The following is a 228,318-nucleotide window of genomic DNA, read 5'->3' as shown; positions in this document are numbered from 1 at the left end:
CGAGGACCGGGCCGGTGTAATCGCGTGGCAGGCCGGCTAGGCCGTCGGCCGTGGTGCGGTTGTCGGTCGAATAGAGTTCGTCGGCGCTCTTGCCGGGATCGCGGGTCTGGAGCGCGTAGATGAGAGAGCCGCCGATACCGACGAGGGCAACCGCGGCGACGCCGGCGAGCACTTTGCGGGACAGCCGGGTGACACGCGGAGGTTCCGCCCGCAGACGCATGGATGATGACGTATCGACGACGGGCGTCGATTGGTCCAGCGGTTCGGCATTGTCGTGGTCGGTGTCGTTCATGATGCAGGTTTCCCATCGGTTCGCACGATCCTGACGGTCTGCTGTTGCTTGCCGCTGCCGAGGCGCAGTTCGGCGGCTCCGAAGATGCGGTCTACGATCAGGATGTTTTGGTAGATGCGGCTGTTGACGAGCTGCGGCTCGCCGTCGGTGCCGAGGACGAAGATCGGCGGCATCTCGCCTTGAGCGATGCCGCGTGGAAATTCGACATACACACGCCTGCCGTCGTCATAGACGGCGACCGGCCGCCAGGGCGGCGTGTCGCCGGTGAGGCCGTAGCGGTAGTGACGCGCGCCGGCAGCGGGAAGGATAGGCGTCGCAGGGACCGTCCCGCGTTGCGATGCCGGTGGTGCGGGATAAGCCCAGGCAACGGCCGGCATATAGGGTTTCGCCTCCGCCCTCAGCTCAAGCATGTAGATGCGGCGGTCGGTCGTGATGACAAGGTTCGTGGTGATGTCGGGGCGCGTCGGTTTGACGAGGATGTGGACGCGCCGCGAGAGGCCGGAACCGCTTTCGGTATCACCGATGATCCAGCGGGCGGTGTCACCGGCGGCGATTGGACCTGCGCCGGTCAGGCTTTCGCCCGGCTCGAGCGCGATGTTGGTGATCTGGCCGGGCGCGGCATAGACTTGGTAAAGCGCGCCTTCGCTCCAGGGATAGATCTGGATGGCGTTATAATAGCCCTCGCGTCGCGGTTCGACACGCGCCGCAGCATTGGCGCTTTCCACGCGGCCGCTCGGCGTATTCGCGGCGGTTCCACCATGCGCGACCGTCCAGGCAGGAGGCGTGTGCAGCGGACGCGGCGGCTGTTCCGTGACTGGTGCCGGCACGGCTGGGAGCGGCGGCACGTCACTGTCGTAACTGATGGTGGGTGGTTTGAAGGTCGCGCAGCCCGCCAGCATCGTTGCCGAGAGCAGCATCATCGCCAAAGCGGATTTACGGAGAGCCGGAGAGCCGGACATGCGCAGAGACGTGCTCATTGGGACATCTCCCGCGACCAGTTGATGGCGTTGACGTAGATGCCGAGCGGATTGGCGCGCAGCCGGTCTGCGTCGCGCGGTGTCTGGATGACGATGGTGAGGATGGCGGTCCATCGCTCTGTGCCCGCGAGCTGGCCATTTTCGTAGCGCTTCTCGGTCCAGGCCACGCGGAAGGAATCCGCCGATGCACGGATCACGCTCGAAACCTCGACGGCGATCTGCTGTTTGCCGACCTTGGTGAAAGGATCGTTGGTGCGGGCATAGTCGTTGAGCGCGCCGGCGCCGCGATCCGTGGTCCAGTCATAGGCGCGCAGCCAGTTCTGGCGCACGATGATCGGATCGGCCGGGATGCTCCTGACCTGCTCGATGAAGCGGGCAAGATGCCAAGCCACCTGCGGATCGGTCGGCCGGTAGTCGGCCGACGCCGGTGCAACGGACTGCGCCTGGCCGAGTCGATCGACCTGCACCACCCAGGGAACGACGGTGCCGCGCGCCGACTGCCAGACCAGCGCGGCGGCGAAGCCGGCCGACAGGAACAGCGAGCCGAATGCCATGATGCGCCAGTTCCTGGACTGGACGCGGGCCGAACCGATGCGATCGTCCCAGACCTGCGCGGCGCGCTGATAGGGTGTTTCGGGTTCGGGCGATTTCCCATAGTGGGCGGCGGGTCGTTTGAAGAGGCTCATGAGCGGTTACTTTCGGAGAGGTTGACGGAAGAGCCGCCGCCATGGCTGTCGCCGGATTTGACGGCATGCGCTGCGAGGGTGGCTCCGTGGCTGAGGGACTGATGGCGCTTCATGCGCTTGGCCCAGTCGGGCGGACCGTCGCGGGGCGCTGCGGCGGCGGCTTCGCCTGCGGAGCCTGAGCCGGGTATCGTGCTCATTGTCGAGGAGCCCGTCGCCCCGAAGCCCGCCTTCGCACCTTCGGAGAAGCTGGACTTGACGCCGTCGGCGGCGCGCGCCGTCGCGCGTTTCAGGGGTGACACGGTGGCTGCTCCGGCCGCGCGGGCGACACCGCCGAGACCAGAGGCGACACCGGCAGCGCCGGACTGGCCGAGCGAGCCGACGCTGTAGGCAGCGGCGGCTCCGCCTGCCGCTGCTGCCCCGCCTCGCACGGCGGCAGCGCCGCCGGACATCGCAGCCGCTCCTCCCTTCATGGCAAGGCCTGCCGCGCCACCAGCTGCGAGTGCTGCGCCACCGACGGCAAGCCCGGTGCCAACCGCCGCACCGGCGCCGAGTTGTGGTCCGCCGCTGACAAGACCCGCAGCAATGCCGGGGCCGAAGATGCCGAGCCCGAGCAGCGATAGCGCGGCAAGGACAATCGCCATGGCGTCGTCGATGGTGGGCGTTGCGCCGCCGAAGCCGGCCGTAAATTGGCTGAACAGCGTTGAGCCGATGCCGATGATGACGGCAAGCACCAGCACTTTGATGCCGGAAGAGACGACATTGCCCAGCACGCGGTCGGCCATGAAGGCGGTTTTGCCGAACAGGCCGAACGGGATGAGGACGAAGCCGGCCAGCGTCGTCAGCTTGAATTCGATCAGGGTAACGAATAGCTGGATCGCGAGGATGAAGAAGGCGAGCAGCACCAACGCCCAGGCGAACAGCAGGCAGGCGATCTGGATGAAGTTCTCGAAGAACGCGATCCAGCCCATCAGGTCGGAGATGGATTCGAGCAAGGGGCGCGCGGCGTCGAGCCCGGTCTGCGCGACCTTGCCGGGTCGCATCAGATCCTGTGCGGTGAAGCTGGTGCCGGAAGCCTTGAGGCCGAGGCTCGCGAACGAGTCGAAGACGATCTTGGCGAGATTGTTCCAGTTGCCGATCAGATAGGCGAAGACGCCGACGAAGAGCGTCTTTTTCACCAGCCGGGCGATGATGTCGTCTTCCGCGCCCCAGCTCCAGAACAGGGCGGCAAGCGTCACATCGATGACGATCAGCGTTGTGGCGATGAACGCGACCTCGCCGCCGAGCAGTCCGAACCCGCTGTTGATGTAGGAGGTGAAGACCCCGAGGAAATTGTCGATGACACCTGCGCCGCCCATGGTTCACCGTCCTTCTGTTGTCGGGACGGCAGGCGCCGGGGGGCGGCCGAGGAAGCGATCGCGGCTCTCGGCCCAGATACGCATGCAGTCGGTATCGCTCGCCGCTGCCTGGCTAAGCTGCTGGCACCGGCGCTGCCCTTCGCGGAGCGCATCGCGCTTGGGTTCGACAGCGTGGACGCGCTCCGTTTCAGGGGCCGCGTCCTTTCGGGTCATCTCGATCGCCGTCGCCGTGATGGCGAACGATACGAAAACGATGGCGCCCAGCCGGGCCAGCATCTTGCCGTCCATGGCCGCGACCTCAGTTGCCGTTGCCGAACATCTGCGCGTTGCCGGGCTGATAGCCCGCGCCCGGCGTGAGGAAGCGGCGGCGCTGCTCCCGGCCTTGATCGGCCGCCGCCGCGCGCTCCGCGTCAGTCAGCGCCGTGGCCCGGCCGTTGGCGGAGATCAGCGCGATCAGGTCGGAGAGCTGCTGCGATTGCAGCGCGAGAAGCTGATTGCCGGCCTGTGTCGCCTGCAACGCACCCTGCGCGCCTTGACTCTGGCTGACGAGGTTCGACATCTGCGTGCGATTGCTGTCGATATTGCCGACGACGCCGGCCTGAATGCGCATGGCGTCATGCAAACCGCCGACGGTGTTCTGCCAGCGCGAGCGAGCGTCGGTGATGAGCTTGGCGTCCGATGACGACAGTGAGACGCTGCCATATTGCTGCTGGAACATCCGATCGACGTTCTGGACGTCGAAGGCGATGTTCTGCGCCTGGCCGAGGAGCTGCTGGGTGCGCTGGACGTTCTGCTGAATCTGCTGGAGCGCCGAGTACGGCAGGTTCGCCAGATTCTTGGCCTGGTTGATGAGGCTCTGCGACTCGTTCTGAAGCGAGCGGATCTGGTTGTTGATCTGCTCGAGGGAGCGCGCCGCCGTCAGGACGTTCTGGGCGTAGTTGGTAGGGTCATAGACGATACCGCCGAAACCGAATTGCGCGTGCGCTGGCGCGGTCAGCACCGGCGATGCGGCGAGCGGTATCGCCAGGATGAAGGCCGCGAGCGACAGCGCGCGCGGGCGTGAACGAAGCGTATTCATGGTCATTACTCCTTCTCGGACTGCTGAGGGGTGAGGTTCGCGAGGTCAGGGATGAGGTCTGCGGCCCACTCGGCGCCGCGCAGGCGCAGCCAGGCCGCGAGAAAGCCCTCGCGCCCATGCTCGGCGACGGTGCGCGCGATCTCGGACTGGTCGGTCTTGGAGGAGGTGGCGGCGAGCGCGAGGCCGACTTCGGAAAGGCCCAGCTCGAACAGGCGATTGCCGCGCCGCGACTGGCAGTAATAGTCGCGCTTGGGCGTGGCCCGTGCGAGGATTTCGATCTGGCGGTCGTTGAGACCGAAGCGCCGATAGATCTCCGTGATCTGCGGCTCGATCGCGCGTTCGTTCGGCAGGAGGAGCCTTGTCGGGCAGCTCTCGATGATGGCCGGGGCGATGTTGCTGTTGTCGATGTCGGACAGCGACTGCGTGGCGAAGATGACGCTGGCGTTCTTCTTGCGCAGCGTCTTCAGCCACTCGCGCAATTGCCCGGAGAAGGCATCGTCATCGAGTGCGAGCCAGCCCTCGTCGATGATGAGCAGCGTTGGCGAGCCGTCGAGACGGTCGCCGATGCGATGGAAGAGATAGGCGAGGACGGCGGGTGCCGCGCCAGTCCCGACCAGTCCCTCGATCTCGAACGCCTGCACCGATGCCGAGCCGAGATGTTCGGCCTAGGCGTCGAGTAGCCGCCCATAGGGGCCGCCCACGCAGTACGGTCGCAGCGCCTGCTTCAGGTCGTTCGATTGGAGCAACACCGTGAGGCCGGTGATCGTGCGCTCCTCGACCGGCGCCGATGCCAGTGAGGTCAGCGCCGACCAAAGGTGCTCCTTCACCTCGGGGGTGATCGCGATGCCTTCGCGGATCAGGATGGCGACGATCCAGTCGGCCGCCCAGGCGCGTTCGGGCGTGTCGTGAATGCGCGCGAGCGGTTGCAGCGCGACCGAGGAGTCCACGCCCTCGGTGAGATCGCCGCCGAGATCGTGCCAATCACCGCCCATGGCGAGCGCGGCGGCGCGGATCGAACCGCCGAAGTCGAAGGCGAAGACCTGGGCACCGGCGTAGCGCCGGAACTGCAAGGCCATGACGGCGAGAAGCACCGATTTGCCGGCGCCGGTCGGACCGACGACGAGCGTGTGACCGACATCGCCGACATGAAGAGAAAACCGGAACGGGGTCGAGCCCTCGGTCTTGCCGAACAGCAAGGGGGGCGCTCCGAAATGCTCGTCCCGTTCCGGCCCCGCCCACACCGCCGAGAGCGGGATCAAGTGGGCGAGATTCAGCGTCGAGATCGGGGGCTGGCGCACGTTGGCGTAAACATGTCCCGGCAATGAGCCCAGCCAGGCATCGACGGCATTGATCGTTTCAGTCATGGCCGTGAAGTCGCGGCCCTGGATGACTTTCTCGGCGAGGCGAAGCTTCTCGTCGGCAATTCGGGGATCGTTGTCCCATACCGTGATCGTCGCGGTGACATAGGATTGGCCGGCGTAGTCAGCGCCGAGTTCTTGGAGGGCGAGATCGGCGTCCGCCGCTTTGTTCGAGGCGTCGGTATCGACCAGCGCCGAGGCCTCGTTGGTCAGCACCTCTTTCAGGATCGCGGCGATGCTTTTGCGCTTGGCGAACCATTGGCGGCGGATTTTGGTCAGCAGCTTGGTCGCGTCGGTCTTGTCGAGCAGGATGGCGCGCGTCGACCAGCGATAAGGAAAGGCGAGCCGATTGAGATCGTCGAGGATGCCGGGTGTGGTTGCGGTCGGGAAACCGACAATGGTGAGAACGCGCAGATGCGCCGTTCCGAGACGCGGCTCCAAGCCGCCGGTGAGCGGTTGGTCGGCGAGCAGCGCGTCGAGATAGACCGGCGTTTCGGGCACACGGACGCGGTGCCGTTTGGTCGAGACGGTCGAATGGAGATAGGTCAGCGTCTCGCTGCTATCGAGCCACTGGCATTCCGGCATAAAGCCGTCGAGCAGCGCCAGCACGCGATCGGTGCGGTCGACAAAGGTGTTCAGGATTTCCTTCGGATCGATGCCTGCGCGTTCGCGGCCCTCATAGAGCCAGGCTTCGGTGCGCGCGGCGTCCTCGGCCGGCGGCAGATAGGTGATGGTGAGATAGTAGCCGGAGACGTAATGCGCGCCGGCTTCCTCGAAATCGGCTTTGCGCTCGGCATCGAGGAGCGCTGCGGCTGCGTCGGGAAACAGGTCTGCCGGATAGATCGACGCCTCGTGCCGCTGCGCCTCGACGAAGATGGCCCAACCCGATCCGAGACGGCGGAAAGCGTTGTTGAGCCGCCCGGCGACGGCGACCAGTTCGGCAGCGACCGCGGAGTCCAGATCAGGGCCGCGGAAACGGGCCGTGCGCTGAAAGCTGCCATCCTTGTTGAGCACGACACCATCGGCGACGAGCGCGACCTAGGGCAGATAGTCAGCGAGGCGGGTTGCGGTGCGGCGATATTCGGCAAGATTCATCATGACGATACGCCTCCTCAGACGGACAGATGAGCGGGGATGCGCAGGTGGCGGCGGCCGACCTCGACGAAGAGCGGATCGCGCTTTGCAGCCCACACGGCTGCGATATGGCCAACGGCCCAGATCAGCAGACCGACGAGCCAGAGGCGCAGGCCAAGGCCCACGGCTCCGGCCAGCGTGCCGTTCAGGATGGCGAGCGCGCGCGGTGCGCCGCCGAGCAGAATGTGCTCGGTCAGCGCCCGGTGAACCGGGACGGTGAAACCCGGCACCGCGTCGAGTTGTTCGAATGCCGCCGCCATCAGACGAGCGCCCCGCCGCCGAACGAGAAGAACGACAGGAAGAAGCTCGACGCCGCAAACGCGATGCTGAGACCGAAGACGATTTGGATCAGCTTGCGGAAGCCGCCGGATGTGTCACCGAACGCCAGCGCCAGGCCGGTGGCGATAATGATGATGACGGCGACGATCTTGGCGACCGGCCCTTCGATGGATTCGAGAATCTTCTGGAGAGGTGCTTCCCACGGCATGGACGAGCCGGAAGCATGGGCGGCGGGAACGAGGACGAAATTGATGTAGGTGAAGGCGGCGGCCGTCGCGGCATAGCGGCGAACGCGCATGGTGTTGGTGCAGATCATGATGGCGCTCCTGTGCGGTCAAGGGTTGCGGGGGTGATGGCGTAGTCACCGTCCGGGCTGAGCCCATCGACGCGGGCGAGTTCGGCGAGCCGACGCGCGGAGCCGCGACCGGAAAGGACGGCAACAAGATCGATGGTCTCGGCGATCAGGGCGCGCGGGACCGTGACGACGGCCTCCTGGATGAGTTGTTCAAGGCGGCGCAGCGCGCCGATGCCGCTCCCGGCGTGGATCGTGCCGATGCCGCCGGGGTGGCCGGTTCCCCATGCTTTCAGGAGATCGAGAGCTTCAGAGCCGCGCACCTCGCCGATTGGAATGCGATCGGGGCGCAGGCGTAGCGAAGAGCGAACCAGCTCCGAGAGCGTGGCCACTCCATCCTTGGTCCGCATGGCGACAAGATTGGGCGCGGCGCACTGAAGCTCGCGGGTATCCTCGATGATGACGACGCGATCCGCCGTCTTGGCGACCTCGGCCAGAAGCGCATTGGTCAGCGTGGTTTTGCCAGTGGAAGTGCCGCCCGCGACAAGGATATTGGCGCGCGCCATCACGGCTGCGCGTAGCGTCGCCGCCTGGTCAGCGAACATGATTCCGGCGGCCACATAATCGTCGAGCGTGAAGATCGCGACGGCGGGCTTGCGGATGGCGAAGGCCGGTGCGGCGACAACGGGCGGCAGCAAGCCCTCGAACCGCTCTCCCGTCTCAGGAAGCTCGGCGGAGACTCGCGGGCTGCGCGGATGCACCTCGACGCCGACATGGTGAGCGACCAGCCGCACGATGCGCTCGCCATCGGCAGGCGACAGCGTCTCACCCGTATCGGCCAGCCCTTCGGAGAGGCGATCTACCCAGAGACGACCGTCCGGGTTCAGCATGATTTCGACCACGGCCGGGTCTTCGAGAAAATGGGTGATGGTCGAGCCGAGCGCGGTGCGAAGCATGCGCGCACCGCGCGCGAACGCCTCCGGCTTCTGGCTGGTTGTGGTCATTTCGGCCCCGCTTTCTGACGGGGCTGAAAACGACGGTCCCCGGATCGGGGTGATTAAAAGAGCCGTGAATCAGGCTGATTCAACAAGTATCGGTCGTCGTAGTAGCGTGGCGTGCAAATACAGGAGAACGGCGGTTGGGCGATGCTATTGATCCACGCGCGCTGAAGCCTATGGATCGCTCTCTGTCGGGCTGGACGGCGACTCGCCGACATCTTCAACGATCTCCTGCCGAAGTTTCGGTCCCTGGGCCAAGCGCCGTCCAAGGGCCGCGATGAACGCCTCGTAGCGCTTCCCGACCATGGCGCGCGCTGCCTGGGCTGCGGGCTCGGGGAGCGCCGGCGTCGTGTTGAGCCAGAACCGGATGAATACGGCCATGGTCTCGACGGAGATCCCGATGTCGCGCTCCATGCGGTTGAGACGGCGATCGATCTGGTCGAGGCGTTTGGCGACCACGGCTTCACGCCGCTCCGCGTCGTCTGGCGACAGGAAGGACGCGATGGCGGCCTCTGCGATCAGGGAGAGCGGTTGTTCGCGTCGGCCTGCATAGTTCGATAGTGTCGCCATGATGGCGGGGTCGAGATATACGGAAATCGGCACCTTCTTCTTGCGTCCGGGCATGGTGCTACAACTCCATGCCGTCATTGGGATCGAGCGAGACCTGGCGAGCAACGCCGCGCATGACGCGGGTCAGCCGCTGGTTGCGCGCGGCTGCGTCCTCTGTGTCGTCAGGCAAATCGATCTCAAACTCATTATCGATCGGCGCCTTCTTTTCGATGGGGTTCACCCGGTTGAGTTCGGGCTGATGCCGACGCTCGGACTCGGTGGAATCCTCTTCATCGTCACCGCTCGTCATTGGTGCAGCGTTTTCGGCCGTCTCCGGGCGCGCGGGGATCGGCAGCTTGCTCCAATCGTCGGGCCGACCTTCAGCAGGCCGCGCCAGCCCGGGTGGTGACATGATGCGTTCCTTGAAGCGGGCATCTTCATAGTAGCGCGCCTTCTTCGCCCGGATCGGCGGTGTCCCGGCGACCATGACGATCTCGTCGGTCGGCGGGAGCTGCATGATCTCGCCTGGTGTCAGGAGCTGTCGCGCAGTCTCCGAGCGCGAGACCATCAAATGGCCGAGCCAGGGCGAGAGCCGATGCCCGGCGTAGTTCTTCATCGCCTTCATCTCGGTCGCGGTTCCGAGCGCGTCGCTGACCCGCTTCGCGGTCCTTTCGTCGTTCGTCGCAAAGGAAACGCGCACATGGCAGTTGTCGAGGATCGAATTGTTCGGACCGTAAGCCTTCTCGATCTGGTTCAGCGATTGAGCGATCAGAAAGCTCTTGAGGCCGTAGCCCGCCATGAAGGCCAGCGCGGACTCGAAGAAATCGAGGCGGCCGAGGGCGGGAAACTCGTCGAGCATGAGCAGCAGGCGATGCCGCCCGGCCTTTGCTTGCAGATCCTCAGTGAGACGGCGGCCGACCTGATTGAGGATCAGGCGTATCAGCGGCTTGGTGCGGTTGATGTCGGACGGCGGCACGACGAGGTAGAGCGTGGTCGGGAGCTTGCCGCCCACCATGTCGCTGATCCGCCAGTCGCAGCGCCGCGTCACCTCGGCCACGACAGGATCGCGGTAGAGGCCGAGAAACGACATGGCGGTGGAGAGCACGCCCGAGCGTTCGTTGTCCGATTTGTTGAGTAGTTCGCGCGCTGCGCTGGCGATGACGGGGTGCGGCCCTGCCTCGCCGAGGTGGCTGGTCTTCATCATTGCGGCAAGCGTCGACTCGATCGGGCGCTTTGGATCGGACAGGAAAGCGGCGACGCCGGCCAATGTCTTGTCGTCTTCGGCGTAGAGGACATGCAGGATGGCGCCGACCAGCAGGGCATGACTGGTCTTCTCCCAATGGTTCCGCTTTTCGAGCGAGCCTTCGGGATCGACCAGGATGTCGGCGATGTTCTGGACGTCGCGGACTTCCCATTCGCCGCGGCGCACCTCGAGCAGCGGATTGTAGGCCGACGATTTGGGGTTGGTCGGGTCGAACAGCAGAACGCGGCCATGCCGGGCGCGAAAACCGGCGGTGAGCTGCCAGTTTTCGCCTTTGATGTCGTGGACGATGGCCGAGCCCGGCCAGGTCAACAGGGACGGCACAACCAGGCCGACGCCCTTGCCCGATCGGGTCGGGGCGAAGCAAAGCACATGTTCGGGGCCGTCGTGACGGAGATAGTCGCGATCATAGCGGCCGAGCACGACACCGTCGGGACTGAGCAGGCCCGCAGCTTTCACCTCGTCCTTTTCGGCCCAGCGGGCGGAGCCGTAGGTCGCTGCGCTTTTTGCTTCGCGGGCGCGCCAGACCGACATGCCGATGGCGACGGCGATGGCGATGAAGCCGCCCGACGCCGAGATCATCCCGCCCTTGGCGAAGACCTCCGGCGCGTAGGCGTCATAGAAATACCACCACCAGAAGAAGGCTGGTGGATAGTAGATCGGCACACCCAGAAGGACGAACCAGGGCGAGCCCAACTGCGCCTGAAAGCCGAGACTCCATGCGACATATTGCGTCGCCGCCCAGGTGGTGAGCAGCACGATGAGGAAGACGACGGCGATCTGGCCCCACAGGATTTTGGTCGCGGACATTGCTGCGGTCCTTTCTTCTTAGGTGATTAGAGGCCGAGTCCCCGCTTGCGGCCGAAGCTCCAGTCAACACCCCCGTCGCCGCGGGCGACCCCGGAGACGTGCTTGCCGAGCTGGCTCTCGAGGGACGGCGACCAGGGCACGAGCTGGAAGCCGAGGCCGTCATCGATCATCGCGAAGCGGCCGGATGCGAGCGTCATGCGCTGGCGATAGGTGCCGGCGACATATTCGCCACTACCGGCCGCTTTGAACGGCTGGCCTGTTTCCTTCGCGAGCCGGTCGGCAACGGCGCCCACCTCGCGGCGTCGAAGGGTATCGATCAGGTTGCGGTTGAAGATCACACGCCGGCCCTGCCGCTCGGCGAGACCTTCGCCGACCAGATGGTTCACGCGTTGCTGCATCGCCTGCCGCACCTCGGCGCCGAAGCCGCCCTCGGACATGGCGACGGGTTCGCGGGCGATGGATTGCCGGTCGAGCCAGGTCGCGCCAGAGGCGTTCACCTGATGCTGGAGATCGAGATCGGAGCGGACGGCGAGCGCGGCGCGGCGCTCGCCCCGCGCATCCTCGAAAGTGCGCAACTCGACGATCGATCCCGGCGCGCTATCGCCGGCCGCGTCGAGATGCGGCAGACGAATATGATGGGTCCGGCCATCGACGCCGTCGACCACGGCGTAGGCCGTTCCCTTCAGCTCGTCATCGAGGCCGCGTTCGACCAGACGGCCGATGACCGGCGCATCGAGGCTTTCCCCAGCCAGTACGTAGTTGCCCGAGCCGCGGTCGATACCGCGTTCGGTGAGTGCGCGGTGCATGCGTTTGATGATGTCGCCGCGTTCGCCGAGCTGGCGCAGCGTCACCTCAGCCTGATCGTCGATCATCCATTGGCCAGGTCCGATTTCACTGGCGAGGCCGAGGGCTGCGAGTTTGCGCAGGCGGCCCACCTTCTCGACGGCGTAGGCGTCGGGCTGGCGGCCGACCTCCGGAGCAACATCGATGACGCCGGTCTTTCCAGCGTCGCGGAAAAGTTGCCGATCAAGCTGCGTCCAGCGCTCCGCCCCGATCTGGCGTTCGAGCGTGCGGCGAATATCGAGATCCGTGCGCGGGCCAAGCTCCTGTGTGATGAGGTCACGCGCGCGATCGCGCATGCCCTCCTTGATGTAGTCGCGCGAGATCACGAGGTCCTGGCCGTCGTCGCGGACACCGCGCACGATCAGATGGACGTGAGGATGCTCGGTGTTCCAGTGATCGACCGCGACCCAATCGAGCCGCGTGTCCAGATCCTTTTCCATCTGGCCGACAAGATCGCGGGTGAAGGACTTGAGGTCCGACATCTCCACGGCGTCGTCCGGTGAAACGATGAAGCGGAAATGGTGGCGATCATCCTCGCATCGCCCGGCGAAGGCGCGGCCATCAGCTTCCTCCGTTCCCGGCCCAAACAGCCGGGCCTTTTCTCCATCACGGGTCACGCCGTCGCGGCGGAGATAGTCGAGATGCGTGCCGAGCGGCGCGGTGCGGCCGGAGTGCCGCACGACGCGGGCCTTGATGACTGCGCCGCGCGTGCGCGCGGTGATGAGGCGGTTCGCCTGGATGCTGGCGCGCTGGCCGCGGCCGAAGCTCGAGCGATTGGCGGCAAAGACGCGCCCGGAGCGCGAGACGCCGCCGCCCGCCTTCTTCGCCGCCGCCAGCGCCTGCGCGATGAAGGGCCGAGCTGACTGCGCGCGGGTCGATCGGATGCGCCCAGGGCGAACACGAAACTCGTGGTCATCGGCCATGACGCGAGCCCGCAATGTGCGAAAAATCGCGCTGATACAGATAGGTGGGCGTCAGGCGCACATTGCCGATGAGCACGGCAATGTGCGGAGCGCGCCAAAATATCCTGCAAATACAACCGCCCGACCGACGCGCAATGTGCGGCCTTTTATCCTGCCATCGTGCGGTTGTTGTGCCTGCCTCTCCCCCTTGTGCCCTCCATGTCACGCCGGAATGCGACAGAGTGCGAAGGATACTTCCGCAGCTCATCGGGGCGCTCCACCGTCAGAGCGAGCGACCACGATAGGGGCGTTCGAGTCTTCGGCGGTATCGGGAACGCGCGCCGCGACGGAGGAGCGGCTGTCGTTCGACCGCGCGCTTTCCGATGTCGATGTTGCCGAACGAGCGTCGGCGGAACGCACGACGAAGAGCGGCGCTTCCCGCCAATCCGGCGGCGGTGGCGGCGCAACCGATGGCGCGCTCGACGGCGATGGTGCGCCTAGCTGCGGAGCCAGCAGCGCGATGTAGGCCCGAGTTTCGGCGGGCAGGGCGCGGCCGGTCTGGACGTATTCGTCGTAGCGGCCAGGCCCCGCATTGTAGGCGCCGAGCATTGCGGGGATCGTGCGATAGCGGTCGAACATTTCGCGCAGGTAAGCAGCGCCTGCGAGGATGTTGTCGCGCGGGTCGTAGGGGTCACGCCCGAGCCCATAGCGAATGCGAAGCGCGGCCCAGGTATCGGGCATGACCTGCATCAGCCCCAGCGCGCCGGCCGACGATATGGCGCGCACATCGCCGGCGCTTTCGGCGCGTTTGACGGCGACGATCCAGTGTTCGGGAATGCCGAAGCGCTGCGAGGCTTCGGTGACGAAGGTGGCGTGTGGATCGCCAGCGACCGTGCGCGCAGCCGACGCGGACTGGGCAAGAGCGGTGTCCGTTGCGCCTGCTGCGAGGGCCAGGCCGGAAAGGAGAAGGAAGGCCATGCTCCGGACGGCGTGATGCCGCCCGCGCGCATCACGATGGCTCATCGTTGGACGGGGACCGGACATCGGTCAGTCTTTCACGGCGCGGTCGCGCGGGCGCGACCAATGCAGCGACCAGGCGTTCCCGGCGTCATCGTCGCGGAACAGATTGGCGCGGATTGGCTGCGACAGCGCAGGGTCGTCGATCAGTACGGCAACGTATTCGCCCGCGCGCTCGCCGGTGCGTTTCCAGCCCGCGCCGATTTCCGGACCGGCTTCGGCTTTGCCATCGTCGCTGGCGTGAACGCGGTAATCCGGCGCGTTCACGGCATCGGAGGGCTCTGCCGGCACGATGACGACGTCGCGGAAGAGCGTGAACGTCTCCAGCTTGCCGGCGAAGCCCGTGTCCTGGCGCGTGAATTGACCAATCTGAGGCATGATGACTTCCTTTGCGGCAGCGTTGGGAAAGCCATCGGTGGGCGCCGCCCCCGCCGATGGCGAGGTGTTCATCGCGTCGGTGCGCGCCATTCGAAGCGGCCCGTTCCGTCCTCGTCGGTCCACAGGGGGACGGCGCGGCCGATGATCTGGTCAGTGGATGTCAGGCCGAAATAGCGACCGTCCAGGCTGTCGCGGACCTGCCAGTTCATGAGGAAGACTTCGCCGGTCGGGATACGGCGGCAGCCCTGCCAGACCGGCAGGTCGCGCCCGGCGCGATCACGCGGCAGCGCATCGCCCATCTCGACGCCGTCGATCGTGACGGAGAGGTTCGAGCGGCAAACGGTCTGCCCGGAAACGCCGAGAATGCGCTTCAGCAGCGGGACGCCTTTGGGAAGATAGCCGCGTTCGGCCATGAAGGTCGCGAGCGGCTCGGGCGCATCGACGGCAACGAGATCGGTGACGTCGAACGGGCCGTCGATGTCGATCGTGTAGAAGCCGATGGGGGCGCTGGCCGATGCGTTCCACAGGAGCTTGATCGGCATCGGGGTGAGCGCCGGATAGCTGATGCCCGTGGTCGCGAGAGCCACGACGAGGAAGAGACCGGCGCGCATCACGACTGTGTCCTCCGGCGCAGGAGGAAGGCGCGATGCTGGTCGAGCGTATAGGCGCGGGGCTGATGTCCAGCCGCCATCCGGTTGTGGACGTGCCGCCAGTGTTCCGGCGAAACGGCGTCCGCCTCGATGCCGATCGCTTCAATGGCATCGACGTGGCGCAGCACGTCTTCGACCTTCGGCCATCCGTCGATCCTGAGCAGGATTTCACCGCCCGGCCGGACAAAGGGCAGCGTCTGGTAGGGCTCTCCGGGCTCGACCGCGCGCACGATGTCGATGCGCGAGATGATCGTGCCGAAATCGTTGGCCGCCCATCGCACGAACGCGAATACGGTGTCCGGACGGAAGGAGACGACACGCCGGCGGCGGTCGAGGATCTGTTCATGCGCCTCACGGCCGAACCTGATCCAGTATTCGATCTTCTTCTCGATCCACGTCAGTTCGACGTGGGTCATGCTGCCATGGGGGGGCGCTGACGGCAGCGGGCCGCCGCGCATGCGGGGAGCCGCAGTGCCGGTCATGTAGGGTCTCCTGGTGTCGAGGGGAATTCACGCGCGAGCAGCTCACGCAGCATGTCGGCGACGGTGACGCCGCGCCCGAACGCGGCGATCTTGATCCGGCCGCGCAGTTCGGGGGTCACATCGATGGTGAGCCTGGCGGTGAACGCGGCAACGTCAGCGGCGCGTGGTGCGTTGTCCGCAGCCTTGATCCATTGGTCGGGATCGGCGGGGCGCGAGGCGAAGCCACGACGGGGGGATCGTTCGTTCATTGTGCGCCCCCGTCGATCCGCAGACGCAGGAGTTCATCGGCGAAGGCCGCGATCTCGCGCGCGGCCGATGTCGCATCGGCGAGTTCGGCGACCAGGCGGCCGGTCTGCGCGGCGGCGGCGAAGGCGACACGTTGGCCGATGGTGGTGGCGAGCAACGGTGGATCGTGATCGGCCAGGGTCTCGGCTGTCTCGCGGGCCAGGATGGTGCGCGCACCGCAACGATTGAGCACGAAGCGGGCGACCAGTTCCGGGCGATAGACGCGGGCTTCGCGGAGCAGCGCCAGCATCTCGGCCGATGCCCAGCCGTCGAGCGGCGACGGCTGCACCGGGATCAGCACGAGGTCGGCGGCGAGCAGCGCCGAGCGCATGAGCGCTGCGACACGCGGCGGGCCGTCGATGACGACGTGGTCGACATCGCGGGCCAGCGCCGGCGCTTCGCGGTGGAGCGTGTCGCGCGCCAGGCCGACGACGCCGAACCGGCGCGGCAGGCCCTCATGGCTGCGCTGCTCAGACCAGTCGAGGGCCGATCCCTGTGGGTCCGCATCGATCAGGGTGACGCGCTGACCGCGCCCAGCGAGTTCGCCCGCGAGGTTGAGCGCCAGCGTCGTCTTGCCGACACCGCCTTTCTGGTTGAGGAACGCGACGATCATCGCGCACCTCCAGGCCGATCGAGGAGCGGAAGCTGATCGGGGGAAGCCGGTTCGCTCTCTTTCCGGCCCGTCTGAGCGGCTGGAGCACCCTTGCGCGGTGATTTGCCGGCGGCGCGGAGGCTCGCTGCGGCGGTGCGGATGAGGTTTTCCACATCGCGCGCGCGCTCTTCAAAGTTAGATTCTTGGTTAGACTCTAAGTTAAGGGCGCGAATCCGCCCACGATTTCCAGACGTTAAGGCCGGCTTGGGTTCCTGATGGCACGAGCCTCGGGTTCCCGATGGCACGATAGGTCGGGTTCCCGATAGCACGAGGCCGTCCACAGGTTTTCCACAGGCGGCCAGTGGCTCGAAAGCCAGCAGCGTGCGCCCGCCGATTTCCACTTCGAGCGACAGGAGGTAGCCGGGCAGTGGTTGGCGTCGCACGATGTCGCGCAGTTCGAAGGCGAAGCGCTTGAACGGCGACAGGCTGCCGGATTTGAGGTGGAGGTGGCGTAGGTCGAAACGCCAGCCGCCGCGCTGACGGCCTCCGTGTTTGCGCACGATGCGGTAGAGCCAGCGATCGAGGCCGCCGGTGAGATCGAAATAGGCCGGATCGATGGTGAGGATGAGCGCGTCATCGAGGACGGCCTTGTAGAACCAGTCGGGGACGATCAGCTCGATGCCATCCGGTCGTCCTTGACGATCCGTGCGCTCCTGCCACTCGTTGATCCACGAGAAGCGGTGACGGCGGCCTTCGGCGGGTTGGCGGATCGACGTCGAGATGGTGGTCGATTGCAGCCGGTCGAGCGCGGCCTTGAGCCGCTGATAATCGCGCTTGGATGTGCCGCGCCCGACATAGGTGAGGATCTCATAGGGTGTCGCCGCCATCAGACGCGAGGTGCGCAGGCCCGCGTCGCGGGCCTCGACGATCTGGCTGGCGGCCCAGATCAGGATGTCGGCGTCCCAGATCGTGGCCATGCCATGATCGGGAACGGCCTCTACCCGGATGGAGACACCGCCCGCCGAAAAGTCGATCGGCGCTATGCGGTGCGATTTCGAGAGGGAGAAGAAGGGATAGGCCATGAGATCCTGCGCGTCTCGTGGCGCGAAGTCGCCGGGAAGCGCGCGAAACAGGTCGAGCTGCCCACGCTCCGAAGGGTCACGACGACGCACCACCATGAAAGAGACCGGCCACAATCAGCGTGCGTATCGGCCGGCGATCTGGCCGGTCGGCAGCGTCTGGCGCTTTGCGGGAAGCACGGAGCCGCGCGGATCGGACGTCGAGGTTACGGCGCCGCGCTCGGCCCAGGTCTCCAGATCGTCGACCGAATAGACGACGCGCCCGCCGAGTTTGTGATAGGCCGGACCAGTTCCGTAGGTGCGGTGTTTTTCGAGGGTGCGCGCAGACAGGCTGAGAAATTCAGCGGCTTCCTTGGTCCGCAGGTAGCGTGGCGGGAGCGCGGCGGTATCGGGTCGCATGGGGCGGGCCTCCGTGGGGTTACTGGGGGCCGCTGGCGATCAGCGGCTGACAGCGACAACGGTGGCGGAGAACCTCCGGCGGGACGGATGGGGGACTTGGGATGGCTAAATTCCCCACCCCTGTCGGTGGCGCAGGCTAGGTGCGCCGACGATGCCGAAGCAGGTGCAGATAGCCGCCATCGATGAGGGCCAATCCGGCTTCGGCGAAGGCGATCACGGCATCCCGCAGCGGCGAGGTCTTCCACGGGTCGGCATCGATGCGCACCGCGCCATAGATTGCGATGGCGATGTCGCGATAGGTCGCGCCGTTCATGCGGCCGTCAGCAGCACGAAGTTTGAGGCGAAAGCGGCGGCGCTGCTCGGCGGTCATGCGCGTGTCGCGCAATGGCGGACGTTGGAGCCAGGCGCGCGCGAGGCGTGTCAGCGCATCGATGCGATCGAGGATGTCGTCATCGATGGGGACGACCGCTGCAAGCTGGTCGTGTGCGGATATGCCGGGTTGGAAGAGTAGCTGGAGGTCGTGCTCGGGAAGACCGGTATAGGCTCCTTCAGGACCATCACGTCCCGCACCGAACCTGTCGGCGAGGCGGTTTGAGCTGGACGGCAGAAAGTTCGGCCGCGCTGTCAGAAAGAGGACGGCGGGATCGCTCTGCGGCGACCACACCACCTGTTGCTGTAGGGCAGAACGACCTGGTCTTGCAGGGAAATCGCAACCCCCAGCGCTGCTGCCTGTCGTCCGGCAGCGGCTGAGTCTCGTCGCCAGCATCGACCAGTCTGGCGTAATCGTCCTGATAAGGGCGGTATCTGCGAAGGCACTCCCAGGCGAGACCTTCGATCGGCAGTGTATCGAAGAAATCGTAGCTGCGGTCGTCTCGCCAGTTCGATGTATCGGGCCTCATCGCATCAACTCTCCCGCGTGGTGCGCGTAAGTCGAGCGTGTGATTTTTCGGGGCGCCACGAGGGTGTTGGAAGCCCGGAGGAGGGCATTGCGTGATGTCGAAAGGGCATCACGCAGGTTCGCAAGCCTCTCAGCGGTGAGCCTGTCGCAGGAGATGCCGATAGCCGGTGTGTGTCATCCAGCGGGCGCGTTCGAGATGGCTGTCATGGATGCGTCGGCAGCGTTCGGGTTCACGGGCGGGATCAAGGTCGAACAGTACCCGCACGGCTTCCTCCCAATGCGCGCCGTCAGCGGCCGCATCCAGCAAGCGCATGTATAGTTTGGCGTGCGACTTGTCGTAATCGGTGAGATCTTGCCCCGATGGCGCGAGGTCCTGGAATGGTGCGGTCATGGTGCAGACTCGGCGAATATGCGGTGCCCGTCTATTAACCATGTTTGATCCGAAATAGAGGCAGTGCGAGTGATGAGGAAGCTGGCTGCCCACAGGTCAGCGTAAGCCTGTAGATCGGTTCGGCTTGTTTCCGCGATCATCGACCAGCAGCACTCCTTGCCCTCGGTCGGTCGACAGGAAGACGATGCCGGCAGCTTCCAAGGCCCTGCGTGCCTGATCGCGCGTCGTCTCGTACACATCGAGCCCGCTTTCGGATTCGAGGCGCTTGAGCGCGGTCAGCGATAGGCGGGCCTTGTCAGCGAGCGTCTCCTGTGTCCAACCCAGCAACGCGCGTGCGGCCCGTGATTGTCGGGCGGTGATCATGCATGATCACCTCCCATCGCAACCGGCGCGCGCTCCAGAACTACGGCTATTTTAGTCGTATTGGCCCGCTTCTGCCAGCTCAAAGCGGTTGCCGAAGGGCCGTGTCGTGCTGGCGCCGATTTGCTGATTCGGGCAAACGAGGCGCTGTCGTCAGTGAAGCGAAGGTTCTGCGGGCTGGCTTTTGCAGCAAAGCTGGAGCGCGCGCCTTCGGTGTGACCCGACTATTTGGGGCACGCATCTGCGATCGGGTGCGATTTGAGCAGGAAGGCGGCCCCGACCTTTCGGCCGGGGCCTCGTGACGCCGCCTCAGTCTGCGCGGCGGCCGTTGGGGCGGGACCAGATCAGTGAGTAACCTTCGCCGTCTTCGTCATCGAAGAGGTTGGCGTAGATCGGAGCGTTGAAGCTCGGATCGTCGAGCTTGAGGCCCAGATAGTCGCGGCCCTCGTTGGAGCGCTTGGACCAGGCGGCGCCGATCTCGGCGCGGCCGACCAGGACCCGGTGGCTGGGGGCGTTCTCGCCGCTGGCGCGCAGGTCGGGGACGATGCGCACGCCCTTGGCCTGGACGCTGAGGGTGACGATTTCGCCGCCGAATTCGTTCGAGCCGGTCTTCTTGAAGGTGCCGATGGTCGCCATTGTAAGTCTCCGTTTTCCGTTTCGAGCCCGCACCATTGCGGCCTCGATGGCGATCGACCGGACGGAGGCGAGCGACGACACATCGCTTGCGACCGCAGCAAAGCGGAGGATGGCGCAGGCGCGACTTTGTTGTTTCGCGAGGAATGACGGCGCAGCCGGCAGGGGGAGAAAGTCGGGGCCAGCCGTTGTGGCTTAGGCGCTCGAGGCAAAGCCGTCCTTCGGCCAGATCAGGCCATTGAAGAGGCCGTTCTGGCGCGGGTGCTGGACGGATCGACGGCGGAGACGGCGGCGACCTTCGCATTGGCCCGGGAAGTCCGACCGGCGATCACAGGCGTAAACCTCCTTCGAACAGGCCTGCGCTGCGCATTTCGCCATTCCGCCAGCTCTGACGAAGCACCTCGACGCTGAGGATCTGCCGGCCACGATGTCGTTGCCGCCCCGACGCGCTCCATCGTTCCGTGACAGGTGGGCGCAGCCGATGCTTCGCGATGCCGCTTCCCCATCGGGCGGCCAGATGACGTGGGGGACAAAGGCTATGTGCCGCTGGATCCCGCCGCGATGGGCGCTGCGGGTTTAGGCGTGGGACACATGCCCGCCAGACGGGCCGGAGGCCGCCATTCCAGTGATGCGCACGAAGGCGGCGATGCCGACCGCGATCGCTCCGATGACCGAGAACACGGTCTGCCATGTATCCGACGGCATGGTGTGTTTCACGATGCCATGGGTGGCATGGAATCCCGCGACGACGGCCGGGGCGACGAAGGCTGCTGCGATCAGCAGGCGTGCCCAGGTCGGACGGACGGTGGCGAGCAGGAATTGGCCGATGCCGAAGGTCAGGCCGGCGGCGACAAAGCCGACGACAATCGCGCCGAGCCAGCCCGCGCCGGTGCCATAGGCCCATGTGGCGGCAGTCACGCCCGCGAAGAACGGAAGAGCGAACACTGCAAGCGTGAAGAGGAGCCAGCAGAGGAAGCCGATGGCGGCGATGCTGAGGAGAATGCCGATGAAGATCATGGTGGTGTCTTTCGTCAAATGTCAGACGGACGCGCCTCCACCACCACCACGGCGCACATGCGAGATTAGCAGAATTCGAGCCGCGGGGGGAGCAGAAGCGTGAAGCGTCCGCCGACTGCGCGACCCGGTTCGCCTCATGAGGCGAAGGGGTCGATTTCGCCGACGATGGCGTTTTCATCGCCATCATATTCCGAGGCCGGGGTGACGGAGAGCGTGCCGTCTCCGGCGCGATAGATGACGATGGCCGCCATCAGGGTGGTAGCGAGGCTGAAGGCGAAGGCGTGAGCGGTTTGGAAGGACATCGACCTGGCTCCTGTTTGAGCGGAGGTCCATCCCCCGCTGACAGGCGCCCGAAGAGTTCGGCCGGTGGCCGCAATCACCGCGTAGGCGAAGCCGGAGCGGCGGCACGCTATGCGTAGTCCGACCCTTTACGGGTTGATGGCGTCAGGCCATCGGCTGAACCCAAGGATCAGCGTCTTGAAGCGGGGGTGGTCGTCCGATCAGGAGACCGGATTGTCTGCATGCCGCGACAACTGTTGCCGCCGGCTCGGCTGACCTCTCCTGCGCTGCCGGTGGCCGGATGTCAGCGCTCGGCCTTCCAGGGATCGATCACCGTGACATTCGCGGCCTCGAATGCGCTGCTGTCGCGCGTGGCGACGGCAAACCCCTTGGCGGCTGCGATCGCCGCGATGTAGCCGTCGGGAGTAGGGAAGCCTTTCCCGGCCGCTCGGGCTTTGACGGCGAGATCCGCATAGCGGCGCGCAGCATCGACATCGAACGGGAGGACGCGGTCTGCGAACAGTTCCATCACCCCATCCAGGGCTTCGGTGAGACGCTCCTTGCGCTTGCCGGCGGGGAGCGCGCCGATGCCGAACATCAGTTCGGCGATGGTGCCGCTGGAGAGAAAGAGTGTTTCCGCCGCCTGCTCGTCGAGCCATGCGCGCACGGCCTCGTCGGGAGCGGGCTTCATCGCCTCCGATACGACATTGGTGTCGAGGAGGATCATTCGAAGCTCATCGGCTTGGCGGGCGCCTTGTCACGAGCCTGGTCGAGGGCCTCGACATCCTCATTGGTCAAGCCGAGGCGGCGGCTGCGTTCCGCGAGCGCCGTGCCGAGCCGGAGGCGCGTATCGGGGCGGACAGCCATTTCGAGAATGTCGCGCATTTCCGCTTCGGCGCTGCGGCCGTGCTGCGCCGCCCGCACCTTGAGGGCGCGATGCGTCGCGTCGGACAGATTCCTGATCGTAACTGCGGGCATGATAGCGCCTCCTGCAAGTTTGATAGCGGTGATAGCATAATATAAAAATTGCCATCATTTTCAAGGCGGCCGGTCCCGGCGGCGCTTACGCGCCGCCCGAGCCGAACCGATAGACCGGGATGCCCATCTTGCGGGCCTTGTCGGCCAGGTTGTCCTGAATGCCCGTGCCGGGGAAGATCACGACCCCGATCGGCACGATGCTGAGCATCTGGTCATTGCGTTTGAACGGTGCGGCCTTGGCGTGCTTCGTCCAGTCCGGCTTGAAGGCGACCTGCGGCACCTTGCGGCTGTCGGCCCAGCGGGAAGCGATCTTTTCGGCGCCTTTCGGCGAGCCGCCATGCAGCAGCACCATGTCGGGGTGCTTGGTATGGATCTGATCGAGCTTGGCCCAGATCTGCTTGTGGTCGGCGGTGTCGCCGCCCGAGAAGGCGATCTTCGGGCCGGCGGGTACGAGTACATCGGTATCCGCACGCCTCCTGGCGGCGAGGAAATCCCGGCTGTCGATCAGCGACGCGGTGAGGTGGCGATGGTTGACCCGTGATCCGGTGCGTTGCGACCAGGGTGAGCCGGTGGCGACGAGGTAGCGGCCAGCGGCGGCTTCGCGGAAGGTTTCCATGCCGTCGCGGCGGTCGATCAGGTTCATGCCGATGTCTATGAGGCGCTCGAGCTGAAGGGACTTCACCTCGGAGCCATCCTGTTCGCGCTGAAGCTGCCTTTGCGCCTGCTCGTTGTCGTCGAGCTTCTGTTCGATGCGGTCCACGGCGCGGTGGAACATATTGACGGTCGACCAGAGGAGATCGGGGAGATCGAAGTCGAGGCTGGTGTCGGTGATCGTGGCGACCAGGGCGTCGAAGATATCGGCGACGGCGCCTTCGATGATGCGGTCTTCCGGTGGCGGGCGCTGGTCCAACTCGTCTTCGGAGGGACGGTAGCCGTGGAGCTGCAAGTCCTGGATAAGATGGTCGGTCGGGGATGACTCGTGGTGTGGTTCGTAGTCGTCGTGTTCGCTCATGGGATGCTCCGTCGGCAAGGACCGCGACCGTCGCGGCCTTCATGGCGACGAAGCCGTCGGGCGGGACGGACCTGCACCCGGAGCGAAGCGTAGGGCCGAAGCGCCAGCGGAGGATGGCGAAGGCCGCCGATTTTGTTTCGCGATGGAAAGGCGCGGGTTCGGGGTCCCCGCGCGGCCTGCCGCGTGGGGTGGACATGCGCCGCCGGAAAATCGTCGGCCGCAGCCATTGCTGATCCGGCACGGCTGATGGCCGATCGCCCTCTCGAAGGCCGAGGCGCGGTCTTTTTGTCGTCACTGGCGCATCGTTGCGGCATGGGGGCTGCGCGCCACCTGTCAGCCCCTTCCGGCTAAGCGGCAAGGTCGATGAAGCGTGCGACGTCCTCTGGAGCGAGCTGCACTCGAACGCCTGCCCGAAGCGCTTCGATACCGAGCCGCCGGAGATCCTCGTTGAAGTCCCCGAATGCCGGCGACAATGGGATGGCCTCGATTCCCTCGGCGTTCGCCCGTTCGATCAGTATGTCCCACGCGCCGTCACCGGCCGGATCGTCGTCTCGGACGATATAGAGCCGCCGCAAAGTCGCGGGGAACAGGATGGCGGCCAGATGCGCTGCCGAAAGCGCCGGCGCCATCGCCATATCGGGCAGGACCTGCCGGAGCGACAGCATGGTCTCGATACCTTCGCCTGCCGCCATCACGCTGCCGGGCGCACCGATGCGGACGGCATTGCCGAGGAGATCGCCCATCGCCTTGCGCGGTGTGTCGATGGGGGCTTTGTCGGAGCCGTCAGGCGCAAGCCAGGTGCGGTGCGCGCCGGTGATCTTGCCAGCGAGGTCGGTGACGGCGGCGATCATGGCGGGCCAGGTCTCGGTCGGGCCATCGTCGGGCTTGTAGTAGCAGCGAGGGTGGAAGCGCAGGTTTCCAGTTCCGTGCAAAAGCACAATGCCGCGTCTGCGCAGATAGGTCTGCACGATGGTCCCGGTGATCGGTTGCGTCATGGCGATGAGACGGCGTGCCGCCTCGGGCGACCCCGATGGCGCTGGCGCCAGTCCGCGGCGTGATGCCGGCTCGGGTTCGGGATGCGGCAGGCTGAGGAAGGTGCGCGCCTCTTGAGCAACGTCTGCGAAGTCGATGAGGCCGAGCGATTCCCGGATGATGTCGAGAAGGTCGCCATGTTCGCCGGTGGCGGCGTCGGTCCATTTGCCCGCTGGTCCCTTCGGGGTGTCGCGCAGGCGCACGAACATGGAGCGGCCTGCGACATTGCGAGCATCGCCAACCCGCCAGTAGTTGCCCTGCCGGTGGCCGTTGGAGAGATAGTGGCGGCAGACCGCCTCGGCCTGTCGGCCGAGACTGTGTGCCAGTTCAGAAGCGTCCTGCCGAGCCATCACGCTGCCTCACGCTCGCTGATCCGCTCGACCGGATAGGTGGCGAGCAGCTTGCCGATGATGGCGGGACCAGAGGCATCGACCGGAACGAAGAAGCGCAGCTTCCACGAGATGATCTCGCTGAAGAGGCCATAGGCGCGCAGGCGATCCCGCATGGTGTCGGTGAAGCCGGACAGTTCGATCCGGTTCGCGCCCATGACGCGCGCGCGGCGAAGCTGGAGCCCGCTGGCCAAGTCGAGTATGGTGCGACCATCCACCAGAGCGGCATAGGCATCATCGCTGCTGAGGTTGGCCGTTCCCGTCGAGGCGGCATTCATGGCCCAAGCAGGCGAAACCCGCCGCCCGATGATGCGTTCGCCATCATCGGTCTGGAGCCGATAGACGCGCGTCGACTCGTTCGGCAGGCGTTTCCACACCGGCAGGAGCAAACCGCTGACCATGTGGATGGCACCGTCGGTATAGGCTGGCACTTCGGCGACTTCACGTTGCCAGACCGCTGCAAAGCTGTCGCGAGCGGCTTCCTGCCAATGGCTGTCTTCCATCATGGCGAGGCTTGCGTGGTGCTGCTCCATCGGCCGGATCAGGCGGACGCGACGTTCGATCTCGCCATCGTCGAGCATGATGGACGGCGCCGGCACCTGGACAGCAGCGTGTCCCGACCGCGCGTTGATGAGCAGCCGGGCATGCGGATCGTCGAGCCAGTCGAGCGCCGTATCGAGCGTGGTTGGCTGGTTTCGGCGGCGCTCGGTGATGGTGAGCAGCCGCGTCTGCGCGCCCGTTGCCGGATGGGTGTAGATGGTCGTGCGCTCAGCGACGACGAAACTTTCCGCCGTCAGCGTTTCCAGCCCGACATCATAAACGCCGCTGGCGATGGCTCCGGACACCTTGGCGTCGAGTAATTGCTCGAAGGCGGTGAAGAGTATGCCCTGAAGCTCGATGGTCAGCGCCAGTAGGCGGTTGAGGAACGTGGTGATCGGCGGCAACTCGTCCTTGATGCCGTTGTCATCGGTCAACTTCAGGCCGGTCGCGGACTCGAAGCGACCCAGCGAGCAACCCTCGACCTTGCCGCGCACGATCAGGAGGTAGAGCTGGCGCAGCGCATCGCGGGCGTAGCTCGATTCCAGATTGTCCTCGGGCCGGAACAGGCCCTGGCCGCCGGTCTGGCGCTGACCGCGCGTGATCGCGCCCAGCGTATCGAGCCGGCGCGCGATCGTGGACAGGAAGCGTTTCTCGGCTTTGACGTTCGTGGCGATCGGGCGGAACAGCGGCGGCTGCGCCTGGTTGGTGCGATTGGTGCGGCCCAGACCCTGGATGGCGGCGTCGGCCTTCCATCCGGGTTCGAGCAGATAATGCACGCGCAGACGCCGGTTCTTCGCCGACAGTTCTGCGTGATAGCTGCGGCCGGTGCCGCCGGCGTCGCTGAACACGAGAACGCGCTTCAGATCGTCCATGAACGCGGCCGTCTCGGCAAGGTTGGCGGATGGCGCGCGGTTTTCGACGGCGAAGCGTTCCCCCTTGCGGACGATGCGCCGGGAGCGGCCCGTCACCTCGGAGACCATATCTGTGCCGAAGCGCTGTACGATCTGGTCGAGCGCCCCCGGGACGGGTGGTAAAGACGCAAGACGTTCGATCAGCTCGTCCCGGCGCGCGACAGCTTCGCGGCTCTCGACGGGGTGGCCATCGCGATAGACCGGGCGCGAGGACAGATTGCCCTCGCCATCCGTGAACGGCTCGTAGAGTTGGACCGGAAAGGAATGGGCCAGATAGTCCAGAACATATTCGCGGGGCGTGATGTCGACACGAATATCGTTCCATTCCTCGGTCGGGACTTCCGCCAGCCGGCGCTCCATCAGCGCTTCGCCGGTCGAGACGATCTGGACGACAGCGGCGTGGCCATCATCCAGGTCGCGTTCGATGGACCGGATCAGCGTGGGCGTTTTCATCGACGTGAGCAGATGGCCGAAGAAACGCTGCTTGGCGGACTCGAAGGCCGAGCGGGCGGCGGACTTGGCCTGGCGGTTTAGTGTGGCTCCCCCGCTATCTGGGCTGCCGGTGATGTTGGCCGCCTGCATCGCAGCGTCGAGATGATTGTGGATGACGGCGAAGGCGCTGGCGTAGGCATCGTAGATACGCCGCTGCTCGTCGGTCAGAGCGTGCTCGATCAGCTCATATTCGACGCCATCGTAGGAGAGCGAGCGGGCGGTATAGAGGCCCAGCGCACGCAGATCGCGGGCGAGCACTTCCATGGCCGCGACACCGCCGTCCTCGATCGCCTCGACAAATTCGGCGCGGGTGGCGAAGGGGAAATCCTCACCGCCCCACAGGCCGAGCCGCTGGGCATAGGCGAGATTGTGGACGGTGGTCGCGCCGGTAGCCGACACATAGACGACGCGCGCGTTGGCCAGGGCATGCTGGAGCCGAAGGCCCGCACGTCCCTGCTGCGAGGCGGCAACGTCGCCGCGTTCTCCCTTGCCGCCTGCGGCATTGGCCATGGCGTGGCTCTCGTCGAAAATGATCACTCCATCGAAATCGGAGCCCAACCATTCGACGATCTGCCGGACGCGGGAAACCTTCTCACCACGGTCGTCGGACCGTAGCGTGGCATAGGTTGCAAACAGGACGCCTTCCGACAGCGTGATCGGCCGCCCTTGCGCGAAGCGCGACAGCGGCGTGACCAGCAGGCGCTCCATGCCGAGCGCCGACCAATCGCGCTGCGCGTCCTCGATCAGCTTGTCGGATTTGGAGATCCAGACCGCCTTGCGGCGACCGCGCAGCCAGTTGTCGAGGATGATGCCGGCAGATTGACGGCCTTTGCCGGCCCCGGTGCCGTCGCCGAGCATGAAGCCGCGCCGGAAGCGCACGGCGTTTTCGGCTTCGGGCTTGGCTGCCTGGACGAGATCGCAGGTTGCATCGACGGTCCAGGAGCCGGCGAGAAAGTCCGAATGGGCTTCGCCGGCATAAATGACGGTTTCGAGTTGGGCGTCCGACAGGAGATCGGTGATGTTCGCGGGCAGCATCGGCCGATAGGCGGGCTTGGGCGGTGCAACGCTCGCCATGGCCGCCGACTGCACGAGCTTGGTGGGGTGCGCCTGAGAACTGGCAATACGGATCGACTGCAATCCGTATTCTTCATAGATCGCGTCCGTGAGATGGGCGCCTTCCGGCGGCGTCCAGTCCATCGTGTCGTAGGCGAGTTCAACGCCCTGCGGGTCCATGGTGGAGCGTGCGGCCGGACGCTCCGTGGCGGTGCGCGCGAGATAACCCCGCACGGTGCGGGGTACCGAACCCGACACGGGCGGCGCGATGTCGGGCAGTGCGACCGGCAGGCGCGGTGGAATCTGCGCTTCGATCCATGCGAGCAGCGTAGCGACGTCGGGCGCAAGGCCGGCGGAACCAGGGAACGCTGCCGGGTCTTCGGCCGGCAGCTTGTCGATGACGGTGAGCCGCGTTTCGATGCTCGTGCCATGCTTGGCATAGACCGAGCCGTGGATCGCCGCGGTGAAGACGACGCGGCCACGCTCCTGAAGCCGGACGAAGGTGTCGCGCCAGGTCGGTTGCTCGGGGCCGAAGTTTGCGCCGGTGATCGTCACCAGACGCCCGCCATCGGCAAGCCGCGCCAGGGCCGAAGCAACATGACGCGCAGCGGCGTCGGCGACCCGGCCGGAGACGTGCGCCATCACCGAGAAGGGCGGGTTCATCACGATTACGGAAGGGACGGCGCACGCCGGAAGGTGGTCGTCGATCTGGGCGGCTTCGCATCGCGTGACGGCAAGGGCTGGAAAGAGCTGGCCAAGTAGATCGGCGCGGGTTTCCGCCAGTTCGTTGAGGAGCAGCGAGCCGCCGCTGATCTCGGCGAGGATGGCGAGAAGACCCGTGCCTGCCGACGGCTCCAGCACAATGTCGTGCGGTGTGATCGCGGCGGCCGCGATAACGGCGAGGCCGAGCGGGACCGGCGTCGAGAATTGCTGAAGCGCCTGGGCTTCCTCGGAGCGACGGGTGTGCGTCGGCAGAAGGCCGGTGATTTTCGACAGGGCAGAAAGCCGTGCAGCCGGAGTGCCGGCTTTACGGAAAAGCGCACGTCCGTATTTGCGCAGGAACAGGACGGTCGCGCCTTCACAGGCTTCGTAGGCCGTCTTCCAGTCCCAGGCCCCGCTCGTGTCGGAAGCCTCGAAGGCCGTTTGCATGGCGATGCGGAGATTGGCGTTGTCGATCCGCTGGCCGCGTTCGAGCAGGGTGAGAAGCTGATGGGCGGCGGCGATGATGGCGGACGCGCGGGCAACGGGCGCAGCCGGACCGGCTACGGGCGACATGATGTTCATGGATCGGAACCTCGGGAGAGCGGGAACGGCAGGCCCGGACGGCGCTCTCTCTCGACCGCACGGACTCAAACCCGTCCCGGCGGCCCTCTCACTCTCGAACACGTCGCTGCCGACATGAAAAAAGCGCCTCGGCCGAGCGGCAGAGGCGCTTTGAGGGGGTCAGGCCCAGTGTCCATCGGCGATCTCGCGGGCGACGAGCCTGCGCGCCTTGCGGATCAGGTCATCGCCGCTGGTGTCGATGTGCCCGAAGAACCGGGCGCGCGCGCCGTTCGCGGTCCAATCGGCATAGGCGCAATATTCGCGAGCCTTGGCCCGGAAGACCCGCATGTCGCTGGCCCAATGGGGCTTGGGCTCCACGACAACCGTGATCCCGTCTCTGGTTTCCAGCCAGGGGAGAGACCGCTCGGCGGGCGGTCGCTCACGATCGGCGGCGAAAATGGCGTCGATGTCCATCATGGCGCTTCTCCGGGCGCGCCCGGATGCATGAAGCCGCCAGGATCGCCTGGGTTGGGCGGCAGGTAGGCGTCATAGGGATTGCCGTCGGCGAGGTGGCCGAAGGGCGTGAAGACGAAATCACCATCGTCTCGTCCCACCGCGCAGATGACGTAACGCGGAGCGCCGGTCACGGCATCGAGGCATTCCATGAGCGCAAGGTTGCCGTCACCGGCAGCGCGCAGCAGCGTCTGAAAATTGCTCCGGGCATGGGACGGAATGCTCATAGCGGGCCTCCCTCGTCGGAGAGGGTCTGGTCGAGCCAGCCATCGGTGTAGATCCAGTCCAGAGTCTCCCCGGTGGCGAGATCGAGGACATGCGCACCGCCGCCGAAGCCGTCGAGCCGGGGCTTCGAGCAGGTGTTGGCATATTGGAAACCCCAGCGGCCGGTCAGACCGAACTCTGCGGCGCAGCGCTTCACGAACTGGATCAGGTGCTCGGGATCGCCAGTGACGTCGTCACGCATCCAGAGCTGCGTGCCGCCATGCTCGGGCTGGATCGAGAGAAGAAAGCCCTCGGAAGGCGGTTCTTCCGATGCGCCGGCCTCGGAGAGGCGGTTGTAGAGGTCGAGCGCGCGGGCGGCGTTCTCGGGCGTGCCGACATCGAGCAGGCACGAGAAATGGGTGAAATAGTCGGCCATGACAGGCTCCTGAAAAGGGAATGCCCGGCCCGCACGGCACAGCCACGCAGGCTGTCGACCGTGGGACCGGGCGGTGTGGAGGATCGGGGTGAGATGCGCGGGACGAACGGCGCCGCCCCGCGCGATCCGCGCTATTCGGCGGCGACGGCGTGCTGGACTTCGTCCTCGTCGGTGTCTTCGTCCTCGCCGTCCTCGGTGAGGAAGTCCGGCAAGGCGGTGTCTCCGCCGGTATTGGCCTGATCGTCGGGACCAGGCTGATCGCCATCGAAGGACGTCAGGCGCAGCGGTTCGGGCAGCCAGCCGCTGTCGCTCAGCAGGCGTTCGGCTTCCTTGGCCATGTCGCCCTTCTTCATGTGATCGATGAGCTGCGCGGCCCGCTCGCCGGCGCCTTCGCGCACGGCCTCGAGAATGCGGGGCTTGGTCACGCGGCCGAGATAGTTGCTGACCGTGGGCTTCCAGCCTGCGGCCACCATGTCCATGCCGGTCGCCCGCGCGAGCCGGTCGGCCTGAGCCAGACGCACGTCGAGACCGTGCTGGCTGACGCCCGAGCCGGAATAGGGGTTCGGACGCTCGAACAGCGCATCGACGCCGTAGCTGACGCAGAGCGCCAGAAGCTCCAGGCGCGTGCCGTCATCGAGATCGGTCAGCCAGGCCCAGAGGGCCTGATCGTCCGCGGGGATGTGGTCCCCCCAGCGTTCGTGGCGATCGTTGACCGCCTGCGCCGATGGGCTGTCCTTCAATTCCTCGGACTGGGCCGAGAAGAAGATGTGGCGGACATTGGCCTCGAGGCAGCCGGCCGGGTTGGTGTGGATGAAGGTGTCGCTCAGAAGCTTGTGCAGCAACATGGTCATGGCGACGTGCGGATGTTCTGCCAGCGCGTTGCGCAGAGCCAGGGTGCGATGGGCGGTCAGCTCGATCACGAGACGCTCGGGCAACGGCTTGATGCCGTCTTCCTCATCCTCCTCGGGCTCGGCGGGCTTGCCGCCGATGGTGATGACCGCGCGCTGGACGGCCGGCGTATCGGGCTGATCGCTCCCGGACGCCTCGCCATCGGGCTCGGCCTGGGGCTCATCCTCGGCGCGGACATAACCGCGGTCGATCGACAGCGAGCCGTCGATGTCGAGGCTGACGAAGGCGCCGGCGATTGCGATGTCGGCTTGATCGTAGCTGACCGAACGGTTCTCGAAGGCCTCCAGGGCCTGCTCGATTTCGCCGAGACGTTGATCGATCGCGTCGGGCAGCTCGTCGGCCTCGGAATATTCCGCTTCGATCCGGTCATATTCCTCGCGCAGCGCTTCGCGGGTCGCACGCTCCTCGTCGGTCAGATCGATCGTGGTGCCGGAAAGCTCACGCAAGCCGTGGTCGTGGCCGTAGGGGAAGCTCACCGCGACCTCGATCCACTTCCAGCCTTCCTCGGCGATCTGATCGGCGGTGGCTTTCAGCTTCTCTGCCACCATACGGTCGAGCAGGACGGGGTCTTGCAGCCAACCGCCGTCGTCGGATTGGAAGAGATCGCGCAGCACGATCCCGCCTGCGGCCTCGTAGGCATCGACACCGACGAAAATGGCCCGTTTGTCCGAGGCGCGTACCGCGGTCTCGGTCAGCATCCGCCGGATCTGATAGGGCTCCTTCTGCCAGCTTTCCTTGATTGCGTCCCAAGCCTGCTCCTGACGGGCATGGTCGGGGCTGACGGTGAAGGCCATGAGCTGTTCGAGCGTCATGCCGTCATCGGCATAGATGTCGAGCAGGGTCGGCGAGACGGAGGTGAGGCGCAGGCGTTGCTTCACCACGGTGACGTTGACGAAGAAGGCGGCGGCGATGGCCTCCTCGGTCATGCCCTTGTCGCGCATGGCCTGAAAGGCGCGGAACTGGTCGAGCGGATGGAGTGGTGCGCGTTCCATGTTCTCGACCAGCGATACTTCGTCGACGAGGATGTCGCTGTTGGCGTCGCCGATGACGCAGGGCACCGTCGCCGTCTTGGCCAAACGCTTCTGCTTCACGAGCAGTTCGAGTGCGCGATAGCGGCGACCGCCGGCGGGCACTTCGAACATTCCGGTCTCCGCGCCATCGGCGTCGAGGACGGGACGGACATGGAGGCTCTGGATGAGGCCGCGCCGGGCGATGGACTCGGCCATTTCCTCGATCGAGACGCCGGCCTTGACGCGGCGGACGTTGGACTGGCTCAGCACCAACTTGTTGAAGGGGATGTCGCGCGCCGACGACAGGGTGATCTTCTGGATGGCACTCGCCATGTTCGTTACTCCGCAACGGGCGGCCGGGAGACTCTCTCTCGACCTCCAACCCGTCACGAAGCGAAGCGCCGCCCTCTCACTCTAAGAAGGGCAGCGCCGCAGAAGCGGAAAGGCGTGAAGCCGGAGACCTGCTTTCCCGCCTTTCCGGTGTTCATATTCGATCACGCCGCCTGCCGTTCGTCGCCGGCCATGGTGTCGTCCGGGCCGAGATCGGCGTCGGGCAGGAAGCCGAGCAGCCAATCGGCCGCCTTGCTCGCCTGGGAGGCGGCGCGGACGATGGCGCGATTGTCCTCGCGCAGCACCTCCAGCCAGGCACCGATATAGTCGGCATGGCGGACGGTGGGCACGATGCCGAGAGACGCGCAGCAGAAGGCCGCGTTGATCTCGGCCACCAGCTCCTCGAAGGCGTATTTCTTCGTGCCGAAGCCGCCGGTCAGGTCGCGACCGAGCCGGGAGGCATGGCCGCTGGCGTGCCCGAGTTCGTGCAGGGCCGTGCGGTGCCAGTTGATCGGCTCGAAATAGGCCTGCGGCGGCGGCACCTGCACATAGTCGTGCGCCGGCACATAGAAGGCGCGATCGCCGCCGATGCGGAAATCGATGCCCGTCGCTTCGATCAGAGCCTCGACGCGCGGCTCGATGAGGCCAGGCGGCGGCGGTGGAGCGATGGCGGCGATGTTGTCCGGCAGGCCGTCGCATTGCGCGGCGCTGAAGACGGTGAAGCGCTTGAGGAAGGGAATCGCGGCGGCGTCCTCGCCGGTCTCGTGGGCTCGGCGCTTCTCGTCCTCCGGCGTGAAGCGGTCGGCATAGACGACGGTCGTGCCGTGCTCGCCCTTGCGGACATTGCCGCCCAGCGACAGCGCCTGGCGGAAGGTGAGCCAACTCTGGCCGGGGAAGCCGTGCTGGATCACCGCCCCCCAAAGGATGAGCACGTTGATGCCGGAATAGTGCCGTCCGGTCGCAGCGTTTCGGGGCATGGCGAGCGGCGCCTTGGCCGCGGCCGATCCCCATGGCTGGACCCAGGGCGCGCGGCCCGCCTCAAGCTCAGCGATGATCTTGTCGGTGATGTCGTCATAGAGGCTCGCCCGGCCTGAACTGGCGCGGGCGCCGTGGTTTTTCCTGAACATCGCGGTTCTCCGCGACGGGCGCCGGAGACCTCTTCTCCGGCCCTCAACCCGTCACGGGAAACCCCGTCCGCACTCTCACTCTATGGGGGGCGTTGCGGGGATCTCCCCGCAGAAGGGGTCGGGCGAGACCCAAGGCTCGACCGCAGGGGAAGGCCTTCCCCTTTGTCCCAGCTTTCCGTCCCGGACCTGTTTCCTTGAAAACTGTCAGAAAACTGCGTATGTTCCTGACAGGAGAAAGACGATGACACGGCTGACCGAACAGATTCTGTCGCATATGGCGGGTTTGCCCGAGGGCGCTTCTGTGTCCGCCAAGGGGCTGCTCCATCTCGGCAATCGCGCCGCGGTGGACCAGGCCTTGTCGCGTCTGGCCGAGCGCGAACAACTCATCCGGGCTGGGCGCGGTGTCTATCTCCGCCCCGTCGCCAGTCGATTTGGGACGCGCGCGCCGTCGGTGGAACAGGCTGTGGAAGCCCTTGCCAGCCAGCGTGGCGAGACCATCGTCTCGAACGGTGCGGCGGCCGCAAACGCCCTTGGCCTGACAACGCAGGTGCCGGTTCGCTCGGTCTATCTGACCTCCGGGCGCAGCCGGAAGATGAATCTCGGCAAGCAGGTCGTGGAATTGCGCCATGCCCCGCGCTGGCAACTGGCTCTGGCCAACCGGCCGGCGGGAGAGGCCGTCCGGGCCTTGGCCTGGCTCGGCCCGGAGAAAGCCGAAACTGCGCTCAGGACATTGAAGCGAAAGCTGCCGCCTGGCGCCTTTGGCGAATTGGTGGCGGCCGCGCCGCAGCTTCCGACATGGTTGGCGCAGAGTGTCGGGAAGGCGGCCTATGGCTGAAACCTTCCTGCTCCTCTCGGCTCAGGATCGCCGCGACGCCCTTGGCGTCGCGGCTGATCGTTCGGGGCGGCCCGCGCATCTGCTCGAAAAGGACGTCTGGGTGGTGTGGCGTTGAGCACGCTCTACGCGGCGCCGCTTGGTGAGCATCTGGTGTTCAAGGGCGGCACATCGCTGTCGAAAGCCTATCAGGTCATCCATCGGTTTTCCGAAGATGTGGATCTGACCTACGACATCCGGGCCATCGCGCCTGACCTGGTCGGGGACAATGGCGAGGGCCTGCCGAAAACACGAAGCGAGGAAAAGCGCTGGTCCAGCGAGGTTCGTCGCCGGCTGCCGGAATGGGTTGGCTCTGTAGTGCAGCCGGTGATCGCCGACGCCCTGGCAACGGAAGGTCTGGCGGCGACGATCCGCGTCGAAGGTGATCGGCTGTTTATCGACTACGAACCGACCTCAACCGGATCGGGCTATGTCGCCCCCAGCGTGATGCTGGAGTTCGGCGCGCGGTCGACGGGCGAGCCGGCCAATCTGCGCGACGTGGTCTGCGATGCCTCAGACCTTCATCGATGGCCTGTTAATCCCGACAGCGCCAGTCCATTCTAACGTGGGTAAGCGGAAAATCTGCGCAGCATCGCCGATGCGGTGGCTGTGCCGCTGCGGATCGAGATAATGAGACGCAGCAGTTCGTCCCAATGGGCGTCAACATGCCCGATTGCGACCGGATCGCCGCTCATGCGGCCAGCAGCAGCCGCGCTTCCTGGCCCGGCAGCAGATGCAGACGCCGGTCCCTCGGGCCGCGCAGGCGCGTCGCGAAGCGGTAGCCGAAGAATGGCATGAGGCCGAACACATGATCGGATGCGCCGACGGTATCTCTTCGCCCGCGGTGAGCCGATGCCGCTTCGTGAGATGGCGTCGGTGGAAATGCGCAAGAGGAACCTCAGCCTTCAGGGGCGCTTACGGAAGTCAACCGGCGTCGCGCGGCCGACAGACGTCCATCACGCTGGCGACGGCATGGCTGTCGCTGCCGTCTTGCCCTTGAAGTCGGTGATGACCTCGCCGATCAGCGCCCGTAGCCAGCGGTGTGCGGGATCGTGCCGGTAGCGGACGTGCCAGGCCATTTCCACGGGAAAGCTGCCGAGGTCGACCGGGGCGGGCAGGATCTTCAGCCGGGGGTCGTGCATCAGCCGCCTGCAGATGAGCGAGGGCAGGGTGGCGCAGTAGTCGGTCACCGCCACCATCTCGGCTACCGCGAAGAAATTGGTCACGGAAATCGCGACGTCGCGCTTAAGCTGCTGCTGCGCCAGCGCCTGGAACAGCCCGGCGCGCATCCGGCCAGGCGGCACGATGTTGACGTGCTTCATCGTCTCAAACTGCTCGCGCGTCATGGCATCGCCGATGGCCGGATGGTCGGCGCGGACGGCGCAGGCGAGCCCTTCGTCCATCAGGTGCTGGACGACGAGGTTGTCGGGCGGATCGACGATGCGGCCCAGCACGAGCGCCGTCGTGCCCGACACGACGCCTGTTTCCACAAGATCGTTGCCGTAGGGCGTCAGGCGGAGCTTTATGCCGGGCGCGACCTTCTCCAGGCGCGCCAGTACAGCGGGGACGAGGACGAACTCGACATAGCCGTTCGGCGCGATCGTGAAGAGCCGTTCGGCGTGTGCGGGGTCGAAGGCCTGCTGACCGAGGACCGCGTCGTCGAGCTGCGCGAGTGCCTCGGCGATCAGCGGTGAGAGTTCAAGCGCGATCGGGGTCGGCTGGATGCCATAGCGCTCGCGGACGAACAGCTGGTCCTGAAGCATCTGTCGTAGACGCGACAGGGCGTTAGACAGGGCGGGCTGCGTCATACCCATGCGCTCGGCAGCCCGGGTGACGCTGCGCTCCTCCATCAACGCCACGAAGATCGGCAGCAGGTTCAGATCGTAGCGCATGCAGTCATCCTGTCAGACGTATATCTGAAATCAGAAAGATAAACTTCTAGAATATGTCAACGAGGCCCATTTACCCATCCATTGGCGACGGACACCGCGCACATGGAGGTTCAGATGAGCAAGGGTCAGGTTCTCGTTCTTGGGTCGAACGCGACACAACTCGGTCTGCGTGGCGGCGGTACCGCGACGGTCGGTCAGTATCTCAACGAGACGGCGGTCCCCGCGCTGGCTCTGCTCGATGCCGGCTATGATATTGTTCTCGCCACGCCCAATGGTGCCAAGCCGCACATCGACGCCGCCTCCGTTTCGGTTGATCATTTTGGCGGCGATGAGACGGCATTCCAGCGCGCCAAATACTTTTTTGCCAGCCACCCGGCGATGAACGACGTGCGTACGCTGAAATCGGTCGTCGACGAGGGTCTGGACGGCTTTGCTGGCGTGTTCGTGCCGGGAGGTCACGCGCCCATCGTCGACCTGATGGTGGACCGCGATGCGGGCACGATCCTCCGTCACTTCCACGCGGCGGCCAAGCCGACCGCGCTCCTCTGCCACGGACCGGTGGTCGTTGTCGCCGCGCTCGAGGATGCTTCGGCCTTCCGCAAGGCGCTGGAGGAAGGCGATGACGCCTGGGCGGCCGACCTGGCGCGAGACTGGATCTACGCGGGCTACCGCATGACCGTCTTTTCGGCGAGCGAGGAGAAGATCGCTGAGGAGCAAGTGCTGAAGGGCGAGCTCTACTTTGACATGGAAAAGGCGCTGCGGTCGGCCGGTGGCAACGTATCGGTCACCGACAAGAACTTTGCTTCGAATGTCGTCGTGGACCGTGAGCTGATAACGGGTCAGAATCCGGCGTCGGACCGGGCCATGGCCGACGCGTTGATCGAAGCCCTCGACCGCGCAGCTGCGTGAGCACCAGGATGACCGGCGGGGCGCTAAGGGTGCGCCCTCCCACGGATATGACCAAGACAAGGACCGGTGCCATGACCGCCAACGTGAAGATCGTCGCCGTCCTCACCGCCCGTGCGGATACCGTCGACCGCCTGCGCGCTCTGCTCCACGCTATGCTAACGCCGAGCCGTGCCGAACCGGGCAATCTGCGCTACGATCTCTGGCAGGACCAGAACGATCCGAACCGTTTCGTCCTCGACGAGCTGTACGCGGACGCGGATGCGGTCGCCGCCCACCGCGCGACGCCCCACTTCCAGAACTACCTCTCTCGGATCGGCGATCTGGCCGAGCGCACCGCGCTTGTCCTCAACCCTGTCTCGGCAACCTGAGGATGGTGCGAATGGGCAAGCCTGAAGAATGGGCGGGTTGGGCACGGCTTGTACAGGCGTTTTACACAGACGAGTTGCAGATGATCAGCCTGTTGGCACTTGCGCTTCGCGTGGGTCTCTAGGGCCTCATTCATCCACGCGGCTACCGCTCGGGCGGAGCCGCGATCCGGCGAAAAATCAACATCTGAAATGAAGGAAACACAGCCATGACCAAAGGTATCGAAGGCAAGGTCGTTCTCATCACCGGCGGCAGCACCGGTATCGGCGCGGAAACCGCTCGGCTTCTCGCTGAACGCGGCGCGAAGGTGGCCATCGCCGCGCGGCGCAAGGACAGGCTCGACGAGGTCGTCGCGGACATCGCCGCAAACGGCGGCACGGCACGTAGCTACGCGCTCGACGTCACCGACAAGTCGGCGGTCCAGTCCGTCGTCGCCGCAATCATTGCCGACTTCGGCCGCCTCGACGTGCTGATCAACAACGCCGGGCTGATGCCGATCCGTCCGATGGCCGAGGTCAACACCGACGAGTGGGACCAGATGATCGACGTCAATCTGAAGGGTACGCTCTACGGCATCGCCGCGGCCCTTCCCGGTTTTCTCGAGCAGGGCAGCGGCCACATCATCAACCTGAGCTCGGTTGCGGGCATCAAGGTCTTCGCACCAGGTGGCACGGTCTACTCCGGCACCAAGTTCGCCGTCAGCGCAATCAGCGAGGGCTTGCGCCACGAGGTGGGGGAAAAGGTCCGTGTCACGTCGATCGAGCCTGGAGCTGTCGAAAGCGATTTGAAGTTCACGACGTCTGGCACGGCAGCCGAGACGGTGCTCGACTTCTACAAGCAGGCCATCCCGGCGGCATCGGTGGCGCGTGCTATCGCGTTCGCTGTCGAACAACCTGATGACGTCGACGTCAACGCGATCGTAATCCGGCCGACCGCACAAGAGTTCTGATTTCGACCGGGAGGCGGGGCCGCGTGTGCTCCGCCTCATGGGGAACGTACCGGCCCGCTCGTCCGTTAACTTGCCGAATAATATCTGTTCGTTTCACTTGAGGAATAAATTATGCCCAAACTTGCCCTGTATGTACCGCTGAAGGCCAAGCCCGGGAAAGAGAGCGATGTCGCCGATTTCCTCGCCTCGGCATTGCCGCTCGTACAAGCCGAGCCCGGCACTCTGACCTGGTATGCGATCGAGGAAGGTCCCGGTGCGTACGCGATCTTCGATACGTTCGACACAGAGGAGGATCGGCAGGCCCATCTTGACGGCAAGGTTGCCGCCGCGCTGATGGAGAAGGCGGAAGAACTGTTCTCGGAACCGCCGCAGATTCACAAGTTCACCCTGCTGGCCGCGAAATAGCGGAGTGGTCGGCACCCCAAGCTGCCGTACGACTGCACGGTTAGGGTCGCCTGCCCTCGGGAATGGACGGCCCGGCCGGCTCTGGAACTAAATAGAAGAATACGACAGGCCATCCGCGATAGTGGATGGCCTTGTCTTTTGCGCTTATCCGGCCTTTTGATGCTGCTGCTGATAAGTCGGCGTTGATGTGTTGCGTTATCATGGCGCCGTTGGTTTCGCAGGAACTTCTTTAGGTCATCAATCTGCCGCTTTTTAGATCGTCCTGGCCCTGGCAATCGAAAAGCCGCCGTAAATCGATCCGAGAACTGCCGAACGGGAAGGAACCGTTCAGGCGTCAGGCGGTTTAGGAGACAGACATTGGTTGGAAAGATGCCATGCTATGCGCCTTTGCGCTGGTTCGGATCATCAGCAAGCTCTCGATTTGATGACGCCCAGAGCAGAGCTACAAAAGGAGAAGATCCGTGAAAGCTGTCGTGTACAACGGGCCCAAAGACGTTTCCGTCGATACCATCGATGATCCCAAGATCGAAAAGCCGACCGATGTTATCATCCGGCTGACGACGACCAACATCTGCGGGTCGGACCTTCACATGTACGAGGGCCGCACCAGCTTCGAGAAGGGCAGGGTCTTTGGCCACGAAAACCTTGGCGAAGTCATCGAAGTCGGCGCTGCCGTAGATCGGATTAACAAGGGCGATCGCGTCTGCATGCCGTTCAACGTCGGTTGCGGGTTCTGCGAAAATTGCGAACGCGGTCTGACGGGTTTTTGCCTCACGACCAATCCTGGGACCGCCGGCGCAGCGTATGGCTTTGCCGAGATGGGTCCGTGGCAAGGCGGTCAGGCCGAGATGATGCGCGTACCTTATGCCGACTTCAATTGCCTGAAGCTGCCCGAGGACGCTGAGGAGAAGGAGGATGACTATGTCATGCTCTCCGACATCTTCCCGACGGGTTGGCATGGCGTCGAGTTGTCAGGTTTCTTGCCTGGTGAGAGTATCGCGATCTACGGGGCTGGTCCGGTCGGTTTGATGGCCGCGCACTCGGCCGAAATCCGCGGTGCCGCTCAGATCTTCGTGGTCGATTCCCACGATGACCGTCTGAAGCTGGCCGAAGCGATGGGCGCGATCCCGATCGACATGCGCAAGGGCGATCCCGCCCAGCAGATCCTTGACGCGACCGGCGGCCTTGGAACCGACCGGGGGGTCGAGGCGGTAGGTTACCAGTGTTGCGATCGCCACGGCAAGGAGCGCAGTAATTACACGATGAACTGCCTCGTCAAAAGCACGAAGGCCACCGGCGGCATCGGCGTCGTCGGCGTGTTCATCCCGGAAGATCCGAATGCGACCGACGATCTCCAGAAGGAAGGCAAGATGGCGTTCGACTTCGGCAACTTCTGGTTCAAGGGGCAGAAGATCGGCACCGGCCAGTGTAATGTAAAGCACTACAACCGGCGGCTGATGAAGCTTATCGAGCAAGGCCGGGCCAATCCTGGTCAAATCATCTCGCACCGACTGCCGCTCGATCAGGCACCAGACGCTTACAAGCATTTCGATGCGCGCGATAATGGTTGGACAAAGGTCGTGCTCAAACCGGGTGCCTGACCTTATTCTTCTACGGAATAGGGATAAATTATGACATTAGAGGGCAAATCAGTTGCCGTTCTGATCGCGCCCCGCGGGACGGAAGAGCCAGAATTCTCGAAGCCCAAGCAAGCTATCGAGGAGGCTGGCGGCAAAGTGACCGTGGTCAGTTTTGAAGCGGGCGTGGCTCGCACAGTCAATAGCGATCTCGACGAGGGCGGCAGCTATACTATCGACAAGACGTTTTCCGAGGTGAAAGCCGACGATTTCGACGGACTTGTTGTGCCCGGAGGAACTGTCGGCGCCGACAAGCTGCGCGGCAGCGGCGAGGCAATTGGTTTCATCCGGGCTTTCTTCGATCAGAAAAAACCGGTTGCGGCTATATGCCATGCACCCTGGACATTGATTGAGGCGGGCGTGCTTAAGGGTCGCACCCTGACGTCCTACCCAACGCTGAAGGTCGATGTCGAGAACGCCGGCGGTACATGGATCAATGAAGAAGTCGTGGTCGACAACGGCCTTGTCACAAGCCGCGACCCTAATGATTTACCCGCCTTCTGCGCCACACTCGTGGACGAAATCGCGGAAGGTGTGGGCGCTGGGCTCGCAGCCGGGAATTAAGACGGGGCGGTTTCGACGAACCATGTGAGGGCCCGCTCCCTGGAGAAGTTCCGCACAAAACAGGCGTAGCGGATGGCCGGCGATTGGCTGTCCGCTACGCCGCATATCAGACTAACACGGCGCACCTGACGGGCACTCGAACCCTAAACCGCGTCAACCGCGTTGACACATCTTCGGCTCCCGCTTCCAGATTCGACCCATTCCAGCGTCCGGTTGACATACACCTGATCGAACGCCCGTTCGGTCAGGTTTACGACCTACAGCGCCGCTTTGAGATAGGGGGCGGTGAGACTGCCTTCTGCTTCCGCAACGACGCCAGGGACGCCGCTGGCAACGATACGGCCGCCATCTTCCCCAGCCCCCGGTCCCAGATCGATGACCCAGTCCACCTGCGTGATGGCGCGCATGTCATGTTCGACGACGACGACGGTATTGCCAGCGTCGACGAGGCCCTGCAGGTGTTGCATCAGCCGGTCGGCATCGGAGGGGTGAAGCCCCGAAGTGGGCTCGTCGAGGATGTAGATCGTGTTGCCGCGCTGGGCGCGTTGCAGTTCAGTCGCCAGCTTGATGCGCTGCGCCTCCCCGCCAGACAGCTCGGTCGCAGGCTGTCCGAGCCTCAGATAGCCAAGACCGATCTCCCGCAACACGTCGAGGGAGCGCATCACAGATGCCTCGCCAGCGAAGAAATCGCACGCATCGTCGACCGTCAGTTCGAGCACCTGGGCGATATTGCGCCCGTTCCATTCGACTTCGAGCGTTTGCGGGTTGTAGCGAGAGCCATGACAGGTCGAGCACGGCGCAAAAACGCTCGGCAGGAACAGCAGCTCCACCATGACGTATCCCTCGCCCTCGCACACCGGGCAGCGACCTTGCGCGACGTTGAACGAGAACCTGCCCGGGCTATAGTGTCGCCGGCGGGCGAGCGGCGTATCAGCGAAGATCCGTCGCACATGGTCGAACATGCCGCTGTAGGTGGATAGGTTCGAGCGCGGCGTGCGGCCGATCGGTTTCTGATCGACCCGCACCAGCCTGCGAACATGCTCCATGCCCGCGACAATGCGTCCTTCAGTATCGTTCTGAGCAACGTCGAGCAGCGGATCAATATCCTCGTCCTCGGCCACGGGGGAGCCGCCGAGGTGTTCCGTGACGAGCTCGGGCAGCGCCTGACTGACAAGACTGGATTTGCCCGATCCCGAAACGCCGGTGACAGCGGTGAAGCAGCCGATGGGAAACTCAACGTCGAGACCTTGAAGATTGTTACGCCTGATCCCTTCCAGGCGTAGCCATGCCTTGGGATCGCGCGGTGTGCGCTCACTGCGGAGCGGCTCTGCGAACAGGTAGCGGCGGGTGATCGAAGTCTCGACGTGGGCAAGCCCCTCTATCGGCCCGTTGTAGAGGACTTCACCGCCCTTATCCCCGGCTCCTGGCCCGACATCGACGAGCCATTCAGCGTGGCGGATCACGTCGAGATCATGTTCGACGACGAACAGGGAGTTGCCCGCCGCCTTGAGACGCTCGAGGATAGTGAGCAAGGCTTCGCCATCTGCCGGATGTAACCCTGCCGAAGGCTCGTCAAGCACATAGACCACGCCGAAAAGCTGTGACGACAATTGGGTGGCAAGCCGCAAGCGCTGCAACTCTCCGGAGGAGAGCGTCGGCGTGCTGCGGTCGAGCGAAATGTAGCCAAGGCCAAGATCGATCAGCGCCTCGAGCCGCTCGATCAATTCGCAGGCAAGGCGTTGGGCGGCGATCCGCTTCTCGTCGGAGAGATTGGGCGTGCGGCGCACGTCGGGCGCGCTCTTGTGCGCAGAGCCGCCCGCGGCAACCCGTTGTTCGACCGCTGCTTCGCGGGCCGCTTTTTCCAGAACATGGCCCTTTGAGGTGTCGGAGACTGCCCCATACTCGCCATGCGCGACGGGCATCAGCAAGTCCTTCAGCTTGAGCACCGTCAGGTCGCCGAACTCGGCAATGTCGAGGCCGGCGAATTTAACCGACAGGGCTTCGCGCTTCAGGCGTTTGCCGTCGCAGGTCGGGCAATCGCGGCCGATAATATATTGCGAGACGCGCTTCTTCATTAGCGCGCTTTTTGTGTTGGCGAAGGTCTCCAGCACATAGCGGCGGGCGCCGGTGAAGGTGCCCTGATAGCTCGGTTCCATGCGGCGCTTCAGCGCCACGCGGGTCTGTTCGGGCGTCAGACCCGCATAGACCGGCACCGTCGGCGCCTCTTCAGTGAAGAGGATCCAGTCGCGATCTTTTTTCGGCAAGTCCCGCCACGGCGTGTCGACGTCATAGCCGAGCGAAACGAGGATATCCCTCAGGTTCTGGCCATGCCAGGCGGTCGGCCAGGCGGCGATCGCCCGATCGCGAATGGTGAGGCTGTCGTCAGGAACCATCGTCTCTTCGGTCGCGTCATATACGCGCCCGATGCCGTGGCAGGTCGCGCAGGCCCCCGCGACCGTGTTGGGGGAGAAATCCTCCGCATAGAGCATGGGCTGATAGCGCGGATATTCGCCGACGCGGGAATAGAGCATCCGCACCAGGCTGGAGAGCGTCGTCACGCTGCCGACCGAGGATCGCGCGTTGGCCGAGCCGCGCTGCTGCTGCAACGCGACCGCAGGCGGCAATCCGTCGATCGCGTCGACCTCCGGCACGCCGGCCTGGTCGATCAGGCGACGGGCATAGGGCGCAACCGATTCCAGATAACGCCGCTGGGCTTCGGCATAAAGGGTGCCGAACGCGAGCGATGACTTGCCCGAACCCGATATGCCGGTGAACACCACGAAGGCGTCACGCGGTACATCGACGTCCACATTTTTTAGGTTATTCTGGCGCGCGCCACGAACCTGCACGCAAGCGGGAGGTCCCGCATGCCAATGGTCGGAGGCCGGCGTCGTCGCGTGTCTATCCTTGTCCTTCAATTCAGTCTTCCTGCCATATCCGCCCGTGCGGCCTGTGGTTCATTACGGTCGGGTAACCGATGAATGCATTTCCGACTCAATACATCCAACGGCCAGGCTGGCCCGATGTTCGGCACCGTTGAAATATTTTCCAGCACTGGACAAAGGTTACGACAAAACCATTTTCCCGTTGGGTCGCGCGACGAGGCCACACACACTCCGCTGGTAAGCGCCTGGGACAGGCGGCCTTGGTCTGTGCCGCTATCGGCATGTAACGACCGCACTTCGGCGCTTGTTACCGCATCGCGACGCGTTGCCCATTTGCCAGAGCGCGCTTCATCATGGCCGGGGTCGGGCCATGATGACGGCCGAGTTGTCGATCCGAGCGCCTCGCGCCGCTTCGGATCGGCGGGTCAGTAGTGAATGACCGTGCGGATCGACTTGCCTTCGTGCATCAGTGCGAAGGCCTCGTTGATCTCCTCCAAACCCATGGTGTGGGTTACGAATGGGGCCAGATCGATATCGCCTCTCATCGCGTCCTCGACCATGCCGGGGAGCTGTGTCCGTCCCTTGACGCCACCGAAAGCGGACCCCTTCCATACGCGGCCCGTGACGAGCTGGAATGGGCGGGTGGAGATTTCCTCGCCCGCGCCGGCAACGCCAATCACGATCGACTGACCCCAGCCACGGTGCGCTGATTCAAGCGCGGCGCGCATGACGTGGACGTTGCCGATGCACTCGAAGGTATGATCGACGCCCCAGCCCGTCATCTCGATCAGCACCTGCTGGATGGGCTTGTCATGGTCCTTGGGGTTGATGCACTCGGTCGCACCAAACTGGCGTGCCAGCTCGAACTTGGACGGATTGGTGTCGATGGCGATGATGCGACCCGCCTTCGCCTGGCGCGCACCCTGAATCGCCGCGAGGCCGATGCCGCCGAGGCCGAACACGGCGACCGAGTCTCCGGGCTGGACCTTGGCGGTATTGTGTACTGCGCCGATGCCGGTCGTGACGCCGCAGCCGAGCAGGCAGACATGTTCGGGGTTTGCCTCGGGATTGATCTTGGCGAGCGAGACTTCGGCGACGACAGTATATTCACTGAAGGTTGAACAGCCCATGTAATGATAGAGGGGCTGACCATTGTACGAAAAGCGGGTGGTCCCATCGGGCATCAAGCCCTTGCCCTGCGTTTCGCGTACAGCGACGCACAGGTTGGTCTTGCCCGACAGGCAGAAGTCGCACTTGCCGCACTCGGCGGTGTAGAGCGGAATCACGTGATCGCCCGGCCCGACGCTGGTGACGCCTTCACCGACCTCGACAACGATGCCCGCGCCCTCGTGGCCCAGAACCACCGGGAAAACACCTTCCGGATCACTCCCCGCTAGCGTGTACGCGTCGGTGTGGCACACGCCGGTGTGCGTCACCCGTATGAGGACTTCGCCTTTCCGGGGTGGGGCGACATCGATCTCGACGATTTCGAGTGGCTGGCCCGCCCCGAAGGCTACAGCGGCGCGAGATTTCATGTTGGGATACCCTCGTTGAGTTAAACTGATTGCTGGTGCGAGGCCGTTGCGTCAGCGCAAATTCATCGACATTCTCATACTGGCTGGGAGTATCTTTCTCATACTCCCTAGCAGTATACAAGAGGTATCCTAACGAGGATCTCAAACCAGAGAAGGCAGCAGGGCTGGCTTCTAGGGTCAGGGCTCGTTGATCACAGCCAGAAGATGACGGTGGCAGCGAGGGCGATGGCGGAGAAGAAGGCCGTAGGGCAGCGATCGTAGCGGGTGGCGACGCGGCGGCAGTCTTTGAGGCGGCCGAACATGATCTCGATGCGGCTGCCGCGCCGATAGCGGCGCTTATCGTACCGGACGGGCTCGTTGCGCGACCTGCGGCCTGGGATGCAAGGCTGGATGCCCTTGGCCTGAAGAGCGTCCCTGAACCAGTCGGCGTCGTAGCCGCGGTCGCCGAGCAGCCACTGCGCTTTTGGCAGGTCATCCAGCAGCGCGGCCGCACCGGTGTAGTCGGTGACCTGACCGGCGGTCATGAAGAAGCTCAAGGGGCGAACGTTCGCGTCGGCGACGGCATGGAGCTTGGTGTTTATGCCGCCTTTCGTGCGTCCGATCAGGCGGCCGAGATCCCCCTTTTTACCCGCAGGCTCGATGCCGTGCGGTGCGCCTTCAGGTAGGTCGCGTCGCTCATCACCGTTTTGGGTTCGGCACCCACCGCAGCCAGACCTTCCATGATGCGCGTGAACACGCCTGCCTCACCCCAGCGCTTCCAGCGGTTGTACAGCGTCTTGTGCGGGCCGTACGCGCCAGGAGCATCGCGCCAGCGCAGCCCGTTGCGGTTGACGAACACGATGCCGCTCAGCACCCGCCGGTCATCCACTCGAGGCTTGCCGTGGCTCTTCGGAAAGAACGGCCGCAGCCGCTCCATCTGCTCATCCGTTAGCCAAAACAGGTCGCTCATCCCGGTCTCCTCGCGGAGCCTGAACCAGATCGCGACGCTCATATCAATGGGTCCTGACCCTAGAACGCCGCGGCGCCGGCTTCGGCGACGGCATGGTCTTGTTCGCCGCTGCCGCCGGAGACGCCGATTGCTCCGACTACTTCGCCGTTCTTCTTGAGCGGGATGCCGCCGGCGAAGATCATGATCTTGCCGCCATTCGAGGCGTGGATGCCGAAGAACTGGCCGCCCGATTGACTGTGGGTGGCGAGGTCCTTGGTGGCGATGTCGAAGGCCCGCGAGGTGAAGGCCTTCTTTTGCGAGATGTCGATCGAGCCGATCCAGGCTTTGTCCATGCGGACGTGGGCGACGATGTTGCCGCCGCCGTCGGCGACGGCGATGTTCATCGGCTGGCCGATTTCCTTGGCCTTCTTTTCCGCTGCTTCGATAATCCGCTTGGCATCTTTGAGTGTGACCATGACTTTGTCTCGTTGGAGTGAGTGGATAGTTGGCTTGTTTCCTGGCGAGCCCATGAAGATATCATCCGGCGGCGTGGCCGGCCAAGGGGCCGCCGCTTCGTGGCCTACTTTCTCACCGCCCTTCACATTGGCCCGAAAGCGTAGGATAGTCGGTGTATCCCTTGGCGCCGCCGCCATAGAGGGTGGTGGGGTCGAGCGGGTTCAGCGCCGCGCCGGACTTCAGCCGCTCGACGAGATCGGGATTAGCGATGAACAGGCGGCCGAAGGCGAAGAGATCGGCCTTGCCCGCCGCGAGATCGCCTTCCGCCAGCGCGAGGTCGAAGCCGTTATTGGCGATGAGGGTGCGGCTGAAGCGCTGGCGCAGCGCGCCATAGTCGAACGGGGCGACATCGCGCGGACCACCGGTCGCGCCTTCCACGACATGGATATAGGCAATACCGAGGCCGTCGAGCTGCTCGACGACATGATTGAACAGCGGCTGCTCGTCATCCGAGATCACCGTGCCGCTGGCGGGCGATACCGGCGACAGGCGCACGCCGACACGATCCGCGCCGATCTCCGCTGCCACGGCCTCGGTCACCTCGATCAGCAGGCGGGCGCGGTTCTCGATCGAGCCGCCATAGGCATCAGCGCGGATATTGGAGGATTTGCGCAGAAACTGGTCGAGCAGATAGCCATTGGCGCCGTGCACCTCGACGCCGTCGAAACCGGCCTCGATCGCGTTGGCGGCAGCCTGCCTGAAATCCTCGACGATGCCGGCGATCTCGTGCAGTTCCAGCGCGCGGGGTTCGGACACGGGGGCAAAGCCGTTGTTGACGAAAGTCTGCGTCTCGGCGCGTATCGCCGAGGGCGCCACCGGCGCTTCGCCATTGCGCAGATCAATATGGCTGATGCGCCCGACATGCCAGAGCTGAACGACGATCTTGCCGCCCTTAGCGTGGACCGCATCGGTCACCACGCGCCACGCGGCGATCTGCTCTGGCGTATAGAGGCCGGGCGTGTCCTGATAGCCCTGCGCGCCTTTGGAAATCTGGGTCGCCTCGGTGATGATGAGGCCCGCGCCGGCGCGCTGTGAATAATACTCCGTCGCGAATTGGCTGGGGACGAGGCCGGCGCCCGCGCGGTTGCGCGTCAGCGGCGCCATGACGATGCGGTTGGCGAGCGTGAGGCCGCCCAGCGTGTAGGGGTCGAAAAGCGTCGTGTCGGTCATGGGATCGATGGTCCTTTTGTTCTAATGGGAAAGCAGCCGGCGGGGTCACGCCGTCGCGCGATAGCGCGGCGCGGGAAGCGGCTGGCGGAAGCCGGTCGCGGACAGCGACGCACAGGTTGGTCTTGCCCGACAGGCAGAAGTCGCACTTGCCGCACTCGGCGGTGTAGAGCGGAATCACGTGATCGCCCGGCCCGACGCTGGTGACGCCTTCACCGACCTCGACAACGATGCCCGCGCCCTCGTGGCCCAGAACAACCGGAAAACACCCTCCGGATCACTCCCCGCCAGCGTGTACGCGTCGGTGTGGCACACACCGGTGTGCGTCACCCGTATGAGGACTTCGCCTTTCCGGGGTGGGGCGACATCGATCTCGACGATTTCGAGTGGCTTGCCCGCCTCGAAGGCTACAGCGGCGCCAGATTTCATGTTGGGATACCCTCGTTGGACTAAACTGATTGCTGGCGCGAGGCCGTTGCGTCAGCGCAAATTCGTCGACCCTCTCATACTGGCAGGGAGTATGTTTATCATACTCCCTGCCAGTATACAAGAGGTATCCTAACGAGGATCTCAAACCAGAGAAGGCAGCAGGGGCTGGCTTCTAGACTAGCGCGACATCGCTTACGTGGAAGAAGAAACTCACCACGACGATGGCGGCAGAGCGGTCGCAGCGATGCCACATACCGCTCTGTCTAGCTTACTTGACCGCGAGAACATCCCAGCGCTCGATGACCGGCGGCGTGGCCAGAAGCTCATCGGCGTTCTGCATGAGTGCTGCCGCGATCGGACCGTTGAGATGTGCGGTTCTGTCGCCATCATTCTGAAAGGCGTCAAAGATCGCGAAACTGCTTGGTCCGAACTTTACAGCATACCAGACCGGAGTACCCGTTTCGGCTTGTGCCAACGGCAGCGCGTCCTTCAGAAACTTTTCCAAAGCCGCTTCTTTGCCAGGCTTGGCGTCGAGCCGCACGAATAAGCCCATATGTGTCATCTTCATCGTCTCCATCTTTGGGTGTGGTTGGGTTGACTTCGAGCTGCCTGTCGTATCCGCCATTGCGCTTGTCGCGCCGGTGGCGACAACGAGGGCCGCCGTGAGCAGGAACACTTTAATGGTCCTCATTTTCTTCCCTATTTGATCGCGCCATCGTCGGCCGCGTCGCTAGACTATCATCGCAGCGGAGCGTTAGCGCTTGGCAGAATTGACAAACCTGATACCATTCTCGCCATGAGCACAGCTACGACAATTTTAGCGCTTGATGGGGTGTTCGATACTGGGCTTGCGGCGTTTCAGGACACCTTAGCGACGGCGCGCGACTTGGCGCCCCCCGCCTTGCGTGAAAGTTTGAACTCGTCGGTTTCCAGCATTCGTCGCGCAACACATACAGCGCACGGCCTCGCAATCCCTACGGTTCGGGCCGACGCCCTCCCGACTCCCGGCTTTGTCTTCGTGCCGGCATTGGGAGCGAAGACGGAGGAAGGCATTGCCGACGCCCTTGCTCGTCCCGATGTAAAGCGAGCTGTCGAACTATTGCGAACCTGGCAGGCAAATGGTGCGACTATCGCTGCTGCTTGTACGGGGACATTCGTCCTCGCCGAGACGGGATTGTTAGACAAACAAGAGGCCGCCACCAGTTGGTGGCTCGCACCTTTCTTTAGAGCCCGGTATCCCAGCGTTGCACTCGATGACAGCCGTGCGCTGGTGGGTAACGACAGGGTCGTTACCGCAGGCGCGGTGCTTGCACATTTCGATTTGGCGCTCTGGTTCGTTCGTCAGCGGAGCCCCGAACTGGCCGACACCGTCGCTCGCTACCTAATGCTCGATCCTCGCTCGCCTCAAGCCACCTATGCCATCCCGGATCATTTGCGCCACGCCGACCACCTGGTGATGCTCTTCGAGAAGTGGGCGCGTGAAAACCTCGATACGGGCTTTTCCTTGGAGCAGGCCGCGGCCTTTGTCGGGACAAGTGAACGAACTCTGTCCCGCAGAATCAATACGGTGCTGGGCCGCTCTCCATTGTCTTATTTCCAGAGCCTGCGCGTTGAACGAGCGGCTTATCTCCTGAGGACGACCAAATTGGGAATGGATGAGATCGCAGCCCGCACCGGCTATGATAATGCAGCCACTCTCCGCACTCTGCTACGTCGTAAGACTGGCCGCACCGCCTCAGAAATTCGCCGGACGAACCATTTAGGAGTGCAGGATTAGAGCCGTGCCCGAGCGGTTTGGGACGGCTGGAGGGTCGGGACGTTGAGGGGTGAAGGAGGATGGCGATGCCTTCACCTTTGTCCGTCGATTTACGCGAGCGTGTCGTGTCGGCCGTAGCCGCGGTCGCGTCCTGTCATCAGGCTGCAGCCCGGTTTGGGGTCAGCGTTTCCAGCGCCAGCCGCTGGTCGGATCGGTTTCGCCAGGAGGGACAGCTTGCGCCCAAGCCGTCGGGCGGCGATCATGCCTCGCACCGGATCGAGGCGCAGGCCGACCTGATCCTGACGATCTACGAGGCGCGGCCGGCGATCTTTCTGCGCGAACTGCGTGACGCTTTGACCGAGCGCGGCCTGCAGACCAGCACGAGCAGCCTATCCCGCTTCTTCGCCCGGCGTGGCATCACCCGTAAAAAGGGGCGATCCACGCCGCCGAGCAGGCGCGCGAGGACGTAAGGGCAGCCCGCGAGGCTTGGTTCGAGAACCAGGACGGCCTCGATCCCGACAGGCTGGTTTTCCTCGACGAGACTGCCGCGGCCACCAACATGGCATGCCGCTACGGTCGGGCTCCGCGAGGCGAGCGCTGCCGGCTGGCTGTCCCGCACGGGCACTACAAGACCACCACGATCACTGCCGCCCTGCGCAGGGATGGCCTGTGCGCCACTTCCCTGTTCGACGGCGCCACCAACGGCGCACGCTTCCGGGCCTACGTCGCCGACACGCTTGTGCCCGCGCTCAAGCCCGGTGACACCGTCATCCTCGACAACCTGCAGGCCCACAAGGTGGCAGGTGTGCGTGAGACCATCGAGGACGCCGGGGCGAGGCTGCTCTACCTCCCGCCCTACAGCCCGGACTTCAATCCCATCGAGCAGATCTTCGCCAAGCTGAAGGCTCTGCTCCGGACAGCGGCGGCCCGCACCGTCCCTGATCTGTGGCACGCCATCCGGCAGGCTTTGGCTCGCTTCACGGCAGATGGGTGCCGCAACTCCCTTGCTGCCGCCGGCTACGATACCGACTTGGCCGTCGCTACGTGACCGGGCACGGCTCTAGGGTCCGGACTCATTACAGCCACCAGATGACGGCAGCGGCGAGGCTGACGGCGCTCATGAAGTTTCTGACGTTGCGATCGAAGCGGGTTGCGATGCGGCGCCAGTCTTTGAAGCGGCAGAACATACGTTCAATGACGTTGCGTTGCCTGTAGATCGCGCGGTCGTAATCGTACTGGATCTTACGGTTCTTGCGCGGCGGAATGACGGGCTCAGTGCCGCGTTCGACCAGCCATTCGCGTAGGGCCTGACTGTCATAGCCTTTGTCGGCGACGAGTTCGGCAGACGGTGGCATCGCTTCGATGCAGAGCTGCGCGACCTTGCAATCGTGCACGTTTCCGGGCGTCAGGAGCAGGACGCAGGGGCGGCCCTTCTCGTCACAGACGGCGTGGAGCTTGGTGTTTCGTCCGCCTTTCGTGCGGCCGATACCATGAGCCAAGGCCCCCCTTTTCCGCCGCCTGCACAGCGGTGGACCTTGATGCAACTGCTATCGATGAAGAGCCGATCCGGGGCTTCTGCTGCTCCTGCAAGCGCGCTGAAGATGCCTTCCCAGATGCCGCGCTCGGACCAGCGAACGAACCGATTATAGAGCGTTTTCTTCGGTCCGTAGACGTCCGCACAGTCGGCCCAGCGGCCACCGCAGCGAAGCGCGTGGACGATCCCGCTCAGCACACGGCGGTCATCCACTCGGGGCTTGCCGCGCACATCGGTCGGGAGAAACGGTTCAATCCGAGCCCACTGCGCGTCCGAAAACCAAAAGAAATCAGCCATCTCACTGCCCTCCTCAACGAGGCAGTGAATCACAACCGGGCAAACGCGGAAACCCTGTTATTGGGTCCGGACCCTAAGTGCGGGAGGACACGGGCAAGAAAATGAGCCTGAAATTGTCATTTAAGATAAGTACGCAGAATCTTCATTACGCCCTCCACGCCGTCATCGTGATCGCCACCTGCGCCTCCGACGGCCCGATTTGCGCCCGCACCGAATGTTTCCCTGAGATGACTCTGCATCACTTCTGCCATCAGTCCATTTGTCGCACCACGCATGGCGACAATTTGCTGCAGCAGGGGAGCGCAATCGGCCCCCGCTTCGATCGCGCGTTCCAGAGCGTCCGCCTGACCCTTGATACGCCGCAAGCGTGTGATGGCTCGCTTCTTGTCCTCTGATGAATGTGGCATCGCGTTTTCCCGAGAAATCGCTGAAGCATACTATACAGGGGGGGAGTTTCAATCCTGCACGGAGCCGGGCGTTTTTCCAATCGGGCGAGGTTCCGGTCATGCTCTCAAGCCTGCGCCACGAGCAGCCCTGGCATGGGCGCCGAGGGTCCGATCCTCCGTTGGGGAAGGGGGGAGTGATCGCTCACCCCCCCCGGTATGCCGGTCAGACCGTAACGACGACCTTGCCGATCTGGTCGTTCGATTCGAGGAAGCGGTGAGCGTCCTGGATGGCGTCGAGCGGGAAAGTGCGCGCGATCCGCGGCTTGAGCGCGCCCGATTCCAGACCCGCCACGATGAACGCCTTGGCGCGATCGAGGGCGGCATCGTCCGAGACGATCTCGCTGTAGAGATACCCCTTGAGCGTGAGGCTCTTGCCCAGCACGGAGAACAACGGGAACGGCGTCGGTTCGCCGCTGAGCGCGCCATATTCGAGCAGGATGCCGCCGCGTGCCATGCTCTCGGTCAGCGGCTCGAACGACGGGCCTCCGACCGGATCGAGCACCACGCGCGCACCCTGACCATCGGTTATCTCCATCACCCTCGCTACCAGGTCCTCTTCCCCGGTCGCGACGACATGATGCGCACCGGCATCGATCAAGGCCTGGCGCTTGGCGCCGGTACGCGTCGTCGCGATTACCGTCGCGCCGACCATCCGCGCAATCTGGAAGGCCGCAAGGCCGACGCTGCTGGAGGCAGCTGTGACGATGACGAAATCGCCCTCGCCGAGTTTCGCCTGCTCCACCAGTGCACCCCAGGCGGTGACATACTGCATCCACACGGCCGCCGCTTCCTCGAACGACAGCGCCGCCGGATGCTTGACGACGAGGCGGGCGGGCACGTTGGCGACCTCGCCATAAGTGCCCCAGCGTGCGATATCGAGCGGGGGGATGACGCTGACGGCTTCGCCTTCAGCAAACCCGGTCACGTCCGCACCGACCGTAACGACGGTGCCGGCAGCCTCATAGCCAAGGCGACTCGGGAACTCGGCTTCCTGAAGGTAGGCATGGTTGCGGAACATCACCTCGGCGCGGTTTATGCCTATCGCCTTCACCGCGATCTGCACTTCGTCGGCCGCGGGCGCGGGCACTGCCACATCTTCAATCCTCAGGACGCTGGCGTCGCCATATTCGTGGATACGGACGATGCGGCTCATGGGACACTCCTTGATTATTGAATGATCGTTCTGTATCGGTGTGGGCCACCAGTTTCAAGATATTATTTATCGATCATTCCATATCGGGCACCAGACATGACAGAGACGAAAGCTCGCCGCGGCGCAGGTCGCCCTCGCGCGTTCGACACTGACGCTGCGCTCGACAAGGCGGTACGGCTGTTCTGGCAGCGCGGCTACGAGGCGACATCGATGGCCGATCTGGTGGCGGAGACTGGCGTCGCCGCCGCCAGTCTTTACGCAGCGTTTGACAACAAGGCGGGGCTGTTCGCGGCGGTGATCGAGCGCTACGCCGCGACGTTCAGCGTCCACCTCTATGCACCCATCAACGATCCGGCGTTGTCCACCTACGATGCCGTCAAAGGCCTGCTGGAACGAGCGGCGTCATCGTTCTCGGAACCCGGAACGCCGGCCGGCTGCTTCATGTATTCGGCAGCGGCAGCCGTTTCGCCGGCGTCCGCCGCCATCGAATGCCTGCTGCGCGACAAGCGTATCGCGGCGGAGGCCCTCCTGATCGAGCGTCTGCATCGCGGCGCCGCGCAGGGCGAGCTTGCGGCCGATGCCGATCCGGCCGTCCTAGGCAAATTCATCAATACGGTCATGGAAGGCATGTCCGTTCAGGCGCGCGACGGCGCTACGATCAACGAACTGCTCTCCATCGCCAAAATGGCACTCGATCGATGGCCGGCTGCGGTATGATCGTCACGTGGTGGTCATCTGCCAATCCGCCTCCCGCCACCGAACAGTCGAACTCATCTCATAGGACGAAAGCACATGAAACACGTGACATTGCCAGGCGGGGAAGTGGTTCCTTCAATGGGTCAAGGCACCTGGAAGATGGGCGAACGTGCCGAGCGCCGATCCGATGAGATCGCCGCGCTACGCGCCGGTGTCGAACTGGGTATGACGCTCATCGATACCGCCGAAATGTATGGCGATGGTGCGGCGGAAACGCTGATCTGCGAAGCGCTCGGCGACCGTCGCGACCAGTTATTCCTCGTCAGCAAGGCGTATCCACAGAACGCATCGCGCTCCCGCCTTGCCGGTGCGTGCGAGGCGAGCCTGAAGCGGCTCGGCACCGATCGGCTCGACCTCTACCTGCTCCACTGGCGGGGATCAGTGCCGCTCGCTGAGACAGTGGAGGCAATGGAGGCGCTAAAATCAGCGGGGAAAATTAGGCATTGGGGTGTCAGCAACCTCGATACCGACGATATGGACGAGCTTGTCGCTGCGGGCGGGGATGGCTGCGTGACCGATCAGATCCTCTACAATCTCGTCCGGCGAGGCCCCGAATTGGACCTGCTGCCGTGGCTCGCCGAGCATAACCTACCGGTTATGGCGTATAGTCCAGTCGAGCAGGGACGACTTTCTACCCACCCCGCTCTCGACAAAATTGCAGCCGAGGTTGGCGCAACCCCTGTGCAGGTCGCACTTTCGTGGACGTTGCGGCACGATGGCCTCATCGCCATCCCGAAAGCGAGTTCAGTCGCATATGTTCGGGAGAACCGCGCGGCCGCCCATATCGTTCTTTCCGACGCCCACCTTGCGACACTCGACGCGGCATTTCCCAGGCCACGCGACCGCCGTCCACTCGAGATGCTTTAGCGTCAGATGACGATATTATCGCTCGAAGGAACAGAACGCAAACCGGATCGGCGGTAGGCACTTAGCGGTGCGGTGAGCGGACCAGTGTCGACACCGCTATCGAGCGCGTGCTGCGCGACTGACGGTTCGAGAACAAGGCCTATCGCGTCCCTGGCCCCAATCTGCTCTTAGCCTCCACGAATAACGGGCTGACCGTTCTTACCGTCTATGAGGCGTCTCCGAGCTGGCAGGGCATCCAGCCAAGGGCGTCATTCTTGTCCATCGGGCGCTCTGTATCGAAGCTCGGGCGGCCTAGCTGTCAGCACCACACCGCGCTGCCCGAGTTTCCAAGCTGCCATCCCAGCGTGTGCCGCTGGCGGGAAGGTGAGCCGGCTACTCGCTCAAGCTCAGTTGGACAGAGCGCGGGGCATGAACCGTTCACTGCGCTGCAGCGCCGAATTAGCGCGCTGCTACCTAGAGAGCTACCTAGCACAAAAATGCTCTCAATAGCCCGATCCCGCAAGCCTAGTATCTGATTGATGAATAAGGGAAATATGGCGGGCGCGCTAGGGCTCGAACCTAGGCTCAGGACCTATTAAAGGGATTCCCAAGGGCTCGATATTCTGATTCAACGGCACCGCTGAGGAGGTGTTGTCGTGAGTGATCTGATCTGGTTGTCGGAGGCGCAGATGCGCCGGATCGAGCCGTATTTCCCACTGTCGCACGGAGTGCCGCGGGTCGATGATCGTCGGATCGTTAGCGGGATCATCTTCGTGATCAGGAACGGGTTGCGCTGGCGAGATGCACCGCGCGAGTATGGTCCGCACAAAACGATCTACAACCGGTTCATCCGCTGGAGCCGACTGGGCGTGTTCAACAATATCTTTGCCGCGCTGGCTGCCAAGGGTGGCAAGCCGGATCAACTGATGATCGATGCCACGCATCTCAAGGCTCACCGAACAGCTGCCAGCCTCTTTAAAAAGGGGCTCTTCCCAGATGTATCGGACGCACCAAAGGCGGCTTGAACTCCAAGCTTCATGCGGTCTGCGACGGCCAGGGGCGGCCACTGGTCATGCTGCTCAGCGAAGGCCAGATGAGCGACTTCAAGGGCGCTGCGCTGATGCTCGACTCCCTGCCCAGGGCCAAGGCACTGCTCGGTGATAAAGGCTATGATGCCGACTGGTTCCGCGCAGCTCTGGCCAACCGCGGCATCACCGCCTGTATCCCTTCAAAGGCCAATCGAAAGGTACAGATCCCGCACGATCGCACACTCTATCGCCAGCGCCACAGGGTCGAGAACATGTTCGGCAAACTCAAGGACTGGCGCCGCATCCACACGCGATACGACCGCTGCGCCCATACCTTCATGTCCGCCATCTGCATCGCCGCAACCGTCATCTTCTGGCTCGATCAATGAGTCCTGAGCCTAGGACCCGCTGATTAAGAGTTTTGGAATCACGCTCTTGCGCTAGATTGCCCTAGCTTGTTCTAGCAGGCATAACCCTTGATATTACGTTGTTTTCGCCCTTGCTTTTTTGTGGTTCCTTGTCGTAGCTGTAAGCTCCTTGCTAGAAATACGCTAGAATCTCGCAGCCAAGGAGCAGCATGGCAAAGATTACGAAGACCTTCGTTGACAAGGTCGCAGCGCCCGCCGAGGGCTACGAGGTTCACTGGGACGACAGCGTGAAGGGCTACGGTCTGCGCGTCTCCGCACAGGGCAAGCGCGTGTTCATCGTTATGGGGCGGGTGCTGGGCAAGTCGATCCAGTTCACCCTCGGTCCCTACGGCACGCTCACGGAGGCCAAGGCGCGGGAGCGGGCGCAGAAGGTGTTACAGGACATGCGCGAGGGGATCGACCCGCGCGCTGTGGTCAAGGCTGTAAATGGGCGTCGAACCGGGACCCCATATCGGCGTGCAATAGGGACCCCCTTTTCGGGCTGTCGGGCGGTTGTCCCGGTAGTCCATAGGAGGGACCCACGGCCGGCGCTGCGCGCCCCCCAAGCGCTGGCGGTGCCGGCCGTGGGAGGTTCCTGTGGACCCACCGGGTCAACCGCCGGGTGGGGGGTCCGGGGGGAGGGTTTTAGAGTCCCGTTTGAGGAGCAACCCCTCCGACTTCAGTCGGATAGTGGCTTCAGCCATAGACTCGCGTGATAGCCTGTAACCTCGGGAAAAGCGGAAACCGCCGAAGGCGTGAAGCTTCCGCTTTTCCCGAGGTTACAGGCTATGGCGTATCGCTCCGGTTGTCACACGACATTCCATCATCGCTATCATCTCGTCTGGGCGCCGAAGTACCGGTACAAGGTGCTGATCGGCGATGTGCGGCTCAGGGTTCGCGAAATCATCCGGCAGGTCTGCGATGAAATGGGCGTGACCATCGTGAACGGCGTGCTGTCGAAGGATCACGTGCACATGTTCGTAGAAATCCCGCCGCACGTCTCGGTCAGCGACTTCGTGCGCCGGGCCAAGGGGCGCTCGTCGCGCAAGATCCAGCAGGAGTTCGAACATATCCGCAAACGCTACTGGGGCCAACGCTTCTGGCAACGCGGTTACTTTTCAACCACGTCCGGCAACATCACCGATGACATCATCATGCGTTATCTGGACCGTCATACCCACAAGGATGGCTTCAGCCCCTCCGCATGATCCTACCGGCCTCGGCCGGTCAGTTATTCAGCGCCGGTTTCTGAGCCGCCAGCTATCGTTTCCAGTTTCAACGATGTCGCAGTGATGGGTGATGCGATCTAGCAGCGCGGCCGTCATCTTGGGATCGCCGAACACGGTCGGCCATTCCCCGAACGCCAGGTTCGTCGTGATGATCACCGAGGTGCGCTCGTAGAGTTTGCTGACGAGGTGGAACAGCAACTGGCCGCCCGAGCGGGCGAACGGCAGATAGCCAAGCTCATCGAGCACGACGAGATCGAGGCGGGAGAGCTGGGCCGCAAGCGCGCCGGCCTTGCCGAGGCGGCTCTCTTCCTCGAGCCGGTTCACCAGATCCACGGTGTTGTAGTAGCGGCCGCGGGCGCCGGCACGCACGACGCTGGCAGTGATTGCGACGGCCAGGTGGGTCTTCCCGGTCCCGGTGCCGCCGACCAGGACGATATTGCGCTGACCGGGCAGGAACGAGCCAGCATGCAGCGAGCGCACCAGCTGCTCATCGATCAGCGTCCCCTCGAACACGAACGCATCGATGTCCTTCACCACCGGAAGCCTGGCCGCGGTCATGCGATAGCGGATCGATGCCGCATGGCGATGAGCAGCCTCAGCGCGTAGCAGATCGGTCAGGATCTCGATGGCGGTGCGCTTGCGCTGCATGCCCGTGGTGACCGCCTCGTCGAAGGCGCCAGCCATGCCCTTGAGGCCCAAGCCATTCATCGCGGCGATCATCTCATGCCGCTGCACGGGCGCCTCGCAGAAGGTCATAGCGAGCGCAGTCCGCGGTCGGTGGGTGGCTGAGCGCTAGCGCTTCGGACGTGGCGATGGTCAGTGGCCGGGGCGGCTCTCGCCGCCGTGCCAGGATGTTGAGGATTACGTCGTCGCTGGCAGCGCCGGCGGCGAGTGCCTCGCGGATCGCGGCCTCGACCGCTTCGAGGCCATCGGTCAGCACGGCAGAGAGCACGCGCACGAACCGGCGGTCGGCTTCATCGCCTGTCCCCAGCTTGCGCCTGAGCCGCGCCAGTGCCGGCGGGAGATCCCAGTCCTGGAACGGTGCTCCGTTCCTCAAGGCGCCCGGCTTCTTGGCCAGCACCGGCAGGTAGTGCCAGGGATCGAGGATCATCCGATCCCGGCCGAAGAAGCGGGGATGCTCGGCGATCACCTCATCGTCGAGGCGGACCACGATCCGGTCCGCATAGGCGCGAACCTGCACCGCCCGCCGGGCCGCCTTGGCCATGACCGAGTAGCGGTTGCGGTCGAAGCTGATCAGGCAAGTGCCAGTCACCGCGTGCGGCGTCTCGTGGAAGCCGTCGAACGGCGCCAGCATCACCTGGAGCGTCGGACGCTCGGCATCCCATGCCTGGGCGACGGTCAGCTCGCGCTGATCGGGATGCGGATGCAGCGCCGCCCACCGGTGGCACTCAGCCTCAAGCCATCCGTTCAGCTCCTCCAGGCTCGCAAAGCGTAGTCGGGGCTGGAAGAACCGCCCCCGGATCGTCTGCACCTGGTGCTCGACCTGGCCCTTCTCCCAACCCGCCGCTGGCGAGCAGTAGGCTCGATCATGTAGTGATCGGCCATGATCAGGAACCGGCGGTTGAAGACCCGCTCCTTGCCGGTGAACACCGTCGTCACCGCGGTCTTCATGTTGTCGTAGATGCCCCGCGTCGGCACGCCGCCGAAGAAGGCGAACGCCCGCGCATGGGCGTCGAACACCATCTCCTGCGTCTCGCGGGGATAGGCCCGCACGAACACCGCCCGCGACGCGCAAAGCCGCATATGCGCGACCTTCACCCGCATCGGCTTGCCGGCGATCTCCACATCCTCGTGGCTCCAGTCGAACGTAAGCGGTAATTCCTCCCCACGCGGGGTGTGAAGGCGCGGGGTTCTTTTCAGACCTGATGCCTGTTTTTGATGTAACAAGTTTCGAACGTGGTTTGCTCAGGCGGCAAGCGCGGTGTCGTTGGTTTCGAACGTTGGGGCTGCGGCATTGATATCGACCCAGTTGCAGGGCAGCAGGTCGTCGAGCGGATCACCGTCGGCGCGCATGACGATGCGCGCGAGCACGTCGGCAAGATAGGCGTTGGGATTGATGGCGAGCAGCTTGCAGGTCTCGACCAAGGACGCGATCGCGGCCCAGTTCTCCGCGCCAAGCTCATGGCCGGCGAACAGCGCATTCTTACGCTGGAGAGCGACCGGTCGCATCGAACGCTCGACCGGGTTGTTGTCGATGTCGATCCGGCCATCGTCCAGGTAGCGGATCAGCCCGGTCCAGTGGTTGAGCGCATAGTTGATCGCCTTGAGGGTTGGCGATCCGCTGAACATGCGTCGACGCTTTTCCTCGAGCCAGGCCCGAAGATCCTCTATATCACCGGCTGCGATCGCGCCTGACGCACGGCGAGGCGTTCACCGGGGCTGTGGCCATGGATCTCGCGCTCGATCTCGTAGAGCGTGCCGATCCGTTTGAGCGCCTCCTGGGCGATCGACGCGCCATCACCCTTGGCGGTATCATAGAAGCCGCGGCGGACATGCGCCCAGCAGTAGGCGAGCACAGCCGGCCCGCCGGGGCGATTGGCTTTGCCGAACTGGCCATAGGCCTCATAGCCATCGACCTGCAGGATGCCGCGATAATCGCCGAGAAGCTTCGCGGCCCACATGCCACCCCGGCCCGACATGTAAGTATAGGCGATCGCCGGTGGATCGGCACCGCCATGCGGGCGATCATCGCGGACCATCGCCCAGAGATAGCCGGTCTTGGTCTTGCCAGTGCTCGGCGCCAGCACCTTGGCGGTGGTCTCATCGACGAACAGTCGGGCGCTGGTTAGCAGTTGCTGCTTCTGAAGATCGACGATCGGCTTCAGATGCCCAGCAGCCCGTCCGACCCAGTTGGCCAGCGTCGCGCGATCGATCTCGACGCCTTGACGGGCCATGATCTGTGCCTGTCGATAGAGATGCGGTGATCGGGCTGAGGCCTGGATCTGCCGATGAGTTATGTTGGAATTGGTCAACCAGGAGAGAAGCAATGCAATTCTTCGTTGGAGTCGACGTTTCGCTGGAAAGCTCAAGCATCTGCGTCATTGACGAGCGCGGTGTCGTGATCAAGGAAGGCACGGCTGCCAGTGAACCCGAAGCAATAGGCCGTTTTATCCGCCACCAAGGCCGCAAGGTCGAGCACGTTGGCTTGGAGACCGGGTCGTTGTCGCAATGGCTTCACGCGGGCCTGGTGCGGCAAGGCTTCAAGGTCTCGGTCATGGAAGCTCGGCATGTACATGCGGCGTTCGGCGCGATGCGGGTCAAAACCGACCGCAACGATGCACGTGGTCTCGCGCAGCTGATCCGACTCGGATGGTTCAAGTCCGTGCACGTGAAGGCGCCGAGCGCCCAAGAAACCCGGGCGCTGCTCAATGCCCGGCAGTTTCTTGTCGATAAAGTCACGGGCATAGAGAACTCGATGCGAGCGAACCTACGGAATTTCGGGCTGAAGATGGGCGTGGTGTCCCGGAAGACATGGCCGACGCGAGCACGCGATTTGGCCAGCGGCATCCCAGCGCTGGAGATGTTGGTTGAAGCTCTGCTCAAAGTGCGCGACGTCCTGCTCCAGGAACTGCGCACGCTGGATCGCAAGCTGCTGGAGACTGCACGCGCCGACCCTATTGTACAGACGCTTATGACCGCGCCGGGCGTCGGTGCCATCGTGGCACTGACATACCGGAATGCGATCGATGACCCTAACCGCTTCAAGCGGTCCAAAGATGTAGGTCCGTGGCTGGGTTTGACGCCGACCCGATATCAGTCCGGGCAGATCGACAGGCGCGGCCACGTGACCAAGGCTGGCGACGGCTCAGTGAGAACAGCATTATACGAGGCGGCAACGACGTTGCTCGGCCGCGTCGTGAGATGGTCAGCGCTGAAGAATTGGGGCCTGCGGGTCGCGCGGCGAAGTGGAATGAAGAAGGCCCGCGTCGCTGTGGCGCGCAAGCTCGCCGTCATCCTCCACAGCATGTGGCGGACACAATCGCCATTTGCCTGGGCCGCCGACAAGGAGGAGGTCTTCGCCTAATTAGAGATACCGCCTGCCACGGAGCTGGTAGTCGGTGACGAGGTCCCGAGCAGGGACGAAGGTTGATTGAGCACGCATCTGCCGGAGTCGCCTCGAGCACGGGGTAGAGATAGTGCCATCCGCCTCCTTAGTTCGCATCATGTGACGGCCTCGCCGATCACGGACAGAAGCATGGCCCTGCTCGTGGATTATGTCGTTGACGAAAACAGCCCGATCACAGAAGTGGAAGATGATCGGCGTACTTCTTCACCAGCACATCGGCGAGCAGCGCTTCGCTCGGCAGCCCGCCTGGGACGATATGCTTCGGTGCCCGCGCCTGCGACACGCCGTCGCCGCACGACCGGCAGCCCATCTTCGGACGCACCGTCACCAGCACGCGATATTGTGCTGGCACAATGTCGAGGCGTTCGGCGCGATCCTCGCCGATCCGGTGCAGTTCACCGCCGCAGTTCGAGCAGGCACATCCGCCCGGCGCGATCTCGATCTCATGACGCGGCAGGTGAGCCGGCAGCGACGGGCGCGATGCATCGGGTGCGCGCTTCCTCGCCGGCGCAGCGCCGGCCGTCTCGAGCGCTTCGACGCTTTGCTCCTGGATCATCTCAACCTCGCCCATGGCGATGCCGGTATCCTCGAACGTCAGCAGCAGCTGGTCAGGCACCATCTTCTCCGACCGCCTGCCAAAGTGCATGCGGTTGAGAACGTCGAGCAGATGCTGGAGTCTGGCGGAGCGAAGACGCTCGGCGATGATCATCGCCTTCAGCGCTCCGACGTCGTCGGGCAGGTCTTCAGCAGCCCCCTTCACGACGCGGATTGAAGCAGATCATACCGCCTTCGCAACGGCCTTTCGGCAGGGTGACTCATACATACGACCTACTGCGCCATCACCGGCCGAGCCACCCTCGGCGCATGGACCCGCGCCCAGTCGAGCCCTTCGATCAGCGCTCCGGCCTGCGCCGCGGTAAGGCTCATCACGCCATCGCCGAACCTCGGCCAACGAAACGTGCCGCTCTGCAGCCGCTTGGTCACCAGCACCAGGCCGGTGCCGTCCCACAGCAGCAGCTTGATGCGATCGGCGCGCTTGCACCGGAACACGAACATGATCCCGGAGAAGGGATAGCGTTGAAGCTCTTGCTGGACCAGCGATGCCAGTCCCACCATGCCCTTCCTGAAGTCGACCGGCTTGACCGCCACCAGCACCTTTAACGGTCCAGGCGGGATGATCATGTCGCCACCTGCACTGCCAGCAGCACACGCTCGATATGATCGGCGCTAACTCCATCGGGCACACGAATTGTCATCCCCCGTATGTTGATCCGGATCTCCGCGCACGAGGCCTGCGGCTTCGCCGGCTCCTCGACCACCGCCGGCACGAACGCCGGCCGATCGCCGGCCTCCATCCGCTCCCGCGCTTCCCGCCGCCAAGCGTAAAGTTGTTGCGGCAGCATGCCATTGCGCCGCGCGATCTCCGCGACGTTGGCACGCACTTCCATGCTCTCCGCGATGATCCTGGACTTGGCTTCCGGCGTCCAGCTGCGTCGCTCGCGACCCGCCGGGATCACATCCATCCGCTGCGGGCGACCTCCAGCGCTCGTTTCAAATGAACTTTCGAACGTCGTTACATCGCCCATCGCTGATTACATCCCGATCCAAAATCGGCGACACCATAGCGCGTTCAGCAACAGCGAAAATGTGGGGAGAAATTACCGCTTACGTTTCATCGCCGCAAAGCCCTAGCTCGGAAAGGCGATATGATCTACCGCCCCTGCCCCGCGCCTTGCTCCATCGCCGTTCCAGCAATGCCGATGACATGGACGACGGGATGATCGCCGCGATACAGCAACGCTCCCGGCCGTCAAAGGGGGGCGCGGGCCGGATCGCATGCCCAACGCCCGTTCGTAGAAGCGCACGATTTCATCGAGCTTGCGCGTCAAGATATTACAATGATCGAGCAGTCCGACATCCATTTCCATCGCTGAAACCTCGTCATACCCCTAACGCCGCATGGCGATGTCGTAGGTTTTCTGCCCGTGGAACTAATCCGGCCTAGGCGCTACTGGAGTATCGCTCGCATCAGGTGGCGGAAAGCAAGCCTCAAGCGCGCCTTGTCACCTTCGGGATTGGCCACGGTTCGCATCATCAAGCCTTCGAGCACAAGAACGAGCATTTCGACCCTGCACTCCAATTCTTCAGGCCGTTCGGGCGGGAAGTAAGGTTCCAGCAGGACACGGGCATTGTGCCGCAGACGATAGTCCTGATCGGCCACGATGCTGTTAATCCGTTCGCTACGCCCCGATTCGGCGAACACATCCATGACATATCGCGCCTGAACTGGATCGACCAGCCAATCGAAATCATCGAGCGCCGTATTGACGACCGCATCCGCATCCATCTTCGTATGAACAGCCAGGCCGGGCGTATGATTGATATAGTCTGCGAACTTACGCTCGCACAGGGTGAGGATGATGTCCTCCTTATTGTCGAAATGACGATAGACATGTCCCACGCTCATGCCCGCCTCCGCCGCGATGCGATTTACGCTGGCGGCGTGAAACCCCTCCCGCTGAAAACACTGCTCGGCAGCCGCAAGCACCTGTTCGCGGCGCATCTGCGTGCGCTTCTGTTGCCTGGCGAGGGCTTCCGGATTTTTCGTCATGACCGATTTTCACTCTTACCTCGACGGATCTCAGCGTTGCTATCTTGACGCGGCATAACACGCAAATTAGGCTTTGAAATAAGGAGTGAGCAATCACTCTTTTTATTTCTAAGCCTGGATCGGCACCGAAAGCCGGCGGCAAATCATGCTAGGAGAGCGGATATGAGTAGCAGCATGAATGGAAAAGTCTGCGTCGTGACCGGCGCTGCCCAGGGCATTGGCCGTGGCTGCGCGATCGAACTGGCCAAGGCGGGCGGCCGGATCGTCGTTAGCGATCGCAACCCCGACGGTGGGCAGAAAACCGTATCGGAAATTCGGGATCTGGGCGGCGATGCCACGTTCATCGCCTGCGACGTGCGCAACAAGGCCGAGATCGAGGCATTGATGCAGCGTGCGGCAGATCATTTCGGTGGCATAGACGTGCTGCACAACAATGCCGGTACGCACGAAACCGATCTGGCCCAGAAAACCGCTGTGCATGAAATGGACGACGACATCTGGGACCTCGTCTACGAAGTCAATCTGCGGTCCATCTGGTATGCTGTGCGCGCCGCTCTGCCCTGACTGCGCGATTCCAAGGGCGCGTCGATCATCAACACCGCATCAATGGCCTCTTTCACGGCCATGCCGGCATCGCCCGCCTATTGCGCGACCAAGGGCGGCGTATTGATGCTGACCAAGGCGATGGCGGTCGATCTGGCGCAGTTCGGCATCCGGGTCAATTGCATCAATCCCGGCACGATCAAGACGCCTCTGCTCGACAAATATTTCGACATCATCGAAGATCCGCAAGTCCGCGCCGCCGCGCTCAAGGGCTTTACCGGAGGTAACCTGATCCCGCGCATGGGAACGCCCGAAGAGATTGGCAAGCTCGTCTGCTACCTCGCGTCCGATGACTCCTCCTTCACCACCGGCGCATCACACATGATCGATGGGGGCATGACCATCTGGCGTGGCTCGGTCGACTGAACGGGCGGAGATGAGGGGCTGGGTGGCCTTTATGTTGATCCACCGCGAACGCCAAGGGAGTATGAGTGATGGGTAATCTGGTTGAAATCACTGCGGCCGATGGCGGCCGCTTCAACGCCTATGTCGCGATGCCGGAAGGCGGCAGCGGGCCGGGCCTTGTCCTGCTGCAGGAAGCGTTCGGCGTGACGCAGTTCATGCGCGACATGGCTGATCGTTTCGCAAGCGACGGCTATGTCGTCACTGTGCCAGATCTTTACTGGCGGATCGAAGCCGGGGTCGAACTGACCGACGCGCAATTCGACCGTGCGATGGACATATACCGGCAGTTCGACCTGAATCTGGCCATCGACGATATAAAGGCGACGATCGGCGCTCTGCGCGCGATGCCGGAACAGCGTGGCGGCGTGGGCGCCGTGGGTTTTTGCCTGGGCGGTCGACTGGCCGCGATGGCGGCCGCCCGCACTGACATCGACTGCGCCGTGGCTTATTATGGCGTCGGCATCACCGATCATCTGGCAGAACTGGAACAGGTCAAAATTCCGCTGGGCTTCCACTTCGGCACGGACGACCAGCATTGCGCGGCCGACATCGCATCGATCGCCGCGCTGGTGGAACGGCACGATCATATGTCGCTATGGATGTATAACGGCGCCGACCATGGCTTTGCCAACCCGCATCGCGGCTTCTTCTCCCCCACGGCGGAAGAACTGGCCTACATCCGCACCCTTGCGATCATCCGCGCCGCGATCGGCCCGAAATTCGATCTGGAAGGCATGTGGGAGCAGCATATTTACCATGAGTTCGTGACCAAGGATGCACATGCCGTACTGGATACGATGGTCGAGGAGCCCTATGTCAACATCACCTCTACGGTGATGGGCGGCGTGGGCCACGACATGCTGCTGCGGTTCTACAAATATCATTTCTGCGATGTGCACCCCGACGACACGCGGATCATTCCGATTTCGCGCACCGTCGGCGTCAACCGCGTGGTGGACGAAATGATCATGTGCTTCACCCACGACAAGGAAATATCCTGGTTGCTGCCGGACATCGAGCCGACCGGGCGCTATATCGAAGTGCCGATGATCGTCGTCGTATCGTTCCGGGGCGGCAAGATCTATAACGAACATATCTATTTCGATCAGGCGTCGGTCCTGGTGCAGGCAGGACTGCTCGACCCGGCGAACCTGCCTGTCGGAGGCGCGGACGTGTCCCGCAAATTGCAGGACAAGACCTTGATGCCCAACCGATTGATGAAAAAATGGTCCACCAGCGAGGGGCTTCCGCTCGATTAATATCCATTCGTATGAACATCGCCGCGATGAAGTCGACAGGAGCGGCTCCTCCCCGGCCGTCAGAGCATCGAGGGGACCCTGAGTGAAATCCTGTCGTTTCATTGAAACCTCGACATCGCCAGGCCACGAAATCAGTTTATAAGTGGCGTCCAAATGGGTCTAAACGAGCCCATATGTGAGCAACAGGTACAGGCTGAATTTGGAGCTCCTCGCAGCCTCGGAAGCCACAAAATGCGGCAGAAATGCGAGGTTTCTACTGAGGTTGCGATGGTCGCGGAGGAGAGCGCCGAATTTTAACCTTTAACTTATTGATCTGTAATCATTTCTTGCGGGCGAAATCGCACCTGAGGGTCGAATCCACCCCCAATTTGACCCCCAATCGACCAACCGTTCAGAAAGCTCGGTGAGTTGACGAGATTTGGGCCATTCGCGCGCGCCGGGGCACGCTGTGGAGCCTCGACTCGATCCAAATGATCCGCCCAATCTTGGAGCATCGTACGCCGCATGTCGAGGTAAAGGGCGCTATTGTAAGCCGCCCGAACCTTGTCCTCGCAATTATGGCCGAGTGCCATTTCAATCCAGTCAGGGCGATATCGGCCGCTTTCGTTTGCCCAGGTCGAGGCGAGGCCGCGGAAGCCATGAACCGTTTGCCGACCGAGATAGCCCATCCGGTAACAGGCATATATCATCGTGTTCTCGGAAATTGGTCGATCTGGATCGTCGCCGGAGAAGACCAAGTGCCCCCTTCCCGGCATGCGTTTGCGCTGACGCAGGATCGACGCCGCTTGGCGCGACAATGGCACGATATGCTCGCACTTCGTCTTCATCCTTTCGGCCGGGATGCGCCACAGCGGCTGGCAACTGGAATTGTCGAGCCCTTCGAACTCGGACCATGCCGCACTGCGTAGTTCGCCAGTGCGCGCCCAGGTGAGCAAGGTGAATAGCAGGGCATGCCGGGTTGTCTCGCGACGGCGCGGCACCGAACCATCGTCATAGGCACGAATTGCCGCAACAAGGGCGGGCAATTCCGACAGTTCGACCCGCGGCATGTGTCTACGCCGCCGCGGGGGACGCAACGCCCCCGACAGGTGGGCGCTCGGATCATTGTCGACCCAATCATTCGCCATCGCGAAGCGAAAGACCTGACTGATATTCTGCTTGAGCCGACGAGCGGTATCGAGCGCGCCACGCGCTTCGACCCGCCGCAGAACGTCGAGGACTTCGGCAATCCGGACGCTCGTAATCGCCTGCCCGCCGATCAGCGGAAAGACATCGCGCTCGAATCTGGCAAGAACGCGTTGCGCATGCTCCGGACAGATATTCTCGGCGCGACCGGCATGCCACATCCGCGCGATGCCCTCGAAGCTCATCGCTGCGGCATGCGCTGCCTGGCTACGGTAGAGCGCGGGGTTACGACCCGATCGCAGGATGTCGCGCGCGGCAAGGCATTTCGCCCTTGCTTCGGCAAGGGTCACGTCCGGATAGGGGCCGAAGCTCAGCAAATTCTCCTTGCCGTGAAAGCGGTACTTCATCCGCCACCGCTTGGAGCCGTTCGGTTGGACGCTCAGATGAAGGCCGTGCCCTGCCCCGATCTTGTAGGGCTTCTCGCGGGGCTTGGCATGGCGAAGATCCAAATCTTTGACAGACATAGGATGCCTCCTTTCGGAAGCCATGAATATCATGTCTTTTCAATCACCTAAAATCAACGATCTGGACGTCGGTGGTCAGAATGGACCATCGGTGGACACAGTGGGACGATGAAAAATATTTTCGATCGTATCCCAAATGGGCAAAATTGGGGTCCATGAGGCGTTAGCTAGGCGCATCAAGGGTCGGATCGAGGCAGTCTGTCCAAATAACCAAGGCCTTCCTTGCATCCAGAGGGAAGCCTAACCCGCTCAATCCTGAAGCATGTGGCAAAGTCGCTCCGCTTGGGCATCACGGACATGTTGAAAAAGTCGGTAAAATGCCGTACATATCGAGCAAAGGAGTACCCCAGTCATGGTTGCCGAGTCCCAAGAGCGCCGTTCCGAACGGCTCGAGGTCCGCGTTCCGCCTTCGCTGCACAGCCGCGTCAGCCATGCAGCGGCCTTGCGTGGCCAGACGGTGGCGGCGTTCGTGACCGCCGCCGTACAGGACGCTGCGCAGCGGGCGATCGAGGACGCGGAGGTCACGCGCCTAAACCGCGACGATTTCGAGCGGTTGGCGCGCGCGCTCGATGCCGACGACGCCCCCAACGAGGCGCTTCGCGCTGCGGCGGCACGGCATCGCGCCCTTGCGTCGGGCCATGCGTGAGCGACGCGACCAGTTTCCAGTTCGAGCGGCTGTCGGCGGCGCATGACCGGGCAGGCTTCGCCTGCGAGCATGCCTCGCTCAGCGACTATTTGCTGAAATCCGCCGGTCAGAACGAGCGCGGCGACCTCGCCGCCTGTTATGTGGCGCTGCCGACCGGGTCGGAGCGGGTCGCGGGCTATTACACGATTTCGGCTCATGCCGTGCTGTGCGACGAGCTTTCGCCCGAACAGAGAAAGGGCCTGCCGCGCTACGATCGGATCCCCGCATTCCTCATCGGACGCCTCGCGCGCGATCTGTCGATGAAAGGGAAAGGGCTTGGCGAACTGCTGCTGATTGACGCCTTTGCCCGCCTCTGCGCGGTCGAAGCCGCCGGCCGGATGATCGTTGTCGATCCGATCGACGCCAAAGCGCATGCCTTCTACACGCGCTATGGTTTCGCACCGCTCGGCCAGGCGACCGCACGGCTGTTCCTGCCGATGAAAATCGCGAGAAAGGCGCTATTCTAACACCCACCGCCGGACGGCGGCGCTTCCAGATCACCGATCGCCTCCGTACATCCAGCGCGAAATCTGGTCCGCCCAGTCCTGGAGCATGTAGCGGCGCGGCACGAGATATTGGGCCGCGTTATAAGCGCGGCGAACGCCGTTGGTCTCGATATGAGCAAGCTGTCATTCGATCCAATCATGATCATAGGGGCGGACTGGATTGCGCAGATCGGCCGTCTCCTTCAGCGCTTCGTTTGCCCAGGTGCTGGCGAGACCCCGAAAACCATGGACCGTTTGCCGGCCGCGATAGCCGAGCCGATAGAGAGCGCCAATCATCCTGTTCGGCGAGGTCGGTGTTTTGCCATCGTCGGAAAAAACATAGCCGTCATCGCGTCCATCGAGCATCGCCCGGACTATGCCGGCGGCTTCGAGTGGGAGGGGAACGAGGTGGTCGCGGCGCATCTTCATTCGCACTGCCGGGATGCGCCAGAGTGGCTGCTTCCCTGACAGATCCTCGAACTCGTCGACCGACGCGAAGCGGATTTCTTTCGTCCGTGCCCAAGTCAGCAATGTGAAGAGAAGCGCATTTCTCGTGACGGCTTGCCGGTCAGGGCAATTGTCATTGTAAGATGCTATCTTGGCCAGCAGGCGAGGCATGCCACCGAAACCTATCCGATGCATATGCTCGGGTTGAAGGCGCGGCTTCAACGCATTGTCCAAACAGGTTGTCGGATCATTGTCCGCCCATCCGCTCGCAACGGCGAAGCGGAAAATCTGGCTGATATTCTGTTTGGCGCGGCGACAGATTTCGAGCGCACCGCGCGCCTTGATCCCACGAAGCACGGCGAGCACGTCCGGCGGTTCGATGCTCCGGATACAGCGTGATCCCAGAAATGGCAGAACGTCGCGGTCCAGCCGGGCCAATATCCGCGCGGAATGTGCCTGATCGAGCGTGTGCTGTCGGTTGTCATGCCAGAGTTGCGCTGCGGCTTCGAAGGTTTGACTGGAACCCTCGCGGCTCAGTTCGAGTCTGGGATCGCGGCCCGTCGCCAAAAGATGGCGTGCCCGCTCGCGCTTATGCCGGGCACTTGCGAGCGATGTCGCGGGATGGGCGCCGAAAGAAAGAACGCTCTCCACCCCGCCGTATCGATATTTAAGCCGCCAAAGTTTCGAACCGCTCGGCTGGACCGCGAGATATAATCCGCCGCCGTCGAACATTTTATATGGCTTGGGTCGCGGTTCCGCTTTTCGGACAATCATTTCATTCAAAGACATCTTTATCGTCGCGCTCCTTTTAAGGGAGCGGTCGACTGTGTTGCTAATGGTTAACGCTTTACACGGAGGGCTATCAAACATTTCTGGAAATAGGCCGACGGACCGAGGCGCCACGACCGTCGAACCCCAACCTTGCCAAACTTAGTGTTACCCACTAAATTAAAAGCATGGACAGAGCGATCAGTGCCAGCGAGGCCAACCAGCATTTCTCGGAGCTTCTCCGCGATGTGTCCGAAGGCCAGAGTTTCACCGTGATGTCTCGCGGTCGCCCCGTCGCGCGCGTCCTTCCCGTCGATCGCGATCAGGAACGCCGTTCGGTCGACCGGCTGCTCAAGTTCGTCACCAGCCTTCCCGTCCGACATTCCGGCAATTGGTCGCGCGACGATCTCTACGAATGATGCGTGTCGCCCTCGACAGCAATATTCTCGCTTACCTTGCGGGCGTCAGCCGATCAGCAGAAGATGATGGCAAGATCACGAAGGTTCGGGAGCTTGTGTCCCGACTTGCGGAATCGGCCAGCCTTGTCGCCCCCGCCCAAACCTTGGGCGAGCTATTCGTGGTGCTGCGACGCAGTGGTGCTTCCGCCGAAGAGGCGCGCGAGGTCCTGCTCGAGTTCGCCGAAGCGTTTGGGACGTCGGCCTCGGAAACGCGCACCGCGCTGTCTGCAGCCGATCTTGTGGTCGATCACAAGCTGCAATTCTGGGATGCGCTGATCGTAACCGCTGCGGCGGATGCCGGATGCGCGCTCCTACTATCAGAGGACATGCAGCACGAGTTCGTGACGCGTGGACTCACAATCGTCAATCCGCTCGCGGACGATGCTCATCCCAAGCTAACCGCGCTGATCGAAGCTTCGGAATAGTCGCCGTAATGGCCAGGGGTGGAGGCGATTGCGGAGCCGTAGTCGCGGCGAATCCGTAGCCGCGCGGTCGAGCCGAACCCGATTGATTCCGTTGATCAGGGGCTCGACCTTTTGTTTGCGGTGACGTGTGAATAGGTGCGCGCGACTGTATATAGGTCAGCCGATTGGTGGATAATCTCAGCAGCCGGGATCGAGGATCCCGATAACGACAGGTATGAAGCTGGGTCGACCGTGTCGGTGACATTGCGACCATGCCCCGATCCTGCGCCCAATCGTAAAAGCGGCAGACGGTCGATACGCGAGCGTTGATGGTTGCCCTGGCATAAGGCCGGCCAGTGTGCTGGCTGACTGTCTCCAACATTCTGTTGCGATATCCGGCGATCGTACCTTCATCGGCGTCGGCCCAGTTTATTCCTGACTGCTCAAGAGCATCGAACCAGTCGTAGAGGTTTCGCCGTAGGTGCGAAGCGTGTAGCTAGGCTCGGTTCGACCGCCATATTTCGCGTGATCGAGCAACCAGGCGAAGGCCGGCTCGACTGCATCTGGTCAGTCCGGATGATGGGGAACCCTGCCGGGATTCCTGGCGCCCCGGGAACGGCGCGAACGATCATCGCCACGAAAGCAGACTCCTACCGACCATCGGGCCGCCTGTATGAACCAGGCTATTCAACCACATCAACAATACAAATCGGAGACGGAGCCTAAATATTCCGGCGTATCCCATAAGCGGCTCATCGCCTCACTCCTTGATCAAGCGGCACGCTTGTCGCGCATCACAGTGCCAACGCAGCTTGCCGCGGGCCGTCGACGATCTCTTCGACAAGGAAAGTGCGCGCCGGCGGCGTCTCGAGCAGATTGGTCTCGGATACGGTTCCGTCGAGCCATTGCATCACCTGCCGACGGTGGATGATCGCGCCGTGCCGCTCCTGATAGGGCGCGACTTCGGCGTTCGGCGCGACGGTGATGATGCGGTAGTTGGAGAGCTCCTTACCGAGGCCCAGTTGAGAACATAATAAGAAGGAAGGCGAGTCAAGGCAAGGTTCTAGGCTGTGGCGTGCGCCCATGCCGCAGCCATAGGCGCGGCCAATAACAATCCAGCCCAGAACCTGCGCATAAGTCCACCCCGTTCGAGAATGGTATGCTTCTGAAGAAATGTCCAATAAAGGGTTGGGGAGCGGAGGCGATACCCAAGCTGCCCTTTGTCGCTCCAGCGTTTACCCGGAGCGCCATTGGGATCAGCAGCGGAGATAGCCTGAGCAGGAGCCGCAGGAAAGGATATCATGGCTTGGCGCTAGCAGGACTAGGGTCGGCGCTCGAGCTTCGCCCAGCTGCTCTCGTCCCAAGGTTGAACATTTGCGACACCACGCTATGATTTCGGGATGACAATATCCACACCCAAACGACTTTCGAAGGGTTTCTGCTGCCGAACTTCCCGATGTCTCCCTTCGGATTCCCCATCGGACGCGGTAGAACAAGGCCGCCCTTGGCCCGGGGTTCCCCGTGCGGGCGGATTGACTGGGGCGCATTCTTAGTGCTGCTCCCGGATCGGTATGGTGAAAAATCGGCCTCATCGATGTACGGCCGCACCTTGAATTCCGCTTTGCCTGCGCCATGTTGCGGGCTTCAGCCCAATGTCCACGATGCGCGAATTCGATCCCGGCCGTCAGGCTAGCTGGCTCCTTCGGTCGAAGGTAAGCCAGCCGCGGCTCGCTGCGCGTGTCATCGCGCGGAACCGGTTGATCGACCTCATTGATGCGGATCTCAATCGACTCATCGTAATTGACGCGTCCGCTGGCTACGGCAAGTCCACCCTACTGCTGCAACTCTCCGCCCATTTCGGATTGCGCGGAGAGTTTGTGAGCTGGCTCAACATAGACGAGACCGACCGCAACACGGATAATTTCCTTGCCGGGCTCATATCAAGCATTGAGGCGGCGGGCCTGCGGTTGCCTTCCCTGACGGATGCAGTGAAAAGCGGCTTTCTCAATATTCGCCCACTGGCCGCGCTCGATCAGGTGCTGCTCGCGATCGAGGAGGCGAATAAGGCGATCACGCTGATCCTCGACGACTATAATCACGTGGTGGGTTCCGCAGTAGACGGCTTTCTCGATGCACTCCTGGCCCGCCAGCCCAACAATCTGCGGCTCATCGTTGCGGGGCGTGGGCGTCCCGGCTTCCGCTTAGAGCATCTGCAATCGGCGGGACATGCACTCCTGCTGGAAAAGGACAGGCTCAGGTTCACCGCAACAGAGATCGAGGATTATCTCGGTGGCCGCGCCTCCCAAGCGGAAGCGCGGCTGTTGGCCCTCCGGACCGAGGGCTGGCCAGTGGCGATCCAGCTCGCTCTGGTCTGGCTCGAGTGGACTGCCCGCAATGACTGGTCCGGTTGTGTAGTTAGTTGATCTGCGCCTCTGATGCCAGCGTGGGCGGGAGGCGGAGCGTAGCGGAGCCGAGCGGCCAGGCTGGCATCTTGATCGTCTCCGGGGCCGGTGGTCGATATCCGAGACTGCTGTGGGGCCGTGCTCGGTTGTAATGATCGCGCCACCAGCCGGTGACGATCCGCACCTCCTCAAGGCTGTAGAAGATTTCGCCGTTGAGCAGTTCATCTCGCAGACGGGCATTGAAGCTTTCGATATAGCCGTTCTCCCATGGGCTGCCGGGCTCGATATAGAGGGTAATGACGCCAAGCCTGCCGAGCCACTCGCGCACCGCATTAGCGACGAACTCGGGGCCGTTATCGGATCTGATATGCTCGGGCGGCCCATGCTCGATGAACAGATCGGTCAGCACGTCAATCACGTCGTTCGACCGGAAGCGCCGCAGCGGCACCATCGCCAGGCATTCCCGGCTGAACTCGTCGATAATGTTGAGCATTCGGAACTTGCGACCGTTGTGCGTCTGATCCTCGACGAAGTCGTAGGACCACACATGCCCGCGATGCTCCGGGCGCAGCCGGATGCACGATCCGTCGCCGAGCCAGAGCCGCCGCCGTTTCGGTTGCCGCTTCGGCACTTTAAGACCCTCCCGCCGCCAGATACGCTCAACCACTGACAGGCTGACCTGCCAGCCCGCCTGGCCCAGCAAGACATGGATGCGGCGATAGCCATACCGGCCATAGTCCTTGGCCAGCGCGATGATGTCGGCTGTTAGGGTCAGGACTCGTTGATCACAGCCAGAAGATGACGGTGGCAGCGAGGGCGATGGCGGAGAAGAGGCCGTAGGGCAGCGATCGTAGCGGGTGGCGACGCGGCGCCAGTCTTTGAGGCGGCCGAACATGATCTCGATGCGGCTGCGGCGCCGATAGCGGCGCTTATCGTACCGGACGGGCTCGTTGCGCGACCTGCGGCCTGGGATGCAAGGCTGGATGCCCTTGGCCTGAAGAGCGTCCCTGAACCAGTCGGCGTCGTAGCCGCGGTCGCCGAGCAGCCACTGCGCTTTTGGCAGGTCGTCCAGCAGCGCGGCCGCACCGGTGTAGTCGCTGACCTGACCGGCGGTCATGAAGAAGCTCAAGGGGCGACCGTTCGCGTCGGCGACGGCATGGAGCTTGGTGTTCATGCCGCCTTTCGTGCGTCCGATCAGGCGGCCGAGATCCCCCTTTTTACCCGCAGGCTCGATGCCGTGCGGTGCGCCTTCAGGTAGGTCGCGTCGATCATCACCGTTTTGGGTTCGGCGTCCACCGCAGCCAGACCTTCAATGATGCGCGTGAACACGCCTGCCTCACCCGCATCCCTTTTAGACGCCGATCACCCCCATAACGGGGTCCTTTTTGCACGCCGATCCACACGCCTGGCTCTTCATCGCCTCAATCCAACTCTTCACACGTCGCATCGCAAGACTATGAAATTACGCTGGATAATTTCGAATCAGACTCTCAGAGGCCGTCCGGAATTGCACCAAAGATGATGAAAGCTGGCAGGAGATCGTCAGTGACGTGACCCCCAGCTTTCCCCCAGCTGGGATTAGAGCCGGGCGGTTGTTTTGCGCATAAGCGCGGTTGAAGCAATGGCCTGCGTAGCGGAGCCCGTAGGGCGTAGCGAAGCAGGCCATTGCTTATTCAGTTCGGCGGCGAACGCCGCCGGTGTTGCGTAGCCAAGCGATGAGTGCGGTCGCTCCCGGTTGTAATCATCCACCCAGGCAGCGATCTCGACACGGGCATGGGCCATGCTCAAGAACAGCGTCTCGTTGAGCAGTTCGTCCCGCATGCGACCGTTGAAGCTCTCGACATAGCCGTTCTGCATCGGCCTTCCGGGCGCGATATAATGCCACTCGACGCCGATCTCGCCGCACCATGCCAGCACGGCGTTGCTGGTGAGCTCGGTTCCGTTGTCGCTGACGATCATGCCGGGCTTGCCACGCTGGGCGATCAGCTCGGTCAGCTCGCGAACGACACGGCGACCAGAGATCGACGTGTCCGGCACCGCTGCCAGGCACTCCCGGGTCACGTCATCGACCACGTTGAGCACACGGAACCTCCTGCCCGACGCCATCTGGTCGTGCACGAAGTCGAGGCTCCAGCGCTGGTTCGGCAGGGCCAGAACCGGAGCAGGAGATCTGGTCCCGACAGCACGCCTGCGGCTGCGTCGCCGCCTCACCGCCAGACCCTCCTCCTTGTAGAGCCGCTGGGTCTTCTTCCGGTTGATCATGATCCCCTCACGGCGCAGCAGGATATGCAGACGGCGATAGCCGAACCGGCGGCGCTGGTTGGCCAGCTCGCGCAGCTTCTCACGCAGACCCGCATCATCGTCCCGGGTGGAACGGTAACGCACGCTCTTGCGATCGGCATCGATGACACGGCACGCCCGCCGTTCGCTCATCCCGTGGCAGGCCCGGAGATGAGCCACAGCTTCCCGCATGGCGGCGGGCGTCAGAACTTTTTTGCCAGCAGATCCTTCAACGCCACGTTGTCCAGCATCGTGTCGGCCAGCAGCCGCTTGAGCTTCGCGTTCTCGCTCTCAAGCTCCCTCAGCCGCCGGGCCTCGGACACCTCCAGCCCGCCATACTTCGACTTCCAGTTGTAGATCGTCGCTTCCGACACCCCGTGCTGCCGGGCCAGGTCAGCGGTCTTCGCGCCAGCCTCGGCCTCCTTCAGCACGCCGATGATCTGCTCTTCTGTAAACCTCGTTCGCTTCATCTCGTCCGTCCTTCTGTCAGGGCCGGACTCTAATCGAGACTGGAGGAAAATCAGGGGGTCACGTCATCAGGCCTCCTTGAAAAGTATGCTGACTTGCTGCCGGAGCCATTGATTTGCAGGATCGTTATGCGCCCTGGAATGCCAGACCGAGCTGATGGAATGCTTGGGCAGATCAACCGGGAATGGCATGCTTTTCAGTCCGAAAGCCTCGTCGATCACTGTGGTGTATATTTCCGGTACGCAGGCGGCGAGATCGCCGACCGCCAGCAAAGGGGCAAGCGTCCCGAAGTTGGACGTCCAGACCACGATGTTCCGATCCATGCCCACCTTGAGCAATTCGGCATTCACGCTTGCCGATCCGGATCCCTCAGAGCGTACGCCAATCCAGCGACAGGCCAACAGGTCCTCGCGCGGCGCTTTGCTCGAAAATATGGGATGATCTTTACGGGCCAAAATGCTCCAACCCTGATAAAATAGACGGAATACGAACATGTTCGTTATGAGATCGGGCCGAAACCCGAGAAGTATGTCTACTTCACCATTTTCTAAGGGTTCGAAAATATCTGGCCTGCTGTTTCCAACAAACTCTATAGTTATATCCTGTGATATGTCTCTGATATGAGAAATCAATTTTGGTCCGAAATACATATCTCCCAGGTCAGAGGTTGCGATTACGAAATGCCGTTTGTCGCGCCTGGGATCGAAACTCTCCGATGCCTCTATGGCGATTTCCAGCGTCTTGAGCGCGTAGGAGATCGGTTCGGCCAATTGCATGGCGTATTGTGTCGGGATCATGCCACTCCTGGTGCGGACAAACAATTCATCGTTTAACAGCTCGCGCAGCTTTTTGAGCGCGTTGCTGACAGCAGGCTGCGAGATCCCAAGGATCTCGGCTGCCTCCACAACCTTTCTGGTTTGAAACACGCATTCGAAGACGCGCAGCAAGTTCAGGTCGACATCGCGGATCTTCACCACCCTAACCCGGTTTATTCATGAGGCCGCAGCAGCGAAGTGGATGGGCCTTGATCTGACGTTGGCGGCGTAGTCCGGGCGAGCGTCTTCGACGGCATTTTTCACCGCGTCAGGATCAATGGGCTTTTCGAGGTTGATGGAATGGAGCTCGGAGTTCGGCGGCACAGCCGCACCGCCTAAGTAGGTGCAGGCCTGAGATTGGTGGCGATGGCTTTCAAAACGGAGGCATCGGGACAGGCTGACGCGAAGGCGACACGGATGCGAGTGGCGCTCTCAATGACGCGGGCAGCGACCTTGAGCAGCCTGAGGCGCAACGTTGCGAACTCGGCGGTCGCGAGCGAGGCTGCCTTGGGGATTTCCTGCTGAATGCGCCACAGGAGCCAGTATGCGGCGGTGTGCAGGATGAGGCGCATCTGATTGGCGTTGGGAGAGCGGCACGAGGTGCGATCGCTGGCCAGCTGGGTCTTGTGCAGCTTGATCAGGTTTTCGGCCTGACCGCGCGCGCAGTAGAGCGTATCATAGATGTGCTCGGCCGAGCCTTCGGTCAGCGAAGTGACGACATAGCGGATGTCCATGCCCATCGTACTGGCCTCGATCCGGGCGACGACGCGGCGCTGGCACTTCCAGCTTTTGGCCCCGTAGCGGGTCTCGGCATAGGTGCGCAGGACCGGGTACTGGCGCTGAGCGCGTTTGACCGCACAGGCATCGGCGGCAACGACGATTTCGGGATCGGCGCGTAGCACGGCGTTGGTCGGCAGGCCGAACACGTAGTCGACGCCGCAACCCTCGCAGACGGCCATGACCTCGGGCCGCCCATAGTGCCCGTCGCCGCGGATGGTGATGTGCGTTTCGGGCCATTGCCGGCGGATGTGGCGCACGAGGCGCCGGATGTGACCGGCAGCTTCAACACCAGACGGTGTCTTGCCGGTGCGCAGCAGCATCGCCACCGGCCGGCCAGTGGCGGTGTCGTAGACATGGATCGGCAGGAAGCAACGCTCGCCATGATGACCATTCCAGAACGACAACTGCTGATAGCCATGGACGACATCGCAGGTATCATCGATATCCAGCGTCACCGCCGCCGGCGGGGCCGGATAGCTGGCGCAGTAGATGTCGATCATCGCGGCCAGCATCTTCGCCAACTCGCGCGTGATCGGTGCATTCTCCCACCGGCTCATCGTCGGTTGGCTGGCCAGCCCCGCGCCCGATCCCGGCAGCTTGCCCAGGGCCAGGCGGAAGCCCGGATCGTCGCGCAGGGCATCGAGATCGTCGGCATCCTCATAGCCGCAGGCGATCGCGAACACGCGGGCACGCAGGATGTCGTCGAGGCGATGGATCACCCGCGCAGGATCGCGCGGATCGGCAATGCAAGTCGCAAGCCGCTGGCAGATACCCATCGCGCGCTCGGCCTGCGACAGCAACAGAACGCCGCCGTCCGAAGTGAGCCGACCACCGTCGAACGCGGCTGTGACTTTCTTGCGGTCGACCGCTGGGAATCGGAAGGGGCTTGCGATATCGTCGTTCATGGCGGGTGTGGCCTGTGGCATTTTCTGCCCTGCAGCAGGGCCGGTGTAGACACCCAGTTCCTAATTCAGATCAGAGGCTTATGCCACTCCCGCCAACCCTTCGTAGCCAACCCCGTGAATAAGACGGGCTAACTTCCCTCAACCAAGAAATCGTTCCGCAGCGTAAACAGGCCTGACATGGCGCACAATCGCCTTGGCTGCGCCTCTGTCCGTTCTCGACCCCGACTGCCCAGGCCAAAGGACTGGTGCCCGGGTTCTGCAACCTCGCCTCAATTCCGCAGGCCGCCCCCATGTTCGGGAGACTCGGGTATTCGAGGAAATATCACTGTCCGTGATGGAGACTATTTGAACCTGCTGTTTGACGCAATGAGGTTCCAAGCTATCCGTATTAGGAAACTTGGTGACTTGAATTCTGGATAAGGCGCGGGTGAGCACATGCGAAAGGCAGTGGCAAAAGTTGAGGCAGTTCCGCCGGGGGAGATGCTTCCCGTGGACATCGAGGGGCTGCCTCCAATCGTGATCTTTAATCTGGATGGAGAATTATTCGCGACCAGCAATATTTGCACGCATGCCGTCGCCCGGCTCAGCGACGGTTTTTTCGAGGAGGGGGTTATAGAGTGCCCGCTTCATTCCGGGTGCTTCGATGTGAGAACCGGCGAGGCCACGGAATTTCCATGTGAAATACCGCTCAAGACCTACAACGTCGAGGTCGATGGCGATGACATCCTGGTTGAATTTGACGAGGCGTGAATTGAATTCATTTAGCCCGTGAAATGAGCCTAGTGCAGGAGAATGAGGAAGATGACTGGGGATCAATCGGTCATTAAGCGCCATCAGGAATTGGCGCAAAAGTTGCTCCAGCCGGTTTACGGGCACTACATCAATGGCGAGTGGGTTGAGTCTCGCTCGTGCGAGACGATTGACATGGTCGATCCGACGACCGGCCAGACGCTAGCGAAGATCCAGATGCAATATGACAAGGTTTTGGGCTATATCGATGCGGGGCGCAAGGAAGGCGCGCAATGCCTGATTGGGGTGGCCTTCGCGAGGTCGAGGCTTGCCCGGACGGGTTGTTCATCGAGCCGACGGTGTTTGCCGGTGTGCGCAATGAAATGCGTATCGCGCAGGAGGAAATCTTCGGACCGGTCAATGTCGTGATCCCATGGAGCGACGCGGATGAGGTCATTCGCATGGCCAACGAGAATCTCTATGGTCTGGGTGGTGGCCTTTGGACGCGCGATCTCAATCGTGCGCACCGCATGGCGCGCCGGATGGAAACGGGAACCGTCTGGATCAACCGCTATTACAACTTCGTCGGCGGCATGCCGATCGGCGGTTACAAGGGCAGCGGCTTCGGCCGCGAGTTTGCGGCCGAAGTTCTCAACCATTACACGCAAACCAAGAGCGTCATCATCTCGCCCGACGATGGCCCGATGGGGGTCTTCGGCGCATGAAGACGGGTTCATACCCCGGCAAGGTCTCGATCCGAATCGCCGACAGCGATATCGACTTCCATGCCGAGCCGGGCGATCCGCTTTTGCGCGCGGCCCTGCGCAGCGGTATCGGCATGGCGTATGACTGTAATTCGGGCGGCTGCGGTTCGTGTCAGATCGAGCTGGTGGAAGGCGAAATCGAGGACATCTGGCCCGACGCGCCGGGGATTGGCGCGCGTGCGCGCAAGAGGGGGCGGTTGTTGGCGTGCCAGTGCCGCCCCCTTTCCGATTGTGTGGTGGAGGCCCGTGTCGAGGATCGTTTTCGTCCCGTTGTCTTGCCGCAAAGAAGGTCGGTCCGGTTGGTCGGTTTCCGACCCATCACGCATGATCTGGCCGAATTCACCTTTGCCAGCGAGGATGGAAAGGCCGATTTCCAGCCCGGTCAATATGCGATGCTGGCGCTTCCCGGTGTCGAGGGCGAGCGGGCTTATTCGATGGCCAACCTTGCCAATGCCGAGGGGCAATGGTCATTCGTGATCAAGCGGATGGCCGGTGGCGCCGCTTCGAACCGCTTGTTCGACGAGCGCGAAGCGCTCGAAGGGCTTGAGCTCGATGGACCCTATGGCACCGCCTACCTGAGAGAGGAAACGCCAAGAGACATCATTCTCGTGGCCGGTGGTTCAGGCCTTTCGCCCATCCTGTCGATTGCCGCTGGTATCGCCCGGAGCGAGAAGCTGGCGGGCAAGCGCGTCATGGTCTTTTACGGTGGGCGCGAGGCCAAGGATCTGTGCGCGGCCCGCCAACTCGACCGCCTTTTCCCGGACGGGCATCGGTTTGAAGTGATCGAAGCGACTTCCGAAGGCGAGGAAGGCGCCCGGGAGGCGGGAGCTTCGCGCGTGCAATACAAGGGCTTTATCCATGAGGTCCTTGCCGCGTATCTCAAGGAGAACGCATTGGATTTCGGCGGCTTTGATTATTATTTCTGTGGCCCTCCGCCGATGATCAACGCGTTGAACAGAATGCTGCAGCTGGAATTCAATGTTCCAGAAGATCAGTTGTTCTTTGATAGCTTTCTGTGAGCGGTTTTGGATTGGAGAAAGCCATAATGTCGACGATACGAACTCTGGAACATTCGACGCCGAGCAGCATAGATTACCGGGTCTACGATGATCCCGAGATCTTTGCCCTCGAGCAGGAAAGGATTTTCCGGGGTCCGGTGTGGAGCTTCCTTGGGCTTTCAAGCTAGGTTCCTGAAGAGAATTGCTACAAGAGCACCTTCGTCGGCGAAACTCCGGTCGTCTTGGTCGGGGGCAAGGATGGCGCCTTGCACGCTTGGGTCAATCGCTGCGTGCACAAGGGGGCCAAGGTCTGCCGCAATGCGCGAGGAAGGGCGGAGGGCGGCGCCTTCGTTTGCGTCTATCATCAATGGGCTTACGATGCGACCGGCGCCTTGCGCTCGGTTCCCTATCGCCGCGGCATGGTGGGCAAGGGCGGGATGCCCGCAAGCTTCGACATCAAGGCGCACAGGATGATGCCGCTACGGGTCGATAAGGTGGGCGACATGATATTCGCAACATTCTCGGATGAGGCGCCCGATCTGCGCAGCTTTCTCGGTCCGGCCATGTGCCGGGCCATCGAGCGGATCTTTGTCCGCCCAACCAAGGTAATCGGACGGGTTGCGCAACGCATAGAGGCGAACTGGAAGCTCTATGCCGAGAACAGCCGTGACAGCTACCATGGCGGCCTGCTGCACCTGTTTTACACCACTTTCGGGCTGTGGCGTCCTGCTCAGGATTCCAAGGCCGAGATCGACGAGGTTTATGGATCTCACAACTCGTTCCAGATCCGCAAGCCGCAGCAAGCAGAAGATGCTGAGAAGCACAAGGAGGAAACCGCCCGTCCGCTCGACGCGATGACCTTGCTTGACCCCACATTGCTTGAATTGCGACAGGATATCGGGGACGACATTTCCCTTTCGATCCAGTCGATTTTCCCATCCGTCGTATTGCAGCAGATTGGCCAGGCCCTTGCTGTGCGGCACATGATCGTCCGCGAACCGGGCGCCATGGACCTTGTCTGGACCTATTTCGGTTTCCAAGATGATGAGGAGGAAATGACACGTCACCGCTTGCGGGCCATCAACATGGGCGGGCCGGCTGGCTATGTTTCGCTTGAAGATGGAGAGGCGGTCGAAATCTGCACCGATGGCATCAAGGGCCCTGACGGCCATTCGCTCATCCTGATGGACATTGAGAAAGCCGAAAACCCAACGGTCCCGATGGGGCTCGATGAGAATGCTGTGCGCGGATTCTGGAAAGGCTATCTTAAACTGATGCGCGCGGGAGAAGGGCAATGACAGGCGATCGGAAGATGGAGGGGCTTGCCGCGGCCGTCGATCGTTTCAATACGCATTACGTCTATGTTGTCGACAATGACGTCTCCAGCTGGCCGGAGTGCTTTGCGGAAGATGGCGGCTATCACGTCCTGACGAAGGACAGCGCATCGGAAGATCTTCCGGCGGGTTTCCTCTTCTTCGAGCGCAAACCCCAGCTTATCGACCGGATCAATGCCTTGCTCAATGCGAGCATCTATCCAAAGGCAAACCTGCGCCACCTGATCGGCGCATGCAAGATCCACGAGGCAACAGGCGATCGGATCAAGGCGACCGCGCCCTTCGTGGTTTACGAATCGCGCGAACAGGAAGTGCCGAGCGTTTACGCGACCGGCCAATATGAAGACGAATTTATCCGGAACGAGGGCGGAGAATTGCTCCTCTTGTCGCGGCGATGCGCGCTCGACAATGACATCGTCCGCACGATGATGGCGCTTCCTCTTTGATACGCATTTGCTGAAAAATCGAATAAGATCTCAGTCAGGAGAAGAATAGATGTCTGGTCTAATTATTGAGCTCGGCTACATGGGCCTTTCGGTTTCGAACGCAGATGCATGGAAGCATTTTGCCGGAAAAATAATGGGCCTTGAGATCAGCGACGAAGGTGAAGGCGACCGCTTTTACCTTCGAATGGACGAGTGGCATCATCGTTTCGTCGTTCATGTCGATGGCCAGGATGACCTTGCTTACATGGGGTGGCGCGTGGCCGGCCGACAGGAACTCGATCAAGCGGCTCGGCTGCTGGAAGCCAATGGAGTCGAGGTCACCTTCGGTTCACCCGAGGAAGCGGCCGAACGGCGCGTTCTTGGTTTGCTCAAGCTCCAGGACCCGGGCGGCAATCCCACGGAAATCTTCTATGGCCCGCAGGTCGATGCCCATCGTCCCTTCCATCCCGGTCGGCCCATGCACGGTCGTTTCGTCACCGGCGCGCAAGGCATGGGGCACTGCATCCTTCGCCAGTCGGACGATGACGCGGCCTATGCCTTTTACGAAATGCTCGGCTTTCGTGGCGACGTGGAACACCACTTGCCCCTGCCCAATGGGATGACGGCCAAGCCGATCTTCATGCACTGCAATGAGCGCGATCATTCGGTCGCTTTTGGCATGGGTCCGATGCCCAAGCGCATCAATCATTTCATGTTTGAATACACCGATCTGCGCGATTTCGGCAGGACGCATGATCTTATTCGCAAGGAAGGCACCGATGTTGCGCTGGCCCTGGGCATGCACTCCAATGACCGGGCGCTCACCTTTTACTGCGCCAATCCATCGGGCTGGCTGTGGGAGCCGGGCTGGAATGGACGGCCGTCGAGCGATGTGCAGGAATATTACGTTTCCGATATTCTTGGCCATGACAATGAAGCAGAAGGCTATGGGATGGACCTTAGGCTCAGGACCTATTAAATAGGTTGCGGGAGAGCGGCATGGTTGATTCATTGGCGGCGGAGGTGCCGCGATGAATGATCTGCTGTTGCTGTCGGAGGCGCAGATGCGCCGGATCGAGCCATATTTTCCGTTGTCGCATGGTATTGCGCGGGTGGATGACCGGCGTGTGTTCAGCGGCATCCTGTTCGTCAACCGCAACGGGCTGCGCTGGCGCGATGCTCCTGGCGCGTACGGCCCGCACAAGACGCTGTACAACCGCTGGAAGCGCTGGGGTGAGGCAGGCGTGTTCACGCGCATCATGGAAGGTCTGGCTGCGGTGGGCGCCGAACCCAAAACGGTGATGATCGACGCGACCTACCTGAAGGCGCACCGCACGGCATCGAGCCTGCGGGTAAAAAGGGGGATCTCGGCCGCCTGATCGGACGCACGAAAGGCGGCATGAACACCAAGCTCCATGCCGTCGCCGACGCGAACGGTCGCCCCTTGAGCTTCTTCATGACCGCCGGTCAGGTCAGCGACTACACCGGTGCGGCCGCGCTGCTGGACGACCTGCCAAAAGCGCAGTGGCTGCTCGGCGACCGCGGCTACGACGCCGACTGGTTCAGGGACGCTCTTCAGGCCAAGGGCATCCAGCCTTGCATCCCAGGCCGCAGGTCGCGCAACGAGCCCGTCCGGTACGATAAGCGCCGCTATCGGCGCGGCAGCCGCATCGAGATCATGTTCGGCCGCCTCAAAGACTGGCGCCGCGTCGCCACCCGCTACGATCGCTGCCCTACGGCCTCTTCTCCGCCATCGCCCTCGCTGCCACCGTCATCTTCTGGCTGTGATCAACGAGTCCTGACCCTAGGCTGAAGTCGTAGCCTGTGCGGGAGTTGCGAAGTCGTAGGCGGAATTCGACGCAATCATCAAGGGGCTGAGAGCGGATTCGGTCGAGCGAATTTGCCGATGCGCTACGCCAGCATGGCTCGGTTTGAGGCTGCCTTGGAATCGGATTACTTCATGGCCTCGCGATCTGTTTGCGTGATCGCTTGGCGCAAGGACTTGGCGTGATCGCTCGGCCTCTTGGCGGTGCGATCCAGAAAGCAAGGCGCAGCCGATGCCGCCTGCGCGCCATCCTCTCCACGCCGCCCGCATATCATCTGGGATATGGCGAAGGGCGGGGGGGGGGGGGGGGGGGGGGGGGGGGGACGGGGCGGCCTTTGGCGAGAGCCCAATATCCGATCTGGTGATATGGTTTATCAGGCAAACGATCTGTGCATATAGCGCTGACCCCTTTAAATAGGGTTCTAATAATAGGGTTCTAATCTAACCGAGTGAGGCGTGGACGTGCGTCGATGCCTGAAAGCTCTGTCGAATTAACAGATCCAACGAACTGGGGGAGGGTGAACATGTTGATGAATGAAGCAACCGGTAAGAAAAATATCTCTACGAAATTGACCGGGTCGGTCATGGTGCGCGGATCGCTATTGGCTTTGGCTTTCAGTCTGGGGTCTGCGGCTCATGCGCAAGACCAAGGCTCTGCGGCGCAGGCTCAAGACCAAGGCGAAGGCGGCGACGGCGCCGTGGGACAGGCGCGATCGGGCGGATTGGATGAAATCGTTGTGACCGCCCGGAGAAGGGAGGAAAATCTTCAGGACACCCCCATTTCCGTGACGGCCTTTAGTAGTGAGGCGCTTGAGCGGCGTCAGGCGGATACGGTTGGCGATGTAGGTCGTTTTGCGCCCAACGTAAGCCTTGAACCGGCCGCCAATATTTCCGGCTCAAGCGCATCGATCACCACCTTCATTCGCGGTGTCGGACAGACCGACTTCAATATCACCGTCGATCCAGGCGTGGGGCTATACTACGACGGAGTTTATGTCGCGCGGACAGCGGGGGCATTGCTCGACCTTGGAGATGTGCAGAGCATCCAGATCCTGCGTGGACCGCAGGGAACCTTGTTCGGCAAGAACACTATCGGGGGCGCCATTATCGTCAATTCAATTCCGCCTTCCAATGACTTTGATCTGGAAGGCGAGATCGCAACCGGTAGCTTCAATCGTCTCGATGCCAGGGGGATGATCAATGTCCCCGTCTCCGATCGGGTCGCTGTTCGCGCTGTGGTCGGATTGCGGACCCGCGATGGCTATCAGGAGCGTCTTTCCGATGGGGGACGCCAGGGCAACGTCGACACTCTGGGCGGTCGCATTGCCATTCGTGCGGAGCTGACCGATAATTTCAAGGCGACGCTCAGCTTCGACGCCAACCGGCGGCGCGAGCAATCCGCGGCCAGCACATTGCTTCAAGTGTCTGAAGGATTTGATGTTATCGGAGAAGCGGGTGGCTTTCCGGTAACCAATGGTGGCTTTCAGAATTTCTTCTGGAACAAGGTGCTTCAGGCGCCCAATTGCGGACCGGAGGGAACTCCGGCTCCGGCAACAGTCAATTGCTTTGGGCCGCACTGGTTCACCAACAATATCGATAAAACCTGGGGGACGAACCGGAATCTCTCCAATTTTGATCTGTGGGGCACAAACCTCACACTCGATTGGAAAATCGGTTCCGTAGACTTCAAGTCAATTACCGCCTATCGAAAAACCAAGGCACACTTCTCCTTTGATTTTGATGGCTCGCCCATTCCTCTTGGTGAGAGCTTCAACAATATCGATCAGAAGCAATTCTCGCAGGAGTTCCAGTTAACCGGAACCTTATTCGATGGCGTGGTCGATTTCACTGGAGGCCTTTATTACCTGAAGGAGAAGGCCACCGATAACAATCTTCTCACCTTCGCCTTTGCAGACTTTGTCAGCGGCGGTGATGTCGACAACGATAGCTATGCGGCCTATCTCCAGGCAACCATCAATGTAACGGATCGGTTCTCGATCACCCCGGGCATCCGTTATACCGACGAGACCAAGCGTTTCGACCCATCGCGCCAGGTGATCGCCGACGATCGAACCGGGGGCGCCTTGCTCCTTATGAGCCGCTGTTTCGTGCGGCGGGCGCCAATCATTCCGCCCGATCCGGCGCAGTGCCCTACGCCGGATACGACGGTCAATCCGCAGGGTAACCAGCTTCTGCCGGCTGTCGAGGTGCAAACGAAGGCGACCGAGTGGACGCCCGCGCTCTCGCTGGACTACCAGGTCACCGACCAGACGCTGATCTATGCCTCCTATTCCAAGGGGTTCAAGAGCGGTGGCTTCACACAGCGTATCCTCCCGCCCGAGCCGGCGGCCCCGTCGTTCGCGCCGGAATTCGTGGAAAGCTATGAAGTCGGGGTCAAGAACGAATTGTTCGACCGTCGCCTGCGGCTCAACATTGCGGCGTTCCAGGCGGATTACACCGACATTCAGCTGGTCGTGCAACAAGGATTGTCACCGAAGGTTCGCAATGCGGGTCGTGCGCGTATCCGGGGTATCGAGGTCGAAACGCAGGCGAAACTGGCTGACTTCCTTACCATTCAGGGTGGCTTTGGCTATGTCGATGCCTATTACCGGGAGGTTTCGCCGACTGCCGCGCCGGTGAACGTCAATTCGCGCTTCCCTATGGTGCCGAAATGGACAGCCTCCGGTTCGTTCGACGCTGAGCTTTACAAGGGCGGTGCGGGCACACTCAGCCTCCATGGCGACTGGAGCTACAAGGGTGGCCACTTCAAGGACTCGATCAACTCGCCCGCGCTTTACCAAGAAGGGTACAGCGTGTTTGGCGCGAACCTGAGTTACGAACTGCCCGGGGATAACTGGGATGTGAGCGTCGGGGTCACGAACCTGACTGACAAGCGCTATCTCCTGGGCGGATATTCCGAACTTCAACAGACCGGCGCCGCGACTGGGGCCTATTCTCGTCCTCGCGAGTGGTTCCTCAAGCTTCGTTATCGTTATTGAACGGTTGAGCCAGAGGCAGGAAGGATCGGATTATTGCAATGGCTGGTCATAGAGTAGGGGTGGCTGATGTGCAGGGGGTGTGGGCCATCATGCCCACACCGTCCAAGCCCAACGCAGAGGACCCTAATGCGCGCGATACGGTGGATCTCGACGAAACCACGCGGGTCGTCAAAGCGCTGATCGACTCAGGGGCCAACGGCATCCTGACGCTCGGTTCGCTGGGGGAGGTGGCCACGCTGACCTGGGATGAGAAGCGCGATTTCATGAAGGCGCTTGTCGAGGTTGCAGGCGGCAGGGTGCCTGTCTTTGGGGGGACTTCGACCCTGTCGACGCGCACCACAATCGATGAAACGCGCGCGGCGCGCGATATCGGGGTCGATGGCACCATGGTCGGTCCGCCGATGTGGTGCGCGCCCGATGTTCCCACGGCCGTGCAGTTCTACCGCGATCTTGCGGAAGCCTGCCCCGACATGTCGATTTGCATCTACGCAAATCCGGAGGCCTTCAAATTCGAATTCCCGCGCCCCTTTTGGGCGCAGGTTTCCGAGATCCCGCAGGTTGTCACTGCAAAATATCTGGGCATTGGCGCACTGGTGCCGGATCTCAACCTGACGAAAAGACGGATCCGCTTTTTGCCGATCGATGTTGACTACTATGCGGCGGCGAAGATCGATCCGGAATTCTGCACGGCCTTCTGGTCGAGCGGCGCGGTATGCGGTCCCAACCCGGTGATCGCTTTGCGTGATGCGGTGGCGCAGGCCAAGACGTCAGGCGATTGGAGCAAGGCCGAAGAGCTGACCGGCGCGATGGCACAGACCTATCAGACGCTCTTTCCGCAGGGCTCGTTCAAGGTCTTTTCTTCCTATAACATCCCGCTCGAAAAGGCGCGGATGGATGCCGCAGGATGGATGAAGGCTGGTCCTTGTCGTCCGCCCTACAACATTGTTCCCGAGGATTATCTCGAAGGCGGGCGCGAGTCCGGGCGGCGTTGGGCAAAACTTCACAAGAGCTTGGCGTAAGGCGCGAGTGATGGAGCAGCGTACCAAGATGATCGATTTCTTTTTCGATTTCATGAGCCCGTTTGCCTATCTGGCGCATAGCCAATTGCCGGAGCTTGCGCGCAAGCACGGTTATGAACTGCGCTATCGCCCGATCGATCTGCCTGCGGCCAAGTTGGCTGCAGGCAATACCGGTCCGCCCAATGTGTCGATGCCTATCAAGTTGCGCTATCTGCGTAAGGATCTCGATCGCTGGGCTGAGCGGTACAAGATCCCGATCTCCTTTCCTCCATCCCTGAAGTCGGAGCTGGCCAATAAGGGCGTGTTTTTCGCCGAGGCCAAGGGGCAGTGCAAGGATTATGTCCGCCATGTTTGGTCCCATTCCTGGGGTGAGGGGCAGGACATGTCGAGCGAGGAGCTGCTGGCTGAGATTGCGAGCGAGCTGGGGTGGGAGCCAGATGCCTTTCTCGCCTATGTTCACTCCGAAGAAGCCGAAGATGCCTACCGATTAAGCAATGAAGAAGCGCATTCGCGCGGCGTATTCGGCGCGCCGATCATGATGATTGGCGAGGAAATGTGGTGGGGGAGCGACCGATTGTTCTTCCTTGATGAATATCTATCGAGCCAGTGAAAAATTGAAATAAGGATTTATGCGATGGATGACCTGATCGACACCAAGCGTGGTTTGCAATCCGCCAGTATGTTCATCGATCCACATCTTTATGAGGTGGAGATGGAGAAGATTTTCGGCCGTTGCTGGCTCTTTCTCACTCATGAGTCGGCCATTCCGAATTATGGCGACTTTGTTACTGCGAAAATGGGCGAAGACGAAGTCCTCGTGGTTCGCCAAGAGGACGGAACGGTCAAGGCCTTTCTCAATGTCTGTCGGCACCGCGGTGCGCGCGTATGCCCTGTCGAAGCGGGGAACCGGCGTGCCTTCGTCTGCAACTATCACGGGTGGTCCTACGCCGCCGATGGGTCATTGGCGGCCATCCCCTTCGAGAAGGAGCTTTATGGCGGCAAGATCGACCGCTGCGCGCACGGTTTGAAAGAGGTGGCAAAGGTTGATAGCTATCGCGGCTTCCTGTTCGGCAATTTCGATCCAGGGGCGATCTCGCTTGAAGACTATCTGGGCGATGTCCGCTGGTATCTGGATATCTGGATGGAAGCGAGCGGGGGTGTGGAACTGATCGGTCCGCCGGCGCGCTCGATCGTTCATTGCAACTGGAAAGCGCCGACTGAAAATTTTGTTGGTGATGCCTATCACATTGGGTGGACTCATGCTTCCTCTTTGGCGGCGAGCCGTTCGATGTTCGCCCCGATGTCGGGAAATCAAATGCTGCCCCCCGCAGGGGCTGGTGCGCAGATTGCAACGCGCTTTGGCCACGGGCTGGGCATTCTTTACGATGTCAATCCGGGCGTCCACACCGCGCAGACGGCCGAGAAAATCCTGGCCTGGCAGGCCACGAAAAAGGACAAGATCGCGGAGAAATACGGGGAGCTCAAGGCACGTTTCTACGGTTCGCATCTCAACGGTTCGTTGTTCCCGAATGTTTCCTACCTTTGGGGGACCAACACGTTGAAGATCTGGCAGCCGCGTGGTCCGAGCGAGACGGAAGTTTGGACCTGGGCGATGGCGGAAAAGGATACGCCCGAGGATCTGAAGCGGGACATTTACAACGGCCTACACGGAAGCTTCGGAACCGCAGGCTACTGGGAAGCTGACGACAACGACAACATGGAATCGGCTTCGCTTCTTCCGACAGGTTGGCAGTCGCGCAAGTTGCGACTCAACGCCCAGATGGGGATCGGCAACGACACGGTGATGGACGAAATGCCCGGCGTGATCGGCCAGGCGGCGATCGGCGAAACGTCCTACCGCGGATACTACCGCTTTTATGACGAGATCCTGAAGCTTCCTTCTTGGGATGCTTTCGATCTGAATGACGAGGGATGGAAGCAGCAATTGATCGACGCCGATCGCTGATCATCCCTTTGCAAAATCTAGGTTTTCAGGATGCTATAAAATGGACAACGCAAATCAAATCGTCAAAACGATGGGCGCGGATGTATGGGATGGCGATCCGGAGCTGATCGCCGATCACGATCTGCTTCACAGGGTGCAGGCTTTCACCAATCGCGAAGCGAGGTTGCTCGATACCGGGCGGGTGCGGGAATGGCTCGACGAGATGATCCATCCCGACATTCGTTATGTCATAATCAGCCGACAGCTGCGATACATCGAAGAGCGTCGCTATTTGCAGCCCGACACCGTTTTCATCTACGACGATGATCACGGTGCGCTCAATGCACGTGTGGAGCAGCAGTTGCATCCGCAGAATTGGCGCATCAATCCACGCGAGGCTTATGTGCGGATCGGCACAAACCTCGAGGTTACCAAAGGTAGCGCAAAAGACAGGCTTTTCGTGCGGACGAATTGGCACCTTCGTCGCATGCGTCGGCAGTATCAGATCGACGATTTTATCTATTCCCGACACGACGAGCTGGTCATCACCCCGGATCAGGGGTTCAAGTTCGTGAAGCGCTTCATTGCGTTCGCGGAGCGCGGTGTGCAGGGCCGTAATATGACGCTGTTCCTGTAAGCGCCTGGCATAAAGCAAGAAATCTGTCGGCTCGACTTTGTTTGAGCGCTGGGTCGGCGTGCGGATCAAGGAGGACAAGAATGGGTTGGTTGGAAGGTAAGATTGCGTTGATGAGGAGAACGCGGCACCGACGACGGGCGTCATCATCAATACCGATGGCGGCCTTGGCGTGCGGGGTATCATGAACGTCAATGGCGGCGACGAGCTCGAGATCTGAGCGCAGACGCACAGAGAGGCGGAGCAGATGAGAATCTGCAGGTTCAATACGGATCGGGTCGGGATCGTTGAGGGCGATGAAGTTTTCGACGTCAGCGGGGCATTGGCTTGCCTTCCCGACAGCCGCTGGCTGTTTCCGCAAAAGGACATATCCATCGCGGAGCTTGCACGATTGCTCCCGCTCATGTCGGAATTGAAGGAACAGGCCACGCCCACGCCGATCGCGGATGTCCGGCTCGAAGCCCCTGTCGCCAACCCATCGAAGCTGATCAACGCGCCGATCAATTATCGCGCGCACATCGAGGAAACGGCGGCCAACCAGGAAATTGCCCATGGTCGCGACATGACCAAAAGCATCTGGCAGTGGGGGCTGTTCCTAAAGGCCAACAGCGCCCTTTCCGGGGCTGGCGAACCTATCCGCCTGCGTTATCCAGGGCGCAGGATCGATCATGAGATCGAACTTGCGGTGATCATCGGCACACAGTGCCACGGTGTGACGCGCGATGAGGCCCTGAAATATGTGGCGGGCTATACGGTCGGATTGGACATCACCATCCGGGGGCCGGAACTGCAAAGTTTCCGCAAGTCGGCTGATAGCTTTGCGGTGCTTGGCCCGTGGATGGTCACAGCGGACGAGATTGACGATCCGGGGTGTCTCGGCCTGGAATTGCGGGTCAACGGCCAGATTCGTCAAAAGGCCAACACCCGCGATCTTGTCTACGACGTTCCCAAGCTGATCGAATACGCCTCCTCGATGTATCAACTCAATCCTGGCGATGTCATTTTTACTGGCACGCCGGAAGGAGTCGGGCCCATCGAAGCGGGAGATAGGATCGAGGCGAGGATCAGCGAGATCGGCGAATTGCGCGTCGATGTGGCTCCTGAAATTGTCGCGCTTCCGCGACACGATCCTGTTCTCGAGGAAATGCAATGCTGAAATCGGCATGATCGTCCAAGTCAAACCGATACGCAGGATCGTGCAATGCGACGAAGGCGAAGGGTTGCTCGACGTGCTTCTTCGGGAAGGTCTGCCCATTTCTTACAGCTGCAAGACCGGCAATTGCGGTATGTGCGAGGTGGAACCTTTCGATCTGTTTGCGCCCGATCGCCACAAGCAGTCTGTCCTGATGCAGAAGAACAAGGCCTTTCTTGCGTGCCAAAGAAACATCTCGATGGACATGGGGGTGCGTCTCCCATCGGTCAGACCGGCGGTGAACGTCCCCTTCCAGTATCATCGCGGCCGGATCACTGCTCTTGAAGAGATAGAGACCAACGTCATCCAGTTTGACTTCGATATCGGGCGAAGGCCGGCGCGTTTTTTCCCAGGGCAGAAATATGCTCTTTCCATGGATCGGGGGCGCTCCCCTCTCCTGTTTCCCGCCAATGCACCTGGTCAGTCGACCCTGAGCTTCCTTGTCGAAGCAGACACAGAGCCACAGTTCCTTGTTGAATTGAAGAAGGGGATATCCGCCGGGCAGGAATTCAAGCTCGTCGGACCCATCGGAAAGGGCTATGTCCTGCCGCAAGACGAGGCCGCTGCCCTGGTTTGCGGGGTTGGCCCTGGAATGGTCGCGGTGCGCTCGATCGTTGAGGCGCTGATCGCGCAGAATCCGAACCGAGCGGTGCAGTTCCTGTTGCAGCCGTCGGCCTCCTTCATGCACCTGGTCGACGGTATCTGCAATTTGTGCACGCAACATCTGCCCAATAGCGAGCTCGTCGTGTTCAACGGACCGCAGCCGAAGGCATCGATGAGGCTGACCAGCCGACGTGGTTCGACGACCGAGATGATCGATTTCATCCAGCTCGAACGCCATCGGATCAAGGCGGAGCAGGCCAATGTCTTCGCCCCCGGCTTCGCTGTTTTGCCCCTCATGATGAGCCTGATGAAAGCTGGCCTCGATCAGGACGCAATATTTTTCACCGAGGCCGAGATCAATTTTGTTGAAGATGAGGGCGTCAATGTTGCGGATTCCGAGGTGATCGCGCCCACCATTCCGAGGAATTCCCGCCCGGGATTCCGAGCTGATCCCGCCCACCGTTCCGATTAATGTCCGCCCACCCTTGGGGTGCGGTGCCTGATCGTTGGGACCATGCTTTCCGGCTGGAAGTGGCCGGGAGGAATGGATGCCGACGAGGAGGGTGAAGATGCGCGACGTGCGCGAAGTGATGCGGCTGTACCGGGAGGGTGGCCAGGCGGTTCGGGAGATTGCGCGGCTGAGCGGCATAGCCCGTTCGACGGTGCGCGAGATGATTGCGCGGTTCGAGCGTTCCGGCCTGGCTTGGCCGGTGCTGACGTGACCCCCAGCTTTCCCCCAGCTGGGATTAGAGCCGGACCGCGTTGTTGCGCATGAGCGCGGTTGAAGCAATGGGCTGCGTAGCGGAGCCCGTAGGGCGTAGCGAAGCTGGCCATTGCTTATCCAGTTTGGCGGCGAACGCCGCCGGGGTGTCGTAGTCGAGGGAAGAATGCGGCCTCTCCCGGTTGTAGTCCTCCACCCAGGCAGCGATCTCGACGCGGGCGTGAGCCATGCTGAGGAACAAAGTCTCATTGAGCAGTTCGTCCCGCATGCGGCCATTAAAGCTCTCGACGTAAGCGTTTTGCATTGGCCTTCCCGGTGCGATGTAATGCCACTCCACACCGATCTCCCCACACCATGCCAGCACCGCATTGCTGGTGAGCTCGGTGCCATTGTCGCTGACGATCATGCCGGGCTTGCCACGCTGCGCGATCAGCTCAGTCAGTTCGCGCACGACACGGCGCCCGGAGATCGACGTATCCGGCACCGCTGCCAGGCACTCCCTCGTCACATCATCGACCACGTTGAGCACCCGGAATCGTCTTCCCGAAGCCATCTGGTCGTGAACAAAGTCCAGGCTCCAGCGCTGGTTCGGCAGCGCCAGCACCGGAGCAGGTGCTCTCGTGCCCACAGCACGCCTGCGACTGCGTCGTCGTCTGACCGCCAACCCTTCCTCACGGTAGAGCCTCTGGGTCTTCTTCCGGTTGATCATGATCCCCTCCCGGCGCAGCAGGATGTGCAGACGGCGATAGCCGAACCGCCGACGCTGGTTGGCCAGCTCGCGCAGCTTCTCACGCAGATCGGCGTCATCGTCCCGGGTGGAACGGTAACGCACGCTCTTGCGATCAGCATCGATGACACGGCACGCCCGCCGCTCGCTCATCCCGTGGCAGGCCTGGAGATGAGCGACAGCTTCCCGCTTGGCGGCGGGCGTCAGAACTTTTTTGCCAGAAGATCCTTCAACGCGGCCTGGTCCAACATGGCATCGGCGAGCAACCGCTTCAGCTTCGCGTTCTCGCTCTCGAGCTCCTTCAGTCGGCGGGCATCGGACACCTCCAGCCCGCCATACTTCGACTTCCAGTTGTAGATCGTCGCTTCCGACACTCCGTGTCGCCGGGCCAGGTCAGCGGTCTTCGCACCCGCCTCAGCCTCCTTCAGCACACCGATGATCTGCTCTTCGGAAAACCTCGTTCTCTTCATCTCGTCCGTCCTTCTGTAAGGGCCGGACTCTAATCCAAATTGGAGGAAAATCAGGGGGTCACGTCACACCGGGAAGGCCAATGCAAAACGCTTACGTCGAGAGCTTTAATGGCCGCATGCGGGACGAACTGCTCAATGAGACTTTGTTCCTCAGCATGGCTCACGCCCGCGTCGAGATCGCTGCCTGGGTGGAGGACTACAACCGGGAGAGGCCGCATTCTTCCCTCGACTACGACACCCCGGCGGCGTTCGCCGCCAAACTGGATAAGCAATGGCCAGCTTCGCTACGCCCTACGGGCTCCGCTACGCAGCCCATTGCTTCAACCGCGCTCATGCGCAACAACGCGGTCCGGCTCTAATCCCAGCTGGGGGAAAGCTGGGGGTCACGTCAGGATCCATCGCAAGAAGCCCCGAGGCAAGCCGATGCCGGACCATGTCCGGCGAGCGAATGCCACGAAATCGAAGATCCGCGCCCGGGTCGAACATGTGTTCGCGCAGCAGAAGGCCAAGATGGGGCTGTTTATCCGCACTATCGGCATCAACCGCGCCGAGGCCAAAATCACGCTCGCCAATCTGGCCTACAACATGAACCGCCTGATCTTCCACGAACGACGGGCAGCCATGGGATAGCTGCGCCCGCAAATCAGGAAAACTTACGAAAAACAGCCGTAAGCGCGGACCAATGGCCAGCGTTCACTCTACCACCTCCGCCGTCCGCAGATAACCACTCAGATCACCGTGTTGATGGAGGTGCCCAGTTGGTCAGCGCTGCCGTGACAAGGCGCCATTCGGTCACTGGAAGACGATGACCTTCGTCGCCGGCCTGCGGCTCTCAGGCATGACCGCACCCTGGGTGCTCGATCGCGCCATGGATGGCGATGCCTTCCGCATGTACGTCCAGCACGTCTTGGCACCGACCCTCAAGCGTGGCGATGTCGTGGTGCTCGACAACCTGCCTGCCCACAAGGTGGCCGGCATCCGCGAGGCGATTGCCGGTCGCGGTGCTCAGATCTTCTACCTGCCGCCCTACAGCCCAGATATGAACCCGATCGAGATGGCGTTCTCCAAGCTCAAGGCGCTCCTGCGGCATGAGCCCGCCCGATCCGTCGACGGCCTCATCGAACGTATCGGCAGCCTACTCGATCGCTTCCTGCCACACGAATGCGCAAACTTCTTCCACGCCGCCGGCTATCAACGGTCATCGTGAAAATGCTCTAATATTTACGATCCCCGGTTCGCCGCTGCTCAGGAGGAGGTTATCGTGATCGGCGCAAGCCGTCCGGAAGGCGTGAGAATCATCCCGTTCCCCCATATCCTCCAGCAGCCAGACATCACGATAGAACGCAATGGCCTCGGCATAACAAGGTACCCGCAGCGCTATGCTGTGGATGCCTGTCACGCGGGGGCGGGGCGCGATTGAACTCATTTTCAGACACTCCATTAATGCAGCACTTCAATTGGCAAAAAAATCAAAAAGTAATACCAAGCTTGATTGACTGGAAACCTTGCGCCTACCAAATTGAGCTCGATATCCCGTGCCGGATTGAATAAAAAAACGATCAAGCTGCCGCTGCCTCACCGAAACTGACGCAACGGCTCTACCCAATGCCCCATGATGTCAGATCATGGGATCCAAGGTAATCACACTCAAATAGATTCATAATAGTAAACCTCAGCACAATCATATCGGCTTTCCTTCACTTGTTGCCCAGATATCCATCATCAAATCGTTAGGCCTGATGTTCTTGTCGAGAAGCTTGTCGGCAATTTCCGAGCCCATGATTGGAAGACCATTCTTCTCAAGCAAGCCGGCCTGAACAAGAACCGATGCCTGGTCCCAATAAATATGTTCATTGTATACCTTGCCCCCCTTGAAGGAGACTATAGCAACCATGGGAACCTTCATGTATCTACCGGTCGGCTCAATACCAGGAAGAAGATAAGGTATCTCCCGGTCATGGGTAAAACACATGATCATCTCATCGACGACACGGTTTACGCCCACGGTCCTGGAAATCGATATCATCCTCGTATCTTCGGGATGAACATCAACAAAGTGGTACTTGTAGAATCTCAAAAGCATATCGTGACCAACGCCCCCCGTAAGAGTGGGAGCAATGTTGACGTAGGGATTTTCGACCATGGTCTTGAGGGTCTCAGCCGCATTCTTGGTCACGAACTCATGATAGAGATGGGTCTCCCAGATGCTCTCGATATCGAATTTCGGACCAATCGCCGAACGAATGGTCGTCAACGCCCTCGTAAACGCCAATTCTGCGGCGCTCAGATCGTAAAATGCCCGATCATCATTGGCGAAGCCATGACCAACATTTGGATACATTTTAAGAGACATATTGTCCCGGTGCGCATCTACTAAGGCTTGCATCGCCTCAAATTCAGGCTGGCAATGCTCGTCGTCGGTTCCGTAGTGGAAACTGATCGGGATATTCACCTTTTTCAGTTCGTCCACATGATTGGCAATACCAACGCCGTAATAGCTGACCGCACAATCGATATCCGTCCTCGCCGCCGCCAAGGCGGCCAGTGTCCCACCAAGACAGAAACCGACCACGCCGACCCCACCGACATGCTGTGACATCTTCCGCATGGTGCCAATGGTTGCTTCGATGTCCTTTATCGCAAGATCAGCATCGAATTTCTGATATAACTCCATTGCGCGATCAAACTCGGCGTCGCTCAATTCGACGCCAGGCTGAATTCGCCAGTACAGATCCGGAACGAGGACGACATAGCCGTCCTCGGCAAACCTATCGGCCATTCGCCGCATATGTGATGTTACGCCAAAGGCTTCATGCAGAAGGACCAGTCCTGGGCCGGTCTGATCAGGCGGCAAGGCGACATAAGCGTTGAACCTGCCGCCGTCAGCTGCTTGGATTGCTAAATTCTTCATGTGCATCTTACTCCTGCTCCCGTTGAGGAATATTACCCGGACATCCAGCGGTCACGTATCGCCTATTTTGCTAATTCCCCGCCATCAACCAGCACGACCGCCCCGGTCATAAAGGCGGCAAGGTCGGAAACCAGAAACAGCACTACTCGCGCGACGTCATCCGGTACGCCTGCGCGACCGAGCGGAAGCGAATGGGCAAAGTTGTCCAAACCTTCGGCGACTTCTGGACCGAGCTTGCGCATCTGCATTACGCCGTCAGACGTGGTCATTGTCGGAGCGACAGCAAGAACCCTGATGCCCTTTCCAGCCAATTCGACGGCCAGGCTCTTGGTCACACCAACCACTCCATGTTTGGAAGCGACATAGTGGATAGCACTCACACCCGTGTTGAAGCTGTTCGTGGAGGCAAGATTGACAATGACGCCTTGCCCCTGCATCCGCAGCGCCGCCTCGCGACCCCCGAAGAATGTGCCGCGCAGATTGATATCCAGAACCCGGCTCCAGTCATCATCAGGCAATTCGAGCGCCTTGCCCGCAGGAAGAACACCTGCGTTGTTGATCCAGATGTCCAATCGACCGGTCCTGGCAATCGCAAAGTCGCCCAGCGCCGCAATCGAGGCATGGTCGCGCACATCGACTTTGACGCCTGCATGAGGCACACTCGTTTCGGCAAGGTTCGCGGCCACAGATTGCGCCTTGCCTTCGTCGAGATCGCCAATCATGACGGCTGCACCAGCTTCGGCCAGTCGGCGAGCAATCGACTTGCCAATGCCTGCGGCACCGCCCGTAATCACGGCCGTCCGGCCAGCGAGCGAAATCAAATCACCAAGCGCAACATCAGAATAATCTTTTACCGGCATCTCTCAACTCCCCATGGGACGGGTACTACGGTAGGCTGATCGTATCAGCCTTGCCTGTGCTCGTCGGTTTCAAACACGACCTCGATGCGTCGTTCGTAAATCCGCCACCGGCCATCGGGGCAGCGCCGATAGATGTCCTTGGCATCGACCAGCGCCACTGCCACTGGGCGGCGCTGTGTCCCGGTGCTGTGTGCGGTAGAGTGTATCTCTCCGAATGTCGTCGATCAACTCATCGGTCGGTGAGGCACCAAATTTGTGATTCATGATTAGCTTCTCTCTAAATCCAAGATCCGTAAGTCAAATAACTGCCGCTCGAACCTCAATCCGCCGATGTTGCGTAAAAACGCGAGAGTCACAGTTGGACGCAGAAGCCGATCACAGCGCCCGATCCCGAATGCGTGGTGCAATTCGACGATCGATAACCGGTGTATTTTTCTGCGACCAACCGCTTCCTCCGATCAGTTGGGTCCGTTTAAAAGTTATACCTCACTGAAAGCGTGTAAACCCTCGGCAATTCATAACTCACGTCAACGCACCCGCACACCGACGCGACGTCGAACACCGAGGTCTTGATCCGTTCGTTTGCCAAGTTCTCCACTCTCAGCCCAAAAGTGAGCTGTTCCGACTGATCCTCCCAGCTAATTCCAGCGCCGAATTTGCTGTGCCCCACGTCCGACACCGCTGAAAAATTGCGAAGCGAAAAGAACATTGAGCTTCGATATGTCCAGTTCGCATCCCAAGTTAGAGTTCCGTTATGGAACGAATGAGAATAGCGCGCATCGAGGTTCGAACGCCATTTCGGAGTGAATGAAGGCCTTACGGTGCGGACCACTTGCTCGGTCACGTCGGTAGGAAAATTGTAGACTTTCGCATCGGTGTACGAAACCCCGGCCGTAATGTTTAACCCGCGCGCTGGAACAGCCTTAATCGAAAGTTCGCCGCCGTTCGTCTTTGAATCCCGATTTATAACGATACCGCCGACGCCAGCGAACAAGAATGCCTGGTAATCCCTGTAGTCGTAATGGAAGATCGACAGGTTTGCCTGAAGCCTATTATCAAACCACGAGGACTTTACGCCCCCTTCAAAAGCCCAAATCACCTCTGGCTTGTAAGATAGAAGACTTGCAGGAATTGGAAGCCCGCCGGCAAGAGGAGAATTGAAGCCACCCGCTTTGACCCCCCTGTTCACGCCCGCATAAAGCAGCATATCGTTGGTCGGGCTGTAGTTGATCTGTGCTTTCATTGCCCAGAGGCCATCGTCTGACCTGCCGGCAAAGGGAAGCCCGCCTGGGAGAGGCCCAATGGTGGCGATGTAGCCCGGGTCCGTTATAGTCCTCGGATAGTACAACTCAGTGGGTCGAAGGAAAATAGTTTGTGTTACCAAAGAACGTTTTTTCTCTTGCGTATAGCGTCCGCCTAGAATCAACTTCCATTTGTCCGCGAAGGACCAGTCGCCCTGCGCAAAAATGGAATAGGAATTGGTTTTTTGGGATGCCAGCGTGCTCAAGGATATTTGTGGATTTGCAAGGCCGATGCCAAGCGCACTGTTCGCATCAATATCAGTATGCAAGTAAAACGCGCCTGCTTGCCACTGCAGGTTTCCGGCGTTTCCATTGAGACGAAGTTCCTGGGTAAATGACCAGGCTTCATTGCCGATAGTCGGGAATATTACAGCAGTCGGTCCGGAAGCGCCGTTGGAGGTTTGCAGCTTTGACAATTTCTTGTAGTCGCTGACGGACGTCAGCGTAATCGCACCCGAGATATCCCAAGTGTTTTTCAGGTTGACGCCTTCCATGTCGACATGGCCCGCCTTGTCAAAGCCGTAAGAGCTAGACGTCACCCAAGGCTTTATTCCCGTAAAACCGAAATAATCACCGCCAGGAACCGGTCTTCCCGGAGGTCCAGGTGTGAAGATGCCTGTGTTTTGGACGTCCCAACCGGCATCGGCACCACCCGGGCCGATCGACAGTCTCGTTTCATTTGGGCCAATCACAACCGTATCGACCCACGTGCCATTTCTATCGATGACGGCAGCGGCCTGTTCTTGCTCAAAGAAACCCGCCGACATTGTTCTGCGCAAGACAAAGCCGGTGAGCTCGCTTGAAAACGACTCGCTCGGCTTGAAAAGGAGAATGCCGCGTACCGCCAGCATGCGTTCGGCACCAAGGTCTGCGCCGTCGCCCGAAAGCGGGCCTTCGAATAGCTGTTCGGGATACCTGTTGATCACGAAGGGCGAGAGCTTGAAGCCTTTTGCGGCAATCCGGAAACCAAGCTTGTCTGAGATCGGCCCTCCAACGGCCCCCTCAACTGTGGTGCGCAGCGGGTTCGTCGGGCTATCCAACATACCAGCCTCCAACGAAAGATAGCCGGAATACTCGGTCAGGCTCGGCTTCCTCGAAATGAACTGGATAAGGCCACCGGTTGCATTTCGGCCGAAGAGCGTGCCTTGCGGCCCTTTTTGTATCTCAACGCGCTCCAAATCCATCATCATGAAGGTCTGAGCGCCCTGGAAGGGCATATAGCCATCGTCCAGGTAAACCGCATTCGGAGACTCGACAATGTCATTGTAATCGCTCTGCGTCACGCCGCGAATGGAAAAGTGGCTCTCTGTGCCGCCACCGGCGCTAGATAGAGCGAGGCCGGGCGTGACATCAACCAATTGCGTACTTGATTGAATTCCGCGCTCGGCCAGATCGTCGCCCGTGAAAGCCTGAATGGCAATCCCGACCTTCTGAACGTTTTCCGACTTCTTCTGTGCAGTAACGATGATTTCCTCGAAGCCGACAGTTCCATTGGGCTCTGCTGCTTGTTCATTGGATACTGCTGTTTGAGCAAGAGCATTATTCCCAAACGACAGAAGCCCGGCAAGAGCCGTCGAATACCTGAAGTATGAAATTTTCGACCTTACCGCCTTATCCTTAGTAACGTTCATGACATCTCTCCTTTCTATGTAAGCTTATATTTAGCTATTAAACCCTAATTTCTTTAATAACATAACCGTCAAGCTCTTAGACGCCTTGCGGCTAGTCTCGTCAAAACTTCATCCCTGAACAATGGAAGCTCGTTCAGATAATTGACAAAGCTCAAAGCAACGCTGGCGTAACCGGCATGCGAAATCTTCTCCAGTTCATCCGCAACGTCATCCGGACTTCCGATGATAGGATAGCCTCCGTGGCCCCCAAGAAATCTGGTTTTGTATAATTTGTAATGCTCTGCAGAAAATGATTTACTACTCACGCCAAGTGAAGACATAAGATTTTCTGCCGCCTCATGATCTCCGCATTCTTCCGTATAGTATCGGTGATATTCTTCTGCTTCCTTGCGCGTATTTCGGCAAACAACATAGCAGTTAGTAGATACTGTTACATCTCTAAGGTATTTTTCTTTGGCGCTCCGCTTGATCGCCTCCACTTCCATCTTGCCTTTTTCGGGTGAGACCATCGTGATAAAGCAACTATCGGCGTTCCTCGCTCCGAAATCCTGGCCGGGACCCGACGCTCCGGCGTTCATGATGGGAGGGAGCACGCCACCTGTCGGCTTTGGATGCCCCTTCACGCCGCGCAAATTGAAATATTTGCCGCTCCAGTCGAATGGCTCGCTGCTCGTCCAAATTTTGCGAACAATGTCGAACCACTCCTGGCCGTATTCATACCTTCCCTCGGTCTCAAGCGAGAGCTTGATTCCGAACATGTCAAATTCAGCCTGACTCCAACCGCAGACTATATTGAGCCCGTATCGTCCGCCACCGATGTGATCCATTGTCGCAATCTGCTTGGCCGCGATCACCGGATGAAAGTAGGAAACGTGTGTTGTGGCAAATACCGTTATCCCGGTAGTGGCTGCTAGAAGTCCCGCCGCCCAGGTAACCGTCTCCAAGACGCTCTCCTGAAACTGCGATTCTCCCCCAAAACCGCGCCAGCGCGCGATCGGAAGCATGAACTCCAGACCCGCTTCATCAGCCATGCGAGCAAGCGAGAGATTGTTATCCCAGTTCGCCTCCCACCGTTCTGGCACTGTCGTGGCTGCAAGGCCATTGGAACAGTTCGCGCCGAAGAGACCAATCTTCAAGGCATTGGCGCTGTGCATCCTGTTGCTCATTTTGTAGCTTATCCTTTCCCAAGATATCTGTAATTTTATTTGCGAGACAGCAAACTTCGTATCATCAGCTTTCCCCATTCATTGATCGGAACCGAGCGCACAGTTGCTCAGCTCCGCGCGCAAGGAGAGAAATATCGGTCCCAACGGCAATGAAACTGACGCCAAGTTCTAGATAACGCTTGGCCAATGCCTCATCCGCCATCAATATTCCGGCCGGGACGCCAAGCTTGTTGAGCTCTGCCAAGGCATTCTCGATCAACATCTGAACATCACAATGTTGCGCATTGCCGAGGTATCCCATGTCTGCGGCGAGATCCGAAGGCCCCAAAAATATCCCGTCAACACCTTCGACTTGTGCAATGGCATGCAGGTTTTTGATGGCCGCAACGGTCTCCAGTTGCACGACTACACAGATTTCTTCTGAGGCCTTTTGCAGATACCCCGCCCTGCGGTTCCAGCGACTTGCGCGCCCGATTGCCGAACCAACGCCCCGGATGCCATGTGGTGGATAACGCGTCGCCCGGACTATCCCTGTGGCCATCTCTGCCGTTTCGACCATGGGAACCATCAGGGAGCGCGCACCGATATCGAGGTATTGCTTGATCAAGACCGCATCTGCGCTTGGAATGCGCACCATTGGTTCAACAGGATAGGCAGCCGTGGCCTGAAGCTGGGCAAGAACTAGCGGAATGTCGTTCGGCGCGTGTTCCGCATCGATCAGCAGCCAGTCAAAACCCGAGCCTGCGCAAATTTCAGCCGTGTAGGGAGAGGCCAGCGCCTGCCACAGGCCGATCTGCGCGCGCCTTGCTCCGATGGCCGCCTTGAACGGATTCATAGGTGCCTCCTGCTTGGCACGGAGATGTTCACTCGAACTGACATGACACATGTCCAAAAGTTCCGAAATCGCCGACAATTTCACTTCCGGGAATGGCCTCGATAGGGCGGATGAATGATCCTGACAGGATAACCTGGCCGGCCTCAATCCTGTGGCCATAGGCCGCAAGACGTTGCGCCAGCCAGACAACCGAAATCAAGGGATTGTTCAAAACGCCGGCGCTCAGCCCCGTTTCCTCGACCTCACCATCGCGTGACACGATCGCGCCAAGCCAACGCATATCAAGTACTGAGAAATCCGTGACCGCCTCGCCAAGGACAAAACCGCCATCGGCCGCATTGTCCGAGATCGTGTCATAGACTGTGCGCAACTTACCAGTCTGGGGATCCTTGCGGGCGATTCTTGTATCGAGAATTTCCAGCGCCGGAGCAATGTAATCCGTTGCCGCGAGGACGTCTTCCACCGTCGCCGTCCCTTCCAACGGCCCATTCATCACGAACGCGATCTCGGCCTCTATCCGGGGTTGGATGAAGCGGCCAGGCACAATAACCGCTCCATTTGGAAAGCGCATCGATTCCAGCAGAACGCCGGAGTCGGGAATGTCGATCGAAACCGCCGCCTGCATCGCCTTGGATGTCAGGCCGATCTTCCAGCCAGCCAGCTTCTCCCCAGAGGCCAGTTTCATCCCGATCCAGCAATCCTGAATCGCATAGGCATCATCCATCGTGATCTCTGGATAGGTTTCGCTCAGAAGACGGATCTGCTTTCGGCTGCGCTCAGCCTCTTCGAGTGCCGACGCTGCGGCCTGAATGGCTTTGTCATCGAGCATGCGCCCGATCCGGCCACTGACGACAGGCGGGGTTGCAGCCTGCATCAAGCCGCCACCTCGACACGGTTTGTCGCAAATCCCTGCTGAACCCCCAGCAGGGCAGGAGGTTCCTTAAGGCTTTCCTGCCAAAGCAGGGATTCCATCACGATGTTGAGCGGTTGATCCTGGATAGTGAGTTCATAAACCGGCTCATCGAAGCTCGCGTGATTGTGAACCGCCCAGCCCGGCGCCTGGCGTTCGACGGCCGCGACTACCGCGTCGATATGTTCGACCTTATCGGTCACGGCCGCACCCAGCGCAGCTGCACGTTGCAGAACTCGCGCAAGCCGAAATGCGAGAGTTCGCGGCCATAGCCGCTGTGTTTTACACCGCCGATCGGCACGCGCGGGTCCGAAGCGGACATGCCGTTGACGAAGACCGCGCCGGTCTCGATCCGCCGCGCCAGCCGGTCGGCGGCTTCGATATCCGCGGTCCACAAGGACGCCGACAGGCCAAAATCGCTGTCGTTGGCGATGCGCACCGCGTCCTCGGCATCCTCGGCGGTCATGATCGCGGCGACGGGTCCGAACGTCTCCTCGGCGCAGACGGGCATGTCGCGGGTCACGTCGACCAGGACCGTGGGCGGGTAGTAGGCTCCCGGCCCTTCCGGGATCTCGCCGCCGAGCAACAGCCGCGCGCCCATCGCCACGCTGCGGCAGACCTGGCCGTGAACATCGGACCGGGCGCGCACCCGCGCCATCGGACCCATCCACGTGTCGGGATCGAGGGGATCTCCGTACCGGATCCCGCGCGCCACCTCGACGAACCGGGCGACGAACGCTTCCATGATCGGGGCGGCGACGATGATCCGCTTCGCCGCGATGCACACCTGCCCGCAGTTCTGGAACCGCGCTTCGACGGCAGCGGCGACGGCAAGATCGAGATCGGCATCTGCGAGGACGATGAAGGGATCGGACCCGCCCAGCTCGAGCAGCGACTTCTTGATGTGGCGCCCGGCCTCGGCCGCCAGCGAGGCACCCGCGGCGACACCCGCGGTGACGGTGACGCCGACGATGCGACGGTCGGCGAGCAGACCGGTGACCAGAGCGCGATCGGCGTGGACAATGCCGAACAAACCCTCGGGGAAGGCCGCCGCCCGGAAACATTCGCTAAGCGCCCAGGCACTACCCTGAACATTGTCGGCATGTTTGAGCAGAAAGCCGTTACCTGCGCACATAATCGGCACGGCGGCGCGCAGCACCTGCCAGAGCGGGAAATTCCATGGCATCACGCCTAGCACCACGCCGAGCGGGAGATAGCTGATCGCCGCCGTGCCGTCGCCGCCGATATCGGGCGTCTCATCGGCGAGCAGCTTGGCCAGATTATCGGCGTACCAGCGCACCAGCCGCGCGCATTTGTCGACCTCTGCGCCCGCCGCGCTTATCGGCTTGCCCATTTCGAGCGTAATCAGCGGGGCGAGCGCGTCGCGGCGAGCCTCCAGTATGTCGGCCAGGCGGCGAAAGGCCTGGGCGCGCCGATCGACGCCGTTCGTCCGCCAACTGGCGAAGGCGGCGTATGCCGCTGCCACGACCTTCTCCAGCGCAGGCCCGTCGAGCGCGGGGTAGCGCGCGATTTCCTCGCCGGTGGCGGGATTGATCGAGATGACCTCGGTCCGCATGTCGATTGCCTTCCTGACTTTCAATAGACGCTGGGAGGAGGCGGGGCCGCGGCCTGCGCGGGCACGTCGCGGAAGCTTGCGGCCAGCGCCTCCGCCCCCCGCGCGAGCAGCGTGACATCGGTGCCAACCGCGACGAAGTTGGCGCCGAGTCCAAGATAGCGACGTGCCGCCTGCTCATTGGCGATTAGCATGCCCACCGGCTTGCCGGCGGCGCGCACCGCGGCGATGCCGGTCTCGATCATCGCCTGCACCTCGGGATGCATGGGATCGCCGAGATGGCCGAGATCGGCGGCGAGATCTGACGGGCCGATGAAGACGCCGTCGACGCCCTCGACACGCGCGATCGCGTCGATATCGGCGAGCGCCGCACGGCTCTCGATCTGGACGAGCAGGCAGATTTCGGCTGCGGCGGCCTGCAGATAGTCCCGATGCCGGTTCCAGCGGCTAGCCCGCCCGATCGCGGAGCCTACGCCGCGAATGCCGTGGGGCGGATAGCGGGTGGCACGAACCATCGCCGCCGCGGCGCCAGCGTTCTCGATCATCGGCACCAGCAGCGTCCGCGCACCCAGATCGAGATATTGCTTGACCAAGACGGCGTCGCCGACTGGCAGGCGGACTACCGGCTCGACCGGATAGGCAGCCGCAGCCTGCAGCTGCGCCAGCACCGATCGCAGGTCGTTCGGTGCGTGCTCGCCGTCGATCAGCAACCAGTCGAAGCCGGCGCCCGCACAGATCTCACAGCAATAAGGGGAAGCCAGAGCCTGCCAGAGGCCGATTTGCGCGCGACCTTCGCCGATCGCCTGTTTGAAGGGATTGTGCATGACGTCCCGATCCTGGCCCGGTCTCAAAGGAAGCAGCAGGAAACGCGGCCGAAGCCGCCGAAATCCCCCAGGAAGCGGCTCCCCGGCGGAGCCTCGACGGGGCGGATGAACGATCCGGACAGCACAATCTGGCCTGCCTCGATGCGATCTCCATAGGCCGCCAGCCGCTCCACCAACCAGGCAAGGGACACCAGCGGATTGCCAAGCACGCCGGCACCGAGGCCGGTTTCCTCGACCTCGCCGTTGCGCGATACCACGGCGCCAACGAAGCGCAGATCTAGGCCGGCGAGATCGCGCACCGGCTCACCCATTACGATGCCGCCGTTGGCTGCGTTGTCCGCGATCGTGTCGCATATGGTGCGCGGCCGGCCATTGTGCGGATCCAGCCGGGTGACGCGCGTATCCAGTATCTCTAGCGCGGGTGCGACATAATCGGTCGCGGCGAGGATCGCCTCGATCGACGCGCGGGCTGGGTCGATCGTCTCCTTTATCACAAAGGCGATCTCTGCCTCGACCCGCGGCTGGATGAAACGCCCGGTCGGAATGTCGGCGCCGTTGGCGAAAGCCATGCTGCCCAGCAGCACGCCCGAATCGGGAATGTCGATCGAAAGCGCGGCCTGCATCGCCTTTGAGGTGAGGCCGATCTTCCAGCCGATCACCGGATCGCCAGCCGCACGCTTCATCCGCACCCAGGCCGCCTGGACGGCATAGGCGTCGTCCATCGTCATCCCCGGATAGGTCTCGCTGAGCAGGCGGATCTGGCTGCGGTCGCGCTCGGCCGTCGCCAGGGCGTTCGCCGCATCGGCGATCGCCGCGTCGTTGAGCGTGACGCCGCCGAAGTCGTCGATGCGGCGCGCCTGCGCCATCAGCCTGACACCGCGGCGCGATTGGTGGCAAAGCCCTCCTCAGCCCCCAGCAGTGCCGGCGGCTCCTTCAGGCTTTCCTGCCACAGCAGCGATTCCATCGCGATGTTGAGCGGCTGATCCTGAATGGTCAGCTCATATACCGGCTCGTCGTAGCTTGCATGGTTATGGACCGACCAGCCGGGCGCGGAAAGCATCAGGTCGCCGGCCTTCCACTCATAGGTCTTGCCCTCGACGGTCGAGCGGCCCGAGCCGGAGAAATAATAGTTCACTGCCGCAGACGAATGGCGGTGCGGGCGATCGACGATCTTGGGCGGACGCACGGTCATCGTCGCGAAGAAGTTCGGCGTCGTGCCGTTGGTGCGACCGGTCATCGGGTTGTAGAGCAGGTACAAGCGGCGGCCGATATAGTCCTTGCCCAGCGCCTCAAGCTTGTCGAGATGCTCCTTCACCTGTTCCCAGGGCCAATATAGCGCGGGGCTGGTGACCGAAGGTGGATTGATCAGCCGCTCGTACGGCATCAGCCAGGCGCCTTCCTCGGTGAGCTGGAAAGTGCCATATGGGCTGGTGCGGCGATTGTCCTCGCCCTCGCCGCCTTCTTCGCGGTCGATGGACTTCAGCATCGGCTGGGGGTTTTCCTCGACGACATGAATGTTGAGCATGTCGAGCAGCGCGCCGTTGGAATAGGTGAGCCGCGCATAGACTTGTTCGCTGTTATTCTTGTGGCGATAAATCCGCATCGACGGCGTGTTCCATACGTCGTGGAGCGCGGTGGCACGGCGCTGACCGCTGATCTCGGTCTCGCCCTCGCCCCGGATAACGAAATTCACCTGCGTCGAATTCTGCCGGAAGGTTGCCGTCTCCTCGCCCGGCAGTAGAACATCGAGCGCGACTTCGATGCCGGGCGCGAGGCCGTTCGAGCGACGGTTCATCGGGTGGCGGAAATAGGAGCGGCGGCGGCCATTGGCCGGCTGCGGAAGCGCGGCGAGGCGCGATATCTCGGCGTCGATCGCCGCCTTGGAGATGACGATCGGCTCCCAGGGCGCTTCCTTTTCCGGGATCGGGCCGGTGGCATCGACGAATACGCTGCTGCTCATGGCGAAAAATCCTTCTATTGGTTCAGCGTCAGGCGCGGCGCTTGGCGAATGATCGGGGGAATGGCGCGGCCGAGCCCGGCCTCACGAGCCCGTCGGAAAATCTCGATGCCGAGCGACAGATCGGAAATGCCCATGCCCATCGCCTTGAAGACGGTCAGATCGGCATCGGCTGGCCGTACGCTGTCGCCAGCGACCAGCGCGGACAGCGGCTGAAGCCGCGCCCATTGCGCTTCGTCGTCGCCGAACGCGATCATGAATTCCTGGCTGAGCTTGCGCACTTGGGGAACGGAGTCCGCGCCGATGAGGGTGGCGCGTTCGAGCAGGGATGGTTCGAACTCCACCCGCTCGGGCGTGATCGCGCCGACGGCGTTCAAGTGCACGCCGCGCGCCAGCATATCCCGCGTAATGACCGGCTCGCGCGCCCGCGTGACCAGAGTGACGATATCTGAGGCGTCCAGCGCCTCGTCAAGCGTCTGGGTGGCGATCGCCTCGATGCCCAGCTTCTGCTCGACCTTGGCGGCAAGCGCCTCGCGATTGGCCGCCGTCGGACTCCACACGGTGACCCGGTCGAGCCGCCGGACCGCCGCAACTGCGGCGACCTGAGTAATGCTCTGCTTGCCGGCACCGATCATAGCCAGGCGCGATGCGTCGGGCCGGGCCATCACGTCGGTGCCCACACCGCTGATCCCGCCCGTGCGCATCTGGCCAAGCGCGAACGCTTCGATCAGCGCGACGAGCGCACCGGTGCCGGCGTCGAGCAACATCAACAGGGGCATCGCGCCTCCTGCCGTATGGGCCCATGTCTTCGCGCCGACGATGTTCCAGCCTTCGAACACCGCGCCGATCGCGTGCAGCGTAGAGCCGTTCGCCCAGGCGGCGTGGGTTTTCACCATGTTGCTTGCGCGGCCGGCGGCCTCTTCGCGAAGCCCGGCGCGCAAGGCGTCGATCGCCTCGGGCAACGCCATGACCGAGACGACCTCGGCCTCGGAGATCCAAATCCCCTGGGTCAAGTGCCGGCCTCGAATATCGACGGCACCGGCGGCGCCAGTTCCAGCCCGTTCACAATCATCGCGTGGGTGATGTAGCGGCCGACTAGGAACATGACGGCGATCGTCTGTTCCGGCCCGATCGCATCGATCAACGCTTCCCGCTCAGCGGAGACGCCCTGGCCGCTGCGCTCGACTATCGCGACGACGAAGCGCTGAACGGCACGCTCCGCGTCCGAAAGACAGGGGGCGTCCTGCGGCGAGAGCTGCTCGACCGCCGCCACCCATTCCTCGCCAAAGCCCAGTTTTTTTGCCAGCCGCTCGTGCTGGTGAAGTTCGTAGCGATTGTCGAACAGCTTTGCGACGGTCAGCGCACCGGTTTCGGTCAGCCGGTCCGGCAAGGCCTTCTTCAGCGCCTCGGTCATCTCCATGAACGGAGCCAGCACATCAGGCTGCACGCCGACGCATTTGAAGAACTCGCCCAGATAGCCGAGCCGATCGACCCGCGCGCGAAGCACGTCCTGAACGCGCGGCGCCAGCGCGTCGAATTCCATCCGTGCGATACGATTACTCAATTCCACTCTCCTCGTCGCGACGCGTAGTGTGAGAGATGGCACTATGAGTGAAATACATTATAAGACCGATGGTCATACCAAAGAGATATCACGATGGATCTGCGCCAAGTGCGATATGTTATAGCTGTCGCCGAGGAGTTGAACTTCACCCGGGCGGCGCAACGGTGCCACGTCTCGCAGCCCCCGCTCAGCCGGGCGATCCGCGAACTTGAGGACGAGATCGGCGCACGCCTGTTCGATCGTGACAAGCACCATGTTGCGCTCACGGCGGCGGGCACGGTATTCGTAGCCGACGCACGCAAGGCTCTGGAAATCTTGGACGACGGATCGGAGCGCGCGCGCCGTGCCGCCGAGGGGCTGAGCGGGACCCTCAATATTGGCTTCGGCGGATCGACTGTCTACGCGCTGGTCCCCGCGCTGGTACGACGCTTCCGCGAAACCACCCCCGAAGTCGAGATCGTCTTTCACGCTATGTCGGTGCTTCACCAGATCGAGGCGCTGCGCTCGGGCGAGATCGATGTCGGCATCGTCCGGCTGCCGATTTTCGACGAACTGATCGAGACGCGCTTCGTCTACAGCGAGTCCCTGATCGTCGCGCTTCCGCTTGGCCATCCGCTGCTCGTTAACAGCGGCGCCATCGGAATTGACGCCCTCGATTCCAGTGGGTTCGTCGCCTATGAGCCGACGCGCGGCTTCAACGTCCACGCGGATCTGCAGGCGCTTTGCCGTCTCGCCGGTTTCGATCCGACGATCACGCACGAAGCGCCCACTACCGAGGCCGTGATCGGCATTGTTGCATGCGGCGAGGGCGTCGCGATAGTCCCGGCCTCGGCCGAGCGGCTGCGTATGCGGGGCGTGGCCTTTCGTCCGCTGCAGCCGCCGCCGCAGGCACCGGGCCTTGCCGACGTCCGTTTCGGCCTCGCCTGGCGGCACAAGCAGGCGAGCGCGACGACGATGCAATTCGTGGAAACGGTGACCGCCGCGCTTCCCGCGATGGAGAAACGCGGCGGTCAAGGCGTCTGAGACGCTTGGAGCGCGCCTCGGGAATGGCGACGCCTCTCCCGAAGGTGCCTCGGAACCGGGTCAAAAGTTGAAGCGGATCGTTCCCTTCACTTCGCGCGGCTTCTCAAGGATACCGTCGGTGCCGCTCGCGTTGACGCGAAGCGATTGATAGACGATTGCATTGGTGATGTTGGTCACGGCTAGGCTCAAGCTGAAGCTCTCACTGGGTGGCGTGAACGAAACCTGTGCATTGAGCAGCGAATAGGGCTTCTGCGAAAAATTGTTGGTGAAGTCGTAGTAGATTCGGTCGCTGTGGTAGAAGTTCAGGCGCGCGCCAAAGCGGCCCACTTCGTATTCGTGCGACCAATCTGCAGCGAGGTTCATGGCCGTTCGCGGCGCCACCACGATGCGTTTACCCGACACGTCGGCGATGACCGCGGTGTTGCCGGTGGCGTTCGCATTGGGAGTAAATCCTTGGGCGAGCGGGAATTTCTCGTATTCGCCGTGAAGATAAGAGAATTTGCCGGTGAAGTTCAGGTCGCGCGTCGGCATGAGGGTGAGTTCGAGCTCGCCGCCATAGATCTTGGCCGTCGCTGCATTCTGGAGGAGCACAAGGTTGGTGAACGGGTCGCGCGCGCTGACCTGCAGGTCCTTATAGTCGTAATGGAAGACCGACAAGTTCGTCCGCAGCCATCGAGCCGGATCGGCCTTGATACCGCCCTCAATGGAGGTGAGACTCTCGGGTCGGGTAGGCTTGGGCGAGGTGCCGACGCCGTTATAGACGCCGCTCTTGAACCCGGTGCCGTAGTTTAGATAGATGTTGACGTCGGGATCGAACTGCCAGCGGATCGCGCCGCGATAGGTAAATTTCTCGAAGCGGCTTCGTTGCTGCGGAAACAGGGCCACGCCGTTCGAAGCCTGCTCGAACTTGCGCACCTCGGTTGTGTAGCGACCGCCGGCAGTCAGGAACAGCGTGTTGGTCAGCGAATAGGTGCCCTCAAGGAAGCCGGCGAGTGAGGACACACGCACGTCAGGCGACGTCGTCGTCGTTGAGAGGGTCGGCAGCGTCGGCGGCGGCACGCGCGAAGGCGTCGTAGTCGGCACGGTGCCGTCGAGGTGGCTGGTATAGAAATAGGCGCCGGCCAGCCATTGCAACGGACCGGAACTGCTCGACAGAACGCGAATTTCCTGAGTGAAGCTTCGTTGGCGCGTGTTCACTTGGCCCAGCCCAAGATTGATGTTGGACGAATCCCGATCCTGCTGCTGGTAGATCTCGCCGTTCTGATACGACGTGGCGGTCTCGATCCCGACCGATCCAGTATCGAAGCGCGATTGCAAGGTGAGACCGAAGCGCTCCATGTTGAGCTGAGGCTCGTAGTTGTACGCAGCCTGCCATGGCCCGGTGGGGAGGATTACGCCCGGATAGGAGCGTGCGACCGTGTTGTTCTGGTAGAGTTGGTTGGCGTTGGAACCGCCATCACGCTTGGCATAGTCGCCAGTGAGTACGAACTGTGCACTTTCGCTGGGCCGAAACAACAGCTTGCTCCGCAGTGAGAAATAGGCATCCTCACCGTAGCCCAAGTCGCCCCGTACCAGATCGGTGACATAATTGTCTGTCTTCTTGTAGAGGCCGGCAAAATCGATCGCGATCTTGTCGGAAAGCCCGCCGGTTACATAGCCGCGCAGATCATAATCCCCAGCGCCGCGCAACACGCCCGCGCTTGCCGCGACATGGCCGCGGAAGTCGAAACTGGGATCAGGCGTGATGATGTTGATCAGGCCGCCGGTGGCGTTGCGGCCGAACAGCGTGCCCTGAGGACCGCGCAGCACTTCGACGCGCTGGATTTCGACCAAGTCGAGATTGGTGGTCCAAGGATCGGGCTGGTAGACGCCGTCGATATAGGTCGCGATGCTCGATTCGTCGCCGACCACGCCGCCGCTGCCGACACCTCGGATCACCGGCTGGTTCACGCCGGCATTGCGGCTTCCGACCAGACCCGGCACGACCTGGGTTAGCTGGCGAGTGTCGAGCACCCCGCTCGACTGGAGCGCCTCGCCCGAGACCGCGGTGACCGTGACCGGAATCTTCTGCAGGCGTTCCTCGCGACGAGTGGCGGTCACCACGAATCGGCGATGCCATCCTCATTTGCCTGAGCATTAGGGCTTGGCGCAGCCGCATCCTGGTTTTCGGGGGCCGGCGTCGCAGGGCTTGCCGATGGGTCGGCGACAGCCGGCGAGGTTTGCGCCATCGCCGGCAAACTGATCGACCCGCACAGGACTGCGACAGATATCAACGTCTTCATATCACCCCTCCCAAATTTTCTATTATGAACATGTCCATTATATTAGGCTCAGGACCTATTAAAGGGATTCCCAAGGGCTCGATATTCTGATTCAACGGCACCGCTGAGGAGGTGTTGTCGTGAGTGATCTGATCTGGTTGTCGGAGGCGCAGATGCGCCGGATCGAGCCGTATTTCCCACTGTCGCACGGAGTGCCGCGGGTCGATGATCGTCGGATCGTTAGCGGGATCATCTTCGTGATCAGGAACGGGTTGCGCTGGCGAGATGCACCGCGCGAGTATGGTCCGCACAAAACGATCTACAACCGGTTCATCCGCTGGAGCCGACTGGGCGTGTTCAACAATATCTTTGCCGCGCTGGCTGCCAAGGGTGGCAAGCCGGATCAACTGATGATCGATGCCACGCATCTCAAGGCTCACCGAACAGCTGCCAGCCTCTTTAAAAAGGGGCTCTTCCCAGATGTATCGGACGCACCAAAGGCGGCTTGAACTCCAAGCTTCATGCGGTCTGCGACGGCCAGGGGCGGCCACTGGTCATGCTGCTCAGCGAAGGCCAGATGAGCGACTTCAAGGGCGCTGCGCTGATGCTCGACTCCCTGCCCAGGGCCAAGGCACTGCTCGGTGATAAAGGCTATGATGCCGACTGGTTCCGCGCAGCTCTGGCCAACCGCGGCATCACCGCCTGTATCCCTTCAAAGGCCAATCGAAAGGTACAGATCCCGCACGATCGCACACTCTATCGCCAGCGCCACAGGGTCGAGAACATGTTCGGCAAACTCAAGGACTGGCGCCGCATCCACACGCGATACGACCGCTGCGCCCATACCTTCATGTCCGCCATCTGCATCGCCGCAACCGTCATCTTCTGGCTCGATCAATGAGTCCTGAGCCTAGAAAACCGGACGTGTCCATTAAACTTCGAGGCGCTGGAAACGGGCTGCCTGATTGCAGGCAGCCATCGGCCCGAAGCCAAGGAAGCTGGGTTCCATATGTTTCGTGATGTAATGATCAGACACTGCGTCACGAGCGTCGTTAATCGATCAGCAGTTGCCTGCTGTCCTCCGCCTACAACGGCCAATTATGTGACGGCCAGTTATGTGGATGATCGACGCGCAGTCCGCTGCGCTTATTCTCGGAAGCCGAGCGGCGGGACACCGGCAACACCCCAGACATCGCCCTTATGTTGCGGACCCCATATCCGAGCTTCGACCGGCACGTTGGCGTCGAACTGCTCCATCTCGCCGTAATATTCGATATAGTTGCCGGCGGGATCAGTATAATAGCTGAACACATTGTTCCCCGGGCCATGCCGTCCGACGCCCCAAATGCACTCCACTCCCAGCGAACGCAATCGCGCAAAATTTCGCATTACATTGTCCAGCGAGCCGACGTCATAGGCCACATGCTGAAGTCCGGTCCGGCCTTCCCGGCTCTTCATTAACGCGAGCGAATGATGATCGGCGTTGCAGCGAAGGAACGACATGCCTGCATTTGTCCGATCGGTGACTTGGAAACCCAGCGTCGCATAGAAGCGCTCCGCCGCGTCCTGGTCAGGTGTCCATAGGACGATATGTCCGATGCGGTTCGGCGCGAGAACCGCTGGCGGTTTCACAAGTTCGGATGCATCCGGCTGTGGAGCCACGAGCCAGACCTGACGCCCGTCGGAATCCTGCACGGCGATTGCCGCTTGGTCGCTGCGGAACAGACCCTGTTCCGCAACCGGCTGCGGAGAGAAGCCGGCGGCAGCGAGCTGCGTAGCAATCGCTTCAAGTTCTTCCGTGGAGGCGACCTGAAAGGCAAGGTGCGCGATTTGTGGCGATCCCTCGGCGAGTACCAGATCATCGTGGTCTTCTCCCCCGCTTCGAAACCCAGCGAAATCCAGGTCGGCACCGTGATCGTCCAGCAGCCAGATATCCCGATAGAAACGTCGCGCCTCGCCAAGGTCGGGTACGCGCAACGCCAGCCGGTGAATGCCTTGAACTCGCCGTGCCCGCTCCTGCATCGTCATTCTTTCTTTCTTTAGCTGCGCCTGTCCGCACGTCGCCGGAAGCGTCGGCTAAGCTGATAACCCACCCGCCATCCTTAGCGAAATTACAGGTACATGTCCATTTTTTTGCACGTAGCGGCGCACAGGGCAAGGTTGGGGGTTCGCGTAGCGAGACGCGCGGACGGAACCGGCATCGCCTGGATGCGAACAGGTTTTGCAGCACAAATGCGGTCGATTGCATTTTCGGGGGAGGTCATGATCCGATCATACACCGACATATTCTTCGGTTTTTTGCGCGGCTTCCGATCGATGATCCCGTCCGACTGAATGTCCTAGACGTTCTGGCGGCTTCCGCGGGTGCGCCGCCGGCGCGGTGTTTCGGGATCCCCAACGGCGCCCGACCGGTCACCTCCCGACTTGGGATTCAGCGCACTAACCCGCGCTTGTGGAACCAAACCCATGATCTGGAGCCGGATAAGACGCCGCAGATAAGCGATGCCCTCCTCCGCGACCGGATTGTCTCCGCCGATCCACCATCGCGCCGTCGCCGAGAAGATTAGGAAGAAGTGCTGCGCGACGATTTCGGTCGTTTCGGGGGGGCGAATCTCGCCACGATTGATCGCGTCTTCGACGATGAACTCCAACTGCTGGGCGATGGAGCGGCGGGTTCGCGTGTATTCCTCCCCATGCATTCCGCCGGAATAATAGTTGATCTGAAGGAAGATACGGGCAAGTCGGGGATTGCCTGCCCAGTCCCGATAGAAGGGCGTGAAGAAGGTTAGTATCCGTTCCTCAAGCAGGATTTCGCGCGAACGCGTAAGGTCGATCGCGGTCTCCATCGTGCTCACGGTGATTTCGTTGAAGACCAGCAATGTGAGATCGCGCTTGTCCGCCGCGTAGAGCGACAACGTTCCCAGCGCGACATGCGCCTCGCGTGCCACATCACGCAGAGTCGTTGCGTCATAGCCATACTCGGAGAACAGCTTGAGCGCGGCCAGCCTGATACGCTCACGCTTCTCTGCCTTGTTCCGTTCCCGAACGCGCACCACCATCCGGCCCCCTGTCGCCTGCATGGTTCGCGTTACCACACCTTTTGCGCGGTTTCGACCACGGGAAAATTGCTGGTGCCAACGGGTTCCGAACTGAAGGCAACGATCACCCCTCGGACTGAGCGCGCGCCTTTTCCTCGCGACGGCGCGTGGCATGGACGAACGCGGCGGCGACAAGCGCAGCAAGCAGCGGACTGAGCGCGAGACCCGCAAAGATGCGCGATGCGCTCATACCGCCCGCGAGAACCACGCCGACCAGCAACGGCGAGATCACCTGGCCGAAGCGCGCAGCTGAGGTCGCCCAACCGATTCCTGTAGAGCGCACCCGAACCGGAAACAGCTGCGCTGCCAGCGCCTGCGCTCCGGACGCGCCTATTCCTATAAATGCGCCAACTAGACTGGCCACGATAATCGTGACCGCGAAATTGCCCGCGGTAAAGCCAAGGCACCAGATGGATAGCGCATCGAAGAACAACGCCGGTACGATCGTGCGCAACGCGCCGAAGCGGTCAACCAACCAGCCCGCGATCAGCATGGCGGCAACACAGCCAATATTGAACGCCGCTTGCGAAAATGCGGCCTGTGATATCGAGAAGCCGCTATCTGCAAGGACCGAGGGAAACCACACGACCATGATCTTGGTGGTCGCGGATACGAAAAGGTTGAGCAGGCAAAGTAAGACCGTGAGCGGTGCTAGCCCTCCCTCGAAAACCGACCAAAGAGACTGACGAGGTCGAGGCTGGGACGAGACCGCGGCCGGCGATACACCCGCAGCAGCGGGATCCAGCCCCAGCTTCATGAGCAGGCGGTCGAGTCGTTCGCGGTGGGTGCCCGCTTCAATCAGAAAGCGAGGCGATTCCGGCAGGAGCAACAGGACGAGCGCAATCACGAGAGCGCCGAGCGCTGCGCCCATGTAAAGAACAAGGCGCCAGTCGTGCTGCTGGAGAATCACCGCGGCCATCACGCCGCCCAGAGCAGCCCCGGCCGGATAGCCGGCGTAAACGACCGAGACCATCGTTCCGCGCAGCCGGGTGGGCGCATATTCCGACGTCAATGCCAGCGCCGACGCGAAAACTCCGGCAAGCCCGATGCCCGCCAGAAACCGAGTGGCGAGCAGAAGCCCGAATGAAGGAACGAGCGCCGTCAGCAGGGTGAAGACCGTCATCGTCGAGACACTGAGAATGATCGCCGGCCTGCGCCCGAAGCGATCGCCGAACGGTCCAAGTGCCAGTGCTCCGATGGTGGCGCCTACTTGGGTCAGCGAAAAGATGAGGCCCATCGCTGCCTTGTTCAAGCCGAGTTCTGCGCTCATAAGGGGAGCGACTACCCCGATCGACTGATTGTCTATCCCGTCGAGCATTGTCACCAGCGCGCACAACAGGAATACACGAATCTGGATTGCCCGCAGCCGACCTTGGTCGAGCGCGGCTATTGCCGAATGTTCGGTATCGGAAGGGACTCCGCCAGGCATAATCATCTGCTCCGCGCGGAAAATACTTGTTCGCGTCTGCTCCCGTTGGAATCAGCTCGATTTGTGTGCTGCGGATTCGAACGACAGGACGATGCGGCGCTCCTGAATTCGCCAGATCCGATCCGGCCCACGCCGATAGATATCGTGCGCGTCGGCCAGCGCGATCGGCTCGGCGGGTGACAGCTCCGGCCCGTTGGAACGGAATAGGAGGATGAAGCAGAGGCCGCGCGCCTGATCGGGTCCGTCCTCCCAGAAGCGGAAGTTGGTGCAGACGTGACGGACGCGGCGATTCTTCGCCGCCGCGCGCTCGCGGCCATAGGCATTGATCGCTTCGGGTCCATCGCAATCGAAGTTGGGGGCAAGCAAGCGCCCGTCCTCGGTATAGAGCTCGGCCAGATTTTCGGAGCAGTTCATGTCGAGCCGATAGGCGTGCTCTGTGATCAGCGTCTCGAGTTCGGCGCGCAGCGCCGCGTCTTTGATGGGGACGCCGATCGTCACGATACCGCCTCCGCCGCTGCGGCCGCGCGACCGCCGGCGAATTCGTCCCGAAGCTGGTTCCAGCGCCGCCCGGCCTCACGCGAGGCCTCGGCATAGTCGGCGGGGAAGATATCATATGGCGGGCGGATGGGGCCGGGGTCGCAATAGCCTGCCTCCGCGATCCGTGTCTTTTCCATCTGGGTGTTATAGCTGGCGAACAGTTCCGGATTGCCGAGCATTGGGGCCAGCGACGCGATGCTCCATGCGATTCGTTCGTCAATATGCCGGGTCCGATCGGCATCGCCGGCCAGAATCGCGTCGATTAGCGCACGTGACGGCTCCGGCCCCATAGCGGCCGCAGTCGCCCAGCAGGAAGTGGTCGCGGCCGGCGAGATCGCCTGGAACTTGGCGGCGACCATGTCGCTCGGCATGAAGTGGATGCGGCCTTCGGTCGCGGCGATATTCTCGGCCAGGTTGGTCGGCTGGGACGATTTCACCGAGGTTACCGTCGGCGCTTCCTTCGCGATCCGCGCCCAGAACTCGGTGGGAAAGGAGAAGCGGAAGGCGCGCGCATTGGCATAGGCCATCACCGCGAGATCGGGAAACGCCTGCCCGACCTCGGCATAGAAGCGGACGGCCATATCGACAGTGCAAGGCTGCCACATCGGCAAGCCAAGCAAGGTACCGTCGGCACCCTGTTCGCGTGCGAACGCTAGCCGTTTATAGGCTTCGTGCCCCCCCATCGCGGTCGCCCCAACGAACAGCGGAATGCGCTTGCCGACAGTCTGAGCGACGGTGGCGACGAAGCTGCGATAGTCCTCGTTCGATATGGTCGCGCATTCGCCCGTGGTACCCAGTATGATCAGGCCGTTCGCCCCATCATCGATCAGCGCGCGAACCAGCCGCTCGGTTTCGTCCAGCGCCACGGTGTCGGTGGCGTCGATCGCCTGTGCACCGGCGCGCGCCGGCGTCGGGATGATCGCGTAAAGTCCCTTGAAATCCTGCGCCTGCATCAAGACTACTCTCCTCAATCCCTAACCGGTACTTGGTGCGACATGCCGACTTCGCGCCCTTCGCGCGCGGACCGCAGAATCGCCTCGCTTACTTCCATTGTCGCTCGCCCCCAGGCGCCGTCGTGCAGGATTGGGCGCAGCCCGGCGAAGGCGTCGTACATCTCGTCGATGACGCCGCTCTTGTCCGGAAAGACGCGCGGCGGATCGAGCGGATGCTCGACCGCGCCCCGCCTGCCATAATGTGTGACACCACGTGCCGACTGCCGTAGATCGCCGTCAGGCCCGCTGACGACCGTCACGCCGAAATGCGGGTGGTTCCATTCGTTCTGGGGTGGAACTGTCAGCCGGCGGCCGCCGCCGAAGCCGCCCCCAGCCTTGGCCGCGACTTCCGAGCCGGTGCCTGTCATCGCCTCCAGCGCTCTGCGCGAAGCTGCATGACAATCGGGGCGCTTGGGCTCGCCCAACTCGCCGATCCAGTAGTGGAACTCGTCGGTGTCGAAATAGTCGTATCCACTATAGACCAGCGACGCTGCGCTGCCGTTTTCGAACTGCAGGAACGTAACGTGCGCCCCCTCGGTCGGCCGGGTGGGATCGAGCGTCCAAGCCATCGAGCGCACGCTGCGCACCATGCCGCCCCCGAGCAGGCGCGCCACGTCTACCTGATGCGGAACCTGGTTGTAGATGATGCCGCCGCCCGCGTCGGTGCGCAATTCCTCAGGCCGACGGGGACGGTAGAGGAAATTGCCGTAGTTCCACGAATTGATCATCGAAACCGGCCCGATCACGCCTTCGCGGATCAAAGCGCGCATCTTGAGGATTGGCGCGTCGAAGGCATGCGTATGGCCGACGAGCAAGTGGACGCCGTTCGCTTCCGCAACCGCGATGATGTCGCCGCATTCTTCCAGCGTAAGCGCCATCGGCTTCTCGATGATGATGTGCTTTCCCGCACGCGCCGCCAACGCGGCATGATCGCGGTGCATCTGATGGGGCGTAGCGATATAGACCACGTCCACCTCCCGATCGGCGCACAGCGCCTCCGCTGTCGCGTGGGTGCGCGCGCCGAACTCGGCCGCGAAGGCACTGCGCGCATCATCACGCGGATCGGCGGCGGCAGTGATCGCGACATACGGATGGCTGAGGAAGCTCGGCACCATCTGCTTGGCGGCACCGCCCAGACCGATGATTCCCAGCCGCATCGTCGGCATCGCCCGATCGTTCACAGGCGGATACCAGCGTTTGACTGGACGTTGGCCGCGAACAGTTCATCGACCTCGACTCGGCGCGACACCAGCCCTTGCTCATGGAGAAAGGCGCACAGCGCCTCAATGGTGGGCCGGTTGGGTTCGACACCATAGGGCCAGAAATCGTCGCCGAACGTATCGCGGATCGAGCGAACATATTGCCCGATCCAAGGCAGCGATATGGGAAGCGGCTCGTCGATAGCCAGTTCGGCCAAGCAGTTCGCCTTGCTCCGTTCGAACGCCTGCTGGAGACTAATCGCAATCCAGGGATCGCGTTCCCACACGTCGCGGCGGATAACGACGGTATGCATGATCGGAAAAATGCGGGTCTTCGCGAAATAGGCACGCTCGACGCTCGGCACGTCGGGAAAGAGATAGCCGATCCGCGCATCGCCAGCGAGAAGCGCCGGCGGCGTCTGCGGTGCGATCAGCGCGTCGATGGCGCCGTCCGCGAGCATATTATTCAGCGCCCGCTGCTCCTCATGCTCAATCTTGACACCGTCGATTCGCACTTCGGTGAGCGGGCGGCGGCCCGCTGTTTGGAGTCCGCCGGTGATCCAATGAATGTCACCCGGTTGGACGCCATATTCGTGCATCAGCGCGCCCCGCGCCCAGACGGCTGCGGTCATCGAATATTCGGGCACGCCCACGCGCCGCCCCTTCAGATCGGCAGGCGCGGCAATGCCGGCGGCCGCGTTGACATAGATCGCGCCGTGGCGGAACGTGCGCGAAGGAAAAACCGGGATCGCGACAAACGGGGCGTTGCCCTGCGCGACACGCAGAACATAGGTCGAGAACGACATCTCGCCGCAAGCGAATTCGCCGCGCAACACGCGGTTGAACGCCTGCACAGGCGACATCGGAAGAAAGTGCAGGTCGATTCCCTCGGGCACGACCGTGCCATGATAGAGAGCGCGGACGCGGTCCGAGAGGTGGCCCGCATAGCTGAGCGAGAGTCTTGCCACGCGCCGCCTCAGAGAAAGATCGACAGCGATTCAAGGCCGAGCACCGTGGAATCGAGGATGGCGGTGCGTTTGACGAGCCGTGACGCTTCGGTGCCGATACGGATCTCGTCGAACCGCTCGGCCGTGAGAATCTGAGGGTGCGCCGCGTCGCCACGATGGCAGAAGACCACCAGGTTGCTGCGCGCCGCCACCAGTGCCGGATCGCTGCCGTGCGGCGTCACGCGGATGTTGGAGACCATGCGCCGCGTACGCGTCGCCGGGCTTTCCGACCAAGCATAGCGCGAGCGAAGTCGCTTTACGCGCATTTCGATCGAGGCATGATCCTCTTTCAGGTAGAAGGCGGTGCCACTGATACCCGTGCCGTCCCAGTTCTCGCGGGCAGTTCGCACCGGCGCTGAATAATCGATCGCCGGATCGAGCAGCTCGAACCATTCGGCGAACCGGCGATCGTCGAGATACTCGGCTTCCTTCTTGAGGAATTCCTCGCAAGCCTGCTGGAGGGTGATATCGACCAGCTGGCTCGCAGGCGCAGCCGCGGGATGGATGGTCGCCGCTTCAGTCATGATCGCCGATCTCGATCTTGGTGTTGGTCATGCGTTCGTACCAGGTCTTATGGAACGTCCTCAGGCCGCCCTCGCCCGCATTGGTCGAGTTGGCGACGCCTGGTCCGACCCAGTCCGTCAGCGGTTTGCTGGTGCTCATGTCCCCCATTCCCATCTGATAGTTGAAACGCACCTTGTTGAGCTCGGCGAACACAGTGCCGGCGGTGCGGGTGACGCCCGGCCACACCGCGACATCGTCCTGCTCGAAGCTGCCCGAGGGGCTAAAACTGCTCATTCCCACCTGATAGGCACGGCGCTTATACTCGGGAGAGGCCTCTCTCGGTGCCAGCACCCAGTTCCAGATTTCCATCTGGCCCGGCCCCTTGGGCTGCCATACGCGCAGTGTGAGAAACCCTGTCTGCGGCTTTTGCGGGCTGTCGCTCAGGCCAATATGGAGGAAGGAGAAATTGGGAAACAAGGTGCCGTTGTGCAGCAGCGATCGCTTGGCCAGATCGAACTGGTCCTGGCTAAGCACGCCGGTATGGAAATGGTGGGTCACCTCTTCCGGGTAGGAGATGAACGGTGCCTCGCCGGGGAGCTGACGGATGCTGATCGCATGGCCGCTGCAATCATGGACATGGAGGCCCGTTCCCTCCTTGGGCGCCCCGGCAGCGACGCTGTCGATGATGCCGGCTTCCAGCACCGATCGGTGGGTCATTTGAGTATGCGAGCTGTCGCCGCAGAAATTCTCCGCGCCCTGCTTCCAGTTCGCATCGACCAGCCAGCGATGCGGCTCGCCCAGCACCTCCATGCCGCCGTCGGACAGCGCGAACTGGATGTCGAAATACCATTTGTAGTCGCCGAGATACTCTTCGAACGGCACGGCATCCGGATCGAGGTTGGCGAAAATCAGCCCCATGTAATTGGTGACGTGCGGCGCTGCGAACAAATTCCATTCCTTGAGGTCCAGCGACGCATATCCCTGGCTTCGCACCGGCACGCCGATCAATTCGCCGCTATTGCGATACGCCCAGCCATGGAATGGACAGACGAAACCCTTGGTATTGCCCGCTTGCACCCGGCACACCTGTGCGCCGCGGTGGCGGCAGGCATTGAGTAGCACGCGCAACTCGTCCTGTTCGTCGCGAATCAGGATGAAGGGATCCTCGCCAATGTTGCGGGTGACGAAATCCCCGCGGTTCGGGATTTCGGTCTCATGCCCGATATACACCCAGGATTTCGCGAAGATGCGCCGCAACTCGAGATCGTAGACTTCACGATCGTGAAACACCGCAGCGGGGAGTAGTCCCTCGCGCAGATCGTCCACCATGTTTTCGATCGAAACGGGAACGGCAAAGGCCTGCTCGGTCACACTATACTCTCCATTGGTGACCCGCAGGTCGGCTCTGTCATAACGGGCGCATCACGAATCTGAGTTCGGCAGACAGCCGCGCGCGCGATGCCGCACCGAATCCGAGAAATGCTCTTTCCAAGATCGCGCCGCCAACCCCGTTCGAAGTCGCGCCGCTTTCAATCTTAAATGGACATGTCCATTAAATTGGCCGATGTCAAGGCGGTTCCGAGTTGCTTTCCATCGAACGGGTACGCGTGCAAAATTGGATGTCCGCGCTACAAAAAGGCTTATCGGACCAACGGACCGGAGGACGAGGTTGAACGACACTGGCGGTAACGGAGATGGAGGCAGGCTGGCGAAATCTTCGCCCGGCGCCATTGCCAGCTTGTCCGCCACGATCTTCCTGTCTTCTTTGGGCGGCAGCGTGGCGAATGTCGGCTTGCCGACGCTGTCGCGCACCTTCGGGATCAGCTTCCCGCAAGCGCAATGGATCGTGATCGCCTATTTCCTCGCGGTCATCAGCCTGATCATAAATGCTGGTCGCCTCGCGGACAGCGTGGGCCGACAGCGCCTGCTGCTCGCCGGACTGGCACTGTTCGGCCTAGCTTCGATCGGCGCGGGCGTGGCATGGAGCTTCTGGTTCCTGATCGCGGCGCGGGCGCTGCAAGGTATGGGCGGCGCGATCATGCTGGTGCTGGCGTTTGCGCTTGTTTGCGACATCGTGCGCCCTGCACGACTTGGCAGCGTGCTGGGCTTGCTGGGCGCGATGTCTGGGTTGGGAACTGCCGCCGGGCCGTCACTGGGCGGGCTGCTGATCGCGGGGTTGGGCTGGCGCGCACTGTTTCTCGTCAACGTGCCGGTCTGCATCGCGATCGCCTGGATGGTCTATCGCACGGTGCCCCGAACGCTCCATCCGGCGGCCACGCCGTGGCGGCCGGATTGGGCTGGCACCTTTCTGCTCATCTCGGCACTGTGCGCCTATTGCTACGCGGCCACGCTTGCGAGCGGACGCTTCGCCGCCGGCAACATCATCGCGCTTGCGCTCGCGGTGGTCGGCGTGGCAACTTTCATTCTGGTCGAGCGGCGTGCCGCCGATCCCCTGTTGCGGATGGGGATGTTCCGCGACATCTCCCTGTGCGGCAATCTGGCGATGAGCGTGATCGGCTCGACCGTGATCATGGCGACGCTGGTCGTCGGCCCCTTCTATCTGGTCGAGGGTCTGCACATGACACCCGCCCAGGCGGGGCTGGCGCTTTCGGTCGGGCCGGTCATCTCGGCTGTCGGGGGCGTGCCGATCGGGCGGCTGGTCGACCGGCTCGGCATCGTCGCGATGAGCCTTGCCGGGCTGGCGATCATGGCGGCGGGAGCGGCGGGGCTGGCTTTCAGCGAGGGGATCGTCGGCCTGCCGCGCTTCATCGGCTCGCTGATCGTGGTGATGGGCGGCTATGGCGTGTTTCAGATCTCCAACAACGCCGCGGTGATGGCGAAATCCTCTTCTGCAACGCGCGGCACCTTCGCCGGACTGATGAACCTGTCGCGCAATATCGGATTGGTCACCGGCGCGTCGGTGATGGCCTCGATCTTTTCCGCCACCGCGCACGATGGAGCTCCGGGCGGACTCGCCGCGGCGCACGGACTCAGGGCCACCTTCGCGACAGCCGCCGGCATGGCTGCCCTCGCAGTGGCAATCGGGCTATCGAGCGGCGCGGTCCCGATCTTGCGCCGCAACGCAAAACGCGGCGGCTGACGGCAAATTTCGGGCCGCGCCATCCGAAAGGTTGACGCGATCGTCCAGCGCCCTAGAAATGGACACGTCCATTAAATTTGAACAACTGCATAACCAGAAAGCTGGAGAGACCTAATGAACCCGGTGACGACGGCGTCGCACATGTTGATCGGCGGCGAACTGGTGGCCAGCGAGAGCGGCGAATGGATAGATTCGGTCGATCCCGCGACGGAGGAGGTGATCGGGCGCATTCCCAATGGCGACGCGCGCGACGTGGCCCGGGCGGTGGAGGCGGCGGATCGTGCGTGGGCGGCGTGGAACGGGATCGGCGTCGCCGCCCGCGCCGAGGCACTCCGCGCGTTCGGCCGCAAGATGCTGGAACGCGCCGAAGAGCTGCTGGAGGTCGAGGTCCGCGACACCGGCAATACGATCGCGCCGATGCGCGGCGACGTGCGCACCGGTGTGGAGGGGATGAACTATTATGCTGGCCTCGCCTATGAACTGAAGGGCGATACGATCCCGGCGACGCCCGGCAACCTGCACTTCACCACGCGCGAGCCTTACGGCGTGGTCGCTCGGATCGTGCCGTTCAACCATCCGGTGATGTTCGCCACCGCCCGCACCGCGGCCGCGCTGATGGCCGGCAATTCGGTGGTGGTAAAGCCGCCCGAGACGAGCTCGCTCTCCGCGCTGATCCTGTCTGAGATCGCGCGCGATGCGCTGCCGCCGGGCGTGTTCAATATCGTCACCGGCACCGGAGCGGGCGCGGGCGCGCCGCTGGTGCGCCATCCCGGTGTCAAGCGGATCGCGTTTATCGGTTCAGTCGAGACCGGCATGGCGATTCAGCGCATGGCGGCGGAGAGCGCGGTCAAGCACGTCACGCTGGAGCTTGGCGGAAAGAACCCACTGATCGCCTTCCCCGACGTCGATCCGGCGACCGTGATCGACGCCGCGATCGCCGGGATGAACTTCTCGTGGCAGGGCCAGTCGTGCGGATCGACCAGCAGGCTCCTGCTGCACGAATCGATCCATGACGATGTCGTCGCTGGGCTGGTCGAGCGCATCCGCGCGATCCGGGTGGGCGATCCGATGGATCCGGCCAGTCAGATGGGCGCGATCAATTCGAAGGGTCAGTACGACAAGGTTCTGCGCCATATCGCAAACGCGCGCGAGGACGGCGCCCGGCTGCTCGCCGGCGGCGGCCGGCCCGAGGGAGAGGAGTTCCGCAAGGGCTTTTGGGTCCAGCCGACGCTGTTTGGTGACGTCGAGCAATCGATGCGTATCGCGCAGCAGGAGGTGTTCGGCCCGGTTCTTTCGGTAATGAAATGGTCGACGCTCGACCAGGCGATCACGATCGCCAACGCGACCGACCTCGGCCTGACCGCGTCGATCTATGCCAACAACATCGACGACGCCTTCGCCGCCGCGCGCCGCGTGCGCTCCGGCTATGTGTGGATCAACAGCGTCGGACCGCATTACCCCGCCATGCCCTATGGCGGAATGAAGAACAGCGGCACGGGGCGTGAAGAAGGCATCGAGGAGATGCTGAGCTACACCGAGCAGAAGGCCTATAATCTTGCCATGCGAAAATAGGGACCGGCGGATTGGAACGGTGAAGGCCGTTCATCCGCGTGCGTGAGTTTGTTTCCGCGTGTCCGACACGCGGCTTCGCCTGGCACCGCGAACCTGGGGGAAGCTGGGCAACAAGCCCGGTGAACCGACTCCCTGGGATCAGAATTTCGAGACAGTTTTTCATCAAGCCGACGCCGGATTCCCGGCGGTGATCGACTGGCTGGAAGGCCTCACCTTCGAGGCGCGACCTGGTCAGCCGCGCCGAAGTCGGTTCCTGCCGCAGCCCTCTTCTGACGTGCGCTTCGGCCAGATGGTCGAGTCTCTTACGTCGCTCGCCATCCGCAGCCCGATGACGCGCGAAGCTTGTGTGGGCATCGCGGAGCGCTTTCGCGGCCCCTTGCCTGAGTGGGAGCGTAACAGCCTGATCGCGATGAACATGCGGGATATGCACGCCCGCGCGGTGCAGGCGTTCGGGGTGCGCGACAAGGCCACCGCCATTTTGTCGCCTGACCGCGAATTCGTGTTCGGCGACGGTTTCTATCACAATCTGACATCGCCGAGCGGCGCGCCACACGCGCCAAACATCCTCGCGCCCCTCACGCCGCGCCTTGCTGTCCTCTATGCTCGACCGATGCAATATACGGTCGAGCCACGGCTCTCGGAGATGCGCTTCGCCGTCCGCTCGTCATTGGTCGCGAAAGCGACACGGACATGGCAATTGTCGAGGATCGCGTTGTGCTCGCCATAGGCCTTCTCGATCTGGTTGAGGCTTTGCGCGATCAGGAAGGCGCGCACGCCATAGCCGGCGAGAAAGGCGAGGCTGGTCTCGAAGAAGTCCAGGCGACCGAGAGCGGGAAACTCGTCGAGCATCATCAGAAGCTTGTGCCGGGCAGCCGCGTTCGCCCCATTCTCTGCTTGAAGATGCTCGGTCAGTCGGCGGCCGATCTGGTTGAGCACCAAGCGAATAAGCGGCTTGGTGCGGCTGATGTCAGAGGGCGGCACGACAAGGTAGAGCGAGACCGGCGACCTGCCCTCGACGAGGTCGGCGATCCTCCAGTTTGGTGAACGACCCTTCAGAGGATTTTGACTCTGAGCAGGAAGAGGAAGCGTATCGCGCGCATCCTCTGCAATAGGCGCAAGCCCTCACGCTACATTCGCGAGCTTTGCGAAATCGCCGGCAATGAGGTCCGGTTTGAAACCATCGATGGGAAGGAACTCGACCAGTGTCCCAGTTGCCTGGTCGGGGAATTGGTTGAGCGCAAAGGTCGCAACGACACCACCTTTTACGGCTGCAATCAATTTCTTGAGTGCCGTCACACTCAGCAGTCACCTCCGGCGGCACCTCATCGACAACAAGCGGGCGAGGCCGGAGTTGTCGAGACGGTCAATCGGGCAAGAGCCTTCTAACGCTGCTTGCTTTGATCGTAGCCATCGTCCTACGCGCGACGGGCCAGTGACAATCGACGGCTTTGATGATAGGACTACGTCGTGAAATCGGCGGAATGCACGGATCGCGTCGGATTGTTTCCTGCGTTCCTCGCTTGACGATAGATCCCGAAAGTACGGTTTTTCGGGGTATCCCGGAAAAATCCAATAATTTCAAAAGCCAGCGGAATTGCCGGGATAGCTGACGGCATATCGTCGCGAAAAATATTTTTAATGGCGATATTTCAAGGTGTTATGCTGACAATCAATAATCGAGTGGGAGTAATAAGGCTCAACCCGCGACCTTTTGACAATGGCGTAACCCCTCTGCCGCGTTAGTCTGCGCGGCAAAGAGGAGAGCCGATGCCCGAAAACCAACGCGCGATGCGCCCCGCCGTGCTGCTGTTGCTGGCGGTGCTGGCCATCGCGGCCTTTGCGGGCAATTCGCTGCTTGCCCGCGCGGCCATCGGCAGCGGCGCGATCCCGGCGGGCGGCTATACGATGCTCCGGCTGTTCAGCGGGGCGGTGGTCTTGTTGCCGTTTCTTGGCGGGTCGCCGAAAGCGTCTGACTGGCGTGGGGCGTTTTCGCTGTTCCTTTACGCCGCCGCGTTTTCCTTTGCCTATGTCGCTCTGCCCGCGGGCACAGGCGCGTTGATCCTGTTCGCCTGCGTGCAGGCCACGATCATGGGTGTCGGCATCGCCGGGGGCGAGCGGCCCGCGCCATTGGGCTACCTTGGGCTGGCGCTGGCACTGGCGGGCGTTGCCTACTTGCTGCTGCCGGGGGCGAGCGCCTCTGCCGATCCGTTTGCGGCGTTGCTGATGGCCATCGCGGGGGCGGCGTGGGGTGTCTATACATTGCTGGGCCGGGGGGCGGGCAATCCGGCGCGGCGGACGGCGGCGAACTTCCTGCTGGCCGCGCCGCTGGCTCTGCCTCTGGTCCTGCTCGATTCCGCAGCGGGCTGGACTTGGCAGGGCAGCGCGCTGGCGGTCGGGGCGGGCGCGATCACGTCGGGCCTTGGCTATGTCGCGTGGTACGCTGTCGCGCCGCGCCTCGGCCTTGCCACGGTCGCCACGGTCCAGCTTGCCACGCCGGTTGCCGCCGCGCTGGTTGCCGCCGTGACGCTGGCCGAACCACTCACCTTGCGCATCGGGATCGCGGGGTTGCTGATCGTCGGCGGGATCGTCCTGACCTTGCGCAAACCCTGATCCCGGCGCTTTGCAAAGGTTGCATTTGCGACTAGCTTGCCGCCCCAATTGGCACAAGGGCGCAACCCATGAGAACTCCGATCCTGGCAACCGGGCTGGCACTGGCCCTTGCGGCAACGACACTGACCGGATGCAGCGAGAGCGCCCCCGTCGCCACCGAAGCACAGGCCGCAGAGATCGCGTGGCGCCACGGCGATGTCGAAGACGCGCTGGCCGAGGCTAAGGAAACGGGCAAGCCGGTGCTACTCTATTGGGGCGCGGAATGGTGCCCACCTTGTGCAGAGATGAAGGCGGGCCTGTTCAAGGACCCGAACTTCATCGCCAAAACGCAGGATTTCATTCCGGTTTACCTCGACGGTGATACCGCGGGCGCGCAAAAGTGGGGCGATCGGTTCGGTACCAGCGGATATCCCACCGTGATTGCGCTGGCCCCCGACGGTAGCGAAATTACCCGCATCTCCAGTGCCACGATGGCCTCCGAACTGCCCGCCCTGCTGACGCTGGCCGCCGGGCGTACGCGGTCTATCGACGCGGTGCTGGCCGATGCCAAGGCCGATCCGGCGACGCTGTCGGCAGAGGACTGGAAGATTTTGGCCGGCTTCGACTGGGGCAACGATCCCAAACGGTTCGAGGAGGGAAAGGCCGAGGGCGAGATGCTCGACACGCTGGCCCGCAACGCACCCGATCCGGCGATGCGGAGCCGTTTCGCGCTGCTGTCGCTGGCACGGCTGGCGGCGCGCGATGGCGACGGCAAGGTAACGCTGACCGACGCGCAGGCGGAGACGGTGGAGGGCGTATTGCCCGGCATCCTCGGCGCGCCGCAGCAGGTGATGGCGAACCGCGATGTGCTGTCCTACTACGCGCCGGGCATGGTGCTGGCACTGCCCGGTGGCGAGGCTAAAGAGGACCTGACCGCCTTGCTCGACAAGGCTTTGGAGGGTTTGGTCGCCGATACGAACCTGTCGTTGGCAGAGCGGACCTTTGCGCTGTCGGCCCGGGTTGATCTGACCGACGAAGCGCCGGGCGAGCCGTTGAAGGCGGAGGTCCGCAAGTGGGCGGCCATCGTCGACAAGCAGGCGAGCGACGCGCTGGTGCGCAAGTCGGTCATTTCCTACGCGGCGGAACTGCTGGACCAGATCGGCGACCGCAAGGCGGCGAAGGACATGCTGCTGGCCGAGATCGATCGGTCCGAAACGCCCTATTACTATATGCTGGGCCTTGCCGCGATGGCTGAGGATGAGGGCGACAAGGCCGCTGCCATCGATTGGGCGCGCAAGGCCTATGAAGCTTCGGAAGGTCCGGCCACGCGTGTCCAGTGGGCGGCTGGATATGCGCTGCGCGTCATGCGCCTTACGCCAGAGGACAGGGACGCGGTGAAGGCGAGTTCAGAGGCGGTGCTGGCCGAATTGGCGAAGAGCCCGGACAACTATTACCAGCGCACGCAATCGGTCGCAGACCGGTGGGGCACGGCGCTGGTCGCATGGGCGAAGGAGCATGACGGCGCGGCGGTGCTGGATTCGCTGGGCACGCGGATGGCCGACGTGTGTGCGAAGCAGACGGAAAAGACCGACACCTGCGGCAGCTGGTTCAAGGCCGCCTGATCTCGGGCCAATAGGCGGAAAAGTGCGATTGCGCGTGGCCAAGGAATTGACCGTGGCCGGGCGGGATCGTCCGCACTAACGCTCCCGCCCGACCGGACGTCCGCACCGTAAACCTCGCCGGGGCAGGGGCCCCGTTGCGGCGGGCGCGGACACCCGAAGGGTTGCGATCAACGCTTGCGGCAAATCATCGTCGCCTTGCCGCCGGGGCTGACGTGCATGACGCTTTCCGTCGCGGTTTCCCCGGTCCACATCCTGCAGGCGAAGTTCTCAGCCTGGCGCACTTCGCCCGGCGCCACTTCTTCGGGTACGTCGAACGTGCAGACCGACATCTGCATGTTCTTGTTCGCGATCTTCTGGACATGTCCGGGTGCAGAGATCAGCTGCGTCATGTCCCACCTGCCGTTGTAGATCGGCAGGCCGCCCTCGGCCGTCGGGATGAAACCGGTGCACTTATTGTCGTGAATGACGACTGCGGCATTATCCGAATCCGCCAACGCGACCTGCGGCGAAAGGGCGAGCGTGCCGATAGCGGCAGCGGCTGCGACCCGGGTCAGGCAAGTTTTCATGTGTCTTCTCCTTGCATTCTGGTCCTGGGGCGTTCGCTCGCGTGCGGTAAAGCGGTGACGCCGGTTTGGGCGGAAGGATCGCGCTGCCCCGCGAAGATGGCTTTGGCGCGCCTTGCAGGGGCGCGACCCTTCCTTAGGCAATCCTACATAGGGAAAGACTGCATAGGCGTGTGCGGGAACGGTTGAGATGACGTTACCGGATTTGGTGAATTTCGTCCTACGTCAAGCTCGCCCCAGCGCCGGATGACCATGCTTTCGCTGGTAAATCAGAAGGTTGACGCGCGGCGGTGGATTTTTGCCGCGAAATGACCGATCATGGCTATAGCGGATCGAATATGGGCCCGCAGGTAAACGGCGCACCGCCCGCGCGCCGATCGTCGGAGAGAGCTGAAACGATGGCCAAGGAACAGCCCGATACGCCCTATATGGACGCCAGCCTGCCGCTTTTGGCCGGGTGGATCGAATTCTGGATGATGCCCGTCACGATGATGGCCCGGATGATGGGCATGACCAGCCCCGTTGCCGATGACGAGCCGGAGATCGATCGAAAGTGCGCGCACAAGCAGTTGCCGGTGCCCAACGCGCATCAAAAAGACATGGATCACGACCTGTTCGCGTAAACCAGCAATAGCAGTGGAATTACTGTCCATGATCTGGCCCGTGACGCTGACGGCGGCGCTGATTTATTGTGTGGCGCGATCAATACGCGACTTCAGGTGCAGGCAATTTATCTGGGCATTTGCTGGTCTGGCTTCCGCTATCCTCATCCTAATAGCGCAGCTGTCGGTTTTCACCTTTTCTGTCTTTCCCTCGGCAATTTTGCATTGAGTTCAACGAAAAAGGGCGGCCTCCCCCACGGGAAGCCGCCCTTTCGCATTTGGATGACGGGGCGCGTCAGGCCAGGTTTTCCCAGACCGTCGCAATACCTTGGCCACCGCCGATGCACATCGTGGCAAGGCCGTACTTGCCGCCGGTGCGCTGCAGTTCGTAGGCCAGCTTGGTCACGATGATCGCACCGGTGCCGCCGATCGGGTGGCCCAGCGAAATGCCCGAACCGTTCGGGTTGACCTTGGCCGGATCCAGATCCAGTTGCTTCGACACGGCGCAGGCCTGTGCGGCGAAGGCTTCGTTCGATTCGATCACGTCCAGCTGGTCCTTCGACAGGCCCGACTTTTCGATGGCGATCTGGCTGGCCGGAACCGGGCCGATGCCCATGTAGGCCGGATCAACGCCCGCGTGGCCGTACGAAACGAGGCGCGCCATCGGCTTCAGCCCGTGTTCCTTGACCGCCGCTTCGGTCGCCAGAACGACCGCGCCCGCGCCGTCGTTGATGCCCGATGCGTTACCGGCGGTAACCGTGCCGCCGTCCTTCTTGAACACCGGGCGCAGGCCAGCCAGGCCCTCTGCCGTGGTGCCGGCCTTCACATGCTCGTCCACTTCGAACATCGCGGGCTTGCGCTTTACCATGATCTCGACCGGCTCGATCTGATCCTTGAAGTACCCGGCCTCGATCGCGGCGGCTGCACGGCGGTGCGATTCGGCGGCGAAGGCGTCCTGCTGTTCGCGGGTGATCTCGTACTTTTCGGCCACGTTCTCTGCCGTGATGCCCATGTGATAGCGGTGGAACGGATCCTGCAGCGCACCCAGCATGCCGTCCATCATCGGGCTGTCGCCCATCTTCAGGCCCCAGCGTACGCCCATCGCGAAGTAGGGGGCGCGGCTCATGACTTCGGCACCGCCGCCGACGGCGATGGCATGATCGCCCAGCATCAGGTGCTGCGCCGCCGAAACGATGGCCTGCATGCCTGAACCGCACAGGCGGTTGACGGTCATTGCCGGGGCACCGTGGGGGATGCCCGCCTCTACCGCGGCGATGCGGCTGACATAGGCGTCGCGCGGTTCGCAGGGAATGACACTGCCCAGAATGGTGTGTTCGACCAGTTCGGGCGAGACGCCCGCGCGGGCCAGCGCGCCCTTGATCGCGACGGCGCCCAGCGAACCGGGGTTCGCATCCTTGAGCGATCCGCCGAAGGTGCCAACGGCGGTGCGCGCGGCGGATACTAGATAGACAGCGTTCATGGTCGTTCCTTTCAGCCCTCTGGTCTGTGCAACGGCGGCGCCTATCCCCGTGGAACGGTGCCTGACCGGTTACGTTGCGGGTGCGAATAGGCACGAATCCCGCCCCCGTCCAGCCCGCCAAAGGTCTGCCATGAACCAAAGGCATGGCCGCAGGCGCTTGTGACTGGCGGATGACGGTGGCAAGGCGGCGGCAATGACGCTACGGCCCTGTCGCCGAAGGCAAAAAGGGAATGGGCGCGCAAGACGAATGGCCAGCCAGTATCAACACGATGTCGTGATCGTAGGATCGGGGGCGGCGGGACTTAGTGCCGCGCTGGTCCTTGCCGAAAAGTGCAAGGTCATGGTGCTGGCCAAGGGCTCGCTCGATTCGGGATCGACCGCATGGGCGCAGGGCGGCATAGCGGCGGTGCTGGACGCAGGCGACACGTTCGAGGATCACATCCGCGACACGATGGTCGCCGGGGCGGGCCTCAATCGGCGCGAGACGGTCGAGTACGTGATCGAGCAAGCGCCCGCATCGATCAATCGCCTGATCGAACTGGGCGTTCCGTTCAATACAGAGGCCGGATCGCTGCACCTGACGCGTGAGGGCGGGCATTCGCACCGCCGTATCGTGCATGTCGACGATGCGACCGGCTGGGCGGTGCAGAGCGCGCTTCTGCGCGCCGCCGAGGCCAATCCCAACATCACCCTGCGCCCCGACATGGTGGCGATCGACCTGATCCGTGATCGCAACGCCGTCGATCCGCAGGGCGGGCGGCAGGTTTGGGGTGTTTACGCGCTCGATTCCGGTAAAGGCGGCGTAGAGGCGTTTACCGGACGTGCGACGATCCTTGCCACCGGCGGGGCGGGGCGGACCTATTTGTTCTCCACCGCGCCGCGCGGGGCGACCGGCGATGGCATCGCGATGGCGTGGCGCGCGGGTTGCCGTGTATCCAACATGGAATTCATGCAGTTCCACCCGACCTGCCTGTATAATCTAGAGGTCAAGAACTTCTTGATCACTGAGGCGGTGCGGGGCGAGGGCGGTATCCTGAAACTGCCGCCAGAGGCCGGGCCGGAGGCGGGCAAACGCTTCATGCCCGATTTCGACGAGCGGATGGAACTGGCCCCGCGCGACATCGTCGCCCGCGCCATCGACCATGAGATCAAGCGGCTGGGCCTCGATTACGTCCACCTCGACATCAGCCACCACGAACCCGAATTCGTGCGTGAACACTTTCCGACTATCTACGAGCGCCTGATTGGCCTTGGCATTGATATGACCAAAGCACCGATCCCGGTCGTGCCCGCGCAGCACTATACCTGTGGCGGGGTGCGCGTCGATCTGAAGGGGCGGACCGATCTGCCTGCGCTCTATGCCATCGGCGAATGTAGCGAGAGCGGGTTGCACGGTGCGAACCGGCTGGCGTCGAACTCGCTGCTGGAATGCTTTGTGTTTGGCGATGCCTCGGCGCGTGACATCCTCGACCGCTATGACGATCTGCCGCCGCCGCCGCCGGTGCGGATGTGGGACGAAAGCCGGGTGACGACACCCGACGAGGAAGTCGTCATCAAGCAGAACTGGACCGAGATCCGCCGCTTTATGTGGAACTATGTCGGCATCGTGCGCACCGACAAGCGGATGGAGCGCGCCGCCAGCCGCATCCGCCTGCTGACCGAGGAGGTGGACGAATATTACGGCAATTTCCGCGTGTCGAAAGACCTGATCGAATTGCGCAACCTGCTCAAGACCGCCGACCTGATCGTGCGGTCTGCGCGGCGTCGCAAGGAAAGCCGGGGGCTGCATTACAACGCCGACTATCCGCAGGTGGATCCGGTGGCGCGCGATACGATACTGGTGCCGTAATTTGACGTAATTCGGCGCAGGTCTTCGTAAACCGCCGGTTCTGTTACGAAGATTTACGGTGCCTAAACCACGATACTACATCAAATCCTTCAGCCTTGACTGGGCATGCTTCATCGCAAAGAGAAAGATGGAGCACCCCAGCGATGAAGTTCTACAACGCCAGCCGGTTCGTGTTTCCGCACAGCTACTCGGCCCGCATCTTCTCCGTCTGTTTTGCATCGGTCCACGTCCCGATCGTGGCATTCGGACTGGTTGAAGTGGCGCTGGGCGAATGGCAGTGGTCGATTTTCCTGCCGCTTCTGCTGGCGACGCTGGTCGGAACCGGCGTCGGGATTGCGGGGCTCTATGCCCTGATGGCACCGCTGCGTGTGGCGACCGATGGCTTGGCGCGTCTGGAGCGGGGCGAGGTCGTTGCCGACATTCCCAAGGGCGGGCCGGACATGGCGGGCAAGCTGTTGGAAGGCGTGGCCCGCGCGGCGCGCGAAACCGTGTCGCGGATGGACGAGCTGCGGTCGGAGGCAGGGACCGACATGCTGACCGGCCTGCTCAACCGTCGGGGTTTCGAGGAGACGGTCGCTGCGGTGCTGCGCGGTGGCGGTGGCGGCACGCTGGCGGTGCTTGACGGTGATCGGTTCAAGAAGGTGAACGACGAACTGGGCCATGCCGAGGGCGATCGCGTCCTGTGCGGACTGGCGCAGCGCATGGTTGGCAACATGCGCGCAGGCGATGTCGCGGGCCGCTGGGGCGGGGACGAATTCGTGATGTTCTTCCCTAGCCTTGGCGAGGCCGCCGCGAACGAAATCCTGCGCCGCATCTTCGACGCGATCTGCGCGCACCCCGACGCGATGGTGGAGGGAGAGCCGGTTACGTTCTCATGGGGCGTCGCCTCGGTTGAACGCCGGCGGGGCGATACGCTGGAATCGGCGATGAAGCTGGCCGACCAACGGCTCTATCAGGTGAAGGAAGAACGCCGCGCAGCCTGAGCGATCAGCCGAGTAGCAGGCGCCCCGCCAGAATCAGCACCATCGCGCCCAGCACCGAGGCGAGGCAGCCGGGTTTCGAAAATTCCTTGCGCCCGCGGCTGGTGATCAGGCCTGCAAACAGCGAGCCGCCGATGCCCAGCGCGATTGTGGCGAAAAAGCCCAGATCGACATCGCCCGGATAGAAGAAGCGGGCGAGCACGCCGACGATAAGGCCCGAGATGATGGCGCCGATGATGTTGAGCATGGGTCTGGTCCGATTCGCGTCTGCAATGGGTGTTCTATAGGGCTAAGGCACCTCGACCGGCCTGACAAGATGGCGCAAGTGCCAACGCATTCTTAGGGATTCGGGCCTAGTCTGGATTGGTTCGCGCCCCGTTCACCAAACTGTGCAAAAGTTTTTTTAGCGCGACTTCGCCTCTTGCGTCCGACGCGAGCCAAGGTTGGTCCACGCGTCGCTGCGCTGCACCCCATGTCTTCGCCACTGCCGGTGGATAAGTTGCGCTTGCTTGGCTCGCGCGTTGCGGCACTATCCCTAGCGGTCGGTTCGATGGGAGGACCGCAAGACCTAGCGTTCAGGGGCACCTCTACCCATATATGGCCCAAGGGCTGGATACGGGAATGAGACGCACGCCGCCCCGCCTGCGCCATGGATTTGCGGACGAGGGGCCTTCGAATACCGTGCCGCCGCGGCCCTGACGGGAGAGCTTTCGGGCGATCCGGGCAGGGGTGGGCCGCCGGCGGCACGGGTTCGGACCGGATGGCAACGCGCTGGCGCATATCGCCGGCTGCAACACGGGGCGGTATGACATGGATTTCAGGAACGGGGACGAAACGCGCGTGAGTGCTGCGGACGTGAGCGAGACCGATACGGGCGTTGAAACCGAGATGACACCCGCGCCCCGTAAGGCTGCGGGCAAGGAGAAGAAGGCAGTGACTGCAAGCGAAGAAAAGGATCTGCTGGCGGCCGCCGACGCACCGGTGGCCGAAGCCGCAGCCGAGGCGATGGGCAATGCCGTTGCCAGCGCCATGAAGGCCGCCGCCGCGCCCAAGCTGTCGTCGAAGGACGTGATGCCGCGCCGGTTTACCATCGTCACGGATGCCAGCCGCGATGCGAAGCTGACCGATTTCGGCAAGGACACGCTTGAAGACCGCTACCTGCTGCCGAACGAAACCTATCAGGACCTGTTCGCCCGCGTGGCCGATGCCTACGCCGACGATCAGGACCACGCGCAGCGGCTGTATGACTATATCTCGAAGCTGTGGTTCATGCCCGCAACGCCTGTCCTGTCGAACGGCGGTACCGGTCGCGGTTTGCCGATCTCGTGCTATCTGAACTCGGTCGAGGACAGCCTCGACGGGATCGTCGGCACCTGGAACGAGAACGTGTGGCTGGCCAGCCGCGGCGGCGGCATCGGCACCTATTGGGGCCAGGTGCGCGGAATCGGCGAGCCGGTGGGCCTGAACGGCAAGACCAGCGGCATCATTCCCTTCGTCCGCGTGATGGACAGCCTGACGCTCGCGATCTCGCAGGGTTCGCTGCGGCGCGGGTCGGCGGCGTGCTATATCGATGTCAGCCACCCGGAGATCGAGGAGTTTCTCGAAATCCGTAAGCCGTCAGGCGATTTCAACCGCAAGGCGCTGAACCTGCACCACGGCGTGTTGCTGACCGACAAGTTCATGGAAGCGGTTCGCGATGGCGGTGAGTTCGACCTTGTGTCCCCGCGTGACGGTTCGGTCCGCAAGACCGTGGACGCGCGGGCGCTGTTCCAGAAGCTGGTTGAAACCCGCCTAGCCACGGGCGAGCCCTATATCGTGTTCAACGACACGGTGAACCGCATGATGCCCGCGCATCACCGCGAGCTGGGTTTGAAGGTCTCCACCTCCAACCTGTGCAGCGAAATCACGCTGCCGACGGGCCGCGACCACCTTGGCAACGATCGCACGGCGGTCTGCTGCCTGTCCTCGCTCAACCTGGAAACCTGGGACGAGTGGAAGAGCGACAAGCAGTTCGTCGAGGATGTGATGCGCATGCTCGACAACGTGTTGCAGGACTATATCGACCGCGCGCCGGACGAGATGGCCCGCGCCAAGTATTCGGCGATGCGCGAACGCAGCGTCGGCATGGGCGTGATGGGTTTCCATTCGTACCTGCAGTCCAAGGGCATCGCCTTCGAAAGCGCGATGGCCAAGGCGATGAACCTGCAGATGTTCAAGCAGATCAACGCCAAGGCCAACGAGGCGTCGATGATGCTGGCCCACGAACGCGGCCCGTGCCCCGATGCGGAAGATGTCGGCGTGATGGAACGCTTCAGCTGCAAGATGGCGATCGCACCGACCGCGTCGATTTCGATCATCTGCGGCGGCACCAGCGCGTGTATCGAACCGATCCCGGCCAATATCTATACGCACAAGACGCTGTCGGGGAACTTCGTGGTGAAAAACCCCTACCTGCAGAAGCTCTTGGCCGAAAAGTCGAAGGATTCCACCAATGTGTGGAACTCGATCCTCGAACACGGCGGGTCGGTCCAGCACCTCGACTTCCTCTCGCCGGAGGAAAAGGCGACCTACAAGACCAGTTTCGAGATCGACCAGCGCTGGCTGCTCGAATTCGCGGCCGATCGCACGCCGTTCATCGACCAGGCGCAGAGCCTCAACCTCTACATTCCTGCCGATGTCGACAAGTGGGACCTGATGATGCTGCATTTCCGCGCTTGGGAAATGGGCATCAAATCGCTTTATTACCTCCGCTCGAAGTCGGTGCAGCGCGCCGGGTTCGCGGGCGGTGTCGAGGCGGACAACACCAAGAACGCCGCGCAGTTCAACCTTGCCGCTGGCGAAACCGACTACGAAGAGTGTCTCGCCTGCCAGTAACCGGCTGACCCGGTTCGAAACGAAACAATGCGAACCGCCGACCCGCACGGGTTCGGCGGTTCGTCGCATTTGGCGGAACCGAACTGCGGCGCGTTCGTCAATTGCGATAGATGCGACTGCGACCGAATATCCGCATCCCGACGGCCCTGAGGCTGGGAATTCCGCAAATTGGCGGTGCGGTTCGTCGCATTTGCGCAAAACGACCGGAACGGCTTTGTAATTAACGGATTAACATTTGTGAATCTCGCCCATACCTATAGGGCGTTGCGAAACTTCCGGGGGCAAGGAACGCAAAATGCTGTCTGATGGGCTGCGCAGATTTATGGAAGGCAGCGGAATCGCGCTGACCCTTGCCGATGCGCAGGCCGAAGACTTTCCGTTGGTGCTCGCCAATCAGGCTTTCCTCGATCTGTCGGGCTATGACCGCGATGAAGTGATCGGCAAGAATTGCCGGTTTTTGCAACCGAAGGAAGGCGGCGGGCCCGCCACGCAGCGCATTCGCGACTTTCTGGTCGACCCCGCAAAGCGCGAAGAGCGTGTCCTGCTGCCGAACGAGCGAAAGGACGGTACGCCGTTCCTCAACCTGCTTTACCTCACGCGCATGACCCAGCTCGGCAAGGATGCCTATATCCTTGGTTCGCAATTCGATTTTTCGCGGCATGACCGGATGCGCCCCGACAGTTACGACCGCGCCTTGCGCGAAGACATCCGCGAATTGTCCGCGCTCACCGGTGAGATGGGCATAGTGACGCTGGGGACGTTTCGGTCCCTGGCGTCCAGCGCCGCGATCATCGCCGAAGCCCGATTGGGGGAATAATGGGATCTGCCGCATATCCTAAAACCGGACGCTTCATGATGGGCCGGTTGCGACATGCCATGCGCGATAGTGAAAAGCAGTTGCTGGAAGATCTGGTCGAGCGAACCGAACTGTTCGCCGCGCCGCAGACGGTGCTGAACCGTGGGCAGTGCGTGGACCAGTCGACGATGCTGATCGACGGGTTCATCGTCCGGTCGATCACCCGCGACGGCAAGCGCCATATCATCAGCGTGCACGTACCCGGAGATTTCGTCGACCTTCACGGGTTCGCGCTGAAGCGGCTGGATCACGATATCGTCACGCTGGGTCATACGAAGCTGGGCTATGTCCCCCACAGCCGGTTGGTCGACGTGTTGCGGGGCGAACCGCACCTGACGCGGCTGCTGTGGTTTTCGACGCTGCTGGATGCCGCGATCCATCGAGAATGGATCTTGAAGCTGGAAAACCTGAACGCCGACGGGCGGTTGGCGCACCTGATCGTCGAATTGTGGACCCGGTTGAACTTCATCGGGCTGGCAGAGCCGAACAGTTGTGCCATGCCGCTGACACAGGTTGAACTGGCCGATGCCTGCGGCACGACCGCGATCCACATGAACCGCACGGTGCGCGCGATGCGAGAGGCGGGCATCCTCGATTTCGCGCGCGGGCGGGTGATGATCACCGATATGGAGCGGTTGAAGGAAGTCGCCCGGTTTGACGATTCCTATCTATATGGTGATGGCGACTTGCACATCGGGCACGCGCTGGATGCGATGTGATATTGATCTGATGTTAATTCTATAAATCTCAAATTATGGCAATTGTAACCGCGGCCCCTCCTCGCTATCCCTAGCGCCCATGGGTACGCAGACGGGGTCGCAGCCGATGGACAAAGACGAATTTCCGGTCGTCGGGGTAGGGGCCTCTGCCGGCGGGCTGGAAGCGCTGCGCGAGATGTTTCGCGACTTTTCGGGTAATCCCGGCATGGCCTTCGTGATCGTGCAGCATCTCGATCCCAACCATGAATCGCTGATGGCGCAGTTGATCGAGCGGTATACCGCGATGCCGGTGCGCCAGATCGTCGGCGGTGAGAAGATCGAGATCGACAACGTCTATATCATTCCGCCGGGCCACGGGCTTACGGTGGAAGACGGCGTTTTGCACCTGACCGAGTTTACCGACCCACGCGGAATGCGCCGGCCTATCGACGATTTTTTCGAGGCACTGGCGGTTGATCTTGGCCCGCGCGCGGCCTGCGTTATCGTATCGGGTACCGGCGCCGACGGCAGCCGGGGTCTGCGCGCGATAAAGGAACATCACGGCGTTTCCATCGCGCAGGAACCGCAAGGTGCGCGGTACGATGGAATGCCGCTCTCGGCGGTGGGCACGGGTCTGGTCGATTTTATTCGCGAATCCAACGACATCATTCCCTGCCTGCGCGAATTTTTCTCACGCGGGGTAGAGACCGAGGATACGCGCGATGCGGCGCAGCGGCTGATCGACAATATCGACGACTTGTGCGACGCGCTGCGCGACCAGATCGGGCACGATTTCACCGGTTACAAGCGCACCACGCTGGGCCGCCGGATCGAACGCCGGATGCAGGTGCTGGGCATCGACAGCCACGAGGAATACCTGCGCCGTATCCGCAAGGATGCGGAGGAGTGCCAGGCGCTGTTCCGTGACTTGCTGATCAACGTCACCCGCTTTTTCCGCGACACCGACGCGTTCGAAAAACTGCGCGAACAAGTGATCGAACCGATGGTCCGCAATGCCGACAGCGGGCACGGTGTGCGTGTCTGGGTGCCGGGCTGTTCAAGCGGGGAAGAGGCGTGGACCATCGCCATGCTGTTGGCCGACGCGATGCGCGAACAGGGGCGGCAGGTCCCGGTGCAGGTGATCGCCAGCGACATCGATGACCAGATGCTGCGTATCGCCCGCGAAGGGCAGTACCCCATTGCCGCGCTGGCCGACATTCCCGAACCGCTGCGCAGCCGCTATACCGTGGGCCACGGCGATACCTTCGCGATCAACGCGTCGGTGCGCGACATGGTCCGGTTCTCGCTGCACAGCGTGATCAAGGATCCGCCGTTCAGCCGCGTGGACCTGATTTCCTGTCGCAACCTGCTGATCTATTTCGATGACAAGCTGCAACAGCAGGTCCTGCCGCTGTTCCACTATTCGCTAAGGCCCGAAGGCTGGCTGTTCCTCGGCCCGTCGGAAACGATCGGGCGGTACGAGGATTTGTTCGAAACAGTGGATGCCAAGGAACGCATCTTCCTGCGTCGGACCAGCCACACCAACTACCCACTGGAACTGCCCAGCGTCAGCAAGCGCCGATCGCGCAAGCCGGTCGAGGCCACGTCCCATTCGCGCGAACCGAGCTGGGTTGAGGGAGAGGCGCTGCGCAAGTTGACCTCTACCTATACCTCGCCCACCCTGCTGGTGGATCGCGAGGGCGGGATCGTGTCGAGTTGGGGCCCAGTGGGTCGTTATTTCGATTTTCCCGTAGAGCGCGAACGGCGGCTAAACGCCACCACACTGGCCAAACCGGGCCTGCGCGAAGTGATTGGCGTGCTGGTGCGGCAGGCGGCGGACGGCAACCAGCGCCACGTAGCGCGCGACATCAACGTCCATACCGATTTCGGCGATCAGCAGGTGCAGGTGATCTGCGACCCGGTGCGGGACGGAACCTACCTTGTCGTCGTCCGCGAAACCGCGCCTTTCGTGCCGCTGGACGGCGGTGAGATGGTCGAACTGGGCGAAGTGGACGATCAGGTTCACCTGCTGGAAGACGAACTGCGCATCACGCGGCACCGTCTGCGTTCCACGGTAGAGGAGCTGGAAACCGCGAACGAGGAGCTGAAGAGCTCCAACGAAGAAATGATGTCGATGAACGAGGAGCTTCAGTCGACGAACGAAGAGCTGACGACGGTCAACGACGAGTTAAAGAACAAGGTCGATCAGCTGATCGTCGCCAATTCCGATCTTGAGAATTTCTTCGAGTCCACGCAGCTGGCCGTGATCGTTCTGGATGCCGAAATGCGGGTGCGCAGTTTTACCGACGCGGCCTGCGAACTGTTCCCGCTGCAACCCGGCGACCAGGGCCGCAACCTTTCGGACGTTACCACCAACCTGGACCGCAACGATTGCATCGATCTGGCGCGCAAGGTGGCGCGCACCGGGCAAACGCTGGACGAGCGGGTGCGTGACAAGCCGACGGGCCGCGTCTTTTCGCTGCGCATCCTGCCCTATCGCCGCCCGGACGGGTCGGTCGACGGGGCGACGCTGGTGTTTACCGACATTACCGCGCCGCTGGAGCTGGAAAACCAGTTGGCGGAACAGCGGGAGCGGTTGGAGCTCGCGCTGCGGGTCGCGGGGATCGGCGTGTGGGAATACGACCCGGCGACGGGCAAGACGAAGCTGGATCCGGTGGAGCAGCAATTGCTGGCCGTGTCGGATGACGACGCAACCGATATCGAACGGATCCTGACGCACGTTCACGAGGACGACCGAGACGATGTGAACGCCGCGCTGCGTCAGGCGATGGACGGCCAAAAGCATTATGACCAGACCTTCCGAATCCGCGATGAGGCGGAGGGTATTCGCTGGCTGCATGGATTGGCGCGTCGGGTCCGGCTGGGTGACGATTACCATTTCATCGGCGTGACCTACGACGTTTCGCCAGAGCGTGAGGCACTGGCCGAGCGCGACCTGTTGCTGCGCGAGATGAACCACCGCATCAAGAACCTGTTTGCGGTGATCAGCGCGATGATCGGTATTTGCGAGCGTGAGGCCGACGATGTCGCAGGCTTCGCACAGGAACTGCGGCGGCGCATTTCGGCCATGGGCCGCGCCCATGCGCTGACCCAGCGGCGCAATGTCGACGAACTGGTCGGCCTGCGTGAGATTATCGACGCGGTGCTGACCCCCGCGCGCGGCGGTCAGGAAATCCGGATTGATGGTGAAGAAGCGATGATCCCGGCGGGGAAGCTGACCCCGCTGGCGCTGATCTTCCACGAATGGGCGACCAATGCGGCGAAATACGGGGTGCTGTCGGAAGAAGATGGCACGCTGACGATCTCTGTCTCTCGCGAAGGGAACGATACCGTGATCGACTGGCGAGAGACGACGACAGAGGCCAAGGAAGCCGTTAACGGCCAAGGCTTTGGCACGCGTCTGGTAGAAGCGTCGGTCCGGCAACTGGATGCAAAGCTGGACGGCGACCAGGATCCGCACCAGTTCCACCGGCGGCTGGTCCTGCCGGGCCTTAACGCCCAGCCCTGATCACGCACGAAAAGCCCGGCGTCGAGGGGGTCTCCGCCGGGCTCTCGCGCCGCACAGTCAGGGCGTGCGGGCTTTAGCTGTATTGTTAGGTCAGGCGACGCCCTCCGGGATCACCGCCGCGCTTTTCAGATAGACACGGTTGTCGTCGATCTTGTCCACATCGTTCAGTGACAGGAAGTGATGCATATTGTCGCTGGAATCGGTGCGGGTCAGCTTGATCCGGTCGTCCTCCACCTCGTCTACGGTGCCCAGATGGCGCCCGTTGGCGTCGGTGACTTCCATGTGTTCCTTGATGCGTAGCTTCTCAAACATAAATGCTCCTATATCTCTGTATTTACTATATTAACGAGCAGGAGCATTGTTCGGTCCACGCCTCGCCGCAGCCATGCAACGGGTGACAGCGGTGGCGAAAAGTCTGCCGGTCGGGCGTGCGAAAACCGACCGGCGTGGGGCGGATTACTTGGTCGACAGGTAAACCCCGCTCGGTTCCACCATCTGAACGTCGTTGACGGTAAAGCCGCGACCGCCCGCGGTAAAATCGTTGTCCGAGATACTCTCGACGCTGCCCACCGACTGGCCTGCCGCGTCGTATACGGCCATGCCGCTTTTCAATCCGAGTTTCTCAAGCATGTTCAACTCCTCTGGTCTGTCGTGCGTATGGAAAGACGCGAGGGTGAATGTGCCAGCGGACCTTGAACCAAGTTCAAAAAGGTGTGGTTGCCCACGATTGCGATGGGTTTGCTTACCGTGCGGGTAACCACGCAAGGTCGCAAGAAAGGCGTGCTCCAGCCGTCGGCCCCATGCCAGCCGAACCGCCGCCACCCGTCCCGATTACGCATTTCCTGCATGAATTTGCGAAACACGCGGCGCATGCGAAAACCCCCTGCCTCGCACGGGGCGGGGCAGGGGGCCTCTCGGTCGCAAATCGGCCGGTTCAGGCCTCTTCTATAAACAGCTCCGCTGCGTTGGCGCCGCTGGCGGACAGGCGAACCTTGTCGCCCTCTACCCCTGCGACGAGGCCCAGCGACAGGTAGTGATGGTGGCCATGGTGGCTTTCCTGTTCGAACCCGGCGTCGCTGTCATTCTTGGTCAGCTTGATCCGGTCGCCTTCCACGCCATCGACGGTGCCGACGTGCACGCCGTCTGCGCCGATCACTTCCATGTGTTCGCGAATGCCCTTGGCTTGCTCTTCGCTCATCGTTCGGTGTCCTCTGATGGATTGGGTGTCGCCGGCCGCGAAGGGGAAGGACACGGCCGGACGACTTAGATGGTAAACGCGCCGGGTGCCTCCGCCGTTCCACCGAAAACGCCCGATTTCCGCCATATTCCGCCTCCTTCCGCCCTTTTGCGGGCCGGGCCGACAACGGCTTGCGACGGGCCGAATGCGCGCGCCCCGCCTTCCACCGCTTATCCCCAGCAACGGCCCGCACCGGGGCTGGGCAGGGCGCGGCGCGGGGCATAGCCTTGGCGCTTGCGGACGGGTGGGGACGATTCGTGTCGCGTGCCGATTGCGGCTGCGGAAAAGCCCCCTCCGCTCCAAGACATTTCGCCCGGCCCATACTATATATAGGGCCTGTAAACCGACCGCCCTACTACTGCCAGAACCCGGAGGCCCCGATGCCGCTTCTCGAAGCCCGCAAGACCTACAAGCCGTTCGAATACCCTTGGGCGTACGAGTTCTGGAAGCGTCAGCAGCAGGTCCACTGGATGCCCGAGGAAGTTCCCCTGGGCGAAGACTGCCGCGACTGGGCGCAGAAGCTGTCGGATCACGAACGCAACCTGCTGACGCAGATCTTTCGCTTTTTCACGCAAGCCGACGTGGAAGTGCAGGATTGCTATCACGAAAAATACGGCCGCGTCTTCAAGCCGACAGAGGTGAAGATGATGCTGGCCGCGTTCTCCAACATGGAAACGATCCACATCGCCGCCTATTCGCACCTGCTGGACACGATCGGCATGCCCGAAAGCGAATACGGCATGTTCCTCGAATATCAGGAAATGCGTGACAAGCACGATTACCTGCAGCAGTTCGGGGTAGAGAATGACGAGGATATCGCCCGCACACTGGCGATGTTCGGCGGCTTTACCGAAGGGCTTCAGCTGTTCGCCAGCTTTGCGATGCTGATGAATTTTCCGCGCTTCAACAAGATGAAGGGCATGGGCCAGATCGTGTCATGGTCGGTGCGCGACGAATCGCTGCACTGCGAAGGCATCACCCGCCTGTTCCACGCCTTCTGCGCCGAACGCGGCTGCCTGACCAAGGCCGTTAAAGAAGACATCATCGACACCTGCCAGAAAACGGTGCGGCTGGAAGATGCGTTCATCGACCTTGCCTTCGAACAGGGCCCGGTTCCGGGGATGAGCGCGAAAGAGATCAAGCGCTATATCCGCTATATCGCCGACTGGCGTCTGGGCCAGCTGGGCCTGCCCGAAATCTATATGATCGAGGAACACCCGCTGCCGTGGCTGACCCCGCTGCTCAACGGGGTGGAGCACGCCAACTTCTTCGAAACCCGCGCGACCGAGTATTCGAAGGGCGCGACCAAGGGCAACTGGCAGGACGTGTGGTCCAACTTCGACAGCCGCCGCAAGGCGAGCAAGGGCGAACAGGCCAACGACGCACAGGACGACGGCCCGGGCCTGTTCGGGGATACCGAAGCGGCGGAGTGAGGGTTTTCCCACGATAGTGTGATATGCAAAAGCAATTCGACGATTGGATGGCGAGTTTGAAGTCGCAACAACCCTCAGCCCAACGGGAACCGGGGCAGGGGGAAATGTTTCCGCTTGAACTCACTGAAATCTTGCCTGAAATCGTCAACGGCAATCATGTTGAATTGGCTGGCAACGTTGGCGCTAGCCGTTACTATTGTAAAGGCGACCGGACCGGAACTCCCGCAAGGGCAATCGAATGTGACGTGACCCCCAGCTTTCCCCCAGCTGGGATTAGAGCCGGACCGCGTTGTTGCGCATGAGCGCGGTTGAAGCAATGGGCTGCGTAGCGGAGCCCGTAGGGCGTAGCGAAGCTGGCCATTGCTTATCCAGTTTGGCGGCGAACGCCGCCGGGGTGTCGTAGTCGAGGGAAGAATGCGGCCTCTCCCGGTTGTAGTCCTCCACCCAGGCAGCGATCTCGACGCGGGCGTGAGCCATGCTGAGGAACAAAGTCTCATTGAGCAGTTCGTCCCGCATGCGGCCATTAAAGCTCTCGACGTAAGCGTTTTGCATTGGCCTTCCCGGTGCGATGTAATGCCACTCCACACCGATCTCCCCACACCATGCCAGCACCGCATTGCTGGTGAGCTCGGTGCCATTGTCGCTGACGATCATGCCGGGCTTGCCACGCTGCGCGATCAGCTCAGTCAGTTCGCGCACGACACGGCGCCCGGAGATCGACGTATCCGGCACCGCTGCCAGGCACTCCCTCGTCACATCATCGACCACGTTGAGCACCCGGAATCGTCTTCCCGAAGCCATCTGGTCGTGAACAAAGTCCAGGCTCCAGCGCTGGTTCGGCAGCGCCAGCACCGGAGCAGGTGCTCTCGTGCCCACAGCACGCCTGCGACTGCGTCGTCGTCTGACCGCCAACCCTTCCTCACGGTAGAGCCTCTGGGTCTTCTTCCGGTTGATCATGATCCCCTCCCGGCGCAGCAGGATGTGCAGACGGCGATAGCCGAACCGCCGACGCTGGTTGGCCAGCTCGCGCAGCTTCTCACGCAGATCGGCGTCATCGTCCCGGGTGGAACGGTAACGCACGCTCTTGCGATCAGCATCGATGACACGGCACGCCCGCCGCTCGCTCATCCCGTGGCAGGCCTGGAGATGAGCGACAGCTTCCCGCTTGGCGGCGGGCGTCAGAACTTTTTTGCCAGAAGATCCTTCAACGCGGCCTGGTCCAACATGGCATCGGCGAGCAACCGCTTCAGCTTCGCGTTCTCGCTCTCGAGCTCCTTCAGTCGGCGGGCATCGGACACCTCCAGCCCGCCATACTTCGACTTCCAGTTGTAGATCGTCGCTTCCGACACTCCGTGTCGCCGGGCCAGGTCAGCGGTCTTCGCACCCGCCTCAGCCTCCTTCAGCACACCGATGATCTGCTCTTCGGAAAACCTCGTTCTCTTCATCTCGTCCGTCCTTCTGTAAGGGCCGGACTCTAATCCAAATTGGAGGAAAATCAGGGGGTCACGTCAGGCGCGCTCAGCTGGCGCGGCGGCGGCAGTGACGAGCCGGTCTATATGTCCGAAGGCAACCCGTGGACGGTCGATCAGGCCAGTGGCCCGGTGGCCAATGTGCAGCCCGCCGGATCGACCTGCGACGGCAAAACCACCGCCACCGGCATAGCCTGCGACTTCGCGGACTGATCCCTCCGATTATTCCCCGTCCGGGAAATCCGGGATCGGGCTCAGCACGCCAAATTCCTCGGTCAGCGGATCGTGGCCCAGATCGGGCCAGTCGATCGGCTCCGGCTCCACATGCGTATCGGGCAAACGGTCCAGCAAATGCCGGATCAGCGTCAGCCGCCCGCGCTTCTGGTCGTTGAAATTCACCACCGTCCACGGCGCCCACGCCGTATGCGTCGCGGCGAAAATCGCCTCTCGCGCAGCGGTATAGTCGGCATATTTCGCCCGCGCCGCGACATCGGTGGGCGACAGTTTCCAGCGCTTCAGCGGATCGTCCAGCCGCTCCCGAAACCGCTCTTCCTGCGATTCCTGACTGGCGGAGAGCCAGTATTTGAACAGCCGGATGCCATCGTCGACCAGCATCTTTTCGAATATCGGTGCGGCCCGCAGGAATTCGGCGACCTGGCGCTCGCTGGCCCAGCCCATCACGCGTTCGACCCCGGCGCGGTTGTACCAGCTGCGGTCGAACAGCACGATCTCCCCGGCGGCGGGCAGGTGAGAGGTGTAGCGTTGGAAATACCACTGCGTCCGCTCGTCCTCGCTGGGTTTGGGCAGGGCGGCGATGCGGCACTGGCGCGGATCGAGGCGGCCGTGAATAGCCTTGATCGCGCCGCCCTTGCCGGCGGTATCGCGCCCCTCGAACACGACGACGATCCGCTCCCCCTTGGCCCGCGCCCACCGCGCCATGCCGACCAGTTCGAGCGCCAGTTCGTCCAGCGCGTCGTCGTAAGCCCCGTTTTTCATTGCGGCCCCTTCACTGGGCCGTTTCAACCGGGCTGATTGCCGCCACCGTCCGCCCGTCGCACCCGACGATGACGCTGGAGTAGGCGGGCAGGGCAGGGCGGATTTCCAGCCGCACCGACTGCCACCCCGCGGCCTGATCCGAAGGCTCTACCGCCAGCGTAACGCGCTGTCCCGGCGGCATCATCCGGTCGGTCGGCCCGGCGGTCAGCGTCGCGGTTGCATCCTCGGGCATCAAAGCCTCTCCGGTCACGATCAGCGTCGGCGTGGCATCCGGCCCCGGCATCGCGTTGATCCACGCCGCCCAGCCGCGCGTTTCGGTGGGGCATACCGGGGTGGCCATCGGTTCGTCCTCCATCGTCGCGCATCCCGCCGCCAGCAGCGCCGTCACGGCAATTCCAAGGGCCCTGATCATTTCGCACATTCCCTTTGCTTTATCGGTTGCAAACCAAGGTAAGCCATCGGCGGCAAATTGACAGCCCGGACGGGTCTTGGCCCGCTACCCTCTTGCCTATTGCGCCTGCGAAGGCCAAGGCACGCAGCCATGAACAGCGTGACCCAAGACCAGCTGCAAGCGGCAGCCGCAACCTCGAAAGCATGGCCCTTTCAAGAGGCGCAGCGGCTGGCCAAACGCTTTCCGGGCGGCAAGCGCGATGCCGAGGGCAACCTTGTGCCGGTGCTGTTCGAAACCGGCTATGGCCCCAGCGGGTTGCCGCATATCGGCACGTTTCAGGAAGTGCTGCGCACCACGCTGGTTCGCCGCGCCTATGAAGTGCTGACGGGTGGGCATCCGACCCGGTTGGTGGCGTTTTCGGACGATATGGACGGGCTGCGCAAAGTGCCCGACAACGTTCCGAACAAGGAGGTGCTGGAGGCGAATCTCGGCAAGCCGCTCAGCCGCATTCCCGACCCCTTCGGCAGCGACGACAGCTTTGCGGGCCGCAACAACGCGATGCTGCGCGATTTTCTGGACCGGTTCGGTTTCGACTACGAGTTCGTCGCGGCAAGTGACCGGTACAATTCGGGCGCGTTCGACGATGCGCTGAAGAACGTGCTGCGGCATTACGACGCGATCATGGGCGTGATGCTGCCGACCTTGCGCGAAGAACGCCGCGCGACCTACTCGCCGGTCCTGCCGGTCAGCCCGACGACGGGCGTGGTTTTGCAGGTGCCGGTCGAGGTTGTGGATGCCGAAGCGGGTACGATCAGCTTCAAGGATGCCGACGGCGCGCAAGTCATACAGTCGGTGCTGGGCGGTCAGGCGAAGTTGCAGTGGAAGGTCGACTGGGCGATGCGCTGGGTCGCGCTGGGCGTCGATTACGAGATGTGCGGCAAGGACCTGACCGACTCTGTCACGCAATCGGGCAAGATCGCCAAGATCCTCGGCGGGCGGAAGCCGGAGGGGATGATCTACGAACTGTTCCTTGACGCCAATGGCGAAAAGATTTCGAAGTCCAAGGGCAATGGCCTGACCATCGAGGAATGGCTGACCTATGGCAGCGAGGAGAGCCTTGGCTTTTACCTGTTCCGCGAGCCGAAGAGCGCGAAGCAATTGCACGTCGGCATCATCCCCAAGGCGGTCGACGAGTACTGGCAGTTCCGCGAGAAGTTGCCGAGCCAGCCGCTGGAGCAGCAGTTGGGCAATGCCGTGTGGCACCTGCTGGGCGCGAACGGCGGGCATGACGGGGCGCAGGTGCCGGGCGCGGGCGATAGCCTGCCGGTGACGTTCGGACTGCTGCTGAACCTTGCCAGCGTGCTGGGGAGCGAGGCGACGGCGGAGAGCATTACCGACTACCTCGACAACTATATCGGCACGCGGACGCATAGTGCGGAACTGGACGCTCTGATCGCGGCGGCCGTCGCCTATAACCGCGACTTCGTGGTGCCGACTTTGGTCAAGCGCCCGCCCGCCGCGAACGAAGCGCGGGCGCTGAACGCGCTCGACGGTGCGCTTTCCGGGTTTGATGAAGAGACCTCGGCAGAAGACTTGCAGACCGCGGTCTACGAAATCGGCAAGCGTGAAGAGTTCGAATTCGCCAGCCTGCGCGACTGGTTCCGGGCGCTTTACGAAACGCTTTTGGGATCGAGCCAGGGGCCGCGCATGGGCAGTTTCATCGCGCTGTACGGTGTGAAAAACACCCGCCGCCTGATTGCCAAGGCGCTGATGCGCACCGAAGCGAAGCAGGCCTGATCGATGAACGCCGGGCCGATCGGTGGCGCGCCCGGCATCGCGGATTTCGAACGACTGGCCCGCGCCGCGCTGACGCGCCTGCCCACGCCTTTTGCGCAGCATCTTGAGGACATCGTGATCGCGGTGGAGGACTTCGCCGATGCCGAAACCCTGGCGGCGATGGGCATCGAGAACGAGTGGGACCTGACCGGCCTCTACCACGGTCAGCCACTGACCGAACAATCGGTGTGGGACAGCGCCAGCATGCCGCCGCGCGTCACGCTCTATCGCCAGCCGCTATTGGCGGAATGGTGCGAAACGGGCGTGACACTGGAGGCGTTGATCACCCACGTCGTGGTGCATGAAATAGGCCATCACTTCGGGCTGAGCGACGAGGATATGCACGCGCTGGAAGACAGCGTCCGCTAGCGTTGCCCTAGTACCAAGGCCGCGCGCGGTACCAGCGCGTCACCACGTATTTCGTCCCCGCCACCACCGGCGTTCCGGCGTGCAGCGTGTCCATGTTGACCTTGCCGTCGGCGTTCGCATTGCTCCACGCGATCAGCGTCCCCTGCTGCGGCGGTACCGCGATCTGTGCCTTGGGAAATTCGGTCGCGCCGCCGGCCTCCACATCGTTCAGATAGACCATCAGCGTCCACGCCCGCTGGCCGCCCATCGCGACTTCGCCGGTCCAGTATTTCTGGCTGGTGTCGAACCAGTCGTGATGCGCCTTGAACTGCTGGCCCACGGCATAGCGCTGGCCCTGCATCGTCTCGCCCCAGTTTTCCTCCACCCCGATCAGGTCGTCCATCCGTCGGTGCAGCATCCGCACGAAGGGATCGGCCGCGTCGAGATCGCCCGAATAGCTGGTGCGCGCGCCCTTGCCGTAATCGACATCGAAGGTGGGTGAAGGGCGGGCGACCGAATCGATCCGCTCCATCAGGCGCTGACATTCCTCTGGCGAAAAGAATTCGGGCACGCCGAACAATTGCAGCCCATCGTCGCAAAGCACCTGCACCGTATCGTCGGCATGCAGTCGGTTCAGCACCGCCGTGTTCATCGCGGCGATTTCCAGCTGGTTCTGTTTGTCGGTTCGTCCGGTCTTGGCCATTTTCATCGTGCGGTTTGGTGGAATGGAAAAGTCGGGTTAATCATTTCGCCCGGGGCATCGTGACGAAGGCTAAGCACAGCGACATGGCAACAATCAACACTTCGTAGGCGCGCTACTCTACTGTGGCGATAATCCTGCACTGGCTGATCGCAATCGCGATTATCGTCAACTGGCGGCTGGCCGGAGCGGCAGAGCATCTGGAGGGGCCCGCCGCCGCTGCCTATATGAACCCGCACAAGGCGCTGGGCATCACGGTGCTGGTTCTTACCGTGCTGCGTATCGTCTGGCGTCTGGTGAACCCGCCCCCGGCGCTGCGCACCGACATGGCGACGTGGGAACGCATGCTGGCCAAGACCGTGCATGCGCTTTTCTATATCCTGCTGATCGCGATTCCCTTGCTGGGCTGGATCGCCAGTTCGTCCTTCGGGTACGGGGTAGACATGTTCGGGCTGTTCCAGGTGCCCGCGCTGCCCGTGGCGAACGATCCCGATGCGGGCAAGTGGGTGATCGGCATTCACAAGGCGCTGTGGACGCCGATGCTGATCCTTGTGGCGCTGCATATCCTTGGCGCATTGAAGCATCACTTCATCGATAAGGATGGCGAGCTGGGCCGGATGATCCCGGGGCTTGGAAAGCGCTGACCGGCCCCATCTCTGATACGAAAACGGCCCCACGGATCGAAATCCGAGGGGCCGTCTCTTCCGGCTAAGGTCTGCGACCCTGACCTTACCAGAAGAAGTCGTAGATCACGTCGACCACTTCGCCGCTGTACATATCGACCAGCAGCACGTCGTCGTAATAGCGGACCCAGCGGTAGGGGCCGTAGACTTCGGGCAGGCGATAGCGCCACGGATCGCTGATCCAGTACCGCGAGCTGTAGAACAGCGAGCCCAGCGTGAACCCGATGCTCAACCGGCGATAGTTGTAGCTGCGATAGGGCGAGTAATACCGGCCCACGCGATAGAGGTTGCGGTTGCTGGCGCGATAGCGGTGCCAGTCGTAGCGGTGATTGTCGCGCCAGCGGCGATCCCACCGGTGGCCATCCCGATCCCGATCGCGATAGCCGTCGCGTCCGCGATAGTCGCGATCACGATCGCGGTCGCCACGGTATGAGGTGCGGTTGCCGTCGCGGTCGCGCCAGCCGTCGCGGTCCCGGCTCCAGTCGCGCGGACCGTCATTGCGGTCGCGGCCGGAATAGGTGCGATTGCGGTCGTTGCTGGAATACGTGCGGTTGCGCTCTATCTCGCGCGTGCCACGCTCCCACGTTTCGCGCACGCTGGGCTGACGCTGCGCGTTGCGCTGTGCATCGCCACGTTGGCCATAGTTGCGGGCCTGCGCGGTTTCGCTGCGCCGGTCAGACCGGTTCCAGTCGCGGCCCGACCTCTCGTCGGAACGGCTGGAACGTTGGCTGTCGTTATTGGCCGAGCGGGTGGGGCGGATGCGGTCGCCACGGTCGGAACGGCTTTCCGAACGCTGGCTTCGGGTGCCGCGATTGCCACGGTTTTCACGGTCGCCACGATCCGCCAATTGAGCGGTCCCGTCGGCGCGCACGCTGCTTTGCGGTGCGATGTCGGCGGCTTGGGCAACCGGTGCACCTGCGAGCATCGACGTGGCCAGCAAGGCCCCCGTCGCCGCTTTCAAATTTGTGATCCGAAACATTGAATACTCTCCACAGGGATGACGCACCGGATGCGCGTCGTCGGTCGCATGAAGAGTATTTAGAAGTAACCGTCTGTCGCGGTCCTGAACCGGCCCGCAGACCGCCGTTCATGTTTCGGATAGTTTACATGAACGGCGATGATTTGCGGTTATCGTGTCAGTTTCTTGTAGGCCAGTGCCGTCGGACGGTCGGCTGCATCGCCAAGGCGGCGGCGCTTGTCTTCCTCGTAAGCTTCGAAGTTGCCTTCGAACCATTCGACGTGGCTGTTGCCCTCAAACGCAAGAATGTGGGTTGCCAGACGGTCGAGGAAGAAGCGGTCGTGGCTGATGACCACGGCGCAACCGGCGAAATTCTCGATCGCCTCTTCCAGCGCACCCAGCGTTTCCACGTCGAGGTCGTTGGTCGGTTCGTCGAGCAGGAGGACGTTGCCACCTTCTTTCAGCATCTTGGCCATGTGGACGCGGTTGCGTTCACCGCCGGAAAGCTTGCCGACGTTCTTCTGCTGGTCACTGCCCTTGAAATTGAACGCGCCGACATAGGCACGGGTCGACACGTCGTGGCCGTTGACCTTCATGTAGTCGAGCCCGTCGGAAATCTCTTCCCAGACATTGTGCTTGGGGTTCAGGTGGTCGCGGCTCTGGTCGACATAGCCAAGGTGCACGGTCTCACCAATCTCGACCTTGCCGCTGTCGGGCTCTTCCTTGCCGGTCAGGATCTTGAACAGCGTGGACTTGCCCGCGCCGTTCGGGCCGATGACGCCGACGATGCCGCCGGGGGGCAGCATGAACGACAGGTCCTCGAACAACAGCTTGTCGCCATAGGCCTTGGAGATGTTCTTGGCCTCGATCACCTTGCCGCCAAGGCGTTCCGGGACCTGGATGACGATCTGCGCCTTGCCGGGCTTGCGGCCGGACTGCGCCTCCTGCAGTTCCTCGAACTTGCGGATACGTGCCTTGGACTTGGTCTGGCGCGCGGCCGGCGTCTGGCGGATCCATTCAAGCTCGCGGGACAGCGCCTTCTGGCGGCCCGATTCCTCGCGGTTTTCCTGCTCCAGCCGCTTGGCCTTCTTTTCGAGGTAGGTCGAGTAGTTGCCTTCGTAGGGATAGTAAGACCCGCGATCGAGTTCGAGAATCCATTCGACGACATTGTCGAGGAAGTAGCGATCGTGGGTGATCATCAGGACCGCGCCCGCGTATTCCTTCAGGTGGTTTTCAAGCCACTGCACGGATTCCGCGTCAAGGTGGTTGGTCGGTTCGTCCAGCAGCAGGATCGAGGGCTTTTGAATGAGCAGGCGGGTGAGCGCCACGCGGCGCTTTTCACCGCCCGACAAGTCGGTGACCGGCCAGTCGCCCGGCGGGCAGCGCAGGGCCTCCATCGCGATTTCCAGCTGGTTGTCCAGCGTCCAGCCGTCGACCGCGTCAATCTTGTCCTGCAGTTCAGCCATTTCCGCGCCCAGCGCGTCGAAATCGGCGTCTTCCTCGGCCATTTCCATGCCGATCTGGTTGAAGCGTTCGACCATGTCGGCGGTCTCGCGCGCGCCGTCCTTCACGTTTTCCAGGACGGTCTTGCTCTCGTCCAGCTCCGGCTCCTGCTCAAGGTATCCGACGGTGATGTTCTCACCGGCCCAAGCCTCGCCGGTGATGTCCTTGTCGATTCCCGCCATGATCTTGATCAGCGTGGACTTACCCGCGCCGTTGGGGCCGACGATGCCGATCTTCGCGCCCTGATAGAATTGCAGGTTGATGTTGTTCAGCACCGGCTTGTTCGCGCCGGGGAAGGTCTTCGTCATGTTCTTCATGACGTATGCGTACTGGGCGGCCATGTATCGTCCTTTGGGGCGAGGATTCGTCTGTGTCGGAAAGTTGCCGCGCAGATAGGGGTTATGCGCCGAACGGGCAACCCAATAGCAAACCGCCCGACCCCGGACAGGATCGGGCGGCGCAATTTTCGGGCTCGAGGGCAATCCCCCCGGCGAAGAATCAGCCCTTTACGAAGACCCCGCAGGCGATCCGCGCGCCTGCATTGCCCGAAGGCTGGCTCTTCATGTCGTCCGCGTCGGCGTGGATGACGAAGGCGGAACCGTCGGTGTCGAACAGCCCGGCCCAAGTGCCGGTCGACGTGTTGGACAGCGTGCCCGCGCCATTCTCGTCTATCTCGATATTGCCGGTGTCGCCCGCATGCGGGTTGGGCGCTTCGCTTTCGGTGCCGTGGTTGGCTTCGGTGGGATTCCAGTGGCCGCCGGCGCTGGTGAAGTCCGCTGCAGAGCAATCGCCGGTGGTGTGGATGTGCGCGCCGTGCGTTCCGGCGGGCAGGCCGTCGACGTCGATCTTGACGTTCAACGCACCGTCCGTGCCCGTGACCATCGCCACGCCGACGACATTGCCCTCGGCGTCCTTCAGTTCGGCGGTGCCCAGTTCGCTGGCGGTCTCTTCGGCAACGGGTTCGGCGGTGGCTTCGCCCGCAGGCTCTTCGGAACCGCTGCACGCGGCAAGCGAGGCGGCCAGCGCGATGCTGGCAACGGCGGGAAGGAATTTGTTCACGTCGGGTCGCTCCTGTGTGTGTTCGCGCGGCTACTTGGGGACGAACACTCGAAAGGTCCAGAGCCGCGGGGCAGGGCGTTGCTGCAATGCGGCGCGCCTCCGCACGGTATAGCAATTCTTCCGCAAGTCGTTTTGGCCGGCGTGCAGGATGGATTTCAGCGCTTGGCCTTCTCGAACAGGTCGACCAGTTCGCCAAACTTCTGTTTTTGCTCTTCGGCATCGCCGCTGGCGATGGCCTCTGCCACGCAGCAGGCCGCATGGCGTTTGAGTATTTCGCTTTCCGCCCTGCCAAGAGCAGCCTTGATCGCCTGGACCTGATTCAGCACGTCGATGCAGTAACGATCATTCTCGATCATCTGCGCTACTCCGCGCACCTGCCCCTCGATCCTGCGAAGGCGGTTGACGATGCGGCCATTGGTTGCTGACACGCTTTGGAACTCCGTCTGCTAAAAAATACCCCAAGGGGTATCTTGCAATACTCCTTGGGGGTATTAAAGACAAGGAGCAGAGGAGTTTCAAGTTCCATGTCCGAATTGCTGGTTTCACGTCGCCGATTGCTAGGAGCCGGGGCGCTTGGTGCGGGCGCCATGGCCATGCCCGCCTGGGCTCGCGGCGCCGATCTGCACAGCGAATCGATCCGACCGGGCTTTGACGAGGTCTCTGGCCGCGACATCGCGCTGACAATCGGCGAAGGATCGCGTGTCGTTCAGGGGCGCCGCGGGCACGCGGTTGCCGTCAACGGCAGCGTGCCGGGGCCGCTCGTGCGCTTGCGCGAAGGTCAGCCGGTTCGTCTGGCGGTCACGAACACGCTTGACGAAGACAGCTCTATCCATTGGCACGGGCTGCTGCTGCCATTCCAGTTCGATGGCGTTCCGGGCGTTAGCTTCGCCGGGATCAAGCCGGGCGAGACCTTCGTCTACGACATTCCCGCGCTACGCCAGCACGGCACTTACTGGTGGCATAGCCATTCGGGACTGCAGGAGCAGGCGGGCCATTATGGGCCCATCGTGGTCGAACCGGCAGGAACCGATCCTGTACAGGTTGATCGGGATTACGTCCTGCTGCTGAGCGAGTTCACCCCGCTCCATCCGCACACGATCTTGGACAAGCTCAAGAAGGGCGAAGGCTACTTCAATCGCCAGCAGAATACCTGGACCGACGATTATCCGTTGTCGGGCGAGGATCGGCGCATGTGGGCACGCATGCGGATGATGGCCACCGACATCTTGGATGTGACCGGTTCGACATACACCTATCTTGCCAACGGACGGGGGCCGGAAGAGGGCTTGGAGTTCCTGTTCAATCCCGGCGAACGAGTGCGGCTGCGCGTGATCAACGGCAGCGGGATGACCTTCTTCAACGTCCGCATTCCCGGAGCGAAGTTCTGGGTCGTCGCCGCCGACGGCCAGAACGTGCGCCCGGTCGAAGTCGAGGAATTTCAGATCGGCACGGCGGAAACCTACGATATCGTCGTCGAGCCGACCGGCGAAGCCCGGACGATTGTTGCCGAGAGCATGGACCGGTCCGGCATGGCGGTGGCGACACTTGCTTCGCGACCCGGTGCGCGTGCAGCGGTTCCCGCGCTGCGCGATCCGCCGCTTCTGACCATGGCCGACATGGGTATGAACCACGGGGGAGATGGCATGACCGGGATGGATCATTCCGCCATGGGCCATGACATGCCTTCGCATGGCGCGGCCTCTGAAACGACGGGCGGAATGGACATGGGCGGCATGAACATGCGTGATACGTCCCTGCTACCGCCGGACGTAAAGGTCGGCCCCGGCATCGACATGGTATCGATGAACCCGGTCGATCGCATGGGGGATCCCGGACTTGGCCTCGACAAGGTTGCTCACAGGGTCCTGACCTACAAAGATCTGGTCGCGCTTGCACCGAATGACGATTTGCGCCGCCCGACCCGGCAGATGGAAATCCATCTGACCGGCAACATGGAACGCTATATGTGGTCGTTCGACGGCAAGAAGTTTACCGCCGTAAGCGATGATCCGATCCGCTTCGCCTACAACGAGCGGGTGCGCGTGAAGCTGGTCAACGATACGATGATGGCGCACCCGATCCATTTGCACGGGCACTTTTTCGAATTGGTCAACGGCGCGCCCGCCGATCGGCAGCCGCAGAAGCATACCGTGATCGTGCAGCCCGGCGGCAGTGCCATGTTCGACCTTACCGCCGATGAGGAGGGCGACTGGGCCTTCCACTGTCACCTGCTCTATCACATGCATTCGGGCATGTTTCAGATCGTGACTGTCGCGCCACGGGGCAATCAGGGCGATGTCAAGCGGGTGGGAGAAGACTGATGCGCTGGCTCGCCTTCATGCTCCTTGTGGGCACTGCCACCCCCGCTGTCGCGCAGGATCATTCGGGCCACGCAATGCCTGACGCGCAACCATCCGCCCAGACCGAATGCGAGGCGGAGGCCGCGCGTCATCGTGCCATGGGCCATCCGGTAGCCGAGGGGGCTTGCGCGCCGGCGGCGCAACCGGCCGAACCCGTCCCCGCCGATCGGACTGATGGCCATTCCGGCATGGACCACTCCGGCATGGACCATTCCGTGATGGACCATTCGGCGATGGATCATGGCCAGATGCACGGGATGGACCAATCCGCCATGGAAGACATGGACCATTCCGCGATGGGCCACGAAAGTATGCAATCGCATGAAGAAGCGTCCATGGATCACCGTACCAAGGATCACGGTACCATGGATCATGGCGCGATGGACATGACGCCAATTCCGCAAGGTCCGCCTCCCGCTTCGGCGGGATCGGGACCGCCACGCGCCGCCGACGCGATCTGGGGCGCCGAAGCCATGCGAGCCTCGCGTAGCGCTCTGCGTAAAGAGAATGGCGGGATGACCGTGTTCTGGTTCCAAGGCGACCGCGCCGAATATCGCGTGCGGGAAGGCGGCGATGGCTACTTGTGGGACGTACAGGGCTATTACGGCGGCGACCTCGACAAGTTCTGGTTCAAGAGCGAGGGCGAGGGCACGTTCGGCGAAAGCCCCGAGTCCGCCGAAATCCAGGCCATGTGGAGCCATGCGATCGGGCCTTGGTGGGACTTGCAGGCCGGTGTCCGGCAGGATTTGACCGGCCCCAGGCGCACGCATGCCGCCATCGGCGTACAGGGTCTGGCGCCTTACATGTTCGAGGTTGACGCGGCTGCATTCCTCTCGACCAAAGGCGACCTGACCGCGCGGATCGAGGCCGAGCTGGACCAACGCGTCACCCAGCGCCTCATCCTGCAGCCGCGCGCCGAACTGAGCCTGTCTGCGCAAGATGTCCCGGAGCTGGGGATTGGGGCTGGTCTCGATTCGATCGAACTGGGATTGCGGCTGCGCTATGAATTTGCGCGCGAGTTCGCTCCCTATGTTGGCATCGAACAGGAATGGAAATTGGACCAAAGCGCGGACTATGCCCGCATTGCGGGCGAAGACCCGAGCGTGACGAACTACGTTGTCGGCGTGCGGTTCTGGTTTTGAAAGATCGGTGACGCATCGGGCATTTCGAGGCGTAAGCGATCGCCGGGCCGCTTCTGATTTTTCGAAGCGAACATCGGCTACGCCCCAAGGCGACTGCCGTAGACCAAGGTGGTGGGTCTTGGCAGACCGCACTTGATGCCTACCCGTGGCCCGTAGCCGCGCGCTATTTGCCGACTAAGTCATTGAAAGAATTGGTCGGGGAGACAGGATTCGAACCTGCGACATCCTGCTCCCAAAGCAGGCGCGCTACCGGGCTGCGCTACTCCCCGACCCTTTCGTTCCGTTCCTGATTTCAGGTTCGGAAAAACTATCACGGTGGGCCCGGCAGGATTCGAACCCGCGACCTAGCCGTTATGAGCGGCCAGCTCTAACCGCTGAGCTACAGGCCCGTGGCAAGCGCGCCTAGCCAAGGCTGGGCGGCATGGCAAGCGATTGTGCGGATCGGAGGTGTCAGGCCGCTACTTCGCTGTGAGATTCGGCCTCTGCATTGTGGCAGGGCAGCGTAAAGATCAGCGCATCGTCTTGCCGTTCCAGCGAGCCGCCAGCCGCGCGGGCCTCTGCCGCCGCCAGCCGCAAGGCGAAGCCGCGACCGAGCAGACCGACGGCCAGCGACCGTTCGTCCTTGGCCGAGGCACCGTAGAGCGCTTCGTCGTCCATCGCCGCCAGCGCAGCGGGAAGCGAAATCGACAGCGTTGCGCGGTCGTCCTGCGCGGTCAGGCCCATCGCCACGCGATCTCCGTCGCCAGCTGCCGCCGCCGCGACGGCGAGGACGCGCCAGAAGCTGCGTTCCAGTTCCGCGCGGGCGACAGAGACGACGACATCGGGATCGGCCCACTGCCCGACCAGAAGCGCGCCGCGCGATCCCAGCATTGGGCGGACCTGTTCGGCCAGCGAGGCAACGAGGGGACCAAGCGCGGTCTCACCCTCCGCCAACTTGCGATTGCCCAGCCGCAGCCGGACCAGCCGGTCCACCTCGTCCAATCCGGCCAGCAGCGCAGCCGTCTCGCCCGCGATCCCGGCGGCCAGTGCGCGGTATTGGTGCGGAACGGGGCCGAACAGCTGCTGCTGAATGATCTCCGAAAAACCCTGCAACGCGTTTATCGGCGTGCGCAGTTCATGCAGCGCCTGTCGCACCAGCGTGCCGCGTGCGTCGGTCTCTGTGTCCAGCCTGCGGGTCAGACGGGCATGGTGGCCAAGGAAGCGGCCCACCGGATCGAAATTGGGCGCGGCATCAAGCCGCCATTCGCCCGATATGACCGGGGATGCGGCAATCGTGACCTTGCCGCCGCGCACGGCCTGTTGGCGGCGCAGTGCCGTGGCAGTCGCCTCGTCCAGACGCGCGGCGGCGTCGCCGGATGCCGAGAGGATCAGGCCCGATAGCATCGGGGCGAGGCGGTCGGCCCAGTTGATCCGGCCCTCTGGCGAAATCATGCAGTCCACTTCGCGCGCGGCGATCGGCGGAGCGGCGGCCTCCGGCTCGATCGCGTCGGTCAGTTCCAGTGGCTCTTCCTCGCGCGGTTTGCCCAATGCCTCGTCTACTGCCTGTTCGCGGCGTTTCAGGCGAAAGCGTTCGATGCGCGCGACGATGTCGGAAATGTCGTGCAACTCTGGCGTTTTCGGTTGGGCAGGCTCGGCCTTGGGCAGGCGGCTGGGCATCGGCGCGCTTGGCGTCAGGTCGTCGAGGATCGAGCTTCGGTGCGCGGTGCGCTGCATCAGGAGTGGCGGCTTGTTCTCTCCCTGGCGCGCACGGCCCTTCAACCGGGCATTGCGCACACGCGCCTGCAACCTGTCGTCCAGCACGCTGGTCAGCACCGTCCAGCCGTCTTCGTCTAGATCGGCGGCATCGATGGCGGCGTCGGCCACTGGCTGCTCGCCCTCGCACAGTTGGGCCACAAGCGGTGGGGAGCGAAGGCGCAGGGCCGGATCGGCAAGGATCGCCGCGCGTTCGCCGGCCGGGATGCGGCGCGCCAGTGCGCCCAGCCGAAGGAACGCGGCGGCGATCAGAGAGCCGTCGGCAACGGTCTTGCCGCTGCCAAGCAAGTCGACCAGTTGACGATATTGCGCGCGCGCCGAACCATCGCTGTCGGCAGCGACTTCGAGCACAGTACGCAAGCGATCGTCCAGTGTCATCAAACCCCCGGTTGGGACGGCAGCCGCGCGATCAAGGGGTCTCTTGCAGCCGTGATTCCGTCCCGCAGCTTCGGTAAACGCGGGGTTAAGTTTGCGCAAAGCCCCTGCGGAACGCGTTGCAAAAAGGGACAGTGGTCGGCATAGTTACAAAATTGCTCGACACGGCCATTAAAATGCCTGTCGAGACTACGCTGGGGCAGTTTAGTTTCGCTGATCGTGCTTCGCGGGCGCGACCGGTCGTTTTGCTTGAAGGTGCATGCGATGGAATTTGACGAGATAGACCGCCGGCTTCTGTCCGAATTGCAGGAAGAGGGGCGGATCACGAATGTCGAATTGGCGGGCCGCGTCGGCCTGACCGCGCCGCCGTGCCTGCGACGGGTCCGCGCGCTGGAGGAAAGCGGTGCGATCCGTGGCTATCACGCCGATCTCGACCCCGCGACGCTGGGATTTACGATCACCGTCTTCGCCATGGTCAGCCTGAAGAGCCAGGCCGAGGAATCGCTGCGCGCCTTCGAAGAGCATGTCGCGACCCTGCCGGAAGTGCGCGAATGTCACATGCTGAACGGTGAGATCGACTTTATCCTGAAAATCGTGAGCAAGGACCTGCAAAGCTTTCAGGAATTCCTGACCAGCCACCTGACGCCCGCGCCAAATGTCGCCAGCGTGAAGACCAGTCTTGTCATCCGCAACGCCAAGAACCTGCCGGGCGTGCCCCTGGGGTGACACATGGTGTCTTTGCGGCGACTGGCTTTCCTGTCGTTCTTGACGCTGGCCGCCTGTAACGCGGAGTCGCGCGATCCCCATGTCGGCACGCCGCAGCAATCGATGATGTCAGAGGTGGCGACCGACGTGCGCGGTATCCGCAAGGTGGCGACGTTTCAGGCCGATGTGCTGGTACTGGCACGTGCAGACTACGACGGTTGGATCGCGGATGATTTCGCCGAATATGCGCCGACCGATCTGGCCGTGGCGTGGGGAGAGGGCGCGCGGGCCGATGTTCATGGGCGTATTTCGATCCGCCAGTCGGGCCGGTTCTATTACTGGCGCGCCGGGCCGGAGGCGTGGCAGGACCCGCGCGTGCGGCGGTTCGGCAAGCATTCCGCCAACTGGCACCTTGTCCCCGCCAACGACGACGTTGCCGATGCGATCGACGGGATCGGGCGTGGCGATGTCGTGCGGCTGCGCGGGCACCTGGTCGATATTTTCGCGCCCGATGGCGGGCGCTGGAAAACATCGCGCACCCGCACCGATCAGGGCGCGGGCGCGTGCGAGATTATCCTCGTTTCGGAAGCGTCGGTGCTAAGCTGAGCGCGGGTCAGACCTCGCGCTTGGCCAGCCACTCCTCGAGCCACTTGATCGAATAGTCGCCGTTCAGCACGTCGTTCTGCCGGATCAGTTCCTGATGCAGCGGGATCGAAGTCTGAACGCCTTCGACAACCATTTCTTCCAGCGCGCGCTTCAACCGCATGATGCAGCCTTCGCGCGTGCGGCCATAAACGATCAGCTTGGCGATCATCGAATCGTAGTACGGCGGGATGCGGTACCCGGCATAGAGGCCGGAATCGACGCGCACGTGCATGCCGCCTGCCGCGTGATAGCTTGTCACCAGGCCCGGGCTCGGCGCGAAGGTGAACGCGTTTTCCGCATTGATCCGACACTCGATGGCGTGGCCGGTGAAGTGCAGTTCTTCCTGACGCACCGAGAGCGGTTTGCCGTCGGCGATCCGAATTTGTTCACGGACAAGGTCGACGCCGGTGATCGCCTCTGTCACCGGATGCTCCACCTGCAAACGGGTGTTCATCTCGATGAAGTAGAACTCTCCGTTTTCCCACAGGAACTCGATCGTCCCCGCACCGCGATAGCCCATTTCGGCCATCGCCTTGGCGCAGATGCTGCCCATCCGCTCGCGCTCGGCATTGCCGATGACGGGGGAGGGCGCTTCTTCCAGAACCTTCTGGTGGCGGCGCTGCAGCGAGCAGTCGCGCTCACCCAGATGGATCGCGTTGCCTTCACCGTCGCCAAACACCTGAAATTCGATATGGCGCGGATTGCCGAGGTATTTCTCGATATAGACCGTGGCATCGCCAAACGCGGCTTTCGCTTCGCTTCCGGCCTGCTTCATCAGCGTTTCGAGGGTGTCTTCGCCCTCGCACACCTTCATGCCGCGACCACCGCCGCCGCTGGCCGCCTTGATGATGACCGGATAGCCGATCTCGGCCGCGATCTTGCGCGCTTCTTCCACTTCGGAAACCGCGCCGTCGGACCCCGGCACCAGCGGCAGGCCCAGTGCGCCCGCCGTTTCCTTGGCCGCGATCTTGTCGCCCATGGTGCGGATATGTTCAGGCTTCGGCCCGATCCATTTCAGCCCGTGCGCCTCGACGATTTCTGCGAACTTGGCGTTTTCCGACAGGAAGCCATAGCCCGGATGCACCGCGTCTGCCCCGGTGATCTCTGCGGCGGAGATGATCGCCGCCATGTTGAGATAACTGTCGGCAGCCGCAGGCGGGCCGATGCACACGGCCTGATCGGCCAGGCGCACGTGCATTGCATCGGCATCCGCGGTCGAGTGAACCGCGACCGTCTCGATCCCCATCTCGTGCGCGGCGCGGTGGACGCGCAGCGCGATCTCGCCGCGGTTGGCGATCAGGATCCGGGTAATGGCCATGTCTTCGCCCCTGCTTAGTCGATGACGACGAGAGGCTGGTCGAATTCGACCGGTTCGGCGTTCCCGACAAGGATCTTGCTGATCGTGCCGGCCTTGGGCGCGGGGATGGCGTTCATCACCTTCATCGCCTCTACGATCAGCAGCGTCTCACCCGCCTTCACCGCCTTGCCGACTTCGACGAAGTTGGCCGCGCCGGGTTCGGGCGAGAGATATGCGGTGCCGACCATCGGCGACTTCACCGCATCGACCGGAGCGGCGGCAGGCGCGGCTTCGGCGGCGGGCGCAGCCGGGGGGGCAGGCGCAGCCAGAGCGGCGGGCGCATGCATCGCGATCGGCGCGGCAGCCATGGTAGCCGCGCGCGAGACCTTGATCTTGCGATCGCCGTCTTCGACCTCGATCTCTGTCAGACCCGTTTCGGCCAGCAATTCGGCAAGCTCGCGGACGAGCGTGCTGTCAACATTCATGCCGGAGCGGCGTGCGCCGGCGCTTGCGGAAGGCTTGGTGTCGCCCATGTTTCCCCGTCTGTGCGGTTTGCGATTGGCTGGGCGCTACGCGTGTCCGCAGCCAATCGCAAGGGGGCGCATGGGCAATTTGCCCCGCAAGGTAGGGAAGGCTTACCGATCCACTCCCTTAACCTTTCCCCACTGGCGGGCGACGGTATAGCCGAGATAGCCGGTGCCGAAGAGGGCGTAGAGCGGTTCGGGCAAGCCGTTGAGATAGCGCGTCATGCCATCGGCAATGGCGACGGCGGTCTGCGGATTGAACGCCGCGATCAGGCCCATCGGGATCGCGAACAGGACCAGCGCATACATCACATAGAGAAATGCCGGACGGGCGCGGCTGGTCCACGGGTCTTTCGAATTGGCTTCGGCGACGATGGCGGACAGGCGGGCCTCCACCATCTCCATCTCTTGCGAGCCTTGCAGTTTCAGCAGTTCCAGCTTGGCCTTTTCGCGTGCTTCGCGGTCGGGGATGACCTTGTCGATAATGCGGGTGATGGGAACGATCAGCGAATCGAGAACGGGCATAGGGGCGGGCTCCTGAGGCATAGGGGGCAACTGCCAAGGCCAGATCGGGCGGGGTGTAGGAAAATAAAATCTTGGCGACGGCGCGTCGTGCCCTATCTGTCGCGCGCAATGGCATAAGGGCGAACATGGTCGAGATAAGGGCACTGACGGGACCGGAGATCGCGGCGGCGACCGACGATCTGGCCGCGCTGCGCATCGCGGTGTTCGCGGCCTTTCCCTATCTCTATGACGGCGACCCTGCTTACGAGGCGGAGTACCTGCGCGAATTCGTGTCCGAGCCGGGGTCGGTCATGGTCGCGGCGTTCGATGGGGACCGGATCGTCGGCGCGGCGACCGCTTCGCCGATGCCGTCGCAAAAGGCGGAGTTTCGGCGGCCTTTCGAGGAACGCGGACTGGATACCGCGACGATGTTCTATTTCGGGGAAAGCGTGTTGCTGCCCGGATATCGCGGGCAGGGGATCGGCCATGCCTTCTTCGACCACCGCGAGGCACGGGCGCGCGAATGGGGCGCGAAGACGACCTGTTTTGCCGCCGTAATCCGGCCTGAGGGTCATCCCGACCGGCCAGAGGGCTATCGCCCGCTCGACGCGTTCTGGCGAGGGCGGGGCTATGCGCCGGTTCCGGGGCTGATCACGTGGCTGGCGTGGAAGGATCACCGCGAAGCGGGTGAGACCGAGAAGGCGATGCAGTACTGGCTGCGCGATCTTCAGGCGTAGCGGCTCTTCGCCGCGTCCAGCCGCGCCTGCAACCCGCTGCGCAACAGGGCGACCATGCCGCTGATCTTGGGCGAAAGGTGGCGGCGGGTGGGATAGATCGCCCAGATCGGCTCGTCCTCTGGCCGCTCGTCCTCCAGCACTTCCTGCAAGCGACCGGCGGCGATGTGTTCGCGCACGTAGAAGGCGGGCAACTGGCACACGCCCATTCCGGCAAGGCAGGCCTCGACCACCGTGGTCCCGCTGTTGCAATGCCAACGGCCATGCGGGCGGAACGTCTGGCCCCGGCGGAAATGCCATTGCGAGGCCGATCCGACGAGGCAGTCGTGCGCGGTCAGTTCCGCGATCTCTCGCGGTTCGCCATGTTCGGACAGGTAGTGGCGCGAAGCGACGGTGACGAGTTCGCGCTGTGCGACGCGGGTAGCGATCAGGCGCGAATCTTCAAGGTGGCCGGTGCGAACGGCAAGGTCGTAGCCCCGGCTGACGATATCGACGACATCGTTGTCGAGGTCGAGCGTCACCGACAAGCCGGGGTTCTCCTGCGCGAATTCGCGGACCAGCGGCGCGACGAATTGCTCGCCCAAGGCATAGGAGCAGGTTAGCCGCAAGGCCCCGCGCGGCTCGCCCTGCGATGCGATGCCCGCGATGGCTTCCTCGCGCTCGTCCACCAGCCGCTGGCATTGGTCGAGAAAAATGCGCCCCGTGTCGGTAAGATAGAGCGAGCGGGTCGTGCGGTTGAACAGCTGCGTCTCCAGCCGCGCCTCCAGCCGGGCGACGGCGCGGCTCATATGCGTGACAGAAGCGCCGAAGGCCTTGGCCCCGGCGGTGAACGAACCTGCCCGCGCGACGGCGACGAACTCCTCGATCCCGTCCCAGCCTCCGATCATTTATTATTGCCTCTCGGTGATAATGCTTTGCCAAAAACGCCGTTTATCACCGGATAGTGCAATTGCTAGAGGGGCGGCAATCAATTTCAGGCCCACTCAGGAGCAAATCCCATGAAAACCCGCGCCGCCGTCGCGTTTGAAGCCAAGAAGCCGCTCGAAATCGTCGAAGTCGACCTTGAGGGGCCGAAGGAGGGCGAGGTTCTGGTCGAGATCATGGCGACCGGTATCTGCCACACCGACGCCTATACGCTGGACGGTCTGGACAGCGAGGGCATCTTCCCCTCGATCCTCGGCCACGAAGGCGCGGGCATCGTGCGTGAGGTTGGCCCCGGCGTCACCAGCGTAAAGCCCGACGATCACGTCATCCCGCTCTACACCCCGGAATGCCGCCAGTGTAAGTCGTGCCTGTCGGGCAAGACCAACCTGTGCACCGCGATCCGCGCCACGCAGGGTCAGGGCCTGATGCCCGACGGCACCAGCCGCTTTTCGTACAGGGCGAGACGATCTTTCATTATATGGGGTGCTCGACCTTCTCGAACTTCACCGTCCTGCCCGAAATCGCGGTCGCCAAGATCCGCGAAGACGCGCCGTTCAAGACCAGCTGCTACATCGGTTGCGGCGTGACGACCGGCGTCGGCGCGGTGACAAACACCGCCAAGGTGCAGGTTGGCGACAACGTCGTGGTCTTCGGCCTTGGCGGGATCGGCCTGAACGTCATTCAGGGTGCGCGTCTGGCCGGTGCGAACAAGATCATCGGCGTGGACATCAACCCTGATCGCGAAGAATGGGGCCGCAAGTTCGGCATGACCGATTTCCTCAATTCCAAGGGCCTGAGCCGAGAGGACACCGTCGCCAGGATCGTCGCGATGACCGACGGGGGCGCAGACTATACCTTCGACGCCACCGGCAACACCGAAGTCATGCGCACCGCACTGGAAGCATGCCACCGCGGCTGGGGCACCAGCATCATCATCGGCGTGGCCGAAGCGGGCAAGGAAATCGCCACCCGCCCGTTCCAGCTCGTGACCGGTCGCAATTGGCGCGGCACCGCGTTCGGCGGGGCCAAGGGCCGCACCGACGTGCCGAAGATCGTCGACATGTACATGACCGGCAAGATCGAGATTGATCCGATGATCACCCACGTCATGGGCCTTGAAGAGATCAACACCGCGTTCGACCTGATGCACGAAGGCAAGTCGATCCGGTCGGTCGTCGTATTCTAAAGGAAAGCGAATCCATGTTCAGTCACGTCCACCTCGGTAGCAACGATGTCGAGCGCGCCCGCAAGTTCTACGACGCATTGATGGCATCGATAGGCGGATCGCCGGGCGTGAAGGACACGGGCCGCAACCGGTATTTCTATCATCACAAGGGCGCGATGTTGATCGTGGGCGAACCGCTGGACGGTCAGCCCGCAACAGTAGGCAACGGCGTAACCATCGGCTTCGGCGTCGATAGCGTTGAGCAGGGCAATGCATGGCACGAAGCGGGTATCGCCAATGGCGGCACCTCGGTGGAAGATCCCCCGGGGCCGCGCGACCGTGGCGAGCGCGGGCAGATCTACCTCGGCTATCTGCGCGACCCCGACGGCAACAAGCTGTGCGCGCTGAAATTTCTGGACACATAATGACCATGGAAACCGTATCGACCAACAAGGCCCACGGCGGCGTGCAGGGGGTGTACAAGCACGCCTCTGCCGCAACGGGCACCGAGATGACCTTTTCGGTATTCGTGCCCGATCACGCACCGGGGGCGAAGCTGCCGGTGCTGTGGTATCTGTCGGGCCTGACCTGCACCCACGCCAACGTGACGGAAAAGGGCGAATTCCGCGCGGCCTGTGCCGAACATGGGATCATCTTCGTAGCGCCGGACACCAGCCCGCGCGGTGACGATGTGCCCGATGACGAAGGATACGACTTCGGCAAGGGCGCGGGCTTCTACGTCGACGCGACGCAAGAGCCCTGGGCGAAGAACTTCAGGATGCGGTCGTATATCGAGAACGATCTGCCTGAACTCGTCGCCGCGAACTTTCCGGTCGACATGGACCGGCAGGGGATCACCGGCCACTCGATGGGCGGGCACGGGGCGCTGACTATCAGTTTGCGCAATCCGGGGAGGTTCAAGTCGACCAGCGCCTTTGCGCCGATCGCCAGCCCGCTGGCATGCCCGTGGGGCGACAAGGCGCTGAGCGGCTATATCGGCACCGACCGCACGGCTTGGCGGGAATACGATGCCTGCGCGCTGATCGCCGAAGGTGCGCGACTGCCCGACCTGCTGGTCGATCAGGGCGGGGCGGACAATTTCCTTGAAGAGCAGTTAAAGACGCACCTGCTGGAAAAGGCGGTGGCGGATGCGGGCATGACCGCGACGATCCGGATGCAGGACGGGTACGACCACTCGTACTACTTCATCTCGACCTTCCTGCCCGAACATGTCGCATGGCATGCCGAAAGGCTGAAGGCGTGAGCGTCGTAGACACGCTGAACGCCTATTACGCGGCGTTCAACCGGCAGGATGCGGAGGGCATGCTTGCCTTGCTGTCCGACGATGTCGTTCACGAACCCAGTCAGGGCGAACCGCGGCACGGCAAGGATGCGTTCCGCGCGTTCCTGTCGCACATGAACCGGTGCTATGCCGAACAGGTGATCGATCCTGTGTTCATGGCCAGCGAAGACGGATCGCGCGGTGCGGCGGAATTTCAGCTGACCGGGCGTTATCTGGAAACGGACGAGGGGCTTCCGGCTGCGACCGGCCAGCAATATGCGCTGCGCGTCGGGGCGTTCTTCGAATTTTCCGATGGACTGATTGCGCGGGTTTCGAACCACTACAACCTTGCGGACTGGACCCGGCAGGTTCAGACTGCCTGACGTTATGAACCGGATCGAAACCCCATGAACCGGATCGAAGACATCGTTTTGCGTCATGCCGACCGGGAAGGCCCGCTTTTGCCGATCCTGCATGACGTGCAGGCGGAAATCGGTGCCGTTGACGCGGCGACCGAGACGCGGATCGCAGAGCTGCTGAACCTGACCCGCGCCGAAGTGCACGGGGTGGTCAGCTTCTATCACGATTTCACGGCGAAGGCCGACCCGCGCCCGGTGGTGCAGGTCTGCCGGGCAGAGGCGTGTCAGGCGCGCGGGATAGAGGCGATGATGCGCGGCGCGGAAAATGCGGCGGGCGACCGGGTGCGGATCGAGACGGTCTATTGCCTCGGCCTGTGCAGCGTCGGCCCCAACGCGCGGATCGGTGACGACCTGCATGCGCGGCTGGATTCCGATGCGCTGGCCAAGCTGGTGGAAGAGGCATGAGCACGGTTCGCATCTCCGACGACGCCGTCGCCCGCGCCTGCGGGGCGGACCGCGTGTCGGATGCTTTCGCAAAGCTGGGCTGGACGGTCGAGCGCGTGTCGAGCTGGGGCATGCATTGGCTGGAACCGCTGGCCGAAGTAAACGGCGTCGGCTGGGGGCCGGTAACGCCGGATCGCGTGGCCGAAATTGCCGAGGGCGGCGCGGACGACTTGTGCATCGGCCCGGTCGCGGTCCATCCCTTCATCGCCAGCCAACAGCGCCTGACTTTTGCCCGCGCGGGCAAGACGCGTCCGCTGAGCCTGGACGATTACGCGAATAGCGGCGGCTGGGCCGGTCTGGACCGCGCCCGTGCCATCGGCAGCGAACAGGTGCTGGCCGAAATGGCCCAGTCCGGCCTGCGCGGTCGCGGCGGTGCGGGGTTCCCCGCCGGGATCAAGTGGCAGACCGTCGCCAAGGCACCCGGCGACCGCAAGTACGTCGTCTGCAACGCGGACGAGGGCGACAGCGGCACTTTCGCCGACCGGATGGTGATGGAAGGCGATCCCTTCGCGCTGATCGAGGGCATGGCGATCTGCGCCCATGCCGTCGGGGCGGGGCAGGGCTATGTCTACCTGCGCAGCGAATATCCCGACGCCATCGCCAAGATGAACGCGGCGATCGACCTTGCCGCCGAGCGTATCGCGCCTTTTCGCATGGAAGTGCGGGTTGGGGCCGGGGCATACGTTTGCGGCGAAGAAACCTCGCTGCTCAACAGTCTTGAGGGCAAGCGCGGCGAAGTGCGGGCGAAACCGCCGCTGCCCGCCATTGCAGGGCTGTTCGGGCAGCCGACGGTGGTCAACAATGTCCTCACGCTCGCCGCCGTGCCGCATATACTGGCAGAGGGCGGCGCGGCGCATTACGACGCGCTCGGCCTGGGCCGGTCGAAAGGCACGATGCCGATTCAGATCGCGGGCAACGTCAGGCACGGCGGCCTCTACGAAACCGCGTTTGGTGTGACCTTGCGCGAGTTGGTTTACGATATTGGCGGCGGGACCGCATCGGGCCGACCGGTCAAGGCGGTGCAGGTCGGCGGGCCGCTGGGCGCCTATCTCCACCCGGACCAGTTCGACATCGCGTTCGGGTACGAGGAATATGCAGGGGCCGATGCACTGATCGGCCATGGCGGCATCGTGGTCTTCGACGACAGTGCCGACATGGCGGCGATGGCGCGCTTTGCCATGGAATTCTGCGCCGCGGAATCGTGCGGCAAATGCACGCCGTGCCGCATCGGATCAGTGCGGGGCATGGAGATCATCGAGCGTATCCTGGCGGGCGGTCGCAAGGCCGACGCGGTCGAAGTGCTGCCCCAGATGCACAATGTGCGCGATGCGGATCGCAGCCTTGAAGATCAGGTCGCCTTGCTGGAAGACCTGTGCGAGACGATGAAGTTCGGCTCGCTCTGCGCGCTGGGCGGCTTCACGCCTTATCCCGTGCTGTCCGCGCTGCGCCATTGGCCGGAGGATTTCGGCCTGACGAAACAGGCCGTGCCCGCATGATCGGCACGATGGACACCCGCCCGCGCCGCCTTGGCTTGGCCGAGGCGGGCGACGACCGGCTGGACCGCACAGTCCCGGTCGAGGCGCCGGTGGCCATCGAGTACAACGGGCTGGGCTATGCCGTGATGATGGCGACGCCTGAAAACCTTGAGGACTATGCGCGCGGCTTCACCCTCTCCGAAGGGTTGGTGGCAAGCGTGACCGAGATCGAGGCCATCGATCCGCACGAACTGCCCGGCGGCTGGATCCTGCGGATCGCCTTGCCGCATCAGAGCATGGAGCGGGTGATTGCCCGCGCCCGCACCCGCGTCTCGGAATCGAGCTGTGGTCTGTGCGGCATGGACAACATCGCCGAAGTCTTGCGGCCCCTGCCGCCGGTCTCGGCGCAGCTTACCGTTACCCGCGATGCCATCGCCGCCGCGCTGGACGGGCTGTCCGCGCATCAGCCGATGGGCCGCGAAACCGGCGCGATGCACGCCGCCGCCTTTTGCGCGTCCGACGGGTCGATCCTTGCCGCTGCCGAAGATGTCGGGCGGCACAACGCGCTCGACAAGTTGATCGGCGCGATGGCGCGACAGGGGCTGCACGCGGGCGAAGGCTTCATGCTCCTCTCTGCGCGGTGCAGCTTCGAACTGGTCGAAAAGACCGTGCGGGCGGGTTGCCCGTTGCTTGTCACGATATCCGCGCCGACCAGCCTTGCCGTCGAGCGTGCCGCGCAGTCGGGCCTTGCACTCGTCGCCTTGGCCCGCCGCGATTCCGCGCTGATCTTCGGCGATCCGCATGGTATTCTTGCCCTTGAAGGAGACGCCTGATGGGCTATCAGAAACAGCCCGATTTCGGCACCCCGGCCTCGCGCTCGGACGTGCCGGTCACGCTCACCATCGACGGGCGCGAAGTAACCGTGCCCGAAGGCACCAGCGTGATGCGCGCTGCGGCCCGGATCGGCGGCGACATCCCGAAGTTGTGCGCGACAGACATGGTGAAAAGCTTCGGTTCCTGCCGGCTCTGTCTGGTCGAAGTCGAAGGGATGCGCGGCACGCCGGCGTCCTGCACCACGCCCGTCACCAACGGCATGGTGGTCAAGACGCAGACCCCGCGTCTGGAAAAACTGCGGCGCGGGGTGATGGAGCTCTATATCTCCGACCATCCGCTCGACTGCCTGACCTGCAGCGCGAACAACGATTGCGAGCTGCAGGACGCGGCCGCCGATGTCGGCCTGCGCGATGTTCGCTACGGCTATGACGGCGCGAACCATCTGGGGCAGACGGACGACACGTCGAACCCCTATTTCGCGTTCGAAGCAGACAAGTGCATCGTCTGTTCACGCTGCGTGCGGGCGTGCGACGAGGTGCAGGGCACGCTGGCGCTGACGGTCGACGGACGCGGTTTTGCCAGCAAGATCAGCGCGGGCACGGCCAGCGACGATTTCCTGTCCAGCGAATGCGTATCCTGCGGCGCCTGCGTGCAGGCCTGCCCGACCAGCGCGCTGATGGAAAAGAGCGTGATCGAGATCGGCAAGCCCGAACGCTCGGTCGTCACGACTTGTGCCTATTGCGGCGTCGGCTGCACGTTCCGCGCCGAGATGCGCGGCGAGCAGCTGGTCCGCATGGTGCCGTGGAAGGACGGCAAGGCCAATCGCGGCCATTCCTGCGTCAAGGGCCGCTTCGCATGGGGCTATGCCAACCACAAGGACCGGATCACCACGCCGATGATCCGCGATTCGATCGACGAACCTTGGCGCGAGGTCAGCTGGGCCGAGGCGATCAGCTATTCAGCCGGTCGGCTCAAGGACATTCGCGACGAGCACGGCGCGCGGGCGCTGGGCGGCATTACCTCCAGCCGCTGCACGAACGAGGAGACCTTCCTTGTCCAGAAGCTGGTGCGCGGCGGGTTCGGGTCGAACAACGTCGATACTTGCGCGCGGGTTTGTCACTCGCCGACTGGCTATGGCCTGAAAACCACTTTCGGCACCAGCGCGGGCACGCAGGACTTCGACAGCGTCGAGCACAGCGATGTCATCCTCGTCATCGGCGCCAATCCCACCGATGCGCACCCCGTCTTCGCCAGCCGCATGAAGCGGCGGCTGCGCGGCGAGGACGGGCGTGAAGGCGCGAAGCTGATCGTGATCGACCCGCGCCGGATCGACCTCGTCCGCTCGCCCCACATTCAGGCGCAGCATCACCTGCCGTTGCAACCCGGCACGAACGTCGCCGTGTTGACCGCGATGGCGCACGTGATCGTGACCGAAGGGCTGGTCGATACGCAGTTCGTGCAGGAGCGCTGCGAAATCGATGCCTACGAGGACTGGGCGAGGTTCGTGGCCGACGAGAAGCATTCGCCCGAAGTGCTGGAGGCCGTTACCCGCGTGCCCGCCGAGGACCTGCGCGCCGCCGCGCGCTTGTTCGCCACCGGAGGGAACGGAGCGATCTATTACGGCCTTGGCGTTACCGAACACTCGCAGGGTTCTAGCACGGTCATGGCCATCGCCAACCTTGCCATGGCGACCGGCAACATCGGTCGACCCGGCGTCGGCGTGAACCCGCTGCGCGGCCAGAACAACGTGCAGGGCGCCTGCGACATGGGCAGCTTCCCGCACGAACTGTCGGGCTATCGCCATATCTCCGACGCGGAGACGCGCGCGCTGTTCGAGGCGGACTGGGGCGTGACGCTCGACCCCGAACCCGGCCTGCGCATCAACAACATGCTCGACGCCGCCTGCGACGGTACGTTCCGCGCGATCTACATCCAGGGTGAAGACATCCTTCAGTCGGACCCCGATACGAAGCACGTCGCGGCGGGGCTGGAGGCGATGGACTGCGTCATCGTCCACGACCTGTTCCTGAACGAGACCGCGAACTACGCGCACGTCTTTCTGCCGGGCAGCACGTTCCTTGAAAAGAACGGCACCTTCACCAACGCCGAACGGCGGATCCAGCCGGTGCGCCGGGTGATGGACCCCGCCAACGGGTACGAAGACTGGGAAGTGACCCAGCTGCTCGCCAATGCGATGGGGCTGGGCTGGGATTACGGCCATCCCAAGGAAATCCTGTCCGAGATCGCGCGCCTGACCCCGACATTCGCGGGCGTGACGTGGGAACGGCTGTGCGACGAAGGTTCGCTGCAATGGCCGGTGAACGAGGCGAACCCCGATGGCGCGCCGGTGATGCACGTCGACGGCTTCGTGCGCGGGAAAGGGCACTTCGTCGTCACCGAGTACGTGCCGACCGATGAGAAGACCGGCCCGCGGTTCCCGCTGTTGCTGACCACTGGGCGCATCCTGTCGCACTATAACGTCGGGGCGCAGACGCGGCGCACAGCGAACACCGCGTGGCACCCGGAAGACCTGCTGGAAATGCACCCGACCGATGCGGAGAACCGGGGGCTGAACGATGGCGACTGGGCGAAGCTGACGAGCCGCAAGGGCGAGACGACGCTGCGTGTCAAGGTCACCGAACGCGTCGCGCCGGGCGTGGTCTATACCACGTTCCACCACCCGGAGACGCAGGCGAATGTCGTCACCACCGACTATTCCGATTGGGCCACCAACTGCCCCGAATACAAGGTGACGGCGGTGCAGGTCATGCCCAGCAACGGCCCGACCGATTGGCAGGAAGACTATGCCGACCTGACCGAACGATCCCGCCGCATCACGCACGAGCCCGCAGAATGAGCGATACGCATGCGAGACTGATCTACATGGCGAACCAGATCGCGCGGAACTTCTGCGCGCTGGACCACGATGCCGCCGCCGCCGCGACCGCCGATCATATCGCGCAGTTTTGGGACCCGCGCATGAAGGCGGGCGTGAGCGGTGACGAGGCGGAGCTGTCGCCGGTCGCCGCCAGAGCCTTTGCCATCCTGCGCGAACAGGGCGCACCCGCACCGCAAACGCGGGCGACGGTGTTCAACGATGTGGACGAGGGCGGACGTTCGGACGCGGGTTGACGCGGTTAGTGCCGTGTCAGGGGCCCGCGAGCATGAACGTGGCGCAGGTAGTCGACCAGTTGCCGCTCCATCGGGCGGGTGAACGCCACGCCGAAATAGGTGCCGTATTGCCAGCGCACATAGGCCGAAACCGGCGCCATGTTGCCGATGGCCAGCGACAGGCCCGTACCCGGCTTGAGATAGCCGACCCCCGCACGCATCCGGCATCCGGTCTCGGAGAGGTCGATGACCGAAGTCTCAACCTCTTCGCCGTCGTCCAGCCTGTATTCCGCCGGAATGGCGACGGGGCTGCGGGGATCGGTACGGTACGTCATGAACCGTGGTTTTACCGATTCGCCCGTTAAGAAGTTCTGCACATTGCCCCAACGCAATGTTCGCAATTCTCCGCCGAAATTGCACAACATTGGCATCGAACCGGGCCTTGCGGGGGCAACGGCTCTGGGGCAATCTACGCCGCGTTGCTGCCTTGGGGAGGCTTTGACGATGAAGACCGTTTCCGTTGCGCTGCTGCCGTTGCTGGCCGCCGCGATCATGTCCTGCACCGCCAAAACCGAAACCGAAACCGAAGCCGTCGCCACGCCAGAGCCGAGCGAATCGGCGGCACCGTCCGCTGAAGCCGCACCCGACGAAAACTACGTCCCGGCAGAGCAAGTCGCCGACATCCCGATAGAGCGTGTCGGATTCGAGGATGGCAACAACGCGACCACGATCGAAGGTTCGATCACCGGATACGCGACCATCGACTATGTCTTTCGCGCCAGCGAGGGCGACCCGCTCAACATTTCGATGGCCACGCAGCACACGGCGACCTATTTCAACCTGATCGAACCCGGCGAAACAGACGTCGCCGTGTTCAACGGCTCTATGGGCGAGAACATGTTCGAAGGGACCGCGGCCAAGTCCGGCGATTATCGCGTGCGCGTCTACATGATGCGCAGCGCCGCGCGGCGCGAGGAAACCGCCGATTACAGACTGGAAATCATTGTCGGCTGACCATACCGATCCGCCGCCCAAGGTCGTCAAACGGCATCGCCTGTCGACGCGGGCATGGCACTGGCTGAACGTGGTGGCGGTATTCACCCTGCTGATGAGCGGGCTGACCATATTCAACGCGCATCCCCGCCTTTATTGGGGGCAATACGGGGCCAATCCCGATGCGCCGTGGCTGCATATCGGGGCGACGCGCGGGGGAGAGGGGTTCCTGCGCGTCGGCGGTATCGAGATCGAGACGACCGGCGTGCTGGGCGTTTGGGAAAAGGATGGGCAGACCCGGTCGCGCGCGTTCCCACACTGGGCGACGCTGCCCGCGAATTACAGCCTTGCCGCCGGGCGCAAGTATCACTTTCTGGGCGCGTGGCTGCTGATCGTGGGGGGCGTGCTGTACCTGATCTGGTCGCTGCTCAACCGGCATGTCTGGCGCGATCTTCTGCCGAAACGGGGCGAGTTGTCGCCGCCCCACTTGTGGCAGGACGTGAAGGACCATGCGCGCCTGCGCCTGCCGCGCGGAGAGGCGGCGGCGCGGTATAACGTCTTGCAGAAACTGGCCTATCTTCTGGTGCTGTTCGTTCTGCTGCCCGCGATGGTCTTGACGGGATTGGGCATGAGCCCGACGATGAACGCGTCGTGGGGCTGGATACTCGACCTGTTCGGCGGGCGGCAATCGGCGCGGTCTGTCCACTTTATCGCGGGGCTAGGCATCGTGCTGTTCATCGTCGTCCACCTGATCATGGTGGTGATCGCGGGGCCGGTGAACGAGGTTCGCTCGATGATCACGGGCCGCTTCCGCCTGCCGGCCGAACGCAAGGCACCAGCGGAGGAGGCGGCATGACGATGGATCGGCGCAAGCTGCTGGCCGGGCTTCGCGGCGGGGTGGTTCTGGGCGCGGGGATCGCACTGGGCGGGTGCCAGAAAATTCTGGAAACCGGCCCGGTTGACGAGGTGGCGAGTTCGCTGGACCTGTTCACCCGCGATGCGCAGCGGCTGGTAACGAGGCCGACCGCGCTGGCCCGCGAGTATGCACCGCACGAGCGCAGCCCCGATTTCCGCGCCAACGGATCGCGCACCGTCGATACGCCCGAATATCGTCAGCATCTGGCACGCGGTTTCGCGGATTGGCGGCTGACCATCGGCGGACTGGTGGCAAAACCGATGAGCCTGTCACTGGCCGCGCTGCAACGCCTGCCCGCGCGCACGCAAATCACGCGGCACGACTGCGTAGAGGGGTGGAGCGCGATCGGCGAATGGACCGGCACGCCGCTGGGCCTTTTGCTCGACATGGCGCAGATCCGGGGCGGGGCGCGCTACATCCTGTTCCGCTGTGCCGACAGCTTTGGCGACACGCCTTATTACGAGAGCATCGACCTGATCGAGGCATTCCACCCGCAGACGATCCTGGCCTGGCGCATGAACGGCGAACCGCTCCCCGAACGCCACGGCGCGCCGCTACGCCTGCGGGTAGAGCGGCAACTGGGGTACAAGCACGCGAAATACGTGACCGGGATCGAGGCCATCGCCGATTACCGCCAGATCGCGGGCGGCAAGGGTGGTTTTTGGGAAGACCGCGCGGGATACCAGTGGTGGGCCGGGATTTAGGGCGGCGCTGTCCTACACCGGTGGCGGCTGGCATGGTGGGCCCCGCTCTTTCGCATCGTCAGTCTGTCTGATCGACCGGTTCGATTAGTTCCCGGCTATTGATAGAGGGGATTTTTCAAACCCGTGTCAACTTTGTCAACTTCCAGCCAAACCCACCTTTCTGTGCAGCATTGAATCGGGGCACCGCAGGTCACTCCCGCAAGGCCGAACGGCCGCCCGAGCTTATGCGAGGAAGCCAAGCGGGCCGGATGGCCCGCGCCCGTCGCTTGAGGGATCAAATAGCAATCATTCCCGGGGCACCGGAGGTGACTCCCGCAAGGCCGAACGGCCGCCCGAGCTTATGCGAGGAAGCCAAGCCGGGCGGACGCCCGGCGCCCGGCGTTTGAGGGTCCAAAGCAAAAATAAGGCCCCACTCACCACCGTCTCACGGGCCACAAGGCCCGCACCGCAACCTGCGGCACCACCAAGCCAGCCGCGTTCCACACCGTCGCCCCAAGAACCCCCACCCGCAAACCCTTGCAAATCCGCGCAACCCCGCTATACGCGCGCCTTCGCTTGCCCTCGGGCGGGCGTACCCGTGTGGGAGGCGGCCATTGGCCGCTGTTCGACCACTTATCATGAGGGCGCTTCGAGAAGGACCGCCCGACAGTGTGAAAGGAGGCCATCATGGCCAAGAAGATCGAGGGCTATATCAAGCTCCAGGTGCCTGCGGGCGCTGCCAATCCGTCGCCGCCGATCGGCCCTGCGCTGGGTCAGCGCGGCGTCAACATCATGGAATTCTGCAAGGCGTTCAACGCCGCGACGCAGGACCTTGAAAAGTCCATGCCGATCCCGACGACCATCACGGTCTATGCGGATCGCAGCTTTACCTTCACGACGAAGTCGCCGCCGGCATCGTTCCTGCTGAAGAAGGCAGCCAAGCTGAAGTCGGGTTCGAAAGAGCCGGGCAAGGTTTCGGCCGGAACCATCAAGCGCAGCGACGTCGCCGCCATCGCCGAACAGAAGATGGCCGACCTGAACGCGAACGATATCGAGCAGGCCACCAAGATCATCGAGGGCAGCGCGCGCTCGATGGGCCTCGAAGTGGTGGAGGGCTGATCACATGGCAAAGCTGACCAAGAAGCAGAAGTCGCTGGCCGAAAAGCTGGACGCTGAAAAGCTGTACGGCGTAAACGAAGCGATCCAGACGCTGCGCGACCTGAAGAGCGCGAAGTTCGACGAAACCGTCGAAGTCGCGATGAACCTTGGCGTCGATCCGCGTCACGCAGACCAGATGGTCCGCGGCATGGTCTCGCTCCCCTCGGGCACCGGCAAGGACGTTCGCGTCGCCGTGTTCGCGCGCGGCGACAACGCCGAAAAGGCGCTGGCCGCCGGTGCCGACAAGGTCGGTGCCGAAGACCTGATGGAAGACATGCAGAACGGCAACCTCGATTATGACCGCGTGATCGCCACGCCGGACATGATGGGCGTCGTCGGCCGCCTTGGTAAGGTGCTGGGCCCCAAGGGCCTGATGCCGAACCCGAAGCTGGGCACCGTCACCCCCAACGTGGAACAGGCCATCAAGGACGCCAAGGGCGGCCAGGTCGAATTCCGCGTCGAAAAGCTGGGCATCATCCACTCCGGCATCGGCAAGCTGTCGTTCTCTGACGACGCGCTGAAGGCGAACTTCGATGCGTTCGTCGATGCGATCGTCAAGGCGAAGCCGTCCGGCGCCAAGGGCAAGTACGTGAAGAAGATCACGGTCACGTCCTCGATGGGTCCGGGCCTCAAGATCGACACGGCGGAAGTCGCAGGCGTCTGATCGCCCCGGCTTGAAGCGAATAGAAAAGGCCGCGAAGGTAAATGCCTTCGCGGCCTTTTTCTTGTCCGGGGTGGATGTGCGTGGATTGATGGGGCGGATTCTGGCGTGCTGGCCGGTGTTGGCGGGGGCCGTATTGGCAGCTTCGCCCGCCGTTGCCTGTATCGTGCCGGAACCGTTCGACCCATCCTATGTCCGGCAGGCCGACGCCGTGTTTGTCGCATCGTTGAGCGGGTATGAGGTCATCCGTGCCGATCCGCCGCAAGTGCCTGCCAACTACGGCCTGATCACGGTTACCGTGGTGGACAACATCAAGGGCAAGTCGCCGCTGCGCCTGCAACTGGTGTGGGGCAATTCGACGTTCGGTGCTCCGGAACAATTGTCGCCGGACTTGCGCCGGATGATCGTCGCTACGGTCGCCAGCGAAGGGGGGCATACGCCGGGCCGAGCGCAGTCTGCCTTTGCCTCGCGCGATTTGCCGGAGGCGACAGTGCTGCAAGAGTCCTGCTCGGCGCCGTTCCTGTTGCCCTATGCCAGCAGTACGCAGGCCGCCGTTGAGGCGGTTCTGGCGGGTAGACCTGTGCCTGATGACGCCGACTGGTTCAATGCCGAGCGCCGCCAGGAACTGGCACGGCGAGAGATCGATCGCGGGCGGTTGGAGCAGCTGGCGCGCCTCGATCGAGAGAACAAGGCGCTGCGAGAGGAGGTTGCCGCGAAGGAGGCGGAAATGGAACGCCGCAACTTTGCGATGGCCATAGGCGCGGCCCTGTTGTTGGTCGTGGGAACCGCGTTCTTCTGGTGGCGGCGCTTCGCTCGCTAGCGGGCCGGATCGGTCGAGACGACCATCTCTATGGCATCCGCATCGACGCGCAGTTTGACGACCGAAAAACCGCTCAATTTCGCGGCTTCGAACAAGTCCATGAATCTGGCGAGCTGATCCTTAGGCAGTTCGGGCAGAGCGGCCGGCGTTGCTGGTTCCGCCACTGGCTCATTTTCGGCCAACGCCGCTTCTTCGATCTCGGGCACAACGTGCAGGCCGATCTGGCTATCTTCGGCCCAGCGCACTTCGCCGCGTGCGATGCGGTGATCGGCGAAGACCAGCTCCAATATCGCCCCGACCGCGGGTAATGTTCCTTCGTGCGAGAGCCGCATTCCGGAGGTTGATACATCGACAAGGCGCACTTCGGTTGCCTGCTGGACCGCATCGATCAGTATCGCAGGTTCGTTGCTGGCGGTGCGTTTGTCGATCCTGCGGTCGGCATCCGGTTCGATGTCGCTGTGAAGGGGAACAACGTTGTCCGGCGTTCCGGATCCTCGACCGCGCTTTTCTCGGGAGTGAAGCTGTTGTGCAGTCCCATGATCTCGGCGCGATAGGCGCTTTGCATCTGCACGCGGGCTTGGGTGGTGAGGAGGTCGTAGACCTGCTCGCTCAACGGTTGTTCGAACGCCAGTCCCGCTTCCCGCCCCAGCCGCAGCCAACAGACTTGCGCCACAATCGGCCCGACGTTGCCGATGCGCAGCGAGATGCGCTCTCCGCGCGACAGCGAGCGCGGGATGTCGATCAGGCGACACCCTTCGCGCGTCAGATCGGCAAACGTCACCGTCTGCGCCAGTCCTACACCCCGGCGAAAGCTGCCGCGCGCCGAAACCGAGATGCGTTCCGCCAGCCGCGAATCCATGATCGAACCCCCCAAAATTCGAGGGTTGATCTAAGTTAACACGATTAATGAGTGGTAAGTACCGGTCTAAGATCGATCGCCAGGGGCGTGACAATGACCGTTATCGCCGAACGCGTGTCAGATCCCGCCTGGCGTGAAGTCATACCCCATCTCGCCAAGCCCTTCGCAAAGGCTGTCGATGCAGCTCTTCACGGTGTCTGCATTGGTCGATCGAACGACAAAGTTCGCGCCCACCCGACCTTCGCGAAAGAAGGGATAGGACCCGATCTGCGACCCGTCGTGCGCACGCTCCACCTCCATCAGCAGACCCGCAATTTCGCTTTCGGGCACCCATGCACCGACAGTGTCGGAAATCAGCTGTGCACCGCCTTGCAACTGTCCCGTCAGTGCATCCAGCATGCCAGCGGTAATGTGCGGTACGCCCGCCATCAGGAACACGTTATCCATGCGAATGCCCGGCGCGCCGGAATAGCGGTTCGGAATCAGGTCTGCCCCCTCTGGGACGCGGGCCATGCGCAACCGCCCTTCATTCACGCCGCCCTTGTCGGCGTAGTAATCCTCGAGAATTCGCCGCGCTTCCGGATGGACTATGACCGCTACGCCCAGCGCCTTGGCCACTGCGTCGACGGTGATATCGTCGTGCGTCGGGCCGATGCCGCCGGTGGTGAACAGGTAATCGTTCCGAGCGCGCAGCGCGTTCACGCCTTCGACAATAGCGTCCACATCGTCGGCGATGACGCGCACTTCCTTCAGCCGGATGCCTTGCACGCCCAGCCACTTGGCGATTTGCGCGATGTTCTTGTCATGCGTGCGGCCAGAGAGAATCTCGTCGCCGATGACGATCAGGGCGGCCGTCCAGATGCGTGAATCGTTCATTGCCGAATGCATTAGCGCGGTGTCAGCCCGCGATAAAGCCGAACAGGTCGTGCGCGTCGGCTTCCTCTATAGTCGCGGTCGCGAAATCGCCTTGTGCCAGCGTGGCGGGAACGTTGCGCAGGAAGACGTTGCCGTCGATCTCCGGCGCGTCGGCCTGGCTGCGTGCGGTGGCACCGATGTCGCCGTCTTCGTCGGGTTCGCCAACCTCGTCGATGATGACGGGGATCTGGCGTCCTACCTTGGCGGCCAGCTTGGCGGCGCTGATCCGCTCGGTCACTTCCATCAGCCGGGCGTAGCGTTCTTCCTTCACCGCCTCGGGCACCGGATTGGGCAGGGCATTCGCCTGAGCGCCTTCTACGGGTTCGAACCGGAATCCGCCGACGCGGTCGAGCTGCGCTTCTTCCAGCCAGTCTAGCAGGTACTTGAAATCGTCCTCGGTCTCTCCGGGGAATCCGACCACGAAGCTGGACCGCACCGCGATGTCGGGGCAGATGTCGCGCCAAGCCTTCAGGCGGTCGAGCACTTGTGCCTCGTTCGCCGGACGCTTCATCGCGCGCAGGACCGATGGGCTGGCATGCTGGAAAGGGATGTCGAGATAGGGCGTGATCAGCCCTTCCGCCATAAGCGGAATCACCGCGTCGACATGCGGATAGGGATAGACGTAGTGCAACCGGACCCACGGCGGGACGCCTTCTGAGGTGCGCAATCCGCCCAGTTCGCGGGCAAGGTCGGTCATGTGGGTGCGGACCGCTTGTCCCTTCCACTGGCGTTCTTCGTGCCGGACATCGACGCCATAGGCCGACGTATCCTGCGAGATGACCAGCAGTTCTTTCGTCCCCGCCGCGACCAGCTTTTCCGCTTCGCGCAGCACGGCATCGATCCGGCGGCTTGCCAGCTTTCCGCGCAAGTCCGGAATGATGCAGAACGCGCAGGAGTGATTGCAGCCCTCTGAAATCTTCAGATAGCTGTAGTGGCGCGGGGTCAGCTTGATGTCGGGCTGAGGCACCAGGTCCACGTACGGCCCCCGCTCCGCCGGTGCGGCTTCGTGGACCGCATCGACGACCTGCTCGTACTGGTGCGCGCCGGTCACGGCGAGAACGTCGGGGAAGCGCGCACGGATCAGCTCCGCCTCGTTCCCCATGCAGCCGGTCACGATCACGCGGCCGTTTTCGGCGATAGCCTCGCCGATCGCCTCAAGGCTCTCTTCCTTCGCGGAATCGAGGAAGCCGCAGGTGTTCACCAGCACGACGTCGGCGCCTTCGTAATCCGGGCTCATCGCATAGCCATCGGCGCGCAGCTTGGTCAGGATGCGTTCGGAATCGACAAGCGCCTTGGGACAGCCAAGGCTGACCATGCCCACTTTGGGGGCGGGGGCGATTCTGGTCTGTTCGGTAATCTCGCTCATTACGGCCCCGGCCCTACACGCGGCGGGCCGTGCGCGCCAGCCGTTCCGTTGCAGGGCGGGGGGCCTTAAATTCTGAATGGTTCGCGTGTACGACGCATTGGCAGGGGTATCCTTGTCCGCCAAGACTGGCGGACGAACTGACGGGAGGACCGATGGGACCGGTCGACTGGGTTGGCGTAATTCTGGCCGCGTTCGCGGCGATGGCGGTGGCTGCCGGTTGGTATCGCGTGTTCGGCAAACCGCTGGCGATGCTGGCCGGGCCGGGCGGATTGGAAGTGCGGCGCAAGCCTTTGCGGACGATCGTCGGCACGTTCATGCTGGTGCTGGTCAGCGCCGCAATGCTGGGCCACATGTTCGCGCGATTGTCGGATCCGTCGAAATGGTGGCTTTATCCGATGATGAGCGGCGGGATCGCGCTGTTCTTCGTGATCCCTGCGCTCTGGACGAATTACCTGCACCAACGCAATCCGCGCGCCATCGCGCTGATCGACGCGGGGTTCTGGCTCTTCGCCTATCTGGCGATGGGGTTGGTCTTTTTGATCCGCAGCTAGATGATGCCGGGACCGCATTCGGGCGTTGGGCGGATCACGACGATCATGTCGCCCTTTTCGATCCGCTGCCCCTCAGGCTCCCAGTATCCGAACGCCTCGCCATTGCGATAGAGGCGCAGGCCCATGCTGCCCGAACCCAGTTCGCGAAGGCCCTTGCCGATGTCTTCTGGCCGTGCCTCACGCTCCAGCAACTGTACCCGGCCGGTGACAGAGGCGAGGTCGGCCAGATAGTCGGCGGTATGCATCCCGCTGGCGCTGCCCGCCAGCAAAAGCCCGGTGAAGCGCACGGGGTTGATGACGTTGGTCGCCCCGGCCTGGCGAGCCAGCAACTCGTTATCCGGTGCGCGCACGACGACGGTGATCGGCACATCGGGTGCAAGGTGGCGTACGGTCAGCACGATCAGGATCGAACTGTCATCGCGGCCTGCAGATACCAGCACGGTCGACGCCTCATTGATCCGAACGTCCTGCAACGATTCGTCACGCGTTGCGTCGGCGTTGATGACGTTGCAGCCCATTTCTTCGGCAAGCGACAGGCGATCCTCGCTTGTGTCCATCACCACGATGCAGTCGGCGTCGGTGCCGCGCGCGATCAGTTCGGCAACGGCCTCCGACCCCGAAACGCCGAAGCCGAGAACGACGACATGGTTGGTCAGGCGGTCCTGAATGCGGGCCATGCGGAATTTCTCCCAGCTTCTCTTGATGACGAAATTGTAGGCGGTGCCGACGAAAATGAAGAGTACCGCGAAACGGATCGGCGTGACGATCACCGCCTCCACCAGTCGCGCGCGGTCCGAAACGGGGGCGATGTCGCCAAACCCGGTCGTGGTGATCGAGATCATCGTGAAATAGACGACGTCGAGGAAACTGACATGCCCGTCGAGATTGTCGACCAGTCCCGATCGATCCCACCAGTGGATGAACACAACAAGAAATACGAGGGCCAGCGCTGCGCCCAGCCTGATGAACAGGTCTGCCCAGACCGGCAGGCTGAGCCTCCGCCGGAGGGTGCGGTGGCGCTGAAGCCGAAGTGCCTTGCGCCGCGCCATCCGATCAGACCTGCGCCTGTCCGAAACGTTCCGCCAGCAATTCCAGCGAGGGATAGTGCGTCAGGTCGAGTTGCAACGGCGTAACCGCGATGTAACCGTCCTGCGTAATCTCAAGGTCAGTCTCGTGCCCCGGCGTATGCTCTGCCGGTTCGAGTCCGAACCAGAAATAGGGATAGCCGCGCGGGTCCATCCCCTCGACCACGGTACCGCGACCATAGTCATGGAAGCCCTGCCGCACGACGCGCACGCCCTTGACCGCATCGGCCGCGACGGCGGGGAAGTTCACGTTGACCAGCGTGCGTGGTGCGAAAGGCATCTCGAGCAGCGGGCGCAGCACTTTCGCGCCCCATTGCTCTGCCGCGTCGAAAGACACATTTTCCCCGGCGCCTTCGCGGTCGTAAATCTGGCTGAGCGCGATGGATCGCACCCCGGCCAGCGCACCCTCCATCGCGGCGGAAACGGTGCCCGAATAGGTCACGTCATCCCCCTGATTGGCCCCGCGATTGACGCCTGACAGAATCAGGTCGGGCGGTTCGGGCATCGCCTTTTTCAGCGCCATCGTCACCGAATCGGTCGGCGTGCCGGTGACGGAAAAGCGCCGGTCGTCGTGGCGGCGCAGACGAACCGGGCGAGTCAGCGTCAACGAGTGACCCGCGCCCGACTGTTCCTCGCTCGGCGCGCAGATCCAGATGTCGTCGGTCAATTGCCGGGCGATCGCCTCGAGCACCTTTAGCCCGCGCGCGTGGATACCGTCGTCGTTGGTCAGAAGAATGCGCATCAGGCGGGCTCCAGCTTGTCGATCCCGCCCATGTAGGGGACGAGTGCGGACGGCAATGTGACCGATCCGTCGGCGTTCTGCCCGTTTTCCAGCACCGCGACCAGCGTGCGGCCCACGGCAAGGCCGCTGCCGTTGAGGGTGTGCACGAACTCGGTCTTTTTGGACCCTTCGGGCTTGAAACGGGCGTTCATGCGCCGCGCCTGGAAATCGCCGCAGTTCGAGATCGAGCTGATCTCGCGATAGGTGTTCTGGCCGGGCAGCCAGACTTCAAGATCATAGGTTTTCCGCGCGGAAAAGCTCATGTCGCCGGTGCAGAGCAAGACCTTGCGATAGGGCAGATCCAGCGCCTGAAGCACAGCTTCTGCCGCTGTACACATAGCTTCGTGCATCGCCTCCGACTGGTCGGGTGCGGTGATGGCGACCAGTTCCACCTTGTCGAACTGGTGCTGACGGATCAGGCCGCGCGTATCCTTGCCCGCCGCCCCGGCTTCGGACCGGAAACAGGGAGTGAGGGCGGTCAGCTTCATCGGCAGCGCTTGCGGGTCGAGGATCTGCTCGCGCACCGCGTTGGTCAGGCTGACTTCGGCCGTGGGGATGAGCCACTTATCGTCGGTGGTGCGGAAGAGGTCCTCGGCAAACTTGGGCAACTGTCCGGTGCCGAACAGCGCATCGTCCTTCACAAGCAGTGGCGGAACGCATTCAACGAAACCCGCCGCCGTCTGCATATCCAGCATCATCGCGCCCAGCGCCCGGTTCAGCCGCGCCATCTGGCCGCGCATGAATACGAACCGCGCCCCGCTGATCTCCGCTGCCGTTTCGAAATCGAGGCCCAGAGCGGGTGCGAAATCGGCATGTTCCTGCGGCTCGAAATCGAACTCTCGCGGCGTACCCCAGCGACTGACCTCGACATTGTCGTTCTCGTCCGCGCCCTGTGGCACATCGTCTGCGGGCAGGTTGGGCAGGGCGGCCAGCGCATCGGCCTGCTTCGCCGACAGCGCCTTCTCCTCGGCCTCAAGCGAGGGCAGCGTTTCCTTCAGCCCAGCGACTTCGGCCTTCAGCGCCTCTGCCGTTGCGGTATCGCCCTGACCCATGGCCTTGCCGATGGCTTTCGAGGCTTCGTTCCGGCGGGTCTGCCCTTCCTGCATCCGGGTCTGAACCGCACGCCGCTCCTCGTCCAGGGCGAGGATTGCATCGGCGGCAGGTGAGGCTCCGCGTTTGGCCAGCGCGGCGTCGAAGGCATCGGGGTCGGAACGGACGAGGCGAATGTCGTGCATGGCTGCGCGCTATGGCGCGGGCGCTGCCTTCCTGTCCAGAGAAGATACAGCCGGGAACCGCATCGACGCCGAGGGGTAGACTTTTCAGCGCCGATTGCGCCACTGGGGCCGTCCCCCACGCAATCGGTCCAAACAATACAGGGACAGCCCCTTGGAAGAAGACATCATCAAGCCGCCTCGTCGCACGCCGTTCATCGGCGCGGCGAACCGTTATTTCGCCGTGCTGCAAGCGGCGGGCCTGATGAAAAGAGCGACGTTCGACCGCGAAACCCTGATGCAGAAATGCACCGAGGAAACGGGGCTGGACGATTTCGGCGACCCGTGGTTTCACCGGCCATACGACGCGCTGGTCGATGCCATTCGGGAAGAGGCGCGCCTGAACCGCGCGGGCGATTTCGTCGCGCAAATGCAGTTCGAAAAAGTGCTGAAAGACCGCTTGCTGGCGCAAGACTGGTTCCGGCGGCATCCCGAAATTCTTGAGCGCGCCCTGCCGCGCCCGGTGATCGTGGTCGGTCCGATGCGGTCCGGCACGACGCGGATGCACCGCTTGCTTGCCGCCGACCATCGCTTTCAGAACCTGCGCAGCTTCGAAACAATCAGCCCCGTGCCGCCCCGCGATTTCGAGCCGGGGGATGAGCATGATCAGCGGCTGGTAGATGCACGCAAAATTCAGCGCATGGCGCGGCTGGCCAACCCGCGCACCCTGTCGATCCACCCGACGGGGCCGGATCAGCCGGAGGAAGAGCTGGGCCTGCTGGTCAACAGTTTCTGGGGCATGAAGCACGAGGCGCAATGGGCGATCCCGTCCTATGGTCGATGGTGTGAGCAAGAGGATTCGCGCCCGGCCTATCGCCAACTGGCGCGGCTATTGAAGCTGGTCAGTTGGTCGCAACAGAAGTCCAGCCTGAAGCCGTGGATCCTGAAGACCCCGCAATATATGCTGGATCTTGATGCGGTGATCGACACGTTCCCCGATGCGCGATTTATCTTCACGCACCGCGATCCCAAGGCGGTTGTGGGCAGCGCCGCCTCGCTCGCGTGGAACCAGACGATCATCTATTCCGATCATGCCGATGCCCATGCCGTTGGCCGCGAATGGCTGCACAAGACCGAGCAGCAGATCGCCCGCATGCGCCGCGCGCGCGACAGGATCGACAGCAAGCGCCGGATCGACGTGCATTTTGAGGAGATGGACCGGGACTGGCCCGGCGTAATGACGCGAATCTACCAGTTCCTTGGCATGGAGATCGAGCCGGCGCTGCCCGGCATGGAAGACTTCATGGCCCGCAGCCGCGCGCTGAAGCGCAAGCCGCACCGCTATAGCCTCGCCGAATTCGGACTGGACGAAGGCGACGTGCTGGAACGCCTGTCGGATTACGTCGAAACTTACGGCGTGCGAGTGGAACAGCGCGAGCGGCGCACCGCCTAAACGTCGGGCAGGCGCTGCGCCGCCATGCCCCAGCCGTGCAGCGCCTTCGATCGCGCGCGTTTCAGCAGTTTGTCTGCATCATCGATGCTGAACGGGTGGGCATTGTCCGTATCGCGTAATTCATTCCACGCGACCGGTACCGCGACGGGCGCGCCGGGTCGAGCGCGGGCGGAGTAGGGCGCCACGGCGGTACTGCCGCGCTGGTTGCGGAGCCAGTCGATGAAGATTTTGCCCTTGCGCTTGGCCTTGCTCATCGTTGCCGTAAAGCGGTCCGGTTCGGCCATGGACAGCGCCTCGGCAAAACGGCGGGCGAAGTCCTTGTGCGCGTCCCACGAATGGTCGGGTTCCAACGGGACAATGACGTGCACGCCTTTGCCGCCCGAGAGCATGGCAAAACTGACAAGGCCCAGATCGGCCAATCGGTCGCGGATGTCGCGGGCGGCTTTTTTCACTGCGTCGAAGTTGAGCCCCTCGTCAGGGTCGAGATCGAAGATCATGCGATCGGGCGCTTCGACATCGTCGCTGCGCGCGGCCCAGCCGTGAAACTCGATCGTGCCCATCTGCACACAGGCGAGCAGTCCGGCGGTGTCCTCGATGTAGAGGTAGTCTTCCGTTCCGCCGTCCTTTTCTCGGATCGGCACGTGGTGAACGTGCGGGCCGAACGATCCGCTGTCGTGTTTCTGGAAGAAGCATTTCTTCGCGCGCCCTTGCGGACAGCGGACAAGGCTGACCGGACGTTGCGCGGCGAAGGGCAGCATCAGGGGTGCGATGGCCGTGTAGTAGTCGGCCAGTTGCCCCTTTGTCTGGCCAATGTCGGGGAAGATAATACGGTCACGGCTGGAGATTTCGACGGCGTCTTCTTTGGGCGCCGCGCTAGCCTGCTCGGGTTTCACTGCATTCGCATCCTTGTCGCTACGCAGGCCGAGGAAGCTGGCGTGGCGCAAATTCCCGTCGGCAGTGAACTCGGCGAATGCGATTTCCGCGACCAGTTTCGGCGTCAGCCACGTGACCCCGCGCGCGCTGGCCTTGTCGACTTCGGCGGGCGGTGTCTTGCGCTCGATCCGCGCCATTTTCGCGGCGAGATCGTCCATCGCGTCGGCGCTAAACCCCGTGCCGACATTGCCCTTGTAAACCAGCGCATCGCCCTCGCTCTGTGCCAGCAGCAGCGAGGCGAAAGGACGGCCCTTGGCGCTGGATTTCTTCCAGCCGATCAGGACGAATTCCTGCCGCCGGGTGCATTTCACTTTCACCCAGTTCTTCGTCCGCGATGACCGATAGGGCGCGTCGATCCGCTTTGCGATGATGCCTTCCTGACCGGCTTTACACATCGTGTCGTAAAGCTTTTCGCCAGCACCGATGACGTGATCGGCCACGAGGATCGGTGGCTCAGCGTGGGCCAGCAGGGCCTCCAGCCTTTCCTTGCGTTCGATATTGGGGCGCGCAGTTATGTCCTCGCCGTCAATCTCCAGCAGGTCGAAACAATGCAGGCCTAGCTTATCGCCAACGCCTTGCGATCCGTGTCCGCGCTTTAGCACGGCCTGCAGAGTGGAAAAGTCGGGGTTGCCGCCCCTGTCGTAAGCGACGATCTCGCCATCGATGAGGCAGGGCGGCAGGTCCAGCGCGGCCAGTGCGTCTACCAGCGGCCCGAACTTGTCGGTCCAGTCCTTGCCGCTGCGAGTCCAGACGGTAACCTTGTTACCTGCCGCCGCAATCATCGCGCGATACCCGTCGAACTTGATCTCGTGCATCCAGCCGTTCCCGGCGGGCACCGCATCGACCAGCGTGGCAAGCTGCGGCTTGCGGAATTTCGGCTGGCCAGCCGCCCTGCGCTTGCGGGGCTTCGCCTTGGCTTCGTTGCGGTCGGCGGCTTTGGCCATCTGCGCCGCGAAGTCCGCGTCTTTCTTTCCCGCCAGCGAGTACCTGCCCTGCTTGTCGGCCGCGATCTCCGCCATTGATCGCCCCGTCAGCACGCTGGTCAATTCGTGCTGGATCAGGGGATCGCCGTCTTCGGCATGATCGTCCCGTATCTTGCGCAGCAGCCAGTTCTCGCGTTTCTCGCCCTTGCGCGGTTTCAAGCGGATTAGCAGCCATTCGCCTTTCATTCGCTCGCCATTCAGCGTGAAGTGCAGGTGGCCATCGTCGATGTCGCGCCACGACTTGCCAGCGATCGGAGCCCAGGTGCCCTTGTCCCACAGCATCACCGTGCCGCCACCGTATTCGCCCTTGGCGATCACGCCTTCGAACTCGGCGTAGGACATCGGGTGATCCTCGGTTCGCACAGCCAACCGTTTGATATCGGGATCGGGCGAGGGGCCCTTGGTGACGGCCCAGCTTTTCAGGACGCCGTCCGCCTCCAGCCGCAAGTCCCAGTGAAGCCGTGTGGCGTCGTGCTTCTGCACGATAAAGCGTCCGCCCTCTGCACCTTCCCGCGCCCTGCCGCGCTTGCCTGCCGGTTCGGCCGTTTTCGCAAAATTGCGCCGGGCGTTGTATTCGGCCAGCGGGTCAGGGGCAGACCTGGTTTTCGTCACGGCTCGCTCTTGCCCGATTTCTCGCCGTCCTCGTCCAGCACGCGATCCTCGCCCATGAACTTTTCGACGAAGCGAAGCACCGTCACCATCACGACAGAAATCACGAACCCGATCGCGACCAGCGGCCATTGTCCCGCTCCGCACGCGATGCCGATAACCGCCGCCAGCCACAGGTGTGCCGCCGTCGTGATATTGTGCAGCTGACCTTTGGAAAAGACGATCAGTCCCGCGCCCACGATTCCGATGAACGCGCCCACGGCTTCGAACAGGCGCAGCGGGTCCATCTGCGCTGGGCCCAGTTGCAGGTACAGCGCGATGATGGAAATCGTTGTCGCGGCGGCGGAAAAGCAGACCAACCCGTGCGTGCGCATCCCGGCGGCATGGCCGCGCAATTCGCGATCCAGCCCCAGCAACAGGCCCAGCACGGCGGCAATCGACAGGCGCAGCAGGACCTGAAAATCAAGCCAGTGCAGTGCGGTAGCGTCGTTCAATTCCATTGCGTTACGCCCGCTTACGGCTGGCGGCCTTGCGCGTCGGGGCTTTTTTTGCAGCCGGTTTGTCGCCATCGACCGATTTCTTGAGGGCCGCCATCAGGTCGATAACATTCGAACCCGATGCGTCGCCCGGATCGTCGACATCTTCCAGTATTTTCTTGCCGCTCTTCGACTTCGCCTTCTTGTCGATCAGCTTTTTCAAAGCATCGGAATAGCGATCATGAAACTCGCTGGCGTCAAAAGGCGCGCTGCGCTGGTCGATCAGCGCGGTGGCCAGGTCCAGCAGTTCCTTCTTCGGCTTGCTTGTCCCGATCTCGGAAAAGAACGCCTGCCCCTGCCGCACCTCGTCTGCATAGCGCAGCGTTTCCATCAGCAGCCCCTTGCCGCAGGGCTTTATCGCGACCAGCGTTTCGCGACCGCGCACGGAAAGCTGGCCAATGCCGACCTTCTTCGCCTTTCGAAGCGCTTCCCGCAGCACGACGAAGGCCTCTTCGGCCAGATCGTCTGCGGGCGCGACGTAATAGGGTTTTTCAAAATAGAGAGGGTCGATCTCGCAAGCCTCGACGAACTGGACCAGTTCGAGCGTCTTCTTGCTCTCGATCTTCACCGCCTCGATCTCTTCGTCTTCCAGCAGGACGTAGTTGCCCTTTGAGACTTCGTAACCGCGAATGATCTCGTCGCGGTCCACCGGGCCGATACCGGGCACGACCTTCTCGTAACTGATCCGCTTGCCGCTGGGTTCGTGAATCTGGTTGAAGCTGATCTTCGCTCCCGATTTCGTCGCCGAATAGGCTTCGACCGGGATGGATACGAGGGCGAGGCGGATCTGGCCCTGCCAATAGGCGCGCGCGGCCATGTGTGGTGACTCCTTGTCTTTACGCGGAGTCGAACGGTCTTACGCGATACCGGGTTCCTGCGTGGCCGCCTCATCGATCGGCGCGACATCGACCGAATAGCGCATCGTCTGCACCGCAGAGCCGGTGAACACCCCATCGACCGGCGCGACATCGGCATAGTCGCGACCCATCGCGACGACGACGTGGTTCTCGCGCGCAAGGCAATCGTTTGTTGGGTCCAACCCGATCCAACCGACATGCGGCCCGCACCAAACGGCGGCCCAAGCATGCATGGCATCGGCCCCGACCAGCCGGTCCATCCCCGGCGGCGGCTGCGTGCGCAGGTATCCGCTGATGTAGCTGGCCGGAATGCCGTGGCCGCGCAGGGCGACGATCATGACGTGGGCGAAATCCTGACAGACGCCCGACTTGGCGGCGAAAGCCTCGGCGGGACTGGTGCCGCTGTCGGTTGCGTGCGGATCGTAGGTGAACTGCTCGTGGATCGCGCTGCACAAGGCCTGCGCGGCTTCGAGAATGGATCGGTCATCGCTAAGCAGCGGCGCCGCCCAGTCAGCGATGTCGGCGTCGGGCGCGGCAATGCGCGATCCGTAGAGGTATGGCGCGGGCGACAGTGGCGAGAGATCGGGTGCAAGCAGGGCGGCATCGCGAACTTCGCCGACGGTCGGCGTGGAGGCGGGAAGGGGCGGGGGTGTTACCGCGACAATCATCACGCTCTCGACCGTTACCTCGGTCACATTGCCGGTGAAGCCGATGGTCGTAACGTTGACCACGTAAGGTCCGAACGTATCGCGCCGCTCGGTCGGCACCGGGGTGATGCAAAAGTCGTGCTCGATCAGATCCTGCCCCGGCCACAGCACCGGCATCAGCCGCAGATTCAGGCGCGCATCGGCAACGCCGCTGCCGTAGCCCAGGCTCGATTCGTGCCGAATGCGATATCGCGTTTCGCCGTTCATCCCAGCAGCGGAGCCTTGCCGTCGTCCTCTGGCGGGGCGACTTGCAGGAAATAGCGTTCGGAAATCGCCTCCGAAATGCCGCGCAGGCGGGAGAGCAGGTCGTCCAATCTGTCGGGATCGAGGCTGTCGGCCTCCAGCCCCTCCAACTGTGCGACCAGTTGCCGTGCGGCGATCAAGGCAGGCTCTGTCATGCCGTCTTCGCGCATAGGGGGCAAGGCGGAGAGATGTTCGGCAATGCGGTCGGCCTGAAAGGCAAGGCTGCCGGGCTGAGCCGGATCGAGCAGGACGATATCGAGCACCGGCGCGATGAACGGCATGGCGAGATAGCGGCTGCGATAGGCGGCCTGCCCCTCGACCAGATCGAGCAGGGCGGCAAGGTCTTCGGCGCTGGCCTTCCCGGGTACCATCGCCATCGCCGATTGCAGGATCATGTTCGCCCGCTCTACCGCCGTGCCCATTTGCAGAAAGTGCCACGCCGGGCCGCGACCCATCGTGTCGGCCATCATCTGCGTCTGCGCGGCATAGCGTTCGATCAGGATGTCGCACGCGGCGCTCAGCGATTCCGCGTCCTGACCGCAAGTCGGCACAGGACGGTTGAGAATGCGCCACGCATCGTGGCTCAAACGGTCGCGCAAGAGCAGCGACACCTTGCGTCCCGATATGGCCAGCGACGCGACCGAACCGGGTAGCGAAGCATCGTTCAACGCCGGCTCTGCCAATTCCAGCGGCCCGCGCTGCTCCTCGCTGACGCTCGCCGCGCCCAGCCGGTCGAGCAGGCCGGAAATCCGGCGTACCGGGCTGGAAATACCCTCCAGCTTCGGGTCTATGGCCGCGACATTGCCGGAATCGAGCAGCACCCTGATCAGGCGCGCTGTCTGGTTCGCCCGCTCTGAATAGCGGCCAAGCCAGAACAGGTTGTCGGCGGCCTGACTGGGCAACAACCCCTGTTGTCGCCGCACCGCCGGGGGTTGCATCGGCGGCGGAGTTGCGGTGCGCTGGGCATGGGCGGGATCGACGATGCAGAGGTCGGCGGAAAGGTCGTTCTCACCCATCAGCGCGGTGCGCAATTCATTGTCTGCCGAAATACGCGCGAACCCGCCGGGAAGGACTTGCCACATCCCGTCCGCATCGCGGGCAAGGAAGGCGCGCAGGGTGAAACCGCGCGGTTCGATGCGATTGCCGACGACCGTCGGCGTGGTGGAAATATCGACAATCTCTTGCCCGACATAGTCCATCGGGCGGCGCTCTATCGCGTTCAATAGCGTTTCGCACTCATCGTCGGTCAGGTTCGCGACGACCTTGCTACGACCGTCGGGCAGGCCGGCGACAGGCAAGCGGAACGCGGGGCCGATGACGAGATTGGCAAAATTCTGCCGGACATGCGCCCGCTCTGTCGGTTGTCCGCACCACCAGGTTGCCGCGTTGGGCAGGGCGAGGGGCTGGTCGAACAGCGTCTTGCACAACGCGGGCAGGAAGGCGGACATCACCCGCGCCTCGACCACGCCAGCCCCGGGCCAGTTGGCCATGACCAGCCCTCCGGTCGCGCAGGCGTTGAGCAGGTTCGGGACGCCGATCTCCGACCGGGCATCGAAAGCCAGCGGGTCGATATCGCGCGTGTTGATCCAGCGCCACAGTGCATCGATCCGCTTCAAACCGGCGATGGTGCGGACGTAGATTTTGCCTTCCCGCTCTACCAGATCGCGGCCCTCTACCAGCGAAAAGCCGAGGTGGCGGGCAAGGTGCGCCTGTTCAGGATAGGACTGCGTGAACCGCCCCGGCGTCAGCAATGCGATGCGCGGATCGGCGCGCTGGCAGGTCGCGGCGATGCCGTCGCGGATCGTGTTGTAGAAATCGAGCAACCGCCGCGCATTCATCTCGCCCAAGAGCGGTCCGGTCGTGCGCAGCAGCGCCAGCCGGTTTTCGCGCACATAGCCGATGCCGATGGGCAGGCGCACGCGGTCCGCCAGCACGCGCCACTCTCCGGTCGGCCCACGCGCAAGATCGATGGCGCAAACCTTCAGGTGCCGCCCGCCGGTCGGCGGCAATCCCACCATACGCCGCGCGAAATCGGCGCTGCCGGAAATAGCTGCGGCAGGCAGGTGGCTGTCGGTAATCAGCTTTTGCGGGCCATAGATGTCGGCAACTACCGCCTCCAGCAGATCGGCGCGTTGGATCAGTCCGTTGGACAGCGTCTGCCATTCCTCCGCCCCGATCACCACGGGGAGGGGGGAGAGCGGCCATGCCCGTTCCTCGACATCGCCGGTCAGGCGGAAGGCGAGGCCCAGATCCTGCACATGCCGGTCGACCCAGCCCTGCACTTCGCCAAGCCCGCCGGGAAGCGCGGCAATACCCGCCGCAAACGCCTGCCACGCTTTGGCAATATCCGGCGGGGAAGAGGCGAACAGGTCCGCGCCCGGATTGTCGGGCGTGTACCATGCCAGCGGGTCCATCGCCGGGTCGGGTCCGAAAAGGTCTTGCGTGGCCATCTGGCCTTACATCCTCAGTGCAGTCCCGCCGGGCGGCGCAGGTCCAGCGTCATCGGAAATTCTCCCCCGTGTTCTTCTGGCGGAACGTCCACATTGCCCGGCGTATGCCCGTGGTCCTGAAAGCGCGCCCTGCGGCGGCTCTCGGCCTCGTAACTGTTGACCGGAACATCATCATACGCACGTCCACCCGGGTGTGCCACATGATAGACACAACCGCCCAGCGAGCGATTGTTCCAAGTATCGAACACATCGAAGGTTAGCGGAGCATCCGCAGGGAGCAGCGGATGCAGGCACGAGGGCGGGGCCCAAGCCTTGTAACGCACGCCGCCGACAGCCTCTCCGGGCCGCCCCGTCGGATGCATCGGCACGCGCCTGCCGTTGCAGCCGATCACGTGCCTGCCGGGGACGAGGCCGCGCGCGGAAACCTGCAACCGCTCGGTACTGGAATCGACGTAACGCACCGTGCCCCCGATCGCGCCGGTTTCGCCCAGCACGTTCCACGGTTCGAGCGCGTGGGTGACTTCCAGGACGACACCGCCAGCCTCGATCCCCCCGTGGGTGGGAAAGCGGAACTGGCGTTGCGCCTCGAACCACTGCGGGTCGAAGTCGTACCCGGCGTGACGCAAATCGGACAGCACCTCGAGAAAATCGGTCCAGCAGTGGTGCGGAAGCAGGAACCGGTCGTGCAGGCTGGTGCCCCAGCGGACGAGGCTACCATCCTGCGGTTCGCGCCAGAACCAAGCCATCAGGGCGCGGAGGAGAAGTTGCTGGGCGACGCTCATCTTCGGGTCTGGTGGCATCTCGAACCCGCGAAATTCGACCAGGCCGAGGCGTCCGGTCGGGCCATCGGGTGAATAGAGCTTGTCGATGCAGATCTCGGTGCGGTGGGTGTTGCCCGTCACATCGACCAGCATGTTGCGGAACAACAGGTCGACGATCCACGGAAACTTCGGCGGCTCGCCGGGCGGGGGCACCTGGCTCAGAGCGACTTCAAGTTCGTAGAGGCTGTCGTGCCGCGCCTCGTCGATGCGAGGCGCTTGGCTGGTTGGGCCGATAAACAGGCCGGAGAACAGGTAGGACAGCGAGGGATGCCGCTGCTAGTAGAGAACGAAGCTCTTCAGCAAGTCCGGGCGGCGAATGAAGGGGCTGTCGGGGAAGGTCGCCCCGCCCATGACGAGGTGGTTGCCACCGCCAGTGCCGACCGAACGACCGTCGACCATGAACTTGTCGGCGGTGAGCCCCACTTCGCGGGCGTCTTCGTAAAGTCCCTCGGTCACGTCGACCAGTTCGCGCCATGAACCCGTGGGGTGAATGTTCACCTCGATCACGCCGGGGTCGGGCGTGACTTTCAGAACCTGCACACGCGGGTCGGGCGGAGGTGGATAGCCTTCGATCCGAACCGGCATCTGCAGTTTTTCGGCCACCGTCTCGATCTCGGCGACAAGTTCGAGGAAATCCTCCATCGATTCCAGCGGCGGGATGAAAACCGAAAGGTACGTGCCGCGCGGTTCGACCGTCATCGCGGCGCGCACGGCCCCGGCGATAATCTCTTGCTCCACGCGATCCTGATGCGCCGCACCGACAGTCTCGACGCGTTCGAAGCGCTGATCGCCGCCACCTTCGGTCATGCGCTCGGCATCGTCGCGGCCTTTCCGCGCAGCTTGCTCGCGATAGTCCGACAGCGGGGCCTGCGCATCGGTTTCCACGCGCGGGTGGATGTAGGGATATTCCGATTTCGACACCCAAGGCAGCGAACCGAGCGGCAGGCGATAGCCCAGCGCGGAATCGCCCGGCACCGCGGTCAGCTTGCCTTTGCGCACCGTCCATTGCTCGGACTTCCAGCGTGGGCCTTTCGCGGGTCGGGCCTGCCATTTCTGGATCGGCAGGACATAGCCGACCGGTTTGGACAACCCGCGCGTGAAAGTGCGGACAATGCGTTCGCGTTCTTCGGGATCGTCGATCTTGGGATCGCCCGGCTCGACGTTGACGGGAAGTTCGCCCTCGCGCTCCACCCACTTTTCGGGGTCTTCGTATACTGGCTGGACGTATTCCGCCTGAACCCCGAGCTGCGAGGCTGCGGCGTTCAGGAACTGCCCCGCAGACCCTGCGTCGAGGTTCGCTTCGGCGTCTTCGTCAGGATCGACGGCGATCAGGTCGGGGTTCGACCACAGCGGCTTGCCGTCCTTGCGCCAGTAAAGCGTATAGCCCCAGCGCGGCAGGCTTTCGCCGGGATACCACTTGCCCTGACCGTGATGCAGCAACGCGCCCGGCGCGAACCGGGTGCGAAGCTTGCGGATCAGCTTGTCGGCATATTTCGCCTTCGTCGGCCCCACGGCATCGCCGTTCCACTCGCCAGCCTCTGGATCGTCGGCAGCAACGAAGGTCGGCTCGCCTCCCATCGTCAGGCGACAGTCTAGCGCGATCAGGTCCTCGTCCACCTTGTCGCCCAGCGCCAGTAGCGCTTCCCAGCGGGTGTCGGTGAAAGGTTTCGTGATCCGGACCGCTTCGTGCACGCGGTCGACGTTCATCGCAAAGTGGAAATCGACCTCCGCCGGTTCGGCTACGCCGGTAATCGGCGCGGCGGAGCGGTAATGCGGCGCGGCGGCCAGCGGGATGTGTCCTTCGCCCGCGAACAGCCCGCTGGTCGGGTCCAGCCCGATCCAGCCCGCGCCGGGCACATAGACCTCGCACCATGCATGCAGATCGGTGAAGTCCGCTTCCGGCCCCTTCGGTCCCTCGACCGGCTCCACATCGGCCTTCATCTGGATCAGGTAGCCCGACACGAACCGCGCGGCATAGCCGAGGCGGCGTAACAAGTTGACCAGCAACCAGCCCGTATCGCGGCACGATCCGGTGCCGAGCGAGAGCGTATCCTCGGGCGGTTGCACGCCCGGTTCCATCCGCACGACATAGCCGATCTTCTGTTCGAGCGCCTGATTGACGGCCACAAAGAAATCGATGGTGCGGCCCGTCCAGTCGCGAAATTCCTCGACGAGTGCTTCGAACAGCGGGCCAGCCGGTTCCGCCTCGAAATAGGCCGACAGTTCTTCGGCAAGCTCGGGTTCGTAAGCGAAGGGGACTTCTTCGGCGCTTTCCTCGACGAAAAAGTCAAATGGGTTGATCACGGTCAGGTCCGCGATCAGGTCCACCTCTATCGAGAATTTCGTCACCCTCTCGGGAAAGACGATGCGGGCCAGCCAGTTGCCGTGCGGGTCCTGCTGCCAGTTCAGGAAGTGCCCGGCTGGTCCGATCTTCAGTGAATAGTTGGGTATCGCAGTCCGGCTGTGCGGTGCGGGTCGCAATCGAACGACTTGCGGTCCAAGCTGGACCGGGCGGTCATAGTGGTAACTCGTGGCGTGGTGCAGGGCGGCGCGGATCATAGCCGCAGAGTAACGCACGAAGTGTGCTGCAATGCAACAAGGCTTGCGTTTCCGGTGACCGTCGCGCCTTATCCGCGCGGGTCAGCGATCGGGGAGTAAGATGGACGGCAAAGTGCTTGGCATGGGTGGGCTGTTCTTTCGGGCGAAAGCCCCCGAAGCGCTGGCGGCGTGGTATCGCGATCACCTGTCGGTCGGAGCCGGTTGCGGTAATGGCGGCGATGCGGCTGGAGCCGAATGGTTCTGGCATCCGCAGGCCGGGCCGATGGTCTTCGCGCCTTTTCCCGCCGACAGCGATTATTTCGCTGCCGACAAGGCGTTCATGCTGAATTTCCGCGTGTCCGGCCTCGAAGCGCTGGTCGCACGTTTGGAGGTGTCGGGAATCGTGGCGGAACGACGGGCCGACTGGGACTCGCCTGAAACCGGGCGATTCGCCCGCATTCACGATCCGGAGGGTAATGCGATTGAATTGTGGGAGCCGCCCGCCGACTGACGGGCAGGCTCCAGTCAGGGCTCACTTGGGCGCGAGCACCATCACCATCTGACGGCCCTCAAGGCGGGGAAATGCCTCTACCTTGGCGATTTCGTCAACGTCCGCACGCACGCGGTTGAGCAGTTCGATACCCAGTTCCTGGTGCGCCATCTCACGACCGCGGAAGCGAAGCGTGCACTTCACCTTGTCGCCATTGTCGAGGAACTTGACGACGTTGCGCATCTTCACATCGTAATCGTGATCGTCGATGTTCGGACGCATCTTGATCTCTTTGAGTTCCTGCGTCTTTTGCGTCTTGCGGGCGAGGTTCGCCTTCTTCTGCGCCTCGTACCGGAACTTGCCGACGTCGAGGAACTTGCAGACCGGCGGATCGGCGTTGGGAGAAACCTCTACCAGGTCGAGCCCGGCGTCAGCCGCACGCTCGATCGCTTCGCGGGTGTACAGCACACCCAGATTCTCGCCTTCGTCATCGATGACGCGAACCTTGTCCGCCTGAATGAATTCGTTAAAGCGCGGCCCGCTCTTGACCGGCGGTTGCAGCGAGCGGCGGGGTGGACGTGCTATGGGGCCTTCTCCTTGTGGCGGCTTACGTAAATCAAATATGGTGGTTGGGCCGTAAAACGGCAATGCTTACGGTCCCCTTCCGCGCGCGCTCATATCGACAAACGCGCGTCAGTTAAAGGGTATATGCACCCGCAGGGCGCGGGTTCCACCGGGAATGTGGCTATGCCGCCGCGCTCCACAAGGGGAATCGTAGCAACTTTCCGGCCGCCGGGACGATGGCGTCGGCCTCTCGCGCGGGTTGCAGCGCGGCGCGGATCGCCGGATCGGCGGCATCCATTCCAGCGGTCAGCGATCCAAAAGCGGGCAGGACAAGGCGACTTTCGCTGCGCACCGCGCAAGGGCGCACGATGCGGCGGCCCCGGATTGATACCTGCAGGCGCGGATGGAAATGGCCAGAAAGTTCGGGCCGGGTTTCGCCAGTCTCTGCCCTATGACGCAGCAAGACGCCGCCTACGGCCAGTTCGCCGAGCTGCGTTCCGCCGGGGGCGCGGCGCAGTCCGTCCTTCTCGTCATGGTTGCCGGTGATCCAGACCCAGTCGACCGCGCGGGTCAGCGCATCGAGCATGCCCTTCGCGTGCGGCTCCAGCCGGTCCGGACCTTCGCCGTCGTGGAAATTGTCGCCCAGCGTGAACACCCGCCGTGCGCCCGTCGCCTTGATGGCGCCCGCCACCCGCTCCAGCGTTTCGCGGCTGTCGTAAGGGGGGAGGGGCTGGCCCGCCTTTGCGTAAAAGCTCGCTTTTTCGAGATGCAGGTCCGCGACCAGCAGCGCATTCTCTCTCGGCCAGAACAGCGCACGGCCATCGACCATGCGCCATTCATCTTGCGCAAAAGAAAAAGGGGCGAACGAAACGGGAACCATACACCGGCTATTGCCGCAGCGCCCCCACTTTGGCAAGCGCATCTGCATGACCCAGTGGACAGACCAGACCGCCGCCGCAAAAACGTGGTTCGAGGATTTGCGCGACCGCATCTGCGCCGCTTTCGAAGCGATCGAGCGCGAGGCGGGAAGCGACGCCGGGTTCGAGTACACGAGCTGGGCGCGCGAAGAGGAAGGCAACGAAAACCCTGGCGGCGGCACGCGCGGGGTTATGAAGGGCAAGGTGTTCGAAAAGGTCGGCGTCAACGTATCGACCGTGCACGGCAGCTTCGCCCCGCAGTTCGCCGGTACGATCAACGGCGCGAGCGAGGAGAACCCCGAGTTCACAGCCACCGGCATCAGCCTTGTCGCGCACATGGCAAATCCGCACGTGCCTGCCGTGCATATGAACACTCGCTTCCTTACCACGCAAGCCGCTTGGTTCGGGGGCGGTGCGGATCTGAACCCGCCGATTCCATACGAGGAAGATACCGAAGAGTTTCACGCGGCCTTCCGTGCTGCCTGTGCCAAGCACAACCCGACCTATTACGACCGGTTTTCGAAATGGGCGGAGGAATACTTTTTCATCCCCCATCGCGGTGTTTCGCGCGGGGTCGGCGGCATATTCTATGACCATCTGGAATGCGAAGATCTTGCCGCTTGGGAGCGCAACTTTGCCTATACCCGCGACGTGGGCGACGCGTTTCTGGAAGTCTATCCCAGGATCGTCCGCCGCCGTATTGGCATGGAGTGGGATAGCGAGGACAAGCGCCGCCAGCTGGAATGGCGCGGGCGCTATGCCGAATTCAATCTCGTCTACGATCGCGGCACCTTGTTCGGCTTGAAAACCGGCGGGAACATCGACGCCATCCTTATGAGCCTGCCGCCGGAAGCTAGCTGGAGCTGATCTTCGCGCCCCCTCGAAATGTGTGGCATTGCGGCAACGCGATCTTTACCGCATTGCGACAAGGTGTTGTAATTCGGTACAAAGACATATCCCGCGCCGCGCATCTGCGGTTCGGGCACGGAATTTTGTTGGGGAATCATGGTCGTATCTACTCTCGCCGTCGCGGTTTTCCTGGGCAATGCCGGAGTCGCCTGTACCGCCGAGGCCGCTTGCGCCGACGCTATGCAAGGTGGATCGCCTGTCGAATCGACTGTCGTTACCATTGCGGCGCAAGGGGCGGGGACTACACCGCCGCTAACCGATGAGACGGTTGAGACGCCACAAGCGGTCGCAACGCAGGAGACTTCCGAGGTAGAGGCTACGGCAGATGAGGGCGAGGCGATCCTCGTCACCGGCGAAGTCGGCGCGCCCGAAGGCGATCCGGCAGAGGCGGTGAATGTCCAGACCTACAAGGCGGCGCAGGCGGTGGACGAGGCTGTGGTCGAACCGCTGGCGCACGCCTATGACAAGGGTCTGCCAAAACCCATCCGCGATGGCGTTGGCAATTTCCTGTCGAACCTTGGCGAAGTGGTGAATTTCATCAACTTCACGCTTCAGCTGAAACCGGGTCGCGCGTTCAAGGCGGCAGGGCGTTTCGCGATCAACTCCACGCTGGGCATCGGCGGCCTGTTCGATCACGCCAGCAAGGCACCTTTCAACATTCCGCATGAGCGGAACGGGTTCGCCAATACGCTGGGCTATTATGGCGTGGGGTCGGGCCCTTATCTCTATCTGCCGCTGATCGGATCGACGACGGTGCGCGATCTTTTCGGGCGCGTGGTCGATCTTTCGATCGTGCCCGCCATCGCAGGGCCTCCTTTCAACAGCCCGTACTATTCGCTGCCGCTGGGTGCTTTGCATTCGCTGGAAGATCGCGTGCAGACCGATGCGCAGATCGACACGATTCGCGAACGCTGCGGCGACGATTATGCCGCCACGCGCGACATCTACCTGTTGCAGCGTCAGGCCCGCATCAACGCGCTTCGCAACAAGGAAGTGAAGAGCCTTAGCGAGATTGCCGAGCGATTGGAGTTCAATTGCGACATCGACGTCTTCACCGCTGGGGTGCGTGACGGCGATGACTTCATCAGGCAGAACACGACGCTGATGACTGGCGAATCGGGTAATGCGGACGGGCTTGATCCGGTCGAGCCCGAGATGGATGAGGTGACCAAACCTGAGGCGGTGGAGGAAACCCAGCCCGAAGCGGAAATACCTATCGTTGAAGACGAGTTCGACGAAACGGCGGCGGTGGATTTTGTCCCGGTCGCGGTCTTGAACATCAAGGTTCCGGCACCCTTGATCGCCATCTGATCGCAGTTGGCACGCATCCGGTCCGCACAAGGGCCACAACAGCGCGCAAAAACGCGATATTCCCATTGCATCGCAGCGATGAATGCGCACATCGTGGCCCGCGATGCTGCGCCAGTATGAACTTGTCGAACGGGTAAAAGCCTACGATCCGGATGCGGACGAGGCGCTGCTGAACCGCGCCTATGTCTACACGGTGCAAAAGCACGGCACGCAAAAGCGGGCGAGCGGCGATCCGTACTTCAGCCACCCGGTTGAGGTGGCGGGCCTGATGACCGATCTGAAGCTGGATCAGGAAACGATCATCACTGCCTTGTTGCACGACACGGTCGAGGATACGCTGGCCACGATCGAGGATGTCGAGAAGAACTTCGGCAGCGACGTCGCCCGCCTTGTCGACGGCGTGACCAAGCTTTCGAAGATCGAGCAGATGCCAGAGAATGAGCGCGCGGCGGAGAACCTGCGCAAGCTGTTTCTGGCCATGAGCGAGGATTTGCGCGTCTTGCTGGTCAAGCTGGCCGACCGGCTCCACAACATGCGCACGCTGCATTTCATATCCAACCCCGACAAGCGCCGCCGCATCGCGCGTGAGACGATGGATATCTACGCCCCGCTGGCAGAGCGCGTGGGCATGTACGAATATATGCGCGAAATGCAGTTGCTGGCGTTCGAGCAGCTGGAGCCCGAGGCCTATGCCACCATCACCGGGCGGCTGGCGCAGATCCGCAGCACCGAGGGCGGACAGGTCGACGAGATCGCCCTGCACATAAAACAGGCGCTGGCCGAGGGCGGGGTCAAGGTCGAGGTATCGGGCCGCGAAAAGCACCCCTATTCGATCTGGCGCAAGATGGCCGAACGACATGTCAGTTTCGAGCAGATCACCGACATCATGGCGTTTCGTGTGCTGACCGACAGCACAGAGGATTGCTATCGCGCGCTGGGCGTTTTGCACCGGACGTGGTCGATGATTCCGGGCAAGTTCAAGGATTATATCTCTACGCCGAAGTCGAACGGCTATCGCTCGCTCCATACCTCGCTGATCTACGAAAATTCGATGCGCGTGGAAGTGCAGATCCGCACCCACGACATGCACCGAACCAACGAATTCGGCCTCGCTGCACACTGGGCCTACAAGCAACGGGGCGATGGGCCGGACGGGCAGGTCGGCTGGTTGCGTGACCTGATCGAGATTCTGGATACCGCGGCCGATGCCGAGGAACTGCTCGAGCACGCCAAGTTGGCGATCTATCAGGACCGCATCTTCGCGTTTACGCCCAAGGGTGCCTTGTACCAGTTGCCGAAAGGCGCGACGCCGGTGGACTTCGCGTTTTCGGTCCACACCGACCTTGGCGCTAGCGCAGTGGGCTGCAAGATCAATGGGCGGCACATGCCCCTGCGCACGCCATTGGCGAACGGCGATATCGTAGAGATCATCAAGGGGGCGGACAGCGAGCCGCAACTGTCGTGGCTGTCCTTCGTCGTCACCGCCAAGGCCCGCGCCGCGATCCGGCGTTCTGTTCGCCAGAAAGAGCGCGAGGAAACCGCGCGCATCGGGCAGGAGCTTTACGAATCCATCGTCGCGCGCATGCCGATGAAGATCGGCAAGAAAGCGTTGAACGGCGCGCTGAAGCGGCTCGATCTGGATGACGACACCGCCCTCATGCTGGCCATCGGCAGCGCCAAGCTGACCGAGAAAGACGTGATGGAGGCGCTCGTCCCCGGCAGCGCCGCCGAATTGCCCGACGACAGCTTCTGGCAGGCACCGGCACGGTCCGTCCGGTTGCGGGGGTTGCCCAAGAATGCCGAGTTTACCCTGTCCGAATGCTGCCACCCCGTGCCGGGCGACCGCATCGTCGGCGTGAAGGATGGTCGCCGGATCGAGGTGCACACGATCGATTGCCTGACACTGGGAGAGCAGGACGACCGACGCTGGATCGATCTTTCGTGGGACCCGCGCAGCGATGGCGCGACGGGCCTGTTGCGGGTGATGCTATACAACCGGCTGGGTACGCTTTCCGAAATGACCGGCGTTTTTGCGGCGAATCACGCCAACATCACGCAGCTCAGCCTGAATTCACGCGATGACCTGTTCGGCACCTACGAGGTTGGCATAGAGGTACGCGACCTCGCCCATCTGACCCGCATGATCAGCGCGTTGCGTGCCAGCGATGCGGTTGCACAGGCAGATCGCGTTTGAACCCCTTGCGGTTGTCGCCAAGCCGCTGTAACGGCGCGTGTCTGGATTGGGGCGGTTAGCTCAGCTGGTAGAGCATCTCGTTTACACCGAGAGGGTCAGCGGTTCGAACCCGTTACCGCCCACCATCCAAAACAGCGCGAAATTGCGGTTTGCGGGCGTAGCTCAATGGTAGAGCAGAAGCTTCCCAAGCTTACGACGAGGGTTCGATTCCCTTCGCCCGCTCCAGCGCGTTTACGGGCAATCCCTTAATTATCGGACCAGATTCCGTTACGTCACCCGCTGTTATGGCACACCCATGGGACGGCGCAGGAATGAGCGGTGGGAAATTCGCGTAGCGGGTTGCTATCGCTCGCCCATGGGCGGGGATGTCTTCGTCTCGGTCAGCGACGTGTCCGCATGGGGTTGTCGCCTGTTGAACCCATCACGCAATCTCTTCATCGGGGATGAGGTTACCGTCTTCATCGACGGGCTGTACCCGCTCGCCGCGGTGGTCCGCTGGCATGATCGGGGCGTTTGCGCCGGCTTCGAATTCACAAGCGCGGTAGAGGCGGATCAGCTCGAACTGCTCGTCCGCCATTGCAGCGGGCGCGTTCAGCTCGCACCGCCGCAGTGGCGGGACGGTGATCGGGTCAACTTGCACGCCGACTGATCGCCCAATCCACGCGCGCCGTTAGCGGATCGGACAATCCGGGTTCAGACGGAAATTCAGGTAATTGTCGACCGAGCGCATCAGCTCGTCGAACTCATGCTCGAAGAAGTGGTTCGCGCGCGGAATCTCGTCATGGTGGATCGTGATGTGCTTTTGCGTGCGCAGCTTGTCGACCAGCTTTTGCACCGCGTTCGGCGTCACCACCGTATCCGCCGCACCCTGAATGATGATGCCCGAAGCAGGGCAGGGGGCGAGGAATGAGAAATCGTACATGTTCGCGGGCGGCGCGATCGAGATGAAGCCGCGGATTTCCGGGCGGCGCATCATCAGCTGCATGCCGATCAGCGCGCCGAACGAAACGCCCGCGATCCACGTCACCTGCGCCTCTGGATGGATGGTCTGCACCCAGTCCAACGCGGCGGCGGCGTCGGACAATTCGCCGATACCGTTGTCGAAGCTGCCTTGGCTGCGGCCCACGCCGCGGAAGTTGAAACGCAGCACGGCAAAGCCGCGCGACACGAAGTCCTTGAACAGCGCCTGCGTAATCCGCTCATTCATCGTGCCGCCGCCCTGCGGGTGCGGGTGCAGGATCATCGCCAGCGGAGCGCGCGGGCGGGGGGCAGGGTGAAAGCGACCTTCGAGGCGACCTTCTGGTCCGGGAAAGATTACGGAGGGCAAGTGGATCCTCGCTTTGAAAAAATTCGGCCAGTCACACAGAAACCGGGGCGGGGTGTGACTTTGGTGCGAAGCCTATATAGAAACCGCGCGCGTAAAGGCAATTGCGGGCGAATACTACTGTTTTGCCTGCCCTGAAACGAAGCGGATTGGTCTAGACCCTCGAATGCGAACTTACCTGGATCACGCGGCGACGGCCCTGGTGCTGGCTGAGGCGCTGGAGGCCATGCGCGAAGGGCTGGTGCTTTCGGCCAACCCGTCCAGCCCGCACGCAGCGGGCCGCGCGGCGCGGCGCGCACTCGAAAATGCGCGCGAACGGGTGGCGCGGGCGCTGGGCTGGTCGGGCGAGGTCATCTTTACAAGCGGGGCGAGCGAGGCTCTGGGCATTGCACTGGGCCGGTCGCACGCGACACGCAGGATGGTCAGCGCGGTGGAGCACGAGGCGGTTACGCGGCAAGCGCCGGGTGCGCGCTTCATTCCGGTCGATGCGGGCGGATTGGTGGCTGCCGATGCGGTGCAGGATGCGATGGATACGCTGGTGGCCGTGCAGCAAGTGAACAACGAGACGGGCGTGATGCAGCCTTTGGGTGTGCTCTACGATGTCGTGCGGGCGCAGGGCGGCGTGCTGTTGGCCGATTGCGCGCAGGGGGCGGGCAAAGTTGCCCTACCGCCGTGCGACATGGCCGCGATCAGTGCGCACAAATTTGGTGGGCCGCCGGGGATCGGCGCATTGCTGGTCCGCGACCTCGGCCTGATCGCGCCTAGCGGCGGGCAGGAACGCGGCTATCGGGGCGGTACGGAGAACGTGGCGGGCGCGATGGCGATGGCGACGGCGCTGGAGATGGGGCACGACTGGATGGACGAGGCGCTCCGCCTTCGCGCCATGCTGGAGGATGCGGTGATCGACTCGGGCGGCCAAGTTATCGCTGCCGCCAGCCCGCGCATTGCCACCATCGGGTCCTATCGCATTCCCGGATTTTCGGCGGCGGCGCAGCTGATCCGGCTGGACGCGGCGGGCATCGCGGTTTCGGCGGGGAGCGCCTGCTCTTCGGGATCGCTGAAGGCCAGCCATGTCCTGACTGCGATGGGCATTGACGAAAAGGCGGCGGGCGAGGTGATCCGGGTATCGATCGGGCGCGATACGACCGAGGAGGACATCGGTCGCTTCCTCGAAGCATGGCGACCGCTGGCGCAGCAGGCGGCGGCGTGATCTACCTCGACTATCAGGCGACAACCCCGCTGGCACCAGAGGCGCGCGATGCGATGTTGCGCTGGCTGGATGGGCCGGATGGGGTGGGCTTCGGCAATCCCCACAGCCCGCACCGCTATGGGCGGCAAGCGGCGGCGGCGGTTGAGCTGGCGCGCGATCGGGTGGCGGCTCTGTTTCCGCCGGGCGGGACGGTGATCTTCACGAGTTGCGCGACAGAGGCGATCAACCTTGCCATCCGGGGCTGCAAACCGGTTCGGGCGGGGCGGGGAATCGCGGCCTCGGCCATCGAACACGCCGCCGTGTGGGATACGGCGGAGGCGCTGCCGAATGCCTTTCATCCTATCGCGGTCGACCGGGAGGGGCTGGTCGATCCTGCCGCCGAGTTGCCCGCTGACGTTGGCTTAGTCGCGGTGATGCAGGTCAATAACGAGATCGGCACGATCCAGCCGGTGGCCGAGATAGCGCGAACCGCAAAGGCGGCAGGGGCGCTGCTCCTCTGCGATGCGGTCCAGGCCGCGGGTCGCATTCCTATCGCCATGGCCGACATGATCGCGATTAGCGCGCACAAGCTGCATGGGCCGAAGGGCATCGGGGCGCTGTGGGTGCGCGACGGGCTGACGTTGGAACCTCTGATCACTGGCGGCGGTCAGGAAGGCGGCCTGCGATCCGGCACGCTTAGCCCAGCGCTTTGCGCAGGGTTCGGCGCGGCGGCAAAGCTGGCCGCAGAGCGGATGGAACCCGACGCCGCGCACATCGAGGCACTGTGGACCCGCGCCCGCGATCTGTTCGACGGGTGGACGCTGAACGGCAGCGAGACCGCGCGTTGGCACGGCAATCTGAACCTGCGGCAAGAGGGCCTCGATGTTGCCAGACTTTTGTCCGATGTACGCGATGTCGCGATTTCGGCAGGATCCGCGTGTGCATCCGGTTCGGGCAAACCCAGCCGGGTCTTGCAAGCGATTGGCCTGAGTGACAAAATGGCGAAAAATTCGATCCGGATAGGCTTCGGGCGATATACGGGAATGGACGATCTGGAACTGGCGGCAGCCGCAATTAACGCCGCGGCCCGAACGCAAGGATTGTGACCACATGGTGCACGTCAACTTCGTGACCGCAAAGGGCGAGAAGGTGGAAGCCGAAGCTGCTGAGGGTGACAGCCTGCTCAAGGTCGCCCAGGCTGTCGGAATGCCGCTAGAAGGGACGTGCGAGGGGCAGATGGCCTGTTCAACCTGCCATGTCGTGGTCGCTCCGGCGTGGTTCGGAAAGCTTCCAATCTCGTCTGAGGACGAGGAGGATATGCTCGACCTTGCCGCCGATGTGCAGGGGACCAGCCGTCTGTCGTGCCAGATCGTGCTCGACGCCCCACTGGACGGGCTGGAGGTGCGGATTCCGTCTCAGGTTCATGACGTACAGCGCGGGTAAGAGCCGGTTTCGAAGCCAGATATTTATCCCGGGCATCGCGAAAGTTCCCGGCGTTAACCAATGGCTGGGCCGTTTCCGCGCTCAGCGTTAACCAAACGCTGACCTGTCCGATGCGCTTGTTTTGGCACACAAGCCAGCGATCCATACGTCGTTTAAGCGCGCGAAGTTCCGCAATTCTACGTCCGCGACGTTAACCAATTCGGGCAAGCATATCCGACAAGCAATCCTTGAGTGGTGCCGGGCCAAAAGGGCTTCATGCCCAGTGCGCCCCTTTCCCCCAAGGTTCGCAGCCTTGCCAAGCTCGCCTTCGCAGCGGCCGCCTTCGTGCCGGTCGCTTCGCAGGCGCAGGCTCCGGTTGCAGGATCGGCCATCATCGCTTCGGCAGTGACCAATTTCGCCAGCTCCGTGGCTTGCAAAGCCAGCGCACCCGCCGCGCCAATCGCTACTTCGCACATCTCTCGAGCCAAGCCGATGTCGGCTTTGGAAGCGATGCGCGCGAAACAGGCAAACCCTTCTTTCACGCTAAGCGCCGCACAAACCGCCGCCATTGAGAACCGCCCGTCTTATATGCCTGCCATCGCTGCACAGGCGGCCAGCGCATCGCTACAACCCTCCGCCTATATCGGCATCACTTGCGCCAAGCCGTTCGTATCGGCGCGCCCCGTCGTAAAAGCGAAGCGGTTCGACTTTCTGCAAAGCCGCGTCGTACCGATCTCGAAGACCAACTTCGATGCCGACTGGCGCCGGGTGAGTGGGGCGGGTTCCGGACTGAACACGGCCGCATTGTCCGCGATTGATGCGGGCGAGGCATCGCTTGAAAAGCGCATTGCCAGGGTCAACGCCTGGGTCAACGCGCGCGTCGCCTTTACCGACGACGCAAAGCTTTATGGCAAGACCGATTATTGGGCGACGGCCAGCGAAACGCTTTCACGAGGCAAGGGCGATTGTGAAGACTATGCGATCGCCAAGATGGAATTGCTCGCGGGGCTGGGTGTTCCACGCGATGACATGTACCTGACCATCGCGCGCGATTTGGTCCGTCGCGCAGATCACGCGGTGCTGATCGTCAAGATCGAAGGTCGCTCGGTAATGCTCGATAATGCGAGCGACGCGTTGCTCGATGGCGATGTCGCCAACGACTACCGCCCGATCCTGTCGTTCAGCGCCGACAAGCGCTTTCTCCACGGGTTTTAAGCAGACGCTATTTCTCGGTGAGCGCGGTGTTCAGCCCGCGCGTGATCGGCTTCAACAGATAGGTCAGCACACTCTTGCGGCCGGTGATGATCTCAACCTCGCAAATCATGCCGGGCATGATCGCCAGCCTCTGCCCGCCATGCGCGATAAAAGCACGGTCGGTTTCGATCTGGGCAAGGTAATAGCTCTCACGCTCGTTTTCGTCATAGACGCTGTCAGCGCTGATCTGCCGGACCTTGCCGCGCAGGCCACCGTAGATCGAGAAGTCGAAGGCGGTGACCTTTACATTGGCCGGGTCGCCCACCTTGATAAACGCGATGTCGGATGGGCGGATCTTGGCCTCTACCAACAGGCGGTCGCCGGTGGGTACGACCTGCATGATCTGTTCACCCGGTGAGACGAAGCCGCCTACCGTCGTGACCTGCAGATCGTTGACGATGCCATCGACGGGCGCGCGCAATTCGTTGCGCGAAACGCGTGCGGCGGCGCCCTTTATCGACTCCTCGTTCACCGCGATCCGGGTTGCGAGTTCGCTGCGCTCGTTAAGTGCCTGCTGCTGGAAGTCGAGCCGGGCGCTGGACAGGTCAGCCTGTGCTTCGCGCACGGCTGCGCTGGCCCGCTGCACGCTTTGACGCGCGGCAGAGAGGCGGCCCTGCATATCCACCACATCGCGCTGTGCGGTGATCAGTTCGGTCTGCGGTACGATGCCCTGCTTGGCGAGCGGCTCCAGCATGCGCACCTGTTCGCGGGCCAGGGCTAGGCTGCTCTCCAGCGACTGCGCGGTGGCCTGACCCTCGCTAAGATCGCGGCGGCGCTGTTCGACCGCGGCGGCCAATGCCTGCTGGCGGCTGCGTGCGGCAGCTTGGCGAACCTGCTGCAAGCGTTGTTCTTCTGCGCAAACGCTGCCCGGCTCGCAACCGGTGCCGCTGCCGCTGGCTTCGCGCTGCAAGCGGTCGGCACGTTGCGACAGGCGCGCAGTCTCGGTTTCCAGCTGACCCAGCTGGCTCGCGCTCTCGCTGTCGTTCAGACGGACCAGCAATTGCCCGCGTTTCACCTGTTCGCCGTTCTGAACAAGGATTTCCTCGACGGTAGCGGGGTCGGCGGCCTGGACCAGCTGCACCTTGCTGTTGGGGATGACCTTGCCCTGGCCGCGCGTGATGTCGTCCAGCGGGGCAAATGCGGCCCAGACGATCAGGACGACCAGCCCGATCGCCGCCACGACGATCAGCCTGCGACTTGAATCAAGTCGTGCCCAGCGTGCCTTCAACCTGTCGATCATGCGCCCGGTTCCGCGTCCTCTGTCAGCAGATCGCCAAAACCCGGTGCGGCGGTTGCGGTTGCGGTTTTGGCGGGCTCAGCCTTGGCCGGCGCCTTCGCATCGCCATGCGCCGCAACCAGTTGTTTGTACCGGCCAGCCTTTGGCAATTCGAGCCGCCATTCCTTCGTTGTGTCCAACCTTCCGCCGATGTCGCTGCTGGCGTGACGGTCCTTGACGTCGGGCGCGACGGTCAAACCGTTTTCATAGCGGCCAGTCTGCGGGTCGGGGCCACCGCTCGTTGGGGTGTCCGCCATACGCACAGACGGGATCGATTCAGACCCGCTGTAAAGCGCGCTGAATGCCCTTGCGCTGCCAAGCCCGCCGTTGAAGCGATAAAAGATATGGCTGCCCAATTGGCGCACCTTGCCCAATGAATAGGCCCAGCGCGGCACGACGTAATCGGCATGGTAGTGAGTCGCGCTGCCGACGCTCTTTTCCACGCGGCCTGCCAGTGCCTCTCTCGCGATGCGATTGGCGGATGCCCATGCACCAGCGGCGGGCGGGCGGCTGAGAGCGCCGTCGCAAGTAAAGCTGAACTGACAGACGCGCTGGTTCGAACCTTCATAGACGACGCCGCAGACCGAGTTCGGATAGGCCGGATGCCGCACGCGGTTCAAAACGACCTGCGCCACCGCGCGCTTGCCGTCTTCCGGTTCAAAACCCGCTTCGTAATAGATGGCCTGGGTCAAACAGCGTTGTGCATTGGCAGGGACGTTGGCAGCCACAAAGCCGCGCATGGTTTCGACCGGCTGAGATGAGAAAGCGATGGTCGCGTTGCGCTCTTTCGCCCCATCGCCCTTGGCAAGTAGGGCGCGGCTTTTGCCTTCGGTCAGGGCGACGACTTCGCGCTTTTGTTCGCGAACTGTCTCCATCGGCAGCGAGACGGCCTTCGCTTCGTCGACGCCAACGGGAAACACGGACATGCCGCCGAAGATGAGCAGCGGCGCGGCCAGAAAAAGCCAGAGCGCAATTGCCTGCGCGCCAAAGCGGCGCTTGGTGGGCCTGCCGGTGGATCCGGGGCTAGCTGGCACGGTCGATTCCGGCACTTCTGATAACCTCGTCCTTGGGTCCGTCGGCGACGATACGACCGTCGTTCACAACGATAACCCGTTCACACAACGCAAATAACGCGGGACGGTGAGTCGCCACAACCAGCGTTTGCGTGGGTGTCAGACTTTGTGACAGGCACTCGATAAACAGTTTCTCGGTCTGCTGATCCATCGCGCCGGTCGGCTCGTCCAGAAACAGCAAGTGGCTGGGCGCGACGAACGCGCGGGCGAGGGCAAGGAAGTTGCGTTGCCCGCCCGAGAGTGCGCGCCCACCTTCGCCAATTGCACGATCAAAACCGCCCGCATCGCGCGACAGGAAGCGATCTGCACCGACCTTGCGCAGCGCGCCGATCAACTGCTGTTCGCTCGCCCGCGCCCCTGCGAGGGCGAGGTTGTCCTTGATGGTACCCGAGAAAAGGTTCGAATCCTGCGCCACGAAACGGAAATTGCGGCGGATGTCGTGCGGGCGATACTGGCGGGAGTCGATCCCATCGATCAGCATCGCGCCTTCGTCCGGCTCGAACAGGCCCGACAGGATGCGGCCCAGCGTCGACTTGCCCGCCGCGACACGCCCGATGATCGCAATGCGCTCGCCGGGGCGGATCGTCAGGTTCACGTCTTTCAGCGAAGGGACGCTTGAACCGGGGTAGGAGAAGTTTACGCCCTGAAGCGCGATATTCGCGTTGCGCACCTGCGGCGGCAGCGAGGAACTGCCCATTCGGCGCTCATCCGGGCCGTCCCAGAGATGTTCGATAGAATCCAGCGTTTCGCTCGCCTGCTTCCAGCGGGTGAGGAGGTAGGCCAACTGCCCAGCCGGGGCGAGAGCGCGCGAGGCGAGCATGACGATGGCGATGATCGCGCCCATTGAAATCACGCCCGCATCGAACAGGTAATAGCCGCCGATGACCAGCGAGATCGTTGAAATCTGCTGGAACGTCGCCGCCGCGCCGATAGCGGTCGAGTTGACCTCGCGCAGCCGCTTTTGCGAGCGGCTCGCCATGTCGGAAATGCGCCGCCAGCGACCCAGCATTTCGCCTTCGCCGGCGATGGACTTCAGCGTTTCGAGACCGGCGATGGACTCGACCAACTGCGTCTGTTGTAGCCCGTAATCGGCCTGCGCATCGCGCGTGCTGTCAGTGATCTGGCGTTGCAGGCGGATGCCGAGCAAAATCATGCCGGTGATGATAACGAGCGGGATCAGCGCCAGCGGGCCGGCGATGATCGCGATAAAGCCGATGAAGATGAACAGGAAAAACACGTCGACCATCAACGTGATCGTCGTCGCCGCAAAGAAATCGCGCACGATGGCATATTCGCTGACCCGCGCGACAAGGTTGCCGGTATGCCCGGTTTTTGCCGCCAGCGGCGTCGACATCACGCGGGCGTAGATCTTCTGCGACAGGCTGATGTCCATATCGCGGCTGATCTCGTCCAGCACGTTGGTTCGCGCTTTGCGCAGGAAGAACTCCAGCGTGAAGGCGACAAGCACACCGATGGCCAGCACCCACAGGCTGGAACCGGCGCGGTTCGGGATCACGCGGTCGTACACGTTCATCGTGAAGATCGGCAGCGCGACCGCAAGGAAATTGATCACAACCGACGCGACGATCACCGGCCAGAATTCACGGCGACGTTTGCTGATTTCAGACCAGAACCAGTGCGCACGCGCGCGCTGGTGCCACGGCTGCCCCGCATCGCGCAGGGCGGACGGGTCGCCTTCGATTGAGAGCAGCGTAAGCTTGCCGCCGGTGGCCAGATCGCTTGCCGGGCGCCACGCATCCTTTTCATCGCCCGGCTGCCACGCCAGCACGTCATCACCATTGCGGTCGAGCAGGACGGTCAGACCGCCCTCGGCATCGCGCAGGATCAGCGGATAGAATGAATTGACGAGCGGCAGCTTCTTTGCCGGGCTCTCGTCGTAATTCAGGCCCAGCAATTCCAGCGCCGGTCCGGCCTGGTGCCAGGGCAGGGTGCCATCCGGCGCGAATGCCAGCGATGATGCCAGTGTCGCGGTGGCGAACGGTGTGTCGAAATGCCGGGCGATGCGAGCCAGGCAGGCGATCAGCGGATCGACCTGCCTGGCTGCATTTGTCTCCGGCTTGGCCGAAGACGCCTCGAACTTTTCCGGCGCAGCGGAATTCACGGAGTTTGACCTCAGTTCCTTAAAGCTGCGCAGGCGCAGCCCTTACTTCGGATAGACCCGGCTTTCCCGTTCGGCCGGGATATGCGGGCCGTAATCGAACCGATCACGCTCGGTCTCGCCCGCGCCATAGTGCGGCGGAACCGACAGCGCTTCAAGGAAGCGGTTGGTTGCGGCTAGCACCTGATACTGGGCAAAGATTTCCGAGAAGCGCGCGGTTTCAAGGCGGACCTGCACGTTATAGCGGGTGTTCTGCGCATCCAGCACGTCGAGCAGCGAACGGCGACCCACGTTGAACTGGCCCTGATAGGATTCCAGCAACCCGTCGGTCACGCTGCTCTGCGTCGTCAGATCGCCAACGATGCGGGTTTGCGTCTGCAGCCCGTTCCACGCCATGCGCACGTCCTCTTCCGCCTCACGCTCACGCGTGTGCAGGCGGAAGCGGGCCTCGCTCGAACGGCGGACCATCTCCTGATACTTGGCATGGTTGATACCGCTGTCGAAGATGTTCCACTTCAGATAGGCGCGGGCCATCAGGTCGTTCGTCGTTCCCTTGAAACCGTCGATATCGTCACCCGTGCGGGCATAGGCATCGACGCCGATCGTCGGGTAAAGATCGCCCTTCGCGCTCTCGGCGAGCGCGCGCGCCGCATCGACGTCGGCCTTGGCTTCCAACACCAGCGGGTTGCGGGTGCGGGCAAGACCGATCGCGTCTTCCTCACCAGTCGGCATCATGGCCGACAGGTTCGGCGGGGTCATGACGTTGTCGATTGTCAGGCCCGTCAGCGACTGCAGGCGGATCTGCGCGTTCTTCAGCGTTTCCGCCGATTCCGCTTCCCGGACGAGGGCGGCCTGAAGGCGTTCCTCTGCCTGCTGCTGGTCGGCGATAGAGATCGAGCCCTGATCGACGCCCCGTGTCAGGCTGCCCACCAGTTCGCGGTGGAACGCGGTGTTGTCCATCGATGCGGCCATCACGCGCTGTTGCAGCATCACATCCAGATACTGACGCGCAATCTGCAGGGCGACGAATTCCGAACGTTCCAGAACACGCAGCGAGGCGCCGTCGACGCGCGATGCCTGACGCAGCAGCTCGCCGCGGCGACGACCGAAGTCGATCACCACCCAGTCGGCGGCAACTTTCGCTTCCATCGGGTAGAGCCAGTCGCTGGCGATCCCAAGCGAACGGCGCGTCGGGTTTTCAAGGTTGCGGGCACCGATCGATCCTTCGATGTCGATGCGCGGACCGTACAGCCCTTGCGCCTGCTTGCGCTCGAACTGGATGGCTTCCTTGTTCATCTGCGCTTGGCTGATTTCAGGGTTGGAATCGACGCCCACGGCGACGGCTTCCTGCAGCGAGACGGGAGCGCCCTGAGCGAGCGCGGTGCCGGAAACCGAGGCGCAAAGCAGGCCTGCGGCAGCGGCGGCGAACTTGAGATAGGTTTTCATGTCCGTCCCCCTCACTGGACCATTATTTCGACGCGGCGATTCTGCAGCTCGCGCACGCCATCGGCGGTTGGAACGCGCGGGTTGCTTTCGCCGAATGCGGCGCTGTTGATCGCGCTGTCGGTAACGCCGCGCGCGGTCAGATAGGATTCGACCGCATCGTTGCGGCGTTCGGAAAGGCCCATGTTGTAGGTGTCCGAGCCGGAGGTGTCGGTATAGCCGCCAAGCTGAACCGATACGGTGTCGCAATCGGCCAGACCGGCGATGGCGCCATCAAGCGTGCTGGCCGCTTCGGGCGTGATTGTCGAACTATCCCAGTCGAAGAACACGATGAAGTTGCCGGTGTTGCAAACCGCGGGCGGCGGAGGCGGTGGCGGCGGGGGAGGCGGCGGAGGAGCAGCCTGCCAGCGCAGCCATGCAGCGTCGCATTTGCGGATCGAGTCTTCGTCGCGCAGATCGTTCTTCATGAACCCGATGGCGATCGCGCACTGCACTTTCGCCTCTGAGGCCCACATATAACGGGTGTCGGTCGAATTCACGATCGCCGGATCCAGCGTCGCGGCCAGAGACGTGTCGTAACGCATCTCCAGCTCTGTTTTCAGTTCAGAGTCGCTGAGCGACATCAGGTCGACCGCGTCCTGCGCAAGGGCAGGGCTGGATGCGACCGTCGCAATCGCCGAGGCGGAAGCGAGGATTTGCCAGGTTTTCATCGTAAAAGGCCCCCTTAATACCTTTTTATCGGAACGGATCAGGCTGCCGCCGCGGCAAGCTGAGCGGCATCGTCTGCATGCTCAACCGCAACCGGCGACGCCATCTGGAAGTGATGCCCTGCAACCCCACTGTTCAGCAGCGCTTCCATCACGTCGGTTCCTGCAACGGCGTGGTGTGCCGATTCAGGAGCCGTGTCAACAACTTGCTCTACCAGTTCGGAGATCGGATCGCTGCCGGTGACTTCTTCAAGTGCAGCGACGACTGCTTCTGGCACGCCGACATCGGAACCCTCTGCATCGCCGTTCGGCGTTGCCGCGGGTGCACCCATGTCGAGCAGGGCGGCAAGAACCTCGGCACCGACTTCCGGTCCGGAGACCGGGGTAGTCGTTGGCGCGAAATTAACCACTGCCTCTGCAGACGCACCCAGATCGGCTGCGTGGTGTGCAGGTCCTTCGCCTCCACCGAACGACGCGGCTTCGAACCCGCCATCATTCGAGAGGTGCGAACCACCCGTCGCCATCGCTTCCGGTTCAGCGTCGTTATCCATCCCTGCCATGGGAGAGACATGCGACAGATCGACCTCGTTCGGTGTGATCGCATTCACAGCTGTTGCGAATTCGATGTCGGTTGGGACGAAATTAACCATTCCATCGTCATCGAAAAGCGGCGTGTTGTGGAGCGAAGCCGCCACCAGCAGGCCCGGAGCAGCCGCAGCGATCAGCGCCGCCTCTGCCTGACGCATCGGTTGTTGCACCTCGTCGTCGTTAGCCGGGGCGATCAGGAAGCCGGCGTCGGCAGTGGTCCGCTCGACCTCAACCTCGACGGTTTCACCTTCCACCTCGGTTTCGATCGTCTGCGTGAAGCTTGAAGTCTGGAACACGATCGCATCGCCACCGGCGGTGTAATACGGCGTGTCGTCGCCTTCGAGGCTGATCGAGGTGACGTTCACGTCAGCAAGCGTCACGAAGTCGCCGTTCTGCAGAACGACACCGAAATTCAGCCACTCGGCATCGCTGCTATCGAGCAGCATGTCGCCATTGCTGTCGTAGACGGCAAGCCCTTCCAGATCGGTCACACCCTCGCCACCGAAAACGAAATTGATGCCATCTTCGCCGTTGTGGGCGAGAATGCCGTCGCCTTCGCCAACCCATGCCGTCGCCATCAGGCCATCGCCATAGTCGTAGGTGAAGCCAGCTTCGTGACCGACGATCTCCGCACCGTTTTCGCCATTGAGGTCAAGAACCAGCGGAGTGACCATTTCGGGGTTTAGCGTGACATCAAGGTCTACCGTATCGGTCGTATCGCCGTCGCCATCGACGATCAGCAGCGGCACCGAGAAGTCGACCGGATCCTGCGATTCGGTAGCGGCGCCAAAGCCCGAGAATTTGATGGTCTGGCCAGACACATAGTCGACCTCCATCGAATTGTATCCGTCGGCGGTGAAGATCGCGACCGTCGTTTCGGGCGGACCGCTGTTCCCGTTGGCACCACCTATGTTGCCGATGACCACGCCGCCGTCGCCGTCGAGCTGATAGCTGAACGTCCGTCCCGAAATGGTGACAGTCTGTAACGAACCGGTTGGGGTCAGGTCCGCGCTTTGGACACCGTTGTACGAGATGACGATGCCGGTGATCGTGTCCTGGACACCGTCGCCCACGATGTCGTTACCGTCGGTGCCCGTGTCGCCGTTGTCGTCATAGGCGCTGAAGCGCAGGGTGGTTCCCGTCGACTGGCGGAAGCTTACCGATGCACCATTTGTGGTCCAGTGACCTTCAAACGTGTGATTATTGACCTGACCATCCGTGTAGTTGTTCGGTGGAGAACCGGTCAGATCGACGACGTAGTCGATCCGGAAACCTTCGCTCGGGCCGACTGACTGGCCAGTATCCACACCGCCCAGAATCCCGGATGTGTTGACCGACGGACCGCCGATCGGCGTGATCAGCACATCCTGCGAATTGTTGGCGATCGGATCTGAAATCTCACCATTGGGTACGATGCCGAACCAACCGTCGTTGCCGCCGATGAAGTCATAGTTGGCGTCGGTGAAGTTGACTTCGGTAAAGGCGTCAACCTTGCCGAACATTTCGACCGTGTATTCGGAGTTATCCTGATTGATCGTGATCGTGAAGAGCGTGTTGCCGTTGGCCGTACCGGTCAGCGTCTGGCCGTCATCCGACAGCGAGTAGATGATCGGCTGTCCGCCTGCTTCCATCCCGCTGTCCGCACCTTCCAGCGTGTCGGAGAAGACTACCGATCCGCCATCCGCGCCAAGGTTGTTCAGGATGTTATCGTCTAGATCGAGTTTGCCGGTGAAAGTCGCCTCGTCCGCGTTGGTCAGCGTTGCCGCATCTGGCGTGAAGATGACCGGGATATCGTCCTCGATCACGATGATCGCGGTGGCATTGGTATCCTCGCCCTCGATAACCGTGGCCAGCGAAACCGTGTCACCGTCATAGTCGGTGTAGGTGATGCCGCTGGCGATATCGATCGACAGGGTCTGGTTGTCGTCGTTGGCCGGATCGTTCGGAATGTGATCGACCTGATCGCGAAGCGTAACGGTGAAAGCCCCGCTTTGCGCATCGGTGATTGCAACGGTCAGCACGACGCCAGCGTCGGTCACGTCCGTCGGTACGGTGTCACCGGTATATCCGACCAGTGTCGCGCCATCGCCGATTACCGTCCACAAGACGGTATCGCCACCCGACGTCAGGCCCGGATCGACAAAACCCGAAAGGTCGAAAGCGAACGTACCGGGAAGGTCGTTGCCCGCATCGACCAGCGCGCCAAACGATCCGGTCGCCGTGGTGTTGATACCATCGTCGTCGGGATTGCCGCCGGGCAGTTCATCTTCTGCAACCGACACGGAAACGCTTTCGGCCAGCTCCGTCGGGACATCGTCTGCAAAGTTTATGCTGCCGCCAAGATCGTAAGTCTGGTTCGCCGTCGCCGTGTCGTTGTCGCCATCGGTGATGGTGACGGTGTAGGTTGCCTCGACCAAGCCAGTTGGAAGCGGCAAAACATCATCGAAGGCACCGCCATCGGTGTGATCGAGTGGCTGTTCCTGAACAAGCCCGACAAAGCCGGTATCGCTGTTCACATTGATCGTGAAGACGACGCTGGGATCATCGATGGCAACTTCGCTATCTGAAGTAGAGCCGATCACGACGCCGCTGTCGGTAATGTACAGATAGACGGGGTCGCCACCGCTGAACAGGCCGCTTGCGGTTCCTTCGTCAACCTGCAGCGCAATGCCATAGCTCTCGACGATCGATTGCGTCCCGTCGTTGCCGCCGTCCGCGCCCGTGTAGCTGAAGACATTGGCCAGATTGAGCTTTACGTCGGGATCGATGCTGGTCCCGTCGGCGTCGACAATCTCCGCGTCGCTGGTCATCAGCGAACCGGCATCGACTGGATCGGCGGCTTCGATGTAGGGGCCGTCATCCTCGAAGAAGAAGGCGTCGCCGATATCGATCGTTTCGCTCGCGCTGTCGCCGTCCTGATCGTAGGCCGTGGCGGTGAGCGTTACCAGATCGGCAGCGCTCAGCCCTTCGGCCTCACCATCGGCATAGCCTTCTTCCAGGGCAAGGGCGCTGGAGCCTTCCAGATCGTGAACGACCGGCTGCGACTGGTCGAGCGTAACGTCGCCGTCGGTATCGACGCTGATGGTGAAGGCAATGTTGCTGCCGCCACCTACGTCGACGTCGCCAACGTCCGTCGCGGTCGAGCCATAAACCACGCCATCGATCAGGAAGAGGTTGATGCCAAGGCCGCTGATCGTTTCGGTCAACCCGCTTGCCGCGCCCTGCGCGCTGACGCCCAGCGTGTAGAACGTGTCGAATTCGCCGTCACCGCCAAATTCGATGTCGAAAGCGTCGGCAAAGCTTGAAGTCGCGTCGGTGCCGAAATCGGAGTCGTCCACTACCAGAGGACTTGGGTCGAAGTCCGCCGCAGCGACGACCGGGCTGTCGTCCTCAATCTGGACGATCAGCGAAGTATCGACGTTGTCGGCAATGACGCCATCCGACACGACAACCGGGAAGGTGATGCTGAACTCACTCTCGATATTGCCGTCGCCGTCGGGGATGCCGTCTGTCTCGCTCGGTTCGCCAAGGTGATAGACGGGACCATCGAGATAGACGTCGTAGTCGCCGGTTTCGGTATCGAGCACGACGCGGACGACCGAGGGGCCGTCTTCCCCAGCAGTACCGGTCACAACCTGCTCGCCGGTGATGGCGTCAATTTCGCCGACTTCCCAAACGATCAGGGTGCCGTCGGCGCTATAATAGTCACCAGTGGGTACGCCGATCGTGAAGCTCAGGTTGTCGCCATCCGGGTCCTGGAACCCGCCGGGGTTCGTCACCGCGTCATAGGCAAACGTGCCGCTGAAGCTTGCGCTGTCCGTATCGTCTTGCGGAACGCCGACTTCGTCTTCGTTGCCGTTGTCGAGCCCTTCTTCCGACACGACCGCATTCTGCACTTCGCCATAGGGCGGCTGGTTGGAGCCCTTGATGGTGATGTTGAGGACGTTGCTTTCCGGGTCGCCGTCGGCGTCGGTCAGCGTGAAGCCGAAGCTGAGATCGATGACGTCACCGGTGCCCAGTGCCACGACGTCGGGGTTCGTTTCGTCCAGCGTGAAGGTGTACTGGCCATCTTCCGTCACGACCAGATCGCCATAGGCGGTGTTGATCGTCAGCGGATAGCCGCCCGACAGGTCGTCGTTGCTGACGGCCATCGTATCGGGATCGGTAAAGGTGATCGCCGTGATGCGACCTGCGAAGCTATCGCTCGAGTCCGTGCCGATGTCGACATAAGTGGCGTTCAGCAAGTTGCCGGTCGCCTGATCGTCGGCAATGCTGGCATCGACGTTGTCGTCGATTTCACCAAGTATGGCCGGGCCGTCGTCCTGAATCTGGAACACACCGTTCAGGTCGAGCGAGGCCGAGGTTGAATCGTCGTTGTCGAAATCGGTCGCGGTGGCATCCAGCGTCAGCGTGCCACCGGTGATGTCCATGACCGAAGTGTCGTCATCGCTGGTGGTAGACGCATGCCACACGTTCTGCAGCTGCGTGAAGGTCGCGACGCCCGTGTCACCGTCCACCGTGATGGTGAACCACACGTTGTCGGCATCAGCTTCGGTCGGGACCGAGCCGATGTAACCAACGATAGTACCGTCGGCGAGCTGGGCGAGCATGATCTCATCGCCCTGGCCGTAGCCGTCGGCATCCACGACGCTATCGGTGAATTCAAGAGCATAGAGACCCGAACCCACGTTCTCGCCCGTCAGGACCAGCGCATAGCTGACCGAACCGGGGACGTCGTTGCCGAAGCCATCGGCATCGGGATCGTCATTCGACAGAGAGAAGTTGTCCGAGAAGTCGAACGTGTCGCTGGCGATGCCGTCTGGCGCGTAGGGCGAGCCCGGATCCTGATCGTCGCCCTCGTCGGTACCGGCGGGGGATTCGTCGAGAATTGCATCACCGGCCGCTGCAACGACAGTGATCACCGGCGCGTCATCACCGAACGCGATATTGTCGCCAAGGTCGATGGACGAGCTTTCGGTTTCGGTATCGCCGTCGGCATCGGTGACGACGACATTGTAGGTGCCTTCCAGCACGCCTTCGCCAAGGTAGGCGAGGTCGCTGTCGTCGGCATGGTCGATCGGGCCGCTCTGGGTCAGCGTGATCAGGCCGGTCTCGCTATCGACCGAGACGGTGAAGATCGTGTTCTCGTCGGTGATCGAATCCGCATCGCCTGCGGTCGAGCCGATGATCGTGCCGTCTTCGCCTTCGTAAAGCGTGATGGCCGCGTCACCGCTGGTCAGCGTCGTGACGCCGCCGCCGATGATGTTCAGACCATAGGTCACGACCGTCGAACCGGCGCCATCGGTGCCATAGTCGGACGACCCGATCGAGAAGAACGAGGAGAGGCTGAGCGTCGCATCGACATCAGTGATGTCGGCATCGCTCGTCATCGTGACGAGATCGCCATCGTCATCTTCGGAGATGGTGCTGAGCGTCAGGCTCGGCCCGTCGTCCTGGATCTGGAAGACGTTGTCGCCAAGATCGATGCTGGCCGCCGGGGAATCGTCACCGTCAAAGTCGGTGGCGGTTGCGTTCAGGACCAGCGTGCCTTCGGTCAGCGTGATGCCAGCGGTGTCATCGTCGAAGTCTGCATTGTCATGCGCAATGTTCGCATAGGCATCGGTAAAGGCAAAAGTAACCACGCCCGTGTCGGCATCGACCGAGATGGTGAAGTAGTCCACGCCATCGGCCGAGCCGGTAATGACACCGGTATCGGCATCCTGATTGAGGACGATGGAAACATCGTCGAGCGTGAACATGCCCGACGCGACATCTTCACCCGTCAGAACCAGCGTATAGGCAACCGATCCGGGCGTATCCGCACCGAAGTTCGGGTCGTTCGGGTCGGTGTTGGAGAGCGTGAAGTTGCCCGAGAAGTCGGCGGTGATCGTCGCACGGCCAACCGGCGCAACCGGCGTGCCGCCGTCGCTGTCATCGCCCGAATCCTCGCCAATCGGCGACTCGTCCAGAACCAGCGTCGCAACCGGAGCATCCGTGTTCACTTCGATCACCGGCGCGTCATCACCGAACGCGATATTGTCGCCAAGGTCGATGGACGAGCTTTCGGTTTCGGTATCGCCGTCGGCATCGGTGACGACGACATTGTAGGTGCCTTCCAGCACGCCTTCGCCAAGGTAGGCGAGGTCGCTGTCGTCGGCATGGTCGATCGGGCCGCTCTGGGTCAGCGTGATCAGGCCGGTCTCGCTATCGACCGAGACGGTGAAGATCGTGTTCTCGTCGGTGATCGAATCCGCATCGCCTGCGGTCGAGCCGATGATCGTGCCGTCTTCGCCTTCGTAAAGCGTGATGGCCGCGTCACCGCTGGTCAGCGTCGTGACGCCGCCGCCGATGATGTTCAGACCATAGGTCACGACCGTCGAACCGGCGCCATCGGTGCCATAGTCGGACGACCCGATCGAGAAGAACGAGGAGAGGCTGAGCGTCGCATCGACATCAGTGATGTCGGCATCGCTCGTCATCGTGACGAGATCGCCATCGTCATCTTCGGAGATGGTGCTGAGCGTCAGGCTCGGCCCGTCGTCCTGGATCTGGAAGACGTTGTCGCCAAGATCGATGCTGGCCGCCGGGGAATCGTCACCGTCAAAGTCGGTGGCGGTTGCGTTCAGGACCAGCGTGCCTTCGGTCAGCGTGATGCCAGCGGTGTCATCGTCGAAGTCTGCATTGTCATGCGCAATGTTCGCATAGGCATCGGTAAAGGCAAAAGTAACCACGCCCGTGTCGGCATCGACCGAGATGGTGAAGTAGTCCACGCCATCGGCCGAGCCGGTAATGACACCGGTATCGGCATCCTGATTGAGGACGATGGAAACATCGTCGAGCGTGAACATGCCCGACGCGACATCTTCACCCGTCAGAACCAGCGTATAGGCAACCGATCCGGGCGTATCCGCACCGAAGTTCGGGTCGTTCGGGTCGGTGTTGGAGAGCGTGAAGTTGCCCGAGAAGTCGGCGGTGATCGTCGCACGGCCAACCGGCGCAACCGGCGTGCCGCCGTCGCTGTCATCGCCCGAATCCTCGCCAATCGGCGACTCGTCCAGAACCAGCGTCGCAACCGGAGCATCCGTGTTCACTTCGATCACGGGACTGTCGTCATCGACCGTCACGTTGATGAAGCCGGTTGCGGGATCGCCTTCTGCATCGGTGACGACAACTTCAATTGAGAAGTTCACATCATTCTCACCGTCGCCAGCAGGGTGGGTCAGGTTCGAGATCAGCGTGAAGGTATATTCGCCGGTCGGGATGCCGTCTTCGTCGACGGTCAGTTCGACGGTGAAGATTTCCGCGCCGGTGACCGAGTCCGTGCCGGTCAGGGT

General features: G+C 62.6%; 210 protein-coding genes, 4 tRNA genes and 19 pseudogenes (2 of these 233 running past the window's edge). 96 read left to right on the top strand and 137 right to left on the bottom strand.

What is annotated here, in order from left to right:
* The 38 genes and pseudogenes from AB433_RS10910 to AB433_RS10725 form a co-directional block, all read right to left on the bottom strand.
* On the bottom strand, window positions 1-220 hold the beginning of the coding sequence (locus AB433_RS10910; RefSeq protein WP_218916966.1) for a TraB/TrbI/VirB10 family type IV secretion system protein. It extends 893 nt beyond the left edge of the window; 220 of the gene's 1,113 nt are visible here — the first part of the coding sequence; it begins with the start codon at window positions 218-220; its stop codon lies off the left edge, out of view.
* 68 nt (window positions 221-288) lie between these two features.
* Window positions 289-1,269 (bottom strand): P-type conjugative transfer protein TrbG, encoded by a 981-nt coding sequence (trbG, locus tag AB433_RS10905; RefSeq protein ID WP_047821008.1) that lies wholly within the window; start codon window positions 1,267-1,269, stop codon window positions 289-291.
* A complete protein-coding gene (trbF, locus tag AB433_RS10900; RefSeq protein WP_047821007.1) occupies window positions 1,266-1,955 on the bottom strand; it encodes a conjugal transfer protein TrbF in 690 nt (229 codons plus the stop codon). The genes trbG and trbF overlap by 4 nt, the downstream gene beginning before the upstream one ends.
* Window positions 1,952-3,310, bottom strand: a complete 1,359-nt coding sequence (trbL, locus tag AB433_RS10895; RefSeq protein WP_047821006.1) for a P-type conjugative transfer protein TrbL — start codon at window positions 3,308-3,310, stop codon at window positions 1,952-1,954. The genes trbF and trbL overlap by 4 nt, the downstream gene beginning before the upstream one ends.
* Window positions 3,311-3,313: 3 nt before the next feature.
* On the bottom strand, window positions 3,314-3,598 hold the full coding sequence (gene trbK-alt, locus AB433_RS10890) for a putative entry exclusion protein TrbK-alt (RefSeq protein ID WP_047821005.1): 285 nt from the start codon (window positions 3,596-3,598) through the stop codon (window positions 3,314-3,316).
* Window positions 3,599-3,608: 10 nt separating this feature from the next.
* Window positions 3,609-4,394, bottom strand: coding sequence for a P-type conjugative transfer protein TrbJ (gene trbJ, locus AB433_RS10885; RefSeq protein WP_218916941.1), 786 nt, complete (start codon window positions 4,392-4,394; stop codon window positions 3,609-3,611).
* Window positions 4,394-6,844: pseudogene (gene trbE / locus AB433_RS10880) on the bottom strand (conjugal transfer protein TrbE). Before trbE ends, trbJ begins: the two are co-directional and overlap by 1 nt.
* Before the next feature lie 14 nt (window positions 6,845-6,858).
* Window positions 6,859-7,140, bottom strand: a complete 282-nt coding sequence (locus AB433_RS10875) for a VirB3 family type IV secretion system protein (protein WP_047821004.1) — start codon at window positions 7,138-7,140, stop codon at window positions 6,859-6,861.
* Window positions 7,140-7,475 (bottom strand): TrbC/VirB2 family type IV secretion system protein, encoded by a 336-nt coding sequence (locus AB433_RS10870; protein WP_047821003.1) that lies wholly within the window; start codon window positions 7,473-7,475, stop codon window positions 7,140-7,142. Before AB433_RS10870 ends, AB433_RS10875 begins: the two co-directional genes overlap by 1 nt.
* Window positions 7,472-8,455 (bottom strand): P-type conjugative transfer ATPase TrbB, encoded by a 984-nt coding sequence (gene trbB / locus AB433_RS10865; RefSeq protein WP_047821002.1) that lies wholly within the window; start codon window positions 8,453-8,455, stop codon window positions 7,472-7,474. The genes AB433_RS10870 and trbB overlap by 4 nt, the downstream gene beginning before the upstream one ends.
* Before the next feature lie 168 nt (window positions 8,456-8,623).
* Entirely contained in the window at window positions 8,624-9,073 is a 450-nt protein-coding gene (locus AB433_RS10860; protein ID WP_047821001.1) for a hypothetical protein, read from the bottom strand.
* Window positions 9,074-9,077: 4 nt separating this feature from the next.
* Window positions 9,078-11,069 (bottom strand): conjugal transfer protein TraG, encoded by a 1,992-nt coding sequence (locus AB433_RS10855; RefSeq protein ID WP_047821000.1) that lies wholly within the window; start codon window positions 11,067-11,069, stop codon window positions 9,078-9,080.
* 26 nt (window positions 11,070-11,095) lie between these two features.
* Window positions 11,096-12,835, bottom strand: coding sequence for a relaxase/mobilization nuclease domain-containing protein (locus AB433_RS10850; RefSeq protein ID WP_047820999.1), 1,740 nt, complete (start codon window positions 12,833-12,835; stop codon window positions 11,096-11,098).
* A 243-nt stretch (window positions 12,836-13,078) separates the two neighbouring features.
* Entirely contained in the window at window positions 13,079-13,792 is a 714-nt protein-coding gene (locus AB433_RS10845) for a lytic transglycosylase domain-containing protein (protein WP_047820998.1), read from the bottom strand.
* A gap of 69 nt (window positions 13,793-13,861) precedes the next feature.
* On the bottom strand, window positions 13,862-14,209 hold the full coding sequence (locus tag AB433_RS10840; RefSeq protein WP_047823887.1) for a DUF736 domain-containing protein: 348 nt from the start codon (window positions 14,207-14,209) through the stop codon (window positions 13,862-13,864).
* A gap of 68 nt (window positions 14,210-14,277) precedes the next feature.
* Entirely contained in the window at window positions 14,278-14,820 is a 543-nt protein-coding gene (locus tag AB433_RS10835; RefSeq protein WP_218916940.1) for a S26 family signal peptidase, read from the bottom strand.
* Window positions 14,820-15,341, bottom strand: a complete 522-nt coding sequence (locus AB433_RS10830; RefSeq protein ID WP_047820996.1) for a DUF2840 domain-containing protein — start codon at window positions 15,339-15,341, stop codon at window positions 14,820-14,822. Before AB433_RS10830 ends, AB433_RS10835 begins: the two co-directional genes overlap by 1 nt.
* Entirely contained in the window at window positions 15,338-15,589 is a 252-nt protein-coding gene (locus AB433_RS10825) for a hypothetical protein (RefSeq protein ID WP_047820995.1), read from the bottom strand. Before AB433_RS10825 ends, AB433_RS10830 begins: the two co-directional genes overlap by 4 nt.
* Entirely contained in the window at window positions 15,586-16,239 is a 654-nt protein-coding gene (parA, locus tag AB433_RS10820; RefSeq protein ID WP_047820994.1) for a ParA family partition ATPase, read from the bottom strand. Before parA ends, AB433_RS10825 begins: the two co-directional genes overlap by 4 nt.
* 314 nt (window positions 16,240-16,553) lie before the next feature.
* A pseudogene (locus AB433_RS10815) lies at window positions 16,554-17,396 on the bottom strand (replication initiator protein A); the annotation flags it as partial.
* Window positions 17,397-17,414: 18 nt separating this feature from the next.
* Window positions 17,415-17,696 carry a helix-turn-helix transcriptional regulator gene (locus tag AB433_RS10810; protein WP_012110094.1) on the bottom strand — a complete coding sequence of 94 codons (282 nt, stop codon included), beginning with the start codon at window positions 17,694-17,696 and terminating at the stop codon, window positions 17,415-17,417.
* 136 nt (window positions 17,697-17,832) lie between these two features.
* Window positions 17,833-18,360: a DUF2285 domain-containing protein gene (locus tag AB433_RS10805; protein ID WP_293981132.1), complete on the bottom strand. Its 528-nt coding sequence runs from the start codon at window positions 18,358-18,360 to the stop codon at window positions 17,833-17,835.
* Entirely contained in the window at window positions 18,254-18,595 is a 342-nt protein-coding gene (locus tag AB433_RS21805; protein WP_367119461.1) for a transcriptional regulator domain-containing protein, read from the bottom strand. Before AB433_RS21805 ends, AB433_RS10805 begins: the two co-directional genes overlap by 107 nt.
* Window positions 18,596-18,724: 129 nt before the next feature.
* Window positions 18,725-18,985, bottom strand: a complete 261-nt coding sequence (locus AB433_RS10800; RefSeq protein ID WP_047820991.1) for a DNA -binding domain-containing protein — start codon at window positions 18,983-18,985, stop codon at window positions 18,725-18,727.
* A 96-nt stretch (window positions 18,986-19,081) separates the two neighbouring features.
* Window positions 19,082-19,348 (bottom strand): helix-turn-helix domain-containing protein, encoded by a 267-nt coding sequence (locus tag AB433_RS10795; RefSeq protein WP_045811379.1) that lies wholly within the window; start codon window positions 19,346-19,348, stop codon window positions 19,082-19,084.
* Between the two features lie 306 nt (window positions 19,349-19,654).
* Window positions 19,655-19,981, bottom strand: a complete 327-nt coding sequence (locus tag AB433_RS10790; protein WP_041535876.1) for a DUF736 domain-containing protein — start codon at window positions 19,979-19,981, stop codon at window positions 19,655-19,657.
* 573 nt (window positions 19,982-20,554) lie between these two features.
* Window positions 20,555-20,995, bottom strand: coding sequence for a hypothetical protein (locus AB433_RS10780; RefSeq protein ID WP_047820989.1), 441 nt, complete (start codon window positions 20,993-20,995; stop codon window positions 20,555-20,557).
* A gap of 134 nt (window positions 20,996-21,129) precedes the next feature.
* The gene (locus tag AB433_RS20850) at window positions 21,130-21,297 is read right to left on the bottom strand and encodes a hypothetical protein (RefSeq protein WP_012110101.1); all 168 of its coding nucleotides are present in this window, start codon (window positions 21,295-21,297) and stop codon (window positions 21,130-21,132) included.
* A gap of 281 nt (window positions 21,298-21,578) precedes the next feature.
* On the bottom strand, window positions 21,579-22,001 hold the full coding sequence (locus tag AB433_RS10775) for a type II toxin-antitoxin system VapC family toxin (protein WP_047820988.1): 423 nt from the start codon (window positions 21,999-22,001) through the stop codon (window positions 21,579-21,581).
* On the bottom strand, window positions 21,998-22,252 hold the full coding sequence (locus AB433_RS10770) for a FitA-like ribbon-helix-helix domain-containing protein (RefSeq protein ID WP_012110103.1): 255 nt from the start codon (window positions 22,250-22,252) through the stop codon (window positions 21,998-22,000). The genes AB433_RS10775 and AB433_RS10770 overlap by 4 nt, the downstream gene beginning before the upstream one ends.
* Before the next feature lie 85 nt (window positions 22,253-22,337).
* A complete protein-coding gene (locus tag AB433_RS10765) occupies window positions 22,338-23,264 on the bottom strand; it encodes a DUF2493 domain-containing protein (protein WP_047820987.1) in 927 nt (308 codons plus the stop codon).
* A gap of 347 nt (window positions 23,265-23,611) precedes the next feature.
* Entirely contained in the window at window positions 23,612-24,646 is a 1,035-nt protein-coding gene (locus AB433_RS10755) for a DUF7146 domain-containing protein (RefSeq protein ID WP_047820985.1), read from the bottom strand.
* Window positions 24,646-28,965, bottom strand: a complete 4,320-nt coding sequence (locus AB433_RS10750) for a strawberry notch family protein (protein WP_156170789.1) — start codon at window positions 28,963-28,965, stop codon at window positions 24,646-24,648. The genes AB433_RS10755 and AB433_RS10750 overlap by 1 nt, the downstream gene beginning before the upstream one ends.
* Window positions 28,966-29,124: 159 nt before the next feature.
* Complete coding sequence (locus AB433_RS10745; protein ID WP_047820984.1) at window positions 29,125-29,421, bottom strand: hypothetical protein; 297 nt, start codon at window positions 29,419-29,421, stop codon at window positions 29,125-29,127.
* Window positions 29,418-29,684 carry a DUF6117 family protein gene (locus AB433_RS10740; RefSeq protein WP_047820983.1) on the bottom strand — a complete coding sequence of 89 codons (267 nt, stop codon included), beginning with the start codon at window positions 29,682-29,684 and terminating at the stop codon, window positions 29,418-29,420. The genes AB433_RS10745 and AB433_RS10740 overlap by 4 nt, the downstream gene beginning before the upstream one ends.
* Window positions 29,681-30,097 carry a hypothetical protein gene (locus AB433_RS10735; protein ID WP_047820982.1) on the bottom strand — a complete coding sequence of 139 codons (417 nt, stop codon included), beginning with the start codon at window positions 30,095-30,097 and terminating at the stop codon, window positions 29,681-29,683. The genes AB433_RS10740 and AB433_RS10735 overlap by 4 nt, the downstream gene beginning before the upstream one ends.
* A gap of 131 nt (window positions 30,098-30,228) precedes the next feature.
* Complete coding sequence (locus tag AB433_RS10730; RefSeq protein WP_047820981.1) at window positions 30,229-32,349, bottom strand: ParB/RepB/Spo0J family partition protein; 2,121 nt, start codon at window positions 32,347-32,349, stop codon at window positions 30,229-30,231.
* Window positions 32,350-32,510: 161 nt separating this feature from the next.
* Window positions 32,511-33,473, bottom strand: a complete 963-nt coding sequence (locus tag AB433_RS10725) for an ArdC family protein (RefSeq protein WP_047820980.1) — start codon at window positions 33,471-33,473, stop codon at window positions 32,511-32,513.
* Window positions 33,474-33,714: 241 nt separating this feature from the next.
* Here AB433_RS10725 and AB433_RS10720 point away from each other — a divergent pair, with 241 nt between their 5' ends.
* The 3 genes from AB433_RS10720 to AB433_RS10715 are packed head-to-tail and all read left to right on the top strand — an operon-like array spanning window position 33,715 to window position 34,908.
* On the top strand, window positions 33,715-34,308 hold the full coding sequence (locus AB433_RS10720; RefSeq protein WP_047820979.1) for a DUF6088 family protein: 594 nt from the start codon (window positions 33,715-33,717) through the stop codon (window positions 34,306-34,308).
* Entirely contained in the window at window positions 34,301-34,423 is a 123-nt protein-coding gene (locus AB433_RS21555; protein ID WP_260181971.1) for a hypothetical protein, read from the top strand. The genes AB433_RS10720 and AB433_RS21555 overlap by 8 nt, the downstream gene beginning before the upstream one ends.
* A complete protein-coding gene (locus AB433_RS10715) occupies window positions 34,420-34,908 on the top strand; it encodes a nucleotidyl transferase AbiEii/AbiGii toxin family protein (protein WP_245626644.1) in 489 nt (162 codons plus the stop codon). The genes AB433_RS21555 and AB433_RS10715 overlap by 4 nt, the downstream gene beginning before the upstream one ends.
* On the opposite strand, the pseudogene AB433_RS20015 reads toward AB433_RS10715, so the two are convergent.
* Window positions 34,908-35,176, bottom strand: a pseudogene (locus tag AB433_RS20015) (Tn3 family transposase); the annotation flags it as partial. The gene AB433_RS10715 and the pseudogene AB433_RS20015 sit on opposite strands and share 1 nt — an antisense overlap.
* Before the next feature lie 124 nt (window positions 35,177-35,300).
* The gene (locus tag AB433_RS10710; RefSeq protein WP_047820978.1) at window positions 35,301-36,236 is read right to left on the bottom strand and encodes a LysR family transcriptional regulator; all 936 of its coding nucleotides are present in this window, start codon (window positions 36,234-36,236) and stop codon (window positions 35,301-35,303) included.
* A gap of 114 nt (window positions 36,237-36,350) precedes the next feature.
* Here AB433_RS10710 and AB433_RS10705 point away from each other — a divergent pair, with 114 nt between their 5' ends.
* The 6 genes from AB433_RS10705 (at window position 36,351) to AB433_RS10680 (ending at window position 41,066) form a co-directional block, all read left to right on the top strand.
* Window positions 36,351-37,145, top strand: a complete 795-nt coding sequence (locus tag AB433_RS10705) for a type 1 glutamine amidotransferase domain-containing protein (RefSeq protein WP_047823883.1) — start codon at window positions 36,351-36,353, stop codon at window positions 37,143-37,145.
* Between the two features lie 47 nt (window positions 37,146-37,192).
* The gene (locus AB433_RS10700) at window positions 37,193-37,513 is read left to right on the top strand and encodes a putative quinol monooxygenase (RefSeq protein WP_245626643.1); all 321 of its coding nucleotides are present in this window, start codon (window positions 37,193-37,195) and stop codon (window positions 37,511-37,513) included.
* Window positions 37,514-37,719: 206 nt separating this feature from the next.
* A complete protein-coding gene (locus AB433_RS10695; RefSeq protein ID WP_047820976.1) occupies window positions 37,720-38,460 on the top strand; it encodes an SDR family oxidoreductase in 741 nt (246 codons plus the stop codon).
* Between the two features lie 111 nt (window positions 38,461-38,571).
* A complete protein-coding gene (locus AB433_RS10690; RefSeq protein WP_047820975.1) occupies window positions 38,572-38,865 on the top strand; it encodes a putative quinol monooxygenase in 294 nt (97 codons plus the stop codon).
* A 461-nt stretch (window positions 38,866-39,326) separates the two neighbouring features.
* Window positions 39,327-40,466: a glutathione-independent formaldehyde dehydrogenase gene (locus AB433_RS10685; protein ID WP_047820974.1), complete on the top strand. Its 1,140-nt coding sequence runs from the start codon at window positions 39,327-39,329 to the stop codon at window positions 40,464-40,466.
* A gap of 30 nt (window positions 40,467-40,496) precedes the next feature.
* On the top strand, window positions 40,497-41,066 hold the full coding sequence (locus AB433_RS10680; protein WP_047820973.1) for a type 1 glutamine amidotransferase domain-containing protein: 570 nt from the start codon (window positions 40,497-40,499) through the stop codon (window positions 41,064-41,066).
* 257 nt (window positions 41,067-41,323) lie between these two features.
* Here the strand turns inward: AB433_RS10680 and AB433_RS21550 are convergent, their stop codons facing one another.
* The 7 genes and pseudogenes from AB433_RS21550 to AB433_RS10640 all read right to left on the bottom strand — a co-directional run bounded on the left by AB433_RS21550 (window position 41,324) and on the right by AB433_RS10640 (window position 49,217).
* Window positions 41,324-43,876, bottom strand: coding sequence for an excinuclease ABC subunit UvrA (locus AB433_RS21550; RefSeq protein ID WP_281177796.1), 2,553 nt, complete (start codon window positions 43,874-43,876; stop codon window positions 41,324-41,326).
* A 500-nt stretch (window positions 43,877-44,376) separates the two neighbouring features.
* On the bottom strand, window positions 44,377-45,486 hold the full coding sequence (locus AB433_RS10670) for an S-(hydroxymethyl)glutathione dehydrogenase/class III alcohol dehydrogenase (protein ID WP_047820971.1): 1,110 nt from the start codon (window positions 45,484-45,486) through the stop codon (window positions 44,377-44,379).
* A 191-nt stretch (window positions 45,487-45,677) separates the two neighbouring features.
* A protein-coding gene (locus AB433_RS20010) for an IS5 family transposase (RefSeq protein WP_156170914.1) occupies window positions 45,678-46,435 on the bottom strand; the annotation gives its coding sequence in 2 pieces (ribosomal slippage) (window positions 45,678-46,102 and window positions 46,102-46,435; 759 coding nt in all).
* Between the two features lie 59 nt (window positions 46,436-46,494).
* The gene (locus AB433_RS10655; RefSeq protein ID WP_047820969.1) at window positions 46,495-46,890 is read right to left on the bottom strand and encodes a GlcG/HbpS family heme-binding protein; all 396 of its coding nucleotides are present in this window, start codon (window positions 46,888-46,890) and stop codon (window positions 46,495-46,497) included.
* Between the two features lie 112 nt (window positions 46,891-47,002).
* Window positions 47,003-48,100: an alkene reductase gene (locus AB433_RS10650; RefSeq protein ID WP_047820968.1), complete on the bottom strand. Its 1,098-nt coding sequence runs from the start codon at window positions 48,098-48,100 to the stop codon at window positions 47,003-47,005.
* A 94-nt stretch (window positions 48,101-48,194) separates the two neighbouring features.
* Window positions 48,195-48,526, bottom strand: a pseudogene (locus AB433_RS10645) (alcohol dehydrogenase catalytic domain-containing protein); the annotation flags it as partial.
* Window positions 48,527-48,794: 268 nt separating this feature from the next.
* Entirely contained in the window at window positions 48,795-49,217 is a 423-nt protein-coding gene (locus AB433_RS10640; protein ID WP_228119367.1) for a putative quinol monooxygenase, read from the bottom strand.
* 105 nt (window positions 49,218-49,322) lie between these two features.
* Here AB433_RS10640 and AB433_RS10635 point away from each other — a divergent pair, with 105 nt between their 5' ends.
* On the top strand, window positions 49,323-50,303 hold the full coding sequence (locus AB433_RS10635; RefSeq protein ID WP_047820966.1) for a GlxA family transcriptional regulator: 981 nt from the start codon (window positions 49,323-49,325) through the stop codon (window positions 50,301-50,303).
* Window positions 50,304-50,368: 65 nt separating this feature from the next.
* Window positions 50,369-51,330 (top strand): IS630 family transposase gene (locus AB433_RS20005; protein ID WP_156170788.1). Its coding sequence is split into 2 segments (ribosomal slippage): window positions 50,369-50,720 and window positions 50,720-51,330, totalling 963 coding nucleotides; the frame shifts between segments, so codons are not numbered across the junction.
* Between the two features lie 28 nt (window positions 51,331-51,358).
* Here AB433_RS20005 and AB433_RS20000 read toward each other — a convergent pair.
* The 3 genes from AB433_RS20000 to AB433_RS10605 all read right to left on the bottom strand — a co-directional run bounded on the left by AB433_RS20000 (window position 51,359) and on the right by AB433_RS10605 (window position 53,712).
* Window positions 51,359-52,113 (bottom strand): IS5 family transposase gene (locus tag AB433_RS20000; RefSeq protein WP_375782394.1). Its coding sequence is split into 2 segments (ribosomal slippage): window positions 51,359-51,769 and window positions 51,772-52,113, totalling 753 coding nucleotides; the frame shifts between segments, so codons are not numbered across the junction.
* Between the two features lie 116 nt (window positions 52,114-52,229).
* Complete coding sequence (locus AB433_RS10610) at window positions 52,230-52,520, bottom strand: metal/formaldehyde-sensitive transcriptional repressor (RefSeq protein ID WP_047820964.1); 291 nt, start codon at window positions 52,518-52,520, stop codon at window positions 52,230-52,232.
* Window positions 52,521-52,722: 202 nt separating this feature from the next.
* Window positions 52,723-53,712, bottom strand: coding sequence for a zinc-dependent alcohol dehydrogenase family protein (locus AB433_RS10605; protein WP_009823890.1), 990 nt, complete (start codon window positions 53,710-53,712; stop codon window positions 52,723-52,725).
* 96 nt (window positions 53,713-53,808) lie between these two features.
* Between AB433_RS10605 and AB433_RS10600 the strand changes: the two genes are divergently transcribed.
* The 5 genes from AB433_RS10600 (at window position 53,809) to tnpA (AB433_RS10575) (ending at window position 57,957) form a co-directional block, all read left to right on the top strand.
* Complete coding sequence (locus AB433_RS10600; protein ID WP_047820963.1) at window positions 53,809-54,429, top strand: TetR/AcrR family transcriptional regulator; 621 nt, start codon at window positions 53,809-53,811, stop codon at window positions 54,427-54,429.
* Window positions 54,430-54,504: 75 nt separating this feature from the next.
* Window positions 54,505-55,335, top strand: coding sequence for an aldo/keto reductase (locus AB433_RS10595; protein WP_179944972.1), 831 nt, complete (start codon window positions 54,505-54,507; stop codon window positions 55,333-55,335).
* A gap of 635 nt (window positions 55,336-55,970) precedes the next feature.
* Window positions 55,971-56,731 (top strand): IS5 family transposase gene (locus tag AB433_RS19995; RefSeq protein WP_156170784.1). Its coding sequence is split into 2 segments (ribosomal slippage): window positions 55,971-56,304 and window positions 56,304-56,731, totalling 762 coding nucleotides; the frame shifts between segments, so codons are not numbered across the junction.
* A gap of 188 nt (window positions 56,732-56,919) precedes the next feature.
* Window positions 56,920-57,465, top strand: a complete 546-nt coding sequence (locus tag AB433_RS19520) for an Arm DNA-binding domain-containing protein (protein WP_053059122.1) — start codon at window positions 56,920-56,922, stop codon at window positions 57,463-57,465.
* A gap of 72 nt (window positions 57,466-57,537) precedes the next feature.
* Entirely contained in the window at window positions 57,538-57,957 is a 420-nt protein-coding gene (tnpA, locus tag AB433_RS10575; protein ID WP_047820960.1) for an IS200/IS605 family transposase, read from the top strand.
* A 27-nt stretch (window positions 57,958-57,984) separates the two neighbouring features.
* Here the strand turns inward: tnpA (AB433_RS10575) and istB are convergent, their stop codons facing one another.
* From istB to tnpC, 3 genes and pseudogenes are all read right to left on the bottom strand, one after another.
* Entirely contained in the window at window positions 57,985-58,713 is a 729-nt protein-coding gene (istB, locus tag AB433_RS10570) for an IS21-like element helper ATPase IstB (RefSeq protein ID WP_047823873.1), read from the bottom strand.
* A pseudogene (gene istA / locus AB433_RS10565) lies at window positions 58,700-59,805 on the bottom strand (IS21 family transposase); the annotation flags it as partial. The pseudogene istA and the gene istB, both read right to left, overlap by 14 nt.
* A 99-nt stretch (window positions 59,806-59,904) precedes the next feature.
* Window positions 59,905-60,914: pseudogene (gene tnpC, locus AB433_RS21800) on the bottom strand (IS66 family transposase); the annotation flags it as partial.
* A 71-nt stretch (window positions 60,915-60,985) separates the two neighbouring features.
* Between tnpC and AB433_RS10555 the strand changes: the two are divergent.
* A complete protein-coding gene (locus tag AB433_RS10555; protein ID WP_047820959.1) occupies window positions 60,986-62,023 on the top strand; it encodes an IS110 family RNA-guided transposase in 1,038 nt (345 codons plus the stop codon).
* 214 nt (window positions 62,024-62,237) lie between these two features.
* Here AB433_RS10555 and AB433_RS10550 read toward each other — a convergent pair whose 3' ends face one another.
* The 5 genes from AB433_RS10550 to AB433_RS19505 form a co-directional block, all read right to left on the bottom strand.
* The gene (locus AB433_RS10550; protein WP_053059119.1) at window positions 62,238-62,825 is read right to left on the bottom strand and encodes an IS66 family transposase zinc-finger binding domain-containing protein; all 588 of its coding nucleotides are present in this window, start codon (window positions 62,823-62,825) and stop codon (window positions 62,238-62,240) included.
* Between the two features lie 68 nt (window positions 62,826-62,893).
* Window positions 62,894-63,247 (bottom strand): IS66 family insertion sequence element accessory protein TnpB, encoded by a 354-nt coding sequence (tnpB, locus tag AB433_RS10545; protein WP_047820958.1) that lies wholly within the window; start codon window positions 63,245-63,247, stop codon window positions 62,894-62,896.
* On the bottom strand, window positions 63,244-63,588 hold the full coding sequence (gene tnpA, locus AB433_RS10540; protein ID WP_053059276.1) for an IS66-like element accessory protein TnpA: 345 nt from the start codon (window positions 63,586-63,588) through the stop codon (window positions 63,244-63,246). Before tnpA (AB433_RS10540) ends, tnpB begins: the two co-directional genes overlap by 4 nt.
* A gap of 165 nt (window positions 63,589-63,753) precedes the next feature.
* Complete coding sequence (locus AB433_RS21795) at window positions 63,754-63,987, bottom strand: VOC family protein (RefSeq protein ID WP_375782424.1); 234 nt, start codon at window positions 63,985-63,987, stop codon at window positions 63,754-63,756.
* A gap of 86 nt (window positions 63,988-64,073) precedes the next feature.
* Entirely contained in the window at window positions 64,074-64,676 is a 603-nt protein-coding gene (locus AB433_RS19505; RefSeq protein ID WP_053059118.1) for a TetR/AcrR family transcriptional regulator, read from the bottom strand.
* A 162-nt stretch (window positions 64,677-64,838) separates the two neighbouring features.
* On the opposite strand from AB433_RS19505, the pseudogene AB433_RS10530 reads away from it, so the two are divergent.
* Window positions 64,839-65,645, top strand: a pseudogene (locus tag AB433_RS10530) (SDR family NAD(P)-dependent oxidoreductase).
* Between the two features lie 68 nt (window positions 65,646-65,713).
* Window positions 65,714-66,943 carry a dienelactone hydrolase family protein gene (locus AB433_RS10525; RefSeq protein ID WP_218916938.1) on the top strand — a complete coding sequence of 410 codons (1,230 nt, stop codon included), beginning with the start codon at window positions 65,714-65,716 and terminating at the stop codon, window positions 66,941-66,943.
* Window positions 66,944-67,248: 305 nt separating this feature from the next.
* Here AB433_RS10525 and AB433_RS10520 read toward each other — a convergent pair whose 3' ends face one another.
* On the bottom strand, window positions 67,249-68,592 hold the full coding sequence (locus tag AB433_RS10520; RefSeq protein WP_082134893.1) for a tyrosine-type recombinase/integrase: 1,344 nt from the start codon (window positions 68,590-68,592) through the stop codon (window positions 67,249-67,251).
* A 352-nt stretch (window positions 68,593-68,944) separates the two neighbouring features.
* On the opposite strand from AB433_RS10520, the gene AB433_RS10515 reads away from it, so the two are divergent.
* The gene (locus AB433_RS10515) at window positions 68,945-69,238 is read left to right on the top strand and encodes a type II toxin-antitoxin system TacA family antitoxin (RefSeq protein WP_047820955.1); all 294 of its coding nucleotides are present in this window, start codon (window positions 68,945-68,947) and stop codon (window positions 69,236-69,238) included.
* Window positions 69,235-69,744, top strand: a complete 510-nt coding sequence (locus tag AB433_RS10510; RefSeq protein WP_047820954.1) for a GNAT family N-acetyltransferase — start codon at window positions 69,235-69,237, stop codon at window positions 69,742-69,744. Before AB433_RS10515 ends, AB433_RS10510 begins: the two co-directional genes overlap by 4 nt.
* A gap of 162 nt (window positions 69,745-69,906) precedes the next feature.
* Here AB433_RS10510 and AB433_RS10505 read toward each other — a convergent pair whose 3' ends face one another.
* Window positions 69,907-70,983, bottom strand: coding sequence for a tyrosine-type recombinase/integrase (locus AB433_RS10505; RefSeq protein WP_260182099.1), 1,077 nt, complete (start codon window positions 70,981-70,983; stop codon window positions 69,907-69,909).
* A gap of 182 nt (window positions 70,984-71,165) precedes the next feature.
* On the opposite strand from AB433_RS10505, the gene AB433_RS10500 reads away from it, so the two are divergent.
* Together AB433_RS10500 and AB433_RS10495 are read left to right on the top strand one after the other, a co-directional pair.
* Complete coding sequence (locus tag AB433_RS10500) at window positions 71,166-71,396, top strand: type II toxin-antitoxin system Phd/YefM family antitoxin (protein ID WP_047820953.1); 231 nt, start codon at window positions 71,166-71,168, stop codon at window positions 71,394-71,396.
* Window positions 71,393-71,860, top strand: a complete 468-nt coding sequence (locus AB433_RS10495; RefSeq protein WP_053059117.1) for a PIN domain-containing protein — start codon at window positions 71,393-71,395, stop codon at window positions 71,858-71,860. The genes AB433_RS10500 and AB433_RS10495 overlap by 4 nt, the downstream gene beginning before the upstream one ends.
* 773 nt (window positions 71,861-72,633) lie before the next feature.
* Here the strand turns inward: AB433_RS10495 and AB433_RS21290 are convergent.
* Window positions 72,634-73,020: an SOS response-associated peptidase family protein gene (locus AB433_RS21290; protein WP_245626641.1), complete on the bottom strand. Its 387-nt coding sequence runs from the start codon at window positions 73,018-73,020 to the stop codon at window positions 72,634-72,636.
* Window positions 73,021-73,500: 480 nt separating this feature from the next.
* On the opposite strand from AB433_RS21290, the gene AB433_RS10485 reads away from it, so the two are divergent.
* The gene (locus AB433_RS10485) at window positions 73,501-74,262 is read left to right on the top strand and encodes a MalT transcriptional regulator family protein (RefSeq protein ID WP_156170786.1); all 762 of its coding nucleotides are present in this window, start codon (window positions 73,501-73,503) and stop codon (window positions 74,260-74,262) included.
* Here AB433_RS10485 and AB433_RS10480 read toward each other — a convergent pair.
* The 5 genes and pseudogenes from AB433_RS10480 to AB433_RS10455 form a co-directional block, all read right to left on the bottom strand.
* Window positions 74,255-75,010, bottom strand: a pseudogene (locus AB433_RS10480) (IS3 family transposase); the annotation flags it as partial. The gene AB433_RS10485 and the pseudogene AB433_RS10480 overlap by 8 nt on opposite strands.
* Before the next feature lie 16 nt (window positions 75,011-75,026).
* Window positions 75,027-75,573, bottom strand: a pseudogene (locus tag AB433_RS20535) (IS5 family transposase); the annotation flags it as partial.
* 246 nt (window positions 75,574-75,819) lie between these two features.
* Window positions 75,820-76,991, bottom strand: a protein-coding gene (locus AB433_RS10470; protein ID WP_156170746.1) for an IS3 family transposase whose coding sequence is annotated in 2 segments (ribosomal slippage) — window positions 75,820-76,739 and window positions 76,739-76,991 — 1,173 coding nt in all. Because the reading frame shifts where the segments join, the coding sequence is not laid out codon by codon here.
* Window positions 76,992-77,057: 66 nt separating this feature from the next.
* On the bottom strand, window positions 77,058-77,963 hold the full coding sequence (locus AB433_RS10460; protein WP_047823859.1) for a LysR family transcriptional regulator: 906 nt from the start codon (window positions 77,961-77,963) through the stop codon (window positions 77,058-77,060).
* 176 nt (window positions 77,964-78,139) lie between these two features.
* Window positions 78,140-79,489: an IS1380 family transposase gene (locus tag AB433_RS10455; RefSeq protein ID WP_169749280.1), complete on the bottom strand. Its 1,350-nt coding sequence runs from the start codon at window positions 79,487-79,489 to the stop codon at window positions 78,140-78,142.
* Window positions 79,490-79,924: 435 nt separating this feature from the next.
* Here AB433_RS10455 and AB433_RS10450 point away from each other — a divergent pair, with 435 nt between their 5' ends.
* The 16 genes and pseudogenes from AB433_RS10450 (at window position 79,925) to AB433_RS19980 (ending at window position 94,678) form a co-directional block, all read left to right on the top strand.
* Complete coding sequence (locus AB433_RS10450; protein WP_047820950.1) at window positions 79,925-80,239, top strand: non-heme iron oxygenase ferredoxin subunit; 315 nt, start codon at window positions 79,925-79,927, stop codon at window positions 80,237-80,239.
* A 272-nt stretch (window positions 80,240-80,511) separates the two neighbouring features.
* A complete protein-coding gene (locus AB433_RS10445; protein WP_053059116.1) occupies window positions 80,512-80,943 on the top strand; it encodes an aldehyde dehydrogenase family protein in 432 nt (143 codons plus the stop codon).
* Window positions 80,940-82,001 (top strand): 2Fe-2S iron-sulfur cluster-binding protein, encoded by a 1,062-nt coding sequence (locus tag AB433_RS10440; RefSeq protein ID WP_047820949.1) that lies wholly within the window; start codon window positions 80,940-80,942, stop codon window positions 81,999-82,001. Before AB433_RS10445 ends, AB433_RS10440 begins: the two co-directional genes overlap by 4 nt.
* Window positions 82,002-82,192: 191 nt before the next feature.
* Window positions 82,193-82,384: pseudogene (locus AB433_RS21545) on the top strand (Rieske 2Fe-2S domain-containing protein); the annotation flags it as partial.
* Between the two features lie 15 nt (window positions 82,385-82,399).
* Window positions 82,400-83,278, top strand: a complete 879-nt coding sequence (locus AB433_RS10435; protein ID WP_311735653.1) for an aromatic ring-hydroxylating dioxygenase subunit alpha — start codon at window positions 82,400-82,402, stop codon at window positions 83,276-83,278.
* Window positions 83,275-83,760, top strand: coding sequence for an aromatic-ring-hydroxylating dioxygenase subunit beta (locus AB433_RS10430; protein ID WP_047820948.1), 486 nt, complete (start codon window positions 83,275-83,277; stop codon window positions 83,758-83,760). Before AB433_RS10435 ends, AB433_RS10430 begins: the two co-directional genes overlap by 4 nt.
* A gap of 49 nt (window positions 83,761-83,809) precedes the next feature.
* Entirely contained in the window at window positions 83,810-84,718 is a 909-nt protein-coding gene (locus AB433_RS10425; RefSeq protein WP_047820947.1) for a VOC family protein, read from the top strand.
* A 52-nt stretch (window positions 84,719-84,770) separates the two neighbouring features.
* Window positions 84,771-85,527, top strand: a pseudogene (locus AB433_RS19985) (IS5 family transposase).
* A 561-nt stretch (window positions 85,528-86,088) separates the two neighbouring features.
* Window positions 86,089-88,563 (top strand): TonB-dependent receptor, encoded by a 2,475-nt coding sequence (locus AB433_RS10410; protein WP_245626639.1) that lies wholly within the window; start codon window positions 86,089-86,091, stop codon window positions 88,561-88,563.
* A 59-nt stretch (window positions 88,564-88,622) separates the two neighbouring features.
* On the top strand, window positions 88,623-89,582 hold the full coding sequence (locus AB433_RS10405) for a dihydrodipicolinate synthase family protein (RefSeq protein WP_375782421.1): 960 nt from the start codon (window positions 88,623-88,625) through the stop codon (window positions 89,580-89,582).
* Between the two features lie 10 nt (window positions 89,583-89,592).
* Window positions 89,593-90,192, top strand: a complete 600-nt coding sequence (locus AB433_RS10400) for a 2-hydroxychromene-2-carboxylate isomerase (protein ID WP_053059115.1) — start codon at window positions 89,593-89,595, stop codon at window positions 90,190-90,192.
* Between the two features lie 24 nt (window positions 90,193-90,216).
* Window positions 90,217-91,548, top strand: coding sequence for an aromatic ring-hydroxylating oxygenase subunit alpha (locus AB433_RS10395; RefSeq protein WP_047820944.1), 1,332 nt, complete (start codon window positions 90,217-90,219; stop codon window positions 91,546-91,548).
* Window positions 91,549-91,588: 40 nt separating this feature from the next.
* A complete protein-coding gene (locus AB433_RS10390) occupies window positions 91,589-92,164 on the top strand; it encodes an aromatic-ring-hydroxylating dioxygenase subunit beta (protein WP_053059114.1) in 576 nt (191 codons plus the stop codon).
* 244 nt (window positions 92,165-92,408) lie between these two features.
* On the top strand, window positions 92,409-93,317 hold the full coding sequence (locus AB433_RS10385) for a fumarylacetoacetate hydrolase family protein (protein WP_047820943.1): 909 nt from the start codon (window positions 92,409-92,411) through the stop codon (window positions 93,315-93,317).
* Window positions 93,253-94,428: a 2Fe-2S iron-sulfur cluster-binding protein gene (locus AB433_RS10380; RefSeq protein WP_169749344.1), complete on the top strand. Its 1,176-nt coding sequence runs from the start codon at window positions 93,253-93,255 to the stop codon at window positions 94,426-94,428. Before AB433_RS10385 ends, AB433_RS10380 begins: the two co-directional genes overlap by 65 nt.
* Before the next feature lie 97 nt (window positions 94,429-94,525).
* Window positions 94,526-94,678: a helix-turn-helix domain-containing protein gene (locus AB433_RS19980; protein ID WP_218916937.1), complete on the top strand. Its 153-nt coding sequence runs from the start codon at window positions 94,526-94,528 to the stop codon at window positions 94,676-94,678.
* A gap of 24 nt (window positions 94,679-94,702) precedes the next feature.
* On the opposite strand, the gene AB433_RS10375 is transcribed toward AB433_RS19980, so the two are convergent.
* Window positions 94,703-95,874, bottom strand: a protein-coding gene (locus AB433_RS10375) for an IS3 family transposase (protein WP_156170623.1) whose coding sequence is annotated in 2 segments (ribosomal slippage) — window positions 94,703-95,622 and window positions 95,622-95,874 — 1,173 coding nt in all. Because the reading frame shifts where the segments join, the coding sequence is not laid out codon by codon here.
* A gap of 59 nt (window positions 95,875-95,933) precedes the next feature.
* Here AB433_RS10375 and AB433_RS10365 point away from each other — a divergent pair.
* The 3 pseudogenes from AB433_RS10365 to AB433_RS10355 all read left to right on the top strand — a co-directional run.
* Window positions 95,934-96,233: pseudogene (locus AB433_RS10365) on the top strand (integrase core domain-containing protein); the annotation flags it as partial.
* Between the two features lie 19 nt (window positions 96,234-96,252).
* Window positions 96,253-96,504, top strand: a pseudogene (locus tag AB433_RS10360) (transposase); the annotation flags it as partial.
* Window positions 96,505-96,634: 130 nt separating this feature from the next.
* A pseudogene (locus AB433_RS10355) lies at window positions 96,635-97,081 on the top strand (IS630 family transposase); the annotation flags it as partial.
* A 474-nt stretch (window positions 97,082-97,555) separates the two neighbouring features.
* Here AB433_RS10355 and AB433_RS10345 read toward each other — a convergent pair.
* From AB433_RS10345 to AB433_RS10285, 13 genes are all read right to left on the bottom strand, one after another.
* On the bottom strand, window positions 97,556-98,785 hold the full coding sequence (locus AB433_RS10345) for a dienelactone hydrolase family protein (RefSeq protein WP_217998722.1): 1,230 nt from the start codon (window positions 98,783-98,785) through the stop codon (window positions 97,556-97,558).
* Between the two features lie 62 nt (window positions 98,786-98,847).
* Window positions 98,848-99,645: an SDR family NAD(P)-dependent oxidoreductase gene (locus AB433_RS10340; protein ID WP_047820939.1), complete on the bottom strand. Its 798-nt coding sequence runs from the start codon at window positions 99,643-99,645 to the stop codon at window positions 98,848-98,850.
* 472 nt (window positions 99,646-100,117) lie between these two features.
* Window positions 100,118-102,577: a TonB-dependent receptor gene (locus AB433_RS10335; protein WP_047820938.1), complete on the bottom strand. Its 2,460-nt coding sequence runs from the start codon at window positions 102,575-102,577 to the stop codon at window positions 100,118-100,120.
* Between the two features lie 68 nt (window positions 102,578-102,645).
* Complete coding sequence (locus tag AB433_RS10330) at window positions 102,646-103,743, bottom strand: LLM class flavin-dependent oxidoreductase (protein ID WP_053059275.1); 1,098 nt, start codon at window positions 103,741-103,743, stop codon at window positions 102,646-102,648.
* A 64-nt stretch (window positions 103,744-103,807) separates the two neighbouring features.
* Entirely contained in the window at window positions 103,808-104,578 is a 771-nt protein-coding gene (locus tag AB433_RS10325; RefSeq protein ID WP_007015354.1) for an aldolase/citrate lyase family protein, read from the bottom strand.
* Between the two features lie 28 nt (window positions 104,579-104,606).
* Entirely contained in the window at window positions 104,607-105,407 is an 801-nt protein-coding gene (gene hpaH / locus AB433_RS10320; protein ID WP_047823845.1) for a 2-oxo-hept-4-ene-1,7-dioate hydratase, read from the bottom strand.
* A gap of 44 nt (window positions 105,408-105,451) precedes the next feature.
* Entirely contained in the window at window positions 105,452-105,691 is a 240-nt protein-coding gene (locus AB433_RS10315; RefSeq protein ID WP_047820937.1) for a hypothetical protein, read from the bottom strand.
* Window positions 105,688-107,064: an aldehyde dehydrogenase family protein gene (locus AB433_RS10310; RefSeq protein WP_047820936.1), complete on the bottom strand. Its 1,377-nt coding sequence runs from the start codon at window positions 107,062-107,064 to the stop codon at window positions 105,688-105,690. The genes AB433_RS10315 and AB433_RS10310 overlap by 4 nt, the downstream gene beginning before the upstream one ends.
* A 20-nt stretch (window positions 107,065-107,084) precedes the next feature.
* Window positions 107,085-107,885, bottom strand: coding sequence for a 4-hydroxy-2-oxoheptanedioate aldolase (gene hpaI / locus AB433_RS10305; protein WP_037486817.1), 801 nt, complete (start codon window positions 107,883-107,885; stop codon window positions 107,085-107,087).
* A gap of 23 nt (window positions 107,886-107,908) precedes the next feature.
* Window positions 107,909-108,751 (bottom strand): 2-oxo-hept-4-ene-1,7-dioate hydratase, encoded by an 843-nt coding sequence (gene hpaH, locus AB433_RS10300; protein WP_081796453.1) that lies wholly within the window; start codon window positions 108,749-108,751, stop codon window positions 107,909-107,911.
* Window positions 108,751-109,845, bottom strand: a complete 1,095-nt coding sequence (locus AB433_RS10295) for a cupin domain-containing protein (protein ID WP_037486818.1) — start codon at window positions 109,843-109,845, stop codon at window positions 108,751-108,753. Before AB433_RS10295 ends, hpaH (AB433_RS10300) begins: the two co-directional genes overlap by 1 nt.
* Before the next feature lie 14 nt (window positions 109,846-109,859).
* Complete coding sequence (locus AB433_RS10290) at window positions 109,860-110,855, bottom strand: ornithine cyclodeaminase family protein (protein WP_082134886.1); 996 nt, start codon at window positions 110,853-110,855, stop codon at window positions 109,860-109,862.
* On the bottom strand, window positions 110,852-111,385 hold the full coding sequence (locus AB433_RS10285) for a carboxymuconolactone decarboxylase family protein (RefSeq protein WP_047820935.1): 534 nt from the start codon (window positions 111,383-111,385) through the stop codon (window positions 110,852-110,854). The genes AB433_RS10290 and AB433_RS10285 overlap by 4 nt, the downstream gene beginning before the upstream one ends.
* 114 nt (window positions 111,386-111,499) lie before the next feature.
* On the opposite strand from AB433_RS10285, the gene AB433_RS10280 reads away from it, so the two are divergent.
* Window positions 111,500-112,429, top strand: coding sequence for a LysR substrate-binding domain-containing protein (locus AB433_RS10280; RefSeq protein WP_047820934.1), 930 nt, complete (start codon window positions 111,500-111,502; stop codon window positions 112,427-112,429).
* A gap of 60 nt (window positions 112,430-112,489) precedes the next feature.
* On the opposite strand, the gene AB433_RS10275 is transcribed toward AB433_RS10280, so the two are convergent.
* Complete coding sequence (locus AB433_RS10275; RefSeq protein ID WP_169749343.1) at window positions 112,490-114,529, bottom strand: TonB-dependent receptor; 2,040 nt, start codon at window positions 114,527-114,529, stop codon at window positions 112,490-112,492.
* A gap of 301 nt (window positions 114,530-114,830) precedes the next feature.
* Here AB433_RS10275 and AB433_RS19975 point away from each other — a divergent pair.
* A protein-coding gene (locus tag AB433_RS19975) for an IS5 family transposase (RefSeq protein WP_156170784.1) occupies window positions 114,831-115,591 on the top strand; the annotation gives its coding sequence in 2 pieces (ribosomal slippage) (window positions 114,831-115,164 and window positions 115,164-115,591; 762 coding nt in all).
* A gap of 245 nt (window positions 115,592-115,836) precedes the next feature.
* Here AB433_RS19975 and AB433_RS21280 read toward each other — a convergent pair.
* From AB433_RS21280 to AB433_RS10210, 10 genes and pseudogenes are all read right to left on the bottom strand, one after another.
* On the bottom strand, window positions 115,837-116,385 hold the full coding sequence (locus AB433_RS21280) for a VOC family protein (protein ID WP_245626638.1): 549 nt from the start codon (window positions 116,383-116,385) through the stop codon (window positions 115,837-115,839).
* Window positions 116,386-116,421: 36 nt separating this feature from the next.
* A pseudogene (locus AB433_RS21790) lies at window positions 116,422-116,712 on the bottom strand (VOC family protein); the annotation flags it as partial.
* A 317-nt stretch (window positions 116,713-117,029) separates the two neighbouring features.
* Window positions 117,030-117,770, bottom strand: a complete 741-nt coding sequence (locus tag AB433_RS19500) for a TetR/AcrR family transcriptional regulator (RefSeq protein ID WP_169749342.1) — start codon at window positions 117,768-117,770, stop codon at window positions 117,030-117,032.
* A gap of 82 nt (window positions 117,771-117,852) precedes the next feature.
* Window positions 117,853-119,217: an MFS transporter gene (locus tag AB433_RS10245; protein ID WP_218916936.1), complete on the bottom strand. Its 1,365-nt coding sequence runs from the start codon at window positions 119,215-119,217 to the stop codon at window positions 117,853-117,855.
* Between the two features lie 51 nt (window positions 119,218-119,268).
* Window positions 119,269-119,715: a nuclear transport factor 2 family protein gene (locus tag AB433_RS19495; RefSeq protein ID WP_053059108.1), complete on the bottom strand. Its 447-nt coding sequence runs from the start codon at window positions 119,713-119,715 to the stop codon at window positions 119,269-119,271.
* Window positions 119,712-120,707 (bottom strand): dihydrodipicolinate synthase family protein, encoded by a 996-nt coding sequence (locus AB433_RS10230; RefSeq protein ID WP_047820930.1) that lies wholly within the window; start codon window positions 120,705-120,707, stop codon window positions 119,712-119,714. The genes AB433_RS19495 and AB433_RS10230 overlap by 4 nt, the downstream gene beginning before the upstream one ends.
* A 14-nt stretch (window positions 120,708-120,721) precedes the next feature.
* Window positions 120,722-121,927, bottom strand: a complete 1,206-nt coding sequence (locus AB433_RS10225) for a Gfo/Idh/MocA family protein (RefSeq protein ID WP_053059107.1) — start codon at window positions 121,925-121,927, stop codon at window positions 120,722-120,724.
* Complete coding sequence (locus AB433_RS10220; protein WP_047820929.1) at window positions 121,924-122,913, bottom strand: ABC transporter substrate-binding protein; 990 nt, start codon at window positions 122,911-122,913, stop codon at window positions 121,924-121,926. The genes AB433_RS10225 and AB433_RS10220 overlap by 4 nt, the downstream gene beginning before the upstream one ends.
* Before the next feature lie 8 nt (window positions 122,914-122,921).
* Complete coding sequence (locus AB433_RS10215) at window positions 122,922-123,476, bottom strand: aromatic-ring-hydroxylating dioxygenase subunit beta (protein ID WP_047820928.1); 555 nt, start codon at window positions 123,474-123,476, stop codon at window positions 122,922-122,924.
* Entirely contained in the window at window positions 123,469-124,827 is a 1,359-nt protein-coding gene (locus AB433_RS10210) for an aromatic ring-hydroxylating oxygenase subunit alpha (RefSeq protein ID WP_082134882.1), read from the bottom strand. The genes AB433_RS10215 and AB433_RS10210 overlap by 8 nt, the downstream gene beginning before the upstream one ends.
* A gap of 298 nt (window positions 124,828-125,125) precedes the next feature.
* On the opposite strand from AB433_RS10210, the gene AB433_RS10205 reads away from it, so the two are divergent.
* From AB433_RS10205 to AB433_RS20530, 3 genes are all read left to right on the top strand, one after another.
* Window positions 125,126-126,556: an MFS transporter gene (locus AB433_RS10205; RefSeq protein WP_047820927.1), complete on the top strand. Its 1,431-nt coding sequence runs from the start codon at window positions 125,126-125,128 to the stop codon at window positions 126,554-126,556.
* A 114-nt stretch (window positions 126,557-126,670) separates the two neighbouring features.
* A complete protein-coding gene (locus AB433_RS10200; protein WP_047820926.1) occupies window positions 126,671-128,128 on the top strand; it encodes an aldehyde dehydrogenase family protein in 1,458 nt (485 codons plus the stop codon).
* A 58-nt stretch (window positions 128,129-128,186) separates the two neighbouring features.
* Window positions 128,187-128,855 carry a hypothetical protein gene (locus tag AB433_RS20530; RefSeq protein WP_047820925.1) on the top strand — a complete coding sequence of 223 codons (669 nt, stop codon included), beginning with the start codon at window positions 128,187-128,189 and terminating at the stop codon, window positions 128,853-128,855.
* On the opposite strand, the pseudogene AB433_RS19970 reads toward AB433_RS20530, so the two are convergent.
* Window positions 128,753-129,166 (bottom strand): annotated as a pseudogene (locus AB433_RS19970) (type IV secretory system conjugative DNA transfer family protein); the annotation flags it as partial. The gene AB433_RS20530 and the pseudogene AB433_RS19970 sit on opposite strands and share 103 nt — an antisense overlap.
* Before the next feature lie 84 nt (window positions 129,167-129,250).
* On the bottom strand, window positions 129,251-129,424 hold the full coding sequence (locus AB433_RS21270; protein ID WP_245626636.1) for a hypothetical protein: 174 nt from the start codon (window positions 129,422-129,424) through the stop codon (window positions 129,251-129,253).
* Between AB433_RS21270 and AB433_RS21785 the strand changes: the two genes are divergently transcribed.
* From AB433_RS21785 to AB433_RS10180, 3 genes are all read left to right on the top strand, one after another.
* Complete coding sequence (locus AB433_RS21785) at window positions 129,356-129,514, top strand: hypothetical protein (protein ID WP_375782418.1); 159 nt, start codon at window positions 129,356-129,358, stop codon at window positions 129,512-129,514. The genes AB433_RS21270 and AB433_RS21785 overlap by 69 nt on opposite strands.
* Before the next feature lie 381 nt (window positions 129,515-129,895).
* Window positions 129,896-130,738, top strand: a complete 843-nt coding sequence (locus AB433_RS10185) for a DMT family transporter (RefSeq protein ID WP_047820923.1) — start codon at window positions 129,896-129,898, stop codon at window positions 130,736-130,738.
* 68 nt (window positions 130,739-130,806) lie between these two features.
* Window positions 130,807-132,339, top strand: a complete 1,533-nt coding sequence (locus AB433_RS10180; RefSeq protein WP_047820922.1) for a thioredoxin family protein — start codon at window positions 130,807-130,809, stop codon at window positions 132,337-132,339.
* Between the two features lie 167 nt (window positions 132,340-132,506).
* Here AB433_RS10180 and AB433_RS10175 read toward each other — a convergent pair whose 3' ends face one another.
* The gene (locus tag AB433_RS10175; RefSeq protein WP_047820921.1) at window positions 132,507-132,905 is read right to left on the bottom strand and encodes a hypothetical protein; all 399 of its coding nucleotides are present in this window, start codon (window positions 132,903-132,905) and stop codon (window positions 132,507-132,509) included.
* Window positions 132,906-133,210: 305 nt separating this feature from the next.
* On the opposite strand from AB433_RS10175, the gene AB433_RS10170 reads away from it, so the two are divergent.
* Complete coding sequence (locus AB433_RS10170; RefSeq protein ID WP_156170782.1) at window positions 133,211-133,525, top strand: hypothetical protein; 315 nt, start codon at window positions 133,211-133,213, stop codon at window positions 133,523-133,525.
* A 274-nt stretch (window positions 133,526-133,799) separates the two neighbouring features.
* On the opposite strand, the gene AB433_RS10165 is transcribed toward AB433_RS10170, so the two are convergent.
* Complete coding sequence (locus AB433_RS10165) at window positions 133,800-134,984, bottom strand: acetyl-CoA C-acyltransferase family protein (RefSeq protein WP_047820919.1); 1,185 nt, start codon at window positions 134,982-134,984, stop codon at window positions 133,800-133,802.
* A gap of 247 nt (window positions 134,985-135,231) precedes the next feature.
* Here AB433_RS10165 and nadB point away from each other — a divergent pair, with 247 nt between their 5' ends.
* Both nadB and AB433_RS10155 read left to right on the top strand, forming a co-directional pair.
* The gene (gene nadB, locus AB433_RS10160; RefSeq protein ID WP_047820918.1) at window positions 135,232-136,833 is read left to right on the top strand and encodes an L-aspartate oxidase; all 1,602 of its coding nucleotides are present in this window, start codon (window positions 135,232-135,234) and stop codon (window positions 136,831-136,833) included.
* Window positions 136,834-136,976: 143 nt separating this feature from the next.
* The gene (locus AB433_RS10155; RefSeq protein WP_047820917.1) at window positions 136,977-137,816 is read left to right on the top strand and encodes a GGDEF domain-containing protein; all 840 of its coding nucleotides are present in this window, start codon (window positions 136,977-136,979) and stop codon (window positions 137,814-137,816) included.
* 4 nt (window positions 137,817-137,820) lie between these two features.
* Here the strand turns inward: AB433_RS10155 and AB433_RS10150 are convergent, their stop codons facing one another.
* Window positions 137,821-138,060, bottom strand: a complete 240-nt coding sequence (locus AB433_RS10150) for a GlsB/YeaQ/YmgE family stress response membrane protein (protein WP_047820916.1) — start codon at window positions 138,058-138,060, stop codon at window positions 137,821-137,823.
* A gap of 563 nt (window positions 138,061-138,623) precedes the next feature.
* On the opposite strand from AB433_RS10150, the gene AB433_RS10145 reads away from it, so the two are divergent.
* The 4 genes from AB433_RS10145 (at window position 138,624) to AB433_RS10130 (ending at window position 145,770) form a co-directional block, all read left to right on the top strand.
* Window positions 138,624-140,687 carry a ribonucleoside-diphosphate reductase subunit alpha gene (locus tag AB433_RS10145; RefSeq protein WP_047823831.1) on the top strand — a complete coding sequence of 688 codons (2,064 nt, stop codon included), beginning with the start codon at window positions 138,624-138,626 and terminating at the stop codon, window positions 140,685-140,687.
* A gap of 295 nt (window positions 140,688-140,982) precedes the next feature.
* A complete protein-coding gene (locus tag AB433_RS10140) occupies window positions 140,983-141,504 on the top strand; it encodes a PAS domain-containing protein (protein WP_082134879.1) in 522 nt (173 codons plus the stop codon).
* Window positions 141,504-142,262, top strand: a complete 759-nt coding sequence (locus AB433_RS10135; RefSeq protein WP_047820914.1) for a Crp/Fnr family transcriptional regulator — start codon at window positions 141,504-141,506, stop codon at window positions 142,260-142,262. Before AB433_RS10140 ends, AB433_RS10135 begins: the two co-directional genes overlap by 1 nt.
* 79 nt (window positions 142,263-142,341) lie before the next feature.
* A complete protein-coding gene (locus AB433_RS10130) occupies window positions 142,342-145,770 on the top strand; it encodes a CheR family methyltransferase (protein WP_047820913.1) in 3,429 nt (1,142 codons plus the stop codon).
* A 90-nt stretch (window positions 145,771-145,860) separates the two neighbouring features.
* Here the strand turns inward: AB433_RS10130 and AB433_RS10125 are convergent, their stop codons facing one another.
* The 3 genes from AB433_RS10125 to AB433_RS10120 form a co-directional block, all read right to left on the bottom strand.
* Window positions 145,861-146,082 carry a DUF2171 domain-containing protein gene (locus tag AB433_RS10125; protein ID WP_047820912.1) on the bottom strand — a complete coding sequence of 74 codons (222 nt, stop codon included), beginning with the start codon at window positions 146,080-146,082 and terminating at the stop codon, window positions 145,861-145,863.
* A 144-nt stretch (window positions 146,083-146,226) separates the two neighbouring features.
* Entirely contained in the window at window positions 146,227-146,400 is a 174-nt protein-coding gene (locus AB433_RS20525; protein WP_156170781.1) for a hypothetical protein, read from the bottom strand.
* Window positions 146,401-146,704: 304 nt separating this feature from the next.
* Window positions 146,705-146,968, bottom strand: coding sequence for a DUF2171 domain-containing protein (locus AB433_RS10120; protein WP_047820911.1), 264 nt, complete (start codon window positions 146,966-146,968; stop codon window positions 146,705-146,707).
* Window positions 146,969-147,387: 419 nt separating this feature from the next.
* Between AB433_RS10120 and AB433_RS10115 the strand changes: the two genes are divergently transcribed.
* Entirely contained in the window at window positions 147,388-148,440 is a 1,053-nt protein-coding gene (locus tag AB433_RS10115; protein WP_047820910.1) for a ribonucleotide-diphosphate reductase subunit beta, read from the top strand.
* A 273-nt stretch (window positions 148,441-148,713) separates the two neighbouring features.
* Here the strand turns inward: AB433_RS10115 and AB433_RS10110 are convergent.
* Window positions 148,714-149,885 (bottom strand): IS3 family transposase gene (locus tag AB433_RS10110; RefSeq protein ID WP_156170623.1). Its coding sequence is split into 2 segments (ribosomal slippage): window positions 148,714-149,633 and window positions 149,633-149,885, totalling 1,173 coding nucleotides; the frame shifts between segments, so codons are not numbered across the junction.
* Window positions 149,886-149,924: 39 nt separating this feature from the next.
* On the opposite strand from AB433_RS10110, the gene AB433_RS10100 reads away from it, so the two are divergent.
* On the top strand, window positions 149,925-150,122 hold the full coding sequence (locus tag AB433_RS10100) for a hypothetical protein (RefSeq protein WP_047820909.1): 198 nt from the start codon (window positions 149,925-149,927) through the stop codon (window positions 150,120-150,122).
* Between the two features lie 9 nt (window positions 150,123-150,131).
* Here AB433_RS10100 and ppk2 read toward each other — a convergent pair whose 3' ends face one another.
* Together ppk2 and AB433_RS10090 are read right to left on the bottom strand one after the other, a co-directional pair.
* Window positions 150,132-150,905 carry a polyphosphate kinase 2 gene (ppk2, locus tag AB433_RS10095; protein WP_047820908.1) on the bottom strand — a complete coding sequence of 258 codons (774 nt, stop codon included), beginning with the start codon at window positions 150,903-150,905 and terminating at the stop codon, window positions 150,132-150,134.
* A gap of 10 nt (window positions 150,906-150,915) precedes the next feature.
* Window positions 150,916-151,317 carry a hypothetical protein gene (locus AB433_RS10090; protein ID WP_156170780.1) on the bottom strand — a complete coding sequence of 134 codons (402 nt, stop codon included), beginning with the start codon at window positions 151,315-151,317 and terminating at the stop codon, window positions 150,916-150,918.
* 129 nt (window positions 151,318-151,446) lie between these two features.
* Between AB433_RS10090 and AB433_RS10085 the strand changes: the two genes are divergently transcribed.
* Both AB433_RS10085 and AB433_RS10080 read left to right on the top strand, forming a co-directional pair.
* Complete coding sequence (locus AB433_RS10085) at window positions 151,447-153,093, top strand: lysine--tRNA ligase (RefSeq protein ID WP_221403546.1); 1,647 nt, start codon at window positions 151,447-151,449, stop codon at window positions 153,091-153,093.
* A 3-nt stretch (window positions 153,094-153,096) separates the two neighbouring features.
* Window positions 153,097-153,501: a metallopeptidase family protein gene (locus tag AB433_RS10080; protein WP_047820907.1), complete on the top strand. Its 405-nt coding sequence runs from the start codon at window positions 153,097-153,099 to the stop codon at window positions 153,499-153,501.
* Window positions 153,502-153,508: 7 nt separating this feature from the next.
* On the opposite strand, the gene AB433_RS10075 is transcribed toward AB433_RS10080, so the two are convergent.
* Window positions 153,509-154,189, bottom strand: coding sequence for a prolyl hydroxylase family protein (locus AB433_RS10075; RefSeq protein ID WP_053059105.1), 681 nt, complete (start codon window positions 154,187-154,189; stop codon window positions 153,509-153,511).
* A 116-nt stretch (window positions 154,190-154,305) separates the two neighbouring features.
* Here AB433_RS10075 and AB433_RS10070 point away from each other — a divergent pair, with 116 nt between their 5' ends.
* The gene (locus AB433_RS10070) at window positions 154,306-154,824 is read left to right on the top strand and encodes a cytochrome b (RefSeq protein ID WP_245626635.1); all 519 of its coding nucleotides are present in this window, start codon (window positions 154,306-154,308) and stop codon (window positions 154,822-154,824) included.
* Between the two features lie 85 nt (window positions 154,825-154,909).
* Here AB433_RS10070 and AB433_RS19955 read toward each other — a convergent pair whose 3' ends face one another.
* From AB433_RS19955 to AB433_RS10050, 4 genes are all read right to left on the bottom strand, one after another.
* The gene (locus tag AB433_RS19955) at window positions 154,910-155,788 is read right to left on the bottom strand and encodes an RcnB family protein (protein ID WP_156170779.1); all 879 of its coding nucleotides are present in this window, start codon (window positions 155,786-155,788) and stop codon (window positions 154,910-154,912) included.
* Window positions 155,789-155,991: 203 nt separating this feature from the next.
* Entirely contained in the window at window positions 155,992-157,665 is a 1,674-nt protein-coding gene (gene ettA / locus AB433_RS10060) for an energy-dependent translational throttle protein EttA (protein ID WP_047820905.1), read from the bottom strand.
* Between the two features lie 157 nt (window positions 157,666-157,822).
* Complete coding sequence (locus AB433_RS10055; protein WP_047820904.1) at window positions 157,823-158,383, bottom strand: superoxide dismutase family protein; 561 nt, start codon at window positions 158,381-158,383, stop codon at window positions 157,823-157,825.
* 155 nt (window positions 158,384-158,538) lie between these two features.
* On the bottom strand, window positions 158,539-158,811 hold the full coding sequence (locus tag AB433_RS10050; protein ID WP_047820903.1) for a metal-sensitive transcriptional regulator: 273 nt from the start codon (window positions 158,809-158,811) through the stop codon (window positions 158,539-158,541).
* Between the two features lie 96 nt (window positions 158,812-158,907).
* On the opposite strand from AB433_RS10050, the gene AB433_RS10045 reads away from it, so the two are divergent.
* Complete coding sequence (locus AB433_RS10045) at window positions 158,908-160,704, top strand: copper resistance system multicopper oxidase (RefSeq protein ID WP_082134878.1); 1,797 nt, start codon at window positions 158,908-158,910, stop codon at window positions 160,702-160,704.
* A complete protein-coding gene (locus AB433_RS20845) occupies window positions 160,704-161,885 on the top strand; it encodes a copper resistance protein B (protein WP_047820901.1) in 1,182 nt (393 codons plus the stop codon). Before AB433_RS10045 ends, AB433_RS20845 begins: the two co-directional genes overlap by 1 nt.
* 192 nt (window positions 161,886-162,077) lie before the next feature.
* On the opposite strand, the gene AB433_RS10035 is transcribed toward AB433_RS20845, so the two are convergent.
* The 3 genes from AB433_RS10035 to AB433_RS19485 all read right to left on the bottom strand — a co-directional run bounded on the left by AB433_RS10035 (window position 162,078) and on the right by AB433_RS19485 (window position 164,015).
* Window positions 162,078-162,154: transfer RNA gene (locus AB433_RS10035), tRNA-Pro, on the bottom strand.
* A gap of 47 nt (window positions 162,155-162,201) precedes the next feature.
* Window positions 162,202-162,274 (bottom strand) — tRNA-Ile (locus AB433_RS10030).
* A gap of 61 nt (window positions 162,275-162,335) precedes the next feature.
* Complete coding sequence (locus AB433_RS19485) at window positions 162,336-164,015, bottom strand: sensor histidine kinase (RefSeq protein ID WP_053059104.1); 1,680 nt, start codon at window positions 164,013-164,015, stop codon at window positions 162,336-162,338.
* Between the two features lie 261 nt (window positions 164,016-164,276).
* Between AB433_RS19485 and AB433_RS10020 the strand changes: the two genes are divergently transcribed.
* Both AB433_RS10020 and AB433_RS10015 read left to right on the top strand, forming a co-directional pair.
* Window positions 164,277-164,738 (top strand): Lrp/AsnC family transcriptional regulator, encoded by a 462-nt coding sequence (locus AB433_RS10020; RefSeq protein ID WP_047820900.1) that lies wholly within the window; start codon window positions 164,277-164,279, stop codon window positions 164,736-164,738.
* A gap of 12 nt (window positions 164,739-164,750) precedes the next feature.
* Entirely contained in the window at window positions 164,751-165,323 is a 573-nt protein-coding gene (locus AB433_RS10015) for a hypothetical protein (RefSeq protein WP_156170778.1), read from the top strand.
* A gap of 7 nt (window positions 165,324-165,330) precedes the next feature.
* On the opposite strand, the gene accC is transcribed toward AB433_RS10015, so the two are convergent.
* From accC to AB433_RS10000, 3 genes are all read right to left on the bottom strand, one after another.
* A complete protein-coding gene (gene accC / locus AB433_RS10010; RefSeq protein ID WP_047820899.1) occupies window positions 165,331-166,680 on the bottom strand; it encodes an acetyl-CoA carboxylase biotin carboxylase subunit in 1,350 nt (449 codons plus the stop codon).
* 14 nt (window positions 166,681-166,694) lie between these two features.
* The gene (gene accB / locus AB433_RS10005) at window positions 166,695-167,144 is read right to left on the bottom strand and encodes an acetyl-CoA carboxylase biotin carboxyl carrier protein (RefSeq protein ID WP_082135050.1); all 450 of its coding nucleotides are present in this window, start codon (window positions 167,142-167,144) and stop codon (window positions 166,695-166,697) included.
* 150 nt (window positions 167,145-167,294) lie between these two features.
* Window positions 167,295-167,708, bottom strand: coding sequence for a holin family protein (locus tag AB433_RS10000; protein WP_047820897.1), 414 nt, complete (start codon window positions 167,706-167,708; stop codon window positions 167,295-167,297).
* A 125-nt stretch (window positions 167,709-167,833) separates the two neighbouring features.
* Between AB433_RS10000 and AB433_RS09995 the strand changes: the two genes are divergently transcribed.
* Window positions 167,834-168,424 carry a GNAT family N-acetyltransferase gene (locus AB433_RS09995; protein ID WP_047820896.1) on the top strand — a complete coding sequence of 197 codons (591 nt, stop codon included), beginning with the start codon at window positions 167,834-167,836 and terminating at the stop codon, window positions 168,422-168,424.
* On the opposite strand, the gene AB433_RS09990 is transcribed toward AB433_RS09995, so the two are convergent.
* On the bottom strand, window positions 168,415-169,308 hold the full coding sequence (locus tag AB433_RS09990; RefSeq protein ID WP_179944971.1) for a LysR family transcriptional regulator: 894 nt from the start codon (window positions 169,306-169,308) through the stop codon (window positions 168,415-168,417). The genes AB433_RS09995 and AB433_RS09990 overlap by 10 nt on opposite strands.
* Before the next feature lie 111 nt (window positions 169,309-169,419).
* Between AB433_RS09990 and AB433_RS09985 the strand changes: the two are divergent.
* From AB433_RS09985 to AB433_RS09945, 9 genes and pseudogenes are all read left to right on the top strand, one after another.
* A pseudogene (locus tag AB433_RS09985) lies at window positions 169,420-170,531 on the top strand (S-(hydroxymethyl)glutathione dehydrogenase/class III alcohol dehydrogenase).
* A 14-nt stretch (window positions 170,532-170,545) separates the two neighbouring features.
* Window positions 170,546-170,935: a VOC family protein gene (locus tag AB433_RS09980; RefSeq protein WP_047820895.1), complete on the top strand. Its 390-nt coding sequence runs from the start codon at window positions 170,546-170,548 to the stop codon at window positions 170,933-170,935.
* A complete protein-coding gene (gene fghA / locus AB433_RS09975) occupies window positions 170,935-171,774 on the top strand; it encodes an S-formylglutathione hydrolase (RefSeq protein WP_047820894.1) in 840 nt (279 codons plus the stop codon). The genes AB433_RS09980 and fghA overlap by 1 nt, the downstream gene beginning before the upstream one ends.
* Window positions 171,771-172,175: a ketosteroid isomerase-related protein gene (locus AB433_RS09970; RefSeq protein WP_047823815.1), complete on the top strand. Its 405-nt coding sequence runs from the start codon at window positions 171,771-171,773 to the stop codon at window positions 172,173-172,175. The genes fghA and AB433_RS09970 overlap by 4 nt, the downstream gene beginning before the upstream one ends.
* A 24-nt stretch (window positions 172,176-172,199) precedes the next feature.
* Window positions 172,200-172,616: an NAD(P)H-dependent oxidoreductase subunit E gene (locus tag AB433_RS09965; RefSeq protein ID WP_047820893.1), complete on the top strand. Its 417-nt coding sequence runs from the start codon at window positions 172,200-172,202 to the stop codon at window positions 172,614-172,616.
* Window positions 172,613-174,151: an NADH-ubiquinone oxidoreductase-F iron-sulfur binding region domain-containing protein gene (locus AB433_RS09960; RefSeq protein ID WP_047820892.1), complete on the top strand. Its 1,539-nt coding sequence runs from the start codon at window positions 172,613-172,615 to the stop codon at window positions 174,149-174,151. The genes AB433_RS09965 and AB433_RS09960 overlap by 4 nt, the downstream gene beginning before the upstream one ends.
* Window positions 174,148-174,963 (top strand): formate dehydrogenase accessory sulfurtransferase FdhD, encoded by an 816-nt coding sequence (fdhD, locus tag AB433_RS09955; protein ID WP_245626634.1) that lies wholly within the window; start codon window positions 174,148-174,150, stop codon window positions 174,961-174,963. The genes AB433_RS09960 and fdhD overlap by 4 nt, the downstream gene beginning before the upstream one ends.
* The gene (fdhF, locus tag AB433_RS09950; RefSeq protein ID WP_047820891.1) at window positions 174,963-177,821 is read left to right on the top strand and encodes a formate dehydrogenase subunit alpha; all 2,859 of its coding nucleotides are present in this window, start codon (window positions 174,963-174,965) and stop codon (window positions 177,819-177,821) included. The genes fdhD and fdhF overlap by 1 nt, the downstream gene beginning before the upstream one ends.
* A complete protein-coding gene (locus AB433_RS09945) occupies window positions 177,818-178,096 on the top strand; it encodes a formate dehydrogenase subunit delta (RefSeq protein ID WP_082134876.1) in 279 nt (92 codons plus the stop codon). The genes fdhF and AB433_RS09945 overlap by 4 nt, the downstream gene beginning before the upstream one ends.
* A gap of 5 nt (window positions 178,097-178,101) precedes the next feature.
* Here the strand turns inward: AB433_RS09945 and AB433_RS20840 are convergent, their stop codons facing one another.
* On the bottom strand, window positions 178,102-178,410 hold the full coding sequence (locus AB433_RS20840; protein ID WP_169749340.1) for a PilZ domain-containing protein: 309 nt from the start codon (window positions 178,408-178,410) through the stop codon (window positions 178,102-178,104).
* 169 nt (window positions 178,411-178,579) lie between these two features.
* Here AB433_RS20840 and AB433_RS09935 point away from each other — a divergent pair, with 169 nt between their 5' ends.
* From AB433_RS09935 to AB433_RS09910, 6 genes are all read left to right on the top strand, one after another.
* Window positions 178,580-179,089 carry a hypothetical protein gene (locus tag AB433_RS09935; RefSeq protein ID WP_053059102.1) on the top strand — a complete coding sequence of 170 codons (510 nt, stop codon included), beginning with the start codon at window positions 178,580-178,582 and terminating at the stop codon, window positions 179,087-179,089.
* A complete protein-coding gene (locus tag AB433_RS09930) occupies window positions 179,079-179,924 on the top strand; it encodes a cytochrome b/b6 domain-containing protein (RefSeq protein WP_047820889.1) in 846 nt (281 codons plus the stop codon). The genes AB433_RS09935 and AB433_RS09930 overlap by 11 nt, the downstream gene beginning before the upstream one ends.
* A complete protein-coding gene (locus tag AB433_RS09925; protein ID WP_047820888.1) occupies window positions 179,921-180,688 on the top strand; it encodes a molybdopterin-dependent oxidoreductase in 768 nt (255 codons plus the stop codon). The genes AB433_RS09930 and AB433_RS09925 overlap by 4 nt, the downstream gene beginning before the upstream one ends.
* 666 nt (window positions 180,689-181,354) lie before the next feature.
* The gene (gene rplK, locus AB433_RS09920) at window positions 181,355-181,786 is read left to right on the top strand and encodes a 50S ribosomal protein L11 (protein WP_047820887.1); all 432 of its coding nucleotides are present in this window, start codon (window positions 181,355-181,357) and stop codon (window positions 181,784-181,786) included.
* Between the two features lie 4 nt (window positions 181,787-181,790).
* A complete protein-coding gene (rplA, locus tag AB433_RS09915) occupies window positions 181,791-182,489 on the top strand; it encodes a 50S ribosomal protein L1 (protein WP_047820886.1) in 699 nt (232 codons plus the stop codon).
* A gap of 10 nt (window positions 182,490-182,499) precedes the next feature.
* On the top strand, window positions 182,500-183,306 hold the full coding sequence (locus AB433_RS09910; protein ID WP_047820885.1) for a hypothetical protein: 807 nt from the start codon (window positions 182,500-182,502) through the stop codon (window positions 183,304-183,306).
* Here AB433_RS09910 and AB433_RS21265 read toward each other — a convergent pair.
* The 4 genes from AB433_RS21265 to rimO form a co-directional block, all read right to left on the bottom strand.
* Window positions 183,303-183,695, bottom strand: coding sequence for a PilZ domain-containing protein (locus AB433_RS21265; protein ID WP_245626723.1), 393 nt, complete (start codon window positions 183,693-183,695; stop codon window positions 183,303-183,305). The genes AB433_RS09910 and AB433_RS21265 overlap by 4 nt on opposite strands.
* Entirely contained in the window at window positions 183,695-184,165 is a 471-nt protein-coding gene (locus AB433_RS21260) for a PilZ domain-containing protein (RefSeq protein ID WP_047820883.1), read from the bottom strand. The genes AB433_RS21265 and AB433_RS21260 overlap by 1 nt, the downstream gene beginning before the upstream one ends.
* A 117-nt stretch (window positions 184,166-184,282) precedes the next feature.
* Window positions 184,283-185,041, bottom strand: a complete 759-nt coding sequence (locus AB433_RS09895) for a competence/damage-inducible protein A (RefSeq protein ID WP_047823807.1) — start codon at window positions 185,039-185,041, stop codon at window positions 184,283-184,285.
* A 22-nt stretch (window positions 185,042-185,063) separates the two neighbouring features.
* Complete coding sequence (rimO, locus tag AB433_RS09890) at window positions 185,064-186,446, bottom strand: 30S ribosomal protein S12 methylthiotransferase RimO (RefSeq protein WP_047820882.1); 1,383 nt, start codon at window positions 186,444-186,446, stop codon at window positions 185,064-185,066.
* 152 nt (window positions 186,447-186,598) lie between these two features.
* On the opposite strand from rimO, the gene AB433_RS09885 reads away from it, so the two are divergent.
* On the top strand, window positions 186,599-186,997 hold the full coding sequence (locus tag AB433_RS09885) for a DUF1761 domain-containing protein (RefSeq protein WP_047820881.1): 399 nt from the start codon (window positions 186,599-186,601) through the stop codon (window positions 186,995-186,997).
* Here AB433_RS09885 and AB433_RS09880 read toward each other — a convergent pair.
* The 3 genes from AB433_RS09880 to serS are packed head-to-tail and all read right to left on the bottom strand — an operon-like array spanning window position 186,994 to window position 190,098.
* Complete coding sequence (locus tag AB433_RS09880; protein WP_047820880.1) at window positions 186,994-188,046, bottom strand: potassium channel family protein; 1,053 nt, start codon at window positions 188,044-188,046, stop codon at window positions 186,994-186,996. The genes AB433_RS09885 and AB433_RS09880 overlap by 4 nt on opposite strands.
* Window positions 188,047-188,050: 4 nt before the next feature.
* A complete protein-coding gene (gene surE, locus AB433_RS09875) occupies window positions 188,051-188,824 on the bottom strand; it encodes a 5'/3'-nucleotidase SurE (RefSeq protein WP_047820879.1) in 774 nt (257 codons plus the stop codon).
* Window positions 188,824-190,098: a serine--tRNA ligase gene (gene serS, locus AB433_RS09870; RefSeq protein ID WP_047820878.1), complete on the bottom strand. Its 1,275-nt coding sequence runs from the start codon at window positions 190,096-190,098 to the stop codon at window positions 188,824-188,826. The genes surE and serS overlap by 1 nt, the downstream gene beginning before the upstream one ends.
* Window positions 190,099-190,249: 151 nt before the next feature.
* On the opposite strand from serS, the gene AB433_RS09865 reads away from it, so the two are divergent.
* A complete protein-coding gene (locus tag AB433_RS09865) occupies window positions 190,250-191,527 on the top strand; it encodes a sulfotransferase family protein (protein ID WP_053059101.1) in 1,278 nt (425 codons plus the stop codon).
* On the opposite strand, the gene ligD is transcribed toward AB433_RS09865, so the two are convergent.
* From ligD to AB433_RS09835, 6 genes and pseudogenes are all read right to left on the bottom strand, one after another.
* Complete coding sequence (ligD, locus tag AB433_RS09860) at window positions 191,524-194,055, bottom strand: DNA ligase D (RefSeq protein ID WP_047820877.1); 2,532 nt, start codon at window positions 194,053-194,055, stop codon at window positions 191,524-191,526. The two genes, AB433_RS09865 and ligD, sit on opposite strands and share 4 nt — an antisense overlap.
* A complete protein-coding gene (locus tag AB433_RS09855; RefSeq protein ID WP_047820876.1) occupies window positions 194,052-194,552 on the bottom strand; it encodes an MgtC/SapB family protein in 501 nt (166 codons plus the stop codon). The genes ligD and AB433_RS09855 overlap by 4 nt, the downstream gene beginning before the upstream one ends.
* Before the next feature lie 4 nt (window positions 194,553-194,556).
* Window positions 194,557-195,405, bottom strand: coding sequence for a non-homologous end joining protein Ku (gene ku, locus AB433_RS09850; RefSeq protein ID WP_047820875.1), 849 nt, complete (start codon window positions 195,403-195,405; stop codon window positions 194,557-194,559).
* Between the two features lie 39 nt (window positions 195,406-195,444).
* The gene (locus AB433_RS09845; RefSeq protein WP_047820874.1) at window positions 195,445-196,359 is read right to left on the bottom strand and encodes a transglutaminase family protein; all 915 of its coding nucleotides are present in this window, start codon (window positions 196,357-196,359) and stop codon (window positions 195,445-195,447) included.
* Window positions 196,356-198,845, bottom strand: a complete 2,490-nt coding sequence (locus AB433_RS09840; protein WP_156170775.1) for a circularly permuted type 2 ATP-grasp protein — start codon at window positions 198,843-198,845, stop codon at window positions 196,356-196,358. The genes AB433_RS09845 and AB433_RS09840 overlap by 4 nt, the downstream gene beginning before the upstream one ends.
* 14 nt (window positions 198,846-198,859) lie before the next feature.
* A pseudogene (locus tag AB433_RS09835) lies at window positions 198,860-202,225 on the bottom strand (transglutaminase family protein).
* Between the two features lie 100 nt (window positions 202,226-202,325).
* On the opposite strand from AB433_RS09835, the gene AB433_RS09830 reads away from it, so the two are divergent.
* Entirely contained in the window at window positions 202,326-202,715 is a 390-nt protein-coding gene (locus AB433_RS09830; RefSeq protein ID WP_047820872.1) for a VOC family protein, read from the top strand.
* A gap of 21 nt (window positions 202,716-202,736) precedes the next feature.
* Here AB433_RS09830 and infC read toward each other — a convergent pair whose 3' ends face one another.
* Both infC and pdeM read right to left on the bottom strand, forming a co-directional pair.
* Window positions 202,737-203,255, bottom strand: coding sequence for a translation initiation factor IF-3 (gene infC, locus AB433_RS09825; RefSeq protein WP_082135049.1), 519 nt, complete (start codon window positions 203,253-203,255; stop codon window positions 202,737-202,739).
* A gap of 184 nt (window positions 203,256-203,439) precedes the next feature.
* On the bottom strand, window positions 203,440-204,138 hold the full coding sequence (gene pdeM, locus AB433_RS09820) for a ligase-associated DNA damage response endonuclease PdeM (protein WP_047820871.1): 699 nt from the start codon (window positions 204,136-204,138) through the stop codon (window positions 203,440-203,442).
* 46 nt (window positions 204,139-204,184) lie between these two features.
* Here pdeM and hemF point away from each other — a divergent pair, with 46 nt between their 5' ends.
* From hemF to AB433_RS09790, 6 genes are all read left to right on the top strand, one after another.
* The gene (gene hemF, locus AB433_RS09815) at window positions 204,185-205,042 is read left to right on the top strand and encodes an oxygen-dependent coproporphyrinogen oxidase (protein ID WP_047820870.1); all 858 of its coding nucleotides are present in this window, start codon (window positions 204,185-204,187) and stop codon (window positions 205,040-205,042) included.
* Window positions 205,043-205,180: 138 nt separating this feature from the next.
* Window positions 205,181-206,395 (top strand): MlaA family lipoprotein, encoded by a 1,215-nt coding sequence (locus AB433_RS09810; RefSeq protein WP_053059100.1) that lies wholly within the window; start codon window positions 205,181-205,183, stop codon window positions 206,393-206,395.
* A gap of 103 nt (window positions 206,396-206,498) precedes the next feature.
* Window positions 206,499-208,589: a RelA/SpoT family protein gene (locus AB433_RS09805; RefSeq protein WP_047823799.1), complete on the top strand. Its 2,091-nt coding sequence runs from the start codon at window positions 206,499-206,501 to the stop codon at window positions 208,587-208,589.
* 49 nt (window positions 208,590-208,638) lie between these two features.
* A tRNA-Val gene (locus AB433_RS09800) sits at window positions 208,639-208,714 on the top strand.
* A 26-nt stretch (window positions 208,715-208,740) separates the two neighbouring features.
* A tRNA-Gly gene (locus AB433_RS09795) sits at window positions 208,741-208,814 on the top strand.
* Between the two features lie 70 nt (window positions 208,815-208,884).
* Window positions 208,885-209,238, top strand: coding sequence for a PilZ domain-containing protein (locus AB433_RS09790; RefSeq protein ID WP_082134872.1), 354 nt, complete (start codon window positions 208,885-208,887; stop codon window positions 209,236-209,238).
* Window positions 209,239-209,259: 21 nt separating this feature from the next.
* Here AB433_RS09790 and AB433_RS09785 read toward each other — a convergent pair whose 3' ends face one another.
* Window positions 209,260-209,916, bottom strand: a complete 657-nt coding sequence (locus tag AB433_RS09785; protein WP_047820868.1) for an alpha/beta hydrolase — start codon at window positions 209,914-209,916, stop codon at window positions 209,260-209,262.
* A gap of 163 nt (window positions 209,917-210,079) precedes the next feature.
* On the opposite strand from AB433_RS09785, the gene AB433_RS09780 reads away from it, so the two are divergent.
* The 4 genes from AB433_RS09780 to AB433_RS19480 all read left to right on the top strand — a co-directional run bounded on the left by AB433_RS09780 (window position 210,080) and on the right by AB433_RS19480 (window position 213,739).
* Complete coding sequence (locus AB433_RS09780; protein WP_047820867.1) at window positions 210,080-211,123, top strand: cysteine desulfurase family protein; 1,044 nt, start codon at window positions 210,080-210,082, stop codon at window positions 211,121-211,123.
* Complete coding sequence (locus AB433_RS09775; RefSeq protein ID WP_047823797.1) at window positions 211,120-212,208, top strand: cysteine desulfurase family protein; 1,089 nt, start codon at window positions 211,120-211,122, stop codon at window positions 212,206-212,208. Before AB433_RS09780 ends, AB433_RS09775 begins: the two co-directional genes overlap by 4 nt.
* A 4-nt stretch (window positions 212,209-212,212) precedes the next feature.
* A complete protein-coding gene (locus AB433_RS09770) occupies window positions 212,213-212,545 on the top strand; it encodes a 2Fe-2S iron-sulfur cluster-binding protein (RefSeq protein ID WP_047820866.1) in 333 nt (110 codons plus the stop codon).
* 255 nt (window positions 212,546-212,800) lie between these two features.
* On the top strand, window positions 212,801-213,739 hold the full coding sequence (locus AB433_RS19480) for a transglutaminase-like cysteine peptidase (protein ID WP_245626632.1): 939 nt from the start codon (window positions 212,801-212,803) through the stop codon (window positions 213,737-213,739).
* Window positions 213,740-213,746: 7 nt separating this feature from the next.
* On the opposite strand, the gene AB433_RS09760 is transcribed toward AB433_RS19480, so the two are convergent.
* From AB433_RS09760 to AB433_RS09735, 6 genes and pseudogenes are all read right to left on the bottom strand, one after another.
* Window positions 213,747-215,018 (bottom strand): HlyD family type I secretion periplasmic adaptor subunit, encoded by a 1,272-nt coding sequence (locus AB433_RS09760; protein ID WP_047820865.1) that lies wholly within the window; start codon window positions 215,016-215,018, stop codon window positions 213,747-213,749.
* Window positions 215,015-216,103, bottom strand: coding sequence for a cell wall hydrolase (locus AB433_RS09755; RefSeq protein ID WP_156170774.1), 1,089 nt, complete (start codon window positions 216,101-216,103; stop codon window positions 215,015-215,017). The genes AB433_RS09760 and AB433_RS09755 overlap by 4 nt, the downstream gene beginning before the upstream one ends.
* Window positions 216,078-218,249 carry an ATP-binding cassette domain-containing protein gene (locus tag AB433_RS09750; protein WP_082134871.1) on the bottom strand — a complete coding sequence of 724 codons (2,172 nt, stop codon included), beginning with the start codon at window positions 218,247-218,249 and terminating at the stop codon, window positions 216,078-216,080. Before AB433_RS09750 ends, AB433_RS09755 begins: the two co-directional genes overlap by 26 nt.
* Window positions 218,250-218,291: 42 nt before the next feature.
* On the bottom strand, window positions 218,292-219,692 hold the full coding sequence (locus tag AB433_RS09745; protein WP_047820864.1) for a TolC family protein: 1,401 nt from the start codon (window positions 219,690-219,692) through the stop codon (window positions 218,292-218,294).
* A gap of 11 nt (window positions 219,693-219,703) precedes the next feature.
* Window positions 219,704-220,084, bottom strand: a pseudogene (locus tag AB433_RS21255) (OmpA family protein); the annotation flags it as partial.
* Window positions 220,085-220,437: 353 nt separating this feature from the next.
* Window positions 220,438-228,318: the 3' portion of a DUF5801 repeats-in-toxin domain-containing protein gene (locus AB433_RS09735; RefSeq protein WP_169749336.1), read on the bottom strand. Its footprint extends 1,482 nt past the window's final position; 7,881 of the gene's 9,363 nt are visible here — the last part of the coding sequence; its start codon lies off the right edge, out of view — the gene reads right to left on this strand; it ends in the stop codon at window positions 220,438-220,440.

Origin of the sequence: Croceicoccus naphthovorans, assembly GCF_001028705.1 — a bacterium.
In the GTDB taxonomy this organism is placed as follows: domain Bacteria; phylum Pseudomonadota; class Alphaproteobacteria; order Sphingomonadales; family Sphingomonadaceae; genus Croceicoccus; species Croceicoccus naphthovorans.
This window is presented reverse-complemented; position numbering and strand designations above follow the sequence as displayed.

What these genes read in the sequence shown, in the direction of transcription:
- AB433_RS10780 (WP_047820989.1), bottom strand. Translation starts at nt 20,995, where the DNA reads ATGATCTTCATCGGCATTCTCCTCAGCATCGCCGCCATCGGCTTCCTC.
- AB433_RS10280 (WP_047820934.1), top strand. Translation starts at nt 111,500, where the DNA reads ATGGATCTGCGCCAAGTGCGATATGTTATAGCTGTCGCCGAGGAGTTG.
- AB433_RS09770 (WP_047820866.1), top strand. Translation starts at nt 212,213, where the DNA reads ATGGTGCACGTCAACTTCGTGACCGCAAAGGGCGAGAAGGTGGAAGCC.
- AB433_RS10125 (WP_047820912.1), bottom strand. Translation starts at nt 146,082, where the DNA reads ATGTTTGAGAAGCTACGCATCAAGGAACACATGGAAGTCACCGACGCC.
- AB433_RS10150 (WP_047820916.1), bottom strand. Translation starts at nt 138,060, where the DNA reads ATGCTCAACATCATCGGCGCCATCATCTCGGGCCTTATCGTCGGCGTG.
- AB433_RS10770 (WP_012110103.1), bottom strand. Translation starts at nt 22,252, where the DNA reads ATGCCCGCAGTTACGATCAGGAATCTGTCCGACGCGACGCATCGCGCC.
- AB433_RS10215 (WP_047820928.1), bottom strand. Translation starts at nt 123,476, where the DNA reads ATGACTGAAGCGGCGACCATCCATCCCGCGGCTGCGCCTGCGAGCCAG.
- AB433_RS10180 (WP_047820922.1), top strand. Translation starts at nt 130,807, where the DNA reads ATGAGAACTCCGATCCTGGCAACCGGGCTGGCACTGGCCCTTGCGGCA.
- AB433_RS10640 (WP_228119367.1), bottom strand. Translation starts at nt 49,217, where the DNA reads ATGAGGACCATTAAAGTGTTCCTGCTCACGGCGGCCCTCGTTGTCGCC.
- AB433_RS10440 (WP_047820949.1), top strand. Translation starts at nt 80,940, where the DNA reads ATGAAGACGGGTTCATACCCCGGCAAGGTCTCGATCCGAATCGCCGAC.
- tnpA (WP_047820960.1), top strand. Translation starts at nt 57,538, where the DNA reads ATGGCGTATCGCTCCGGTTGTCACACGACATTCCATCATCGCTATCAT.
- accC (WP_047820899.1), bottom strand. Translation starts at nt 166,680, where the DNA reads ATGGCCATTACCCGGATCCTGATCGCCAACCGCGGCGAGATCGCGCTG.
- rplA (WP_047820886.1), top strand. Translation starts at nt 181,791, where the DNA reads ATGGCAAAGCTGACCAAGAAGCAGAAGTCGCTGGCCGAAAAGCTGGAC.
- AB433_RS10170 (WP_156170782.1), top strand. Translation starts at nt 133,211, where the DNA reads ATGACCGATCATGGCTATAGCGGATCGAATATGGGCCCGCAGGTAAAC.
- AB433_RS10600 (WP_047820963.1), top strand. Translation starts at nt 53,809, where the DNA reads ATGACAGAGACGAAAGCTCGCCGCGGCGCAGGTCGCCCTCGCGCGTTC.
- AB433_RS10755 (WP_047820985.1), bottom strand. Translation starts at nt 24,646, where the DNA reads ATGGCTCGGCAGGACGCTTCTGAACTGGCACACAGTCTCGGCCGACAG.
- AB433_RS09885 (WP_047820881.1), top strand. Translation starts at nt 186,599, where the DNA reads ATGGGACCGGTCGACTGGGTTGGCGTAATTCTGGCCGCGTTCGCGGCG.
- AB433_RS10700 (WP_245626643.1), top strand. Translation starts at nt 37,193, where the DNA reads ATGACCAAGACAAGGACCGGTGCCATGACCGCCAACGTGAAGATCGTC.
- tnpA (WP_053059276.1), bottom strand. Translation starts at nt 63,588, where the DNA reads ATGGATGTGATCCCGGCGGGTCGCGAGCGACGCAGCTGGACGCCGGAA.
- AB433_RS09880 (WP_047820880.1), bottom strand. Translation starts at nt 188,046, where the DNA reads ATGGCGCGGCGCAAGGCACTTCGGCTTCAGCGCCACCGCACCCTCCGG.
- AB433_RS10495 (WP_053059117.1), top strand. Translation starts at nt 71,393, where the DNA reads ATGATGCGTGTCGCCCTCGACAGCAATATTCTCGCTTACCTTGCGGGC.
- AB433_RS20525 (WP_156170781.1), bottom strand. Translation starts at nt 146,400, where the DNA reads ATGCTTGAGAAACTCGGATTGAAAAGCGGCATGGCCGTATACGACGCG.
- AB433_RS09830 (WP_047820872.1), top strand. Translation starts at nt 202,326, where the DNA reads ATGGACGGCAAAGTGCTTGGCATGGGTGGGCTGTTCTTTCGGGCGAAA.
- AB433_RS10045 (WP_082134878.1), top strand. Translation starts at nt 158,908, where the DNA reads ATGTCCGAATTGCTGGTTTCACGTCGCCGATTGCTAGGAGCCGGGGCG.
- ettA (WP_047820905.1), bottom strand. Translation starts at nt 157,665, where the DNA reads ATGGCCGCCCAGTACGCATACGTCATGAAGAACATGACGAAGACCTTC.
- AB433_RS10765 (WP_047820987.1), bottom strand. Translation starts at nt 23,264, where the DNA reads ATGAGCGAACACGACGACTACGAACCACACCACGAGTCATCCCCGACC.
- AB433_RS10310 (WP_047820936.1), bottom strand. Translation starts at nt 107,064, where the DNA reads ATGCGGACCGAGGTCATCTCGATCAATCCCGCCACCGGCGAGGAAATC.
- AB433_RS10285 (WP_047820935.1), bottom strand. Translation starts at nt 111,385, where the DNA reads ATGGAATTCGACGCGCTGGCGCCGCGCGTTCAGGACGTGCTTCGCGCG.
- AB433_RS10775 (WP_047820988.1), bottom strand. Translation starts at nt 22,001, where the DNA reads ATGATCCTCCTCGACACCAATGTCGTATCGGAGGCGATGAAGCCCGCT.
- AB433_RS10145 (WP_047823831.1), top strand. Translation starts at nt 138,624, where the DNA reads ATGGATTTCAGGAACGGGGACGAAACGCGCGTGAGTGCTGCGGACGTG.
- trbJ (WP_218916941.1), bottom strand. Translation starts at nt 4,394, where the DNA reads ATGACCATGAATACGCTTCGTTCACGCCCGCGCGCGCTGTCGCTCGCG.
- AB433_RS10750 (WP_156170789.1), bottom strand. Translation starts at nt 28,965, where the DNA reads ATGAACATCATGTCGCCCGTAGCCGGTCCGGCTGCGCCCGTTGCCCGC.
- AB433_RS10525 (WP_218916938.1), top strand. Translation starts at nt 65,714, where the DNA reads ATGGGTAATCTGGTTGAAATCACTGCGGCCGATGGCGGCCGCTTCAAC.
- AB433_RS10295 (WP_037486818.1), bottom strand. Translation starts at nt 109,845, where the DNA reads ATGAGCAGCAGCGTATTCGTCGATGCCACCGGCCCGATCCCGGAAAAG.
- AB433_RS10200 (WP_047820926.1), top strand. Translation starts at nt 126,671, where the DNA reads ATGAACCCGGTGACGACGGCGTCGCACATGTTGATCGGCGGCGAACTG.
- accB (WP_082135050.1), bottom strand. Translation starts at nt 167,144, where the DNA reads ATGAATGTTGACAGCACGCTCGTCCGCGAGCTTGCCGAATTGCTGGCC.
- AB433_RS10505 (WP_260182099.1), bottom strand. Translation starts at nt 70,983, where the DNA reads ATGATTGTCCGAAAAGCGGAACCGCGACCCAAGCCATATAAAATGTTC.
- AB433_RS09980 (WP_047820895.1), top strand. Translation starts at nt 170,546, where the DNA reads ATGTTCAGTCACGTCCACCTCGGTAGCAACGATGTCGAGCGCGCCCGC.
- AB433_RS10410 (WP_245626639.1), top strand. Translation starts at nt 86,089, where the DNA reads ATGTTGATGAATGAAGCAACCGGTAAGAAAAATATCTCTACGAAATTG.
- AB433_RS21555 (WP_260181971.1), top strand. Translation starts at nt 34,301, where the DNA reads ATGGCTGAAACCTTCCTGCTCCTCTCGGCTCAGGATCGCCGCGACGCC.
- AB433_RS10450 (WP_047820950.1), top strand. Translation starts at nt 79,925, where the DNA reads ATGCGAAAGGCAGTGGCAAAAGTTGAGGCAGTTCCGCCGGGGGAGATG.
- AB433_RS10175 (WP_047820921.1), bottom strand. Translation starts at nt 132,905, where the DNA reads ATGAAAACTTGCCTGACCCGGGTCGCAGCCGCTGCCGCTATCGGCACG.
- AB433_RS10135 (WP_047820914.1), top strand. Translation starts at nt 141,504, where the DNA reads ATGGGATCTGCCGCATATCCTAAAACCGGACGCTTCATGATGGGCCGG.
- AB433_RS19520 (WP_053059122.1), top strand. Translation starts at nt 56,920, where the DNA reads ATGGCAAAGATTACGAAGACCTTCGTTGACAAGGTCGCAGCGCCCGCC.
- AB433_RS10380 (WP_169749344.1), top strand. Translation starts at nt 93,253, where the DNA reads ATGTGGCTCCTGAAATTGTCGCGCTTCCGCGACACGATCCTGTTCTCG.
- AB433_RS09965 (WP_047820893.1), top strand. Translation starts at nt 172,200, where the DNA reads ATGAACCGGATCGAAGACATCGTTTTGCGTCATGCCGACCGGGAAGGC.
- AB433_RS10705 (WP_047823883.1), top strand. Translation starts at nt 36,351, where the DNA reads ATGAGCAAGGGTCAGGTTCTCGTTCTTGGGTCGAACGCGACACAACTC.
- AB433_RS10875 (WP_047821004.1), bottom strand. Translation starts at nt 7,140, where the DNA reads ATGGCGGCGGCATTCGAACAACTCGACGCGGTGCCGGGTTTCACCGTC.
- AB433_RS19500 (WP_169749342.1), bottom strand. Translation starts at nt 117,770, where the DNA reads ATGCAGGCGACAGGGGGCCGGATGGTGGTGCGCGTTCGGGAACGGAAC.
- AB433_RS10085 (WP_221403546.1), top strand. Translation starts at nt 151,447, where the DNA reads ATGAACAGCGTGACCCAAGACCAGCTGCAAGCGGCAGCCGCAACCTCG.
- AB433_RS10830 (WP_047820996.1), bottom strand. Translation starts at nt 15,341, where the DNA reads ATGACCGGCACTGCGGCTCCCCGCATGCGCGGCGGCCCGCTGCCGTCA.
- AB433_RS10605 (WP_009823890.1), bottom strand. Translation starts at nt 53,712, where the DNA reads ATGAGCCGCATCGTCCGTATCCACGAATATGGCGACGCCAGCGTCCTG.
- AB433_RS09845 (WP_047820874.1), bottom strand. Translation starts at nt 196,359, where the DNA reads ATGAACGGCGAAACGCGATATCGCATTCGGCACGAATCGAGCCTGGGC.
- AB433_RS09925 (WP_047820888.1), top strand. Translation starts at nt 179,921, where the DNA reads ATGACGATGGATCGGCGCAAGCTGCTGGCCGGGCTTCGCGGCGGGGTG.
- AB433_RS21260 (WP_047820883.1), bottom strand. Translation starts at nt 184,165, where the DNA reads ATGGATTCGCGGCTGGCGGAACGCATCTCGGTTTCGGCGCGCGGCAGC.
- AB433_RS09855 (WP_047820876.1), bottom strand. Translation starts at nt 194,552, where the DNA reads ATGGAATTGAACGACGCTACCGCACTGCACTGGCTTGATTTTCAGGTC.
- trbG (WP_047821008.1), bottom strand. Translation starts at nt 1,269, where the DNA reads ATGAGCACGTCTCTGCGCATGTCCGGCTCTCCGGCTCTCCGTAAATCC.
- AB433_RS10810 (WP_012110094.1), bottom strand. Translation starts at nt 17,696, where the DNA reads ATGCGACCCGATACCGCCGCGCTCCCGCCACGCTACCTGCGGACCAAG.
- AB433_RS10335 (WP_047820938.1), bottom strand. Translation starts at nt 102,577, where the DNA reads ATGAACGTTACTAAGGATAAGGCGGTAAGGTCGAAAATTTCATACTTC.
- AB433_RS09995 (WP_047820896.1), top strand. Translation starts at nt 167,834, where the DNA reads ATGGTCGAGATAAGGGCACTGACGGGACCGGAGATCGCGGCGGCGACC.
- AB433_RS10710 (WP_047820978.1), bottom strand. Translation starts at nt 36,236, where the DNA reads ATGCGCTACGATCTGAACCTGCTGCCGATCTTCGTGGCGTTGATGGAG.
- AB433_RS10725 (WP_047820980.1), bottom strand. Translation starts at nt 33,473, where the DNA reads ATGTTCAGGAAAAACCACGGCGCCCGCGCCAGTTCAGGCCGGGCGAGC.
- AB433_RS10800 (WP_047820991.1), bottom strand. Translation starts at nt 18,985, where the DNA reads ATGACCGCACCATTCCAGGACCTCGCGCCATCGGGGCAAGATCTCACC.
- trbK-alt (WP_047821005.1), bottom strand. Translation starts at nt 3,598, where the DNA reads ATGGACGGCAAGATGCTGGCCCGGCTGGGCGCCATCGTTTTCGTATCG.
- AB433_RS10165 (WP_047820919.1), bottom strand. Translation starts at nt 134,984, where the DNA reads ATGAACGCTGTCTATCTAGTATCCGCCGCGCGCACCGCCGTTGGCACC.
- AB433_RS10835 (WP_218916940.1), bottom strand. Translation starts at nt 14,820, where the DNA reads ATGCGCGCCGGTCTCTTCCTCGTCGTGGCTCTCGCGACCACGGGCATC.
- trbB (WP_047821002.1), bottom strand. Translation starts at nt 8,455, where the DNA reads ATGACCACAACCAGCCAGAAGCCGGAGGCGTTCGCGCGCGGTGCGCGC.
- AB433_RS10445 (WP_053059116.1), top strand. Translation starts at nt 80,512, where the DNA reads ATGCCTGATTGGGGTGGCCTTCGCGAGGTCGAGGCTTGCCCGGACGGG.
- rplK (WP_047820887.1), top strand. Translation starts at nt 181,355, where the DNA reads ATGGCCAAGAAGATCGAGGGCTATATCAAGCTCCAGGTGCCTGCGGGC.
- AB433_RS10690 (WP_047820975.1), top strand. Translation starts at nt 38,572, where the DNA reads ATGCCCAAACTTGCCCTGTATGTACCGCTGAAGGCCAAGCCCGGGAAA.
- hpaI (WP_037486817.1), bottom strand. Translation starts at nt 107,885, where the DNA reads ATGCACAATCCCTTCAAACAGGCGATCGGCGAAGGTCGCGCGCAAATC.
- AB433_RS09810 (WP_053059100.1), top strand. Translation starts at nt 205,181, where the DNA reads ATGGTCGTATCTACTCTCGCCGTCGCGGTTTTCCTGGGCAATGCCGGA.
- AB433_RS09780 (WP_047820867.1), top strand. Translation starts at nt 210,080, where the DNA reads ATGCGAACTTACCTGGATCACGCGGCGACGGCCCTGGTGCTGGCTGAG.
- hpaH (WP_081796453.1), bottom strand. Translation starts at nt 108,751, where the DNA reads ATGGCGCAGGCGCGCCGCATCGACGACTTCGGCGGCGTCACGCTCAAC.
- AB433_RS20850 (WP_012110101.1), bottom strand. Translation starts at nt 21,297, where the DNA reads ATGTCCTTCCAAACCGCTCACGCCTTCGCCTTCAGCCTCGCTACCACC.
- AB433_RS10695 (WP_047820976.1), top strand. Translation starts at nt 37,720, where the DNA reads ATGACCAAAGGTATCGAAGGCAAGGTCGTTCTCATCACCGGCGGCAGC.
- AB433_RS10245 (WP_218916936.1), bottom strand. Translation starts at nt 119,217, where the DNA reads ATGCCTGGCGGAGTCCCTTCCGATACCGAACATTCGGCAATAGCCGCG.
- ku (WP_047820875.1), bottom strand. Translation starts at nt 195,405, where the DNA reads ATGGCCGCGCGCGCCTATTGGCAGGGCCAGATCCGCCTCGCCCTCGTA.
- AB433_RS10610 (WP_047820964.1), bottom strand. Translation starts at nt 52,520, where the DNA reads ATGCCACATTCATCAGAGGACAAGAAGCGAGCCATCACACGCTTGCGG.
- AB433_RS10115 (WP_047820910.1), top strand. Translation starts at nt 147,388, where the DNA reads ATGCCGCTTCTCGAAGCCCGCAAGACCTACAAGCCGTTCGAATACCCT.
- AB433_RS10850 (WP_047820999.1), bottom strand. Translation starts at nt 12,835, where the DNA reads ATGGCCGATGACCACGAGTTTCGTGTTCGCCCTGGGCGCATCCGATCG.
- AB433_RS10840 (WP_047823887.1), bottom strand. Translation starts at nt 14,209, where the DNA reads ATGCCTCAGATTGGTCAATTCACGCGCCAGGACACGGGCTTCGCCGGC.
- AB433_RS09840 (WP_156170775.1), bottom strand. Translation starts at nt 198,845, where the DNA reads ATGGCCACGCAAGACCTTTTCGGACCCGACCCGGCGATGGACCCGCTG.
- trbF (WP_047821007.1), bottom strand. Translation starts at nt 1,955, where the DNA reads ATGAGCCTCTTCAAACGACCCGCCGCCCACTATGGGAAATCGCCCGAA.
- AB433_RS09935 (WP_053059102.1), top strand. Translation starts at nt 178,580, where the DNA reads ATGAAGACCGTTTCCGTTGCGCTGCTGCCGTTGCTGGCCGCCGCGATC.
- hemF (WP_047820870.1), top strand. Translation starts at nt 204,185, where the DNA reads ATGACCCAGTGGACAGACCAGACCGCCGCCGCAAAAACGTGGTTCGAG.
- AB433_RS10730 (WP_047820981.1), bottom strand. Translation starts at nt 32,349, where the DNA reads ATGGCGAGTGCCATCCAGAAGATCACCCTGTCGTCGGCGCGCGACATC.
- serS (WP_047820878.1), bottom strand. Translation starts at nt 190,098, where the DNA reads ATGCACGACATTCGCCTCGTCCGTTCCGACCCCGATGCCTTCGACGCC.
- AB433_RS09895 (WP_047823807.1), bottom strand. Translation starts at nt 185,041, where the DNA reads ATGAACGATTCACGCATCTGGACGGCCGCCCTGATCGTCATCGGCGAC.
- AB433_RS10080 (WP_047820907.1), top strand. Translation starts at nt 153,097, where the DNA reads ATGAACGCCGGGCCGATCGGTGGCGCGCCCGGCATCGCGGATTTCGAA.
- AB433_RS10745 (WP_047820984.1), bottom strand. Translation starts at nt 29,421, where the DNA reads ATGATGGACATCGACGCCATTTTCGCCGCCGATCGTGAGCGACCGCCC.
- fdhD (WP_245626634.1), top strand. Translation starts at nt 174,148, where the DNA reads ATGATCGGCACGATGGACACCCGCCCGCGCCGCCTTGGCTTGGCCGAG.
- AB433_RS10325 (WP_007015354.1), bottom strand. Translation starts at nt 104,578, where the DNA reads ATGAATCCGTTCAAGGCGGCCATCGGAGCAAGGCGCGCGCAGATCGGC.
- AB433_RS20840 (WP_169749340.1), bottom strand. Translation starts at nt 178,410, where the DNA reads ATGACGTACCGTACCGATCCCCGCAGCCCCGTCGCCATTCCGGCGGAA.
- AB433_RS10400 (WP_053059115.1), top strand. Translation starts at nt 89,593, where the DNA reads ATGGAGCAGCGTACCAAGATGATCGATTTCTTTTTCGATTTCATGAGC.
- nadB (WP_047820918.1), top strand. Translation starts at nt 135,232, where the DNA reads ATGGCCAGCCAGTATCAACACGATGTCGTGATCGTAGGATCGGGGGCG.
- AB433_RS10330 (WP_053059275.1), bottom strand. Translation starts at nt 103,743, where the DNA reads ATGAGCAACAGGATGCACAGCGCCAATGCCTTGAAGATTGGTCTCTTC.
- AB433_RS10720 (WP_047820979.1), top strand. Translation starts at nt 33,715, where the DNA reads ATGACACGGCTGACCGAACAGATTCTGTCGCATATGGCGGGTTTGCCC.
- ppk2 (WP_047820908.1), bottom strand. Translation starts at nt 150,905, where the DNA reads ATGAAAAACGGGGCTTACGACGACGCGCTGGACGAACTGGCGCTCGAA.
- AB433_RS19980 (WP_218916937.1), top strand. Translation starts at nt 94,526, where the DNA reads ATGCGCGACGTGCGCGAAGTGATGCGGCTGTACCGGGAGGGTGGCCAG.
- hpaH (WP_047823845.1), bottom strand. Translation starts at nt 105,407, where the DNA reads ATGCTCGATGACAAAGCCATTCAGGCCGCAGCGTCGGCACTCGAAGAG.
- AB433_RS09990 (WP_179944971.1), bottom strand. Translation starts at nt 169,308, where the DNA reads ATGATCGGAGGCTGGGACGGGATCGAGGAGTTCGTCGCCGTCGCGCGG.
- AB433_RS19480 (WP_245626632.1), top strand. Translation starts at nt 212,801, where the DNA reads ATGCCCAGTGCGCCCCTTTCCCCCAAGGTTCGCAGCCTTGCCAAGCTC.
- AB433_RS10455 (WP_169749280.1), bottom strand. Translation starts at nt 79,489, where the DNA reads ATGAACGACGATATCGCAAGCCCCTTCCGATTCCCAGCGGTCGACCGC.
- AB433_RS21795 (WP_375782424.1), bottom strand. Translation starts at nt 63,987, where the DNA reads ATGGATGTCGGACTGCTCGATCATTGTAATATCTTGACGCGCAAGCTC.
- AB433_RS19955 (WP_156170779.1), bottom strand. Translation starts at nt 155,788, where the DNA reads ATGCTCGCAGGTGCACCGGTTGCCCAAGCCGCCGACATCGCACCGCAA.
- fdhF (WP_047820891.1), top strand. Translation starts at nt 174,963, where the DNA reads ATGGGCTATCAGAAACAGCCCGATTTCGGCACCCCGGCCTCGCGCTCG.
- AB433_RS09960 (WP_047820892.1), top strand. Translation starts at nt 172,613, where the DNA reads ATGAGCACGGTTCGCATCTCCGACGACGCCGTCGCCCGCGCCTGCGGG.
- AB433_RS10340 (WP_047820939.1), bottom strand. Translation starts at nt 99,645, where the DNA reads ATGCCGGTAAAAGATTATTCTGATGTTGCGCTTGGTGATTTGATTTCG.
- surE (WP_047820879.1), bottom strand. Translation starts at nt 188,824, where the DNA reads ATGCGCATTCTTCTGACCAACGACGACGGTATCCACGCGCGCGGGCTA.
- AB433_RS10790 (WP_041535876.1), bottom strand. Translation starts at nt 19,981, where the DNA reads ATGGCGACCATCGGCACCTTCAAGAAGACCGGCTCGAACGAATTCGGC.
- AB433_RS10735 (WP_047820982.1), bottom strand. Translation starts at nt 30,097, where the DNA reads ATGGCCGACTATTTCACCCATTTCTCGTGCCTGCTCGATGTCGGCACG.
- AB433_RS10140 (WP_082134879.1), top strand. Translation starts at nt 140,983, where the DNA reads ATGCTGTCTGATGGGCTGCGCAGATTTATGGAAGGCAGCGGAATCGCG.
- AB433_RS10090 (WP_156170780.1), bottom strand. Translation starts at nt 151,317, where the DNA reads ATGATCAGGGCCCTTGGAATTGCCGTGACGGCGCTGCTGGCGGCGGGA.
- AB433_RS10555 (WP_047820959.1), top strand. Translation starts at nt 60,986, where the DNA reads ATGCAATTCTTCGTTGGAGTCGACGTTTCGCTGGAAAGCTCAAGCATC.
- AB433_RS10595 (WP_179944972.1), top strand. Translation starts at nt 54,505, where the DNA reads ATGAAACACGTGACATTGCCAGGCGGGGAAGTGGTTCCTTCAATGGGT.
- AB433_RS10430 (WP_047820948.1), top strand. Translation starts at nt 83,275, where the DNA reads ATGACAGGCGATCGGAAGATGGAGGGGCTTGCCGCGGCCGTCGATCGT.
- rimO (WP_047820882.1), bottom strand. Translation starts at nt 186,446, where the DNA reads ATGAGCGAGATTACCGAACAGACCAGAATCGCCCCCGCCCCCAAAGTG.
- AB433_RS10680 (WP_047820973.1), top strand. Translation starts at nt 40,497, where the DNA reads ATGACATTAGAGGGCAAATCAGTTGCCGTTCTGATCGCGCCCCGCGGG.
- AB433_RS10075 (WP_053059105.1), bottom strand. Translation starts at nt 154,189, where the DNA reads ATGAAAATGGCCAAGACCGGACGAACCGACAAACAGAACCAGCTGGAA.
- pdeM (WP_047820871.1), bottom strand. Translation starts at nt 204,138, where the DNA reads ATGGTTCCCGTTTCGTTCGCCCCTTTTTCTTTTGCGCAAGATGAATGG.
- AB433_RS10520 (WP_082134893.1), bottom strand. Translation starts at nt 68,592, where the DNA reads ATGTCTGTCAAAGATTTGGATCTTCGCCATGCCAAGCCCCGCGAGAAG.
- AB433_RS10230 (WP_047820930.1), bottom strand. Translation starts at nt 120,707, where the DNA reads ATGCAGGCGCAGGATTTCAAGGGACTTTACGCGATCATCCCGACGCCG.
- parA (WP_047820994.1), bottom strand. Translation starts at nt 16,239, where the DNA reads ATGATCGTCGCGTTCCTCAACCAGAAAGGCGGTGTCGGCAAGACGACG.
- AB433_RS10670 (WP_047820971.1), bottom strand. Translation starts at nt 45,486, where the DNA reads ATGAAATCTCGCGCCGCTGTAGCCTTCGGGGCGGGCCAGCCACTCGAA.
- AB433_RS09760 (WP_047820865.1), bottom strand. Translation starts at nt 215,018, where the DNA reads ATGATCGACAGGTTGAAGGCACGCTGGGCACGACTTGATTCAAGTCGC.
- AB433_RS09790 (WP_082134872.1), top strand. Translation starts at nt 208,885, where the DNA reads ATGGGACGGCGCAGGAATGAGCGGTGGGAAATTCGCGTAGCGGGTTGC.
- AB433_RS10515 (WP_047820955.1), top strand. Translation starts at nt 68,945, where the DNA reads ATGGTTGCCGAGTCCCAAGAGCGCCGTTCCGAACGGCTCGAGGTCCGC.
- AB433_RS10020 (WP_047820900.1), top strand. Translation starts at nt 164,277, where the DNA reads ATGGAATTTGACGAGATAGACCGCCGGCTTCTGTCCGAATTGCAGGAA.
- AB433_RS10435 (WP_311735653.1), top strand. Translation starts at nt 82,400, where the DNA reads ATGGTGGGCAAGGGCGGGATGCCCGCAAGCTTCGACATCAAGGCGCAC.
- AB433_RS09945 (WP_082134876.1), top strand. Translation starts at nt 177,818, where the DNA reads ATGAGCGATACGCATGCGAGACTGATCTACATGGCGAACCAGATCGCG.
- fghA (WP_047820894.1), top strand. Translation starts at nt 170,935, where the DNA reads ATGACCATGGAAACCGTATCGACCAACAAGGCCCACGGCGGCGTGCAG.
- AB433_RS10845 (WP_047820998.1), bottom strand. Translation starts at nt 13,792, where the DNA reads ATGGCCTTCCTTCTCCTTTCCGGCCTGGCCCTCGCAGCAGGCGCAACG.
- AB433_RS09745 (WP_047820864.1), bottom strand. Translation starts at nt 219,692, where the DNA reads ATGAAAACCTATCTCAAGTTCGCCGCCGCTGCCGCAGGCCTGCTTTGC.
- AB433_RS10485 (WP_156170786.1), top strand. Translation starts at nt 73,501, where the DNA reads ATGCGCGAATTCGATCCCGGCCGTCAGGCTAGCTGGCTCCTTCGGTCG.
- AB433_RS10155 (WP_047820917.1), top strand. Translation starts at nt 136,977, where the DNA reads ATGAAGTTCTACAACGCCAGCCGGTTCGTGTTTCCGCACAGCTACTCG.
- AB433_RS10425 (WP_047820947.1), top strand. Translation starts at nt 83,810, where the DNA reads ATGTCTGGTCTAATTATTGAGCTCGGCTACATGGGCCTTTCGGTTTCG.
- AB433_RS10395 (WP_047820944.1), top strand. Translation starts at nt 90,217, where the DNA reads ATGGATGACCTGATCGACACCAAGCGTGGTTTGCAATCCGCCAGTATG.
- AB433_RS09805 (WP_047823799.1), top strand. Translation starts at nt 206,499, where the DNA reads ATGCTGCGCCAGTATGAACTTGTCGAACGGGTAAAAGCCTACGATCCG.
- AB433_RS10655 (WP_047820969.1), bottom strand. Translation starts at nt 46,890, where the DNA reads ATGGTCACACTCAAAGATGCCAAGCGGATTATCGAAGCAGCGGAAAAG.
- AB433_RS10795 (WP_045811379.1), bottom strand. Translation starts at nt 19,348, where the DNA reads ATGATCACCGCCCGACAATCACGGGCCGCACGCGCGTTGCTGGGTTGG.
- AB433_RS10855 (WP_047821000.1), bottom strand. Translation starts at nt 11,069, where the DNA reads ATGTCCGCGACCAAAATCCTGTGGGGCCAGATCGCCGTCGTCTTCCTC.
- AB433_RS10185 (WP_047820923.1), top strand. Translation starts at nt 129,896, where the DNA reads ATGCCCGAAAACCAACGCGCGATGCGCCCCGCCGTGCTGCTGTTGCTG.
- AB433_RS10740 (WP_047820983.1), bottom strand. Translation starts at nt 29,684, where the DNA reads ATGAGCATTCCGTCCCATGCCCGGAGCAATTTTCAGACGCTGCTGCGC.
- trbL (WP_047821006.1), bottom strand. Translation starts at nt 3,310, where the DNA reads ATGGGCGGCGCAGGTGTCATCGACAATTTCCTCGGGGTCTTCACCTCC.
- AB433_RS10650 (WP_047820968.1), bottom strand. Translation starts at nt 48,100, where the DNA reads ATGACCGACACGACGCTTTTCGACCCCTACACGCTGGGCGGCCTCACG.
- AB433_RS10130 (WP_047820913.1), top strand. Translation starts at nt 142,342, where the DNA reads ATGGGTACGCAGACGGGGTCGCAGCCGATGGACAAAGACGAATTTCCG.
- tnpB (WP_047820958.1), bottom strand. Translation starts at nt 63,247, where the DNA reads ATGATCATCCCGCCTGGACCGTTAAAGGTGCTGGTGGCGGTCAAGCCG.
- AB433_RS10500 (WP_047820953.1), top strand. Translation starts at nt 71,166, where the DNA reads ATGGACAGAGCGATCAGTGCCAGCGAGGCCAACCAGCATTTCTCGGAG.
- AB433_RS10120 (WP_047820911.1), bottom strand. Translation starts at nt 146,968, where the DNA reads ATGAGCGAAGAGCAAGCCAAGGGCATTCGCGAACACATGGAAGTGATC.
- AB433_RS20845 (WP_047820901.1), top strand. Translation starts at nt 160,704, where the DNA reads ATGCGCTGGCTCGCCTTCATGCTCCTTGTGGGCACTGCCACCCCCGCT.
- AB433_RS19505 (WP_053059118.1), bottom strand. Translation starts at nt 64,676, where the DNA reads ATGACGAAAAATCCGGAAGCCCTCGCCAGGCAACAGAAGCGCACGCAG.
- AB433_RS10860 (WP_047821001.1), bottom strand. Translation starts at nt 9,073, where the DNA reads ATGCCCGGACGCAAGAAGAAGGTGCCGATTTCCGTATATCTCGACCCC.
- AB433_RS21805 (WP_367119461.1), bottom strand. Translation starts at nt 18,595, where the DNA reads ATGAGGCCCGATACATCGAACTGGCGAGACGACCGCAGCTACGATTTC.
- AB433_RS10345 (WP_217998722.1), bottom strand. Translation starts at nt 98,785, where the DNA reads ATGAAGAATTTAGCAATCCAAGCAGCTGACGGCGGCAGGTTCAACGCT.
- AB433_RS10390 (WP_053059114.1), top strand. Translation starts at nt 91,589, where the DNA reads ATGGACAACGCAAATCAAATCGTCAAAACGATGGGCGCGGATGTATGG.
- AB433_RS10385 (WP_047820943.1), top strand. Translation starts at nt 92,409, where the DNA reads ATGAGAATCTGCAGGTTCAATACGGATCGGGTCGGGATCGTTGAGGGC.
- AB433_RS10825 (WP_047820995.1), bottom strand. Translation starts at nt 15,589, where the DNA reads ATGAACGAACGATCCCCCCGTCGTGGCTTCGCCTCGCGCCCCGCCGAT.
- AB433_RS10000 (WP_047820897.1), bottom strand. Translation starts at nt 167,708, where the DNA reads ATGCCCGTTCTCGATTCGCTGATCGTTCCCATCACCCGCATTATCGAC.
- AB433_RS19485 (WP_053059104.1), bottom strand. Translation starts at nt 164,015, where the DNA reads ATGACACTGGACGATCGCTTGCGTACTGTGCTCGAAGTCGCTGCCGAC.
- AB433_RS10635 (WP_047820966.1), top strand. Translation starts at nt 49,323, where the DNA reads ATGAGCACAGCTACGACAATTTTAGCGCTTGATGGGGTGTTCGATACT.
- AB433_RS10870 (WP_047821003.1), bottom strand. Translation starts at nt 7,475, where the DNA reads ATGATCTGCACCAACACCATGCGCGTTCGCCGCTATGCCGCGACGGCC.